At 70.8% G+C, this 230,686-nt stretch carries 179 protein-coding genes and 3 pseudogenes (2 of these 182 only partly in view); 110 read left to right on the top strand and 72 right to left on the bottom strand.

Features of this window, described 5'->3' with window-relative positions; genetic code table 11:
* The 5 genes from AB0B61_RS02240 to AB0B61_RS02220 form a co-directional block, all read left to right on the top strand.
* Window positions 1-653: the final stretch of a CocE/NonD family hydrolase gene (locus AB0B61_RS02240; RefSeq protein ID WP_358426639.1), read on the top strand. Its footprint begins 976 nt before the window's first position; 653 of the gene's 1,629 nt are visible here — the last part of the coding sequence; its start codon lies off the left edge, out of view; its stop codon occupies window positions 651-653.
* A gap of 69 nt (window positions 654-722) precedes the next feature.
* Window positions 723-869 carry a hypothetical protein gene (locus AB0B61_RS02235; RefSeq protein ID WP_357942377.1) on the top strand — a complete coding sequence of 49 codons (147 nt, stop codon included), beginning with the start codon at window positions 723-725 and terminating at the stop codon, window positions 867-869.
* A 251-nt stretch (window positions 870-1,120) separates the two neighbouring features.
* On the top strand, window positions 1,121-1,603 hold the full coding sequence (locus AB0B61_RS02230) for a hypothetical protein (protein WP_358426636.1): 483 nt from the start codon (window positions 1,121-1,123) through the stop codon (window positions 1,601-1,603).
* A 117-nt stretch (window positions 1,604-1,720) separates the two neighbouring features.
* The gene (locus tag AB0B61_RS02225; protein ID WP_358426633.1) at window positions 1,721-2,062 is read left to right on the top strand and encodes a hypothetical protein; all 342 of its coding nucleotides are present in this window, start codon (window positions 1,721-1,723) and stop codon (window positions 2,060-2,062) included.
* Between the two features lie 138 nt (window positions 2,063-2,200).
* Window positions 2,201-2,707, top strand: coding sequence for a hypothetical protein (locus tag AB0B61_RS02220; RefSeq protein ID WP_358426630.1), 507 nt, complete (start codon window positions 2,201-2,203; stop codon window positions 2,705-2,707).
* A 30-nt stretch (window positions 2,708-2,737) separates the two neighbouring features.
* On the opposite strand, the gene AB0B61_RS02215 is transcribed toward AB0B61_RS02220, so the two are convergent.
* Window positions 2,738-3,547, bottom strand: coding sequence for a lysophospholipase (locus AB0B61_RS02215; RefSeq protein ID WP_358426627.1), 810 nt, complete (start codon window positions 3,545-3,547; stop codon window positions 2,738-2,740).
* Window positions 3,548-3,754: 207 nt separating this feature from the next.
* On the opposite strand from AB0B61_RS02215, the gene AB0B61_RS02210 reads away from it, so the two are divergent.
* Window positions 3,755-4,759 (top strand): NAD-dependent epimerase/dehydratase family protein, encoded by a 1,005-nt coding sequence (locus tag AB0B61_RS02210; RefSeq protein ID WP_358426624.1) that lies wholly within the window; start codon window positions 3,755-3,757, stop codon window positions 4,757-4,759.
* Window positions 4,746-5,450 (top strand): PIG-L family deacetylase, encoded by a 705-nt coding sequence (locus AB0B61_RS02205; protein WP_358426621.1) that lies wholly within the window; start codon window positions 4,746-4,748, stop codon window positions 5,448-5,450. The genes AB0B61_RS02210 and AB0B61_RS02205 overlap by 14 nt, the downstream gene beginning before the upstream one ends.
* Here AB0B61_RS02205 and AB0B61_RS02200 read toward each other — a convergent pair.
* Window positions 5,433-6,662, bottom strand: a complete 1,230-nt coding sequence (locus AB0B61_RS02200) for a transposase (RefSeq protein WP_358426618.1) — start codon at window positions 6,660-6,662, stop codon at window positions 5,433-5,435. The two genes, AB0B61_RS02205 and AB0B61_RS02200, sit on opposite strands and share 18 nt — an antisense overlap.
* A gap of 137 nt (window positions 6,663-6,799) precedes the next feature.
* Between AB0B61_RS02200 and AB0B61_RS02195 the strand changes: the two genes are divergently transcribed.
* The 3 genes from AB0B61_RS02195 to AB0B61_RS02185 all read left to right on the top strand — a co-directional run bounded on the left by AB0B61_RS02195 (window position 6,800) and on the right by AB0B61_RS02185 (window position 10,268).
* Window positions 6,800-7,732 (top strand): methionyl-tRNA formyltransferase, encoded by a 933-nt coding sequence (locus AB0B61_RS02195; protein ID WP_358426615.1) that lies wholly within the window; start codon window positions 6,800-6,802, stop codon window positions 7,730-7,732.
* A 38-nt stretch (window positions 7,733-7,770) separates the two neighbouring features.
* Complete coding sequence (locus AB0B61_RS02190; protein ID WP_358426612.1) at window positions 7,771-9,624, top strand: NAD-dependent epimerase/dehydratase family protein; 1,854 nt, start codon at window positions 7,771-7,773, stop codon at window positions 9,622-9,624.
* 236 nt (window positions 9,625-9,860) lie between these two features.
* Window positions 9,861-10,268, top strand: a complete 408-nt coding sequence (locus tag AB0B61_RS02185) for an ester cyclase (RefSeq protein WP_358426609.1) — start codon at window positions 9,861-9,863, stop codon at window positions 10,266-10,268.
* A gap of 8 nt (window positions 10,269-10,276) precedes the next feature.
* Here the strand turns inward: AB0B61_RS02185 and AB0B61_RS02180 are convergent, their stop codons facing one another.
* The 3 genes from AB0B61_RS02180 to AB0B61_RS02170 are packed head-to-tail and all read right to left on the bottom strand — an operon-like array spanning window position 10,277 to window position 13,579.
* Window positions 10,277-12,106, bottom strand: a complete 1,830-nt coding sequence (locus AB0B61_RS02180; protein WP_358426606.1) for a N,N-dimethylformamidase beta subunit family domain-containing protein — start codon at window positions 12,104-12,106, stop codon at window positions 10,277-10,279.
* A complete protein-coding gene (locus AB0B61_RS02175) occupies window positions 12,103-13,347 on the bottom strand; it encodes a condensation domain-containing protein (RefSeq protein WP_358426603.1) in 1,245 nt (414 codons plus the stop codon). Before AB0B61_RS02175 ends, AB0B61_RS02180 begins: the two co-directional genes overlap by 4 nt.
* Window positions 13,340-13,579: an acyl carrier protein gene (locus AB0B61_RS02170; RefSeq protein WP_358426600.1), complete on the bottom strand. Its 240-nt coding sequence runs from the start codon at window positions 13,577-13,579 to the stop codon at window positions 13,340-13,342. The genes AB0B61_RS02175 and AB0B61_RS02170 overlap by 8 nt, the downstream gene beginning before the upstream one ends.
* Window positions 13,580-13,724: 145 nt before the next feature.
* On the opposite strand from AB0B61_RS02170, the gene AB0B61_RS02165 reads away from it, so the two are divergent.
* The 4 genes from AB0B61_RS02165 to AB0B61_RS02150 are packed head-to-tail and all read left to right on the top strand — an operon-like array spanning window position 13,725 to window position 28,424.
* Window positions 13,725-15,134 (top strand): AMP-binding protein, encoded by a 1,410-nt coding sequence (locus AB0B61_RS02165; protein ID WP_358426597.1) that lies wholly within the window; start codon window positions 13,725-13,727, stop codon window positions 15,132-15,134.
* 2 nt (window positions 15,135-15,136) lie between these two features.
* The gene (locus tag AB0B61_RS02160; RefSeq protein ID WP_358426594.1) at window positions 15,137-16,624 is read left to right on the top strand and encodes a condensation domain-containing protein; all 1,488 of its coding nucleotides are present in this window, start codon (window positions 15,137-15,139) and stop codon (window positions 16,622-16,624) included.
* Window positions 16,621-22,956, top strand: coding sequence for an amino acid adenylation domain-containing protein (locus AB0B61_RS02155; RefSeq protein ID WP_358426591.1), 6,336 nt, complete (start codon window positions 16,621-16,623; stop codon window positions 22,954-22,956). The genes AB0B61_RS02160 and AB0B61_RS02155 overlap by 4 nt, the downstream gene beginning before the upstream one ends.
* Window positions 22,953-28,424 (top strand): amino acid adenylation domain-containing protein, encoded by a 5,472-nt coding sequence (locus tag AB0B61_RS02150; RefSeq protein ID WP_358426588.1) that lies wholly within the window; start codon window positions 22,953-22,955, stop codon window positions 28,422-28,424. The genes AB0B61_RS02155 and AB0B61_RS02150 overlap by 4 nt, the downstream gene beginning before the upstream one ends.
* Window positions 28,425-28,468: 44 nt before the next feature.
* On the opposite strand, the gene AB0B61_RS02145 is transcribed toward AB0B61_RS02150, so the two are convergent.
* Window positions 28,469-28,834, bottom strand: a complete 366-nt coding sequence (locus tag AB0B61_RS02145) for a hypothetical protein (protein WP_358426585.1) — start codon at window positions 28,832-28,834, stop codon at window positions 28,469-28,471.
* 95 nt (window positions 28,835-28,929) lie between these two features.
* Entirely contained in the window at window positions 28,930-29,190 is a 261-nt protein-coding gene (locus AB0B61_RS02140) for a GntR family transcriptional regulator (RefSeq protein ID WP_358426582.1), read from the bottom strand.
* 108 nt (window positions 29,191-29,298) lie between these two features.
* On the opposite strand from AB0B61_RS02140, the gene AB0B61_RS02135 reads away from it, so the two are divergent.
* Both AB0B61_RS02135 and AB0B61_RS02130 read left to right on the top strand, forming a co-directional pair.
* Complete coding sequence (locus tag AB0B61_RS02135; RefSeq protein WP_358426578.1) at window positions 29,299-29,694, top strand: hypothetical protein; 396 nt, start codon at window positions 29,299-29,301, stop codon at window positions 29,692-29,694.
* Between the two features lie 109 nt (window positions 29,695-29,803).
* Window positions 29,804-30,226, top strand: coding sequence for a hypothetical protein (locus tag AB0B61_RS02130; protein WP_358426575.1), 423 nt, complete (start codon window positions 29,804-29,806; stop codon window positions 30,224-30,226).
* Window positions 30,227-30,552: 326 nt separating this feature from the next.
* On the opposite strand, the gene AB0B61_RS02125 is transcribed toward AB0B61_RS02130, so the two are convergent.
* The 4 genes from AB0B61_RS02125 to AB0B61_RS02110 all read right to left on the bottom strand — a co-directional run bounded on the left by AB0B61_RS02125 (window position 30,553) and on the right by AB0B61_RS02110 (window position 35,025).
* Window positions 30,553-31,812: a 2-oxo acid dehydrogenase subunit E2 gene (locus tag AB0B61_RS02125; protein ID WP_358426572.1), complete on the bottom strand. Its 1,260-nt coding sequence runs from the start codon at window positions 31,810-31,812 to the stop codon at window positions 30,553-30,555.
* Complete coding sequence (locus tag AB0B61_RS02120; protein WP_358426569.1) at window positions 31,805-32,785, bottom strand: transketolase C-terminal domain-containing protein; 981 nt, start codon at window positions 32,783-32,785, stop codon at window positions 31,805-31,807. The genes AB0B61_RS02125 and AB0B61_RS02120 overlap by 8 nt, the downstream gene beginning before the upstream one ends.
* On the bottom strand, window positions 32,782-33,720 hold the full coding sequence (locus AB0B61_RS02115; protein WP_358426566.1) for a thiamine pyrophosphate-dependent dehydrogenase E1 component subunit alpha: 939 nt from the start codon (window positions 33,718-33,720) through the stop codon (window positions 32,782-32,784). Before AB0B61_RS02115 ends, AB0B61_RS02120 begins: the two co-directional genes overlap by 4 nt.
* Window positions 33,721-33,855: 135 nt before the next feature.
* Complete coding sequence (locus tag AB0B61_RS02110; protein ID WP_358426563.1) at window positions 33,856-35,025, bottom strand: FAD-dependent monooxygenase; 1,170 nt, start codon at window positions 35,023-35,025, stop codon at window positions 33,856-33,858.
* Window positions 35,026-35,093: 68 nt separating this feature from the next.
* Between AB0B61_RS02110 and AB0B61_RS02105 the strand changes: the two genes are divergently transcribed.
* The gene (locus AB0B61_RS02105) at window positions 35,094-35,657 is read left to right on the top strand and encodes a TetR/AcrR family transcriptional regulator (RefSeq protein WP_358426560.1); all 564 of its coding nucleotides are present in this window, start codon (window positions 35,094-35,096) and stop codon (window positions 35,655-35,657) included.
* A gap of 11 nt (window positions 35,658-35,668) precedes the next feature.
* Here AB0B61_RS02105 and AB0B61_RS02100 read toward each other — a convergent pair whose 3' ends face one another.
* Window positions 35,669-36,070 carry a hypothetical protein gene (locus AB0B61_RS02100; protein WP_358426557.1) on the bottom strand — a complete coding sequence of 134 codons (402 nt, stop codon included), beginning with the start codon at window positions 36,068-36,070 and terminating at the stop codon, window positions 35,669-35,671.
* Window positions 36,071-36,176: 106 nt separating this feature from the next.
* Here AB0B61_RS02100 and AB0B61_RS02095 point away from each other — a divergent pair, with 106 nt between their 5' ends.
* Genes AB0B61_RS02095 through AB0B61_RS02080 form a run of 4 tightly spaced genes read left to right on the top strand, consistent with a single transcriptional unit; the run spans window position 36,177 to window position 38,795 of the window.
* Window positions 36,177-36,650, top strand: a complete 474-nt coding sequence (locus AB0B61_RS02095) for a methylated-DNA--[protein]-cysteine S-methyltransferase (RefSeq protein ID WP_358426554.1) — start codon at window positions 36,177-36,179, stop codon at window positions 36,648-36,650.
* An 11-nt stretch (window positions 36,651-36,661) separates the two neighbouring features.
* On the top strand, window positions 36,662-37,348 hold the full coding sequence (locus tag AB0B61_RS02090; protein ID WP_358426551.1) for a 2OG-Fe(II) oxygenase: 687 nt from the start codon (window positions 36,662-36,664) through the stop codon (window positions 37,346-37,348).
* Window positions 37,345-38,160 (top strand): hypothetical protein, encoded by an 816-nt coding sequence (locus AB0B61_RS02085; protein ID WP_358426548.1) that lies wholly within the window; start codon window positions 37,345-37,347, stop codon window positions 38,158-38,160. Before AB0B61_RS02090 ends, AB0B61_RS02085 begins: the two co-directional genes overlap by 4 nt.
* Window positions 38,157-38,795, top strand: a complete 639-nt coding sequence (locus tag AB0B61_RS02080) for an alpha-ketoglutarate-dependent dioxygenase AlkB (RefSeq protein ID WP_358426545.1) — start codon at window positions 38,157-38,159, stop codon at window positions 38,793-38,795. Before AB0B61_RS02085 ends, AB0B61_RS02080 begins: the two co-directional genes overlap by 4 nt.
* Window positions 38,796-38,820: 25 nt before the next feature.
* Here the strand turns inward: AB0B61_RS02080 and AB0B61_RS02075 are convergent, their stop codons facing one another.
* The gene (locus AB0B61_RS02075) at window positions 38,821-39,291 is read right to left on the bottom strand and encodes a hypothetical protein (RefSeq protein ID WP_358426542.1); all 471 of its coding nucleotides are present in this window, start codon (window positions 39,289-39,291) and stop codon (window positions 38,821-38,823) included.
* 247 nt (window positions 39,292-39,538) lie between these two features.
* Here AB0B61_RS02075 and AB0B61_RS02070 point away from each other — a divergent pair, with 247 nt between their 5' ends.
* From AB0B61_RS02070 to AB0B61_RS02055, 4 genes are all read left to right on the top strand, one after another.
* Window positions 39,539-40,993 carry an Ig-like domain-containing protein gene (locus AB0B61_RS02070; RefSeq protein WP_358426539.1) on the top strand — a complete coding sequence of 485 codons (1,455 nt, stop codon included), beginning with the start codon at window positions 39,539-39,541 and terminating at the stop codon, window positions 40,991-40,993.
* Between the two features lie 344 nt (window positions 40,994-41,337).
* On the top strand, window positions 41,338-42,630 hold the full coding sequence (locus tag AB0B61_RS02065; RefSeq protein ID WP_358426536.1) for a methyltransferase domain-containing protein: 1,293 nt from the start codon (window positions 41,338-41,340) through the stop codon (window positions 42,628-42,630).
* A 359-nt stretch (window positions 42,631-42,989) separates the two neighbouring features.
* Window positions 42,990-43,505: a serine hydrolase gene (locus AB0B61_RS02060; protein ID WP_358426533.1), complete on the top strand. Its 516-nt coding sequence runs from the start codon at window positions 42,990-42,992 to the stop codon at window positions 43,503-43,505.
* Window positions 43,506-43,598: 93 nt separating this feature from the next.
* Window positions 43,599-44,090, top strand: a complete 492-nt coding sequence (locus AB0B61_RS02055; protein WP_358426530.1) for a hypothetical protein — start codon at window positions 43,599-43,601, stop codon at window positions 44,088-44,090.
* 318 nt (window positions 44,091-44,408) lie between these two features.
* Here AB0B61_RS02055 and AB0B61_RS02050 read toward each other — a convergent pair whose 3' ends face one another.
* The 4 genes from AB0B61_RS02050 to AB0B61_RS02035 form a co-directional block, all read right to left on the bottom strand.
* Window positions 44,409-44,885: a CAP domain-containing protein gene (locus AB0B61_RS02050; RefSeq protein WP_358426527.1), complete on the bottom strand. Its 477-nt coding sequence runs from the start codon at window positions 44,883-44,885 to the stop codon at window positions 44,409-44,411.
* Entirely contained in the window at window positions 44,876-45,304 is a 429-nt protein-coding gene (locus tag AB0B61_RS02045; protein ID WP_358426524.1) for a hypothetical protein, read from the bottom strand. Before AB0B61_RS02045 ends, AB0B61_RS02050 begins: the two co-directional genes overlap by 10 nt.
* Before the next feature lie 131 nt (window positions 45,305-45,435).
* The gene (locus AB0B61_RS02040; protein WP_358426521.1) at window positions 45,436-46,233 is read right to left on the bottom strand and encodes a M56 family metallopeptidase; all 798 of its coding nucleotides are present in this window, start codon (window positions 46,231-46,233) and stop codon (window positions 45,436-45,438) included.
* Window positions 46,230-46,616 carry a BlaI/MecI/CopY family transcriptional regulator gene (locus tag AB0B61_RS02035; protein ID WP_358426518.1) on the bottom strand — a complete coding sequence of 129 codons (387 nt, stop codon included), beginning with the start codon at window positions 46,614-46,616 and terminating at the stop codon, window positions 46,230-46,232. The genes AB0B61_RS02040 and AB0B61_RS02035 overlap by 4 nt, the downstream gene beginning before the upstream one ends.
* Window positions 46,617-46,684: 68 nt before the next feature.
* Between AB0B61_RS02035 and AB0B61_RS02030 the strand changes: the two genes are divergently transcribed.
* The 6 genes from AB0B61_RS02030 to AB0B61_RS02005 all read left to right on the top strand — a co-directional run bounded on the left by AB0B61_RS02030 (window position 46,685) and on the right by AB0B61_RS02005 (window position 51,994).
* A complete protein-coding gene (locus AB0B61_RS02030) occupies window positions 46,685-47,578 on the top strand; it encodes a methyltransferase domain-containing protein (protein ID WP_358426515.1) in 894 nt (297 codons plus the stop codon).
* 5 nt (window positions 47,579-47,583) lie between these two features.
* The gene (locus AB0B61_RS02025) at window positions 47,584-48,213 is read left to right on the top strand and encodes a methyltransferase domain-containing protein (protein ID WP_358426513.1); all 630 of its coding nucleotides are present in this window, start codon (window positions 47,584-47,586) and stop codon (window positions 48,211-48,213) included.
* A 253-nt stretch (window positions 48,214-48,466) separates the two neighbouring features.
* Window positions 48,467-49,300 (top strand): transporter substrate-binding domain-containing protein, encoded by an 834-nt coding sequence (locus AB0B61_RS02020; protein ID WP_358426510.1) that lies wholly within the window; start codon window positions 48,467-48,469, stop codon window positions 49,298-49,300.
* Window positions 49,301-49,315: 15 nt separating this feature from the next.
* Entirely contained in the window at window positions 49,316-49,963 is a 648-nt protein-coding gene (locus tag AB0B61_RS02015; protein WP_358426507.1) for an amino acid ABC transporter permease, read from the top strand.
* Between the two features lie 14 nt (window positions 49,964-49,977).
* The gene (locus tag AB0B61_RS02010; protein ID WP_357943100.1) at window positions 49,978-50,772 is read left to right on the top strand and encodes an amino acid ABC transporter ATP-binding protein; all 795 of its coding nucleotides are present in this window, start codon (window positions 49,978-49,980) and stop codon (window positions 50,770-50,772) included.
* A gap of 121 nt (window positions 50,773-50,893) precedes the next feature.
* A complete protein-coding gene (locus AB0B61_RS02005; RefSeq protein ID WP_358426504.1) occupies window positions 50,894-51,994 on the top strand; it encodes a HoxN/HupN/NixA family nickel/cobalt transporter in 1,101 nt (366 codons plus the stop codon).
* 3 nt (window positions 51,995-51,997) lie between these two features.
* Here AB0B61_RS02005 and AB0B61_RS02000 read toward each other — a convergent pair whose 3' ends face one another.
* From AB0B61_RS02000 to AB0B61_RS01990, 3 genes are all read right to left on the bottom strand, one after another.
* A complete protein-coding gene (locus AB0B61_RS02000; RefSeq protein ID WP_358426501.1) occupies window positions 51,998-53,410 on the bottom strand; it encodes a hypothetical protein in 1,413 nt (470 codons plus the stop codon).
* A gap of 54 nt (window positions 53,411-53,464) precedes the next feature.
* Window positions 53,465-54,154, bottom strand: coding sequence for an AraC family transcriptional regulator (locus AB0B61_RS01995; protein ID WP_358426498.1), 690 nt, complete (start codon window positions 54,152-54,154; stop codon window positions 53,465-53,467).
* A gap of 269 nt (window positions 54,155-54,423) precedes the next feature.
* Window positions 54,424-54,624, bottom strand: coding sequence for a heavy metal-associated domain-containing protein (locus AB0B61_RS01990; RefSeq protein ID WP_357942286.1), 201 nt, complete (start codon window positions 54,622-54,624; stop codon window positions 54,424-54,426).
* Between the two features lie 77 nt (window positions 54,625-54,701).
* Between AB0B61_RS01990 and AB0B61_RS01985 the strand changes: the two genes are divergently transcribed.
* From AB0B61_RS01985 to AB0B61_RS01945, 9 genes are all read left to right on the top strand, one after another.
* Window positions 54,702-55,874 (top strand): FAD-dependent oxidoreductase, encoded by a 1,173-nt coding sequence (locus tag AB0B61_RS01985; RefSeq protein WP_358426495.1) that lies wholly within the window; start codon window positions 54,702-54,704, stop codon window positions 55,872-55,874.
* A 42-nt stretch (window positions 55,875-55,916) separates the two neighbouring features.
* Window positions 55,917-56,789, top strand: a complete 873-nt coding sequence (locus tag AB0B61_RS01980) for a F510_1955 family glycosylhydrolase (protein ID WP_358426492.1) — start codon at window positions 55,917-55,919, stop codon at window positions 56,787-56,789.
* A gap of 251 nt (window positions 56,790-57,040) precedes the next feature.
* Window positions 57,041-58,414, top strand: a complete 1,374-nt coding sequence (locus AB0B61_RS01975; protein WP_358426489.1) for an MFS transporter — start codon at window positions 57,041-57,043, stop codon at window positions 58,412-58,414.
* A gap of 166 nt (window positions 58,415-58,580) precedes the next feature.
* Window positions 58,581-60,299, top strand: coding sequence for a VanW family protein (locus AB0B61_RS01970; protein ID WP_358426486.1), 1,719 nt, complete (start codon window positions 58,581-58,583; stop codon window positions 60,297-60,299).
* A gap of 371 nt (window positions 60,300-60,670) precedes the next feature.
* A complete protein-coding gene (locus AB0B61_RS01965) occupies window positions 60,671-62,266 on the top strand; it encodes an ABC transporter substrate-binding protein (protein WP_358426483.1) in 1,596 nt (531 codons plus the stop codon).
* A complete protein-coding gene (locus tag AB0B61_RS01960; RefSeq protein ID WP_358426481.1) occupies window positions 62,266-63,225 on the top strand; it encodes an ABC transporter permease in 960 nt (319 codons plus the stop codon). The genes AB0B61_RS01965 and AB0B61_RS01960 overlap by 1 nt, the downstream gene beginning before the upstream one ends.
* A complete protein-coding gene (locus AB0B61_RS01955) occupies window positions 63,222-64,073 on the top strand; it encodes an ABC transporter permease (RefSeq protein WP_358426478.1) in 852 nt (283 codons plus the stop codon). Before AB0B61_RS01960 ends, AB0B61_RS01955 begins: the two co-directional genes overlap by 4 nt.
* A complete protein-coding gene (locus tag AB0B61_RS01950; protein ID WP_358426475.1) occupies window positions 64,070-65,764 on the top strand; it encodes an ABC transporter ATP-binding protein in 1,695 nt (564 codons plus the stop codon). The genes AB0B61_RS01955 and AB0B61_RS01950 overlap by 4 nt, the downstream gene beginning before the upstream one ends.
* Before the next feature lie 32 nt (window positions 65,765-65,796).
* Window positions 65,797-66,552: a (2Fe-2S)-binding protein gene (locus AB0B61_RS01945; protein WP_358426472.1), complete on the top strand. Its 756-nt coding sequence runs from the start codon at window positions 65,797-65,799 to the stop codon at window positions 66,550-66,552.
* A gap of 345 nt (window positions 66,553-66,897) precedes the next feature.
* Here AB0B61_RS01945 and AB0B61_RS01940 read toward each other — a convergent pair whose 3' ends face one another.
* On the bottom strand, window positions 66,898-67,593 hold the full coding sequence (locus tag AB0B61_RS01940) for a helix-turn-helix domain-containing protein (protein WP_358426469.1): 696 nt from the start codon (window positions 67,591-67,593) through the stop codon (window positions 66,898-66,900).
* Between the two features lie 56 nt (window positions 67,594-67,649).
* Between AB0B61_RS01940 and AB0B61_RS01935 the strand changes: the two genes are divergently transcribed.
* Both AB0B61_RS01935 and AB0B61_RS01930 read left to right on the top strand, forming a co-directional pair.
* Complete coding sequence (locus tag AB0B61_RS01935) at window positions 67,650-68,759, top strand: alpha/beta hydrolase-fold protein (protein WP_358426466.1); 1,110 nt, start codon at window positions 67,650-67,652, stop codon at window positions 68,757-68,759.
* 109 nt (window positions 68,760-68,868) lie between these two features.
* Entirely contained in the window at window positions 68,869-70,038 is a 1,170-nt protein-coding gene (locus tag AB0B61_RS01930; protein WP_358426463.1) for a histidine kinase, read from the top strand.
* Between the two features lie 61 nt (window positions 70,039-70,099).
* Here the strand turns inward: AB0B61_RS01930 and AB0B61_RS01925 are convergent, their stop codons facing one another.
* Window positions 70,100-73,429 carry a BTAD domain-containing putative transcriptional regulator gene (locus tag AB0B61_RS01925; protein WP_358426460.1) on the bottom strand — a complete coding sequence of 1,110 codons (3,330 nt, stop codon included), beginning with the start codon at window positions 73,427-73,429 and terminating at the stop codon, window positions 70,100-70,102.
* 59 nt (window positions 73,430-73,488) lie between these two features.
* Here AB0B61_RS01925 and AB0B61_RS01920 point away from each other — a divergent pair, with 59 nt between their 5' ends.
* Complete coding sequence (locus tag AB0B61_RS01920) at window positions 73,489-75,006, top strand: MFS transporter (protein ID WP_358426457.1); 1,518 nt, start codon at window positions 73,489-73,491, stop codon at window positions 75,004-75,006.
* Between the two features lie 90 nt (window positions 75,007-75,096).
* Here the strand turns inward: AB0B61_RS01920 and AB0B61_RS01915 are convergent.
* Together AB0B61_RS01915 and AB0B61_RS01910 are read right to left on the bottom strand one after the other, a co-directional pair.
* Window positions 75,097-76,088 (bottom strand): annotated as a pseudogene (locus AB0B61_RS01915) (sigma-70 family RNA polymerase sigma factor).
* A gap of 40 nt (window positions 76,089-76,128) precedes the next feature.
* Window positions 76,129-76,707: an ATP-binding protein gene (locus tag AB0B61_RS01910; protein ID WP_358426454.1), complete on the bottom strand. Its 579-nt coding sequence runs from the start codon at window positions 76,705-76,707 to the stop codon at window positions 76,129-76,131.
* Between the two features lie 109 nt (window positions 76,708-76,816).
* On the opposite strand from AB0B61_RS01910, the gene AB0B61_RS01905 reads away from it, so the two are divergent.
* A complete protein-coding gene (locus tag AB0B61_RS01905; protein WP_358426451.1) occupies window positions 76,817-77,281 on the top strand; it encodes an SAM-dependent methyltransferase in 465 nt (154 codons plus the stop codon).
* 108 nt (window positions 77,282-77,389) lie between these two features.
* Window positions 77,390-77,962: an FAD-dependent monooxygenase gene (locus tag AB0B61_RS01900; RefSeq protein ID WP_358426449.1), complete on the top strand. Its 573-nt coding sequence runs from the start codon at window positions 77,390-77,392 to the stop codon at window positions 77,960-77,962.
* 16 nt (window positions 77,963-77,978) lie between these two features.
* On the opposite strand, the gene AB0B61_RS01895 is transcribed toward AB0B61_RS01900, so the two are convergent.
* Together AB0B61_RS01895 and AB0B61_RS01890 are read right to left on the bottom strand one after the other, a co-directional pair.
* Window positions 77,979-78,347, bottom strand: a complete 369-nt coding sequence (locus AB0B61_RS01895) for a nucleotide pyrophosphohydrolase (protein WP_358426446.1) — start codon at window positions 78,345-78,347, stop codon at window positions 77,979-77,981.
* Between the two features lie 67 nt (window positions 78,348-78,414).
* Window positions 78,415-79,317, bottom strand: a complete 903-nt coding sequence (locus tag AB0B61_RS01890) for an alpha/beta hydrolase (RefSeq protein WP_358426443.1) — start codon at window positions 79,315-79,317, stop codon at window positions 78,415-78,417.
* A 66-nt stretch (window positions 79,318-79,383) separates the two neighbouring features.
* Between AB0B61_RS01890 and AB0B61_RS01885 the strand changes: the two genes are divergently transcribed.
* Window positions 79,384-79,923 (top strand): helix-turn-helix domain-containing protein, encoded by a 540-nt coding sequence (locus tag AB0B61_RS01885; protein WP_358426440.1) that lies wholly within the window; start codon window positions 79,384-79,386, stop codon window positions 79,921-79,923.
* 287 nt (window positions 79,924-80,210) lie between these two features.
* On the opposite strand, the gene AB0B61_RS01880 is transcribed toward AB0B61_RS01885, so the two are convergent.
* Entirely contained in the window at window positions 80,211-80,558 is a 348-nt protein-coding gene (locus AB0B61_RS01880; protein ID WP_358426437.1) for a metalloregulator ArsR/SmtB family transcription factor, read from the bottom strand.
* Window positions 80,559-80,639: 81 nt separating this feature from the next.
* On the opposite strand from AB0B61_RS01880, the gene AB0B61_RS01875 reads away from it, so the two are divergent.
* The 3 genes from AB0B61_RS01875 to AB0B61_RS01865 all read left to right on the top strand — a co-directional run bounded on the left by AB0B61_RS01875 (window position 80,640) and on the right by AB0B61_RS01865 (window position 82,404).
* On the top strand, window positions 80,640-81,677 hold the full coding sequence (locus tag AB0B61_RS01875; RefSeq protein WP_358426434.1) for a zinc-binding dehydrogenase: 1,038 nt from the start codon (window positions 80,640-80,642) through the stop codon (window positions 81,675-81,677).
* A 65-nt stretch (window positions 81,678-81,742) separates the two neighbouring features.
* The gene (locus tag AB0B61_RS01870; RefSeq protein WP_358426431.1) at window positions 81,743-81,979 is read left to right on the top strand and encodes a hypothetical protein; all 237 of its coding nucleotides are present in this window, start codon (window positions 81,743-81,745) and stop codon (window positions 81,977-81,979) included.
* A complete protein-coding gene (locus tag AB0B61_RS01865) occupies window positions 81,976-82,404 on the top strand; it encodes a type II toxin-antitoxin system VapC family toxin (protein WP_358426428.1) in 429 nt (142 codons plus the stop codon). Before AB0B61_RS01870 ends, AB0B61_RS01865 begins: the two co-directional genes overlap by 4 nt.
* 132 nt (window positions 82,405-82,536) lie before the next feature.
* On the opposite strand, the gene AB0B61_RS01860 is transcribed toward AB0B61_RS01865, so the two are convergent.
* Together AB0B61_RS01860 and AB0B61_RS01855 are read right to left on the bottom strand one after the other, a co-directional pair.
* Window positions 82,537-83,181: a response regulator transcription factor gene (locus tag AB0B61_RS01860; protein WP_358426426.1), complete on the bottom strand. Its 645-nt coding sequence runs from the start codon at window positions 83,179-83,181 to the stop codon at window positions 82,537-82,539.
* Entirely contained in the window at window positions 83,178-84,356 is a 1,179-nt protein-coding gene (locus AB0B61_RS01855; RefSeq protein ID WP_358426423.1) for a histidine kinase, read from the bottom strand. The genes AB0B61_RS01860 and AB0B61_RS01855 overlap by 4 nt, the downstream gene beginning before the upstream one ends.
* A 133-nt stretch (window positions 84,357-84,489) precedes the next feature.
* On the opposite strand from AB0B61_RS01855, the gene AB0B61_RS01850 reads away from it, so the two are divergent.
* Window positions 84,490-85,605, top strand: coding sequence for a dienelactone hydrolase family protein (locus AB0B61_RS01850; protein WP_358426420.1), 1,116 nt, complete (start codon window positions 84,490-84,492; stop codon window positions 85,603-85,605).
* Between the two features lie 3 nt (window positions 85,606-85,608).
* Here the strand turns inward: AB0B61_RS01850 and AB0B61_RS01845 are convergent, their stop codons facing one another.
* Window positions 85,609-86,910 carry a glutamate-1-semialdehyde 2,1-aminomutase gene (locus tag AB0B61_RS01845; protein ID WP_358426417.1) on the bottom strand — a complete coding sequence of 434 codons (1,302 nt, stop codon included), beginning with the start codon at window positions 86,908-86,910 and terminating at the stop codon, window positions 85,609-85,611.
* Window positions 86,911-87,073: 163 nt separating this feature from the next.
* On the opposite strand from AB0B61_RS01845, the gene AB0B61_RS01840 reads away from it, so the two are divergent.
* From AB0B61_RS01840 to AB0B61_RS01820, 5 genes are read left to right on the top strand one after another with little or no spacing between them, the layout of a single operon-like run.
* Complete coding sequence (locus AB0B61_RS01840; RefSeq protein ID WP_358426414.1) at window positions 87,074-87,877, top strand: fumarylacetoacetate hydrolase family protein; 804 nt, start codon at window positions 87,074-87,076, stop codon at window positions 87,875-87,877.
* 9 nt (window positions 87,878-87,886) lie between these two features.
* On the top strand, window positions 87,887-88,963 hold the full coding sequence (locus AB0B61_RS01835; RefSeq protein WP_358426411.1) for an AraC family transcriptional regulator: 1,077 nt from the start codon (window positions 87,887-87,889) through the stop codon (window positions 88,961-88,963).
* 19 nt (window positions 88,964-88,982) lie between these two features.
* Entirely contained in the window at window positions 88,983-89,975 is a 993-nt protein-coding gene (locus tag AB0B61_RS01830; protein ID WP_358426408.1) for a BadF/BadG/BcrA/BcrD ATPase family protein, read from the top strand.
* Entirely contained in the window at window positions 89,972-91,321 is a 1,350-nt protein-coding gene (locus AB0B61_RS01825) for a hypothetical protein (RefSeq protein WP_358426405.1), read from the top strand. The genes AB0B61_RS01830 and AB0B61_RS01825 overlap by 4 nt, the downstream gene beginning before the upstream one ends.
* Window positions 91,318-92,058: an SIS domain-containing protein gene (locus tag AB0B61_RS01820; RefSeq protein ID WP_358426402.1), complete on the top strand. Its 741-nt coding sequence runs from the start codon at window positions 91,318-91,320 to the stop codon at window positions 92,056-92,058. The genes AB0B61_RS01825 and AB0B61_RS01820 overlap by 4 nt, the downstream gene beginning before the upstream one ends.
* A gap of 78 nt (window positions 92,059-92,136) precedes the next feature.
* Here AB0B61_RS01820 and AB0B61_RS01815 read toward each other — a convergent pair whose 3' ends face one another.
* From AB0B61_RS01815 to AB0B61_RS01790, 6 genes are read right to left on the bottom strand one after another with little or no spacing between them, the layout of a single operon-like run.
* Window positions 92,137-93,453 (bottom strand): transcriptional regulator, encoded by a 1,317-nt coding sequence (locus tag AB0B61_RS01815; RefSeq protein ID WP_358426399.1) that lies wholly within the window; start codon window positions 93,451-93,453, stop codon window positions 92,137-92,139.
* A gap of 8 nt (window positions 93,454-93,461) precedes the next feature.
* Complete coding sequence (locus AB0B61_RS01810; protein ID WP_358426396.1) at window positions 93,462-94,268, bottom strand: amidohydrolase family protein; 807 nt, start codon at window positions 94,266-94,268, stop codon at window positions 93,462-93,464.
* A complete protein-coding gene (locus AB0B61_RS01805; protein WP_358426393.1) occupies window positions 94,265-95,002 on the bottom strand; it encodes an amidohydrolase family protein in 738 nt (245 codons plus the stop codon). Before AB0B61_RS01805 ends, AB0B61_RS01810 begins: the two co-directional genes overlap by 4 nt.
* Complete coding sequence (locus AB0B61_RS01800; protein WP_358426391.1) at window positions 94,986-96,602, bottom strand: heparinase II/III family protein; 1,617 nt, start codon at window positions 96,600-96,602, stop codon at window positions 94,986-94,988. The genes AB0B61_RS01805 and AB0B61_RS01800 overlap by 17 nt, the downstream gene beginning before the upstream one ends.
* 5 nt (window positions 96,603-96,607) lie before the next feature.
* Window positions 96,608-97,606, bottom strand: coding sequence for a Gfo/Idh/MocA family oxidoreductase (locus tag AB0B61_RS01795; protein WP_358426388.1), 999 nt, complete (start codon window positions 97,604-97,606; stop codon window positions 96,608-96,610).
* The gene (locus AB0B61_RS01790) at window positions 97,590-98,879 is read right to left on the bottom strand and encodes an extracellular solute-binding protein (RefSeq protein WP_358426386.1); all 1,290 of its coding nucleotides are present in this window, start codon (window positions 98,877-98,879) and stop codon (window positions 97,590-97,592) included. Before AB0B61_RS01790 ends, AB0B61_RS01795 begins: the two co-directional genes overlap by 17 nt.
* Before the next feature lie 192 nt (window positions 98,880-99,071).
* On the opposite strand from AB0B61_RS01790, the gene AB0B61_RS01785 reads away from it, so the two are divergent.
* The 10 genes from AB0B61_RS01785 to AB0B61_RS01740 all read left to right on the top strand — a co-directional run bounded on the left by AB0B61_RS01785 (window position 99,072) and on the right by AB0B61_RS01740 (window position 110,949).
* Window positions 99,072-99,959, top strand: a complete 888-nt coding sequence (locus tag AB0B61_RS01785; protein ID WP_358426384.1) for a sugar ABC transporter permease — start codon at window positions 99,072-99,074, stop codon at window positions 99,957-99,959.
* Window positions 99,956-100,789, top strand: a complete 834-nt coding sequence (locus AB0B61_RS01780; RefSeq protein WP_358426381.1) for a carbohydrate ABC transporter permease — start codon at window positions 99,956-99,958, stop codon at window positions 100,787-100,789. Before AB0B61_RS01785 ends, AB0B61_RS01780 begins: the two co-directional genes overlap by 4 nt.
* Before the next feature lie 33 nt (window positions 100,790-100,822).
* Window positions 100,823-102,361 carry a hypothetical protein gene (locus AB0B61_RS01775; protein ID WP_358426378.1) on the top strand — a complete coding sequence of 513 codons (1,539 nt, stop codon included), beginning with the start codon at window positions 100,823-100,825 and terminating at the stop codon, window positions 102,359-102,361.
* 143 nt (window positions 102,362-102,504) lie between these two features.
* Window positions 102,505-102,948: a MarR family transcriptional regulator gene (locus tag AB0B61_RS01770; RefSeq protein WP_358426375.1), complete on the top strand. Its 444-nt coding sequence runs from the start codon at window positions 102,505-102,507 to the stop codon at window positions 102,946-102,948.
* Window positions 102,949-102,960: 12 nt separating this feature from the next.
* A complete protein-coding gene (locus AB0B61_RS01765) occupies window positions 102,961-103,758 on the top strand; it encodes an aminotransferase class IV (protein WP_358426372.1) in 798 nt (265 codons plus the stop codon).
* Window positions 103,759-103,790: 32 nt separating this feature from the next.
* On the top strand, window positions 103,791-104,597 hold the full coding sequence (locus AB0B61_RS01760) for an alpha/beta hydrolase (RefSeq protein ID WP_358426369.1): 807 nt from the start codon (window positions 103,791-103,793) through the stop codon (window positions 104,595-104,597).
* A gap of 97 nt (window positions 104,598-104,694) precedes the next feature.
* On the top strand, window positions 104,695-105,117 hold the full coding sequence (locus tag AB0B61_RS01755; RefSeq protein ID WP_358426366.1) for a YbaB/EbfC family nucleoid-associated protein: 423 nt from the start codon (window positions 104,695-104,697) through the stop codon (window positions 105,115-105,117).
* Window positions 105,118-105,254: 137 nt separating this feature from the next.
* On the top strand, window positions 105,255-107,390 hold the full coding sequence (locus AB0B61_RS01750; RefSeq protein WP_358426363.1) for a hypothetical protein: 2,136 nt from the start codon (window positions 105,255-105,257) through the stop codon (window positions 107,388-107,390).
* Entirely contained in the window at window positions 107,387-108,508 is a 1,122-nt protein-coding gene (locus AB0B61_RS01745) for a DUF58 domain-containing protein (RefSeq protein WP_358426360.1), read from the top strand. Before AB0B61_RS01750 ends, AB0B61_RS01745 begins: the two co-directional genes overlap by 4 nt.
* A complete protein-coding gene (locus AB0B61_RS01740; RefSeq protein WP_358426357.1) occupies window positions 108,496-110,949 on the top strand; it encodes a transglutaminaseTgpA domain-containing protein in 2,454 nt (817 codons plus the stop codon). The genes AB0B61_RS01745 and AB0B61_RS01740 overlap by 13 nt, the downstream gene beginning before the upstream one ends.
* A 16-nt stretch (window positions 110,950-110,965) precedes the next feature.
* On the opposite strand, the gene AB0B61_RS01735 is transcribed toward AB0B61_RS01740, so the two are convergent.
* Window positions 110,966-111,475, bottom strand: a complete 510-nt coding sequence (locus AB0B61_RS01735) for a TetR/AcrR family transcriptional regulator (protein ID WP_358426354.1) — start codon at window positions 111,473-111,475, stop codon at window positions 110,966-110,968.
* On the opposite strand from AB0B61_RS01735, the gene AB0B61_RS01730 reads away from it, so the two are divergent.
* From AB0B61_RS01730 to AB0B61_RS01675, 12 genes and pseudogenes are all read left to right on the top strand, one after another.
* On the top strand, window positions 111,459-111,596 hold the full coding sequence (locus tag AB0B61_RS01730) for a hypothetical protein (protein WP_358426351.1): 138 nt from the start codon (window positions 111,459-111,461) through the stop codon (window positions 111,594-111,596). The genes AB0B61_RS01735 and AB0B61_RS01730 overlap by 17 nt on opposite strands.
* Before the next feature lie 259 nt (window positions 111,597-111,855).
* Entirely contained in the window at window positions 111,856-113,106 is a 1,251-nt protein-coding gene (gene ilvA / locus AB0B61_RS01725) for a threonine ammonia-lyase IlvA (RefSeq protein ID WP_358426348.1), read from the top strand.
* Between the two features lie 305 nt (window positions 113,107-113,411).
* Window positions 113,412-115,085 (top strand): annotated as a pseudogene (locus tag AB0B61_RS01720) (fibronectin type III domain-containing protein); the annotation flags it as partial.
* Between the two features lie 118 nt (window positions 115,086-115,203).
* Window positions 115,204-115,743: a fibronectin type III domain-containing protein gene (locus tag AB0B61_RS01715; protein ID WP_358426345.1), complete on the top strand. Its 540-nt coding sequence runs from the start codon at window positions 115,204-115,206 to the stop codon at window positions 115,741-115,743.
* Complete coding sequence (locus AB0B61_RS01710) at window positions 115,697-116,614, top strand: hypothetical protein (protein ID WP_358426342.1); 918 nt, start codon at window positions 115,697-115,699, stop codon at window positions 116,612-116,614. Before AB0B61_RS01715 ends, AB0B61_RS01710 begins: the two co-directional genes overlap by 47 nt.
* A gap of 50 nt (window positions 116,615-116,664) precedes the next feature.
* Window positions 116,665-117,873, top strand: coding sequence for a hypothetical protein (locus AB0B61_RS01705; RefSeq protein WP_358426339.1), 1,209 nt, complete (start codon window positions 116,665-116,667; stop codon window positions 117,871-117,873).
* 134 nt (window positions 117,874-118,007) lie between these two features.
* On the top strand, window positions 118,008-118,937 hold the full coding sequence (locus AB0B61_RS01700; protein ID WP_358426336.1) for a hypothetical protein: 930 nt from the start codon (window positions 118,008-118,010) through the stop codon (window positions 118,935-118,937).
* 192 nt (window positions 118,938-119,129) lie between these two features.
* Window positions 119,130-119,501, top strand: a complete 372-nt coding sequence (locus AB0B61_RS01695) for a hypothetical protein (RefSeq protein ID WP_358426333.1) — start codon at window positions 119,130-119,132, stop codon at window positions 119,499-119,501.
* A 118-nt stretch (window positions 119,502-119,619) separates the two neighbouring features.
* On the top strand, window positions 119,620-120,561 hold the full coding sequence (locus AB0B61_RS01690; RefSeq protein ID WP_358426330.1) for a DUF5996 family protein: 942 nt from the start codon (window positions 119,620-119,622) through the stop codon (window positions 120,559-120,561).
* A gap of 57 nt (window positions 120,562-120,618) precedes the next feature.
* Window positions 120,619-121,032, top strand: coding sequence for a hypothetical protein (locus AB0B61_RS01685; RefSeq protein WP_358426328.1), 414 nt, complete (start codon window positions 120,619-120,621; stop codon window positions 121,030-121,032).
* 2 nt (window positions 121,033-121,034) lie between these two features.
* Window positions 121,035-121,754, top strand: a complete 720-nt coding sequence (locus tag AB0B61_RS01680) for a hypothetical protein (protein WP_358426325.1) — start codon at window positions 121,035-121,037, stop codon at window positions 121,752-121,754.
* A 199-nt stretch (window positions 121,755-121,953) separates the two neighbouring features.
* Complete coding sequence (locus AB0B61_RS01675) at window positions 121,954-122,079, top strand: hypothetical protein (RefSeq protein ID WP_358426322.1); 126 nt, start codon at window positions 121,954-121,956, stop codon at window positions 122,077-122,079.
* Between the two features lie 10 nt (window positions 122,080-122,089).
* Here AB0B61_RS01675 and AB0B61_RS01670 read toward each other — a convergent pair whose 3' ends face one another.
* From AB0B61_RS01670 to AB0B61_RS01660, 3 genes are all read right to left on the bottom strand, one after another.
* The gene (locus tag AB0B61_RS01670; protein ID WP_358426319.1) at window positions 122,090-123,916 is read right to left on the bottom strand and encodes a protein kinase; all 1,827 of its coding nucleotides are present in this window, start codon (window positions 123,914-123,916) and stop codon (window positions 122,090-122,092) included.
* Window positions 123,917-124,004: 88 nt separating this feature from the next.
* Window positions 124,005-125,222, bottom strand: coding sequence for a hypothetical protein (locus tag AB0B61_RS01665; protein WP_358426316.1), 1,218 nt, complete (start codon window positions 125,220-125,222; stop codon window positions 124,005-124,007).
* On the bottom strand, window positions 125,219-125,842 hold the full coding sequence (locus AB0B61_RS01660) for a hypothetical protein (RefSeq protein ID WP_358426313.1): 624 nt from the start codon (window positions 125,840-125,842) through the stop codon (window positions 125,219-125,221). Before AB0B61_RS01660 ends, AB0B61_RS01665 begins: the two co-directional genes overlap by 4 nt.
* A gap of 127 nt (window positions 125,843-125,969) precedes the next feature.
* Between AB0B61_RS01660 and mycP the strand changes: the two genes are divergently transcribed.
* The 9 genes from mycP (at window position 125,970) to AB0B61_RS01615 (ending at window position 131,703) form a co-directional block, all read left to right on the top strand.
* Window positions 125,970-127,133, top strand: coding sequence for a type VII secretion-associated serine protease mycosin (gene mycP / locus AB0B61_RS01655; RefSeq protein ID WP_358426310.1), 1,164 nt, complete (start codon window positions 125,970-125,972; stop codon window positions 127,131-127,133).
* A 96-nt stretch (window positions 127,134-127,229) separates the two neighbouring features.
* Window positions 127,230-127,556 (top strand): WXG100 family type VII secretion target, encoded by a 327-nt coding sequence (locus AB0B61_RS01650; protein WP_358426307.1) that lies wholly within the window; start codon window positions 127,230-127,232, stop codon window positions 127,554-127,556.
* 28 nt (window positions 127,557-127,584) lie between these two features.
* Complete coding sequence (locus AB0B61_RS01645) at window positions 127,585-127,884, top strand: WXG100 family type VII secretion target (protein ID WP_358426304.1); 300 nt, start codon at window positions 127,585-127,587, stop codon at window positions 127,882-127,884.
* An 8-nt stretch (window positions 127,885-127,892) separates the two neighbouring features.
* Window positions 127,893-128,264 (top strand): hypothetical protein, encoded by a 372-nt coding sequence (locus AB0B61_RS01640; protein ID WP_358426301.1) that lies wholly within the window; start codon window positions 127,893-127,895, stop codon window positions 128,262-128,264.
* Between the two features lie 7 nt (window positions 128,265-128,271).
* Window positions 128,272-129,624: a hypothetical protein gene (locus tag AB0B61_RS01635; protein ID WP_358426298.1), complete on the top strand. Its 1,353-nt coding sequence runs from the start codon at window positions 128,272-128,274 to the stop codon at window positions 129,622-129,624.
* A gap of 3 nt (window positions 129,625-129,627) precedes the next feature.
* A complete protein-coding gene (locus tag AB0B61_RS01630; protein ID WP_358426295.1) occupies window positions 129,628-129,954 on the top strand; it encodes a hypothetical protein in 327 nt (108 codons plus the stop codon).
* 66 nt (window positions 129,955-130,020) lie between these two features.
* The gene (locus tag AB0B61_RS01625; RefSeq protein WP_358426292.1) at window positions 130,021-130,755 is read left to right on the top strand and encodes a hypothetical protein; all 735 of its coding nucleotides are present in this window, start codon (window positions 130,021-130,023) and stop codon (window positions 130,753-130,755) included.
* Window positions 130,755-131,186 carry a hypothetical protein gene (locus tag AB0B61_RS01620; protein WP_358426289.1) on the top strand — a complete coding sequence of 144 codons (432 nt, stop codon included), beginning with the start codon at window positions 130,755-130,757 and terminating at the stop codon, window positions 131,184-131,186. Before AB0B61_RS01625 ends, AB0B61_RS01620 begins: the two co-directional genes overlap by 1 nt.
* A gap of 127 nt (window positions 131,187-131,313) precedes the next feature.
* Window positions 131,314-131,703 (top strand): sigma factor, encoded by a 390-nt coding sequence (locus AB0B61_RS01615; protein WP_358426286.1) that lies wholly within the window; start codon window positions 131,314-131,316, stop codon window positions 131,701-131,703.
* Here AB0B61_RS01615 and AB0B61_RS01610 read toward each other — a convergent pair.
* The gene (locus AB0B61_RS01610) at window positions 131,630-132,517 is read right to left on the bottom strand and encodes a helix-turn-helix domain-containing protein (protein ID WP_358426283.1); all 888 of its coding nucleotides are present in this window, start codon (window positions 132,515-132,517) and stop codon (window positions 131,630-131,632) included. The genes AB0B61_RS01615 and AB0B61_RS01610 overlap by 74 nt on opposite strands.
* Window positions 132,518-132,619: 102 nt before the next feature.
* Here AB0B61_RS01610 and AB0B61_RS01605 point away from each other — a divergent pair, with 102 nt between their 5' ends.
* Window positions 132,620-133,186, top strand: a complete 567-nt coding sequence (locus AB0B61_RS01605; protein WP_358426280.1) for a cyclophilin-like fold protein — start codon at window positions 132,620-132,622, stop codon at window positions 133,184-133,186.
* Window positions 133,187-133,242: 56 nt separating this feature from the next.
* Window positions 133,243-133,377: a hypothetical protein gene (locus tag AB0B61_RS01600; protein ID WP_358426277.1), complete on the top strand. Its 135-nt coding sequence runs from the start codon at window positions 133,243-133,245 to the stop codon at window positions 133,375-133,377.
* 66 nt (window positions 133,378-133,443) lie between these two features.
* On the opposite strand, the gene eccCa is transcribed toward AB0B61_RS01600, so the two are convergent.
* Window positions 133,444-137,442 (bottom strand): type VII secretion protein EccCa, encoded by a 3,999-nt coding sequence (gene eccCa, locus AB0B61_RS01595; protein WP_358426274.1) that lies wholly within the window; start codon window positions 137,440-137,442, stop codon window positions 133,444-133,446.
* A gap of 135 nt (window positions 137,443-137,577) precedes the next feature.
* On the opposite strand from eccCa, the gene eccD reads away from it, so the two are divergent.
* Together eccD and AB0B61_RS01585 are read left to right on the top strand one after the other, a co-directional pair.
* Complete coding sequence (gene eccD / locus AB0B61_RS01590; RefSeq protein ID WP_358426272.1) at window positions 137,578-138,969, top strand: type VII secretion integral membrane protein EccD; 1,392 nt, start codon at window positions 137,578-137,580, stop codon at window positions 138,967-138,969.
* 107 nt (window positions 138,970-139,076) lie between these two features.
* The gene (locus AB0B61_RS01585) at window positions 139,077-140,906 is read left to right on the top strand and encodes an ABC transporter ATP-binding protein (protein ID WP_358426269.1); all 1,830 of its coding nucleotides are present in this window, start codon (window positions 139,077-139,079) and stop codon (window positions 140,904-140,906) included.
* Here AB0B61_RS01585 and pta read toward each other — a convergent pair.
* Window positions 140,868-142,949 (bottom strand): phosphate acetyltransferase, encoded by a 2,082-nt coding sequence (pta, locus tag AB0B61_RS01580; protein WP_358426267.1) that lies wholly within the window; start codon window positions 142,947-142,949, stop codon window positions 140,868-140,870. The two genes, AB0B61_RS01585 and pta, sit on opposite strands and share 39 nt — an antisense overlap.
* Before the next feature lie 399 nt (window positions 142,950-143,348).
* On the opposite strand from pta, the gene AB0B61_RS01575 reads away from it, so the two are divergent.
* Complete coding sequence (locus AB0B61_RS01575; RefSeq protein WP_358427675.1) at window positions 143,349-146,573, top strand: BTAD domain-containing putative transcriptional regulator; 3,225 nt, start codon at window positions 143,349-143,351, stop codon at window positions 146,571-146,573.
* A gap of 362 nt (window positions 146,574-146,935) precedes the next feature.
* Here the strand turns inward: AB0B61_RS01575 and AB0B61_RS01570 are convergent, their stop codons facing one another.
* Together AB0B61_RS01570 and AB0B61_RS01565 are read right to left on the bottom strand one after the other, a co-directional pair.
* Window positions 146,936-147,151 (bottom strand): DUF397 domain-containing protein, encoded by a 216-nt coding sequence (locus tag AB0B61_RS01570; RefSeq protein ID WP_358426264.1) that lies wholly within the window; start codon window positions 147,149-147,151, stop codon window positions 146,936-146,938.
* Window positions 147,136-147,975 (bottom strand): helix-turn-helix transcriptional regulator, encoded by an 840-nt coding sequence (locus AB0B61_RS01565; RefSeq protein ID WP_358426261.1) that lies wholly within the window; start codon window positions 147,973-147,975, stop codon window positions 147,136-147,138. The genes AB0B61_RS01570 and AB0B61_RS01565 overlap by 16 nt, the downstream gene beginning before the upstream one ends.
* A 198-nt stretch (window positions 147,976-148,173) precedes the next feature.
* Here AB0B61_RS01565 and AB0B61_RS01560 point away from each other — a divergent pair, with 198 nt between their 5' ends.
* Window positions 148,174-148,626 carry an ATP-binding protein gene (locus tag AB0B61_RS01560; protein ID WP_358426258.1) on the top strand — a complete coding sequence of 151 codons (453 nt, stop codon included), beginning with the start codon at window positions 148,174-148,176 and terminating at the stop codon, window positions 148,624-148,626.
* A 265-nt stretch (window positions 148,627-148,891) separates the two neighbouring features.
* A complete protein-coding gene (eccB, locus tag AB0B61_RS01555; RefSeq protein WP_358426255.1) occupies window positions 148,892-150,289 on the top strand; it encodes a type VII secretion protein EccB in 1,398 nt (465 codons plus the stop codon).
* Here the strand turns inward: eccB and AB0B61_RS01550 are convergent.
* The 4 genes from AB0B61_RS01550 to AB0B61_RS01535 all read right to left on the bottom strand — a co-directional run bounded on the left by AB0B61_RS01550 (window position 150,283) and on the right by AB0B61_RS01535 (window position 153,626).
* Window positions 150,283-151,401 carry a transglycosylase SLT domain-containing protein gene (locus AB0B61_RS01550; protein ID WP_358426252.1) on the bottom strand — a complete coding sequence of 373 codons (1,119 nt, stop codon included), beginning with the start codon at window positions 151,399-151,401 and terminating at the stop codon, window positions 150,283-150,285. The genes eccB and AB0B61_RS01550 overlap by 7 nt on opposite strands.
* On the bottom strand, window positions 151,398-151,688 hold the full coding sequence (locus AB0B61_RS01545) for a hypothetical protein (RefSeq protein WP_358426250.1): 291 nt from the start codon (window positions 151,686-151,688) through the stop codon (window positions 151,398-151,400). The genes AB0B61_RS01550 and AB0B61_RS01545 overlap by 4 nt, the downstream gene beginning before the upstream one ends.
* Before the next feature lie 22 nt (window positions 151,689-151,710).
* On the bottom strand, window positions 151,711-152,709 hold the full coding sequence (locus AB0B61_RS01540; protein WP_358426247.1) for a winged helix-turn-helix domain-containing protein: 999 nt from the start codon (window positions 152,707-152,709) through the stop codon (window positions 151,711-151,713).
* A gap of 296 nt (window positions 152,710-153,005) precedes the next feature.
* Complete coding sequence (locus AB0B61_RS01535; protein ID WP_358426244.1) at window positions 153,006-153,626, bottom strand: dihydrofolate reductase family protein; 621 nt, start codon at window positions 153,624-153,626, stop codon at window positions 153,006-153,008.
* 116 nt (window positions 153,627-153,742) lie between these two features.
* Here AB0B61_RS01535 and AB0B61_RS01530 point away from each other — a divergent pair, with 116 nt between their 5' ends.
* The 8 genes and pseudogenes from AB0B61_RS01530 to AB0B61_RS01495 all read left to right on the top strand — a co-directional run bounded on the left by AB0B61_RS01530 (window position 153,743) and on the right by AB0B61_RS01495 (window position 162,468).
* The gene (locus AB0B61_RS01530; protein ID WP_358426241.1) at window positions 153,743-156,604 is read left to right on the top strand and encodes an AAA family ATPase; all 2,862 of its coding nucleotides are present in this window, start codon (window positions 153,743-153,745) and stop codon (window positions 156,602-156,604) included.
* Between the two features lie 140 nt (window positions 156,605-156,744).
* A complete protein-coding gene (locus AB0B61_RS01525; protein ID WP_358426235.1) occupies window positions 156,745-157,707 on the top strand; it encodes a DUF6772 family protein in 963 nt (320 codons plus the stop codon).
* Between the two features lie 7 nt (window positions 157,708-157,714).
* A complete protein-coding gene (locus AB0B61_RS01520) occupies window positions 157,715-158,044 on the top strand; it encodes a hypothetical protein (protein ID WP_358426232.1) in 330 nt (109 codons plus the stop codon).
* Between the two features lie 67 nt (window positions 158,045-158,111).
* Window positions 158,112-158,573 (top strand): hypothetical protein, encoded by a 462-nt coding sequence (locus AB0B61_RS01515; RefSeq protein ID WP_358426229.1) that lies wholly within the window; start codon window positions 158,112-158,114, stop codon window positions 158,571-158,573.
* Window positions 158,574-158,606: 33 nt separating this feature from the next.
* Entirely contained in the window at window positions 158,607-159,659 is a 1,053-nt protein-coding gene (locus tag AB0B61_RS01510) for a LacI family DNA-binding transcriptional regulator (RefSeq protein WP_358426226.1), read from the top strand.
* Window positions 159,656-160,333: pseudogene (locus tag AB0B61_RS01505) on the top strand (ABC transporter permease); the annotation flags it as partial. The gene AB0B61_RS01510 and the pseudogene AB0B61_RS01505, both read left to right, overlap by 4 nt.
* Before the next feature lie 41 nt (window positions 160,334-160,374).
* Window positions 160,375-161,232 carry an oligopeptide/dipeptide ABC transporter ATP-binding protein gene (locus AB0B61_RS01500; protein WP_358426224.1) on the top strand — a complete coding sequence of 286 codons (858 nt, stop codon included), beginning with the start codon at window positions 160,375-160,377 and terminating at the stop codon, window positions 161,230-161,232.
* A gap of 51 nt (window positions 161,233-161,283) precedes the next feature.
* A complete protein-coding gene (locus AB0B61_RS01495; protein WP_358426221.1) occupies window positions 161,284-162,468 on the top strand; it encodes a phospholipase D-like domain-containing protein in 1,185 nt (394 codons plus the stop codon).
* A gap of 79 nt (window positions 162,469-162,547) precedes the next feature.
* On the opposite strand, the gene AB0B61_RS01490 is transcribed toward AB0B61_RS01495, so the two are convergent.
* From AB0B61_RS01490 to AB0B61_RS01480, 3 genes are all read right to left on the bottom strand, one after another.
* Window positions 162,548-163,975: a lanthionine synthetase LanC family protein gene (locus tag AB0B61_RS01490; protein WP_358426219.1), complete on the bottom strand. Its 1,428-nt coding sequence runs from the start codon at window positions 163,973-163,975 to the stop codon at window positions 162,548-162,550.
* A gap of 82 nt (window positions 163,976-164,057) precedes the next feature.
* Entirely contained in the window at window positions 164,058-164,537 is a 480-nt protein-coding gene (locus AB0B61_RS01485) for a DUF1707 domain-containing protein (protein ID WP_358426215.1), read from the bottom strand.
* Complete coding sequence (locus AB0B61_RS01480; RefSeq protein ID WP_358426212.1) at window positions 164,534-165,250, bottom strand: phosphotransferase; 717 nt, start codon at window positions 165,248-165,250, stop codon at window positions 164,534-164,536. Before AB0B61_RS01480 ends, AB0B61_RS01485 begins: the two co-directional genes overlap by 4 nt.
* A gap of 295 nt (window positions 165,251-165,545) precedes the next feature.
* On the opposite strand from AB0B61_RS01480, the gene AB0B61_RS01475 reads away from it, so the two are divergent.
* From AB0B61_RS01475 to AB0B61_RS01455, 5 genes are all read left to right on the top strand, one after another.
* Window positions 165,546-166,382 (top strand): ABC transporter ATP-binding protein, encoded by an 837-nt coding sequence (locus AB0B61_RS01475; protein WP_358426209.1) that lies wholly within the window; start codon window positions 165,546-165,548, stop codon window positions 166,380-166,382.
* Entirely contained in the window at window positions 166,372-167,193 is an 822-nt protein-coding gene (locus AB0B61_RS01470; protein ID WP_358426206.1) for an ABC transporter permease, read from the top strand. The genes AB0B61_RS01475 and AB0B61_RS01470 overlap by 11 nt, the downstream gene beginning before the upstream one ends.
* Window positions 167,194-167,277: 84 nt before the next feature.
* Complete coding sequence (locus tag AB0B61_RS01465) at window positions 167,278-171,990, top strand: SDR family NAD(P)-dependent oxidoreductase (RefSeq protein ID WP_358426203.1); 4,713 nt, start codon at window positions 167,278-167,280, stop codon at window positions 171,988-171,990.
* Entirely contained in the window at window positions 171,987-175,847 is a 3,861-nt protein-coding gene (locus tag AB0B61_RS01460) for an SDR family NAD(P)-dependent oxidoreductase (RefSeq protein WP_358426200.1), read from the top strand. Before AB0B61_RS01465 ends, AB0B61_RS01460 begins: the two co-directional genes overlap by 4 nt.
* A complete protein-coding gene (locus AB0B61_RS01455) occupies window positions 175,844-177,004 on the top strand; it encodes an acyl-CoA dehydrogenase family protein (RefSeq protein WP_358426197.1) in 1,161 nt (386 codons plus the stop codon). The genes AB0B61_RS01460 and AB0B61_RS01455 overlap by 4 nt, the downstream gene beginning before the upstream one ends.
* Here the strand turns inward: AB0B61_RS01455 and AB0B61_RS01450 are convergent.
* The 12 genes from AB0B61_RS01450 to AB0B61_RS01395 form a co-directional block, all read right to left on the bottom strand.
* Window positions 176,999-177,655 (bottom strand): 4'-phosphopantetheinyl transferase superfamily protein, encoded by a 657-nt coding sequence (locus tag AB0B61_RS01450; RefSeq protein ID WP_358426194.1) that lies wholly within the window; start codon window positions 177,653-177,655, stop codon window positions 176,999-177,001. The genes AB0B61_RS01455 and AB0B61_RS01450 overlap by 6 nt on opposite strands.
* Window positions 177,652-178,437, bottom strand: coding sequence for a thioesterase domain-containing protein (locus tag AB0B61_RS01445; protein ID WP_358426191.1), 786 nt, complete (start codon window positions 178,435-178,437; stop codon window positions 177,652-177,654). Before AB0B61_RS01445 ends, AB0B61_RS01450 begins: the two co-directional genes overlap by 4 nt.
* 6 nt (window positions 178,438-178,443) lie before the next feature.
* The gene (locus AB0B61_RS01440) at window positions 178,444-179,502 is read right to left on the bottom strand and encodes an HAD-IIIC family phosphatase (protein ID WP_358426188.1); all 1,059 of its coding nucleotides are present in this window, start codon (window positions 179,500-179,502) and stop codon (window positions 178,444-178,446) included.
* The gene (locus AB0B61_RS01435; protein WP_358426185.1) at window positions 179,499-180,656 is read right to left on the bottom strand and encodes an acyl-CoA dehydrogenase family protein; all 1,158 of its coding nucleotides are present in this window, start codon (window positions 180,654-180,656) and stop codon (window positions 179,499-179,501) included. The genes AB0B61_RS01440 and AB0B61_RS01435 overlap by 4 nt, the downstream gene beginning before the upstream one ends.
* Complete coding sequence (locus tag AB0B61_RS01430; protein ID WP_357942095.1) at window positions 180,653-180,904, bottom strand: acyl carrier protein; 252 nt, start codon at window positions 180,902-180,904, stop codon at window positions 180,653-180,655. The genes AB0B61_RS01435 and AB0B61_RS01430 overlap by 4 nt, the downstream gene beginning before the upstream one ends.
* Before the next feature lie 30 nt (window positions 180,905-180,934).
* Complete coding sequence (locus AB0B61_RS01425) at window positions 180,935-181,780, bottom strand: 3-hydroxyacyl-CoA dehydrogenase NAD-binding domain-containing protein (RefSeq protein ID WP_358426182.1); 846 nt, start codon at window positions 181,778-181,780, stop codon at window positions 180,935-180,937.
* Between the two features lie 76 nt (window positions 181,781-181,856).
* Window positions 181,857-191,492, bottom strand: coding sequence for an SDR family NAD(P)-dependent oxidoreductase (locus tag AB0B61_RS01420; RefSeq protein WP_358426179.1), 9,636 nt, complete (start codon window positions 191,490-191,492; stop codon window positions 181,857-181,859).
* 41 nt (window positions 191,493-191,533) lie between these two features.
* Window positions 191,534-196,642 (bottom strand): SDR family NAD(P)-dependent oxidoreductase, encoded by a 5,109-nt coding sequence (locus AB0B61_RS01415; RefSeq protein ID WP_358426176.1) that lies wholly within the window; start codon window positions 196,640-196,642, stop codon window positions 191,534-191,536.
* Window positions 196,643-196,674: 32 nt separating this feature from the next.
* Window positions 196,675-202,185, bottom strand: a complete 5,511-nt coding sequence (locus AB0B61_RS01410) for an SDR family NAD(P)-dependent oxidoreductase (RefSeq protein ID WP_358426174.1) — start codon at window positions 202,183-202,185, stop codon at window positions 196,675-196,677.
* Window positions 202,186-202,212: 27 nt separating this feature from the next.
* Complete coding sequence (locus AB0B61_RS01405; protein WP_358426171.1) at window positions 202,213-207,834, bottom strand: type I polyketide synthase; 5,622 nt, start codon at window positions 207,832-207,834, stop codon at window positions 202,213-202,215.
* A complete protein-coding gene (locus AB0B61_RS01400; RefSeq protein WP_358426168.1) occupies window positions 207,824-216,505 on the bottom strand; it encodes an SDR family NAD(P)-dependent oxidoreductase in 8,682 nt (2,893 codons plus the stop codon). Before AB0B61_RS01400 ends, AB0B61_RS01405 begins: the two co-directional genes overlap by 11 nt.
* Window positions 216,506-216,613: 108 nt before the next feature.
* The gene (locus tag AB0B61_RS01395; protein ID WP_358426165.1) at window positions 216,614-216,793 is read right to left on the bottom strand and encodes a hypothetical protein; all 180 of its coding nucleotides are present in this window, start codon (window positions 216,791-216,793) and stop codon (window positions 216,614-216,616) included.
* 155 nt (window positions 216,794-216,948) lie between these two features.
* Between AB0B61_RS01395 and AB0B61_RS01390 the strand changes: the two genes are divergently transcribed.
* The gene (locus tag AB0B61_RS01390) at window positions 216,949-218,322 is read left to right on the top strand and encodes a condensation domain-containing protein (RefSeq protein ID WP_358426162.1); all 1,374 of its coding nucleotides are present in this window, start codon (window positions 216,949-216,951) and stop codon (window positions 218,320-218,322) included.
* Window positions 218,323-218,442: 120 nt separating this feature from the next.
* Here AB0B61_RS01390 and AB0B61_RS01385 read toward each other — a convergent pair whose 3' ends face one another.
* From AB0B61_RS01385 to AB0B61_RS01375, 3 genes are read right to left on the bottom strand one after another with little or no spacing between them, the layout of a single operon-like run.
* Window positions 218,443-219,666 (bottom strand): pyridoxal-dependent decarboxylase, exosortase A system-associated, encoded by a 1,224-nt coding sequence (locus tag AB0B61_RS01385; RefSeq protein ID WP_358426159.1) that lies wholly within the window; start codon window positions 219,664-219,666, stop codon window positions 218,443-218,445.
* Window positions 219,663-221,231: an acyl-CoA ligase (AMP-forming), exosortase A system-associated gene (locus AB0B61_RS01380; protein WP_358426156.1), complete on the bottom strand. Its 1,569-nt coding sequence runs from the start codon at window positions 221,229-221,231 to the stop codon at window positions 219,663-219,665. The genes AB0B61_RS01385 and AB0B61_RS01380 overlap by 4 nt, the downstream gene beginning before the upstream one ends.
* A 9-nt stretch (window positions 221,232-221,240) precedes the next feature.
* Window positions 221,241-221,480 carry a phosphopantetheine-binding protein gene (locus tag AB0B61_RS01375; protein ID WP_357647193.1) on the bottom strand — a complete coding sequence of 80 codons (240 nt, stop codon included), beginning with the start codon at window positions 221,478-221,480 and terminating at the stop codon, window positions 221,241-221,243.
* A 273-nt stretch (window positions 221,481-221,753) separates the two neighbouring features.
* On the opposite strand from AB0B61_RS01375, the gene AB0B61_RS01370 reads away from it, so the two are divergent.
* The 3 genes from AB0B61_RS01370 to AB0B61_RS01360 are packed head-to-tail and all read left to right on the top strand — an operon-like array spanning window position 221,754 to window position 225,560.
* A complete protein-coding gene (locus AB0B61_RS01370; protein ID WP_358426153.1) occupies window positions 221,754-223,460 on the top strand; it encodes a condensation domain-containing protein in 1,707 nt (568 codons plus the stop codon).
* Between the two features lie 21 nt (window positions 223,461-223,481).
* The gene (locus AB0B61_RS01365) at window positions 223,482-224,366 is read left to right on the top strand and encodes an LPD16 domain-containing protein (protein WP_358426151.1); all 885 of its coding nucleotides are present in this window, start codon (window positions 223,482-223,484) and stop codon (window positions 224,364-224,366) included.
* 39 nt (window positions 224,367-224,405) lie between these two features.
* Window positions 224,406-225,560, top strand: a complete 1,155-nt coding sequence (locus AB0B61_RS01360) for a cysteine desulfurase family protein (RefSeq protein WP_358426148.1) — start codon at window positions 224,406-224,408, stop codon at window positions 225,558-225,560.
* A gap of 53 nt (window positions 225,561-225,613) precedes the next feature.
* On the opposite strand, the gene AB0B61_RS01355 is transcribed toward AB0B61_RS01360, so the two are convergent.
* From AB0B61_RS01355 to AB0B61_RS01335, 5 genes are all read right to left on the bottom strand, one after another.
* Window positions 225,614-226,609 (bottom strand): hypothetical protein, encoded by a 996-nt coding sequence (locus AB0B61_RS01355; protein WP_358426145.1) that lies wholly within the window; start codon window positions 226,607-226,609, stop codon window positions 225,614-225,616.
* Window positions 226,610-226,677: 68 nt separating this feature from the next.
* Complete coding sequence (locus AB0B61_RS01350; RefSeq protein ID WP_358426142.1) at window positions 226,678-227,826, bottom strand: ABC transporter permease; 1,149 nt, start codon at window positions 227,824-227,826, stop codon at window positions 226,678-226,680.
* A gap of 44 nt (window positions 227,827-227,870) precedes the next feature.
* Window positions 227,871-229,049 (bottom strand): ABC transporter permease, encoded by a 1,179-nt coding sequence (locus tag AB0B61_RS01345; RefSeq protein ID WP_358426140.1) that lies wholly within the window; start codon window positions 229,047-229,049, stop codon window positions 227,871-227,873.
* A gap of 2 nt (window positions 229,050-229,051) precedes the next feature.
* Window positions 229,052-229,990, bottom strand: a complete 939-nt coding sequence (locus AB0B61_RS01340; RefSeq protein WP_358426137.1) for an ABC transporter ATP-binding protein — start codon at window positions 229,988-229,990, stop codon at window positions 229,052-229,054.
* Window positions 229,987-230,686, bottom strand: partial view of a right-handed parallel beta-helix repeat-containing protein gene (locus tag AB0B61_RS01335; protein WP_358426134.1) — the 3' portion only. The gene runs 296 nt beyond the window's last position; the window shows 700 of its 996 coding nt (coding positions 297-996); its start codon lies beyond the right edge, outside the window; the stop codon is at window positions 229,987-229,989. Before AB0B61_RS01335 ends, AB0B61_RS01340 begins: the two co-directional genes overlap by 4 nt.

Genomic DNA, 230,686 nt, shown 5'->3' with positions numbered 1-230,686 from the left:
TCTACCTGCAGAAGGCCAATCGCTGGCTGGACTTCGAGCAGTGGCCGCCTCCGGAGTCCACGCCCACTCCGCTCTACCTGACCCACGGCCGGGGGCTCGGCTGGGAGGTGCCGGACAAGAGCTCTTCCGACACGTTCGTCTATGACCCGGCGCACCCCACGCGGTCACCAGGCGGTCCGATGCTGTCCGCCCAAGAGACCGGCCAGCGCGACAACCGGGAGGTGGAGCGCCGGTCCGACGTGCTCGTCCACACCACCGCACCGCTCCCCCGCGATCTCGACCTGGTCGGTCCGATCTCGGCGGTCGTGCACGTACGCACCGACACGGGGCATGCCGACCTGTTCGTACGGCTCTGCGACGTCGATCCCGCGGGCGTCTCCCGGAACGTCACCGACGGCATCGTGCGCCTGCCCCAGGACTCACAGGGCGTGACCCGGGCGGAGGTCGAACTCCACCCGACCGGGTACCGCTTCCGCAAGGGCCACCGCCTGCGGGTGCAGGTGGCGGGGGGCGCGTTTCCGAGGTTCGCGCGCAACCATGGGACCGGGGAGCCGGCGGCGGTGGCCGTGCGGACACGGCGTACCCGGTTCGAGGTCTTTCATGGTCAGGAATATCCCTCCGCATTGATCCTTCCCATCCTCGGAAATGCATAAATGCCACAAATGCCCCTCCACTGCGGCCATGGTCAATTATCTGAGGCGAGAGGGAAGTAGCCTCTTAGCATGGATCCAGATCGTGGTCGTCACGAATGGGGCGATCGAGGCAGAAAACGAACAGTCATCACAGGCTGCCTGGTGGTCTGCGGCATCGGCGCCATTATCTGGCTGATTGCCCTGGGCCTGATCTGGTATTTCTTTTTACGATCATAAAGCTCTCCCGGGGCCTTGGGGCGGACTGGGTGGAGGGATCTTCATGTTTGCGGTGGGGCAGATGTCCCGGCGGGCGGACGTCACTGCCCGTTACGCTCATGCCACAGGGCGACGACTGCGGGTAGCCGCACGGTCAGTACGGCGGTCCGGCGGACAAGGCGCTGGGGATGCCTCAACGAGGGTGACGTGAGCGGCTCACCTCTCATAGATGCGGCGTTTGTGCCGGAAAAGCACTGGTCCGGGGAGTGGTCTTGAAGCCGAAAACCTATGTCGCCGCTGGTTTAGCGGTGCTGTTCGCCGCCTCATTGGGCCTGCTCTATCCGGCGATCGGCGAATTCACTGGCTTCTACTGCGTTCCCCGCAAGCTTCACGACATCCGGCCGCCGGCGGAAAGCGCCTCTCCCGAAGACACGGTAAGGGCCTATCTGCAGGCGGTCGTGGCGAGGGACATCGACGTGGCCCGCCGCTTGTCCACCACAGAATTCGCCGATCGTGAGGAGTCCTTCGCCGACAGTGCTTTCTGCGACTGGACCGATATCACGGCCATGACGATCTGGCCGGGGCATCCGGATTCGGATGACACAGGCAGGTACACCACGGTTATACAGGTGTCCGTGAAACTCGAGCTACAAAGGCGCGGTCGAGAAGCGCCTGATGATTTCAGCTGGGGTTACTGGCTCGAAAGAGAGTCGCCCACGGAGAGATGGCGCATTTTCGAATCGGGAGAGGAATAGGACCTTGACCGCTTCCGCGTGACGGGCTCCGGACCGCTGGCCGCGAAGGCGGCCGGTGGAACGGGATGGAACGCCTCTCAGACGTAAGCCCCAACGATCGAAGCTCGGGGAGACCCCATGAAGTACCTGACCAAAAAGCTGCTGGTCGCGCTGGCTGCGACGACGCTGGCCGGTTCCGGCATCGTCGCGGGCGCCCTCGTCGCCGCTCTGCCCGCCTCCGCCGACACCTCCACCACCATCAACGCCGGGATCGGCGCGCTGTTCGACGGGTTCGGCAAGGGCATCCAGGAGGACGCCGCGCTCGCCAGCGCCGAGGCCGCCGCCAGGCAGAACGCGTTGAACCACGGGTTCACGGCGTGCGAGGTGTTCGAGTCGGTGACGTCCCAGGACGCGCGTTCGCATGTGTGGTTCGCGATCGTCACGGTCCGCTGCGAGGACGCCTCGAAGGGCGCTAGCTGAGTACGGGTGCCGGCTGAGTACGGGCCTCTCGCTCCACGGGCGGGAGGCCCGTAGGCCGTTCCAGATCAGCGCCGAACCCTGAACCAGGAACCTCTTGCCGCTCTCCGGAGTACGTGTCGCGAGAGCGAAGGAGGCTCGATGAGGCGGATGACAATCGGAGCGGTGCTCATAGTGGTCGCGGGGTGCGCCACGGGCGGGACCGGGTCGCCGAGACCGACTGAGACCGGGACGCCGACCAGGGCGGAGACAGCGGCCGTGTCACAGAAGCCGACGCCCACCGCCACCAGGGAGGCGTGCCATGGGACGCCGCTGCTCACCCATCAGGACGGATTTCCCGAGGTGCAAGGCACCTCGCGGGACGCTGAGGTGTGGGGGCTGCTGTTCGCCCCGGTTCCGTTCAAGCGGGGCAAGGAGGTCAAGATCGTGTGGCGGATGACCGGTGAAGGGCCGCTGAAGGTCACGGCCGCGCTGCCCGACGGCACCCGCGCGAAGCCCACGTTCGGTCCCGAGCAGCACGGGGGCTCGTCCTGGCGGCGGCCGGGTGAGGAGTGGGGCACGGGCTTCGTCTTTCCCAAGGCCGGCTGCTACCGAGTGAACCTGACGCGGACCCGCGGATCCGGGCACCTGTGGCTGCCCGTGAAATGACTCCGTCGCAGGGCATCAAGGAGCGTGGAGTCAGTGGCCGAGGACGCGGTCGATGAAGGTCGTGACGTCCGTCAGGACCTCGTCCCGGTTCGTCTCGTTGAACACCTCGTGCCGGGCATCGGGATAGATCCGCTCCGTCAGGTCGTCGCCGCGGATCGTCTCGATGCCGGTACGGCTGGAGGTCAGCGGCACGAGCTGGTCGTCGGCGCCGTGGATCCAGAGCGTCGGCAGGCTGCCGAGCGAGCCGCCCTTGGCGATCGTGGCGATCGTCGTGGCGAACGCCTCCAGCGTGGGCCGCTTGAACGGCCCGTGCCAGACCAGCGGATCCTCGGCGTAGGCGACGCCCACGGCCGGGTCGCGGGAGAGGGTGGCCGGGTCGATGGGGACGTCCGGCAGTTCGTCGAGGGCGAGCAGGACGGGGATCACCTCCCATTCGCCGATCACCGGGCCCGACAGCACGAGCGCGACCAGCCCGTCGCCGTAGCGCTGGGCGTAGCGGGCGGCGATCATGCCGCCCATCGAGTGGCCGATCAGCACGACCGGTACGCGCGGATGGTCGGCGCGGGCCTGTTCCTCCACAGCGTGTACGTCGGTCACCACGTCCTCGAAGTCCACGACGAGCACCCGGTCGCCTTCCGACTTGCCGTGGCCGACGTGGTCGAGCCCGTACACCGCGGCGCCGTGCCGGACCAGGGCGTCGGCCACGTACTCGTAGCGGCCGATGTGCTCGCCGTACCCGTGGACCAGGATGGCGACGTAGCGCGGCTGCTCGTGGGGCCACTCGCGCACCACGTTCGCGGCGCGGGTGCCGGTGAAGGTGCGTTCCCTGGACGTCGCCATGTCGCTCCCTGTGCCCGAATTGCGGCGAGCGTACGCCCGATCCGGCTGATCGGTCCAGGAAGCCTGCGCCGAACCATGAAAACTTGTGCCATGCGTGACAAGCGTGGCGAAAACTGTTTTAATCCCACGCTAGGTGCCACCGGGGCGGCACATGCCCCGAGTGACCGTTTTTCCTCGAAATCACGGCTTCGTGGGAAAGGCAGGCCCGTGGGAGCTCCAAGTGGCGAAGTCATCGTCACGGGCGGTCTCGGTTTCATCGGCTCACATCTGGTGGACGCGTATCTCGCCGCGGGCCACCGAGTAACGATCATCGACTCCAACGCGGGTGCGGTGATCGACGGCGAGGACTACGACGCCGACCCTCGCTGCACGGTCGTCCGGCAGCGGGTGGAGGACTATCTGACGGCGGGCGGCGACTTCGCGGGGGCCGACCGCGTCATCCATGCGGCCTCCTACGTCGGCCCCGCGAGCATCCTGTCCAGGGCGGGCCGGCTCGGCCACGACATCATCGGCAGCACCGCCCCTGTCATCGACGCCTGCATCCGGGCAGACGCGCCGTTGTGCCTGTTCAGCTCGGCCGAGGTGTACGGCCGCAGCGGCGTGCTCGACGAGAAGGACGACATCGTCGTACCCACGCAGTACAACACCCGCATCGAGTACGCCATCGCCAAGACGCTGGCCGAGGCGATGGTCTCCAACAGCCGTCAACACGGGCTGCGCGGGGTGGTCATCCGGCCGTTCAACGTGGCGGGGGCGCGGCAGTCGCGGGCGGGCGGGTTCGTCATGCCCACGTTCGTCCAGCAGGCGCTGGCCGAGAAGCCGATCACCGTGTTCGCGGGCGGCGAGCAGGTCAGGGCGTTCATCGCGGCGAGCGACCTGACCGGGTTCCTCATCGACTACATGGACGCGGCGCTGAACTGCGACGACATCATCATCAATGTCGGCAACCCGGCGAACGCCGTCACCATCATGGAGCTGGCCCAGCGAGTGAAGGAGTTACTCGGCAGCCCGTCGCCGATCGTCAGCGTCGACGGCAGGACCGTACACGGGCCGTACTACGCCGAGGCCGAGTCGTTCCACAAGATCCCGGCGCTGCGGGCGGCCACCGACCTGGGCTGGCGGCCCCGGATCGCGCTCGACGAGCTCATCCTGAGCACCGCCGAGTACTACCGCGCCCGCGAGGACCGGAGGGCAGTGAATGCGCCGCTTTGACCGTGTGCTGGTGATCTCCCCGCACGCCGACGACGAGGTACTCGGCTGCGGCGGCCTGATCGCCGCGCAGGTCGAGGCGGGGGCCGAGGTCCACGTCCTGTACCTGGCGGTCGATGGCATGCGGCACTACGGCCTCGACGGCGCCACCAGCTATCGGCAGCGGCTGGAGGAGATCGAGGCCGTACGGGCCACGCTGGGCTTCTCGTACGACATCGCGTACGGCGACATGGACCTGACCGAGCGGCTGGACACGCTGCCGCGCAGGGAACTGGTCGACCTGTTCGAGCGGACGCTGAACGAGCGGCGGCCCAACCTGCTCCTGCTGCCCAGCTTCGCCGACTACGACCAGGACCATCTGGCGGTGTTCGGCGCCGGGTTCGCGGCGGCCCGGCCCATCGCCCAGCAGTTCGGCAAGTGGCTGGTGCCGACCGTACTGCTGTACGAGATGTCGAAGATCCAGTGGGCCGCCGAGCCGATGCCGCGATCGACGGCGTTCTGCGACATCAGCCCCCACATAGAACGCAAACTAGAGGCGCTGCGCGGCTACAAGAGCCAGCACCGGCCCTCCCCGCACATCAGGAGCGAGGAGTCTGTGACGGCGCTGGCGACACTGCGCGGCGCGGAGATCGGTGTCACGCACGCCGAAGCGTTCGGGGTGCTGAGGGAGGTCTTATCAACTACCACCGACTGAAGCCGGTGGTTTGCTCTCGCGGTCCCGTCTGGGTGAAGGGAGGCCGGTAGCGTGTGGCTGGTTGATGGCAGCCCAGCCCGCTATGTCGCGTGTGGCGATGTTGCGGGCCGCGATGTGGTCGGCGTGCCCAGCGAGGCCACACCCGGTGCAGACGAACCGGCCCCGCGCGGGCCGGTTCGCCCTGGTCACGCACCCGCACTCTGGACACGCCTGGGAGGTGTAGGCGGGGTTGACCAGCAGGAAGGCGATCCCGGCGCGGGCGGCCTTGTAGCGGGTGAAGGTGATCTGCTGGGCGAAGGCCCAATTGTGCAGGGTGCGCCGCTGGAACCGATGAGCCCTTACCCGATCGCGAATGCCCTGAAGGTCCTCCAGGGCGACACCGCGGCCGGTGCGTTCGGCTTCACGCACCACAAACGTGCTGATTTGGTGGTTGAGGTCGGTCATCATCCGGTGTTCGCGCCCGGACAGACGGCGCAGCACCCGCCGCGCCGCAGAAGTCCCCTTGCGCTGCAACCGCCGGCGTTGACGGTGGCGCCGCTCCCGCAGGGTGCGGACGTGGCCGTTGCCGCCGACCGGCCCCGACAGCGCGGGACCGGGGAGCACCACGCCGTCGGAGGTGACCGCCAGGTTCGCCACCCCTTGATCCACCCCGACGAAGCCGCCGACCGGCTCACGCACCGCCGGTGGCGGCAGGGTGAGGGTGACCTGCAGCAGCCAGACGCCGCGCCGGCAGATCAGGTTGGCCTCCCCTCTCGGCAGCGTGTCGATGGCTTTGAGGTCTTCTGGTCGGCCGGTGTAGGGGACGGTGACGCGGCCGGTGGGGGTCCACAAAGATACGGTGCGGGCGTCCCGGTTGAAGCTCATCAGCCGGGCGTCGTAGGGGACGGCGCCGTGCGGGCGGAAGATGTGGGCGCGTTTCTTGCCGGCGCGCCGGTTGGCGTAGGCGCCGGCGACCCGGGCGATCGCCCGCACGGCCGCTTGCGCGCCCAGCCCGGCCACCTGCGCACGCACCTCGTAGTAGGCGAGGCGGTGCAACTCCACTGCGGCGGATACGCGATGCTGGAAGGCCAGCCGGGACACGAGGGTGGCCGCCTGATTGCACAACAGCACCGCCGCCACCAGCGCCTCAGCCTGGGCCGGGGCCAGCGTCAGCCGCAGTTGCACGATCGAGGGCAGGCCGTGACGTTTGGTCGCGGAGCGGCGGATCGCCATCGCGCACCTCCTGTAACAACGCCCTCACCCACCGCACACATTACCGAACGTGACCGAGACTTTCCATTCTGTTTTCGAAAGGAGGGGTGGCGCTTCCTCCCGGCCCTGAAGGACCGGGTCTCCGCGCCACAATTCAGGTGAAGACGTTCGCGTTCGCCACGGGCATGGAGTTCGCCGCCCCCGCCGTGGACGTACTGGCCGCGCAGGGCACTCCCCCGTCGCTGCTCATCGGCTATCCGCCGAAGCTGCAGCATCGTTCGGGGTACGCGCCGCTGCGGGAGGCGTCCGAGAAGCACGGCATCCCGCTGCTGGAGACCGCCGACATCAACGACGGCGAGGCATACGAGCGGGTCAAGGAGATGGACCTGTTCGTGATCGCCGGGTGGTCGCAGCTCGTAAGGGAGCCGCTGCTGTCGGTCTGCCCGCTCGGCTCGATCGGCCTGCACCCCACCCGCCTGCCGGAGGGCCGGGGACGCGCCGCGCTGCCATGGACCATCATCAAGCGGCTGACGACGAGCGCGGTGAGCCTGTTCTTCCTCGACGAGGGCGCCGACACCGGGGACCTCATCGCGCAGCGGGAGTTCACGATCAGCCGCCGCGACGACGTCACCGAGGTGTACCGCAAGGTCACCGAGATCAACATCGAGCTGCTCGCCAAGTACGTGCCGCTGCTGCTGGCGGGACAAGTGGTGGCACGACCGCAGCCCCCGGGCGGCTCGTGGTGGGACAAGCGCCGTCCGGAGGACGGGGTGATCGACTGGTCCAAGCCGGCCGACGACCTCTACGACTGGATCCGCGCGCTGGCCGCGCCGTACCCGGGGGCCTTCACCTTCGTCGATGGCCGCAAGCTGTTCGTGCACAGCGCCGACCTGATCGAATACGGCGGCCAAGAACCGCCCGGCACCGTACTCGCGCCCGTCTGGTCCACCGGCGTCGGCGGGGTGCTGGTGGCGTGCGGCTCGGGGCTGCTGGTCGTCCGCGAGGTGCAGTGGGACGGCGGTGAGCGGCGCGACGCCCTCGACCTACTGGAGTCGGGCGAGCTCGCGGTAGGCGCATGCCTGGGCACGTGAACCCGATGCCTGGACACGTGAAGCTGACTGGGGCTGTGATGGCGCATCCCCAGCGCAGGGAGGCGGCCATCCGGCTGGCCGGTGGCGTCTTCGACGTCGTCACCGACCCCGATCCGGCGGGGCGTCCGTCGGCGTTCCGTACCTCGCTGCTCGCCTGGTCCAGCATCCCTTCGGACGCCACGCACCATCTGCTGCTGCATGACGACATGGTGCTCTCGAGTACGTTCTTCGAACGCGCCGAGAGTGCCGCCCGCGCCATGCCGCACGCCGCGCTCGCCCTGTTCGCCTTCTGGAACTCACGCAACGGCGCCGCCGTCCGGCAGGGCGCGCTCGCCGGGGCGCGGTGGGTGCCCGGGGTCGGCGAGTACACGCCGGTGGCGGCCCTGCTGCTGCCCAGACAGGTCGCGGGCGGGTACGTGGAATGGGCCCGCGACCGGGGAGACACCTGGCCCGACGATGTGCTCATGGGGCGGTACCTGCGGCAGGCGGGGGTGCCCGTGTTCGTGGCCGTGCCGAGCCTGGCCGAGCACGAGGACCTGGCGAGCCTGGTGGACAACGACTTCCAGGGGCTGCGCCGCTCCCCCTGCTTCTTTGCCGACGACCCGCAGGGCTTCTTCCCGGACGGCTCGGAGGGCTGGTTCCCGGACGACCCGCAGGCGGATCGGTGCTCCGAGGAGCGGGTTCTCGGGGAGCTGCCGGTGATCCCGTTCTTCAAGCGTGGGGTGGCCCAGTGCGCCGTCCGCGTGCCCGGGACCGGGCGGTGGCGCGACATCCGCTGCGAGGACTACCTGGCGGGGCGGGGCATCGACGCCGAGTCGCTGCGGACCAGGGCGGCGACCCAGCACTGGCCGCTCTGGCTCACGGCCTACACCATGGGCATCGTCCACGGCCAGGCCGGTGGAGACGGCAGCCCGGATGACAACGATCCGCGTGGTGTGGACCGTACCGACCCGCGCGCGCTGGACCAGGCCGACATGCGCGCCGACCCGCGCGTGCTGGACCGGGCGCTCGCCACGATGGGTCCTGGCGGGCTCTGCCATGAGCTCGGGGCCCGGGAGCTCGCCCGGCTCGCGCCCGAGTTGCACGAGGTGGCCCGCGCGGGCCTGGAGGCGGGCCTGGCCGACCGGCCCGGACACCGTCCCAGGGCCTTCGCCGACCGCCCCGTGGTGGCTCTGACGGGCGGCGACACGTTCGTCCGCGACCATCTGGCGGGCGCGCTCGCCGACCACGGCTATCGAACAGTCGGTCCCGAGGCCGGCGCCGCCGCGGTGGTGCATGTCTGCGCGCTCGGCTGGGACGAGGACGCCGACCCCGAGAAGGAGCTGCGGCTGGCGCGAGCGGCCTTCACCGACGGACGCGGCGGCGTCCTGCTCAGCTCGTGCGCCGTCTACGGGGATGGGAAGCACGCGACCTCCCCGCCACTCGGGGACGCGCCGCTGGTGCGGGCCATTCGGCAGGTGGAGGAGGAGGCGGGCAGCGCCGTGGTGTTGCGGCTGGGCGAGCCCTATGGGCCTGGGATGCCGCAGCAAGGCGCGGTCGCGGAGCTGGTGCTGCGGTCGTCGCTCAACCGTCCCGCGCCCGTCACGGGCTCTCCCACGCAGTTGGTGCACGTCCAGGACGTCGCTCGCGCGGTACTGGCGGCGCTGGCGGGGAATCCGGTGTCGCGGGTGTTCAACATCGCCAATCCGGAACGGCTGGGCATGCGGGAGCTGGCCGAGGCGGTGTCAGGGGCCGTGCGGCCGCTGGACGTCGAAACGTCCGACGGCCCGCCGAAGCCGCTGGTCGATGTCGAGCGGGCCGCCGCCGAGCTGGGCTGGCGGCCGAGCGTGACACTGGACTACGGGCTGCACACCTGCGCGCAGTGGCTGGCCTACGAAAGCGACCGCCCGTAGAAGCGGTCTGCGAAAGCCACCGCTCCCAAAGCGGCGCTCGTGAGCGACCGTCCGTAGAAACGGCCTACGCGAGTGACCGTCCATAGAAGCGGCCTCCGTGCGATCCCCGGCGACACGCCCCGTCCAAGACCCACCCCTGCAGACGCTCGCCGCCTAACCTGCAGAAACAGAGTCGCACAAAGATCCACTGTCCGTGGGACGTGACCGGCCATCGCCGACTGACTGTACGGAGAGACATGACCTACGAAGCCAACCTCGCCGCCCAGCAACGCTTCGCCACCGCGGTGATGAGCGGCGACTTCGCCATCTTGGACGAAGTGGTCGCGCCCGATGCCGTGGACCACGATCCCGCCCCCGGGCAAGGGCCGGGTCCCGACGGTTACAAGGCCATGTTCGGCGAGATGCGCACCGCGTTCCCAGATCTGCGCGTCGAGGTCGAGCACCTGATCGCCACCGATGACGAGCTGGCCTTCGCCTACACCATCAGCGGCACCCACCTCGGCGACCTCATGGGCCATCCGGCCACCGGCAAGAAGGTGAGTTATCGCGGCATGCAGATCAGCCGCTTCGCCGACGGCAAGCTGGTGGAACGGTGGGGCAGCAGCGACCAGCTCGGCATGCTCGGCCGGCTCGGTCTCCTCTGACCCCGCTCTCACCGCCAGGAGAGGCCGGTCCCCGGGCCGGTGCCGATGAGTCGTCCGGCGGAGGCGGCGAGGACGGTGTGGCCCCCCGCCGGGCCCAGGTCCTGCCAGGCGGTCTCGTGTCGCTCAGCGGGTCTGGTCAGGATCCGGTCGGCGGAGACGGCGAACAGGCGCCCGTTCATCGCGGTCAGGCTCACCGCGCCACCGGCCGAGCCCGCTCGGGCCCAGTCGTGGGTGTCCAGCCGCCGGATCGGGAGGTGCCACAGCTCGCCCGCCGAGGTGACGGCGAACAGGCCCTCGTCCACTGCGGCCAAGCCGGTGGTGCCCTCGGGGGCCTGGCTGACGTCCTGCCAAGTGGATCTGGCCAACACGGGGGCGCGGTAGCGGATCGTTCCGTCTGGAGCCACCCCGTACAGGCCGGCGGGTGGGCCGCCGTGGGCCTCCCGAGGGGCCGCCAGAGCGATCACGTCGGTCTCGTCGATCATCTGCCATGGCAGGTTCTGTCCGGAGATGTCGCGGACGGCGAGTGTCCCGTCCGAGCAGGCGGCGAAGAGCCGGCTGTCGCAGGCGACCAGAGCACGCGTGCCGCCACCGGCACCATGAGACGACTCGCGAGCAGGCGGGTAGGTTGGGGCGGGACCGATCGCGTCCCAGGAGGGTGGGTGGCTTGGGGGTTGGGACAGGCGGTCGAGGACGTTTCGCGTGATTCTGTCCAGGACGGGGTCGTGGAGGGTGTTGCCCCAGTTGATGGTGGCGGCGTTGAAGACGGTCCCCGCGCCGAGGCGGTGTACGCCCATCGTGGCCGCGCCGCCCTTCCCGTACCGGCGCCAGTGGCTCAGGTCGGCCGTGGCGAGGACGACGAACGACGGTGGTGTGCCGTCGCGGCCCGTCGCCCTCGGCACCCCTTCGACCCATTCGAAGTCGGCGGCGTCCGTCTCGTAGCCGAGCGCGCCCCTGCCGAAGGTGTCTCCGTCGGACAGCCCGGTGCCTTCGAAGACCCAGTGGTCGGCGAAGCGGGCCGTGTACGACTCGTGGGCCATCACCCGTGAGTCGACCCAGCAGCCCGCGCCGTTCCGGAAGGTGACGCCGGTCAGGGTGTTCTCCGGGCGGTTGACGGGTTCGCTGGGCCATTCGACGGTGGCGCGGCCGGGGTCGGTGGCGGTGAGGGGGTCGGCGACGGCGTCGCGGTAGCAGACCATCGTGCGGAGGTCGTCCTCGAAGCGGACCTGCCACCAGCAGGTGTTGCCGGAGAATATGGCGATATTTCCACCGGCCCGCGCGAACGCCTCCACCGCGTCCCGCATCTCCCACGACCAGTACTCGTCGTGCCCGTTGATCACCAGCAACCGGTAACGGCTCAGCAGGTCGAGACCGTCGTGCAGGTCCAGCCCCGAGCAGTAGTCGACCGGATGGCCCGACGGCCCGAGCCACCGCAGCAGCCCCAGCTCCCACTCCTCGATCTGCGGCCCCGCCCCCGGCCGGTCGAAGCTGACCTTGACCGCCCGATCGGGCTGCTCGGCCTGGTAGAGCCCTTCACCGGGCACGCCGGGCCGGTTGTAGGCCTCCCAGGTGGGAAAGGGAATCGCCACCATCACCGGCGAAGCGGGCACAGCCGCACGTACGACGAAATATGCGGACCCATCGCTGACGACGGCGCGATAGAGGGAGCTGGGCCAGTCCGCGCCCACCTTCAGCGTCCAGGTGTCGCCCTCAGCCGTGTCCTGGAGCATGACCCGTCCCGACGGCACGTCCTCGACGGTGATCGGGCCGCCGCCCCCGAGCAGGTGGAACCGGAGCGACTCCCCCTGCGCGCACGACGTGGCCGCCGCGTACAGGCTCATGCGAACGCCGCCTCGACCAGCGTCGACTCCATGTCGTACAGGAAGCGTTCGATCCCCGGCGGCGCGAGCAGCCCGGTGTCGGCGTACAGCGACACCTCCATCCGCCCCGGCTCGCCGCCGACGTGCAGCCGGAAGTCGCAGATGTTGCGGTCCATGGTGTCCGTCCAGACCAGGTCGGTCCGCTCCATCGAGGCGCGTACGGCCCGTTCGTCCAGACCTGTCGCCTCGTCCCGCTGCACCAGCCGCTGGTCGTTGAAGCAGCCGAACGACCTGATCCCCGGCCCCATGCCCGACACCGCCTCCTCCATCGCGTACGGATCGAACTGGGCCTGCCGGTAGGCCCGTAAGGCCACCTGCCAGCCCTGCCGTACCAACTCCCCGAAGTCCGGCGTACGCAGGTCGAGCAGGACCAGCCCCTCCTGCGAGATCGTGGAGACCACGTCGCGGCGCTCGGCCGCGAACCGGTTGTTGACGATCACCCGCATGCCGCAGAACCGCTGGCCCGTGAGCCGCCCGGCGAGCCGGATCGCCGCCGTGAGCAGCACCGTCGAGGAGCTCACCCGCTCGCGGGCGGCCACGGCCTGGGCCGCCGCGGCGATGGCCGAGGAGGTCATCGTGACCTCCCAGAACCGGGGGCGCCGCGGGACGTCCGCCAGGGTCACAGGATCCATCCGCTGGTATTCGGCCGACCAGAAGGCCACAGCCTCGTCGGACGTACGCTTGCCCTCGGCCGAGCGCTGCCACTCGGCCAGCTCGCGCGGCGTGGCGCTCTCCGGCGGCGGCAGCGAGTCGCGCAGCAGGAGCAGCCGGAAGTCCTTCACCAGGAGATCGGCCGCGTGCCCGTCGGCGGCCAGGTGGCAGAGCACCAGCACGACATGCCGGACATAGTCGCCGGTCACGAGGAACGCCACCCGCAGCGGCCACTCCTCCCAGTAGTCGAACGGCTCACCCGACAGGCGATCGCACACCACCTGAGCGGATTCGTCCGTCACCTCGACGTACGGCCGGGCGATGGGCGAGATCCGCTGCCGGGGGCAGTCGCGCGGCCCGCTGAGCCGGGTGCGCAGCGCCTCGTGCCTGGCGACCAGGTCATCCAGGGCCTTGACGGCGCGCTCGACGGTGACGGGCCGCTTCGGCGCGGCGAAGATCCGGCCGATGTTGAGATAGTGCTCCTGCGGCCGCGCCGCCACCACGGCCCGCCAGATGTCCTGCTGCCCCCAGGTCAGCGGCGACTCAAGCATGGAGCCGTAAGTAGTCCACCAGCTCGTCCAGGCTGTCGGCCGAGGTCATGTCGAGCTCGATGCCGAACTCCGCCTCCACCGCGTCGATCAGCCTGAGATAGCCGAGCGAGGTGACACCGAGATCGGCCAGCCGAGTCTCCCCGGCCAGCACGTCGGCGGCCTCGACCGCGCCGTCGGTGGCCTCGGCCACCATGTCCGCGAGGCGTTCGCGTAGATCCCCGTCCGTCTGCACCTGGCGAAGCCCTCCCGTTTCCAGGGAAATCCGGGGCGAGTGTGTCACGCGGGGCCTGACGGCGGCAAGCGCCTGGCGGTAAGGGGTTGACGCAATTGTGCATTTTTTCTAGCGTCATGCGACATCCCGATAATAATTTTGGGGGGTGGTTAAGTCGGCCCGTCCTGTCCCTGCTCTGCTGAGTTCACGCGCCGCCACCGACCCCGACCACGAAGCCCTCATCGTCGCCGGAACGGGCGCCCTGACACTCGCCGAGTGGGACGAGCGCTCTGACGCCGCCGCCCACGGCCTGCTCGACCAGGGCGTACGTCCTGGAGACAGAGTCGCGCTGGTGTTCGGCGGCCGCGACTGGCTCGACTACGCGGTGAGCTGGATGGCGGTGCTGAAGGCGGGCGCGGTCGCGGTCCCGCTGTCGGACCGCTTGGCCGAGCCGGAGCTGGCCCGCCTGATCAAGCATTGCGCGGCGACGACGATGATCCGGAGCGGCGACGATCTCGGCGGCCCGACCGGCCCGGTCCCGGTCACGGTCGATCCGCTCGGGTACGCCCAGATCCTCTACACCTCCGGCACCACCGGGCAGCCCAAGGGCGTGGCGGCCAGCCACGCGAACCTCACCTCCCCGCCCGTACACCCCAAACGCCGCCCGTTCGCTCACTCCAGGCATCTCGTGCACGCCTTCCCCATCGGCACGAACGCCGGCCAGGTCATGCTGCTCCACGCGCTGAGCGCCGCCCCCACCGTGGTCACGTTGCCGCTGTTCACGCCGGCCCGCTTCGCGGCGCTCATCGAGTCGTACGCGGCCGGGACCGTGTTCGTGGTGCCCGCGATGGCCATCGAGCTGCTCGGCGCGCGCGTCCAGGACCGTCACGACCTGTCGAGCGTGCTGCTGCTCGGCTCGGCCGCCGCCGCGCTGCCGCCGAGGGTCGCGGCCGAGCTGACCGAGGCGTTCCCGAACGCGACGGTCGCGAACTACTACACCTCGACCGAGGCGGCCCCCGCCCAGACCGTCATGATCTACGACCCCGACCGGCCGGGCGCGCTCGGGCACGCCGCCGGCAGCCTGCGGATCGTGACCGCCGACGGCGACCCGGCCCCGCCCGGCGAGAGCGGCGAGGTGTGGCTGCGCGCCGCCGCGCACTCCCGCTCCTACTACCGCGAGCAGCGGCAGGACACCTTCCAGGACGGCTGGGTACGCATGGGCGACCTCGGCTACCTGGACGACGACGGCTACCTGTACCTGGTCGACCGTGAGAGCGACGTGATCAAGTCGGGCGCGTTCAAGGTCTCGACGCTCCAGGTCGAGGCCGCGCTGCACGAGCATCCGGCCGTCGCCGAGGCGGCGGTGTTCGGCGTGACGCACCCGGTCATGGGCATGGTGGTGGCGGCGGCGTTCGTGTCCCGTGAGCCGGTGACGCTGGCCGGCGTACGCGCCTTCCTGGCCGAGCGGCTCGCCCAGCACGAGCTGCCCACCCGGCTGCTGCGCGTGGCCGCGCTGCCCAGGAACGCCGCCGGAAAAGTGATCAAGCGAGAACTGCGCAGTATGGCAGAGGAGTGAGCATGGTCCTGGCGTCACAGGCCCAGCACGGGATGTGGATCACCGAGGTGCTGCACGGCACCGGCACGGCGTACCACATGCCGTTCGCCATGTGGTTCGACGGACCGCTGGAGCGGGCGGCGATGCTGGCGGCGTGCCGGGCGGTGCTCGCGCGGCACCCGGTGCTGGGCCGCGCCTTCGAGGAGCGCGACGGCGTGCTGCACCTGGTGCCGGCCAGGGAGCTCCCGCCGGTCGCGTTCGTCGTGGAGCCGGACCCGGAGGCGCTGATCGAGCGGGAGATCGCGCGGCCCTTCGAGCTGTCCGCCGGGCCGCTGGCCCGGTTCACGCTGGCGGAGGTCTCGCCGTCGCGGCATCTGCTGCTGTTCGTGGCTCATCACCTGGTCTTCGACGGCATGTCGAAGGACCTGCTGGTACGGGATCTCGCCGCCGCCTACTCCGGGGCGCCGGTTCCGCCGTTGCCCATGCCGTACGGGGCGGCGGAGAAGCCGTCGCCGGAGGCGGCGGCGTACTGGCGGGCGCGCTGGCGCGAGGTGTCGCAGGTGGTGATCAACGGGGCGACGCGATCGCCGCAGCTGGCCGCGCACGGCGAGACCGTCCTGCTCGCGCTGACTCACGACATGCCCGACCTATCCTGCGTGACGAGATTCGAGGTCTTCCTCGCCGCCGTGCACGCCCTCCTTCACCGGTACGGCAACGCCGACACGCCGGTGGCCGTGGCCATGTCGACCCGGACCGCCGAGACCCGGGACGACATCGGTCTGTTCGCCACCGAGCTGCCGGTGTTCGCGTCGTTCTCGGCCGAGGACTCCTTCCGTGAGCTGGCCCTGAGCATCCGGAGCGAGCTGCGCGAGCTGAACGCCTTCCGCGAGGTGCCCGTGGCCAGGGCGGTGGGCGGGATCAAGCCGAGGGTGGCGCTGGCGCCGGTGTCCATCAGCTTCCGGCGGCGCGCGCCCGAACAGGTCTTCCCCGGGCTGAATCTGTCGGTGGAGTGGAAGATGTCCAGCCACACGGTCAGGAACGCGCTCCACCTCCAGGCCGTCGACGGCGACGACGGCCTGCACCTGACGCTGCACTACAGCCCGGACGTCATTCCCCGGCGGGATGTCGAGCTGGCCGGGGAACACCTCAGGGCGGTGCTGCGCGCGGTCGCCGACAATCCGGACGTACGGCTCGCCGACCTGCCGCTCCCGGCCGCCGCCCAGGTCGCTCCCGAGGTCGTTCTGGAGGCGCCGCCGGATGCCGGGCCCGCGCATGACGAGGTCGACGCCGAGCTGGTCGAGCAGGTACGGCTGATCTGGATGGAGGTCCTGCGGATGGACCACATCGCGCCGGACGAGGACCTCTACGACCTCGGCGGGCACTCGCTGACCATCACGCAGATCAGCGCGCGGATCAGGAAACGGCTCGGGGTGGAGGTTCCGTTCGACGTGTTCCTCGACGATCCGACGATCACCGGGGTGGCGGCGGCCATCGGCGGGCTGCGGCCATGATCTCCTTGGGCCAGGAGCGGCTCTGGTTCCTGCAGCGGCTCGATCCGTCGGACGCGGCCTATCGGATGGCGGCGGTGCGGCGGTTGCGGGGGACGCTCGACGTCGAGGCGCTGACGGGGGCGTTCGGGGATGTGGTGGCGCGGCATGAGTCGTTGCGCACGAGGTTCCCCGACCAGGACGGGCTGCCGATCGCGGTGATCGACCCGCCGGGGGCGGCGGTGCCGGTGGAGTTCGTGGTCCTCGATCGGGCAGTCCTATCCTCGGGCCCATCCTCGGGCCTATCCTCGGGCCTATCCTCGGGCGCCGAGCGGGCGGCCCCGGACGAGCTCTCCGAGCGGGCGGCCCCGGACGAGCCTGAGGTCATGCGGTTGCTCGAAGAGCGGGTCAACACGCCCTTCGACCTGGCCGCCGCTCCGCCCGTGCGGATCACGCTGGTCCGGCTGGCGGACGACGACCACGTGCTGTGCGTGGTGCTGCACCACATCATCGGCGACGGCTGGTCCCTGAACGTTCTGCTGAGCGACCTGGCCGTCTGCTACCTCGCCCGCACGGAGGGCGTACCGGCCGAGCTGCCCGAGCTGCCCGTCAGCTACGCCGAGTACGCCGACACCCAGCGGGTCTCCCACACCGACGCCGATTACTGGACGGCCAAGCTCGCCGGGGCGATGCCGCTGGAGCTGCCCACGGACCGGCCGCGTCCCGCGCAGCGCGGCAGCGCGGGCGGCGAAGTGCACTTCGACCTGCCGCCCGGCGTCGCCGGCGCGCTGTCCCGGCTGGCCAGAGCCGAGCGTTCGACGGTGTTCATGGTGCTGCTGGCCGCCTACCAGGTGCTGCTGGCCCGGCATGCGGGGCAGGACGACATCGTGGTCGGCTCGCCCACCGCCGGGCGCGACCGGCCGGAGCTGGAGCCGATGGTCGGGCTGTTCGCCTCCACACTGGTGCTCCGGGGGGATCTGTCGGGGGATCCGCCGTTCAGCGAGCTGCTGCGCCGTACCCGCCGTACCGTGCTGGAGGCGATGGCGCACCGCGAGGTGCCGATCGAGCGGGTGCTGTCCGCGCTCGACATCGAGCGCGACCTGTCGCGTACGCCGCTGTTCCAGGCGATGCTGGCGCTGCACAACTCCGCGGTCGGGTACGCGGAGGCGGAGTCGTTCGCCGGGATGGAGAGCCTGCCGTTCCCGCACGGGGCGCCGCCGGCCATGGTGGACCTGCGGATGGATCTCTGGCCGTCGGGCAGGGGCTGGCACGGGGCGCTCTTCTACAGCGCCGAGCTGTTCGGCCGGGAGACGGTGACCCGGCTCGTGACCCGCTTCCAGACCCTGCTCGCCTCGATCATCGCCGCTCCCGATACTCGCCTGTCCGAGCTGGACCTGCTGCCCGCCGCCGAACGCGAGCTGCTCGACCGGACCTGGAACAGCACCACCCTGGACGTGCCGGACGCGACCGTGGTGGACCTGGTCATGCGGCAGGCGGAGCTGCGGCCGGACGCGATCGCCGTCTCGTGCGGCGACCGCCGCCTGTCCTACGCGGAGCTGGCCGCCCAGGCTGTACGGGTGGCGGGTGAGCTGCGGGAGCGAGGGGCGGGGCGCGGATCCGTGGTCGCCGTACGCGGAGGGCGGTCTGCGGAGTTGCCCGGCATTCTGCTCGGTGTGCTGCTGGCGGGAGCCGCCTACCTGCCGATCGACCCGGCGCTGCCGGCCGACCGGGTGGCCTACATGCTGGCGGACTCGGGAGCCCGGTTCACCCTGGACGACTCCCGGCTCCCGGCTGCCGGCACCGACGCCTGGCTCCCAGCTGCCAGCACCGATGCCTGGCTCCCAGCTACCGGCACCGGCGCCGACGCTGGCGCCGACGCCGCGAACGGCAGCGCCCATCCGGCCGGCCCCGGCCCCGGGCCCGTCGCTGCCGGGCCCGATGGCGGGTCGGCCGCCTACGTGCTCTACACCTCCGGCTCGACCGGCCGCCCGAAAGGGGTGGTCGTCCCTCACTCGGCGCTGGTGAACCTGCTGGCCGGGATGGAGCACCTGCTCGGCTCCGGGCCGGCGGACGTGTGGCTCGGCAGCACCTCGTTGTCGTTCGACATCGCGGGGCTGGAGCTGTACCTGCCGCTGGTGACCGGCGGGCGGCTGGTGCTGGCCGACGACGAGACCGTGCGGGACGGCGCCGCGCTCGCCGGGCTGATCTCCGCGTCGGGCGTCACGCACGTCCAGGCCACCCCCTCGGGCTGGAACATGCTGCTCTCCGCCGGGCTCGACGCCTCCGGGCTGGTGGCGCTGGCGGGCGGCGAGGCGCTGCCGCTCGCGCTGGCCAGGCGGCTGCGGCGGCGGGTGGCGCGATTGTTCAACATGTACGGGCCGACGGAGACCACGATCTGGTCCACCGCCTGGGAGGTACCCGCCGAGCCCGGCCGGGTGAGCATCGGGCGGCCGATCGCCAACACCCGCGTCCACGTGCTCGACGGCTCCGGGCGGCCGGCGCCGATCGGCGTACCCGGTGACCTCGCGATCGGCGGGGCCGGGCTCGCGCTCGGCTACCTGGGCCGGCCGGAGGCGACCGCCGAGCGCTTCGCGGACGGGCTCTACCGGACCGGCGACCGGGTCAGGTGGCTCGGCGACGGCACCCTGGAGTTCCTGGGCCGGGGCGATGGACAGGTGAAGCTGCGCGGGCACCGGATCGAGCTGGGCGAGATCGAGACCGCGCTGGAGTCGCATCCGGGCGTACGACGGGCGGCCGTCGTCGCGCGCGGGGACGAACTGGTCGCCTACGTGGAGACCACGCCGGAGGTGGTGACCACGCCGGACCACCCCACCGACCTGCTTGAACACGCGGCCGGGTGGTTGCCCGCCTACATGGTGCCCGGTGTCGTGGTGGTGCTGGACGCGTTGCCGATGACGCCGAACGGCAAGGTGGATCGGCTGTCCCTGCCTGATCCGGCGGGGCCGGTGGTGGGGCGGGGCGGCCGGCCGCGTACCGCGCGCGAGCGGCAGGTGGCCAGGATCTTCGGCGACGTGCTCAGGATCGGCGACGTCGGCGCGGACGACGACTTCTTCGCCCTGGGCGGGCACTCACTGCTGGCCACCCAGGTCATCGCCAGGCTGGCGGCCGCGGGGACGACGGTGCCGTTGCGGACGTTGTTCGGGCAGCCGACGGTGGCCGGATTCGCGGCGACGCTGGAAGGGCTGCCGGACAGCCCCGGCCTCTCGCTCGCCCCGCGCCCGTCCGGCACGCTGCCCCCGCTGTCGGCGGGCCAGGAACGGCTGTGGTTCCTGCACCGGCTGGATCCGGGCGACGCCTCGTACAACATGTACATCGTGCGCCGGCTCCGCGGCCCCCTTGACCCCGAGGCGCTGCGACGGGCGCTGACCGCGTTGCTCGACCGGCACGAGTCCCTGCGCACGCGTTTTCCCGAGGTGGACGGGCGGCCGGTCGCCGTCGTCGAGCACGCCGGACGACCCGCCGACATCGAGCTGCTGGACGCGGGTGACGAGACGGAGGCCCGTGCGCTGGTCGCCGCCCGCACCAACGCCCCGCTGGACCTCGGTGCGGCACCGCCGCTCCGGATCACGCTGATCCGTCTGGGCGGGGACGACCACGTGCTGTGCGTGGTGCTGCACCACATCATCGCCGACGGCTGGTCGATCACCGTCCTTCTGGACGACCTGGCCAGGCTGTACGCCGGGTCGGGGAGCCTGGCACCGCTGGCCGTACAGCACGGGGACGTCGCGCGCTGGCAGCGGGAGCAGGACGGTAGCGCGGCGCTGGAGTACTGGCGGGAACGCCTCGCCGACCCGCCCACGCTGGCGCTGCACACCGACCGGCCGCACCAGCCGGGACCGGGGCGCGGCGACTTCCATCTGCTGGACATCCCCGACGACCTGGCCAAGGCGCTGGACGCGACAGCGCGGCGGCAGCGGAGCACGCTGTTCATGGTGCTGCTGGCGGCCTACCAGGTGCTGCTGGCGCGGCACACCGGGCAGACGGACATCCTGGTCGGCTCGCCCACCGCCGGGCGGGACCGGGTGGAGCTGGAGCCGATCATCGGCTACCTCAGCACCACGCTGGTGCTGCGCGGCGACCTGTCGGGCGATCCGACGCTGGACGAGCTGCTGGCCAGGACGCGGCGGACGGTGCTGGAGGCGATGGCGCATCAGGACGTGCCGTTCGAGCGGCTGCTGGCGGAGCTGGACATCGAGCGGGATGTCACCAGGAAGCCGATGTTCCAGACCATGCTGACGCTGAACAGCCAGACGGCCGATGGAGAGCGGGATCGGCTCGCCGACGATCTGGAGATGTCGTACTTCGACGATGGGTATCGGCAGGCCAAGTTCGACCTGGTGGTGGAGGCGTGGCGGGCGCCGGGGCGGCTGCGGGTGGCCTTTGGGTACGACGCGGGGCTGTTCGACGCTGAGACGGTTGCGGGGCTGGCGGAGCGGTTCGCGGTGCTGTTACGCGGGATCGCCGACCCGGACAACCGGCACGCCCCTGTGTCGGCTCTGCCGGTGCTCACCGCCGCCGACTCGGCACTGATCGCCTCGGCCGGCGGCGACGGGACGATCGAACCAGGTGGCGGTGTGCTGGAGATGGTCGCGGCGGCCGTCGCCGCCCACTCCGGTGAGACCGCCGTCGTCTGCGGGTCCGAGAGCGTGACCTACGGCGAGCTGGAAGAGCGGGTGGCCCGGCTGGCCGCCGAGCTGGCCGAGCGCGGCGCGGGCCCTGGCGACATGGTCGGGCTCCGTCTCGGCCGGTCGGTCGACGCGGTGGTGGCGATGCTGGCGATCTGGCGCGTGGGAGCCGCCTACCTACCGCTAGACCCCGCCTACCCAGCTGCCCGCCGACAGCACATGATCGCCACGAGCGGCGCCCGGCTGGTCGTCTCGGACGACCTGACCACCGCGAGCGGCACCGGCCCGGTCGTCTCGGACGCCCAGAGAGCCGCGGACGACCTGGCAGCCGCATACGGCCTGACCGCCGTGGACGACCCCCGCGCCCAGGCGCCGGGCCTCGCCTACGTCCTCTACACCTCCGGCTCCACCGGCACCCCCAAGGGCGTGGCGGTCGAGCACGCCGGGCTGGCCGCCCGGGTCCGGTGGATGCGCCACGAGTACGGCCTGCGCCCCGGCGACCAGGTCGTCCAGCTGGCCTCCCTCAGTTTCGACACCCACGCCGAAGAGCTCTACCCCGCCCTGACCACCGGCGCCACGGTCGTGCTGGTGCCCGACGGCGGCGCCACCCTCCCGGACCTGCTCGCCGAACGGCCCGGCGTCACCGTCCTCGACCTGCCGACGGCGTACTTCCACCACCTCGTGGACCTGATCGACGAGATCGCCTGGCCGCCGACCCTCCGGCTGGTCGTCATCGGCGGCGAGCAGGTGCACGCCACCGCCGTGGCCCGCTGGCGGCGACGGTTCGGCGACCGGGTACGCCTGGTCAACACCTACGGCCCCACCGAGACCACGATCGTCGCGACCGCCGCCGACCTGACCGGCGACGACCCGCACCCGCCGATCGGCCGCCCCATCCAGGCCACCACGGTCCAGATCCTCGACCTGCACGGCACGCCCACCCCACCAGGCGCCCCGGGCGAGCTGTACATCGGCGGCCCAGGCGTCGCCCGCGGCTACCTCGGCGCGCCCGAGCTGACGGCCCAGCGCTTCGTCCGGCTCCCCGACGGCGGCCGGTGCTTCCGTACCGGAGACCGGGTGCGGCTGCGTCCCGACGGGCTGCTGGAGTTCCTCGGGCGTGTCGACGAGCAGGTCAAGGTGCGGGGCTTCCGCATCGAGCCGGGCGAGGTGGAGCACTGCCTGCGCGCGCATCCGGACGTGCGGCAGGCCGCGGTGGTCGTCAGGGACGGCGAGCTCGTCGCCTATGTCGTGGGCGAGACGGCCGAGCTGGCCGAGCATGTGGCCGGGCGGCTCCCGCCGTACATGGTCCCCGCTCATTGGGTGGTGCTCGACGCGCTGCCGCTCACCGCGAACGGCAAGCTCGACCGGGGCGCGCTGCCGGATCCGGGCCGCGCCGCGGGCACCGACGCCACGCCGCCGCGTTCGGACGCGGAAGAGCTGGTCGCCGACGTCTGGGCCGAGGTGCTCGGCGCGGACAAGGTCGGCGCGTTCGACGACTTCTTCGCGCTCGGCGGGCACTCGCTGCTCGCCATCAGGGTGGCGGCCCGGCTGCGGGCGATCGCGGGTGTGGAGCTGCCGATCCGTACGCTGTTCGCCCGCCGTACTGTCGCCGAGCTGGCGCGCGCCGTCGAGGAGGCGCTGGTGGCGGAGGTGGCCGGGCTGTCCGACGAACAGGCGCTCAGCATGCTCGACCCGGAGGACGTGTTGTGACCGAGCTGACCGAGGCCCAGCGGGCGCTGCTGACGCAGCGGTTACGGCGGCGCAAGAGCGTGCCCACGATTCCGGCGCTGCCGGCCGGTCAGGCGCCGCCGCTGTCGTACGCGCAGGAGCGGCTGTGGTTCATGGAGCAGTACGCGCCGGGGAACCCCGCGCACACGGTCCCGTTCGTGCGGCGGCTGCGCGGCCCGCTCGACACCTCCGTGCTGGCCGACGCGCTGAACCGGGTCGCCGCGCGGCACCAGGCGTTGCGAACCCGCTTCCCGGTCGGCGACGACGGACAGCCCACGGTGACGGTGTCCGCCGACGCCACCGTCCCGTTCACTGTGGCCGCCGCCGACGACGTGGACGGGGCACGGGTTCTGGTCGACCGCTTCCTCGCCGAACCGTTCGACCTGGTGACCGGGCCGGTGATCAGGGCTCTGCTGGTACGGCTGGCCGCCGACGACCACGTGCTGGCCATCGCCGTCCACCACATCGCCGCCGACGGCTGGTCGGCGAACATCCTGCTCCGCGAGCTCCTGACCGGCTACGACCAGGAACCCCTGCCCGACCTGCCCGTCACCTACGGCGACTTCGCCGCCTGGCAGCGCGAGCGGCCCGGCGACGCGGCCGACGTGGTCTACTGGCGGGAACGGCTGGCCGGGCTGTCGCCGCTGGAGCTGCCCACTGACTTCCCCCGGCCGCCCGAGCTGACCTACCTCGGCGCGGCGCACTCCTTCACCATCGACCCCGTTCTGGTCGCGCGGCTGGAGCGGCTCGGGCGGGAGCACGGCGCCACGCCGTACATGGTGCTGCTGGCGGCCTTCGCGGCACTCCTCGGCCGGTACGCCGGGCAGGAGGACGTGGCGGTCGGCTCCCCCGTGGCCGGTCGGTCGCTGCCGGAGCTGGACGGGCTGATCGGCTGCTTCATCAACATGCTCGCGATGCGGGTGGATCTGTCGGGGGACCCGTCGTTCCTGGGGTTGCTGCATCGGGTGCGTGACCTGGCCATGGACGCGTACGCGCATCAGGAGCTGCCGTTCGAGCGGCTGGTGTCGGAGCTGAACGTGCCCCGGGAGGTGTCACGGTCGCCGCTGTTCCAGGTCCTGTTCGCGATGCAGAACTACGGCGGCGAGCCGTCGTCCGGCGGGCTGACCGTGGAGGGGTTCTCGCCGGGGGTGTGGGCCACCCGGTTCGACCTGGAGCTGTACACCGGTGGCGATGGTTCGTTCCTGTTCGTGTACAACGTCGCGTTGTTCGGGGCCGAGCGGATCTCGCGTATGGCGGGGCATTTCGCCGCGCTGCTCGGTGGGATCGTGGCCGACCCGTCAGCTCCTGTCTCCACGATCGAGTTGCTCACCGCGCCGGAGCGAGCGGAGCGGGAGCGGTGGAACGACACCGGGCTCGACCTCGGTGCCCCCGGCCTCCTGCACCGCCCGTTCGAGGAGCGGGTGCCGCAGGCGCCCGACGCCGTCGCGGTGGCCCATCCCGGCGGCGAGATCACCTACGCGGAGCTTGAACGCCGGGCCGGGCTGCTGGCCGCCGAGCTGACATCGGCGGGTGTCGGGCGCGGGGAGCTGGTCGCGGTCGTGATGGAGCGGGGGTGGGAGCAGGTCGTGGCGGTGCTGGGCATCAACATGGCCGGGGCGGCGTACCTACCGATCGACGCGGAGCTGCCGGACCAGCGGCGCTTCGAGCTGATGGCGCGCGGCGAGTGTCGGATCGCGGTGACCCAGCCGTGGCTGGACCTGACCTGGCCCGCCGACATAACCAGCCTTCCGGTGACTCCCCCGCCTAACCCGTCCACTCCCTTGGCTCCCCCGCCTAACCCGTCCGCTCCCTTGACTCCCCCGCCTACTCCGGCGTCCACCTCACTGACGCCTCACGGCTGCCCTGCCTTGCCCGATGATCTCTCGTACGTGATCTTCACCTCGGGCTCGACCGGCACCCCGAAGGGCGTGATGATCGAGCACCAGGCCGCCCTGAACACCGTCCGCGACCTCAACCACCGCTTCCACGTCGGCCCGCACGACCGGATCCTCGCCCTGTCGGCCCTCAGCTTCGACCTGTCCGTGTACGACGTCTACGGCGCCCTGGCCGTCGGCGCCACCCTCGTCATGGGTGAGCCGTCGGCCGACAAGGACCCCGCCGCCTGGACCCGCCTGGTCACCGAGCACCGCGTCACCGTCTGGAACTCGGTCCCCGCCCTCATGGAGCTCCTGGTCGACCACGCCGAGCACGAAGGCACCGACCTGAGCTCGCTGCGCCTGGTGCTGCTGTCCGGCGACTGGATCCCGCTGACCCTCCCCGACCGGATCCGCGCCCTCGCCCCGGCGGCCGAGATCATCAGCCTGGGCGGCGCCACCGAAGGCTCGATCTGGTCCATCTCCTACCCGATCGGCGAGGTGGACCCGGGCTGGTCGTCCATCCCGTACGGCCGTCCGCTGGCCAACCAGTCCTTCCACATCCTGGACCGCGGCCGGTGTGACGTGCCCATCGGCGTGCCCGGTGACCTGTACATCGGCGGCATCGGCGTGGCCACCGGTTACTGGCGTGACCCGGAGCGGACCGCCGCCGCCTTCATCAGCCACCCCCGCACCGGCGAGCGCCTCTACCGAACGGGCGACCTGGGCCGCTACACCGCGGACGGCACGATCGAGTTCCTCGGCCGCGCCGACGCGCAGGTGAAGATCCGCGGCTACCGCATCGAACTGGGCGAGATCGAGACCCACCTCGCCCGCCACCCGGACGTGGCCGAGTGTGTGGTCATCACCCATGGCTCGGGTACCCAGGCGCAGCTGGTGGCGTACGTGGTGGGCCAGGTGGATCCGGCCCGCCTGCGCGGCCACCTCGCCGAGACCCTGCCCGCGTACATGATCCCCACCCGTTTCATCCCCCTCCCTCAGCTGCCCCTGACCGCCAACGGCAAGGTGGACCGGCGCCGCCTCCCGGCTCCCACGTCATCGGCGGACGGCGCGGAACCGGGCCTGCGCGTCCCCCCGGCCACGGAGGCGGAGCGCCTGGTCGCCGCGGTCTGGGCCGAGGTACTCGAACTCGACATGGCCGACTTCGGGGTGGACGACAACTTCTTCGACGTCGGTGGGCACTCGCTGCTGGCGATCAAGGTGGTGGCCAGACTGCGCAGGGCGCTGCCGCCCGGCGCCGCGCCGATCGCCGTGGTGGACCTGTTCAAGCACCCGACCGTCCGCGAACTGGCCGCGCTCGTCGACGGCACCGCCACCGCCTCGCGCGGGCTCCTGCACGAGCTGACGCCGCGCCGTACCTCTCCCGCAGAGCTCACCTATGTGTGCGTGCCGTACGGCGGCGGCGCGGCGGTGGTGTACCAGCCGCTCGCCGACGCCCTGCCCGCGACGTACGCCCTGTGGTCGGTGGCCATCCCCGGGCACGACGTCGGCCTGGACGAGGAGCGGCTGCCGCTGGACGAGGTGGCGGCCCGGTGCGTGAGCGAGATCCAGGAGAAGGTACGCGGGCCGGTGGCGCTGTACGGGCACTGCGGCGTGGGGTCGGCCCTGATCGTCGAGATCGCGCGACGGCTGGAGGCGGCGGGCCGCGAGCTCGAAGCGGTGTACATCGGGGCGATCTTCCCCTTCGCCCGCCCGGGTAAGGGGCCCATGGCGCTGCTGTCCAAGCTGGCGCGGCGCGAGTTCCTCCGCAGCGACCGGAGCTACGCCAACTGGCTGATGTCCATGGGGCTCGACATGGGCGACCTGGAGCCGGGGCAGGCTCGGCACATCATCAGGAACATGCGGCGCGACAGCGAGGCCGCGGAGGAGTACTTCACCGGGCTGTTCGCGAGCTCGGTGGAGCGGCTGCGGGCGCCGGTCGTCAGCGTGGCGGGAGAGCACGATCCGGCGACCGAGTACTTCGAGGAGCGATATCGCGAGTGGCACTTCCTCACGCCCACAGCCGCCGTGGTGGAGCTGGACGAGGCCGGACACTTTTTCCTGAAATATCGGGCGGCTGAGCTCGCCGAGATCGTCACCCGTACCCACGTCGCCATCGCGTCAGGCGACGCGGAGGCAGTGAGTTCAGGCGTTGCGGAGGCAGTGGGCTCAGGCGACGCCGAGGTGGTGGGCGGGGCCAGTTGGCGGGTGCGGGAGGTGTCGCGGGGCGGGGTGTCGGCCGTCGCGACCGGACCGCAGCCCAGCATGAAGCGGTTCACGGCCGTCGCCAGTGGTCAGCTGGTGTCCCTGCTGGGGTCGGCGCTGACCGGGTTCGCCATCCCCATCTGGATCTATCTGACCACGGGCTCGCTGGCGCAGTTCGCCCTGCTGTCGGTGGTCGGGCTGGTCCCGGGGATGGTGGTGGCGCCGCTGGCGGGGGCGATCGTCGATCGCGGGAACCGGCGGGCCGTCATGCTCGGCGGTGACGCCGCCGCCGTCGGCACCCAGCTCGTCTTCGGAACGCTGCTCTGGACCGGGAACCTGCAGACCTGGCACGTCTATCCACTCCTCGCGCTGCTGTCGGTGGCGCTGACGTTCCAGCGGCTGGCCTACACCTCGGCGGTGCCGCAGCTGGTCCCCAAGCGGTACCTCGGGCACGCCAACGGCATCGTCCAGATGGCCGGCGGCATGACGCAGTTGCTCGTCCCCCTCGCGGCCGTCGGGCTGATGGCCGTGATCGGGCTGGAGGGGATCCTGGTGCTCGACGTGGCCAGTTACGTCTTCGCGATCGGGGTGACCTTGCTGGTGCGCTTCCCCGCCGCGATGGCCTGGCGCCGGAAGGAGCCGGTGCTGGCGGAGATGGCGGCCGGGTTCCGCTACTCCTGGGGCAACCTGGGCTTCCGTCAGATGCTCCTCTACTTCGCGGTGCTGAACGTCTTCCTGTCCCCCCTGTTCCTGTTGATCTCGCCGCTGGTGCTCTCCTTCGGCACGCTGCAGGACGTGGGCCGGATCTCGTTCGTCTCCGGGCTGGGGGTCTTCCTCGGCGGTCTGACCATGACGGCCTGGGGCGGCCCGGGCCGGGGTCGGATGCGGGCGGTGCTGTGGTGCACGCTGGCGCTGGCGGCGTTCTGCCTGGTCACGGGGTTGCGGGCGGATCTGGTGACGATCGGGATCGGGGCGTTCGGGATGTCGCTGTGGGTGACGCTGCTGAACGGTGTCTACGCCACGATCGTGCAGGTCAAGGTGCCACAGCGGTTCCACGGGCGGGTGTTCGCGCTGAACACGCTGATCGCCTGGTCCACACTGCCGCTCGGCTTCGGGCTCGTGGCACCGTACGGGGCGGCGGTGTTCGACCCGCTGCTCGCCCCCGACGGCCCGCTCGCCTCCACCGTGGGGGCGCTCATCGGCACCGGCGCCGGGCGCGGGGTGGGGCTGATGTACGTGCTGTTCGCCGTGGCGATGGCGGTGCTCGCGGCGGTGTCGCTCCGGTCACGGCTGCCGGGCCTGCTCGACCGGAGCGCCGACGCGACCCCGGACGACCTGGTCGGGCTAGAGGCCCTCGGGCGAGGTCTCTAGCGTCTCCTTCAGCTCCCGGCCAAGCAGTCCATCGTCTGCCTCGCTCACGCCGCCTCAAGGTCCTTACTCGAAAGGTAGACCCCGTGCTTGCGGAACGCCGCAGGGGCCCACACGAGCGCGTCCGCACGCTGACTGGCCAGTTCCGCCGGGAACCAGGGACGTCGCAACACCCGTAGCGCCGTCCACGGAGGCGGAGCAAGATCATGTTTGGCGGCAAGATGCTCGGCCAGCGCGGCGAGCAACGCGTCCCACCGTTCGTCATCCACGGATTCCGGCTCGGATTGGAGCAACGAGGGCTGCAGGCCAGATGCCTCCCAGCGATACTCCTCCAGAAACTCCCACACAAGCTTCCAACGAATCTTGTCGTCGGTGTTCGCCACCAGGCGCGCGGCAAGGTCGACAAGTGTCATCGGGCGATAAACCATGCCACACCTCCCCGTTCGCCCAGGCTGTTTCGACGCTACCGCCACGCACCTGCCCATTCGGGCTTGATGGGCAGGCGAGGTTACTGCGAAGCGCTCGGGTTCGCCGCCCGCTCCTCTGCGGTAGTCGGGAACGATCCGACGCCCTGAGAGGTCACGACCCACCCCTGGTCGCGGAGCACCTTCATGGCCTTACGGACGGTCGGCCTGGAGACCTGGAACTCCTCCTCCATCGCCACCTCGGAGAGCAGAGTCTCGGCGTCGTACTCGCCCATGTCGATCCGTCTACGGATCTCCTCGACGATCTGCGACCACTTGGGCTTGCGCGGGTCGTACCTGAACATGATCCCAAGGCTAGATATGCCTTAACTTGCAAGGATAGAAGCAGACGTCATATGACGTTAACTAACGTCTCTTTACAGGTGTTTACATGTTCTCCTATGATGATGAGCGTGGTCACCTGGAGCATCCCCGCGTTCGACGTTATCCGGCGCCCTGACGGTGCATGGGATCCCCGACTCACAGAAACGCCAGCCGAGGACCCTGCGGACGCGATCGCAGATACCCTCAAATCCCTGGAACTGATCCGCCGCGCCAAGCGCATCGGCCGATTCCTCCGCCAGACCCGTGACCGTGACTTCTCGCCGGGAACTCACCTTGACCGGGGCTGCGACGAGTTCCCCTTCGAGTCGACCTACCAAGGGGCGGCACGGGCGGTTCCTGACCACAACTTCTCCGTCGAAAGGATCAACGAGACCTTGAACAAGCAGCACGGCAACGTGCTCAAAGCCTGGTACTGGAACAACCGGATCATCAACAAGGACGGTTTCTACATCGAGCTCAAGTAGCGCCGTAACCGCCCGATGAGGTGGGATGGGGGCCACCGCGCCCGCGCGGTGGCCCCCATCCCGACATCGCCACCACTCTCGTACCGCGGAGGCCGGCAGCATGGCCGCATTGATCAGTGAATTGCTGGACGACGACCCGATCTCCGGTTTCGTCGGCGTGGTGGACGCCGGGGCCGAGGAATCCCCTGACGACTCCGCCATCGAGCCGGGAGGATGGGCTGCGGCCGAGGACAACTGGATCGCCGTCGACGAGCCGGTCGACCGGGGCTGCCTCGTCAAGTACGAGTTGTGGGACGGCGAGCCGCCGGCGCACCCGTCCAGGGCATCGACCTGGCAGGGGGCCGTCTATCTGGAGTCCGGGATCATCCAGCCCGAGGACATCGCCGGCACCGATCTGACCGGCAGCAGGTTCGACCTCGGCCGGTCAGACCGGCGGTGGAACGTCCGCGTCCACCGCGACCGGCTCGGCCACGGGGCGTTCCCGCCGGACGTCGTCAAGCAGACGTTGATCACCCTGCAGTTCTGGCCGTGAGAGGCCGAGGTCGAGGAGGAGCCGGGGTGCTGGGACTATTTTGACCGTCTCCGGGGTCCACGACGTATGTTCCTGGCTCCAGCAGATTGGAAAACAGCTCATGGCCGTACTTCTGGCCGGAGTGGTCGGGAAGCGTCACCCGCGCCACCTTCGCGGTCATCACGGCGCCGCATGCTGCACAGGCGAAAACGACCAAGCAGTCGGATTCTAGGTCAACGACACGTTTTTCCTTCCGCTGGTGTTGGAGCCGCTTGCTGTGGCTCTCTCCCGCGCTGCCGGGCCTGCTCGGCAGGAGCGCCGACGCGACCCCGGACGACCTGGTCGGGCTACAGGCTCTCGGGCGAACTCTCTAGGGTCTCCTTCAGCGCCTGCAGAAACAGCACGACGTCCCGGCCGTTGACCAGCCGGTGATCGTAGGCCAGGCCGATCGCCGCCGACGTCCGCTCGCCGTCCGGCTGGGGGGAGGTGAGGGCGATGGCGCAGGCCTGACCGGGGAAGACGATCGGGATGGCCATGATGATGTCGGCGTCGTGGTGAAGGGTGACGACGATGTTCCCGCCGGTGAGGTGCGCTTCGCTGAAGCCGCCGTGCTGGGCGAGCTCGCGGAACTCGGCCAGGCGGTCGGCGATGTCCGGCACGGACAGGCGGTCGCGGATCACCGGCACGTAGAGGCCGGTTCCCATGTCGATCGTCACGCCTATGCGTGGTTGGTCGGGTACGTGGGCGGTTCTGTCGTCGAGGAGTTCGGCGAAGAACATCGGGAAGTCGGCGTGCAGCCGGGCGACGGCGGCGATGAGCAGGTCGGGGAGGCCGACCAGCTTGCGGAGGCGTCTGGTCAGGGCTCGGGCGGTCGTCAGGGCGGGGGTTACGTCGACTTTTATCGCGGTGTATCCGGCGGGGATGGTCTGGTGCGACAGGGTCACGGTCCTGCCGACGGCGCGCTGGTGGTTGGACAGCGGGCGAGTCTGTCCGCCGTCGGGGGGTGCGGCGCGCTCCGCGTTCGCGGGGGGCTCGCTGCCCTTGGAGGGTGCGGCGCTCGCCGCGTTCGCGGGAGGTGTGGCGCTCTCCGCGTTTTCAGGGACCTCGCTGGCGCCGGTGGCCGCCGCGAGCCGTTCCACGTCGGTACGGCGTACCACCTTGACGTCCAGCCCAGCCACTAGCGCAGGGTCGAGGCCGAGCTGGTCCAGCAGCGCGCGGGCCGGCGCCGTGATGATCGGCCCGCCACTGACGGCGGGGACAACCGCTGGCGCCGTGACGCTCGGCCCGCCATCAGCGGCCGGGACCCACTCCTGAAGAGCGGCCGACGTCCTCGGCCCACTGTTGGCGGCGGGGACCGGCTCCGGGAGGACAGTCTGTGTCGGGCCGATCCGGGCGATCAGCTGGCCGGGGGTGCACGACGCGCCCGCGCGTACCACCTGGGTCAGCACCCCGTCCTGCTCGCTGACCAGTTCCTCCACCGCCTTGGAGGTCTCCAGCGTCGCCAGCGGGTCATCGCGCCGCACCGGCGACCCGTCCGCCGCCAGCCACTCCAGCAGTGTGTACTCCGAGTCGTTGTTGTTCAGCTTCGGGACCCGGATCTCACCCATCGAGCGCCTCCAGTACGGCCTGGCAGATCGTGCTGTCCTGCAGCACCACGTCACGCTCCAGGTGGGCGGCCGTCGGTATCACGCTGTCGGCCGAGCTGACCAGGCGGATCGGGCGCCGGAGCGAACCCCACAGCCGGGTGTGCAGGTCGGCGGCGAGGTGGCTGCCCCAGGTGCCGCCAGCGCTGCCGTCCTCCGCCACGCAGACCAGCCCCACCTGACCGAGCAGCGGCAGCACGGCGGTGGGGTCGAACGGGTACAGGCGCGACGGGACGAGCAGCGCCCCGGCGAGATCGTGGGAGAGCAGCAGCGTACGCATGGCGGCGATGGCCCGGTGCGCCACGCCGCCAGGGGCGATCAACACGTAGTCGAGGTCGCCGTCGAACCGCACCACGGCCACATCCTCGACCAGGTCCCAGGAGAACAGCTCGTCCACCTCGTACATCCGGCGGGTGTAGAGGACCTTGTCCTCGAAGAGCAGGCAGGGCTCTTCGAGGGCGAGCATGCGGTCGAGGACGGCGCGGTTGTCGTGGAACGGCGACATCTCGAACAGCGAGAGGCCGGGCACGCCGATGAAGTGCTTCTGGAGGTTCTGGCTGTGGGTGGGACCGTAGCCGCGATTGCCGCCCGAGGGGCAGCGGATGACCAGCGGCATCGGGACGCGGCGGCCGTACATGGAGCTGGATTTGGCGGCGAAGTTCACGATCTGGTCGAAGGCGAGCGCGGCGAAGTCGCCGAACATCATCTCGACGACGGCCTTCTCTCCCGCCAGCGCGAGGCCGGAGGCGGCGCCGACGATCGCGCCCTCGCTCAGCGGCGTCGTCAGGACGCGGTCGGGGAAGCGGGTGGAGAGGCCACGGGTGATCTTGAAGGCGCCGCCGTAGGGGTCCAGAAGGTCCTCGCCGAGCACGTAGACACCGGGGTCGTCGCCGAGCAGACCGTGCAGGGCCTGATTGAGGTTCTCACCGACCCTCACGCGGACGTCCATCCGGCAGGGGACCCGATGGCTGGGGACCTGTCGGCTGGGGTCTCGACGGCGGGCGTCCAGACGGCTGGGGGCCGGGCGGCCACCTCTTCAGCGATCATGTCCACGCGGGCGCGGGCCGTCGCTTCGAGGCGGGCCGACTGGTCGGGGTGTTCGGCCTGGTAGGCGGCGTACCAGTCTGGGCGTACGACGTCCGGCGGGCGGGTGTCATCCCCCTTGCTGTGCGGGCCGAGCCGATGCGTGGCGAACTCCACCACCAACGGCACACCACCCCTGACCGTCTCCACCAAAGGCGCGAGATGTCGCCTTATTTCGGAAATATCCAAGCTAGCCACCCGGGTGTGCTCGATCCCGAAGGCCGCCGCCCGCCCCGCGATGGTCCCCGCCATCTGGAGCTCCGTCGGCGTGGACTGGGCGATGCCGTTGTGCTCGACCACCACGAGCAGCGGCAGCCGCCAGAGCTGCGCCATGTTCAACGCCTCGTACACCGCCCCCTCGCCCCACGTACCGTCACCGATGTAGACGCAGGCGAGCCCGCCGGGCTCGCGCCGCTTCAGGTGCAGGGCGACCCCGGTGGCCACCGGCAGGCTCTGCCCCTGCACCCCGGTCGACAGGTAGCGGTCGCGGCGCAGGTGCTGACTGCCGCCCACACCGTCGCACACGGCGCCCTTCCGGCCCATGATCTCGGCCAGCAGCCCTTCGGGATCCCCGAACCGGGCCAGATAGTGGCCGTGACCGCGATGGTTGCTGAACACCCAGTCACCCTCGCGCAGCAGCGGGCGCAGGGAGACGGGGACGTACTCCTGCCCGAGGCAGGTGTGGGTGGTGCCGTTGAGTTCGCCCCGCTCGAAGAGCGCGAGCAGCTTCCGTTCGAAGGACCGGATCAGCAGCAGCAGCGCCAAGTCCTCGTCAGCCAGCCTGTTCATAGGCCCCTTGAGTCCCGGGAGAACCTCCAGAAAGGCTATACAACACCGACATATCACGTCTACGGCTACTCAGTGGCGGAACCGAAAGGCGGACGCGACGCGGTCGTCCGCATCTCAACCAGCCGCACCACCGGCCTAGCGGGCTGGGGCGTACTCCGGCAGAGGCCGGGCGTTCCTGGCCTGCACCCGGCGCTCCACCGCGCCGATCGCCTTCATCAACGGCAGGCGGGCGACGACGTCGCGGACGCACCGGCCGCCTTCGGTCTTGGGCACCATGAGGCGGACGTTAGGACCGATCTGCTGCTTCTTGTCGACCAGCGGACGGTGGGCGAGGTCGTAGCGGGTGAAGGCGATGCGGTGGTCGCCGCCTGCGGCGGCGAGTTCTCCGGCGAGGCGGTAGGCACCGACCAGAGCCAGTTCCGCGCCCGCGCCCGAGGCGGGGGACGCGCACCAGGCGGCGTCGCCGACGAGCGTGATGCGGCCGCTGGACCAGGAGTCCATCCGCACCTGGCCCAGGGCGTCGAAGTAGAAGTCGGGGTCGGCCAGGGCCGTGTCGAGCAGTTCCCCGGCCCGCCAGGACGGGTCGTCCCCGAACGCCTCGCCGATCAGTCGCTTGTGCTCGGCGACGTCCCGGTGGTCGAACTCCAGCGGCGCGGAGCGGAAGATGAAGTACGCCTTGGCCTGAGCGTGGTTGCCGGATCGGTAGATTCCGGTCATCTTGCCCGGCGTGTTGAACATCGTCACCCAGCGGTCCTCACCGAGCGAGGCGTCGGCATTGGCGAAGGCGAAGTAGTGGTCCTTGAACTGGACGAACTGCTCTTCGGTGCCGAAGGCGAGACGGCGGACGTTGGAGTGCATGCCGTCGGCGCCGACGACCAGGTCGAAGCGGCGGGCAGGCGCGTGCTCGAAGGTGACCGTCACCCCGTCGTCGTCCTGCCGCAGGCCGAGGATGGAGTCGCCGAACAAGTACTCGGCGTCGGTCACCTCGTGCAGCAGGGCCACCAGGTCGCCGCGCATGATCTCGACGGAGGCCGGATCCCGGGTGTCGATCCGGGCGACGGCCCGGTCGGCGGCGTCGACGAACTTCATGCCGTGTACGTCGGTGGCGAGCTCGCGGACCCGTGGCAGGAGTCCCATCCGCTCAATCACCTCGACGGCGTTGTCGCGCACGTCCACCCCGTTGCCGCCGGGGCGCAGCCCCGGGGCGCGCTCGACCACGGTGGGCTTGAAGCCGTGCCGGGCCAGCCAGTGGGCCAGGGTCAGGCCGGCGATGCTCGCGCCGGAGATCAGGATCCGCTCGTTCATGGGGGCTCCTTCACGCTACGATAACTGAAATGGACGTTCCAGTTGATTATGTGAAATGAGCATTCCAGTTGTCAACATCCACTGAACCCCCGCGCCGGGCCGACGCCGTTCGCAACCGCCGGCTCGCCCTGGACGCGGCCACCGCGCTACTGACCGAACCGGGCGTATCCCTTACTGTCGAAGCCATCGCCAAGAAGGCGGGCCTGGGGGCGGCGACTGTCGTGCGCGCCTTCGGCGGCAAGGACGCGCTCCTGGACGCCGCTGTGTCCCGACTCCTTGAGCCGGTGGTGCAGCACGCCCGCGACCTCCTCGCCGAGACCACGCCCACGCAGGCCCTGCGGATCTTCCTCCGCGAGCTGATCGCCTTCCAGGCCGCACACTACGCCATCAACGACCAGCTGGGCGGCCTGGATCTACCTGCCACCACGGCCCTGCGCACCGACCTCGTCCGCGCCGTCGAGGAGATGATCGACGGGGCACGCCGCGACGGCGCGGTCCGCACCGACATCGACCCCGCCATCATCACGACTCTGATCGGCCAGACCGCTCTAGCGGTCGCTCGTACTCAGCCACCGTCCCAGGAACTCACCGACGCCTACCTCACCGTCCTGCTGGACGGACTCCGCCCTTGACGGCCTCGCCCTCACCGTTCACGACCGCCCTCATCAACAGCGCCATGAACGCGAGCGTTTGAGACGAGCCACCGCCAGCGCGGCAGCTCCAGCACCACGGTGACCACGGCCAGCACGGACACCAGCACGGCGGCGACCACATGCCAGGCGACCCACGCCGCCACCACGGCGGCCACGACCTGCAGAACGACCAGCGCGATCGTCACCGGCCCCGGCACCGCGACGATCACATTCCGCTTGTCACCCGGAGTGGAGAACAGCGTCGGCAACCCGATCAGCACCACCACCGACAGCACGGCCAGCGGCACGGAATGGGCGGCCAGAGCCCACGGAGTCGCGACCCAGGCGACCAGCTCGGTGGCGAATCGGAAGGCGGACGCGACGCGATCGTCAGGACGCGGTGTGGAGGGCACGCCCGTAACATACCGTTCCCGTCCACGCGCCGAGCGTGCGGCCATCGGTATGCCCAGAGGTCCGAAAACCGCTGACTTTCTGGCCGGCACCGGTGTTGTAGAGAGTATGAGCATCTACACAACGATCGACAGCCCACTGGGCGAGATCCTGCTCGTAGGCGACCCCGTACTGACCCGTGTGGCGTTCGGTGGTGCCGTGCGTCCCGAGTGGCGGCGCGACCCTGGCGCGTTCGCCGAGGCCGAGCGCCAGCTCCGCGAGTACTTCGCGGGCGAGCGGACCGCCTTCGACCTGGACCGCGTTTCCGGCGGCACCGCCTTCCAGGAGCGGGTCTGGGCGGCCGTGGACGCCGTCCCGTACGGGACCACCACGACGTACGGCGAGCTCGCCGCGAGCATCGGCGTGGCCCGCGACCGGATCCGCGCGGTCGGCGCGGCCATCGGCGCGAACCCGCTGCTCGTCATCCGCCCCTGCCACCGCGTCGTCGGCGCGAACGGCTCCCTGACCGGCTACGCGGCCGGCGTCGAGCGCAAGCACGCGCTGCTCACGCTCGAAGGCGCGCTGCAGCCGCAGCTCATCTGATGGAGGTCATCATGAAGGCCGACTGGACGGCCCTGACCGAGGAGGTCAACGCGTACGGCTGCGCGCTGACGCCGCCGGTCCTCTCTCCGGCCGACTGCAAGGAGATCGCGAACCTGTACGGCGAGGTCGGCCGGTTCCGTTCCACGGTCGACATGGAGCGCTACCGGTTCGGCCGCGGGCAGTACCGCTACTTCCGCGAGCCCTTCCCGCCGCTGGTGGCGGAGCTGCGGGCGGCGTTCTACCCGCACCTGCTGCCCATCGCCCGCGACTGGGCCGCCCGGCTGGGACAGCCCGCGCCCTGGCCGGACGACTTCGCCGAATGGCTGGACATGTGCCACGAAGCCGGGCAGACCAAGCCGACGCCCATCCTGCTGCGTTACCAGGAGGGCGACTGGAACGCCCTGCACCGCGACCTGTACGGGGACCTGGTGTTCCCGCTGCAGGTGGTCATCGGGCTCGACAAGCCGGGCGAGGACTACACCGGGGGCGAGTTCCTGCTGGTGGAGCAGCGCCCCCGGGCGCAGTCGCGCGGGACGGTGACCCTGCTGCCGCAGGGACACGGGCTGATCTTCACCACCCGGGACCGGCCCGTGCGGTCGTCGCGCGGGTGGTCGGCGTCGCCGGTGCGGCACGGGGTCAGCACGGTCCGCTCGGGGTTGCGGCACACGCTGGGCCTCGTCTTCCACGACGCCTCGTGACGTACACGCTGATCGGGGCCGACGGCTGGCCGTACGTCAGCGTGCTGCCCGGGACGCTGGGCGGGCATCGGCGGGCGCGGCTGTACGGGCGGCTGGACTGCCCGTCGGCGCTGCGGGCGATCTCGCGTGGGGGGTATGTGCGGGAGCGGGTGTTCTTCGCGGACGAAGTGACGGCTATCGCGGCGGGGTACCGGCCGTGCGCGGTCTGTCTGCCGCAGGCGTACCAAGTCTGGAAGGTCGAACAGGCTGCGGCCGGGCACGATGTGGCCCGGCCCGCAGGAGATCGGCCCGCAGGCGATCGGCCCGCAAGAGACCGGCACGCAGGAGACCGGCATACGGCGGACGGACACACGGCGGCCGAGCTCGCCGAGTTGCTCGGCCTGCTCGCCGCGGCCCGGCCGCGTGCGGAGACCGTCGTGATCGGTCACGGCCGCGACGCCGCCCCCACCGCGGAGGCGTTCGCCGACGCGTGGGAAAGCGGCCCGCAGACGGACAGCGCGTGGGAAGGAACCGTGCTGGCGGTTGTCGACTGGCCGGAGGAGGCGGCGTCGTGGCTCCGCCAGGCCAGGCGGTTCGTGGCGGGCCCGCCGGACGCCTGGGTGGTGGCGGGGGCGCCGCTGGGCTGGGCCCGGATGAGCGAACGCCTCCGGCAGAGCACCGACTGGGACCCCAGCCGTACGTTCGGCTTCGCCTCCACCGCGCGGGCCGTCGCCCTGACCGCGCCTGGAACACTGGAGGGCATGCGCGGAGCGGACACCGACGGCACCACCTGGCGAATCGGCCGCAACCTGATCCACCGGGACCCGGCATGATCCCACTCCCGACACGAGAGATCGCTCCAGGCGCCGTACACGCACCCGGCTGGCTGGCGCTCGACGAGCAGCGCCATCTGGTACGGGCATGCCGCGAGTGGGCGGCGGGCCCGGTCCCGATCCGGCACACCGTACTGCCCCGAGGCGGCGTCATGTCGGTGCGGACGGTGTGCGTCGGCTGGCACTGGCGGCCGTACAAGTACACGCGCGTGGCGGGCGACGTGAACGGCCTCCAGGTCGCCGACTTCCCCGCCTGGATGGTCGATCTGGGCCGCCGCGCCTTCACAGCGGCGTACGGCGAACCCGGCGACGACTACACCCCCGACACGGCACTGATCAACTTCTACGACGACCAGGCCAGAATGGGCATGCACCAGGACAAGGACGAACGATCCGCCGCCCCGGTGGTGTCGTTGAGCATCGGCGACGACTGCCTGTTCCGCTTCGGCAACACGGAGACGCGCGGCAGGCCGTACACCGACGTGCGGCTCGGCAGCGGCGACCTGTTCGTCTTCGGCGGCCCCTCACGCTTCGCCTACCACGGCGTCCCCAAGGTCTACCCAGGCACCGGAGACCCCGCCACCGGCCTGACCTCGGGCCGCCTCAACATCACCATGCGGGTGACCGGTCTATGACGGACTGCTGCCAGGGCGCTTTCCGTCAATGGCAGCGCATGTCGAACCCGGCTTCGTGATATCCGTCGAAGAACTCCACGATGACGCCCTTGTACCCGTTCCGCCATGATCCGCTCGGGTTGACGTACATGGTGCCGGAGAGCTCACGACCCTCGACACCTTCGACCACGGCGGACTCGTAGTAGCGCGCGATCTCGGCGTCCGGCAGCTTGGTGAGCAGGGACATGCGGACCAGATAGTCGCAATGATGGCTGTTGCCCGACTGAATGCCCACCGTGCCCTGCACGCTGGGATCACCTTGCTCGGTGTCGGGCGGGAGCGGGAGCATGCTCACCCGCTCCTCCAGCCGGGCCAGCTTCTCGTCGTTGCGCCACTCGGGGGCCTCGAACACCAGGACGTAGGCGCCGACGGAGGCGAGGAGCGCCAGGCACACGAAGAACGGCCACCTGCATCGCTGTCTCGGTAACGCCTCTGGGGCCGCCTCGATCAGCACCATGCCATCCTCCAGAACGCCCGTCGATTGATCACCATTCAACAACCTGCACCGGTGTGCCGCGGGGCCGTCCGGCCACACCGCAAAAGCGTGCATCTTGAGCGCGTCCTCCGGGGCCTCGATCGTCAACGTGCGGGCCGCGCGAAGACCCTGCGAGCACCTAACGCAAGAGATCAACTACACAGAGTAATCTCCGTCGTGAAGTCGATCTTCGAGGTCATCCCTTACGACAGAGTGGGAGCTCAGGTTGATGTCACAACGATCCAGGTCCGCGCTGGCCTGCGCCCTAACGGCGCTGCTGGCCGCATCGGGGACACAGGTCGCTACCGGTGCGCACGCCGCCGCCCGAGTGCCGCAGGCTGTCACGCGAGCCGCCGCCGGGCCTTGTGTCCGGCCGGGGCAGGCGACCTACCCCGTCAGCTACTACTGGAAGAACATCATCGGCGCCAGGCTGGGCAGCGGGTCGGTCTCGGTCGACACCTCCCCAGCGTTGTGGGGCGGGCAGATCGCACCGGGCAGCGTCTTCACCCTCACGCTGACGCACCGCACGGCCCAGTGGCCGCTACTGGTCACCCGCTACACCACCACCTGGGACCTGTCGTCACTGCTGGCCAACGCCGATGTCGTCAGCCAGTCGGGGACCGGCACCATCAGCGGCAACAGCCTGTCCATCAGCTCGGTGGGCATCAAGACCGACCCATCGCCGAAGGTCATCGTCTTCCGGGTCAGGCAAGGCACCGTCGGGGGCAGCATGACCATCCGGCCGACCGGGATCAGCAGCGTCGTCGCGGCTCCTGGTCAGCTGGGAAACAACACGCCCGCTCCCCCGATCCAGATCGTCAACGGGCAGTCCATCTCGCCCACCAACGCCGTCGCCGACAACGCCACCACCACCATGGGCGCGGCCGTCAGTGTGCCCGTCCTGGCCAACGACACCGCGACCGCACCGACGATCAGCAACGTCACCGCACCCGGCAACGGCACCGCGACGATCTCCGGCGGAAACGTGATCTACACACCCGCCGCGGGCTTCATCGGTACCGACACCTTCACGTACACCATCACCACCGCCTGCGGAACCAGCACCGCCACGGTCACCGTGACCATCCCCTGTCCCTGGAAACCAGTCAACCTGGTCAACGGCAGCTTCGAGACGCCGCCGGTGGCCGTAGCTGACTGGAACATCCCTGACGCCTCCACCAACCCGAGCGTCGGCTGGCACACCACCGCGACCGACAACAAGCTGGAGTTCTGGCGGGGCGGCGCGAGCGGAGTCCCCTCAGCCGACGGCCAGCAGTTCGCCGAACTCAACGCCAACCAGGTCTCCACGCTCTACCAAGACCTGCCCACCGTTCCGGGAACACCGATGACCTGGAGTCTCTATCACCGAGGCCGCCTCGGCACCGACGTGATGCGGGTGCTCATCGGCGCGCCAGGCGCGACCGTGGCGCAGACTCCCACCGGGGCATCCTCGCCGGACATCTCCGACGACAACACCGCCTGGGTCCACTACACGGGGGTGTACGTCGTCCCTCCGGGTCAGACCATCACACGATTCGCCTTCGCCTCGGTGTCGGCCACAGGTGGCAGCGCGGCGTTCGGCAACTTCCTGGACGGCGTGACATTCAGTACGCCGCCCTGCCCGAGCCCGGCTAGAGCTCGGTTGGAGGCGGGCGGATCCCAGGGCACGCGCACTGCGCACTGATCGACGACCGCTCAGGTCCTTGACCGCTACGCAACAACCCGGTCGAAGACCGCGTGGACAGGCACCAAAGCCTCTGTGTGGCAGGGAATAACCAAAATCTTGCCGCACAGGGGCGTCGCAAAATTCCGCCACTCAACACTCACACTCGGCGTAGACTCCCGTCGAGATCCGCTCCGAATTTCTCCGATACCGCCGACGCAAGAAATCCGGCGAGATGGAAGGGATTCCTAAATGGCCAAGCATGAAGGCGACAAACCATCCCAAAAACCAGTGGAGAAGCCAAAGCCGAGCTCGGACAGTTTCCGCCCTGATCAACCCGGCGAGCACGAGCAGCCGGCGACGAAATGAGCGTCGGCGAGCGCATCACCGCCCTCACCGATCAACTTGGGGACGTGGACGGCGAGTGGCAGGCCGCGTTTCACGCCGTGCCGCGCCATCTGTTCATCCCGGACCGGGCCTGGTGCGATCCTGACGACGGTCCCGGCTTTCTCATCGACCGTACGGCCGACCCCGAGACGTGGCTGAACGTCGCATACTCCAACACGGCCATCGTCACGCAGCTGGACGACGGCGCCACCGATCTTGACCAAGGGCTGGGCGACTACACGTCCTCGGCCTCCGCACCTGGCGTGATCGCGGCGGGGCTGCGGTTGCTCGACCCGTACGACGGGGATGAGGTCCTGGAGATCGGCACGGGTACGGGATGGACGGCGGGACTGCTGGCGAGTCGCCTCGGTGACGAGAACGTGACCAGCATGGAGATCGATCAGACCCTCCTCACCACAGCCACCGAGCAGTTGAAGAAGGCCAGACTCTCGCCCCGGCTGATTCTGGGCGACGGCGCGAAAGGGTGGCCCGAAGGAGCCCCCTACGATCGCGTCCATGTCACCTGCGGGGTGCGCGAGGTGCCTTATGCCTGGGTGGAACAGACCCGGCCCGGCGGGGTGATCGTGGCCCCTTGGATGCCCCCTTGGGAGGGCGGGCATCTGGTCAAGCTGGTCGTCGTCGGAGACGGCACCGCCGTGGGAAAGTTTCACAGCGGGGTGGATTTCATGCTGCTGCGAGCACAGCGCCGGCGCCGTACCCAGATTGAGGATGTCTATCGAAAGTCGACGACCTATCTCGACCCCCGCAGAGTGGTGCGCTCATCCGCCGGAGCGGAAGTCGCCATCGCGGGAATGCTGCCGGATTTGTACGGCACGCACGAAAACCAGGAAGGCGGGGAATTTCACCTGTCGCTGTGGTCGGATGATTCCGACGCTCAGGTGCACTATGCCCCCGATTACAAAGGCGTGGCAGTACTACAGCGCGGACCGCGTAATCTCTGGGACGGCCTGGAGGCCGCCTATCTCCGGTGGGTCTCGTGGGGCACCCCGCACAAAGACCGGTTCGGAATGACCGTCACCCCTGACGGTCAGCATATTTGGCTCGACTCTCCGGACCACCGGATCATCCACCCATATTCAAAGGGCGATGGGGCCGAGGTCACGGGCGGTCTCGGCGAAGTCCCGGACCAGGGTGGTCTCGGTGGCGGTGCGCCAGATGAGCGCCCAGCGGGCCAGGGGGGCGTCGCGGATGGGCACGTAGATGTGGTCCGGCCGGGCGTAGTAGCGGATGGAGTGTGCGAAACACGGTGAGACGGCCTCGCCGTTCGAGACGAGGGGATCATCTCGGCAGAGGTGGTGACGATGGGGCCGACCCGAATCGGACGGCCGCTGGGGGTGGGGGTGGGGACAAGCCAGTTGCGCCAGTAGTCCGGCCGGGCGCCGCCGAAGACGATCTCGTCCCCGAGGTCTTCGTACGTCACCGATTCCCGCTCGGCCAGCCGGTGGTCGGGTCCGACCACGAGCACGACCGGTTCGGTGCAGACTACGGGGCCCACGGTGAGGTCGCTCTCCCTGACGGTAACCAAGCAATCAGCAGGTCGATGTCTCCGGAGCGCAGCAGTCTGAATCCGGCGTTGTCGTCTCGGATGGCCTGGCGGCACGCTGATGGGGTGAACATCATCGCTTCCGCGGTGACGCTGAACGTCGACGACGTGGCGGCGTCCAGTGCTTCCTTCACCACCTACCTGGGCTTTCACGAGTCGGTGGCGAGTGGGGCATATGCCTGTCTCGTTCTGCCGGTGTCGACCGTCGAGGACTACCACGCGCTCTACCGGATGCTGCTCAACAAGGGGACCCTGAACGGCGAGCGGATCCTCTCCCGGGCCTCGGTCGCGCTCATGACGATGGACCACCTGACGCCGGAGCAGAAGGCCGAGAAGGACGCCTTCGGCGACCACTTCGGCCGCCACGGCGGTTTCGGCTTCGGCATGGCGGTCAGCACCCACTCCCGCGACCTGGTCTCGCCGGGGCAGTTCGGCTGGGACGGCGGCCTCGGCACCACCGCGTACGCCGACCCTGCCGAGGACCTCGTCGGCATCCTGCTGACGCAGAGCGCGATGGACTCCGTCCACGCGCCCCGCCTCCACCGCGACTTCTGGATCACCGCCTACCAGACAATCGGGTAAAGCCCCGAATGTGATTCAGGTCATGGAATGAGTGTGCACTTCGGCCAGGAGCGTTATCGGCACGACTCCTATCGTTGGTCCATCAAACCAGTCATGACCATCGAAAAGGAAATCGTCATGTCGATTAAGCGCCGGATGTTAATCCTGGCCGCAGGCGCTGCCGCCGGTACCATTCTCGCCGGATCTGCCACCGCCGCCAATGCCGCACCCTCGCACACCATTAAAACGTTGGCGAACATCTGCGTCAGCGCTCCCGTCATCGGGACCACGTGTGCCCCTCTCAGCCCGCCGCCGGTCAATGTGCTGGACTCCGGCCGAACCACTGCGGTTAATGTGCACAAAGTAACGTCCGGCGCGTTCACCGGAAGGATCGAGCTCAAGGCCCAGATCGACGCGGCGGGCGTCGTCCGTCATCAGCTCGTTTCCGCACGACTGCTTCAGAACGGCAGCCTGGTGGCCGGCCCGCTCTCCACCTCGCCTACGATCGTCCAGCCCACCGGTGGCGCCACCAACCTTGCCGGAGGGACCATCAGCGGGTCGGGAGGCAGCATGGTTTTCGGGGCAAGCACCGAGATCCTCAACTGACGCAAAGGAGAGATTCCATGGCGACCCTTGTCACCGGAATACTCGATCGGCGTGAGATGCAATAATATTTGCCAGGCGTCGCAGACGTCGACATGGAGTGGGTTCTCGATGAGGACATCAACGACGCGATTGGCCGCATTCGGACGGGCGAGATCGTGGGCCAGGCGCTTGACCACAGTGTTGGGGAGAACATAGATGGGCGCCTGCGCACCGCGCTGCGCCTGGCCGCCGGCGAGAAAATCGAATCCAACCACATCGAACTCGCCACCAAACTACGCGGTTCGACCCTCGCCGTCCGACCCTGGAAACGCCCATGCGTCATCGGGCGGCGAAGTCCTGCGTCCAGTAGACCTGTCCCTGCGCGTCCTTGACCGCGCCCACCCCGATGAGGGTGTACGAGCAGTTCATGATGTTCTGCCGGTGGCCGGCGCTGTTCATCCAGGTCTTGACCACCTCGGCCGCCGATCGCTGACCCATGGCGATGTTCTCGGCCCAGGCCGAGCCGGTGAAGCCGGTCGCGCGCATGCGGTCGACCATGTCGCGGCCGTCCTGAGAGTCGTGGTCGAAGTAGTCGTTCTTCGCCATGTCGGCTGAGTGCCCGAACGCGGCCTTGCGCAGCCGCGCGTCGTGCTTGAGGGGGTGGCAGCCGCCCTTGGCCCGCTCGGCGTTGGTCAGCCGGACGACGTCGTTCTCCAGTGCCGTGCCGACGGACGTGATGGACGCCTTCCCCTCAGGAACCTTCGGCGCCTTCGTCTCTCGCGTTGCGCGGGTGGGGGTGACGCACGTCAGCCGCACGGCCTTGGACCTGGCTGTGCCGCCCCGGTAGTCCGTGGCGACCGCGTAGTACGTACCCGGCGCGCAGGGCAGTTGCAGCCCTTCCTGGTGGCGCCGCTCTTGACCACCGGATCGGCGCCGGGGACGGCGCGCTTGACTCGGATGCGCAACAGTGCCGGGTGCACACAGCCACGGCGGGCGGCCGAGGTCCGGATCCTGAGCGCGGAGACGTCCGGCCTGACAACGCTCACGTGGCACTCGTCCGATCCAGGGGTCGGCCGGGGAGCCGGCTGTGCCGGCGTCGACGCCGGTGCCGCGCCGTCTACGGGCGCGGTCGCCTCGGGCACCGCTCCGGCCGCTCCGCCCGGCGGCAGGTCGGCGGACGGGGTGCAGGCGGCGAGGCTGGCGACGGTGGCGAGTACCCCCAGGGGTCTCAGCATGGGTTCCTCCAGTGGCGGGGCGGCTGGTGGTCCCGCATTCTGTCGCCCCATTACCGGACTTGTCACGCAAAACTGGACATTTCCCCTTGTGATTAATGTCAAGCGATTGGCCAGCGCCCGCACCGGTGCCGTCACGCTGTCAAGGCGCCCCACGCTGCCTGCCCGATGCACATGACCAGGCTGACGACCACGACGAGACCGGTCAGGGAGAAGATCACTCCGGCCCTGGACGGTTTGCGGATCGGCAGGTCGTCGCCCAGCAGTTGAGCGATCCTGGCCTCGGCTGCGCCGTCGAAAGCCACGGCTGTCGCCGGTGCGGGGCCGGCGCCATCCATCCGGGTCAGTGCTCGTGCCACCGCCTTGGCGCCCAGCCGATCGATCGCGGCCCGGTCGGCTGACAGCTCGGCCCGTTCGCTCTGCCGCCCGAACCACCATCCCGCCAACGGCAGGAAGAACAGGACGTCAGCGGCGGCGCGGAGCATGAGACGGCGCAGCGGGTCACGGCGCCGCGCGTGTGCGGCCTCGTGAACGAGGATCGCGTCGAGCTCTTCGGCGGGGATCGCCTCGGCGGCCCCGGCGGTGAGGTAGAGGCGTGGCCTCAGCGCTCCAGCGCAGAAGGCCGCCGGATTCGCACCGGCCAGACAGACGACACCTGAAACGCCGCTTCGCCGTATCGCGCCCTCAAGACCGGCCGGCTCGGCCGCCCGCGGGAGTGCGGCCAGGCTGCGGGCGGCGGCGACGCCGAGCCAGGTGGCGCGGGCGGCGACAGCCAGCAGGCTCGTCCCGGCCACGACGGCGATGGAGACGAGCCAGCATTGGGCCATCGTCATCCCGGCGGAAACGCTGGGGTGCCACACCAGGCGGACGCCTATCAGTCCGGCCAGCACTGCCAGGCCGGTGCGGTTGTGCCGCCACAGGTAGACGATCACTCGGTCAGCTCCCGCAGGCGGCGCCGCTGCTCGGGCGACAGGCCGTCGAGGTGGGCGGCGAAGGCGGCCAGTGCGGCGTCGCCATACTTGTCCACGAAGCCCGCGGCGGCCCGACGGCTCGACTGAGAGAGGAACTGAGCGGGCGTGACCGCGGCCCGGTATTCATGGGCGCGGCGACCCGGCTCGGCGTGAGCCGCCAGCATTCCCTTGTCGGCCAGCCGTCGCAACGTGGTCATCACGGTGGTGTAGGCCAGCTCCGGCACCAATCCCTGCACGTCCCGGACCACGAACGGCTCAGTGACCGCTCCAGTCCACACGGCCCGCATGAGCCGCCCCTCCAGCGGGCCGAGAACGGCGACCGCCCGATCCAGTTCATCCTGCACGACGGCATACTACTATCCAATGTGAGTACTATCCATTGATAGTAGATCGTCCGATCAGAGGAGCTTCTATGTCGCACACCGAACGTGCCTCTGTCGCCAACCCCGAGCAGGCCGAGGCGTGGAACGAGGGCGACGGCCGGCACTGGGTCGCCCACCGGGATCGCTACGACGAGATGATGAAAGGAATCAGCTCCCACCTGTTCGAGGCGGCTGCCATCGCCCCCGAGGACCACGTGCTGGACATCGGGTGCGGAAGCGGCCAGACCACCTGCACGGCCGCTCGGGGCGCGCAGCACGGCCAGGCACTCGGCATCGACCTGTCCGCTCCCCTGCTGGAGGAGGCCCGGCGCCGAGCCAAGGGCGAGAACCTCGTCAACACGCGCTTCGAACAGGCCGACGCACAGGTTCACCCCTTCGCCGCGGCGAGCGTCGATGTGGTGATCAGCCGTTTCGGGGTGATGTTCTTCAACGATCCTGTGGCGGCCTTCACCAACATCGCACGGGCGACTCGCCCCGATGGGCGTCTGGCGTTCCTGTGCTGGCGGAAACCGCTCGACAACGAATGGATCACCGAACTGGGCGCGGTCCTGGCCTCGTACGTCCCTCTATCCGGTTCCCTCGACAACGACGGCCCGGGGCCCTTCTCCCTGGCGGCATCCGGTCGGATCACCGACCTCCTGCATACGGTCGGCTACACCCAGATCAGCGTGGACCCTGTGGACGAGCCCATGAGACTCGGGGACGACGTGAACGACGTGCTGGACTTCGTCTCCCAGATGGGCCTGGTCAGCAGCCTGCTCGACAAGGCCGACGAAGAGACGAGAGCCAAGATGCTCCACGCCCTCCATGAGCGCCTCGGCTCGCACGAGACGGCGGCCGGGATCTTCCTCAGGAGCGCGGCCTGGCTGGTCACCGCTCGACGCCCCGGATGGGCTCCCGATATTGAGACCAGCGAGAGGTGAGATGGATGGAATCGAGGCCACGCGACGAACGGTTGCGCCGCTACTGGGACAAGCACTCCGGCTCCTACGACAAGCAGATGACCTTCCTCGACCGGAAGGTGTTCGGAGACACCCGTTCGTGGATCTGCGGGCAGGCCGGCGGCGACACCCTTGAGGTCGCCATCGGGACGGGCCTGAACCTCCCCCTCTACCCGGAGGACGTACGGCTGACCGGCATCGATTGGAGCCCGGCCATGCTGGACATCGCCCGGCGCCAGGCCGCCTCCCTGGGCCGGGAGGTGGACCTGCGTGAGGGGGATGCTCAGGCGCTCGACTTTCCGGACGAGAGCTTCGACACGGTCGTCGGCACCTTTTCCCTTTGTGCGATCCCTGATGATCGGCGGGCGGTCGCCGAGATGGTGCGCGTACTCCGGCCTGGCGGCGTTCTGCTGCTCGGTGACCATGTGGCCGCGTCAGGGTGGCCGGTCCGGGTGGCTCAACGCCTGATCGAACTGGCGACCGTGCCCCTGGGAGGCGAGCACTTCCTGCGCCGCCCCATCGAGCGGCTACCTGATCACGGCCTGACCGTTGAACGTCACGACCGGTTCAAGCTCGGCATCGTCGAACGGTTGGCCGCCCGGAAACCTCCCGGGTGACCAACGTACGGCTATGAGATGGCGAACACCGAGATGTCCGTAAATTTGGCACCTTCACCAGCGATCACTGGCAGAAGCCGTCAACAACCCCCTCCCGAGCAGGAGGTTTGGAAAATTACCCCTGGGGGGTACTTGACGCTTCGGACATAATGGCCCACCGTATACGCCATGGACAGATAAGCCCCAACATGGGGATGTCCACGGTTCACGGGGGTTCAGAGCCGGGCGACTGCTGCGTGACAAGGAGCCCACTGTGGCGAAAAAGGTACGTATTCAACCCCTCCTGGCGGCAGGCCTGTCCACCGCCTTAACGATCACCCTGTCGGCGTGCGGCCACAGCTCCGCGGATGCCGCCGACCTCCTGCGGCGGGTCAAGGAGTCCGGCACCCTCCGGGTGGCCCAGACGCAGGCCAATCCGCCGTGGAACTTCCTGGACGACGGCAAACCCGCGGGCTACGACGTCGACGTGGCCAACGAGCTCGCCAAGCGGCTCGGCATCGCCAAGGTCGAGTTCGTCGCCTCCAACTACCAGAGTTTCATCGCGGGCGTTCAGGCCGGCCGGTTCGACGCCGTCGTCGCCGGTCAGACCATCACCCCGGAACGTGCCAAGCAGGTGGACTTCTCCCGCCCGTACCAGGTCAACGGGATCTCGATCTTCGTGGCCGACGCCAATTCCGACATCACGGGGCTGACCGACCTCCAGGGCAAGAAGATCGCGGTGACGGCCGGGACCACACAGGCGGCCTTCGCCAAGAAGAGCATCGCCGACGCCGACATCAAGACCTACGACAACGCCACACTCGGGCTGACCGAGGTGGCGCGGGGGCGGGCCGACGCCGTGCTGGCGTCACGGTTCCAAGGGGCGTTCCTGGCGGCGAAGAACAACCTGAAGGTCAAGGCCGCAGGGCCGCTGCTCGAATCGGAGGTCAACGGGATCTCCTTCGCGAAGGGCTCGGCGAGCTTCAAGCAGGCCGTCGACAAGGCGCTCAACGACATGATCGCTGACGGCACCCTGACCGCCATCTCCCGCAAGTGGCTGGGCGGTCTCGACATGACGCAGGAACTGGCCAAGGTTCCGGCGAGCTGAGCAGGGAAGGTACTCATGGATCTACTGGTCGACTCCTTTCCCGATCTCCTCACCGGCATGATGATCACCCTTCTCCTCGGCGTGGTCTCCTTCATCCTGGGCAGCGTCCTCGGAGCCGCGATCGTGCTGGCGAAGATCTCCGGCAACCGCGTCCTCTCCGCCGTGGCGACCGCGTACGTCTCGGTCTTCCGCGGCACGCCGCTGCTGATCCAGATCATGATCATCTACTTCGGGCTGCCGCAGATCGGCCTGGAGATTCCGCCCATCCCGTCGGCGATCATCGCCTTCACCCTGTTCACCGCCGCCTACCTCAGTGAGAACTTCCGCGCGGGCATCCTCGGCGTCGACAAGGGACAGTGGGAGGCGGCGGCCTCGATGGCCATGCCGTACGGGAAGACGCTGCGCCGCGTCATCTTCCCCCAGGCCATCAGGATCGCCCTGCCGCCCGTGGGCAGCCGGTTCATCGCCCTGATGAAGGACACCTCCCTGGCCTCCGCGGTCACCGTGGTGGAGCTGACCAGGGTGGCCGAGGGCATCGGCACCTCCACCTTCCGCTACATGGACGCGCTGCTGATCGTCGGACTCATGTACTGGCTGATCAACACCCTCCTGCAGGTCGGCCAGCAGGCTCTCGAACGCCGGATGAGAAAGGCCTACGCATGACCAGCTCAGAACCCATCGTGAGCGTGCGCGGGCTGACCAAGCGCTTCGGCGACAACGAGGTGCTCAAGGGCATCGACCTCGACGTGCGGCCGGGCGAGGTCGTGGTGGTCATGGGCCCGTCCGGCTCCGGCAAGACCACCCTGATCCGCTGCCTCAACCTGCTGGAAGAGCCCGACTCCGGCACCGTCCGCCTGTGCGGCAACCACGTCGACTGCGGCACGCGCCAGGGCGGGCGTCGCGCCAGGGCCGCCCGGATCCGCGAGATCCGTCGGCATTCGGCGATGGTGTTCCAGCAGTTCAATCTCTTCCCGCACCTGACGGCGCTGCAGAACGTCATGGAAGGCCCGATCTCCGTACGGAACGTGCCCCGCGCCGAGGCGACCGAGCTCGCCCGGCGGCTGCTCGCACTGGTGGGCCTCGGCGACAAGTGCGACTGCTACCCCGCCACGCTGTCGGGCGGCCAGAAGCAGCGCGTCGCCATCGCCCGGGCACTGGCGATGGAGCCGCAGGTCATCCTGTTCGACGAGCCCACCTCCGCGCTGGACCCCGAATTGCACGCCGAGGTCCTGCAGGTCATCCGTGACCTGGCCGGAAACGGGATGACCATGGTCATCGTGACGCACGAGACCGCCTTCGCCCGCGATGTGGCCGACCGGGTGGTGTTCATGGACGGCGGGAACGTCATCGAAGAGGCTCCCCCGCAGCGCTTCTTCACCGCGCCCGCACATCCCCGCGTACAGGCCTTCCTGCGCCTCATCGGCCCTTCGCACAACGGCCGCCCTTCACTCGAGAACGTGGAGCGAACGTAATCGACCTCGCGGTGCCCGGGAGCTGACCCCGGGCACCGCGAACACCGCTTCATCTGCTATGCCATCTAGTAGCAAATATTCGGCAGTTGCTAGATTTGCGCAATAGCGATGAAGGGCTCCCATGCAGACCAGCAGCCGGCGATTCACCCGGACCGACGTCCTACGCCTGGTCCCCCTGCTCGGCGTGGTCGCCGCTCTCCACGTCGCGGGGTTCGGGCTGTTCGCCTACTACAACGCCCAGCCCGCCTACCACAACCTGACCGACGGCCGCGGCCAGCTCGTCTTCGCCTCCGCCGCCGGGATCGTCTACCTGCTCGGCATGCGCCATGCCTTCGACGCCGACCACATCGCCGCCATAGACGACACCACCCGGCTCCTGCTGCAGAAGGGCCGGCCCTCGCAGGGCGTGGGGCTGTTCTTCTCCCTCGGCCACTCCACCGTCGTGCTGGCACTGTCGGTGGCGGTCGCGTTCGCCACGCAGGCGGCCGTGCGGTTCCAGAGCTCGTTCGCCGACATCGGTGGCATCATCGGCACCACCGTCTCAGGCGCCTTCCTCTACCTGGTGGCCGGGCTGAACCTGGTCATCTTCGCCGGCATCTGGAAGATGTGGCGACAGGTACGCCAAGGCGCCTACGAACCGGAGCGGCTCGAACGCCTGCTGGCCGAACGCGGCCTGCTGAACCGCCTGCTCAAAGGCCGCTACACCCGGCTGATCAGCGCCAGCTGGCACATCTACCCGGTCGGCCTGCTGTTCGGGCTCGGCTTCGACACCGCCACCCAGGTCGGCCTGATCGGCGTCTCCGCCGGAGCGGCCGCGGGCGGTCAACTCCCTCCGCTGGCCATCATCTCGCTGCCGTTGATCTTCGCCGCGGGCATGTCGCTGTGGGACACCCTCGACGGCGCGTTCATGGCCCACGCCTACAACTGGGCCTTCAGCAACCCGCTCCGCAAGATCTACTACAACCTCTCCACCACCGGCCTGTCCATCTTCGTCGCCTTCGCCGTCGGCACCGTCGAACTGCTCGGTGTCCTCGCCGACCAACTCGGCCTGGCCGACCGTCAGCCGTGGGCCGCTCTTGCCGCCATCGACCTCAACACGATCGGGTACGGGATCGTCGGCGTCTTCCTCCTGACCTGGCTGGGCAGCGTCGCGTACTGGAAGCTCGCCAAGCTCGAACAGCGGTACGCCCAACCGGTGACCGCCGAAGCCGACCTCCGATGACCATCACGCGCGGCTTCGTCGGGCCAGGTACACGGTCAGTGACAGCATGACCAGCCCGGCCAGATACAAGCCGACGCCCGCTGCGATCTGCCCGCCGGTCACTACCGCCTGACCTGCTGGAAGGTAGATGTCACGTCTCTGCCGCACGACCTCGCGGTCAATCGGGAGCCAGGCCTCGACCACGCCGCCCCGATAACGCATCTCCGCGTACAGGAACCACAGGCCCTCCTGGTCGACCCGTACCTGGCCGCGGCATCCATCAGGTGTCGAAGCAAGCGGACCGGCGATCTCCTCTCCGGCTCGGCGAGCGACCACTCTGAGTGGCGTCATACCCCCACACCCCTCGACCGTGAGCGTCATCCCCCCAGAGCCGTCCGAGGTGCCGGTCAGCACGGCTGTAGCGACAGCCTGCCCCTGTCCGGGATCGTGCGCCGAAGCAGGCTGTGGATCCAGGACGCTCAGACCGAGCGGCAGCAGCAGCGTGACGACCGCGACCGCGCCACGCGTCCGGCGCTCGCCCAAGATCACAACCGCGCCGAGGGCGGCCACCACCAACGCGGGCACGAGCACGGCGTCGGGACTGACGCTGCCGATGCCCAGCACGGAGGACAGGTAGGAAGTGACGGCGGCCCCCGCCGCTCCCGCCGCGTAAGCGGTCACGGGCCGCCGCCACGGCAGGTCGATCGCCGCCAGACCGACGACGGCCAGCGGAAGGTCGGGGCTGGTACGCCCGAGGGCCGGCAGCAGCCCGGTGATCACCAACCGCGCGAGCACGTAGACGCCGACCGCTCCCGCCACGAGATGCCGGCGCGGTGCCAGCGACCGCAGCAGCACGGCCGCGTACATCGAGCAGACCAGCAGCACAGGGAAGTACAGCACCTCGGAGAACTGCGGCACGTCCGTCTCGAACTCCATCACCGACGTGACAGCGCTGCCCAGCAGCAATGCCCCGCCGGCCCACCACAGCGGTCGAGGGCCGTCCGTCCGCATGCCCGCGAGCACTCCGCCGATCAGGGCCAGTGTGCTGAACACGGTCAGCATGTGGCTCGGGCTCCACAGCACCGAATCCCGGCCGAAGGCGTCGTGCCAGAGTGCGTCGACGGGCGCGGAAGCCAGCGTGGCCACGCCGCCGACAGCGGCGATGAGCAGCGGAGGTTGTCTCAGCACGGCGATCAGCGATCGCGTACGCCATAGGGTGAGCAGACCCCAGCCCGCCACTGTCAGCCCCACGACGGCCACCGCTCCATACAGCAGTAGGTGCGGCGGTATCAGCGCGTCGTCCCTGCCGATATCGGTGTGCCAGGCATCGTCCCAATATGTGGCGAACAGCGAGGTGAAGCCGGCCGCCACCACGAGGACGACCGCGGCGGGAGAAAGGCGCTGTGGCGCTGCGTCGTCCGGCATGTCATCAGTCATGCCGTCAGCCTGGCCCTGCCGCCTCCTCGATTACTTGTACGGAGCGGCTGACCCTCACTCCCAGCTCATCCCGCGAGCCAGCACCGAGGGTGCCAGTCCGAACATGGCATGCGTGACCCGGGTCAGATGGGCGCTGTCGGTGAACCCGGCGGCGTGCGCGGCAGCTGTCAGCGAGCCACCTGCGCGTACGGTGTCCATCGCCGCGCGCAGCCGCGCCCACCGTACGTACGCCGTGAACGGCAACCCCCATTGCCCACTGAACAGATGCCCCAGCCTGCTGGGCGACAGGGCCACCCGCGCCGCCAGGTCGCGCAGCCGCAAAGGACCGGCGATGCCCCGCCCGACCAGCTCCATCACCTGCCGGACCACCCGATCCGGAGAGGCGGCGCGCACCTCGCTCAGCAACGCCAGCGCCGCATCGGCGAACCTCTCATCAACCGGAAGCGCCAGCAGGCCGGCCACCAGGCTTTCCCCGTCGCCCTCCAGAAGAGCCGGATCGAGATAGACGGACGCTCCGAACGCGTCCTCGGCGCGCATGGCGTGCGGGACGCCGGCGGGTATCGCCACTGCCGACACGCTCCTCTCGGCTGCCCGCTCGTCGGTGAGGATGACGCGGCCCGAGCTGACGACAAGCAGCTGCACGGCGGCATGCGCGTGAGCGCGCGCGTCGCCGAGCCTGCCGATGTACACCAAAGCGCCCGGCCGCAGCCACACCGCTCCCGTCCATGACGCCGTGTCAGCCATGGCTACGATGATAGATAGTAGTAACGGGTTGGGCGCAGCAATCCCATCAAAGGGGATTGACGACCATAAGTCGGTGAATTGTAACCAATTCACCGACTGGGAGATCATCGCCGCAGATGGCTGGCCGGCCCTACGCATCGAGGACCTCATCCAATTGGCGTTCGTCCGCTGGCGGTGACCAGTTGAGACCGGCCGCCTCGTAGCATCCTGCCGGGTGCCGCCAAGGAGAGGCACGGAACCCGGCAGGATGCGGTTCGCCAACGAGCCGATCAAACGGCGGTCAGTTCGTAGCCCGCCTCTTCGACGGCATCGCGAACCAGGGCCTCTTCGGCGGTTCCGGCCACGGTGACCGTGCCGCTGGTCAGGTCCACCTCAACGTCGGTGACCCCGTCCACCTTGGAGATCTCCGACTTCACCTTGCCCGCGCATCCGCCGCAGGTCATTCCGCTCACCTTGTACGTGCTGCTCATGGCATCTCCTCTTGGTTCAGTTAAGCCCCCTGGGGGTATTTTGCATCATATACCCCCTATAGGTATAGTCCGCGACCATGAGAACGCTGAACACCATTGCCGTCGTCGGTGCCTCCCTGGCCGGCCTGCGTGCCGTGCAGACGCTCAGGCGGGAGGGCTTCGCGGGCGACATCACCCTGATCGGCGCCGAGCGCCACCTGCCCTACAACCGCCCGCCCCTGTCCAAGAGCATGCTGAGGGGTGACGAAGAGATCACCCTGCCCGGCGCCGAGGAGCTCGGCGACCAGTGGCTGAAGGGCCGCCAAGCGGTGCGTCTGGACACCTCCGCCCGGCGCCTCACCTTGGACGACGACAGCGAGCTCGGCTACGACGGGCTCGTCATCGCCACCGGCGCCCGCCCGCGCCGCCTGCCCCACCACCCCGACGGCGTCCGCACCCTTCGCACCATCGAAGACGCTCTGGCCCTGCGCGCCGAGCTACAGGCCGGGCACGAGCGCGTCGTGGTCATCGGCGGCGGTTTCATCGGCGGCGAGGTGGCCTCGACCGCCCGCGCCCTCGGCCTGGGCGTCACCCTCGTCGACTCCTCCCCTCACCCCATGACGAAGGTCCTGGGCACCGAAGCGGCGCGCTGGCTCGCACGCCACCACCGCGACAACGGCGTCGAGCTGGTCGGCGACACGCGCGTGACCGGTTTCGAGGGCAACGGCCGGGTGACGGGCGTGCGGTTGGACAACGGCCGGACGCTGCCCGCCGACCTGGTCATCGCGGGCATGGGCGTCACCCCGAACACCACCTGGCTGGAGGGCAGCGGCCTGACGCTGAGTGACGGCGTGGTGTGCGACGAGACCCTGTACGCCGCCGACAACGTGGTGGCGGCGGGCGACGTCGCGCGCTGGCCGCACGGCCTGTTCGGCGGCGAACTCGTACGCGTCGAGCACTGGGCGAACGCCAACGACCAGGGCGCCCTCGCCGCCCTCAACCTCCTGGCCGGCCCGGAGAACGCCAAGCCGTACGCCGACCTCCCCTCCTTCGCCACCCACATGCACGGCGCCCGCATCCAGACCGCCGGACTGCCGCACCTGGCCGACGAGAGCCGCCTGGTAACCGGGGAGCCGGACGAGAACAGATTCGCGATCGCCTTCGCCAGGAGCGGCGTGCTCGTCGGCGCCGTCGCCGTCAATGCCCCCAAGGACCTGATCCGCCTCAAGCGCGCCACCGCCGCGGGTGACCACCTGGACGCTGTCGGGTGACCCAAGGACGCTATCTACGATAGCCGATAGTAGCATTCAGCCATGCAACATGTGGGTCGGCGGCTGCTTTCGGCAGCCGCACTGAGCTTCGCCTTGGTCGCGTGCGGACAGGCGGCTCCAGAGCACGGCGGAACGAGCGGGTCGCCGGACCTCGGGGTCGGCCACGTCCACGGCGTCGGCGTCGATCCGGCCGATGGCGTCCTCTACGTCGCCGGGCATTACGGGCTGTTCACGGTCACCTCCTCGACCACCGTCGCCCGCGTCGCCGACCGGGACCAGGACCACATGGGCTTCACGATCACCGGTCCCAAGACCTTCCTGGCCAGCGGCCATCCCGCTGCCGAGGACGTCTCCTCCGGTCGTCCGCCGCACCTCGGACTGGTCCGCTCCACCGACGCGGGGCTCACCTGGAAGACGATCTCGCAGGACGGCTCCGCCGACTTCCACTCCCTCCAACTCGCCGGCGAGAACCTGTACGCCTTCGACAGCCAGACCTCGAAGGTCTGGCGCAGCGGAGACGGCGGCGCCACCTGGACGCAAGGCGCCAAGGACAAGATCCTCGACCTGGGCGTGAGCGCCAACGAGCCCACCCGCCTGTACGCCACCACCCCGGAAGGCCTGAAGGTGAGCGAGGACGGCGGCGTGAACTTCGTCGAGGTGACGACGGCTCCGCTGCTCAGCCATGTGGACGCCCTGGTCACCGGCCTGGTCGTCGGCGCAGGGGCCGACGGCCGCATCCACACCAGCCAGGACGCCGGCAAGACCTGGACCGCCGTCGGCAGGCTACCCGGCCAGGCCACCGCGTTCACGGCCGTGGACCGTCAACGCCTGCTGGCCGCCCTGGAAGACGGGACTGTCCTGGAGTCCAAGGACGGCGGCAAAACCTTCACCACGGCCTTCGCCCCCGCGAACTGACCCACCGCCCGGCCCCTCTCTACGGGCCAGAGCGCGCTTATCTACCTCCCGGTCGTCGGCGTCGGAGAAGTCGGGCAGGTCGGGGATCTCACCGAGCTGGCGCAGTCCTGCCGTCGTCGAGGTTGCCGAGCTCGAATTCGTAGATTGACATATACCCCCTCCTGGTATAGAACACCCTTGATGCGAATACCCCCAAGGGGTATATGGTTCGGCGCTTGATGGTGACTGCGGTTGCCCGGGAGGAGACGGACATGGGATTGTTCGCGATTCGCGACTACCGGCGACTGTTCAGCGCTCAAGTCATCGCGTTGTTCGGTACCGGTTTGGCTACCGTCGCGCTGGGGCTGCTCGCGTACGAGCTCGCAGGTCCGCGTGCCGGTGCGGTTCTCGCCACCGCGCTGACGATCAAGATGGTCGCGTACGTGGTCGTCGCACCGCTCGCGGCCGCGTACGTCGATCGGCTGCCCAGACGTCGGTTTCTCACGATCCTCGACGCGGTGCGCGCTCTGGTGGTGATCGCGCTGCCGTTCGTCACCGAGGTGTGGCACATCTACGTCCTGATCGGGGTTCTCCAGACCGCGTCAGCGGCATTCACCCCGACGTTTCAGGCGGTCATCCCCGACATCGTGACCAAGGAGGCCGACTACACCCGCGCCCTGTCCGCATCGCAGGTGGCCTACACCATGGAGAGCCTGTTGAGCCCCGTGCTCGCGGCTGTGGCGCTCACCTTCATGTCGTTCAACCTGCTGTTCATCGGCACCTCCGTCGGGTTCGGCGTGTCCGCGCTGCTGGTCCTGTCCACGCGCATCCCCAACGCGCGCCCCAGTTCACACACGAACGCCTGGGACCGGGCCGTGGCGGGGATCCGCACCTTCGCGGCCACCCCGAGCCTGCGCGGCGTCATGGCACTGAACCTCGTGGTCGCCGCCGTCGGCTCCATCGTCGTCGTCAACACCGTGAACTACGTCCGCGACGTTCTCGGCGGAGCCCAATCCGACGTGGCCTGGGTGCTCGCCGCCTCCGGAACGGGGACGCTGCTCGTGGCCCTCGCCCTCCCGCGCGTCCTGGACCGGGTGGCGGACCGGTTCGTGATGCTGATCGGTGCCGCCGTACTGATATTCGCGGTCGGCGCGGCGGTCACGATGTCCGCGGCGAGCGTCGCCGCATCACTGCCGACCGGGGTGATATGGGCAGCGATCGGCGGCGGGATGGCGCTGATCATCACGCCGACCGGGCGGGTGCTTCGCCGGGCGGTCGATCCCACCGGAATTCCCGAGGTCTTCGCCGCCCAGTTCTCGCTGTCCCACCTGGCCTGGCTGGTCACCTATCCCATCGCCGGATGGGTCGCCACGCAGGCGGGCTTCACGATCACCTGGACCGTGCTGGCGGGCCTGGCGGCAGTCGGAGCTGTCACGGCACTGGCGGTCTGGCCGCGCGACGAGAAGGTCGAGGCCGGAGGGCGTACGGCAGCGGCGGTCCAGCCGCGCGTCAGGAAGGCCGATGCCGGGGGCCGCGCCGCAGCGGTGGTTGCTTCCGCCAGGACCGAGGTCGCCACGCGGGAAGTCGCAGAGGCCGCGGAGGGCACTCTCGCGGCATGCCAGTGCGCCTGCGTTCGCACCGTCTGAGTTGCCGCAGTCGCCTTGGTCGCGTGCGGACAGGCCTCTCCAGAGCACGACGGAACAAATGGGTCGTCGAGTGGCAGGCTTCCTAACTATCTACGACTTGCGCTAGTACGGTAGTTAGACTTCGCGCCATGTGCCATGTCGATCCACGATCTCGTGGGGCCCTGCGATGAGCCCGCGTGCCGCTCTGGCGCAGCAGGCGGCGCCCAGGAGCGGCCGCGCGGGAAGGCGCCGACGCCGCTGGATACTCGTCGCGGTCGCATCGGTCGCCGTCATGGCTGCGGCTTATGCCGTTCCCGCGATCGCCTTGGGGGGTCAGGTGCCGTCCGGCACCAGCATCGGCGGCGTAGACGTCGGCGGCCTGCCGGAAGCGGACGCTCGCGCCCGGCTGGAGCGTGAGCTCGGCAAGCGGGCCACCCGGCCGATGGCGCTGTCCGCGGCAGGCAAGACGACACGGCTGACCCCCGCCGAGCTCGGGCTGGGGTTCGACATCCCGGCGACACTCGAGGCGGCGCTGGGCGGCGCGGGCAGCCCGGCCGGAGTCGTCCGGTCGTTGTTCGGCGAAGACAGAGAGCTCCAGCCACGGATCACGGCCGACGAATCCCGCCTGACCACCCGGCTCGCCGTTCTGGCCAAGACGATCGACCTCAAGCCTCGCGAGGGCGGCGTGCGCTACCAGGGCCTCGAACCGCAGGTGATCCCCGCCAAGTCGGGCCGCGCCCTCGACCGCGACGCCGCCGCACGGCTGGTCCGCGAGGCCTTCCTGGGAAACCGCGCTACGGTCGCGCTGCCCCTCCGCACGCTACCGCCCCAGATCTCGTCGGCCGAGGTGCGTCGCGTCGCGGGCTCCATGGCCACCGCGGCGGTCGCCAGTCCGCTGACCTTGGTCAACGGCGACAGGAAAGCCAGCCTGACCCGCGCCCAGCTGGCCGCCGGGCTTCGCTTCGTCCCCGACGGGCAAGGCAGCTTGCGCCCCTCCTTCCGCAGCGGAGAACTCCTTCCTGACTTGCAGAAACAACTCGTCCCGGCAAGCCATCAGCCCCAAGACGCCTCCTTCAAGATCGTGAAGGGCAAGCCGCGCGTCGTCCTCGCCCGTCCCGGCCGGGGCATCGACGCGAAGGCTTTCGGCGGGGCGGTCTCCGCCGCCCTGGCGGCCGGCCAGCGTGAGGTGAAGGTGCCGGTGGCCGAGGCGCAGCCCCGGTTGACCACCGAGCTGGCCAGGAAGCTGGAGGTCAAGGAGAAGGTCAGCACCTTCACCACCCGCCACCCGTGCTGCGCGCCACGAGTGACCAACATCCACCGCATCGCCGACATCGTGGACGGCCATGTGGTCATGCCCGGCGAGACGTTCTCGCTCAACGGCCTGGTCGGCAAGCGTGACAAGGCGCGCGGCTTCGTCGAGGCGCCGATGATCCTGAACAACCGGTTCGTCAACGACGTCGGCGGCGGGGTGTCGCAGTTCGCCACCACGATGTTCAACGCCGTGTTCTTCGGCGGATTCCAGGACGTGCAACATATGGCGCACCAGTACTACATCACCCGCTATCCAGCCGGCCGCGAGTCCACCGTCTCCTATCCGCAGCCGGACTTCCGCTGGCGCAACGACTCCCCGTACGGCGTGCTGATCAAGACCTCCTACACCAGCACGTCGATCACCGTGGACTTCTGGAGCACCGAACGCTACGACGTCACCGCCCAGAGTTCGGCCCGCTACGACGTCAAGACCGCCCCCTCCCTCACCGACTCCGGCAAGGACTGCATCCCCATGGGCGGCGCGGAGGGCTTCGCGATCGATGTCTGGCGCATCTTCAAGAAGGACGGCAAGGAAGTGCGCAGGCAGAAGTTCCACACCGTCTACGCCGCCGAGCCGCGTCTGACATGCAAGTGAGACAGGCTCTCCGACGGCGCTCATTCCGAAGCTGAGCACGGCTGGTTATCGCCGTCCTCCGCCTGACGCTTCTCCTCCGCCACAGCCTGGCAGGGCAACTTACGATGAACCTTCGTAGTTGCCCGCCAGTGCGGGACGGTGGCCGCCCAAGGTAGCCGTCCGGCCGGGCGGTCACCTGGGTGATCAGCCCACCATATACGCAGCTCAGCCGACTGAACAGCTCCCCTGCGGGGAATTGTGGTGTTAACCGCACTGGCACTTGTATCTACGGAAAATGCCTATAGAGTCACCTGAAACCCCACCCCTGCCACCGAGGACGTCTCAACCCCTCATACCCCCCGGAGGTTTCTTTGCATCGCCGCTTTCTGAGTTTGATCGCCACAGCGGCAGCCCTGACGGCGCTGGCCGGCTGCGGCACCGGCAGCCAGCCGCCCCCCGGTGGAAAGGCCCCGGCAGCGGCGAAGAGCCTCACCATCGCCATCTCCTCCGACGAAGGCACCTTGACCCCGTTCACCAACCAGACCGGTTACCCGGGCAACAACCTGGTGAAGCTGATCTTCGACACGCTCGTCGTCGTCCAAGGTGACGGGGTGACGCCGCTGCTGGCCAAGGAGCTGCGGACCACAGACAACAAGGTGTTCACGATGCCGCTCCGTCAGGGCGTCGCCTGGCACGACGGCAAACCGCTGACCGCCCAAGACGTCGCGTTCAGCGTCGACTTCTACAAAAAGCACATGGAGGGCGACTCCTCGATCGACCTACGCCCGATCGAGAACGTGACCGCGTCCGGCGACACGGTGACGATGACGCTCAAGGCGCCCGACCCGGAGTTCCCTCGGCGGATCCTGGCCGACATGGCGATCCTGCCTGAGCACGTGTGGTCGTCGGTGACCAAGGTCAGCGAAGCCGGGACCGACAAGGCGATCGGCACGGGCCCGTACAAGCTGACCAAGTACGACAACGCCCGCGGCTACACCTTGACGGCCAACACCTCGTACGCCATGGGCAAGGCGAAGGCCGACACCGTGAAGATCGTGGTCATTCCGGAGGAGTCAACGCAGTTCGCGGCCCTGCGTACCGGCGAAGTGCACATGTCCACCAAGATCGTCCCGCCGCAACAGCTCTCCGCGCTGGAGAAGCAGCCGAACATCGGCGTGGTGAAGGGCACCGAGTTCGCCTCCACGCTGCTGGCCTTCAACACCGGCCGGGCTCCGTTCGACAAGCCCGAGGTACGCCGCGCACTGGCCAAGGCGATCGACGTGACCGATCTGGTCAAGACCGCTCTGCTCGGTCAGGGCACGCCCGGCAACCCCGGCTTCATCCACGCGGAATCGCCCGTCAAGCCCGATCGACTCGCTCCCCTCTACGACGCCGCGGCGGCCGGGCGGGAGCTCGACGCGCTGGGCGCCAAGCCCGGCACCGACGGGATCCGGGTGCTCGACGGCAAGCCGATGTCGTACGAACTGCTGGTCCAGAGCACCTCCACCGACCGGCTGCGCAGTGCGGAGCTGATCCGGGACATGCTCAAGACGGTGGGCGTCGCGGTGAAGGTCACCGCACTCGACCCCGACTCCCTGGACGCCAAGGTGTGGCCCGACTACGACGTGAGCAAGGGCCGCAACTACGACATGTCGATGTGGGGCTGGTCCGCGCCGGTCATGCTGAGCAGCGGATCGATCGCCCAGCTTCTCGCCTCGGATCCGGAGGACGGCTCGCTCAACGTGGTGGGGTTCAAGAACGACAAGGTGGACGAGATCGTACGGACGCTGACCTCCGCCGCCACCCTGGAGGCCAGGACCGCGACGGCCAAGCAGCTTCAAGCCCAGATCGCGGAGCAGATGCCGTTCCTCACCCTGTACTACCGCAATGGCGCCTACGCCTTCCGCAAGGACGTCTACAGCGGCTGGACGTGGCAGAACGGCTCCGCGGCGCTCAACAAGTTCTCGCTCGTCGATTTCAAGCTCTGATGGGCTGGAGATACCCGGCGGGCCGGTTCGCCGAGTACGCGGCGGTGCTCGGGGTGGCGCTCACGCTGAACTTCGCACTCCCCCGGGCCCTGCCGGGCGGGCCGCTGAAGCTGTTCGGCAGCCCTGAGGCGCTGGCCCGGCTCACCGCGGACGAACGCGCGCAGATCGCCACCCAGTACGGCTTCGGCAAGCCCCTGCCCGAGCAATTCCTGGATTACCTCACCGGCGTCTTCACCCTCGACCTGGGCACGTCGTTGTCCGATGGACGGCCGGTCACCGAAACGCTCGGCGAGGCGCTCCCCTGGACCTTGCTGCTCGTCGGCACCAGCATCGTGGTGACCGCGCTGGTCGGGGTCACCCTCGGCGTGGTGGGCGCGCTACGCAGGCGCGAAGGCAAGGGCTCTGGCCTGCTGAGCACCGCGATCGTGCTGGACTCGCTCCCCCAGTTCTGGCTGGGCATGTTGCTCATCGTCCTGTTCGGGGTGCAGCTCCAGTGGCTGCCGACCTTCGGCGTGTCGGGTGTCGAGGGCGTGACCGTCCAGGGCGTGCTGCTGCACCTGATCCTGCCGGTCAGTACGCTGACGCTGACCGGCATGGGCTACCTGTTCCTCTACACCCGCTCTTCTCTGCTGACCGTGCTGACCAGCGAACCCATCCAGCACGCGCATGCCCGGGGCGTGCCGTACGGACGGCTTGTCCGGCGGCACGCGCTGCGTCCGGCGCTGCTTCCCGTGCACACGATCCTCATGATGGAGATCGGCTTCCTGGCCGCGGGCTCGATCGTGGTGGAGACGGTCTTCGCCTATCCCGGGCTCGGGCGGCTGACGTTCGGCGCGATCTCGGCCCGCGACTACCCGCTGATGCAGGGCGCGTTCCTGGTGCTGACACTGCTGGTCGTGCTCATGAACGCGCTGGCCGACGCCACCTACCCGCTCCTCGACCCCCGGGCCCGCCGATGATGCTCCTACGCTCACCACGCCGCCGGCTCCTGGGTGTCCAGGGCCTGATCGGAACCGGGATCCTCACGGTCGTCCTTGGGGTCGCCCTGTTCGGACTCGCACTTCCCGACGACGCGGGACGGGCCCGGGTCGCGGAGCCGTACGCCCCTCCCGGGGGTGGGCTGCCCCTGGGCGCCGACGATCTGGGCAGAAACCTGCTCGACCAGCTCATCGTGGGCGCCGGCACCTCGTTGAGCCTGGCGTTCATCGTCGCCGCGGCCACCACACTGCTCGCCGCGCTGGTCGGCGGCGCCGCCGGGATCGGGCCGCGTTGGCTGTCGGCCACGCTGATGCGCGGCACCGACATCATGCTGGTGCTGCCCGAGCTGATCCTCTACATCCTCGCGGCGGCCTTCCTCGGCCAGTCGTTCGGCATGCGGGTGGCGATCCTGGCGCTGATTCTCTGGCCGGTCCCCGCCCGCGTGCTGCGCGCCGCCGTACTGACGGCATGGTCGCGAGGACATCTGGAAGTGGCCCGCGCCATGGGCGCGCCGCGCTGGTGGCTGCTTCTGCGGCACGGCTCCTACCTGATCGGCCCGCTCCTCATCCCCGTTTTCGTGCGTACGGCGATGCGGGCCGTCATCTACGACGCCACCCTGTCCTTCCTCGGGCTCGGCGACCCGACGGCGCCGAGCTGGGGCACCACGCTGTACTGGGTGCAGACCAACGGCGTGTTCCTGTCGGACGCGTGGCTGTGGTGGGCGCTCCCGCCCGGCACCGCGATCTCGCTCACCGTTCTCGCCCTCGCCCTCATCGGCACCGCCGTCGAGGAACGTCTCAACCCCGCGCTGAGAGAGGCCGCCCGATGACCCTGGCGCTGAACGAGCTCACCGTCGGCTACGGCGGCCTGATCGCGGTGGACGGGATCAACCTCGACGTCGCGGACAGCGAGATCGTGGCGCTGGTGGGCGAGAGCGGCTGCGGCAAGACCTCGCTCGTCCGCGCGCTCCTGGGGCTGCTCCCCCGCACCGCCACGGTGACCGGCTCCGCCCTGCTCGACGGCGAGCACGAGCTGACCGGCCGCGTCGACTGGCGAGGCATACGCGGCAGCCAAGTGGCGATCGTGCCACAGGGCGCGATGACCGGCCTGAGCCCCGTCCACCGGATCGAAGCACAGCTCACCGAGATGCTCACCTTGCACGGCGGCCAGGCGCAGCCCGGTGACCTGCTCGAACGCGTCGGCCTCCAGCACGGCATGCTGCGCCGCTACCCACACGAACTGTCCGGCGGGCAGCGGCAGCGGGTCGCGATCGCTCTGGCCCTGGCCGGCGAGCCCCGCCTGCTGATCGCCGACGAGCCCACCACCGGGCTGGACGCGATCACCCAGCGGCAGGTCCTCGCGCTGTTGTCCGGGCTCGGCATCAGCACGCTGATCGTCTCGCACGACCTTGCCGGGCTCATGCCGTACGCGGACCGGGCCGCGGTGATGTACGCGGGACGGCTGGCCGAGGTCCGCTCAGCCGGCACACTGTCCCGCGAACATGCCCACCCGTACACCGCCGGCCTGCTCACCGCCACGCCGGTCGCCGACCGGCAGGTGCCGTGGGGCAGCATCCCCGGCTCGGCACCCGCGCTCGAACTGCTGCCGGACGGGTGCGGGTTCGCCCCGCGCTGCCCGCTCGCCACCGACCGCTGCACCTCAGAACAGCCGCACCTTCGCCGGCACGGCGAGGCGCAGGTCGCCTGCCACCACCCGGGCAAAGCGTCCTATCCGGTGGTGCCGCGGGCCGAACATGCTCAAGGGCCGCCGGTGGTGCGCGTCACCCAGGTGCGGCACGCGTACAGGACCCGTTCGAGAACGGTGGAAGCGCTGCGCGGCGTGGACCTCGACATCCACGCCGGCGAGATCGTCGGCTTGGTCGGCGAGAGCGGATCCGGCAAGAGCACCCTGGCCAGGATCATCCTCGGCCTGCTCCACCCCTCCGAAGGCCAGGTCGAGATCTCCGGCGAAGACCTGACCGCTCGACGCGGCCGGGCGCTGCGCCGGCTTCAGCGGCGGATCGGCTTCGTGCATCAGGACCCGTACGACGCGCTCCATCCCGGTATGCGGGTCGCGAGCCTCGTAGCGGAACCGCTCGTACTGGCCGGTGTAAAAGGAGAACAACGGGTGCGGGACGCCATCATCGCTGCTGGACTGCCGGAAACCTCCGAGTTCCGCCAACGCTTCCCGGGTCAGCTGTCGGGCGGACAGCGGCAACGCGTGTCCATCGCGCGAGCACTCGCCGCCGACCCCATCCTCCTCATCGCCGACGAGGCCACCTCGATGCTGGACGTCTCCACGCGAGCAGGCATCGCCACCACGCTGCGCGCTCTGGCCACGGACCGCGGCTTGGCGGTCCTGTTCGTCACCCATGACCTCGGTGAGGCGGTGCAGTCCTGCGATCGGATCGTCGTGCTGCGCAACGGCACCGTCGTCGAGGACGGCGTCTCGGAGGACGTCGCCCGCGCCCCTTCCCACCCGTACACCGTGCAGTTGCTCGAAGCGGCTCATCAGACATGAAGGACCTCAGACATGAAAGACAAGGACGGCAAGTGACGGACGTCTTCACGCGACTGGAGTCCTTCGGCGAACGCTTCCGGCTCGAACAGGGGCTCGCGCCAGGAGAGGACTGGATCGCCTGTGACCGGCTGCTGGATCCACGGTCGGAGGAGCTGGGCCGGCTTCTCGAAGCCGAGCGCCGGGCGAGCGGCCAGGTTTCCGATCACGCTACCGCGCTCACGGTCATGGCCGTGTACGCCGGAACCGTGACGGCGGCCGCGGTGCTGGCCTGGGCCGTCGAGGGCGTGGTCATCGACATGCGTCCGCAGAACGTCGCCATCCGGTTGTCCCCCCATCACGGCTTCGAGGCGGTCGGGCTGCGCGAGCCCCGTGTCGCCGAGGCCTCCGTGACCACCCTGGTCGAATGGGTCCTGGACGACCATCTTCTGCCGCTCGCGCAGGCCATGCGGGTTCGTACCCGAGCCGGACTCCGGCAGCTTCATGGTGGCGTGGCGCATGGCTGCGCGGCGGCCTTCTGCATCGCCAGCAGACGCGGCGGGGAGGTCGATCAGCTGGAGAGCGCCTACAAGACCTTCTCAACCGCGTCCACCATCGACCTCGACCGCCTGGGCAAGGTCGTCCGGCTCGCGGCAGACGACCGGAAGGGGCTGTTCTACCTGCGCGACACGTGCTGCCTGTACTACACCTCCGCGGAGGAGACGAAGTGCTCCAGCTGCTGCCTGGACAGCGTGGACCAGCGCATCGCCAACTATCGGCGGGTTCTGGTCGAGGGCGTCATCCCGCACTGAGGCGGTTGGCGTGCGGGCAGTAGGCGGCGATCTCGGGGGAGGCGAGAGGCACGTCACCGCCAGATCCGTGGGAAGGCGAGCCCTGGGTCAGTCCTCGCCTACCACGGTCAGGTCGTCATCCAGCGCGGCGGCGATCGCCGCCGCGCGGGAATGATCGTCCAGCCGTCGCGTCAGGTAGGCGCAGCCGTGCCCGTGCTTGAGCAACCACCAAGCGGCCGAACCGCCGATCTAGATAGAAGAAAGCCCCCTCCACGATGGAGAGGGCTTTCAATCCGGGGGCTGTTCAGCCTTGCGGCTGGCCGAGCCCAGAGTCAGCACGCCGGGCCGGCTCTCCAGACCACCGGATCACTCAACGGAAGTGTCGAAGCCCGCCGGGCCTACTTTGCGCTCCAAGATTCTGATGATCTTGCCGGATTCGTCATTCTCGCCCGGGACGTAGAACGGCTTTCCGTCGCGGCCGAAAGTGATCGCCGACGGGCCGCCGTCCCAGGTGCCCAGGACGTGGGAGGCCGAGTCGAAGGTCACGAACGGCTCCAGGTCCAGCGTGCGGGCATAGTCGACCGAGCCGAAGACGAGATGCTGAGCCAGCTCGATCGGCGCCTCCTGCCAGCCCGCGTAGTCGCTGAAGAAGTATTCGCGGAACCTGCTGAGCTGCCGGTCGTCAATGACGTCCGGCCCGATCAGGTCCTTGACGCCCGTGCAGTAGACGTCGGCGAGGTAGCCGCAGACCGTCATCCGGTCCCACTTGTGGCGCCGGGCCACCAGCACGCATACCTTGCCCTCCAGCCCGTCGGCATCCGGCTTCTCGTCGATCCAGCCTCGGGCGGGGTCGACGGTGAGGCCGTTGCTCCAGCCGACGTTGATCCAGCAGCCGACCACCTCGGGCTCCCCCGCCGCCGCCGCGCTGCCCTCGGCCGCCACGGCCCGGACGAGCGGGGCCACCACCGACGGCGACACTCCCAGCGTGCGGGCGATCTCCTTGGGAGACCGGCCTTCGGCTCGCAGCTCGCGTACCCGGTCCTTCAGTTCTGCGCTGTCCACGGAGGAAGCCTAGCGACCTCCGGCGCCCCGAATGGCCGCGCAACGGCAAAGCGGAGGTGCAGGCTGATCTTCAACTGCTCATCGGGGATCGACATCTCGGCCGGCTGCCACCGGCCAACGAGAGGAAGCTCATGCTGCCCTGGTCCGACGAGTTGGCCGGCCGCCTCGACCACAAGGTCATCGACAGCGCGCTGCTGCGCGGCAACCCCCTCGGGGACCCGCATGAGCGGCCCCTGTACGTGTACGTCCCTCCGGGGTACGACGATCACCCCGAGCGGCGCTATCCGGCCATCTATGTGCTGCAGGGCTACACCGCGCATGTCTCCATGTGGTTCAACCGGACGCCGTTCCGGCGGACGTACCCGGAGCTGGCTGACGGCGTGTTCTCGGCCGGCGATGTGCCGCCCGCGATCGTCGTCTATGTCGACGCGTGGACCTCGCTGGGCGGCAGCCAGTATCTCGACTCGCCCGCGACCGGCCGCTACCACTCCTACCTGTGCGACGAGGTCGTACCGTGGGTGGACGCCCGCTACCGCACGCTGGCCGGCCGCGACCACCGTGCGGTCACCGGCAAGTCCAGTGGGGGCGGCGGGGCGATGGTCACCGCCATGCTGCGGCCGGACGTGTTCGGGGCGCTGGCCACTCATGCGGGCGACTCGCTGTTCGAGGTCAGTTTCCGGTTCGGGCTGCCGGACATCGCGCGTCGGCTACGTGACATGTACGGCGGTTCGTACGACAAGTTCCTGTCCGACTTCCGGAGCAGGATCGCCGGGACCAGGGACGGCGACCTCGAACTCATGGAGATGTACGCCTACGCGGCGGCGTACTCGGCCGACGAGGACGGCACGGTCCGCCTGCCGTTCGACGACACGGGTGCCGTCATACCCGAGGTGTGGGAGCGCTGGCTGGCCCGCGACCCGGTGGTGATGGCGGCGCGGCCCGAGTACGCCGAGGCGCTGCGGTCCATGCGGGCGATCTGGGTCGACGCGGGCACCAGGGACGAGTACTACCTGGACTTGGGCGCCACGGCCTTCCGGCGGGCGCTGGAGGCGGCGGGGGTGCCGGACGAGCGGATCTACTTCGAGCTCTTCGACGCCGGGCACGGCGCCATCGAGTATCGCTACCCGCTCGCCCTGGCCTGGCTGAGCCGCCGCCTCTCGCCTTGAGACCGCTGCCTTTCGCATGAGGTCCCGCCTCTCGCCTGGTGCCCGCCGCCTCTCGTCTTGAGGTCGGCGGCAGCGCCAGGCCGAGCGGGGTCCCGTTAGGCTGGCGGGCGTGTCTCGACTGACGGCCTCTTTGCGGCTGATGGCGATGACGGCGCCGTGGAGTCGACGGACGGATGTCGTGCTGGCGGGACTGCTGGCCGGGTTGTCGTTCGTGCCCGGGATCGCTCATCAGGGCGTCGATCTGGCGGACCTGCCGGACCTGCCGCTGGACGCGGTGGGCGTGCTGCTGATTCTGGCGCAGAGCCTGCCGTTGGTCATGCGGCGGCGGTGGCCTGCCGGGTGTCTGGCGGTGGTCGGCGGGGCGTTCATAGCGTTTCAGCTGCTGCGCTATCCCACGGCGTTCGCGGCGCTCGGGCTGATCGTCGCGTTGTACAGCGCGGGCGCCCACCTGCGGCGTCGGTCGGTCGCGGTGACCGTGGCCGTGGTCGCGGTGGTGGCGTACGTGGGGCTCGCTGTCGCCTTGCATGAGTTGGGGTCGCCGGAACGTCCGCTGGACTACACGACCTTCCTGCTGTTCCTGGTGGCGTGCTGGGCCGCTGGTGTCGTCGTACGGGAGCGGAGCGCCGCCGACGCGGAGCGAGTACGGCTGGCCGAGGCGGCTGTCGTCGCGGCGGAGCGTGCGCGGATCGCGCGGGAGCTGCACGACGTGGTCACCCACCATGTGACGGCGATGGTGGTCCAGGCCGACGCGGCGCAGTTCCTGGCCGGGCAGCCCGAGCGGGTCGCGACCGGCCTGGCGGCGATCAGCGAGACCGGCCGCCATGCGCTGACCGACCTGCGCTACCTGCTCGGCGCGCTGGACGGGACGCCGGACGCCGACGGAGAAGGCCGCGAGCCATCGGTGAGCAAGCTGCCCGATCTGGTGGCGCGGACCCGGGGCGCGGGGCAGCCGGTGGAGCTGGTCGAGGACGGGCAGCCGGGCGCCATGGAGAAGGCCGCGGAGGTGGCCGCGTACCGGGTCGTCCAGGAGGCGCTCACCAACGCGGTGAAGCACGCCGCCGGCCGGCGCACGCTCGTCTACGTGCGCCATGGCGAGGAGTGGATGGACGTGGAGGTCACCACGGACGGACCCAGCCGCCCCGGACTGGGCCGTGGTAGCGGGCGGGGGCTGGTCGGGTTGCGGGAGCGCATCAGTGTGGTCGGTGGTGAGCTGAGCGCCGGGGCACGGTCCGGCGGCGGGTTCACGGTTCGGGCCCGGATCCCGATGGGCCTGCGATGAGCGCGATCCGGGCGATGGCCTTGACGGCTTTACGAGGCTCGGGCTGATTGCCTTGATGGCGTCACGGGCTTAGGTCGGCCGCGTCCTCGAGTTTCAACCTGCCGCCCCGCTCGTACGCGATGCCGAACGCCGCCTCCCCCAACGCCTCCACAACCACCTCGGTGACCCGCGTGATCTCGGCCACCTCCGACGGAGCGGCGGGCGTCTGGTTGTGCTCGCGGACGGCCGCCGCCAGCCCCAGCAACCTGGCTGCCCGTTCGTGGGCGCCCCCGGCGGCCACCGCCGAGGCCAGGCCCTCCACGGCCCACGTCGCCGAGCGCGGGTCGCCGATGCGCTGCGCCGCCGTGAGCGCCTCCAGGTGCAGGTCCCTGGCGGTCGCGGGGTCGCCGCGCCGCTCGATGAGGAAGCCGAGCTCGACGAGCGTGTCCGGCAGGTGCAGGGCGGGCTCGACGCCGGGACCCCGGGCGATCCCTTCGAGCAGGTGGTTCAGGTGCTGCTCCGCCAGGTCGAGGTGGCCGCCCCGGCGCTCGGCGTAGGCGAGCCCCATCTCGGCCATGATCGAGGTCTCTCGATGGCCCTGGCCGGAGGCGATGTGCAGGGCCCGGCCGCACAGCTCCATGGCCCGCTCGAACTCACCCGCCCCCAGCGCCATCCAGCCCAGCCAGGCGGTACGCCCGGCCACCTCCGGCCAGAGCCCGAGGTCCTCCGCCATCCGCAGCCCATCCGCGAACAGCCGCCTGGCCCGCTCCGCGTCGCCCCCCATCTCGGCCAGCCCGCCGAGCCACTCAGTGGCCTGGAGCACACCCCACCGGTCGCCGAGCTGCCGGAACAGCCGCGCGCTCTCCTCACCGTCGCGTTCGAGAGCCACGAAGTCCCGTCGCGTGAAGGCGTCCCGCGCCCGGCAGCTCAAGGCGGCGGCGATCCCCCACTCATCGCCCATGGCCCGGAACGTCGCCAGCGCGCTCGTCACCAGCTCCTGCCCGGTCACCATGTCGGGCAGCGCCGAGCCGAGAAACCACTCGGCCCTGGCCCGTACGCCCGGATCCTCCACCCGATCCACAGCGGACCGCCAGTCGACGTCCTCTCCCAGCATGACGGCGAACCCGGCCCACCACGCCCCCGCCCTGGCCCGAGCAGAACTCGACACATCGAAGTCCTGAACAGCGTCCCCGACGGCCAGGGCCGACTCCAGGGATCGGCGCCCCTCGGCCAGCCGGCCGCGCAGCACCCAGTACCAGGCCAGCGCGTTCACCAGCGCCAGCGCACCGGCCGCGTCGCCCGCCGCCGCAGCCGCGTCGAGCGCCGACCGCATGTTCGCGGCCTCCGCGTCCAGCCGCAGCAGCCACTCCCGCTGGGCGTGCCCGTACAGAAATGGCTCAGCCTGTACGGCCAGCGCCGTGTAGTAGGCCGAGTGCGCCTGCCGTACCCGATCCAGCTCACCCGCCCCCGACAGCCGCTCCAGGCAGTATTCGGCCACCGACTCCAGCAGCCGGTACCGCATTCCCCCCGTACCGTCGGCCACGACCACCAGCGAGCGGTCGACCAGCCGCGCGAGCAGGTCGAGCACGTCGAGCCCGTCCTCCGCGCAGGTCTCCTCCGCGGCTTCCAGTGTGCAGCCGTCGGCGTGGACGGCCAGGCGGCGCAGGACGGCGCGTTCGGGCTCGGTCAGCAGTTGCCAGCTCCAGTCGATCACCGCCATCAGCGTCTGCTGACGCGGCGGCGCGCCCCGCCGGCCGGAGGCGAGCAGCCGGAACCGGTCGTCGAGTCTGGCCACCACCCCGTGCACGCCGAGCGCGCGTACCCGCGTCGCGGCCAGCTCAAGAGCCAGCGGGATCCCGTCGAGCCGCCGGCAGAGCTGCGCGACCGCCCCGGCGTTGCCCTCGTCGAGGGTGAAGCCACGGGCCGAGGCGGCGGCGCGCGCCACGAACAGCTGAGCCGCCTCGGACCGCGCCACCTCACCGGGGTCGACGCCGGCCGGTACGTCCAGCGGCGGCACACTCCACAGCACCTCACCGGCCACCGCCAGCGGTTCCCGGCTGGTGGCCAGCACGCGCAGCCCGGGAGCGGCCCGCAGCAAGCGGCCGGCCAGCTCGGCGACCCGCTCGATCACGTGCTCACAGTTGTCGAGGACGAGGAGAAGCTGCCGGGAGCGGAGCGCATCGGCCAGCCGGTCGACCAGGGGCGTCCCGTCGGACTCCTCCCGGATGTCGAGCGCCGCCGCGACGGTCTCCGCCACCGCCTGAACGTCGAGCGCCGCCGCCGCATTCTCCGCGACCGCCCACCCGTCAAAGCCCGGTGCCCGTCCGGCGAGGTCCGAGGGTCGCCAGTCAAAGCCCGGTGCCCGCCTGGGGAGGTCTGAGGGTCGCCCGTCGAGGTCCGGTGCCCGCTCGTCGGCGTCCGGCGAGCGCGTACCCCGGTCGAGGGGAGCCAGCTCGACCAGCCACGTGCCGTCCGCGTACGCGTCGGCGAGCCGGGTGGCGGTCTCCAGCGCCAGCCGGGTCTTGCCGACGCCGCCGGTGCCGGTCAGGGTGACGAGCCGGTTGCTCTCCAGCAGGGTACGGACCTCGGCCAGCGCGTCGTCCCGGCCGATCAGGTCGCTGAGCGAGGCGGGCAGGTTCGTGGCGGGCCGGTCGGCCGGGCCGCTCAGCGCCGGGTCCTGGCCGAGTATGGCCTGGTGCAGCGCGGCCAGCTCGGGCCCGGGGTCGAGGCCGAGCTCCTCGGCCAACCGTTCGCGCAGGTCGGCGTAGCTGGCCAGCGCCTCGCTCTGCCGTCCCGCGCGGTACAGGGCCCGCATGTGTACGGCCCGCAGCCGCTCCCGCAGCGGATTGCGGGCCACCAGGTCGCCGAGCTCGCCCACGAGCAGGCCGTGCTCGCCCAGCTCCAGCCGCGCCTCGGCCTGCTGTTCCAGGGCGGACAGCCGCTGCTCCTCCAGCCGGAGGATCGCGGACCTGGTGTACTCCTCGTCGGCGAAGTCGGCGAACGCCGGGCCGCGCCACAGCGCCAGCGCGTCGGACAGCAGCTCCGCCCTGGTCCGCGGGCTCTTGGCCGTCTCGGCGCGGGCCAGCAGGTCGGCGAACCGCGCGGCGTCGACCGTACCTTCGCCGGCCTTGAGCAGGTAGCCGGGCGCGCGCGAGACGATCAGGTGCTTGCCGCCCGGCTCGGCCTCCTCCAGCGCGCGCCGCAGCTGCGAGACCCGTACCTGGAGCGCGCCCGCGGACTTGGCCGGCGGTTCGCCGGCCCACAGGTCGTCCACGAGCCGGTCGGCCGACACCGGCCGGCCCTCGTCCACCAGCAGGTCGGCGAGCAGCGCGCGGACCTTCAGCCCGGGGATCGTGACGGGCTCCCCCTGGTCGGTCCATACGGCCAGCGGCCCGAGCACCCCAAAGCGCATAAGGGCCACCTTAAGCGGACGAGAAGTGGATCTGAAGGCCGCTCCAGCACCGTGAAGGCATGGGAAATTCGATGAACAACCTCGCCGGACGACGGGAATGGCTCGGGCTGGGCGTCCTGGCCTCGGTGGCCCTGCTCCTCTCCCTTGACGGGAGCGTCCTCTACCTGGCGCTGCCACGGCTGAGCGCCGATCTGGGCGCGAGCGCGCCGCAGCAGCTGTGGATCCTGGACATCTATTCGTTCATGCTGGCCGGGTTCCTGGTCACGATGGGGACCCTGGGCGACAGGATCGGCCGCCGCCGACTCCTGATGATCGGTGCCGCCTGCTTCGGTGCCGCGTCCGTCCTGGCCGCCTTCTCGGTCAGCGCCGAGATGCTCATCGCCACCCGTGCCCTGCTGGGCGTCGCGGGGGCCACCCTGATGCCGTCGTCGATGGCGCTGCTGCGCAACATGTTCCGGGATCCGAAGCAGATGGGCGCCGCGATCGGGATCTGGTTCAGCTGCTTCATGGTCGGCATGGCGCTCGGCCCCCTGGTGGGCGGCCTGCTGCTGGAGCACTTCTGGTGGGGCTCGGCGTTCCTGCTCGGCGTGCCGTTCATGGTGCTGCTGCTGGCCACCGGGCGGGCGCTGCTGCCCGAGTATCGCGACCCGGCCGCCGGGCGGCTCGACCCGGCCAGCGTCGCGCTGTCGCTGACCGCCATCCTGCCGGTCATCTACGGGCTCAAGGACATCGCCAGGAACGGCGTCAACCCGGTGGCCGTCGCCGCGGTCGTGATCGGTGTGGGCGTCGGCGTGGTGTTCGTCCGCCGCCAGCGCCGTCTGGCCGGCCCGCTGCTCGACCTGCGCCTGTTCGGCAACCGCGCGTTCGCCGCCACGCTCGGGATCATGCTGCTCGGCGGTGTGGTCATGGCGGGAACCACGCTGATGTCCACGACGTACCTGCAGACGGTCGCCGGGCTGTCGCCCCTGAGCGCCGGGCTGTGGCTGGTGCCGCAGAACATCGTGATGATCGCCGCGCTGACGCTCGCCCCGGTCCTCGCCCGCCGGTTCGGGACGGCGTACGCGATGGCGGCCGGGCTGGTGGTCGGCGCCGTGGGGTTGTTCCTGCACACCCAGGTGCCCAGCGTCGGCGGTACGTGGCTGGTCGTGGCCGGTCTGATCCTCGCCTCGGCCGGGATCGCGGTGCCGATGGGCGCGGGCAACGGCCTGATCATGACGGCCGCCCCGGTGGAGAAGGCGGGATCGGCGGCGGCGCTCGGCGAGACCTCCGGCGAGTTCGGGGTGGCCGTGGGCGTGGCCGTGCTGGGCAGCCTCGGTACCGCCGTCTACCGGGGCCAGTTGCCGGACACGCTGCCGGTGGAGGGTGCCCGCGAGAGCATCACCGCGGCGGTGACGGTGGCCAAGGATCTGCCCGGCGTACTGGAGGTCGCCAGGGACGCCTTCACCGCCGGGCTCAACGCGGTGGCGGCGGTCGGCGTGGTGGTCTTCCTCGTCCTCGCCGCCGTCACGGTCGCCGTGCTCCGCCACCACGACCGCGCCGCGCAGGCGGACAACTCGGAGGTACTCGCCGCCGCATGACGCCCTCATCCCATGAGACATCGGCTCGGCTCGGCAGCCCGTCGCCACCAGCCGAGCGACAGGAGCGAGCCGCCGGCCGAGCTGGAGAAGTCAGTCCAGCTCGGCCGCCTTGCGCAGCAGCACAGAGCGTTCGCGCTGGTTGGCGCACAGCCGGGCCGCCAGCTCCAGCTCGGCGCGTGCTTCCGGTCGCCGTCCGAGTCGGGCCAGCAGCTCACCGCGTACGGTCGGAACCAGATGCGAACCCGGCAGCCGGTCCGAGGCGATCAGCTCGTCCACGATGGCCAGGGCTCGCGCCGGGCCTGAGGCCATGGCCACGGCGACGGCCCGGTTGAGTTCGACCACCGGTGGCCGGTCCGGGCCGGGAAACGCGCGGCCGTCAGCTCGCACAACGCCAGCAGGCCGTGCACCTCCGGTTCGTCCGGCTGCAGCGCGGCCAGTGTGCGGGCCAGCCGGATCGCCTCGTAGGCGACGTCGGGGCGCAGCAGCCGGTCGCCCGACGTGGCCGTCGACCCCTCGGTGAAGATCACGTAGAGAACGCTGAGCACGCCGCCCAGCCGTTCCCGGCGCGCGGCGGCCGGCGGCAGCTCGAACGGTACCCCGGCCGCCGCGATCGTCTTCTTGCCCCGGGTGATGCGGGCCTGCACGGTCGGCACGGGTACGAGGAACGCGCGGGCGATCTCCTCGCTGGACAGGCCGCCGACCACGCGCAGGGTCAGCGCCACCCGAGCCTCCGGGGAGAGCACCGGGTGACAGCTGACGAACATCAGCGCCAGCACGTCGTCATCGATCTTGTCGGGATCGATGTCTTGCTCAACCGCCGAGTCGGCCGCCAGCAGGGCGTATCGGTCCTGCAGGGCGGTCCGGCGGCGGATCGCGTCGATCGCCCGCCGCCGGGCCGTGGCCATCAGCCAGCCGGCCGGATTCGCCGGAGAGGCGAGCGGCCACGACACCAGCGCCTCGGCCACCGCCTCCTGGGCCGCGTCCTCTGCCAGCCCGAAATCGCCGGTGAACCGGGTCAGCGCGGCGACGATCCGCGCCGACTCGATCCGCCAGACGGCCTCGACGTCAGCCGCGCCCGTCAGATCTGGCCGTTGCTCTCGCGCCCGGCCCAGTCCTGGACGATCACTGGTCGACCTGCGGGACCTCGTCGCTCCCGGCCACCCGGCGGACCTCGATCTTGGACCCGGGGGCCGCCGGGACCCGCTTGGCCCACTCGATCGCCTCCTCCTCTCGGCCCTCGCACCCACATGTCGAACGAGCGGCCCGCGGATCGACACGGCCCCGGAGAAATCTCTCGCCGCGACGCGACCGATCCCTCCAACCCGCGTTTCGCTCGCCGGCGAGGTCGGCGAGCAGGGTCAGTACCGCGAGGCCGACCAAGAACCGGTCCTGGGCCCCGCCCTCACTTTGGCCGAACGCACCGCGCAGGGCGTCCCGCTGGGCCGCCGGGAGCTCCGCGATGAGCTGCCGGGCCGGTCCCAGCAGCATGTGCAGGGCGGCGAAGGGCAGCTCGGCTTCGGCCTCGACGCCGGTGACGCGGAGCACCAGCGGGTCTCCGACGGCTGTCCGGGCGACCTCCGCCAGCAGCGCCGATTTGCCGATCCCGGCCTGGCCGTACACCACGATGGCGTTGCCCTGGCCGGCCCCGGACTCGGCGATCATCCCCCGCAGGAGGGCGATCTCCGCGTGTCGGCCGATCATGCTGCCCGACCCTACCTAACCGGTGACCGAATCCCGTGAGCCGCCCTCCCTGGTTCCGGTCACCGTGACGGATTCGGCTGAGGCGGCCCGGCCCTTACGGTCATGAGCTATGGAAGATGTGAGCCTGCAGCCGGTGGGGACTGTCGTCGGCGGGCGTACCGAGGCGTTCGACGACGACTGGAACACCGAGGAGGCCGTGATCCGGCTCGACGGGAGCCGCTTCGCGCCGGACTCCCTGGCCGGTTTGGAGGCGTTCTCGCACCTGGAGGTGGTGTTCCAGTTCCACCTCGTGGACCCCGCTTCGGTGAACACCTCGGCCCGCCGTCCCAGGGGCAACCCGGACTGGCCGCTGGTGGGCATCTTCGCCCAGCGCGGCAAGAACCGCCCGAACCGGCTGGGCGTCTCCCGCTGCCGCCTGCTCGGCGTCGACGGCCTCGACGTACGCGTACGCGGTCTGGACGCCATCGACGGCAGCCCGGTCCTCGATCTCAAGCCCTATATGGCGGAGTTCGGCCCGCAGGGCGAGGTCGTACAGCCGGCCTGGTCGACCGAACTCATGCGTCACTACTACTGAGGGGACTCCACCAGATGAATGCCAAGCTTCCAGCCAGTACGGACGTCCTGATCGTCGGCGCGGGACCGGCCGGCCTCTTATCTCGACTGGACGGGACCCGCCGACGAGGTGGCGCTGTACTTCGCCCCGGAGGGGGTTGCCGTGGTCGCCCCGCTGCCGGGCGGCCGTCACCGGATCGTCGCGACGGTCGACGAGGCTCCCGAGCACCCCACTGTCGCCGGCATCCAGGCGCTGCTCGACGCCCGTGGTCCCCGCGCTCACCGGTCCATGGTCACCGGCCTGGTCTGGAGTTCCCGCTTCCGGGTCCACCACCGGCTGGCCGACCACTACCGGGCGGGCCGGCTCTTCCTGGCCGGAGACGCCGCCCACGTCCACAGCCCGGCCGGCGGCCAGGGCATGAACACCGGCATCCAGGACGCGCTCAACCTGGCCGGGAAGCTCACCGCCGTGCTGCGCGACGGCGCTCCGGAGACGGTCCTGGACGAGTACGAAGCGGAGCGCCGCCCGGTCGCCGAGGAAGTGGTCGCCTTCACCCACAAGATGACGAAGATCGCGACCGTGGGCAACTCCCCGCTGCGGGTCCTGCGCAACACGGCCCTGCGCGCCCTGGACTGGATCCCGGCGGTCCACCACACGATGGCGATGAACCTGTCCGAACTGGCGACGGCCGACAGGCACTGAGCGAGCGCGTCCGGGGTCAGGCGCCGGGTGGCCGGTTGAGGGGCGGGGCCTTTCTGGCGGAGCCGCGGTAGAGGTCGGCGTCGTAGCGTTGTTCGCCCTCGTCGAGCTTGGCGTTGGCGGCCGCCACCAGGTCGACGCCGAGCACGTCCGCCAGCCGTACCAGATAGAGCGTCACGTCGGCGAGCTCCGAGCGGACCCGGGCGAGCGCCTCGGGGTCGAGGCCGGCCGACTCGTCGGGGGTGAGCCATTGGAACTCCGCCAGCAACTCCCCCGCCTCTCCTGCCAGCGCCATGGCGAGGTTCTTCGGCGTGTGGAACTGCTCCCAGTCTCGCGCACGCGCGAACTCCCGCTGCCGTTCGGCGAGTGGCTCCAACTCGTTCGTCACGCCTGACGACCTTAGCGGGCCGCGCGGCGCCCGCCGTCACTTGCCGAGGAGGCCATGAAGGTCGTGGTCACCTGTTGAGGAGGTCGTGGATCGCCTGGAAGACGGCGTCGGGGCGGCGGAAGATGATGGAGGCGTGTCCGACGTCGTCGACCAGGCGGTTCTCGCCGCGCGAAACCGAGGCGGCCAGCGCGTCATAGAGTCGCCGCTTGCCGTCGATCTCCTCGCGCAGCAGTGATTCGGGAGTGCCCTGGGACACTGCTTCCTTGAAGGCGTCGATACCCGTGGCGGTGAGCACGATCAGCGGCACGTCGGGCAGCCGCCCCGCTCCGCGTACCTCGTCGTGGAGCTGGTAGCGGTTCGCCGCCTCCTGGGCGCCGATCCCTATCCATTCGGGACTGACATGGCGTTCGACGAGCAGCTCGCGGGTGGCCGCCGGCCAGTCGGCCAGCACCTGCGTGAACAGGCCGCGGTAGAACTGGATGACCTCGTCGGGCAGCTCCTCGGGAATCGCCTGGTCGGGGTCCCATTCGGCCCAGGTCTCGACCAGCTTCGGGGGCATGTACGCGTCGTAGTCCTCATGTTCGGGTTCGACCAGGACCAGACTCGACACCTCGCCGGGGAAGCGCTGCGCGTAGTGGCGGGCGTACAGGCCGCCGAGGGAATGGCCGACCAGCAGGTACGGCGCGGGCACGCCGGCGACCCGCAGCAGCTCGCGCAGCTCGTCGGTGACCTCGGTGGAGGTGCGCGGCAGCTCGGCCCGGTCGCTCCACCCCGTCCCGGCACGGTCGTAGAGCACGCTCGTGGTGAGCTCGGCGGCTCGCTCCTGGACGTTCAGGAAGTCCATGCCGGACGATCCGGCCCCAGGCAGGAACACCACCGCCGGGCTCCCGTCGCCCGATCGGTGCAGCGGCAACCGCCGCCCGCCCACCTCGTAGAACCGCCCCAGCGGAAGCGTCGGTTGGTCCTTCATCGCTAGCTCCTCGTGCCGTTGCTTTCCCAAGTTTGGGAACAGTACCAGATATGGGATCGTAGCCAGATGGACACGCTTGACTTGCTCCTGCACCCGGTACGGCTGCGCATCGTGCACGCCATGTCCGGCGGGCTGACCCGCACCACGTCCGACCTGTGCGCTCGCCTGCCCGACGTCCCCAAGACCACGGTGTACCGGCACGTGGGCCTGCTGGCCGAGGCGGGAGTGCTGGAGGTGGAGGGCGAGCAGCGGGTGCACGGCGCCGTCGAACGCCACTACCGGCTACGCCGGACGCGGGCGGTGATCGATCAGGACGCGGCCGCGTCGATGTCCCTGGAAGACCATCGGCACGGCTTCGCCGCGGCCATGGCGGCCCTGCTCGCCGAGTTCAACGCCTATCTCGACCGGGAGAACGCCGACCCGACCGCGGACTCGGTGTCCTACCGCCAGTTCCCGCTCTGGCTCAACCAGGACGAACTCACCGAAATGATCAGCGACATGGTCGGCGTCATCATGCCCCGGCTACAGAACGAACCCGCACCGGACCGCAGCCACCACCTGCTGAGCACGATCTTCTTTCCGACCGAGTCACCGACCTCAGGGTGAGGGTGGGCCGTCCCTCACCCTGATGACCGTATGGGCCTATGGGGTGGGCCACCCCGCGCCGCCGAACGCGAACGGTCGCGCCAGGCGCGGTTGCCGCACGATCGGGCACTCCAGACTTTGGAAGCTCTGTCACAGCCGGGCCGGCTGCCGGACGAGCCGCTGCGACGTCAGGTGCTGCCGCCGGCGGTCGAGGCACTGGCCGCCGCCGTCTACGAAGCACTGACCACCGATCGAGCCACGCCGGGAAGATCCCGAACGGCGTCCGCCGACGGAATGATCTGCTGGTGTCAGGTATTGGCCGAGTCAGCCTGACGGTCATATGCCGAGACGATGGTGTCCAGGAGGCGGGGGAAGCGGGCGTCGAGTTCTTCGAGGCGGAGTGTGGTCCAGCGGCGGTTGCCGTCCTCGCGCTGGCGGATGACGCCGGCCTCGCGTAGCACCCGGAAGTGGTGGGTGAGTGTGGAAGGCGCGACGTCGACCGGGAAGGTGCCGCAGGCTCGCTCGGGATCGGCGCGCAGGGTCCGCACGATGGTCATGCGGGTGGGATCGGCGAGGGCGTGCAGAACGTCCAGCACGTCAATGGCACCGGCGTCCGGGTGAACCAGCGCCGCGCGGCGGCCGTGAGATCTGGGCATCTCGTTCCTCTCTTTCGACAAACATCGTACAAGTATGATACGACTTTCGTTGTACGACGAACATCGAACAAGGAGCCTCGGATGCGCGCTTTGGTGATGACCGCACCGTCACAGGGATCGGACCGTACGCATGTCCAGACGATCGACGAACCCCGCCCGGGGCCAGGCGAAGTGACGATCGATGTCGCATACGCCGGGGTCAACTTCATGGACGTGATGGCCCGCCGCGGTGACCCTGGATACGCCTCCGCCTGGCCGTACGTACCCGGCCTGGAGGTGTCCGGCCTCGTACGAGCGGTCGGCACGGGTGTTGATCTCGAAATCGGACAGCGGGTGGCCGCGTTCACGCGAGGAGGCGGCCTGGCCGAAGTCGCACTCGCGCGAGCGCCGCTGACCGTAGCCATACCGGACGGGATCTCCCTCGCGACCGCGGCAGGCGCCCCGATGGTCTTCTCGACCGCCCTGCTACTGCTGACCGACGCGGCTCGGCTTGGCCCGGGCGAGAACGTGCTGGTGCATTCGGCCGGTGGCGGCGTGGGCAGCGCGCTGGCGCAGTTGGTGCCCGCGTTAGGTGGCGGACTGCGCATCGGGACCGTCGGCCGTACCGACAAGATCGCCTCGGCCCAGAAGAGCGGCTATGACGTCGCGTTCGCTCGTGGAGATGACCTGGCCGAGGCGGTACGGACAGCCACCGGCGGGAGCGGCGTCGACGTCGTACTGGACCCGCTGGGCACCAGCATGCTCGACCTCGATCTGGCGGTTACGGCGCCCGGCGGGCGAATCGTACTGTTCGGCAATGCCGGCGGCGGGCAGCCCGCTCCTCTCCCTCCCGCGGGGAGGCTGATCGGCGGCAACGTCTCGATCGGCGGTTTCAGCATCAGCAGCCTGAGCGCCTCCGCTCCGGAGCGCGTCGCCGCAGCCCTGCGCCGCGTCCTGGACCTGATCGCCGCCGGTCGGCTCAATGCTGACGTCACAGAGGTGGATTCCCTGTCCGATGTGCCTGCGGTGCACCAACTGCTGGCCGATGGCCGCGGCCGGGGCAAGTACGTGGCACGAGTGGTCTCCACGAGACGGAACGCGGTTACGCACGGACACCAAGGCCCTGACCAGCGCCGTTGAACGGATCCCTAGCCGTTCAAGCACTTCCACCTGCTGAGATAACAATCGAGCGTACACTCGAAGACGTGACCGCCGCCCATGACTACGACGACGTACATCACCTCGTCGAGCAACTGACCCCCGACCAACTCGTCGAGGTCCGTGCCCATGCGCTCCGGCTGGTCACAGGTCGACGGACCTTCGTGCCGTGGAGCGAAGCCAAGCGCACCGCCCAGCGCCTGCCACACATCGACCACGCCGAGTTCCGTAACGACGTCGACGCAGTGCTCGACCAGAACACCCTGCTCGGTGACGATCGGTGAGCAACCCGATCAACGTCCTGCTGGACACCTCTGCCATCATCGACCTCGAACGGCTCGACGATCAGCACATCGCCGACAACCTCGGTTGCCGACCCGGCGATCTTCGTCCAGCCGTCAGCTCCATCTCCATGGCCGAGCTAGCAGCCGGTCCACACGCAGCCAAGACCTTCGATGAGCGGGCCATACGCCAAGCAAGGCTGCAATGGGCAGAATCCACCTTCGACCCCGTCCCCTTCGACCACGACGCGGCCCGCTCCTACGGAATCATCTACGCACTCGTCCTCAACCTTGGCCGCCAGCCCCGCAAGCGCCTCGCCGACCTTCTCATCGCATCGGTCGCCGCAGCGAACAACCTACCCCTGGTGACCCGCAACCCCGACGACTTCGCAGGACTGGATTCACACGTCCGGATCGTCGCCGCCTGAACCAGCCGGCGGCCATCGAAGACGGTGGCGAACTTGGCGTCCTGATCACGGATGAGGAAGCGGAACGATCTTGCCCGGCCCTCGGAGGTCGATCAGGAGCTTCCGCGCTCGTGGCGCACTTGAAAGCCAAGCTCAGAGGTCGGCGTCGTGGACGAGGATGGCGGCCTGGACGCGGTTGGTCAGGCCGAGTTTGGCCAGTACCCGGCTCACGTGCGCCTTGACCGTCGCCTCCGAGAGGCGCAGGGCGCGGCCGATCTCGGCGTTCGACAGGCCGCGGGCGAGGGCTCTGATCACGTCCTCCTCGCGGCCGGTGAGCGCGGCGAGTTGTCTGCGGGCCGCGTCCGACCGCGAAGGTGCCCGGTCCACGAACGCGTCGATCAGGCGCCTGGTGACCGACGGAGAGAGCATGGCCTGGCCGGCGGCCACCGTACGGACGGCGGCGGTCAGGTCTCTGGGCGGGGTGTCCTTGAGCAGGAAGCCGACCGCACCGAGCCGTAGGGCCTCGTGGACGTACTCGTCCAGGTCGAACGTGGTCAGCATGACGATCTTGGGCGGGTCCGGGGCGGCCAGCACGCGGGCGGCGGCGGTCAGGCCGTCGGTGCCTGGCATCCGCACGTCCATGAGCACCACGTGCGGCCTGAGCCGGGCCGCCGCCCCGACGGCCTCCTCGCCGTCCCTGGCCTCGCCCACCACCACGATGTCGTCGGCCGTCTCCAGGATCATCCGCAACCCGGACCTGACCAGGGCCTCGTCGTCCACGACCAGCACCCGGATCATGCCGCGGCCCGCACCGGGATGTCGGCGGTGACGCGGTAGCCGCCCTCCCGCCTGGGGCCCGCCGCCAGCGATCCCCCGAGCAGCTCGACACGCTCACGCAACCCCGCCAGCCCCCATCCCGCACCGGGCAGCGACCGCTCCGCACCCGACTCGTCCGGCAGCGACCGCTTCGCGCCCGGCCCGTCAGCGGTGCCTCGGTTCAGGATCTCCACCTGGAGTGTGTCGTTCAAAAAGCGCACGTGTACGTCGGTGTGGGCGTCGCGGGCGTGTTTGTGCACGTTGGTGAGTGCCTCCTGAACCACCCGGTAGGCGGTCCGCTCCACCGTCGAGCCGAGTGCGCGTGGCCGGCCATGATCGTGCCTGCGTACCGAGATGCCCAGCGCGCGCGACTGGTCGAGGAGCCGGTCGAGGTCGGCCAGCGTGGGCTGCGGGCTGAGCTCGGCGGGCTGCTGGTTCGAGCGGAGTACGCCGAGCAGCTCGCGCAGGTTGGCGAGCGCCTCCCGCCCGATGCCGCCGATCATGGACGCCGTACGGGCCGTGGGCTCGTCGGCGGCCCGTACCTCCAGGGCGCCCGCGTGCAGCACCATCAGCGAGACCCGGTGCGCGACCACGTCGTGCATCTCCCTGGCGATGCGCGCCCGTTCCTGGGCCCTGGCCTGCTCGGCCCGCAGCACCTGCTCGCGTTCGAGCCGGTCGGCCCGCTCCCTGGCGGCGGCCAGCACGTCGCGCCGGGCCCGGGTCCAGAGCCCGAACACGAACGGCAGCCCCACCAGGGCCATGGCCATCAGCGTCACGTTGGCGGGGGTCGCCGTGACCATCTCCCTGCGTCCGCCGATCAGGTCGCCGACGACGACGGCAGCGCCGAGCGCCACGGCGGTCCCGCCCAGGTAGCTCGCGATGCCGCGGGGGCCGCGCAGGGTCGTACCGGCGTAGTAGGAGGCGACTATGAGCGGCGGCCACATCACCAGCCACACGTAGAAGACGGCACCGAGCACGGCGAGCGGCCACCACGAACGCCGTGCCCACCACGCCGCCACGCCCGCGGCGGCCGCCGTCGTGACGAACACCGGCGACGTCATGCCGTCCGTCTGGTCGAACGGCACCGCGGACACCACGAACACGGCCAGCCCGAGCAACACCGGCAAGCTGCCCTCGATCCGTCTGCTCACCTGCATGTTCGTCAGCTTATGGCGCGACGCGAGGCCGCCGCCCGGGCCGATCGTCGATCGGGACCACTACGAAAGGAGGGGGTGCCGGTCGACTTCCCGGGCAAGCCGGGCCGGTGGGTCCGGGCCCAGGCTGGCCGTCATGAAACGACACCTGATCGTGGCCCTGGGCGTGGCCCTGCTGGCGACGCCGACCGTACAAGCACAAGCACAAGCACAAGCGGGCACGTCGTTGCCTGCGCCCACCGGGAAGTACCCCGTCGGGCTGGCCTCCCTGCATCTGGTCGACGCCGATCGTCCCGATCCGTGGGTGCCGCAGGACGGGCCGCGGCAGCTCATGGTCTCCCTGTGGTACCCGGCCGCCAAGGCGGGCACGCGGCCGGCTCCCTACGTGACGCCGCAGGAGTCGGCGCTGATCGTCAAGCCCTATCCGAACGTCCCCGCCCACACCCTGGCCAAGACCCGGACGTACGCCACGATCGACGCGAAGCCGCTCACCCGCAGCCTGCCGCTCGTGCTCGTGTCTCCGGGCTTCAGCTTCCCCCGCGCGACGATGACCTCGCTGGCGGAGGACCTGGCCAGCAAGGGGTACCTGGTCGCGGCCGTGGAGCACACCTATGAGTCGGTGGCCACCACGTTCCCCGACGGGCGGACCACGACGTGCGCGGCGTGCGCCGGCGAGAACACCGAGGAGAGAGGGGCCGCGATCGCGAAGAGCCGGGTGCTCGACCTGTCGTTCGTGCTCGACCGGCTCACCGCCAAGAGCGGCTGGGGACGGCTGGTCGACAGGTCGCGGATCGGCGTGGTCGGCTTCTCGGCGGGCGGCAACGCGGCCCCGCAGCTCATGGCCGCCGACAAGCGGGTGCGCGCCGGGGTGAACCTCGACGGGAGCTACAACCCGAAGCAGCCCACGGGGACGGTACGCGGGCCGCTCCTCATGATGGGCACCAAGGAGAACCACACGCCGGCCGGCGACGTGTCGTGGGTCAACTGGTGGCCGAAGGTGAACGGGTGGAAGCGCTGGCTGTCGGTCACGGACACGGATCACGCCTCGTTCACCGACTACGCGGTGATCAGGCCGCAGGTGGGCCTGCCCGCACCCGCGCTGGGCGGTGAGCGCGCCGTGTCGATCACCCGGGCGTACGTCGGCGCCTTCCTCGACCGGCACCTGCGCCGGCAGCGGGAGCCGCTGCTGGACAAGCCATCGAAGAACTACCCCGAAGTGACGTTCTGGCCTGAGACCGCCTCGCGGCGCTGAGGGTCACAGAGCCCCGAGGGCGTCGGTGAAGGCGTCGACGGTGGCGGTGATGTCCGCCTCCGTGTGTTCCGTGGACATGAACCACAGGCCGCGCGGCACCATGTTGACGCCTCGCTCGAGCAGCGCCGCGTGCAGCCGGCCCATCATGGCGCGGTCGGTGGCGGCGAAGTCCCGGTAGTCGCGTACGGTACGGGCGCCGGTGAAGTACGTCTGGAAGACCGGCCCCGGCCCGGCCACGAGCATCGGCACGCCCGCCTTGTCCGCCGCCGCCCTGAGGCCCTCCATCAGCGCTTCGCCACGCGCGAACAGGGTGCCGTAGACCTCCTCGCGCTGTTCGTCCAGAATGCGCAGCGTCGCCTCGGCGGCCGCGATGCCGACGGGCTGGCTGTTGAACGTGCCCGCGTGGGCGACCTTCCCCGCCGAGATGTGGTCCAGGACGGCCGCCTTGCCGGCCAGCGCGGACACCGGCATGCCCCCGGCCATGGCCTTGCCGAAGATCGAGAGGTCGGGGGTGATGCCGAGATACTCCTGCGCGCCGCCGGGGGCGAGCCGGAAACCGGTGATGATCTCGTCGAAGATCAGCAGAGTGCCGTGGCGGTCGCAGAGCTCGCGTACAGCCTGGAGGTAACCGGGGTCGGGTTCGATCGCCCCGGTGTTGCAGAGCACCGGCTCGGTGATGACGGCGGCGATCTGGCCGGCGTGCTGGTCCATCAGGCGGGTGAGGGCTTCGAGGTCGTTCCACGGGCAGATGATCAGGTCGTCGGAGTGGCCGTGCTGCTGACCCGCCGTACCCGGCACGGCGACCGGCGCGGCGGCGGGACCCGCCAGGTCGACGGCGGGGTGCACGCTGTAGAGGACCGGGTCCAGCCAGCCGTGGTAGTGGCCCTCGAACTTGAGGATCTTGGACCTCTCGGTGTAGCCGCGGGCCAGCCTGAGGGCCGCGTGCACGGCCTCCGAGCCGACGGTGTTGAAGCGGACCCGTTCGGCCGAGGGCACCATGGCGCACACCCGCTCGGCCACCCGTACCTCGGCCGCGTGCTGGGCCGAGTAGACGATGCCGCGGGCGACCTGCGCGGCGACCGCCTCCGCCACCGGGGCGGGGCAGTGGCCGAGCAGGGCGGGGCCCTGGCCGAGTACGTAGTCGAGGTAGACGTTGCCGTCCACGTCCCAGATCCGCGCGCCGGCCGCTCGGTCGACGTAGAGGGGGACACCGGCCGTACGGCGGGCATCGCTGGAGACGCCGCCCGCGATGAAGCGCTGGGCGGTGGCGTACAGATCGCGGCTGACGTCCAGATTCCGGGTCATGGGAATCATCAAACGGCGACATATCGCCCGGCGACAAGAAAGAGGGCAAGAAGAGGGTCGAGAGTGCAAATTTCGGTGCTTGTGGAGGTCGCGGGCGCTTGGTGGGCTTGCAGGCATGTTTCTCGGACGTATTCGACGGGCTCCCTCGAGTCCGGTCGAGCTGGTGGCCCGGCGCGCCGGCGGCGAACTGCTCAGCCTCGGCGACCTGGGCGCCGATCCCGTGGCCCTGCTGGACTCCCTCGGGCTCGAGCGGCTCACCGAAGAAGTGGACCGGCGCTGGTCCTCGGGCCCGACACTCGACGAGTCGTCAGTACTCTTCGAGCCGCCGGTGGCCACCTGCACGAAGATCTGCTGCCTGGCGCTGAACTACCTCGCGCACGCGCAGGAGAGCGGCATGGAGGTGCCGCCGGAGCCGGTGCTGTTCTTCAAGCCGCCGTCCGCGCTCACCGGCCACAACCAGCCGGTGGTCGCCCCGGCGCGTACCCGTCACCTGGAACACGAGGTGGAGCTGGCCGTCGTCATCGGCAAGGTGACCCGGGACCTGCCGGCGGAGCGGTGGCAGGAGGCGGTCGCCGGTTACACCGTGATCAACGACATGACGGCCCGCGACCTGCAGCTGGCCAACATCTCCCGCAACGTGCCATGGGACCAGTCGAAGGGGTTCGACACCTTCGCACCGGTGGGTCCGTACCTGGCCACGGTGGACGAGGTGCCCGATCCGCACAAACTGGAGCTGACGCTGGAGGTGGGGGGCGAGATCAGGCAGCGGGCCAACACCGGGCAGATGGTGTTCGGCCTGCCCCGGCTGATCGCCGACCTGTCCGACGGCATGACGCTGATGCCGGGCGACCTGATCGCGACCGGCACCATAGCCGGCATCGCCCCGCTCAAGGACGGTGACACCATGCGGGCGACGGTGGCCGGAGTCGGCACACTCGTGAATACGGTCCAATTTCGGTCCGCCTAAAGTAGAGCCATGACCTATGCCGTGGCCGCGCTCGTGGATCTCGATGACTTCATGGCTGCCGAGCAGACCCGAGGGCGGCTGTGGGCACGCCGCCAGCTCGGGCATGCCGACCAGGTGGTACGGGCCGCCGCGAACGGGCGCCCGGGAGCGATGTGCCGTCCGCAACCTCCGGAGGAGTGGCTGGTCCTGCTGACCGGCGACGATCCGGACGCGCTGATGTCCGACGCGGCCGAACTGGCCGAAGAGGTACGCGCCCGGATGGTCCGCGAGACGGTGTGGACCGCCACGGTCAGCCTGGGCGCGCCGAGCCTGGCATCCGGAGCGGCGGAACAGGACGCCAGGCGGGTCAACGACTACAAGCTCGTCCTGGGCGGCGACCGGGTGATCCCCCCTCCGCCGCACGGTACGGCCGCCCTGACGCCTCCGGTACGCATCGAGCAGGAACTGGCCAGGACGGTACGGGCCGGCGATCGCAACGGCGCGGCCGGGTTATTGGCCAGGTGGGTGGACAGATGCGCGAGCGAGCGTGACGTCGACCCGCGGACCCTGCGCAACTGGCTCATCGGCGAGCTGCTCTTCGTGGCGGACGTGGCCAACCGGGCCAGGCTGGCCGACGGGTCGACCGACTGGGTGGAGGCCTGCGCCCGGCTGCCGATCGAGGACATCCTCATGGTCGGCGACATCCACGAGCGCTCGTACCTGCACATCTGGCTGCGGGAGACGCTGGGACGGCTGATGCCACCGCCGCCTCGCCGGGACGTCCTCACCCTGGCCGAGGCGTACATGGCCGAGCACTACACCGACCCGGCCCTGCGCCTGGCGACGGTGGCCGGAGCTGTGAGCGCGAGCCCGTTCTACATCTCGCACCTGTTCGCCGGGGAGCGGCGGACGACGTTCCTGCGCCACCTGACGGGGCTGCGGCTGCGGCACGCGCGCCGGCTGCTGTCCACCTCCGTCCTGCCCATCGACGTGATCGCCGCGCACACCGGCTATCCGAGTACGAAGGCGCTGCGCGCCGCCTTCCGGCGACACGTCGGCTGCTCTCCGACGGAGTATCGCCGGAACAGATTCCAGTCCGGACCGTGACCGGGGAGTGAGGCCCACCATGGATGTGGCGATCGACGGCGGCCAGACGGGGCTGCGGCTGGGCCTGGCTGTGTCCGGACAGGTCCGGGAGGTTCGAGAGGTCCCCGGCCTGTCGTACGCGGAAGGCTCGCCGGTCGAGGCCGTGCTCGCCCGGATCGAGACGGCTTGGGGCGAGGCCGCTGATCGGAGCGGTACGGACTGGGGTACGACCGACCGGATCGGGGTGGGCTGGGGTACGACCGACCGGATCGGGGCGGGCTGGGGCGAGGTCGACACAATCTGCCTGGGGTTGACCACGATCCTGGACGACCCGGACAAGCTGGCCGCCCGCCTCCTCACGATGGCCCGGCGTGTGCTGATCACCACTGATGTGGTCACCTCGCACGCGGGCGCGTTCTCCGGCGGTCCGGGCGTGGTGCTAGCCGCAGGCACCGGCGCCATCGCCCTGGGCATGGGCGTGGGCACGGGCGTACGCGGCGAGATCCGGCAGGCGGATGGCTGGGGCTACCTCTTTGGTGACGCGGGCAGTGGGTTCTGGATCGGCCGGCGCGGGCTCGACGCGGCCTACCGAGGGTTCGACGGCCGGTCCGCGCCGGGCCCGCTCACCGAGCGCGCCCGCGCCGTCTTCGGTGACCTCGCCGAGCTTCCCGCCAAGCTCTACCTGGCTCCGGACGCGGTGGCGCGGGTCGCGCGCTTCGCCGTACACGTCCTGGAGCTGACCGAAGACCCTACGGCCCGCGCCATCGTCGAGGAGGCGGGCCGTGAGCTGGCGAGCACGGTGGCCGCCGCTGCCCGTTGTTTCCCGGCGGGCGCCACGGTGCCCGTCGCGTGGACCGGCCGCTTGTTACGCGACCCCGTACTGCGTGCCGGGTTCGAGGCCGAGCTGGCGCGGCGGCTGCCCCAGGCCCGCCTGCAGCCCCCCATGGGCGACAGCCTCGCGGGCGCCGCTCTGCTGGCCGCCGCCGACGACCTCGGCCGCTACGACACGATGATCAGGACGGTACGGCGATGAGAGTGGGATACGGCAGAGTCGAGTTCGCCGTGCCGGACGGCACTCCGATGGGCGGCTACCTCGATCGCCCCGGACCGTCCACCGGGCGGCTCGACCCGCTGGAGGTCAGCGCGGTCACCTGGTTCGACGGAGAGCGCCGCTTCGCGCTGGCCACCGCCGACGTCATCTGCGTCAACGAGGACCTGGCCCGGCGAGCCAGGCAGCTGGTCGGCTGTGAGCTGTGGCTCGCCGCCAGCCATACGCACGCGGGACCCGAGACCGGCTGCGTGCCCGGCGGCGGGCCGACGCCGGAACTGTGGCTCACCCGGATCGCCGAAGCGACCCTGGCCGCCGTACAGCAGGCGATCGACAGTGAGCAGCCGTGCGCGGGCACGGTCCACTACGGCGAGCTACGCGGAGTCGGCGCCGACCGGAGCAGACCGTCGGCCGAGGCGACGGTGCCGCTCGACCTGATCGCAGTCAGAGCCGACGGGCTCGCCGGAGTCCTGGTGGTGCTGCCCGTCCATCCCACCGTCCTGCCTGCGGCGAACCGCCTGACCAGCGCTGACCTGGTGGGGTCCGTACGCCGCAGCCTGCGGGATCGGCTCGGCGGGGGCGTGTGGGTCGTGGTCGCCACCGGCGCGGCCGGCGACATCAGCACCCGGCACACCCGGCGGGGCCAGGACCCGGCCGAGCTGGACCGGCTCGGCGGGGTCGTCGCGGATCGCTGCACCGAACTGCTCGCCGGGCCCGCGACCCAGGGCTGGTCGGCGAGCTCGCGGATCTCCTCGGCCGAGCGGCGCCTGACGCTCCAGCCCACCTCCGTGGCGGCCGACCCAGCGCCGCTCACCGCCGACTACGAGGCCGCGCTGGCCGCAGGCGACCCCGTCGCCACCCGCCTGGCCCGCAGCAGGCTGGACGGCGTACGCGCTCGCAGCGGGCTGGAGAGCGGTCGCGCGCACAGCGGGCAGGAAAGCGAGCGCTGGACAGAAGGCGGGCGCTGGACGGAAAGCGGGCATGCGGACAACGGGCCGGAGGGCGTAGCCGCGCGGAGCGAGCCAGAGGACATGGCCGCGCCCAGCGCTCCCCCAGCCCCCATCGGTGTCACCGTGCACGCCGCTCGTCTCGGCGGGCTCGCCATGGTCGGGCTGCCCGGTGAGCCGTTCCTCGCCGTCGCCGAGAGCCTGCGCGCCACGGATCACCGGGAGCCGGTGGTCGTCCTCGGCTACGTCAACGGCTATCCCGGCTACCTGCCCACCATCGACGCCTACCAGCGGACCGAGTACGAGGTGCTGGCCAGCCCGGTGGCACCGGGCAGCGCCGAGTTGCTCGCCGAGACCGCACGACACCTCCTGGAGGAATCTTGATCGACCAGAACGCGTACGCCGAGACCGCACGGACAGCCGTGAACCGGTTGCTCGACGCGGAGCGGTCCGTGATCGAAGAGGCTGGTGGCCTGATCTTCGCGGCGTTGCGGGCGGGCGGAGTGCTGCAGGCGTTCGGCACCGGCCATTCGAGGTCGGTCGCACTCGAGCTCGTGGGCCGGGCCGGCGGCCTGGTGCCGGCCAACCAGCTCGGCATCCGCGACGTCGCCTACTACGGAGACGCCTCGCCACGGGACATCCTGGACCCGAAGATCGAGCGGGAGCCAGGTCTGGCCTCGCGCATCTGGGAGCTGGCCGACATCAGGCCGGAGGACATCTTCGTGATCATCTCGAACTCCGGCGGCAACGCGTCCATCGTGGAGATGGCCCGCCTGGCCGTGACGCGGGGACACCGGGTCATCGCCATCACCTCGCGCGCCCACACCGCCGAGCTCTCCGTGGACGAGCGGCTGGCCGACCTGGCCGACGTGGTCATCGACAACGGCGCACCGTACGGGGACGCGGCCCTGCCCCTGCCCGGCGGCGGCGCCATCTGCCCGGTCTCGAACCTCACCGGTGTGCTGATCGCCCAGCTCCTGGTCGCCGAGGTGGCCGGCCGTTTCCTGGCCGCCGGGCAGGAGCCGCCTGTCTTCAGGTCCGCCAACACACCCGGCGGGGACGCGTACAACGACAGGCTGCTGGAGGGGTACGGCTCCCGCGTCCGCCTCGGCGACGCCTGAGCGACGACAGGCCCACACGTACAGCCGAGCGACGACAGGATCGCCCGTATGCCTGAGCGACAACGGGCCCGCGTACGCCTAAGCCTTGACGAGTCGGTACGGCTGGCGGGGCCGCCCCGCCTGTGTGCCCTTGACCGGTGGCATCGGCCAGGCCAGCCCCTCCTCCGCCAGGCTCTGCAGCACCCGGCGGGCGCTGCGCGGCGCGATGGCCAGTACGTCGGCCACGATCTCGGCGTCGACCACCATCGCGTCGGGACCGTCGCCGAGCCCTTCGACCAGCCGGTCCAGCAGCTTGGCCGCCTTGGTGGTGGCCACCGGGCCGCTCTCGGGCTGGCGGCGCCGGCGTACCGGCAGCGAGAGCGCGGTGCCGTCCCCGCTGACCAGGTACGCCGCCGCGGCGCCGGCGTTGCGGGCCTTCTCCACGGCGACCAGCGCGTTGGCGTCGGCGTCCCGGGCCGTGCCGCCGAGGCCGATGCCGACCTCGGCCGCCACGCCGATGTCCGCGAGGATCCGGTCCATGAACGGCGCCACCCTGAACCCCTCGGTCGCCTGGCGCAGCGCGCCGAGCGTGGTGGTCACCACGTAGCTGTTCTCGTCGCGCGGCACCACGGTCGCGCCCATCAGCCGGGCGTCGGCCAGCAACGACTGGTGCAGCGACAGCTTGAGCTCCTGCTGCCAGTAGTTGCCCGGCCCCGAGTAGCTGGGCCTGGCCGAGGCGGCCAGCTCGACGACCACGATGGCGATCTGCGCGTCCTCCAGCCGGCTGCCCGTGCCGAGCAGGGCGGCGGTGTTGAGCGCGACGCGCAGCGTGTGGGACGTGGGCAGCATGCGCAGCACCGGCACCCCGGCGGCGGTCAGCTTCGTGGCCACGCTCCTGATCGTGGTCAGCGCCGCGGTGGTGGCGCCCTGCCGGTAGAGGCGTTCGTGGAACTCGATGAAGCCGCGGGCCGACTCCGGCTGGTCGTACTCCGACAGATGGACCTCCGCCGTGCTGACCCCGATCTCCCCGTAGGCCTCCTCGACGTCGGCCGCGCGCAGCGAGTCGATGCTGACCCGAGCCGGGTCGAGGCCGTGGGTGAGCACCCCGCGCAGCAGGCTCGCGTACAGGCTGGCCCCGCTCATCGGCACGAACGTCGCCGGAACGGGCAGCTCGCCCGCCTGCCTGGCCAGGTCGTGCTGGAGCGGTCCGGTGAAGAGCACCACGTCGATGCTGTCGGAGATCTTGGCGAATTTCTCGTAGGTCTCGTGCTCTTCCGCGTGTGACGCGCCCACCAGCCGCCAGTCGGCGGCGGCGGGGAGCTCGGCCCCGATCATCATGATCTGCTGGACGAGATCGTTCGGCCCCACGATCCCGATCGCCACCCTGGACCGCGTCTCGGAACGCAGCCGATCCATGATCTTGATCACTCCCGTCCGGATCTCCACTGAAGCAGGCGGGTCATCGTGCCGCCGAGCACGGCGGCTCGGTCCTCCTCAGTGAGGCCACTGAAGATTACCCGTCCCAGCGACATCCGTAGATCAATGAACGGGAAGTCGGACCCGTAGACCACCCGGTCCGCTCCCACCTCTCTCACCATTCTGGCTATGTCGGCGCCGCTGTTGAAGGACCCGCACACCTCGAGCATCACGCCGGAGCGTCGTCGTGCCACCTCGATCGCCGCGTCGAACCCGTTCGGCGTGGCGCCGGCGTGCCCGGCGAGGATCACCACGTCGGGGTAGCGGACCGCGACCTCGTCCACCATGGGCAGGTCGTTGTACGGCGAGCCGTCGTAGGTGTGCGTGAGCACCGGGCAGCCCGTACGCTGCGCGAACTCCCACACCGGAGCGTATCGGCCGCCGGTGAGCGGATAGTCGTGCAGGTCGGGGTGGAGCTTGATGCCGCCGAACCGGTGGTCGGAGCCCCACGTCTCCAGCTCTCCGGCGGGGTCCTGCCAGGGGTTGACGGTGAGGTACCCGGTGAAGCGGTCTGGCGCGCGGCCGACCACCTCGGCGGTCGCCGCGTTCCCCGCCGCGGCGTCCAGCTGGATCGCCAGGTGGCTGGAGATGACCGCGTGCGACACCCCGCACCGGTCCATCACCCGCACCATGCCGTCGGATCCCGCGTCGGGGATGAAGAAGAGGCTGTACGGGCCGACGTGGGCGTGCGCGTCGACGATCCGCACGCTGGTCTGCGGGCGCCGCTCCCACAGAGCCGACGTGAGCGCGTTCACCGGGCGGCCAGGGGCAGCAGGCCGAGCAGGGTGCCGGAGCCGATGGTGGCCACGGCGTCGTCGTCCAGTTCGGCCCACATCAGCCGGGTGACCGCCTCCGCCGGATCTCTGAGCGGCGCCCCGGTGCCGAAGACCACGCGGCCCGCCCCGTACCGCTCGACGAGCCATTCGAGCCCGCAGTGCGAGGACAGGTTGGCCAGCCCGATGTAGACGTTGTCCGTACGGGCGAGCACCCCGGCGGCCTGCCTGAGCAGGCGGTAGCCGAGCCCGCCGACGACGACGGGCAGGCCGGGATGTGCGGCGGCGACCGACTCCAGAGCGGGCCAGCCGAGTTGCGGCGCGTCCACGAGCAGCGGCAGCCCGGCCTCGGCGATGGCGCCGAGCATCGCGGCGGCGTCCGGCCCCGCCAGGTCGTAGCCGTGATCGGCGGGATAGGCGCGGACGGCGCGCACTCCGCCGTCCAGCGCGGCGGCCACGAACTCGGCGGCCGTGCCCGTCTCCCCGCAGGTGTCGGGGAGCATCACCCAGCACGGATGCAGCCGGGGCTCGTCCGCGACCAGGTCGAGGAGCTCCCTGTTGCCCGTCACTGGATCGTGCAGCCACGACAGGGTGTGGCTGACCATGGCCTCGGCGATGCCGAACCGGTCCATCCTGTCCATCGCCTCCGTGATCGAGCCCGTGCCGACATCCCTGCGCGGGTAGCGGCCGAGCATCGCGTCAGCGTCGATCAGCATGAACCATCCAATCCTCGGGGACAGTGGGGAGTTCGTCGCGGTAGGGGAAGATCCCGACGGTGAATCCGCCGTCATGGCGGCGCAGGCCGAGCGAGTGGATCTCGCCGTACGCCGCGGTCCTGGTGGCTGGGTCCGGGATCCGGGCGGGGCCGCTGCCGTACAGGACCTCGTCCGGTGGTTCCAGCGGCACCACGAGGATGCCCGGCCCGCGCGTGCCGGCGTACCCGCCGCCGTGCGCCACCCACGGCGACAGGCCGTGCAGCTGCCAGATCGCCTCCGCGTCGATCCGGTCGGTGATCACCCAGTACGGCGACTCGCCCTTGACGAAGACGATCCGGCGGTCGTGCCGCCTGCCGTAGCCGTGGTGGTGCCCGGCGAAGACGTCCGCCTCGGGCGAGACCGAGAACACGTCGCAGGCCGCCCGGCGGTCCTCGGTGTACTCCTCGCCGGGGACCAGCAGTGTGTTGTGCGCCCTGGTCGCCTGGTACCAGTCGTAGTAAAGAGGGTCATCGTAGGACGGTGGCCCGCCGGCCTCCCATGCCAGCGGCACGCCCCAGCCGGACAGCACGAAGTCGAGCGCCGCGTGGTGGCTGTGCGGCTCGAGTTCGTGCCCCACGTACGGGCCGTAGTTGACCACGGTGTGGAAGCCGCCCGCCCGGAAGGTCGCGTACCCGCTGGCTTCCAGGTTGTGCGACTCCTCGACCGGGCGGCCGAGCTCGGGCCAGACCACACCGCTGTCCTGTAGGTGCGGCACCCAGCCGCCCGGCGTCGCCAGGACCGCCAGCCAGTGCCGCATGGCCAGGTAGCGGGGATGCCGGGACAGCTCCGGCTCGACCGCCGCGGCCCTGTCGACGCTGCCCAGGCACATGTCGTGGTAGCCGGGAGATCGCTCGTGATGCCCGCCGTCGGCGCGTACGTCGTGCTCCAGGTGCTCCAGGATCCGCGCCGTGGCGACCTCGGCCCACAGCGCCGCCTCGGGCAGATCGGCGAACACCCTGGAGGTGTGCAGCAGCTCGCAGGCGGTGACGAACTGCCAGTTGCCGTGCCGGAACGCGTCGTGTTCCTCGGCGGACCACCGGGCCCCGCCGAGCACCGTCTTCATCATCTCCAGCCAGCAGTCGTCGCTCAGCGCGGGCTCGTCGGCGAAGACGGCCAGCGCCTCGGTGACGTACATGGCGCGGGCTCGGATGCCGAGGGAGTACCAGACCACGTCGAGGCCCGGCCAGTCGCCCTGGACCAGGTCGCGGGAGGCGTACCACTGGCGGAACAACCGGTCCCACTCGGCGGCGTGGCGCGGGTCGCCGGTCTCGGCGTAGGCCGTGATCAGCGGGGTCATCCACCTCAGGTAGTGGAAGCCGTACAGCTGGGAGCGGCCGTGGCCCTTGTCCAGGAAGTCGACCTCGATCCCGTGCAGATCGCCCGCGCCCGCCGAGCCGAGGGCCGCCGGTACCGGCCGCGGCCGGCGCCAGGGCCTGGCCGCGGCGACGCTCGGCGCCCTGAGCGCTTCGAGCAGGGCCTCGTCGGTGATGTGCAGCATCCGCACGGGATCGACGTGCGGCGCCTTCTCGACGGGCCCCTTCTCCCCAGGCGCCTTCTCCACCGGCATCAGAGTTTCACCGGCGATCCCGTGCGGGCGGACTCGTGCGCGGCGGCGAGCACGGCGGTCACGTGCTGCGAGCTCTCCACGCTGATCAGCGGCTCCGCGCCGGTGCGGGCGCAGTCGACGAAGTGGTGGATCGCGTCGCGGTAGGCGCCGGCCGGTACGCCGTGGACCACCCGCTGGAGCATGTTGCGCGGGTAGGCGTAGGACTTCTCGGTGGCGAGCTGGATGTTCTCCTTCTGCCGGTCGAGCTGGATGACGCCCGACTCGCCGACCACGGTGACGTAGCTGTCCACCATGGTCGGGAAGGTGTTGGGGTAGATCCAGGCCGACTCGAAGGTGGCGACCGCGCCTCGGGAGAAGCGGGCCTGGATCTGCATCGCGTCGGGGGTGTCGATGCCCAGGCCACGCAGCTTGCCGTGGCGGGCGGTGGCGTAGACCTCGGCCACCTGGTCGTCGTACAGCCAGGTGAGCAGGTCGATGTCGTGGCTGGACAGGAACCAGGCACAGGTCGTCTGATCCGCCCAGCCGATCATCTCGGTGGGCACGTGGATCGTGTCGTCCTTGCGGGCGTAGCCCACGACCGGCTCGCCGATCAGCTCCATCTGCTGTTTGGCCTGCGCGTACGCGGGCACCCAGCGGTGGTTGAACAGGCACATCGCGGTCACGCCCGCCCGCCGGATCGCGGCGACGGAGCGATCCGCGTCCTCGACGGTCGTCGTGAACGGCTTCTCCACCAGGATGTGCACGCCCGCCTCGGCGGCGGCCACCATCACGTCCGCGTGCAGGTGGTCGGGCGTGGTGATCGACACGGCGTCCACCGTGCCCGAGGCGAGCAGCTCCCGGTAGCCGGGGTAGACGGTCGCGTCCTGGGCGTGCTCCAGGGCGCGCCGGGCGACCGCCGTGATCTCGACCTCGGGATGGGCGGACAGGACCTCGGCATGGCCCCGGCCCATGATCCCCGCTCCGACGATCCCGATTCTGAGCTTAGGCAAGCGCGTCATTCCATTCCTTCTCGGCGGCGTCGAGCGCCTCCTTGGCGCTCTTGGAGCCCTGAAGGAAGGCCCTGACCTCTTCCGCCAGCGACTCGCCCAGCTCGGTGTCCTTGGGCGTGCCGAGCGGGGTGTACTCGAGCTTCGGCAGCCCCTTGACGATCACCTGGCGGGCCACGTCCATGGGGTCGTCCCCGCCACCGCCGGCGAAGAAGGCGTCCTTCGTCGAGGAGATCGTCGAGGGATAGATGGGTACGAGCTTGCAGAAGGCGAGCTGGTTGGCCCCGTTGGTGAAGAACTTGATGAACTCGGCCGCGGCCCGCTGGTGCTTGGACGCCTTCGGGATGGCGAAGGTCTGCTGGGCCAGGAGCAGGTAACCGCCGGTCTTCGTCTGGACGGGCTCGGTGATGAGCAGGTCCTTGTAGACGTCCGGGGCGTTCTTCTGGATGTTGAGCAGTGTCGCCGCGAACGTGCTCGCGGACAGGGCGAGCTGCCCGTTGTCCAGGCTCTGCGGGAAGTTGCGTACGTCCTTGGAGACGGCCCCGGGCGCGATGCCGTGCTTGTCGTAGCTCTGCTTGAACCGGTCGAGGAGGGCGGCGACCTCCGGGGTGTTGAACGCGGCCTTCTTCTTGTCGGCCGACAGCAGCTCGACGCCGTAGTAGCGCAGCACGCTGGCGGTGTTGATGCCGGGGATGTCGTTGGTGCCGTAGACCTTGGTCTTCTCGTAGACCTTGTCGGCCAGGGCGAGCGCCTCGTCGTAGGTCTTCGGCGGGGCCGTCCCGTCGAAGCCGGCCTTGGCGACGACGGACTTGCGGTAGATGCCGACCGGCGTGCCGCCGTTGTACCAGGGCACGGCGTACAGCTTGCCCGACACGCGTAGCGGCTCGACCAGGTTGGGCTGGAAGTCGGCGAGGTCGGCGGCCTTGAACGCGTCGTCGAGCGAGCTCAGCGACGGGACGAACCTGCCGATGTCGGTGGAGGCGAGGTTGACCGCGTCCGGGACGTCACCGCTGGCGACCGCCGCGAGCATCTTGGTCGCGATGTCCTGGCCCGGCACGTCGACCCAGTTGATCCGGACCTTGGGGTGGTCCTTCTGGTACTGGGCGATCAGCCCGTCGATGTAGGCGCTGTAGTTCTTCTTGAGGTTGATCGTCCAGAACTCGACCTCGCCCTCGAAGGGCTGGTCGTCGGCCACCGCGGCGGAGCCGCCCGACGTGCCCGCGACGCAGCCGGACGTCACGAGGGCCAGCGCGAGCGCGCCTGCCGCTAAGGCACTTCTCTTCATCACCGCGTACCTCCGCCAGAATATGGCCGTCCTTAATGCCTTCTTTCGGCACCATGCCAGTCCGGGGCTAGACCGTCAAGACCGTGCATCTTGACGCTCTCGATGGACCGTCTATAAGCTGCGGCCAAATTCTGGCCAGCCCTTATCGATTCTTAGGTCGGCACTATTGGCAATCCAAGGGATGTGACGCCGATGACCACCAGCCGGATCCCAGGGCAGCGCTGGTACACGCCGTACCTCTTCCCGATCCCGGCCCTGGTGCTGTTCGGCGTCTTCTTCGCTTGGCCGGCGATCACCGCGCTGCAGCTCTCGTTCACCGACTACGACGGGGTGACCCCGCCCGTCTTCACCGGGGTGGACAACTTCGTCAAGATCATCGGCGACGCCCGGTTCTGGACGGCCCTGCGTAACTCGCTGGTGTTCCTTGCCGGGTTGTTCCCGCTGCTCGTCGTGCTCCCGCTGCCGCTGGCCGTACTGGTCAACCAGAAGCTGCCCGGTATCAGGACGTTCCGGATGCTCTACTACCTGCCGGTCGTGACCTCGATGGTCGCGGTGGCGGTGGCCTGGAACTACGTCTTCCACCAGCAGGGCGTGCTCAACTGGCTGCTCACCGGCTTCGGCGTCCTCGACGAGCCGATCCAGTATCTGCTCGACCCCGCCTGGGCGCTACCGGCGCTGATCCTCGTGGAGGGCTGGAAGAGCATGGGCGTCTACATGATGATCTACCTCGCGGGCCTCCAGACGATCCCAGCGAATCTGTACGAGGCCGCCAGGGTGGACGGCGCGAGCGCCTGGCGCCGGATGCGGAGCATCACCGTGCCGCTCATGATGCCCTACATCGCGGTCACCATCACGATGACCATGCTGGACGCGATGCAGGCCTTCACCACCGTCTTCGTCATGACCAAGGGCGGGCCGCAGGACGCCACGCTCATGCTCGGCTACTACATCTGGTCCGAGGCGTTCGAGAAGTACGACATGGGCTACGCCAGCGCCGTCGGGCTCGTCCTCTGGACCCTGCTGATCGTCATGGCGCTGCTCAACTATCGGCTCACCAGGGGAAAGCAGGTCGGGCATTGACCCCCAGACTCGGCTGGTGGATGCGCCGGGCAGGCATGTACGTCCTGCTCAGCGCGATCGCCCTGGTGTTCGTCGGCCCGTTCCTGATCCTGCTGTCGGCGGCGCTGAAGCCGTCCGGCCAGGCCGTCTTCTCCTTCCCGCCCGACATCATCCCCCGCCCGCCGGTCCTCACCTGGGCCAAGGAGGCGTGGACGGCCATCCCGTTCCCGCGCTACCTGCTCAACTCGACGTTCCTGGTCGTCGTGATGGTGCCGGCCTACATCCTCGTGTCGGCGCTGTGCGCCTACCCGCTGGCGCTGATGAACTTCCGCGGCCGGAGCGTGATCTTCTTCGCGATCCTGGCCACCATGTTCATGCCCGGTGAGGTCATGCTGCTGCCCAGGTTCCTGGTGGTCTCCCAGATCGGGATGGCCGACAGCTATCTGGGGGTGATCCTGCCGGGACTGCTCTCGGCCTTCGGGATCTTCCTGTTGCGCCAGACGTTCGCCGGGGTGCCCCGCGAGGTGGTGGACGCCGCCAGGACCGACGGCTGCCACGAGCTGCGCATCTTCTGGCACGTCATGCTCCCCGCCGCCCGTCCCACTCTGGCCATCCTCGGCGTCTTCGGCTTCATCTCGGTCTGGAACAGCTTCATCTGGCCGATGGTCGTGCTGAAGGACTCCGCGCTCTACCCCATCGCGCTGGGGATCGCCTACCTCGCCGGCATCACCGGCACCGACGTCCGCAGCCTCGCGGCCGGCACCGTGATCTCGATCGTGCCGGTCGTCGTCTTCTTCATGATCATGCAACGTCACGTACTCGAAGGCATGAGCGGTGCGGTAAAGGGCTGACACCGCGCATCACCCCCCGGAGGTTTTCCACCGATGTTGACACGCAGGCAGTTGACGCTGGGCGCGCTGGCCGTAGGAGCCCTGAGCGCGATGCCGGGCACGGCACGCGCGGCGGGCCACGACTACACCTCCCGCGAGACGTTCGACCTGTTCGACAAGACCTTCCACGAGAGCGGCGCCGTCGGCCAGCCGACCGACACCAACGAGGTCGGCGGCCTGGGCTGGGGCGCGTCCTACGTGCTCGCCGCCTACATCAGGATGTACGAGGCCTACCGCGACCCTTACTACCTGGACCGGCTCATCCACAACGCCGATCTGGTGCTCGCCCAGCGCGACTCCGAGCGCGGCGTGACCGACTACCGAGGTCTGTCGCTGCCCGCCTGGCGCAACCTCAGCTACACGGCGGGCGGCGTGAGCCTGCTGGACGCGGCCGGGCAACCGCTGCTCGAGGTGCGCACCGCCCTGACCAACGTGAGCGACGCGGTGGCCACCGTACGGGCGGGCAGCGTAGAGGGCCGGTTCACCCTTGAGGTGGCCAACCCCAAGAAGAACCGGACGTCCACCTTCGCCGAACTGTCGATGGACCCGACCAGCCCCGACTACGCGGTGCGGCGGATCTTCGACGCCTACCCGTCGCCGAACATGGTCACGGCCAAGGACCTGCGCCCGTCCCCCTCGGGGAACGCGATGCCGGTGCTGGGCGCGTCCAAGCCGGCCGCCGCACCGGCGATCTTCACCGTGCACACCGGCATGATCACCTATCCGCTCGCCTCGTTCGTCCGGCTCGTCCACCAGAACCCGCGCCTGCGCGCCAACCCCCGCTACCGGAGCAAGGCCGCCGAGTACCTCACCGCGGTCAAAGCCGCGGCGGCGGTGCACGACCCCGAGTGGGTACGGACCGACGCCGGGCTCGGCTACTTCATCTGGCTCAAGGGCATGCCCGTCCCGTACGACGGCGTCGAGCAGCCCCACAACCAGAGCCTCGGCCTGGGCCAGACCTACGCCGAACTGGCCGCCGCCACCGGGGATCCCACCTTCCGCGACCGCACCCGCCGCCTCGCCCGCGGCTTCGCCGGTGACCTGCGTACCGACACCGACGACGCCTACGTCTGGCCGTACTGGCCGACCTTCGGCAAGCTGTACAGCGGCTACACCAAGGCCGAGAACGTCTCCGAGTGGACCCCGTCGTACGGCACACCGCCCAAGGGCGCGCAGCAGATGGAGGACCTGAGCCACGGCGGGATCGACGTCGAGTTCGCCGCCGTCGCCCACCGCTGGGGCCTCGGCTTCCACGACCGGGACCTGGCCCGCTTCGCCCGCACGTACACCAAGAACATGGCGACCACCGACAACGGCGTCGCCACCACCTTCGTCTCGGTGGACGGCGGCGGCGGCCTGGCCCCGGCCGGCCAGTACCTCCAGGCGCCCCGCTTCATGCCGGTGGCCCGGGGGGACAGCGCCCTCTTCCCGCACGCGCAGGCGGTGTACGTGGACCACGCCGTCGAGGCCCCCATGGGCTCGACCCTGCTCTGCGTCGCCTACCTCAACTGGTACGCCCGCGGATGCCGCTGACCACGAACACCCACTGGGCTCCGTTCCTCCCCTCCCCCGGAGGGGGTCTCTCCAAAAGGACCCCAGCCCCAACAGACCGTCACAGGGACCGAGACAGTCGCGTGACGAACCACCCCGGGGATCATCGCGGTATCGTGCCTGAGGTGAACGGGGTCGAGTTGTTCCTGCTCGGACGGACGCTGATGAAGATCGGCGAGGAGGCCATGCCCACCGAGGGCATCGGCGAGCACTCCACCAGCGTCCGGACCGTCCTCATCGTGGTGAGCGACATCCGAGAGCATCCCGACACCTCCGTGGGCGAGGTGGCGACCCGCACCGGCCTGCCGCAGAGCGCCGTCTCCGCCGCCGTCGCGCGGCTGAAGTCCGCGGGCGCCCTGGAGACCATGACCGACCCCCGCGACCGGCGGCGCTCCCTGATCAGGGAGTCGCCGCAGGTTTCGGCGCGGCTGTCGGAGGTACGTGCCGCGCCGGTGGATGACGCCGTGGCCGCGGCCCTCGACACCGACGACCGGCAGGACATCGCCGAGACGGTCGAGATGCTGGAGGAGCTGGCCCGGCGCCTCATCCCCAGAAAGCTCAATCGTTAGCCGTACGAGGAGTTGATCGACATCGAACGCACCGTGATCGACGGCAAGCCCGCCGAGGCGCCGGAGGTGACGCTGGCCGTCTCGGCGAGATACGGGCACTTCACCGCGATGCAGGTCAGGCAGGGCCGGGTACGCGGCCTCGACCGCCACCTCGACCGGCTCGACCGGGCCACCGAGGAGCTGTTCGGCCGCCCGCTCGACCGCGAGCTCGTGATCGACTCCATCAGGTCGGCCCTGGGCCTGGACCGGCAGCCGGCGGCCGCGCCCGACGCGTCCGTTCGGGTCTACGTGTGCGAGGTCGCCCGCCTGCACGTCCTGGTGACCGCCAAGCCGCCCACAGACGTCGCCACCACTCCGCGGAGCCTCAAATCGGTCCGCTACCAGCGCTTTCTCCCGCACGTCAAGCACCTGGGCGGCTTCCCCCAGGGCTACCTGGGGCGGCGGGTGCAGTCCGAGGGCTTCGACGAGGCCCTGCTCACGGCCGACGACGGCGTGATCTCCGAGGGTTCGATCACCAATCTGGGCTGTTTCGACGGCACCCGGGTGATCTGGCCGGACGCGCCCATGCTGCACGGCATCACCATGCAGCTCATGGAGGCGGGGCTCACTCAGGCGGGTGTGCCGTATGAGAGCCGGGTTTTGCGGGTGGCGGATCTGCCGGACTTCGAGACGGTGTTCGTGACGAACTCGCACGGCGTCGTGGCCGTCGGGCAGGTCGACGATCTGACGCTGAAGGTGGACGAGGCGGCGATGGGCCGGCTGATCGGCTACTTCGAGGGCATGCCCTGGGAGGAAATCCATCACTCTTGATACATCATTCTTGATGCATTAGTGTGAGTGCCATGAAAACTGGCATGTTGCGGGTGGCCGGCGCGCACCTCTACTTCGAGGTACGGGGCACCGGCCCCGTCCTGCTGATCTCGCAGAGCGGCGAGGGTGACGCCGGACGCAGCGTCGACCTCGTGGACCGGCTCGTCTCCGACCACACGGTGATCACGTACGACCGGCGCGGGCTCTCGCGCAGCACCTTGGACGACCCGGCCCGGGGCGCGACCGTCGAGGAGCACGCCGACGACGTCCTGCGCCTGCTCGACCACCTGACCGGCGAGCCGGTGACGATGCTCGGCATGAGCTTCGGCGCCACCATCGGGCTCCACCTGGTGGCCAGCGGCCGGCTGAGCAGGCTGATCGCGCACGAGCCCGTCGCCCCATGGCTGCTCCCCTCTGACGAGTGCCTCGGCCACCGGCAGGAACTGGCCGAAGGGCAGGAGATCTACCGGCGTGACGGCCTGCCCGCCCTGCTCAAGGAGATCAGCAGGACGCTCGGCATCGACCTCGCCGCCAAGGACATCGAGCCGGACCTGACCCCGCAGCCGATGACCCAGCAGCGGATCGCCAACTTCGGCTACTTCGTGGAGCACGACTGGACGGCGATCATCGCCGACCGGCTGGACCCGGCCACGCTCAAGGGCGCCCCGATCGTGCCCGTCGCCGGTGGCGCCACGCCGCACACGGTCTTCGACTACCGGTGCGCCGAAGAGCTGGCGCGGCTGCTCGGCACCGAGCTTGTGCACTTCCCGGGCGGCCACAACGGCAACACCTCGCACCCCAGGGTGTACGCGGCCGCACTACGCCAGGTCCTCGCGTAACTCGGCTGCGCGCAGTCGGGCCCTCCGGGACCTGCCGTCGCTTCGACTTTTCCCGAAATATCGCCGCTGTTGGTGAAGTGTCGGCGATCATCCCGGCATGGACGCTGCGGAATTCCGCCCCGAAGACCTCGAACGGATCACCGCCCAGGCGGAGCAGATGCTGCTCCGCGTCGAAGAGGTCCGCAAGGAGGTCGACGTGGTCGTCGGCCGGGGCACCGGCGCGGACGGGCAGGTACGGGTGGCCGCCGGCGCCAACGGGCGGCTCGTCGAGCTGGTCATCGCCCCGCGTGCGATGCGCCTGGACAGCCAGAAGCTCGCCGAGGAGCTGCTGCGAGCCGCCCAGCAGGCGCATGACGAAGCCGACAGGAAGGCCAGAGAGGTCATGGCCGACACGCTCGGCGAGTCGATGCCGACCCAGTGGGAGCTCGACGACCGGTTCAGCCAGGTTCTCGAGTCCTTCGAATCGTCGATGGACGAGCGCATGCGGGCCATCGACGAGCGGCGCCGGGACACGACCTGACCGACACTTCGAGGTTGTTTGAAGCATGCCCCCAGCCGACCCCGCCGATCTAGGGTGTCGGCGGGTATGCATGTGCGCAAATGTCGCGGGATGTGAATTTGGTGGCCATTCGGTGGCAGAAGGCGGCACGGCGGAGGATGGCGGGCCTCGTCGCGCTCGCGATCGTCGCCGCGCTCACGGGCATCGGGTTCTTCCTGGGTACGGGTGTGTCCAGCGCCCGGCCCAAGCTCGCCGACATCGGCGCGTGGCTCGCCAGCGCGCTCAACGGTGAGGTCGTCCACGCCAACGGCCTGTCCGGCCAGGTCGACGGCCGCGTGGACCTGGCCGCCGCGAAGGGCGACGAGCTCAAGGTGGTCCAGGACGGCAACAGCGTGCTCGTCGTCGACGAGTCGACCGGCCAGGTCAGCCGCATCGACCCCACCCAGCTCGAAGTCGCCCAGACCAAGAGCCTGGGCGCCGGCGGTACGCAACTGGTCATGGGTGCGGGCAAGGCGTACGCGATCGACCCCCAAGCGGGCACCGTCCAGCAGGTGAACCCCCTGACCGTGGACACGATCGGCGCCGCGATCACACTCAAGGGCCCGCTCGGCCAGGCGGGCATCGACAAGAACGGAACCCTCTGGGTGCCCGTGCCGGAAGAGGGCACGCTGGCCCAGATCAACGGCGCCCAGCAGGGCAAGGCCGTGACCGTGGGCGAGCCGGGCGACCCGCTCACGCTGACCATGGCGGACGGCGTACCGCTGGTCACCAACTCCGCCGCCGCGTCGGCGATGGTCATCGGCTCGACCGGCACGCGGCTCACGGTGAGCCTGCCCAGCACGGTGACCGAGGCCGGGCGCGGCGGCATGCTGATGCCCGCCGTCGCCGAGGCCACGATCGTCCCGATGCTCGCGCCCAAGCAGGGCGCGCTGGTGCTCGTGGACACCGCGAGCGGCGCGCTGAGCACCGTGTCGGTGAAGGGCGGCAAGCTCGGGCCGCCGCAGGCTCTCGGCCGCCGCGTCTACATCGCGGACGAGAGCACCGGGCGGCTCATCGTGTACGACACGGTGGCCAAGAGGTTCGACGCCGAGAAGGTGATCACCGGTAAGGCGGGGCCGCTGGAGGTGTTCGTCAAGGACGGTCTGCTCTGGGTCAACGACCAGTTCAGCGAGACCGCGCTGGTCGTCGAGCAGGACGGCAGGGCGCACCGGGTCGGCAAGTACGACGAGGCGCTGGGCCAGAAGGACACCCCCACGCCGCTGCCCGTACCCACCGGCACGCCCACCATGGCGCTCCCGACCACCGTCCCGACCCGGCAGACCGTCCAACCCACGGCACGGCCCACGGTGACGGTCACGCGTACCCCGAAGCCCACTGCGACGAAGCGCTCGGAGACCCCCAGCCCGCCCCCGACCAGCACCCCCACCCCGACGCCTACCCCGACCCCGACCCCGACGCCCACACCGACGCAGACCCCCGGCCCGCCGGGCACCGTCACGGCGAACTCGGGACCCGGCTGGATGGAGATCGTGTTCACCCCGTCGAGCCAGGGCAAGGCCACCGGCTACACACTCAAGGGCGCCCCCGACAGCGCGAACGTGACCCCGGACCGCGTACGGTCCGACGGCCCCTTCCAGTTCCGGGTCACCGGAGGCCGGTGCGACCAGGAGTACACCTTCCGCGTCGCGGCCCAGTACGACGGCGGCGAGTCCGTCTCCGACCCCACCATCCCGGTACGCCCCTGCGTCGCCCCGGGCAGACCGGCGAGCTTCGAGGCCAAGGGCAAGAACCACGGCGCCGACCTCACCTGGTCGGCCCCCGACAACGCCAAGGACGGCGGCGTCAGCTACGTCCTCGAAGGCCCCGGCCAGCACCCCGGCACGCTCGACGGAACCAGCGCGGAGGTGACAGGCCTGAAGAACAGCCAGGACTACACCTGGACATTGCGCGCCAAGAACGGCGCCGGCGAGGGCCAGGAGCGCGCCGAGGCCAAGGCCGGGCTGCAGCCGCCGTCGGCGCAGTTCAGCAACGCGCACAACGACAACAGGGACACCCTGATCCGATCCGGCCCTTCGGCGGGGGCGGAGGCCGGCCGCATCCCCAAGGGCGAGTACATCACCATGACCGTGATCTGCCAGACCAAGGGCGCGGGCTTCACCGACACCGACACGGGCATGAGCAGCGACGTCTGGAACAAGGTCGAGTCCAGCCGGGGCAGCGGCTGGCTGAACGACGTACTGATGGACACCCCGAAGGGGGGATTCCCCGCCGCCCCCCTCTGGGAGTGCGAATGATCACCAGAGCCGGCTGGGGCACCCTGGCCGCCTCCGTGCTGCTGTACGCCGTGGCGGCGCCGCTCGGCTACCAGCAGGCGGGCGCGCTGGCGGCCGGCGGGATCGCCGCCGTCGGCGCCGGCCTGCTGTGGACGCTGCGCCGGCCACGCCTGGAGGTACGCCGCGAGGTCACGCCCGTCAAGGTCGCCAGGGGCGAGGCGGCCATCGCGATGCTGCGCGTCACGAACAGGGGCCGCTGGCGGCGCGACGCCCTGGAGGCCCACGACACCTGCCGGGACACCGCGATCGTGGTCGGCGTACCGCCCCTGGCCAGGAACTCCACCGGAACCGTGTCGTACCGGCTGCCCACCCGCCGGCGCGGCGAGACCCCGGTGGGCCCGCTGCGGCTCGACCGGGCCGACCCGTTCGGCCTGGCCCGGCGCACGACCTCGTACGGCCAGGCGGACCTGCTGCTGGTCAGGCCGCGTACGGTTCCGCTGGAGCCGCTGAACTCCGGCAGGCAGCGCCACCTCGACGGCTCCGCCTCCCGATCGCCGAGCGGCACGATCACCTTCAACGGCGTCCGCGACTACGTCATCGGCGACGACCTGCGGCACATCCACTGGCGGTCCACGGCGCGTACCGGGACCCTCATGGTCAAGGAACTGGAGGACGTGAGCCTGCCGTACACGACCACGATCCTCGACACGCGCGCCGACTCCTACGGGGGTGACGACGAGTTCGAGCTGGCGGTGGACGCGGCCGCGTCGGTCGCCTGGTCGGCGAGCCGCCGCCGCTTCCCGGTGCGGCTGCTGACCGGCGCCGGCGAACTGTTGTCCGCCAAGGGCGGCGCCGAGGAGGCGGAGGAGGTGCTCGACCGGCTGGCCCTGGTCGAACGGACGGCCGACGCGGAGGCGCCGATGGACGCGGTACGCCGCGCGGGCTCCGGCGGGGCACTGATCCTGGTCACCGGGGCGCGGACCGCGCTGTCGAGCGTCGCATCGGTGCGGCGCCGCTTCGACCAGGTGGTCTGTATCTGGGTCGGAGCCTCCTCCGGCGACAGGCCGCCGATGGTGCCCGGCGTGACGGTCATCGAGATCGGCGAACTGGCTGAACTGGCGGCGGCATGGCCTCGCTAACCACCCCGCCGGGCCGGCCGGGCGCCCCGCCCACACCGGACGTGCGGTCCACACCGGACGTGCGGATCACACCAGGCGTGCGGACCACACCGGACGCCCCGCCCATACCGGTCGCCTCGCCCACGCCGGACGTGCGGCCCATGCGGTCGGGCGTCCGGCCCGCGTGGGGACTGCGGGGGTCGTTGAGGCTGCGGGGCTCCTTGGGGCTGCGGGACGAGCCGCCGGGTGTGCGGCCTGGGGCCGCCGAGGCCGCGCCGCTGCCGCCCGTACCCGAGTGGCGGCGGGTGGCGTCGATCGTCATCGTGATCCTGCTGGCGGGTACGGCCGGGCTGGCGTTCGACGGGGTGTTCGCTCTGAATGCCCTGATCCCCATGGTGACCGTCGCAGCGGTCGTACCGGGGGTGGTGTCGTACGCGCTGGCCAGGATCTTGCCGCTCTGGGCGTCTCTGGCCGTGCATCTCCTTGTCTGGCTGGTCGCGGTGTCGGCGACCCTGTTCAGGGCGCAGGCCCTGGCCGGGTTCCTGCCGAGTCCGGCCAGTGTGCGGGCCGCGCTGCTCGGCGTGCGCGACTCGGGAAAGGCGCTGCTCACGACCATTCTGCCGGCCGAGGGGGACGGCAGAACGATCGTGCTGGCGCACTTCCTGGTCTGGGCGGCGGCGGTGGCCGGGGCCGAGCTGGCCCTGCGGACCAGGGCGGTGGTGCTGCCAGCGGCCCCGGCCGTACCGGTGCTGGCCGCCGCCGTCGTGCTGGGCGTGTCCGGTCCCGGTTCTCAACTGCCGACACCGGCCGTCCTCGTCGGGCTGGCCCTGGCCCTCGCCCTGGTCCGGGCGGCCCGAGCGGCCAGGATGTTCGTGGCGGGCGTGCCGCTGCTGGCCGGCCTCGTGCTGGTCGCCGTCGCGGCCGGGCCGGTGCTGCCGTTCGCGAGCAAGCCGTACGACGTGCGCCAGTTGGTGGCCCAGCCGCCATCGCGCCCGCTCGCCGGGGTGAGCCCGCTGGACCAGGTGTCGGCCTGGCTCCAGAACCCCTACCGCCAGCTCTTCACCGTCAGGTCCACGACCGAGGCGAACTGGCGGCTGGCCGTATTGGACCGTTTCGACGGCGTCACATGGACGTCAGGCGCCGGATACCTGCCGACGGGCGGCCGGGTCCCCGGCGAGGGGTCCGCCGGCTCCCTCGACGTCGTCGAGCAGCAGTTCACCCTGCAGAAGCTGGCCGGGCCCTGGCTGCCCGCGGCGGACCGCCCTCAGCAGGTGAGCCTGACCGGACCGACGCCCGACTCCGCGACCAGCTTGATGGCAGATCCGGCGACCGGGATGCTGGCGAGTGCCACCACCACCACTCGCGAGGGCATCACCTACCGGGTCACCTCTGGCATCCGCCGCTACTCCGCCGCAGAACTGCGCGAGGCGGTCCCCGCCGCCGACCAGGCCGCTCTGGTGCTCCCCAACGGCCCCGACGGCCGCACTCCCCCGCAGCGGGCCCGCCTCGCCGCCATCGCGCGCAAGGCCACGGCCGGCGCCACCAGCCCGATGCAGCAGGCCGTACGCCTGGCCTCCTACCTGCGCAAACACGCCGAGTACGACGTCAACTCCCCGCCGGGGCACAGCTATCGCAGCATCCAGTTCTTCCTCACCGAGGCGAAGAAGGGCACGACCGAGCAGTTCGCGGCGTCGTACGCACTGCTCGCCCGCTCGCTCGGCCTGCCCAGCCGGGTGGTGGTCGGCTTCGGTCCGGGCAAGGCGGAGGGCGGCGGCGTACGGCAGGTGCTGGCGGGCGATGTGCTCGCCTGGGCGGAGGTGGAGTTCAAGGGGATCGGCTGGGTGCCCTTCTACCCCACCCCGGCGCGCAGCCACGCGGGCCAGAGCGGCGACGTCGCCGAAGGCGTGTCCAAGCAGCGCCAGGAGATCGAACAGGAGATCAGCGGCGACCACGCCGACCTTGCCGCGACGCCGTCGCCCCACCGACCCACACCACAGCCGTCACCCCGTCAGGCCGGCCACGGAGCCGGAACCACCTGGCTGCCGATCGCTGGCGCGGTGACCGGGGGGCTGCTGGGCGGGTACCTGCTGGCGGTGACCGTACTGCCGCCCCTTCGCCGCCGACGCCGCCGGACGGGCGATCCGCGGGCGCGGGTGGCGGGCGCGTGGCGGCAGACGCTGGTACGACTGCGCGCCGCCGGAGTCCCGGCCTCGTCGCGCGTACTGACGGCTCGGGAGGTGGCCACGCTGGGAGTGACGGCTCTGGGCGTCCACGCGTACGAACCGCTGACGGGACTGGCGGACCTGGCGAACCTCACCCGATTCGGCGATGCCCCCGCGGACCAGGCAGCCGCGGACATGGCCTGGCGGCACTACGCGAACATCGACCTGCTGGTCAGACAGAAGATCGCGCTACCGCGCCGCCTCGCCCACCGCCTGGCACCCGGCTCCCTGCTCCGCTAAGCGGGATCGGCTGTGCTCAGATCGGCTGGGGTGCCTCTTTCAGCCCCGAAAAGACGGCGGCGATCAGACGCCGTCCTTGGGCCACACCGTCGTCGTTGTTCGCGACGCGCCACAGAAAGCTCATGAGCATGATGATGTCGGCGGGGTCGTGCCCGGGAGCGATGGTGCCCTCGGCCACGCAGGCCTCGACGAGCTTGGCCACCGCCGCGGTGGTCGGCGCCCACGAAGCGCTGATCACGTCCTGGGCCGCGGCGCTGTGCAACGCGTCACCGAGGCCGTGCTTGATGCGGATGTAGGCCGACAGAGTCTCGAACCACTCGACGAACGCGTCCTTCGCCGATGGATGGCGCGCCAGCGCCTCGTCGGCGGCGGTGGTCAGGCGTTCGATGTCGTGCTGGTAGGCCGCCAGGATCAGATCTTCCCGGGTGGGGAAGTGCCGGTAGAGCGTGCCGGCGCCGCCGCTGGTCGGCGCCGGGTCGATCAAGCAGATCGACGACGCGATCGCGTCGTTGGACGTCGAGCTCACCGATGAGGACGTACGCGCCCTCACCGCCCCCTACACGCCGCGGTATGACTGGCAGGGCGTCTCGGACGAGGCGGCCATGGATGCGATCCGCGCTCGTGTCCCGGGAATGGCGCTGAGGTGAGGTTGATTGTTCGCTCCGGCGCGGCAGTCCGCTAGCTGGCGAACTGAGCAAGCGTCGCAAGAATGTCGCTGGTCGGTAGCCGTCCGGCTGAGGGAGACGGGCGCTGCGGGAATCGCATGACCTGTTGGGATCGTTGTGACCAGTGTGCTCGCTTGGCGACGGGCACCGTTCCCAGTGATCCACTGTGCGGCTGTCGTCGTCACTCACCACGCGACGCCTTGCTACCATCCCTTGATCAACCGCTGTGCCTGGAGTGTGCATGACCGACCGTCTCACCACCGCGATGATCAGCCAGGCGGCCGAACGATTGCGGCCGGTGGTACGTCGCACCGCGCTGGAGCCGAACCAGCGGCTGTCCGACCTGCTCGGCGGTCAGGTGCTGCTCAAGCGCGAGGACGCGCAGGTCTGCCGCTCGTACAAGGTGCGCGGAGCGTTCAACCTGATCGCCTCGCTCACGGATGAGGAGCGGCGACGCGGTGTGGTCTGCGCGAGCGCGGGCAACCACGGGCAGGGAGTGGCGTTCGCCTGCGCGCGTCTCGGGATTGGGGGACGTGTGTACGTACCGTCCACCACACCACGGCAGAAGCGCGAGCGCATCGCGGCGCTCGGCGGCGACCGGGTGGAGGTCGTGGTCGGCGGCGGCACGTACGACGAGGCGAGCACCGCCGCGCACGCCGACAGCGAGCGCACCGGCGCGATGTACGTGCATCCGTTCGACGACGTCAGGACGATGGCCGGGCAGGGCACGGTCGGCCTGGAGATCCTGGCGCAGGCCGGTGAGGCACCGCACACCGTGGTCGTACCGGTCGGTGGAGGCGGTCTGATCAGCGGCATCGCCGTCTGGCTCCGCGAGCACTCACCCGGCACCCGCATCATCGGCGCCGAACCCGCCGGAGCGGCCAGCATGCGCGCCGCCCTCGACAACGGCGGGCCGCTCGCCCTGCCCGAGCTGGACACCTTCGTGGACGGCGCCGCCGTCGGAAGGGTGGGAGAGGCCACGTTCCCGCTGGTCAAGGACTTGGTGGATGAGGTCGTCGCGGTCGATGAAGGTGCGGTGTGCACCGAGATGCTGGATCTGTACCAGACCGACGGCATCATCGCCGAGCCCGCCGGAGCTCTCGCGGGAGCGGCGGCCCGTGAGCTGCTGCCGTACTCCTCCGAAGGCCCGCTGGTGTGCGTGGTGTCGGGCGGCAACAACGACGTCAGCCGCTACGGCGAGGTGCTGGAGCGCTCTCTCGTACACATCGGGCTGCGACACTACTTCCTGGTGACCTTCCCGCAGCGCCCCGGCGCCCTGCGGCACTTCCTGGACGAGGTGCTGGGCGAGGGCGAGGACATCATCGCCTTCGAGTACGTCAAGAAGAACAACCGCGAAACCGGCCCGGCGCTCGTCGGCATCGAGCTTGAGCGGGCCAGTGATCTTGACAGTCTCCTGTTCCGCATGAAGGCCAGCCCACTCACGGTGGAGCGCGTCCCGCCTGGCTCGCCGCTGTTCACCTTTCTTCTCTGACCTCCCGCCACGGCGTGCTGGCGATCAAGCGGGGAGTAATCAGGACGAGGCCGACCGGCTGCGTTTTCGGCCTGCTCAACTGCGGTCGTTGAAAGAAATGCCGGCCGTGCTCGCCTCGTACACGCGGGCGGGGTCCCTGCCGAGGGCTGAGGCGGCTACCGCCGAAGTTGTAGGCGGACGCCCCGTCGTACGCCGCTGGTTGACGAAAAATCTCTACTTTTCGTCGTATTTCACGAGTTCAGGGCGGTTGGTAGCGTCAGGCGCGCAACGCGGAATGATCCCGAGCCCAGGAGGCCGGTGTGGTCATGCGATGGTTGACGGCGCTCGCTCTGATCTTCTCCGGAGTCCTCGTGGCGACGGGGGCGGCACCGGCCTCGGCCGAGTCGGCGCAGCCGGGGCCGGGCCAGTTCTACGGTGTGCGGGTGCGGGTGCTGAGCAACGTGTCGATCCCCGCCGGCGCCACCACGACGGTCAGCGTGGCGGGCGTCGGCGCGGTGCCCGCCAGCGGCGTCGCGAGCGTCGCGGTGAACTTCGCGGCCAAGGGCGCGAGCGCCGCCGGCGGCCTCGTCGTCTTCCCGTCGGACCTGGCCGCCGCGCCCGCGGTGACCGGCACCCGCTACCGGTCGGGCGTGTGGGACGACCAGCTCGTGACGGTCAAGCTCGGCGCGGACGGCGCGCTCAAGGTCAAGAACACCGGGACGGCCGCCGTCAACGTCTACGCCGACGTGCACGGGTACGTCACCGCCGTGGCCGCCGCGGCGCCCGGCGCGCGGTACGTACCGTTGAACACCGCGCGGATCATCGGCAACCAGAGCGTCGCCGCCAACTCGACCGCCACGTTCGCGGTGGCGGGGGTGGGCGGAGTGCCGGCGTCCGGGGTGGCGTACGTGGCGCTGACGTTCGCGGTGAAGAGCACCGGGTCGGGCAAGATGATCGCCTACCCGTCGGGCGGCACGCCACCCGCCGGGTCGAACATCGACTACCGGCCCTCCTACTTCCAGTCCAACCTGGTCATCGCCGCGCTCGGGACGGACGGCAAGATCGCCGTCAACAACAACGGGCCGGCCGCGCTGACGGTGTACGCCGACGTGGCGGGCTACTTCGCGACGCCCGCCGCCGCGGTCGCCGCCTCGGCCCTGGTGCCCGTCGCCCCGTCGCGGACTCTCGCCTCGGTGACAGTGGCGGCGGGCGCCTCGTTCACGGTGGCACCGCTCGGCAAGGGCGGCGTGCCGCCCACTGGGGTGAGCGCGGTCGGGGTGAACATCACTGTCAAGGGCACCGTGAACGGCCCGCTGCGCGTGTACCCCGCGGGCCAGGCGAGCATCCCGGGCGGCGGTTCGATCGCGTACCAGCCGAACGACTTCTGGTCGAGCCTGGTGCCGGTCAAGGTGGGCACCGGCGGCACGTTCGTGATCCTCAACACCGGCACCGCGAGCGTCAGCGTGACCGTCGACACCTTCGACTACTACCGGTCGGCGTCCGCGCCGTCAGCGCCGTCCGGCGTGACCGCCTCGGCCACCGACGGCGGCGCCGACGTCGCGTGGCAGGCTCCGGCAGACGGCGGCGCGTCGATCTCCACGTACACGGTGACCGTCTCGCCCGGCGGCGCCCGCGTCACCTCCGCCACGACCTCCGCGCACGTGGGCGGGCTGACCAACGGCAGCGCGTACGTGTTCACCGTGACGGCTGCGAACGCGGCCGGCACCTCGCCCGCCTCCGCGCCCTCCGAGCCGGTCACCCCAGCCGCCCCCCGCGTACCCGGCACGCCGTTCATCACCGCCGTGACCGCGCGTGACGCGGCGGCGAAAGTGGACTGGAGCCCGCCGGACACCGGCACGGCAGGCATCGTGAAGTACCTCGTCACCGCCTCGCCGGGCAACGTCGTCGTGGACGCCGCCGCCGAGGCGACCCAGGCGACGGTCGGCGGGCTGACGAACGGGACGGCCTACACGTTCGTGGTCACCGCGGTGAACGGCACGGGCAGCGGCCGGCCCCTCGGCGCCCTCGCAGCCCGTCACCCCCGCGCCCGCCACGACGCCGCTGCGGCCGCCCGTCCTCTCGGTGGTCCCGCTGGACCAGAAGGTCGAGCTCCAGTGGGTGGAGCCGCCCGACGGCGGCGCGGCGATCAGCGGGTACCACCCGACGGCCGAGCCCGGCGGGCTCACGCTGGACACACCTGCCGCGACCACGGTCGCCACGTTCGCGGGGCTGACGAACGGGACGGAGTACACGTTCACCGTCGCGGCCCGCAACGCCGCGGGCACGGGTGAGGCCGAGACCGCCGGCCCGGCCACCCCGGCGGCGCGGCGGGCTCCGATCGCACCCGTCGGGGTGACCGCCTCGACCACCGCCGACGGCTCGGTCAAGGTCACGTGGAACGCGCCCAGGGACACCGGAACCGCGCCCATCACCTCATACACGGTGACGGCGAGCCCCGGCGGCGCGAGGGCCACGGTAACGACGACGAGCGCGGTCCTGTCCGGTCTCGACGTGGCGACGGCGTACACCTTCACCGTACGGGCCGCCAACCAGCACGGCGCCGGCCCCGAAAGCGCGGCTGTCGGCCGACGGTCGCTACGTCTTCTTCGCGGTGAGCTCCGGCAGCAACCTCGCGCCGGAGGAGGTGTACCAGCCTGACGGCAACGCCATCTACCTGGTCCGCAAGGACCTCCAGACGGGTGAGATCATTCTCGTCTCGCGCGGCGGCGACGGCCGCACGCCCAGCTACGTCCCCATTACGGTCCCGGGTACGGGGATGGCCACCAACCGCGACGGCTCGATCGTCGCCTACATCGGCGACAGGAACGCCCCGTTCACCTCTCCGGCGATCATCATCAGGAATCTGCGGACCGGGCAGGTCTGGGTCGAGGACCCGGGCGTGGCCTACGAGGACTTCGACACGATGGCGCTGCGCCTCAGCGAGGACGGAACGGTCATCGCCGTACGCGTCGGGCTGACCACGGACGCCCCGCCGCCGCGCGAGGCCACCACCTACCGCGGTGTCGTCGGCCAGCCTCTGAGCAGGGTGGACACGGTCTGCGCCACGAGACCCGGCTGCCACACCAACGGCTCATTCGGCCTGTCGCGTGACGGCGTCCTGGTCTCGTACGGGGTGGGCTGGACCGGCTTCCCCAGCAGCCTGCAGGTCTACAACGCCACCAGCGGCGCCACCGTCGACCTGCACCCCAACGCCACCGACAACGACCGGATCCTGCAGTCGATGCTCTCCGGCGACGGCAGCACCATCGCCGCCTTCTACGCCTGGGCCACCGACACCACCTCAGGGCAGGGGCTGGTCGTCAAGCCCGTCAACGCCGGCCGTATCGTGGCCGGCGACATCCTGATCTCCAGCAAGTCGAACGTCGATCCGCAGGCCATGAACAGGAACGGCCGCGTCGTCGTCTACAGCGAGCATTACGACGCGGGCGGCGCCAGCCGTACCCGGTACAAGATCTACGACCGGGGCGCGGGCGGGCTGCCCACCTCGCCGCGAGGAAGGACCACCTGATGCTCGTCCGTCGCGTTTCGACAGCCGCCCTCCTCACCCTTGTCGCATCCTTGATCACCCTGCTGCCGGCCTACGCCTGGACGCCTTCCGCCGAGTCCTCAGGCGTACCCTTACCTGGGGGGATATATCCAGGTTCGTCCCGCTATGACGGCGCTGGTTACTACCAGTACGCGCCGTCCATCGTGCAGACCTCCGACGCCCAGAGGATCATCTATTACTGCGCCAACACGGTCGAGTACTCATCGAGCAGCGGCAACGCGCTCCAGGCCACTCACGATCACGTCCTGTTCAACGTCGGCACCCGGCAGCCGAACGGGTCGTACACGTGGGGTGCCACCCAGGTAGCGCTGCGGCCCCGCCTTCAACCGGCCGACCCGCACTACCAGCCTGCCACGCCGAGTTGGGCGGCGTACCACATCTGCGACCCGGACGTCGTCAAGGGCAGCTTCACCTACACGACGCCCCAGAGCGGCGAGAAGACCTACACGTGGGCGATGTTCTTCACCGCCGCCGACAATGACGACCATGGCACGGACGGCCGGTTCAACGTGGTCGGCGTTGCCCTCGCCACCTCTCCGCTGGGGCCGTGGACCATCGTCGCCTCCCCGCTCATCGACATCACCGAACCCGACTACAACGCGGCCGGGTACGGTGTCGGCCAGCCGAGCGTGACCAGTGTCGATCAGCGGGGGAATCTCCTGCTGTTCTACAGCGGGCTGGACTGCGCCGCGCTGGACGTGCCGGAGCCGTCCTGCGACGGGACCGCCCGGGGCACCGCCGTACGCACACTCAACCTGGGCAACGCCAACGCGCCGGTACTCGGCACGAGGTCGTTCATCACCACGGCCGGTCTGACGCCGGAACCGTTCCTGCCCGGCTCCAGACGATTCCTGCACAACGCGTCCTGGGCCTACGACCCCGAGCGGGACTCGTTCGTCGTCTCCCGCGACACCGGGCAGCTCGACGGCAACGAAGTACAGGCGAACGTCGAAGTCGACCGAATCGCCGGATCGAGCGTCTGGACGGGCGGTGGCGCCTGGACGGTCGTCGGCCAGATCACCAGCGCCCAGACGGGCTACCGGTGGAACCACAATTCTGGCCTGGTGCGGGACGTTTATGGCGGTCTGGCCTATCAGCGCCCGCTGGACTACTCGGGGGTCGACGTGTACTTCGCCACCGAACCCGGACCAGCGAACACCGCGCCACCTTGGGACGGCTACTTCAAGTACCGCATGTACCACAGCGCCTCTCCGCTGTAATCGCGCTCAAGGCGCGCGCCCCGCCGCCGGAGGTCTCCTGGGCTGCCTGGTGGCGGCGTGACGGTGGCGGGGCGGCAGGTGGGCGCAGGCGGTGTCGTCGAGGTTCCAGGTGCCGGAAGGCTAGGATTCCGCGCATGCAGCGCCCTCTCGCCCACAAGTCGGCCGTCGGCCTGCTCGCCGTCCTCTGGCCCGGCCTCATCGGTGGCATCGTGCTCGTCTGGCGGAACGACGCCGCCCCCTTCGAGATCTTCGTGGGAGTGTTCTGGAGCGCGGTCTGGTATTTCTGGCTTGCCCGGATCTGGCTGGGCGGCCCGATGGCGATCGGGCTGATGCGCAAGGCGCTCTTCGCGATCTGCCCGATCATGATCGCCGCCGCCGTGGCCGTCGGGATCGCCGACGGCGAGGTGTACCCGTCGCAGCTGGTCGGGCTCGCGGCCGCATTGTGCGGGATCGCCGGCGGGGTGCTGCTCAGCCGCGGGGACGTCAAGAAGTGGAGCCTGTCCACGGTCGCGGTGCGGACGGTCCGCCAGCCGCCTGACGGAATCGCCTTCGACCTGCGTTCCGCCGCGCTTCGCCGAAGCAGGGGCAGGTTCGGCTGCCTGATGATGGTCGTCACCGTGCTCATGCTGCTCGTGGTCGGCGTCATCGGCGCGACGCTGCCCGAGGGCCGGGGGACGAATGCCCCGGACTACATCGCCTTCATGGTCGGCGTGGTGCTGGTGGTGATCATCGGCATAGCCGGATATATCCGGCTAAACATCCAGGCTAGGGCTATGGGCGTGCTGACCATCACCGAGCGGCACATCAACGAGCATCCCTGGCCAAGGCTCCGCTCGGTCGCCCTGTCGTACAAGGGCGAAGCGGCGGTCGTGGACGGAATCAGCAGATACCCGTCGGCGCGGCTCGACCTGTCCTTCTACGACCAGTCGGACGAGCACCACCTCAGGCTGCCTGACGCCGCCGCCTTGCACCGCTCGATCGCGGAGGCGCTTTCGACGCACAGCCCCGAGGGCGTCTTCGCCGGCTGGGTCCCGCGAACCGACGCGACACATCCGGTCCGGTGAGTGCCTGATCTCCGCGCAGGCCAATCCAGGCGGGACTCGGCAGGCCAATGCCCTTCAGGTAGCGATCTCGCTGGAAGCGGGGCTGAGTTCCCTGCGCCGAAAACTGGAAGCGATGCTCGGAATGGAGGTGGACGTGTCGATCATCCGCATAGGCGGCTCGTTCGACAACCCGCCGTTCGTCAAAATCCCATGATGCCGGAAGAGAATAATTATCTCTACTGCAAGGTCTTCACAACAGCGCCCGAGGTGGCGGTGAAGGCATTGCTGGTCGAGCTGCTCGGCGGTGAATTCGACCGTCACACCATGGACTTGACGAGCTTCGTAGTTGAGGTTCGCAGGAATCCAGACGCATATATCCACACAGTAGCCGGGGACGAGTTTCTCGGCTGGCCAATCCTGGTCGAGCTGGAAGAAGGCGAAGATGCCGAGTCCGCCATGGTTGAGGTTGCGGCAGAAGTTATCAGCGCGCTATGGACGTCAGGACACAAGGCCGTAGCAGCCTGCGACTTCGAGGATGAACTGCCATGGAAGGGAGGTATTGAGCGACTAAGTGAAGGCGAGTGAGTATCAGCCGAAGTCGGCGACGCAGATCGGGTGGAGCAGGGCGCTCGACCTCCGATGGCCAAGCCGGGCTCCAGCCGGCGCATGGATAGCGCTGCGAACGTGTGGGAACGATGGGGTCATGGAGTTGTACACCGCCGTGCCGTCGGCCGAGTGGCGGGACACCAAGGCGACGCTGCACCGGTTCTGCCAGGTAGTGGGCAAGATCCGGCTCGCCTCGGCGGCCCGGCGCAACCACTGGTGGAACGCGCCGTTCCACGTCACCGGGCGAGGGATCACCACTCGTCCGATGGGACAGGCCGACGGTAACCCGATCTTCACGATCGACTTCGACTTCGTCGGCCACCAGCTGCTCCTCAGCACGGTGGACGGCCGGGAGGTGTCGTTCTCGCTCCCCGGCCAGTCGGTGTCGTCCTTCTACCACCAAACCATGCGGGCACTGACGGCCCTGGACGTGCGAGTGGACATACCCCTACCACGGCCGTTCGACCTGCCCGACTCCGACCGGCCGTTCGCCGACGACACCGAGCACGCGCACTACGATCCGGCCGAGGTCACCCGCTACTGGCAGGTCCTCAGCCAGGTGAACCTCCTGCTGGAGGAGTTCGCCGCGGGCTTCTCGGGCAAGATCAGCCCGGTGCACCACTTCTGGCACACCTTCGACATCGCCTGCACCCGCTTCTCCGACCGCGCGATCGACCAGCCGCCCGGAGCCGACCCGGTGACGCGGGAAGCGTACTCGCGGGAGGTGATCAGCTCCGGCTTCTGGTTCGGTGACGACGCCTTCCCGGACCCGGCCTTCTACTCCTACACCGCTCCCGAGCCCAAAGGCCTGGACAACGAACCTTTGGAGCCCGCGGCAGCGCGGTGGATCGAGCAGCGAGGCAGCCATCTGGCCGTGCTGCGCCACGCCGACGCCCTGGCCGAAGCCGATCCGCGCGTCGCCGTCCTCGCCTTCTACGACAGCGCTTACCAGGCGGGAGCCCGGCGCGCCGGTTGGGACATCGCCCAGCTCGCCTGCCCCGGCGGGGTCACCGATCCGGTGCTGAGCGCTGGAACGTGACCGCGCACTGTATTTCGATCCCGTACGGCGCCAGCTGAAGCTCACTACTATCCGGCCATGATCTTCGACCTTTCGATACTCCTGAGAATCGGCGTGGCCATGGCCATTCCCGCGGTGTTCGCCTGCGCATCTGTGGCGATCGCGGCGCAGTCCGCCCCACGGAATCGCCACGTACGCGTACGCCGCCGATATGTGGTCGGGGGATTGTTCCTGTCGTTCGTCGGCGTCTGGATGATGGCATTCGGTGCGTGGTCGGCGCGTGCGGACACGCGCTACGGCGGCGCCGTCTTGATCGGGCTCAGTCTGCTGACCCTCATAGGCGGAGGTCTGCTCCTCTTAGGTTTCGGCCCGCTAGCCTCGTGGCTGCTGGAAATCCTCGGTCGGTACACAAACGGCTGCCGCTGCTCGTTCGCCTGGCGGCCCGCGACCTGGCCGGTCGTCGCCCGACTACGGCTCCCGCGATCACGGTGACGATGATGGCGACCAGCTTCGGCATCGCGCTCACGATCGTCGCGGTCGGCATGACGGCGCAGGACAGGGCCGCCTACTCCCCCAGCGCCCGGCCCGGCACCCTCCTGGTGCGGCTCTTCTCGGCGGAGCAGGCCGGTCCCGTACGTGCGGCGATCCAGCGGGAGTTACCCGGAGTTCCCATCGCCCAGAGTGAGAGTCCGCGTGAATACCGACACTTCGCGGCGAATGCCGAGAACGTCGACCTGCCGGAAGAGTCCGTCTACCCGAACGGAGTCATCGGCGACGAGGCACTGCTGCGGTATCTCACGGGCGACCAGTCGACGCCGTACGACGAGGGCAAGGCCGTGGTGGTCACGACCGCCGACGTGAAGGTCGACTCGGTCGAGATCGACTACAACGTGACCGGGAGCGACGGCCCGCCGACGAGCAAGACCACTCCGGCGACCGTCGCCAGAACCCTCGACCCTCACATGGAGACGATCTTCGTCCCGGCGAAGGTCGTCCGGGACCTCGGCTATCAGCTGAAGCCGGACGAACTGATCATCGATCCCTTCCTCCATCGAGTCTCGGCGGGCGAACAGGACCGGCTCGACAGCCGGCTGAGCGACGTCACGGAGACTTATGTCGAGCGGGGATTCCAGGGCTTCGACCACCTGGCTGGTCGCCGCCGCGGCGACGCTCCTCATCGCCCTCTGCGGTGCATGGGCCGCCGGGGACGGTAAGGACACGAGTTCGCGAGCGGGCCGGGTGCTGAGGCGGGCCGGTGACGGATCGGCCGCCACTTTCCGGTGGTTCGCCGCTTCCCGTGCGGGGCTGAGCACGCTGTGCGGAACGGTGCTGGGCGCGGTCGCCGGGGGCCCCATCGGGATGTTGCTGCTATGGCCTTTCACCGCGTCGGGCTCATGGGATGAGCCGGTACGGGTGCCCTTCGAAACTCCGTGGCCGGCGATCGCGGCCGTGGTCGTCGGGCTGCCCGTCATCGCCGCCGCCCTCGGCGGACTCCTCGCACGTGAGCGAGCCGGCGGCGAGCTGACCGCTGCTCTGTGATCAGCGACTTTCAGGTGGGTGGGGTGGCCAGTGGGAGGACGATGGGCGGCTGGACCTGCTCGTCCCGGCCGCCTGGGTCGGTTTCCACCGCGCCGCGGATGCACAGGGACGGGGACCACGCGACGGATGACGGCTGGCCGAGTCTGACCACCGTGCCGACCTTGAAGCAGTAGCCCGTGGCCGCGTCCAGGCCGCCGACCGTGAACGTGGTGCTGCCGCCGCCCATCGACAGCACGCGATCACCGGGAGACTGCTGAAGCACCATGGGGAAGTCGCTCTTGCGCTGCTGCTTCCAGGACAGCGTCACGGTCGTGCCGTTGTCGGTCACCAGCCTGAGGTCCTTGGGCCGCTGCGCGCTCATCGCCGCCGCGTCCAGGGTCTTGGCGGGACGGGCGATGGACGGCCCGGTAGAAGGCTCGGTAGAAGGCAGGGCACTGGGAGGTGGGGTCCGGGCGGCCGAGTCGGGTGGCTTGGCGGTCGTCGTGGGGTCGGCGTTTCCCGTTGTGGGGTCTGTGCCTCCGGTCCCTGAGTCGGTGCCTCTGGTCGTGGCGGACTGGGGCTCCAGGGTGATCCGTGGTGGGGTCGACGGGCGGCCGTTCATGGCGGCGGCGACGCTGGCCGCGCCGATCAACACGGCCAGGCCGGAGGTACCGGCGATGAACAGGGGGACCTTCTTGCTCCTGCGCCTCGGCTCCGCCGGTGCCTGCGGCTGCGCCGTACCCGGCTGGTGGGAGGACGGGTACAGCGGGCGGGGCGGTCGGGGAAGCGACCCCGAGCGGTCGGGGTCGACGGTCCAGACGAGAGCTCGCGGAGCGGAAATCTCAGCGGCCACCGCCGACGACGGCACCGCCGAGGCTGGTGACGCCGACGCTGGTGACGCCGAGGGGAACGACGGCATCGACGGCGAGCCGGGCGGCAAGTCCCCCGGCCCGGTCTGCGAGGGCGCCAGGCGGGAACGCGGAGCGACCAGTTTGTACGTGGATGGGGCCGCTTGGTGGACGTTGGGTGGGGCCGACTGGTCGAGGCCCGGTGGGGCGGCGTGGGCGAAGCGGGTGGCGAGGTCGGCGGCCGTGGGGCGGGACTCGGGAGACTTGGCCATCGCCTGATTGACGGCTGACACGAGGTCGGGCGGCAGGCCGGGGGACGCCAGGGGCAGCGGCTCCTCGCTCAGTACGCCGAAGACGAACCGGGCCGAGGTGTCCGGGCCGTCCAGGGCGAACGCGGGCCGCCCGGCGAGCAGTTCGTACAGCATCGACCCGAGGGAGTACACGTCCGACGCCGGACTGGCCGAGCGGCCTTCGAGCAGCTCGGGCGGGGTGTGGACGGACACCGACGTCCCGTCGGGCAGCTCGGCCAGGGACATCAGCCCGCTCATGCCGAACCCGGTCAGTCTGGGCTCGCCGTGCTCGGGCAGGACCACGTTCTCCGGCCGTACGTCGCCGTGCACCCCGCCCGCCGCGTGGGTGGCCACGAGCGCGGCGGCCATCGCTCGCGCGACGCGCAGCGCCTCGCCCGGCGGCGCCGGCAGGGTCCGGCCGGGCCGCTCGGCCAGCGTGTAGCCTCCGTGCAGCTCGGTCACCAGGTACGGGCGGCCGTCGGCGGTGGTGCCGATGTCGAGTACCGGGATCACGTTCGGATGGGCAGCGAGTGCGTCGGGGAAGCGGAAGCCGCGCAGCAGCGGCTTGAGCCGGCGCTTGTCCACGCGGCGGCAGGCCAGCGACCGCAGCAGCACCGAGGCTCCGTCGCGGTCGGCCGTCGCGAGGTACGCGCTCCACGGCCCGTCCTGCCCGGCCCGCTCCTGAAGCCGGTAACCACGGACCTTCTCCGTCACCGTCACGCGTTCACTTCCCGGGGCCGGCAGCCGCCAGCCCTCTCCATCACCACTTCCCGGAACATCACCGCTTCCCGGAACCGACACGTCGCCGTCATGCGATCACTGCGGGACCGCCCAGGTCATCGGTCTCGAACGCCTCGTCCTCGATCATCGGGAACCGGGTCCGCTCGCGGTCCTGCTCCTGACCTTGGCCGCCACCTCCCATGCCCGGCGGGTACATGCCCATCGGCATGCCCCCGGTCCCACCGCGCGCGGCCCCGCCGGCCGTCAGGCCGCCCGCGCCCTGCGCGGCCGTCGTGGCGGTGCCGGTCCCCGAGGGGGTGAGCGGGCCGGTGGAGGGTACGCCCGTGTTCACCCTGTGGGCCAGGTCGGGCGACATGGTGTCCGGGAAGCCGGCCAGGTTCGCCTTGGTGTCGGGCAGGCTCGGGGTCTTGAGGTCGCCGGGATTCTTCAGGTCCGGGGTCTGGGGACTCTGCAGGTCGGGGGTCTTCACAGCAGCCTGGTCGAGGCCGGGGAGGTTCGGGTTCTGGGCGCCGTTGGGGTCCGGGAGTTTCGTGCTGGGATCGGTCGGGCGCTGGTTCGGGTCGGTCAGGCCGGCCGGGTCCCCGACACCGGGCGACGTGGGGTCGGTCAGGCCGGACAGGCTGGAGTACGGGCTGCCGAGGCCCGTGTACGGATCGGAGACACCGCCACCACCGAGTCGGCCGTTGCCGCCCAGGCCGTCCATCTTCGGCAGTTCCACGGGAGTGACACCCGCGCCGGGGGGCGGAGCCGCGCGCTGCTCCAGTTCCGGGGCGATCCGGTCGTAGACCACTCCCATGAACCTGTTGAGCTGTCGCAGGTGGTGGCGGGCCAGGGCGTGAGCGTTGCCGTCGGTGCCGAACACGCTGTCACGCAGATCGTCGTCCCAGCCCGCGCTGCCAACCTGGGGGACGTTGTCCCGGAAGAAGGGCAGCACATCACGGCCGTACCAGATGAGCGGGTTCGCGACCGTCTGAGCGCTGTAGTTCACCGCAGCGAGATCCTTCTGGAGCTCGCCGATCTTCTTGAAGACGCCCTCCAGCGGCTCGCCGCCGAGGGAGGCGGCGATGCGCTGCGCCTCCGCCTGGAGGTTCCGCATCGACTCCTCGCAGCTCGCGGCCAGGGTCGCGTAGTTGTGGCCGGCGTCCTCGATCTTCCGCGGGTCGGTGTGGTTACGGATGAGGTCGACGATGCCCTGGCTGTTCTCGCTGTCACCCTTGCTCGTGGCGATGTCATCGGGCAGCGGACGGGTACCGTCCTTGAGCTGGTACAGGGTGTAACCGGTCATGTCGCCGTCCCGCGCAGGCCTTGGGCCACGGCCTGGTCGGCGTCCATGGCCGCCTTCACGGTCTGGTCGAGCGTCTCCAGGATGGCCTCGTAGACCGAGCAGAGCTGGGTGACAGCGCTCTTCAGACTGGTCTGCGCCTTGTCGGTGGTGAGCCTCAGGTCGGTGGCCGCCTGCCAGGTACCCAGGTCGCGCTCGGTCAGCGTGGAGCGGGTGACGAGAACCTCCAGGCTCGGCGTACCGCCCAGCCCCCTGAGCCGGTCGAGGTCGGCGCGGAGCTTCTCGACGGGCGAGTCGGGACGCGGCTTGCCGGTCTCCGGGTCCACGAAGTCGGCGATCTTGATGAACATCTCCTTCTTCGCCCCGCCCGGATCGACGTGGTACTTGGTCAGCAAGTCATCGCGCGTCGTCTCGGAGACCCGTGGCCGGGCGGTCTGCGGGTACCCTCCGTGCCCGTAAGTCTGCAGGTAGTCGGTGTACTCTTCCTCGGTGTTGCGCGGGTCCAGCTGTACGTCGTAGACGCGCCCGTCCTCGCCCGACTCGACGCCAGTGCGCTGGTCTCTCGGGAGGCCGAGGCCGTCCCTGGTGTCGTCCCGCTCGCCGCCGTCGTCAGGTGTCGGCATGAATCTCTCCCGGATATCGGTCTGCGCCCCTCCCCTCTGTATCCCGTGCCGGGCGTACCGGGGCTTCACTTCAAAGAATTTGGAACGGAATCCGGCTTGCCGCTCAAGACCGGCAAAATCCCATTACATGGCCATTTCCTGGGCCGGCACCACCGCCCTCGCCCTGCTGCTCGCCATCACGCCCATCACCTCCGCACGAGCGGCCGGCGCCGCTACCTCCCCGTGGGCGGAGGCCGCCGCTCCGCAGTGCAACCCCGAGGCCGGGGTGCAGGACGTCAGCGGCAAACCCTGGCCGCAGGAGCGGCTGCGCTTCCAGCGGGTGTGGCGGCTGACCCGGGGCGAAGGCGTCACGGTCGCCGTGGTCGACAGCGGCGTGGACGCGCGGCATCCGCAACTCGCCGGGGCGATCACGACCTCCGAGGACCTGACCGGCACGGACCAGCGGGACTGCGTGGGCCACGGTACGGCCGTGGCGGGCATCATCGCGGGCCGCGACCTCACCTCGCGCGGCGTACCGTTCCTCGGTGTCGCGCCGGGCGCGCGGATCCTGTCGATCAAGCAGACCGAGACGCCGGACGGCGAGGTGTCCCTGCTGGCCCGGGGCATCAGGCGGGCCGCCGAACTCGGCGCGAAGGTCATCAACGTGTCCGTGGAGGCGCACGACCAGCCGGAACTCAAGTCGGCCGTCGCGTACGCGCAGAGCAGGGACGTGGTGATCGTCGCGGCGGCCGGCAACGTCAAGCGTGAGGACGGCGAGGTGACGCCCTCCTACCCGGCCGACTACCCCGGCGTGATCGCGGTGGGCGCGGCCTCCCCCGACGGCACGAAGTCGGCGTTCTCCAACGGAACCACCAGGGTCTCCGTCACCGCCCCCGGCGCCGGGATCACCAGCACGTGGACGGGCGGCGGCTACCGTACGGACCTGGACGGCACCAGTTTCGCCGCGCCGTACGTGTCGGGGGTCGTGGCGCTGGTCAGGGCCAGGCATCCGGAGCTCGACCTGTGGCAGGTCAAGCGCCGGGTGGAGCTGACGGCCGAGGGCGGCGGCGCCACCGGGACCGGCGCGGGCCTGGTCAACCCGCTGCTCGCGGTCACCGCCGTACTCCCCGACGCGGAGGAGAAGGCGGGCGGCGGAGCGCCGATCGTCGTGGCCAAGGCCACCGCCCCAGACCCGCGTACGCGCGGGCTGGCCGTGGGCATTGCGGGAGGCACGCTCGCGGTGACCGGGCTGGTGGTCTTCGTCGCGATCATGCTGCCCAGGGCCAGGCGGCGGGGCTGGCGCGCCGGGTGATCCAACATTTCCAGGAATGTTGAAGTCAGGTCGGCCCTCCGGCGCACCGGCTTATGGTGCTCGCGTTGTCCCATGTTCGATACCGGGAGGTGAACCGTGGCGCAGCCGACCACTTATCAGCAGGGCAGTCAGCACGACGCGGCCGCTCGCGCGCTGACCGCGCACGAGCACATCACGCAGATCCACAACAGACTGCTCCAGATCCCCGAGCAGCTCGGCGGCTCGTGGAAGGGCGAGTCGGCGACCGTCTACACGCAGGTTCTCAACGAGTGGAACCCGCAGTTCAAGAAGGTCATCGACGCTCTCCACCAGATCGCCGAGAACCTCAAGGGCTCAGGGATCGAGTACGAGGAGGCCAGCACCTCCACCCAGGCCGTCACGAAGAACCTCATGGCCGCGCTCAACGGCGGTGCCGTCCAATGAGCGGGATCGACGTCAGGGAAGGATCCCAATGACAGGTGGCGGAGACATCATCCTCGCCGATTTCGACGAGATGGAAGAGATCGCGGCCGAACTCGGCCGGGCCTACGCCAACCTCGTCGGCGAGCTGACCGACCTCGAGAACGACCTGAAGGTCCTGGAGACCTGGGACGGCTCCGCGAAGGGCGTCTACCTGGAGGCCAAGCGCCAGTGGAACGAGGCCGTGGTGACGATGGGTGACACCATGCAGCGCTTCGGCCCGGCCCTGCACGACGCGACCGAGATCATGCGCGACGCCGAGCAGGCGAACGTCCGGCGCTGGGGCACCTGAGCCGGACGATGGCTGAAGGCGACAACGGGATACCCGCCGAGCTGGTCATCGACCCGGCGACGGCCGGTGACCAGGCGATGTGCCGGCCGGACGCGCTGCTGGACGTCGCGGGGGCCATGTCGAGGGATCTGCTGCCCCGGCTCGAGTCGGCCGGGCACCGGGTGCCCGACCTGTCGTTCACGGCCGTCGGCGACTGGGATGTGGCACGAGGGTACGCCGAGACCATGCAACGGGCGCGCGTGGCCACGGTGGACACGATGGGGTTCGTGACCGAGTTGGTCAGCAGGGTCGTCGAGGACCTGGTCGCCACCGCGAACACCGTCAGGGACGCCGACCAGCGGGCCGGCGAGACCGCTCGCCGTACCGGATCCGCCGGATAGAGGCCGCGTGGGAGAACCGAAGCCGATCAAGGAAGGCGCGCTGCCGGCGGGCGCTCCCGAGAGCTACGGCGGGCGCGACTCGATCCGGCGGTTGATCATGAGCACCCGGCCGGAGGAGTTCGGTGGTGTCGCGGACGCCTACCGATCGGCCGGCACACTCCTTGACCAGACGATCAAGGAGTTGTCCCAATACGCCTCACGTCTCGTCGCCGATGGAAACTGGGGCGGCGAGTCGGCGCGGGCCATGCTCGGGCGGATGGCGCGGGTGCAGTCGTATCTCGGCACGCTGCGGAGTCAGATCGACGACATCCCGTCATCCGTCCAGCAGGCCAGTCGTGCGCTGGCCACGGCGAAGGAGCAGTTCGAGCAGGCCACCCAGGAGCAGTACGCCACGGTGGACACCGGCTCGTACATCTCCCGGGAGCTGAGCAACGACCCCGACGCCGACGCCCGGCGCTTCCTCGCGGATCTGAACGGCCGCCTGGCGGACGCGCACGGGACCCTTCCCGCGCGGCTGCCGTGGGACGCCGATCTGGCCTCCAGGGCGCCGTACCTGCCTCCGGTTGTGCGCGACAGCACGCCGACCGGTGGCGGGATCGACTTGGAGTCCACGCATCCGGTCTCCCGGCTGGCCAGTGTGGATCCGGCGGCGTCTCCGATTTCGGCAGCATCGCCCGCCACGCCGCTCGCCGCGGCGGTCCCTGGAACCGCCACTCCCCCGACCCTCGGGACCACGCCGGGCCAGGTCCCCGGGCTGATCACGTCAACGAGCGGAACGCCCTCCGTGGCCCAGCTCACCGGGTACCCGCCGACGACCGGAACCCAGCCGACCACGTCCGAGCCGACACGCTCCCGGACCGGCACCCGGCCCGACGCCGCACGGACCGACCCCACGCGGACCGGTGACCCGCGTACCGGCCCCACGCGTACCGACTCCACGCGTACCGACTCCACGCGTACCGACTCCACGCGTACCGACAACCCGCGGACCGACTCCGAGCGGACCGGCGACCCGTACCGGTCCAGCCCCATGCACTCCGTCCTTGATCAGAGCTACGAGAGCCTCATCGCCGACCAGGCCCGCAGCCCGCTCGGTGGCCTCCCGCGCGAGACCGGCCCGTCCGTACGACCCGGCGTCGTACCGGTCGTGGACGGGACATGGCCCGCCACGAATCCCGCATCGTCCGGCGGCCCCACAGGGGCGGCCGCCGGTACCGGTGGCATGCCGTTCATGCCGATGGGCGGCGGCCCGGCCGGGTACGAGGGTGCGCCGGTCGCGCACCGGACGGCCCCGCCGCCCCCTGATGAGCCGGGCCTGTTCCGTCCCGCGTACGATCCCGGCCAACCGGTGGTGGACTGACCCATGACATCCGACAGCGACCTCAAACGCATGGAGATGAACGCCGACTCCGTCCGTGAGGTCGGCCGCAACATCGCCGGCAGGCCCATGCAGCGCCTCAACGACATGACCCGCGTCGTCGCGGGGCTCAACGTGCATTCCGGCGCGTACGGCCTGTTCGGCTTCTTCGGCTCGTCGCTGGCGGACGCGCTCGACCAGGTCAAGCTGGCTGCCCACCAGTACGTGTCGGCGACCAGGCACGAGCTGGCCGAGATGGAGTCGAAGGCGTTCGACACGGCCAACACCGCCGTCCAGGGCGACGGCGCGGCCACCCGCGCCACGGCCGTCTGAGAGTCACCGTCCGAGAGCCACCATCCGAGAGCCACCGTCCGAGAGCAAGTCTGAGAGCGAGGACACATGCCGACACAACCGCAGTCGGTCATCGCCGGCGCGGGCATGGCCCAGCTGGGCTCGGCACTCCTGGGCGGTGGTCGCGCGAAGTACGCCGGACTGATCATCGCCCTCACCGCCGCCGACACCCCCGAGCTGCGACGAGCCGCGCAACAGTGGGAGGAGCTGTCGGCGGGACTACGCGAGCACCCCCAGCTGGTCCAGGAGTCCGTCAAGGACGTGCACTGGATGGCGACGAGCGCCGAGCTGTTCCAGCAGACGGTCGACACGCACAGCGACGAGGTCGCCGACAAGGCGGACCTGCCGCAGGCCACGGCGGACTCCATGCGCACCTCGGCCGACGTTCTCGACTTCGCCGGGAACCTGATGTTCGACGTGGGCGCCGCCATCCTCCTGGCGGGGACGATCTACCAGCTCGGGCGGATCAACCCGTATGTCCGGCCCGCCGCGGAGGTGGCGGCGACGATGTTCGGCCGCCGGGCCGACCAGCAGGCCGGGCAGGGCGCCTTGAAGCTGCAGACGTTCCTCAGGGGCTCGGAGAGCCTGGCCGGCAAGATCGCCGGCCGGTTCACCAAGGTGTCGCCCGTCAAGAAGCTGCTCCTCGGCGGCGCGACGGCGATAGGCGGCGGGATGCTCGCCAATTCGGCCGCGGCCGACGACCTCAGCGAGACGGCCCTCCCGAAGGGCAACCAACCGAACCCGAACCAGCGCAACCAGCCGAATCCGACGAAGGAAGTGTGATGCCGGCTTTCGACGAAGCGGCCATCGACCGCATGATCGCCGACACCCAGCGCCCCCTGGACGGGTTCGCGGAGCTGTACGAGCAGGTCCTGGCCGTGCAGGGGTTCGCCCAGGACGCGGAGAAGCTGGTGACGGTGGAGTGCTCCACCCAGGGTGTCACCGCGCTGGACATCAACCCGCGCGCGCTCCGCTGGGGCTCGGACAAGCTGGCCACCACGATCCTGGAGCTGATCGGCGCGTCACTGGCCGACCTGCAGCAGAAGTCGAACGCGCTCATGGCCGAGCGGTGGGGCGCGGCCCCGCCGGACCTCACCAAGGAGGGCAACCCGGCCGAGCTGCGCCTGCAGAACGCGCAGGGCACCTACGACAGGGCCATGGAAAACGCGATGGCCGAGCTCGCCCGCATCCACCGACGCGTGGACGGCTCCTAGAAGCTCCTGAAGATCTTGTTCTTGGCCGTTCAGTGGCTTGTTCGATGCTCCTGGGCCGGTCTCCTGTCACATTCGGCGCCTTCGCGGGTTCATGTCTTTGAGCCTTGACGAGGGGATGATGTGACCGATGGAGGAGACCGAGTGGCTGGCCGAGCGTTTCGAGCAGCACCGGCCCCGGCTGCGGGCGGCGGCCTACCGGATGCTGGGTTCGATGGCCGAGGCCGATGACGCGGTTCAGGACGCCTGGCTGCGGCTCTGCCGGTCCGACACGGACCAGATCGACAATCTCGGCGGCTGGCTGACCACTGTTGTGGCTCGGGAATGCCTGCACATGCTGCGTTCCCGGCGGCAGCGGCCGGCGGAGTCGCGCCTGCCCGAGCCGGTCGTGATCCTGGACAGCGATCTCGACCCCGAGCAGCGGAGGAGACCCTACGAGCGGCCATCTACTCGGCCACCGCCGGTGTGGCGGCCGAGGCGCCGGCGTTCACGGTGGCCATCCATGAGGCGAGGAGGGTGAGGGCGTGGGCGGTCGGTGAGTCGGGTTCGGCGGTGTAGAAGGTCATGGTGAGGCCCGGTTCGGCGCGCAGGTCGAGGCTTTCGTAGGCGAGGGTGAGATCGCCGACCAGGTGGTGGTGGAAGTGTTTGACGCCGGCGCCGTGGGTGCGGACGTTGTGGGCGCCCCAGCGGCGGCGGAAGTCGTCGCTGCGGGTGGACAGCTCACCGACAAGGTCATGCAGGCTCTTGTCGTGGGGGACTTTGCCGGCTGCGGTGCGCAGGTTCGCGACACACATGTCGGCGGCCAGCTCCCAGTTGGGGTAGAAGCGGCGGGCCGCACTGTCGAGGAAGGTGAACCGGGCGAAGTTCGGCGGGCTGGTCGGGTCGCTGTAGACGTCGCAGAACAACGCACGACCGAGGTGGTTGGTGGCCAGCAGATCCAAGCGGTCATTGCCGACGCCCGCGGGGCAGGTGATCGTGTCGAGGGTCCGTTGCAGGCCCGGCCGGACCGTCCATTGCTTCGGCCGACGGCGGGGCCGCAGGACGGCGTTGCTGCCGTCGGCCTCGTGGGCCAGGCGCAGCAGGTGGGCCCGTTCGGCGTCGTCGAGGTGCAGGGCGCGGGCGATCGCGTCGAGCACTCCGGCGGAAACCCCGGCGAGTGAGCCGCGTTCGAGTTTCGCGTAGTACTCCACGCTCATTCCGGCCAGCGTGGCGACCTCGCTGCGCCGTAGCCCGGGGACACGGCGCTGCCCGGCGGTGGGCAGCCCGGCCCGCTCGGGGGTGATCTTGGCGCGGCGTGAGGTGAGGAACTCGCGCACTTCGACTCGGTTGTCCACGAGACCGACGATACGACGCGCGGCCGGAGAAGTGGGATGCACTGGGAGTACACCCATCGTCAGTGACTTCCTCGCCTCGCATGGCGCGGGTGTGCTGGATACATGACCGCGACCTTCACCTGGTGGATGCGCCGCCGTGCGGCCGGTACGGCCGTGGCTGCCGCCGCGGCTGCTGTCGTGGTGACCGCTGTGACCGGCTGCTCGATCGGGACCGGCACTACCGGCACCACCGGCACTGTCGTTGCCGTCCCGGCTTCCTCCTCGCCGCCGGTCACTTCGAACGTCACTCCGGGCTTGCCTGTGGTGTTGTGGTTCGGCCCTCATGCTGTCGCCGCGACCCTGGCCGACACGCCGGCGTCGCGGGAACTGGCGGCGAGACTGCCATTGACCCTGGAACTGAGCGACACCTGGGGGCAGGCGAAGTCCGGACGGTTACCGCACCCGATTCCGGTCGAGGGCGCCGTACGGACGGTGAAGCCGATCCCCGGCGGCATCTACTACTGGCCTGCCACGGCGGCACTGGCTGTCTACTACGACGACCTGGGCCAAAGCGTCCCATCGCCCGGTTTGATCCGCCTTGGCGTCATCGACACCGCCCTGGACGTGATCGCCCACACCGGCCGCCAGGTCACGGTCCGGATCGACCGTGTCGGCGAAACCCGCTCCTGACCTGCCCGCCTGATCACGACTACCCCGACGGTTTCCTGATCGGGAGAGCTGTCCTCATGCGCGTTGCCGTCATGACCGCCCCCGGCGAGGTCCACATCGAGGATTCGACGCCGGACCTCACCGAAGGGGGCATCCCGGCTGTCGATGACGAGAAACTGCTCGCCGGTGCCGGGAAGCCCTCGACGCCATGAGCTGACCCGGCCCCTGTGGTTATCTGGGGTTGTCGAGCTGGCATTCCCCAGAAGACGGTGATCTTTCTAGCCCGCTTCCGGCGGCGTCAGATAGGCCGTCTGGATGAGCCGCGCCCCCGAACGCCGATCCACATAGAACCCCCGCCCCGGCGGAAGCTGCTGCGGCCGCACGTTACCGAACAGCGCCCCCTCGTCCCGAGGCCCCGACAGCAACACGGCCGGGGTGTTCATCTCCTTCAGCCGCCGCACGACCGGGTCGAGCAGGCTGCGCCCCGCGCCGCCCATGGCCCGCCCCAGGATCAGGTGCAGCCCGATGTCGCGGGCCTGCGGCAGCAGGTCCCCGAGTACGGCCAGCGGATTGGCGGACGTGGCCACCAGGTCGTAGTCGTCCACGATCACGTACAGGTCCTGGCCGGTCCACCAGCTCCTGGTGCGCAGTTGCTCGGAGGTGAGGTCGGGCGGCGGGAGCCGGGTCTGCATGACCTCGTGGATGCCCTTGAGCACGGTGGCCGCGGCGGTGCTGGAGGCGGCGTAGCCGATCCGGTGCTCGTTGTCGGCCGTGTCGAGCAGTGAGCGCCGGTAGTCGATGATGACGATCCGCGCCTCCAGCGGCGTGAACCTGTCGACGATGCCCTCGGCGACGACGCGCAGCAGGTTGGTCTTGCCGCTCTCGGTGTCGCCGAAGACGACGAAGTGCGCGTCGGCGTCGAAGTCGAGCGAGACGGGCGCCAGGGCGGCCTCGTCGATGCCGATCGGGATGCGCGGGCCGCTCTCGTCCGGTCCGGGCAGCGTGTGGACGGGGAACAGGTCGGGCAGCAGCCGTACGGGTGGCGCCGGTGGCTCGTGCCAGGCGTTCGCCGCCTCCGCCACCAGCGCGGCGACCCCTTCGGCCAGGTCGTCCACGGTGGCCTTGCCGTCCACGCGGGGCAGCGCGGCGAGGAAGTGCAGCGCCTCGCGGGTCAGGCCGCGGCCCGGCGCGCCCTCGGGCACGTTGGCGGCGGCCTTCCGGTCGATCTCCGACTCGAAGGAGTCACCCAGCCTGAGCTCCAGCCTGGTGGAGAACATGTCGCGTACGTTGGACCGGAACTCCGACCACTTGTTGGCCGTGCCGACGACGTGGATGCCGAAGCCGAGCCCCCGGGAGACCAGCTCGCTCAGCGGCGCCTCCAGCGACTCGAACTCCTGGCGCATCGTGGCCCAGCCGTCCACGACCAGGAAGACGTCGCCCCAGCCGTCGCCCTCGTACTCGCCCGCGGCCACGAGACGGCGGTAGGTGGCGACCGAGTCGATGCCCCGCTCCACGAACAGCCGCTCCCTGCGCGCCAGCAGCGCCGTCATCTCCGCCACCGTCCGCCTGACCCGGTTGGTGTCCAGCCTGGTCGCCACGCCGCCGACGTGCGGCAGCCCGGCCAGCGCCGACAGCGTGCCGCCGCCGAAGTCGAGGCAGTAGAACTGCACCTCCTTGGGCGTGTGGGTGACCGCGAACGAGGCGATCAGCGTACGGAGCAGGGTGCTCTTGCCCGTCTGCGGCGATCCGATGATCGCGGCGTTGCCCGCGGCGCCCGACAGATCCAGCCAGTACGGGTCGCGCCGCTGGTCGAAGGGGCTGTCCACGATGCCCACCACGGCGTGCAAGCGGCCGGGGCGGTTCTGGCCGGTGCCGGCGGCGGTGAGTCCGTGCGACGCGGTCGCCTGGACCGGCGGCAGCAGCCGGTCGAGCGAGGCCGGCTCCTTGAGCGGGGGCAGCCAGATCCGATGGGCGGCAGGACCCTGCCCGTTGAGGCGGTCGACGACGATATTGAGCAGGCTGTCCTGCTGCTCCCGGTCCTCGGCGACGGGCTCGGGCTCGACGGCGGGCGGGGGCGGCAGCGGCACCCGCTCGGTGCCGTACCAGACGATCTTGCCCTGGTGGCCTGGCCGGGCGGCGGCCGCGCGGTTCTCCCGCTGCGCCACCTGGTAGGGGCCGGACACGTAGGCGGCCTTGAACCTGGTCATCCCGGTCGTCTCGAACATCAGGTAGGCGTTGCCCGGCTCGGGCGGCAGCGAGTACGCGTCGGCGACGCCCAGCACCGCCCGGCTCTCGGCCGCCGAGAACGTCCGCAGCCCGATCCGGTACGACAGGTGCGTGTCCAGCCCGCGCAGCCGCCCCGACTCCAGTCGCTGGGAGGCCAGCAGCAGGTGCACGCCGAGCGAGCGGCCGAGCCGGCCGATCATCACGAACAGCTCGATGAACTCCGGCTTGGCCGACAGCAGCTCGCTGAACTCATCCAGCACGATGAACAGCGTCGGCAGCGGGCTCAGCCGGGTGCCCTGCTCGCGGGCCTGCTCGTAGTCGCGTACCGAGGCGTAGTTGCCGGCCGAGCGCAGCAGCTCCTGGCGGCGTACCAGCTCGCCGTGCAGCGCGTCGTGCATGCGATCGACCAGCGGGAGCTCGTCCTCCAGGTTGGTGATGACGGCCGAGACGTGCGGCAGCGTGTCCAGGCCCAGGAACGTGGCGCCGCCCTTGAAGTCGACCAGGACGAAGTTCAGCACCTCGGAGGAGTGGGTGATCGCCAGCGCGAGCACCAGCGTGCGCAGCAGCTCGCTCTTGCCGGAGCCGGTCGCGCCGACCACGAGCCCGTGCGGGCCCATGCCGCCCTGCGCCGCCTCCTTGATGTCGAGCTCGACGGGCCGGCCGTCGGCGCCCAGGCCGAGCGGCACCCGCAGCCGGTTCCTGACCGGTCGCGCCTGCCAGGTCACGGCGGCGGATATGCGGCGGGCGTCGCCGATGCGGAGCAGGTCGGTGAGCGTGGTGTTGGTGGCGAACGCGTCGCCCTCCTCCTCGGCCCCGCCGGCCGCGCCGCCCCGCATGGGCGCGAGCTGCCTGGCCAGCGCGGCGAACGCCGGCAGGCCCAGGGCGTCGGGCCGGCCGAGCGTGGTCCTGACCTGCTTGCCCATGTCGTCCTCGACGACCCGGACCACCTCGTCGGCCGTGACGTCGAGATTCAGCGAGAGCTGCGCGGGCGCCTGTCCCGCCGACCCGCTGAGGTCGATCACGGTCACGCCCTCGATGGCGTCGCTCCCGAGCTGGCTGCCCGCGGGCACCCGGCCGCCGTCCAGGATCACCACGTGGTACGGCAGTACGTCCTGCGACAGGCCCCTGCTGAACCTCGGCCGGTCCTTCAGCTCGAACCCGAGCAGGTCGTCGAGCTCTCCGAGGTCCCTGGTGACGAGCCTGACCGGGCCCGCCCCGTCCTCCTCCTCGGGATGGAAGGCGTGCGGCAGCCACTTGACCCATTCCCACTCGGCCGCGTGCTCGGGCCCGGTGCACACCGAGACCCGCAGGTCCTCGGGCGAGTGCAGGGCCACCGCCTGGGCCAGCGCGGCGCGAACCAGGCCACGGACGGCCTCGGGCTCGCCCGCGAGCGTGATCCGGGCGAAGGAGTGCAGCGCCAGCGCGACCGGCAGGCCGGGGACCGTGGCGTGCGTGCGGACAAAGCGGCGCAGCGCCCCGGCGGACATCGGGTCGAGGTCCTCGATCGGCCTGCTCTCCGGCGGGATGAGCGGCAGCGCGAGGCGCTGCGCGGAGGTGGCGATCCGCAGCTGGCCGAAGTCGTCGTCGCGGGGGCGCCGCTCCCACAGCCGCGAGGTCATGACCAGCGACCACAGCGTGACGGGGTCGGGATGGTTCCAGGTCATCGCCTTGCGCTGCTGCTCGGCGGCCTTGCGTACGCGCTTGCGCACCTGCTCCAGGTAGCGGTAGTAGTCGCGGCGCTGGCCGTTGATGCGGTTCTTGCGCTCGCCGGTGTTCCTGAGCATCTGGCCCATCGTCATGCCCACCATCGAGACGGCGAACAGACCGCTGGAGACCATCATGATCGGGTTTCCCGTGCCGCCGCCGGTGAACATGAGCGCCATCGCGCCCGCCCCGGCGATCATCGGCAGGTAGGTCAGTATCTGGGTCAGGCCACCGCCCGTGACCGTCTCGGGGATCTCGGGTGGCGGCTCAAGAAGTACCTCACCGCTCGGCTGCTCCGGCGGCCTGCGCCGGTCGGGCCGACGGACCACCCATGTGTTGCCGCTCACCGCACCGCACCTCACCGAACACGCCACCAAACAACCCTCATGAAAGCCCGTCAGACCACGTATTCAGCGACATTTCAAATTTTCTCGACATATTTACGGCGGCGCGGCAGGGACCCAGTCCCTACACTCCTCCACGTGAGCGCCACCGGAACCGACCTGTGCCGGGTCACGATCGTCACCCCTCGGGGGTCCCTCGATCTCGGCCTGCCCTCGGACATGCCGCTGGCGAGCATGCTGCCGACGCTGCTGCGCATCGCGGGCGAGGGGCTGGCGGAGGCCGGGCTGGCCCACGGCGGCTGGGTGCTCCAGCGCGTGGGCGGGCAGCCGTTCGACGTGAACGTCACGCTGTCGGACCTGGCCGTGCACGACGGGGAGCTGCTGCACCTGCGGCCCCGGGGGCACGAGCTGCCCGAGACCGTCTTCGACGACGTGGCCGACGCCGTCGCGACCGGCGTGCTCGAACGCACCAGCCGGTGGCAGCCCGCCGTCACCAGGTCGTACGGGCTGCGGACCGCCGCGGTGGCGCTGGGCGCGGGCGCCGCCGCCCTGCTGCTGACCGGCCCGCCGTGGACGCCCGCCGCCCTGGTCGCGGCGGGGATCGCGCTGGTGCTGCTGCTGGCCGCGACGGCGCTGTCGCGGGCCCTGGGCGACGCGGGCGCGGGCGCGGCGATCGGGTACGCGGCGCTGCCGTACGGGTTCGTCGCGGGGCTGCTCGGACCCGATTCCCCGACCGGCCTGACCGGGCTGGGCGCGCCGCACCTGCTGGCGGCGTTCGGGGTCACGCTGATGCTGGCCACGGCCATCGGGTTCGCCGTCGCTCAGGGGCTGCCGACGTTCCTCGGGGTGGCCTTCGCCGCGTTCTGCGGCCTGCTCGGCGCGCTGGCGGTCATGGTCCTCGCCGTACCGGCGGCCGGGGTGGCCGCGCTGCTGGCCACACTGGCCGTGGGCATGACGACGGTGGTGCCGTCGGTGTCGTTCCGGCTGGCCGGGCTGCCGCTGCCCGCCCTGCCGACGACCGCCGACGAGCTGCGCCGCGAGGGCGGCGACCTGGACGGCCGGATGGTGATCGACCGGACGATCGTCGCGGACGCCTTCTGCACGGGCCTGCTCGGCGGGGTGTCGCTCCTCACGCTCGGCGCACAAATCCTCATGGCGGCGGCGGGCACCTGGCCGGCGATCGCGATGAGCCTGTCACTCTCAGCCGCCCTGCTGCTGCGCGCCCGCGTCTTCGAAGGCCGAGCCCAGCGGCTGTGGCTGCTGACCTCGGCCCTGCTCGGCTCCGGCCTGCCGACCCTGGCCGTGGCGGTGGCGTCTGGCCGCGAGGTGGTGCTGTTCGGGGTGGTGCCCGCCCTGGTGGGGCTCGCGCTGCTGGTGGCCGGGGTGGCGCTGTGGCTGTCGGCGTCGCGGCCCACTCCGTTCTGGGGGCGGCTGGCCGACATCCTCGACATCGTGCTGATGATCGCCCTGCTGCCGCTGGCGCTGGCCGTACTGGATGTGTACGAGACGATCCGCGGGCTGGTCAGCTAGATCCGCGGGCTGGTCAGCTAAGAGCCGCGGCCGGAAAATCAGTCGCCTCCGCGTACCCCCTGCGGCAGCATGGTCACGGCCGGTTGTCGGGGTTCGGGGAGGGGCGGATGGCTGTGCTCGGATCGCTTCAGGGCTCCGAAGGCGTTTCATCCGGACGAAAGTCGGCGGTCCTGCTCGCGCTGCGTCACTACTCCGGTGAGCTGGTGCGCGAGTGGCGCGTCGCGGTGCCCGCGCTGACGATGCCCGCGCTCGGGAACATCTGCCTGTTCTACCTGGCGCCGCTGGCGGTAGCCGGCATCGTGGGGCGACTGGCCGCGGGCGGCGACGGCTCCGTCGGCGCGCTTCTGCCGTACGTGCTCGGCTTCGCCGGGTTGCTGCTGGCCGGTGAGGTGCTGTGGCGGATCGGGCTGCATTTCCTGAACCGTACGGACGCCCGCGGCATCGAGCATCTCGGCGTGGTGGGCATGGAGGAGTTGCTGACCAAGGACACCGCGTTCTTCCACAACAACTTCGCCGGGTCGCTGACCAAACGGGTGCTGGGGTTCTCCTCCAGATTCGAGGACTTCGTCGACACGCTGACCTTCTCCATCATGGCCAAGGTGGTGCCGATCGCCTTCGCCTCGGTGGTGCTGTGGACCTATCACCCGCTGCTGGTCTTCGTTCTGGTGGGCCTGATCATCGTCACGGGCTGCGTCGTCGCGCCGCTCATCCGCCACCGCCGGGTGCTGGTCGACCAGCGCGAGGCCGCCAAGGTGCGGGTCTCCGGCCACGTCGCCGACGTCCTGGCGAACATGGAGACCGTACGCGCGTTCGCCGCCGAGGAGCGCGAGGCCATCGAGCATCGCATCAGGGTCGCCGAGCAGCGGAAACTGTCGCTGCGCTCCTGGGACTACGGCAACCTGCGCGTGGACACCGTGGTCGCTCCCATCTCGATCCTCACCAGCGCCCTCGGCCTGCTGCTCGCCGTCGCGCTCCGGGGCGGTCTGGGCGTGGAGGCCATCGTGGTGACCTTCACCTATTACTCCAACGCGATCAGCGTCATGTTCGAGTTCAACCAGGTGTACCGGCGCATCGAGAGCGTGCTCTCCGAAGCCGCCCAGTTCACCGAACTGCTGCTCATACCGCCGACTGTGGTCGATCCGGCCGACCCGCAACCGCTGCGGCGGGCGGACGCGAGCGTCCGCTTCGACCGGGTGACGTTCGCGCACGCCGGCGGTTCGTCCCTGTTCGAGCGTCTGGACCTGGACATCCCCAGTGGCACCAAGATCGGACTGGTCGGCCAGTCCGGCGGCGGCAAGACCACGCTCACCCGGCTGTTGCTGCGCCTCATGGACGTCGACGGTGGCCGGATCCTGATCGGTGGCCAGGACATCGCCCGCCTGCGGCAGGCCGATCTGCGCAGCCTCATCGCGTACGTGCCCCAGGAGCCGGCCATGTTCCACCGGTCGGTGCGCGACAACATCGCCTTCGCCCGGCCGGGCGCCACCGACGCGGAGATCATGCGGGCCGCGCGAGCGGCGCACGTCACGGAGTTCGTCGAGTCGCTGCCGAAGGGATTCGACACCCTGGTCGGCGAGCGTGGCGTCAAGCTGTCCGGCGGCCAGCGGCAACGGGTCGCCCTCGCCCGCGCCATTCTGCGCGACGCGCCGATCCTGCTGCTGGACGAGGCGACCAGCGCCCTCGACTCGGAAAGCGAGATCCTCGTCCAGGAAGCGTTGTGGGAGCTGATGCAGGATCGCACCGCGCTCGTGGTCGCGCACCGCCTGAGCACCGTCGTCCGCATGGACCGGCTCGTCGTGCTGAACCAGGGCGAGATCGTGGAGCAGGGCACCCACGGCGAGCTGCTCGAGTCCGACGGCTCCTACGCCCGGCTCTGGCGCCACCAGTCCGGCGGCTTCCTAGTGGAGGACGACGCTCCGGACGCGCTCCACCGATGAAGGGGCGTCCGCATCGTCGTCTCGCACCTGGGCGGCGGTGATGGCCACGGTGGTGACGATGTCGGCGACGGTGGCACCGCGCGACAGGTCGTTGACGGGCTTGCGCAGTCCTTGCAGCACCGGTCCCACCGCGACGGCGCCGGCGCTGCGCTGGACGGCCTTGTAAAGGTTGTTGCCGGTGTTGAGGTCGGGCACCACGAAGACGGTGGCGTGGCCGGCCACCTGGCTGCCGGGCATCTTGGTCCGCGCCACCGAGGGGTCGACCGCGGCGTCGTACTGGATCGGCCCCTCCACCATCACGTCGGGACGGCGCTCGCGGACCAGCTCGGTGGCGGTGCGGACCTTGTCGACATCGGCGCCGGCACCCGAGGCACCCGTCGAGTACGACAGCATGGCGATCTTAGGGTCGACGCCGAACAGGGCGGCGGTGCGAGCCGAGGAGATCGCGATGTCGGCAAGCTGCTCGGCACTCGGATCGGGGTTGACCGCGCAGTCGCCGTAGACCAGCACCCGATCGGCCAGGCACATGAAGAACACGCTGGAGACCAGCCCCAGGCGCAGGATCTCGAACGCCGGCCTGATGGTGTGCGCGGTGGTGTGCGCCGCGCCCGAGACCATGCCGTCGGCCATGCCGGTGTGGACCATCAGCGTGCCGAAGTAGGACACGTCGGTGACGGTGTCGCGGGCCAGCTCGGTGGTCATTCCCCGGTGCGCCCGGACTCTCGCGTACTCGCGGGCGAACCGCTCGCGCAGCTGCGCGTCGAACGGGCTGAGCACCTTGGCCTCGTCCAGATCCAGGCCGAGCTGGGCGGCCTGTACCCTGATCCGCTCCTCGTCACCGAGCAGAGTGAGCTCGGCCACGCCACGGCGCAGCAGGACATCGGCCGCGCGCAGGATGCGCGGCTCCTCGCCCTCTGGCAGCACGATGTGCCGCCGCCGGGTGCGTGCCCGATCCAGCAGCTCGTACTCGAACATCAGCGGCGTGACGACGTCGGTCTTGGCGATGGCCAGCCGATCGAGCAGCAGCCGGCCGTCGACGTGCTCGGCGAACAGCCGCAGCGCTGTGTCGATCTTCCCGCCGGCTTCTGGTGTGAACTGGCCCTCCACGGCCGACAGGCGCGTCGCGGTGTCGAAGGTGTCATAGTCGGTGGCGATGACCGGCAGGGGAATGGCCATGCCGCTCAGCAGCCGGTCCACCGGGGCGGGCAGATCCGTGCCACCCGTCATGATCACCGCTGACAGGGCGGGGAAACCCGGCGCCGCGTGTGCCGCGATCAGTCCTGGGAGCAGCGCGGCGGCCCGATCGGACGGGATGATCACCGCGGCGCCCTCGGTGTAGCGGTCCAGGATGCCGGGCAGTGACATCGCGCCCACCATCAACGCGCTCGTCTCCCGGCCCAGCCCGTCGCGCTCGCCGAGGAAGAACCTGCCGTCGCAGGCACCCAGCAGGTCGGCGACGGTGGGGGCGCGCAGGGAGGGAGTCTCGGGCAGTACGAACACCGGCGTAGGGTGATCGACCGCGATGTGCTCGGCAGCCGCCCGGGTGACCACGACCGCCAGTTCCTGGGCGTGGTGCTGCGCCAATTGCCGGGACGACAGCTCGACCGCGGCACTGATCTCCGAGACCGTCCTGCCTCTCCCGCTCACCACGTTCAGCACGGGCGTTCCCAGGTCTGCGGCAAGCCTGGCGTTGAACTCGAACTCGGTCGGCGCGCCCACATCGGTGTAATCGGTCCCGACCACGACCACCGCGTCGCATCGCCCCGCCAGCGCACGGTAACGAGCCACGATGTCACCGGCCGCACGCTCGGCGTCGGCGTGCACCTCGTCGTAGGTGACGCCGGCGTACGTCTCGTAGGGCAGGTTGAGCTGGAACCTGCTCCGGATGGTGTTGATCAGGTTGTCCTCACGGCCTGCCCGCACCACCGGACGGAACACGCCCACGGTCCCCACCTGCCGGGACAGCAGCTCCACCATGCCCAGGGCGACCGCGCCCTTGTTGCTTCCCGCCTCGCCCGCCGCGACGTACACCGCACGTGTCATGTGCATCATTGTCTGTCAGCTGCTTCTCGATCTCGGCAGCGGGCCGTCGGCAACGGCCGCGCTCCCGTCGCGGATCACTTTCGCGTCCGCAGTCAGCGCCTCACAGGCCCACCAACCTCGCTCTGATCGGATCCGAGGACCTGGGCTCAGAGCGACGCATGCGCTCCCGCGTCCGGTGCGGTGCGGTGCGGACAGGATGGTCTTGTGGGAGTTGGACGGACGTCGGCTCCGGTAGGTTTCGCACTGCTGCGGTATTATTTGGACGGTTTGCTAGCTGGCAATCTGCCGACTCACCCGGGAGCCGAGGTGGCTCTGCCCGTTCATCCCGTCCGGCCAGGCGTCGACGATCAGCCGGCCGGTGGCGCTCTCTTACGCCTTCAGATCTTGGGCCCATTGCGGGTGTGGCGCGATGGTGTCGAACTGGATGCCGGCCCCCGGCAACAGGCTTATCTGCTGGCCCTGCTTCTGGCCCGGGTGGGCACGCCGGTCAGCACGAGCGAGCTGATCGACCTGGTCTGGGACCACGAGGTCCCCAACAGCGCGCTCAACGTCATCCAGAAATACGTCGGCGCATTGCGGCGACTGCTCGAACCCGCGACCCCCGCCCGTAAATCCGGCTCATACCTGCACCACCGCGGCGGCTCCTACCAGTTCACCGCCGACCCCGGCACCCTGGACCTCCGCACCTTCCGGGAACTCGTCGAGACCGCCAAGGCGGCCCTGGCACGGCAACGCCTGGAAACGGCGCTCGATCGCTATGTCGAAGCGCTTGGCCTCTGGCGGGGCCGTGCGGGCGACGGGTTCACGCACCGATCGACCGCGCTGCCGACCTTCGCCGCCCTCGACGACGAGTTTCACGCCGCGTGCACCGAAGCGGCCGAACTGGCGGTGTCGCTGGGCCGACCGGCGAGGGTGCTGCCGGCGTTGCAGCTGGCCGCATCGATGGCGCCGTTCCACGAACCCGTACAGGCCGGCCTCATCTCCATCCTCGGGGCGGCGGGACGCCAGGCGGAGGCACTGTCGGTGTTCCGCGAGGTCCGCGCCCGTCTTGCCGACGAGCTCGGTATCGATCCTGGCCCGGAGCTGCAAGCCGCACATCTGCGAGTGCTGTCGCAGCCCTCGGCGTCGCCGCTCGTGGCGCGTATGGACGGTGGGGATGACGGCGCGTCGGCGCGAACGGCAGCCGGGCTGGTCGGCCGGGCCGAGGAACTCGCCCTACTGCGGCAATCCGTCGAGATGGCGTTCACCGACCGCCCAGCGCTCCGTATCGTCGAAGGCGAGCCGGGCGTAGGCAAGACCCGCCTGGTACGAGAGATCGCCACCGAAGCGAGCGGACGTGGCGCGCTGGTCGTCTGGGGTTCGTGCCTGGAAGGCGACGGAACACCGTCGATGTGGCCCTGGGAACAGACGCTCCGCCCGATTCTCGACAGCCTGCCCGCGCCGCTGCGGGAGAAGTGGCTCGCCAGTGAGCTCGGCAGTCTCCTGGAATCGCGAGACGACTACGCCGCCGCGCCGGCCATTCCCGAAAGCGGTGCCCAGTTTCGCCTGTTCGAGCAGGTCGTCACCGCCGTTGGGCAGGCCTCGGCGCAACGGCCCACGCTGCTGATCGTCGATGACCTCCAATGGGCCGACGCCGCCTCGCTCCAGCTGTTCGGCCACCTGACGGCCCGGCTACCCGCCGGCACGGTGATCATCGGTGCGCTACGCGATCGCGCACCCACACCCGGCTCTGATCTGTCGCGGGTCCTGGCCGCGGCCAGCCGGCTGCCCGGCCACCGCAGGATCCGGCTCGGCCCGCTCGGCTTGACCGACGTGACCGAGCTCATCCGCCGCGAGACCGGCCACGATCCCGGTGCCGAAGTCGCCCGCGGTATCCATGCCCGCACCGCCGGCAATCCGTTCTTCGTCCAGGAGCTGTCCCGGCTGCTCAGCGACGGCGGCTCGCTCGGCGACGGCGGCGCGTCAGTACGGGCAGGGGTGCCGGCCACCGTGCGAGACGTCGTCCGCGATCGGATGTCCGGTCTCGACGACAGCGCTCACGGCCTGCTGCGCATCGCCGCGGTCATCGGCCGCGACGTGGACCTCGACCTGCTCGCCCGCGCGATCGGCGTCGATGTCGCGGACTGCCTCGAACGCCTCGAACCGCTGCAAGCACTCGGCCTCCTGGAGACCAAGCCGGAAGACCCGTTCTTGTGGCGCTTCGCGCACGACCTGGTCCGCGAGTCGGTCACCGAGACCATTGCGCGGCGGCAGGCCGTCCAGCTGCATCTGCGCGTCGCCGACGCCCTCGAACACATCCATGCGGACGACGAGTCCGTCGCCGAACGCCTCGCCTACCACCTGCGGGGCGCCGGCCCCCTGGCCGACCCGGTTCGCACCACGGAGGCACTGGCGCGCGCCGGTCGCCGCGCGGCGACCAAGCTCGCGTTCGCGGCCGCCTATCGGAACCTGGAATCGGCCGTCCAGATCGCCCGGACGGCAGGGCTGCTGGAGCTGGAACTGTGCGTTCTGTCGCTGCTCAACCTCCTCGCCGTCGAGCCCCCGGGAATGGGCGGCTCGACGTTCGATCTGCTGGAACGGGGTGCATATCTTGCCCGCAGACTCGGCCGCGAGACGGCCGAGGCCGAGTTTCTCTTCGTTCGGATGACCGGGGCCTACATCTCCACCGAGAAAGACCGTGGGGTGTGGGCTCGCCGGCTGCATGAGCAAGGCCAGGCGTCCGCGAACCCGATCATCCAGGCGTACGGCCGACAGGCCTGGGGCCTGTACCAATGGGACATCGGCGACATCGGCGCGGCGTATCAGTGTTTCAGCTGGGTAGGCCGTACTACTGCGGACGGCATTGCCTCGCTGCTCGCGAACTCGGCCGACCCGCACCCAGGGCCGGCTCAGGAAAGCATGTACCACCTTGCCAGCCGAGTCGGGGGCGTCCCGGTTCGACGCCGCGACGACCTCGGACGTTGGCGGATCCAGGATGAGTGGGTCGGATATCTGGCCGTGATCACCACGCTGCATGGCGATGTCGAGACGGGGCGGTCCCTGCTCGGCACGGTGTACCAGGCCGAGGGAGACCCCTTTGAGATGTCGGGCTGGACCCGCTACCAAACCATGGCCGCCACGATGGCCGGTGACACGACCTGGACGATGCACGCGACCGAGCGGTGGGTCGCGGCCAGCGCCGACCGTCCCGGCGTCGCGCAGGAAGCCTACATACGGCTGGACTGGTACTGGGCCCGTGCCCTCACCGGCGACGACCCGGCCGGCACCGCGGCCAAGGCCGAACATCTCCTGGCCGCGACCCTGCTCGACCCGCCGAGATGGGGCCTCGCCTACTGGTACGGACTGATCGCCGAGATGTGGCTGGCAGCCGAGATGCCCGACAAGGCCGCGACCGCCCTCGACCGGGCCGACCAGGCCGTCAAGGCCCACGGCCAACGCTATGCCGAAGGACTTCTCCTGTTGCTGCGCGCCCGCCTGCTGCACGCCCGCGGCGAACCCGTCGACGTCGTGCGAGCCGCCGCCGACAAAGCCCGCGCCCGATCCGGCGAACGCGGGGCCCACCTCTTCGCCCGCCGCGCCGAGAGTTTCCTGGCCGATCTCGACCAGAATCCGGCAGGATGTTGATCGCGATGCGGCGAGATGGGGTCGGCTACGCGTCGGCCATTCGCGTTGTGTCGCGGACAGGCCCAGGCTGGCCAAGCCGGCCGCGGTGTCCAGGATCGTCTCCTCGATCGGCGGGTCTTCGCAAACCGCTTCTACGACACCGAGCTGGTGAACAACGCCTCCGGACGCTGTCTGGCCGTGGGCCTGTGGAGCTGCAACGTCAGCAACCCCAACGCCTGGCAGCGCTGGTACTGACCGACCACGAATGACTCCTGTCCGGTCCCGAAGGATCGGACAGGAGTCATTCGCGCGCATCGCTCGCCAAGCAGATCCGCCGACTCGGCATTTCTCCAGACCTGGCAGGAGCCTGACCAAAGGCCAGGCTAGAAGTCGAACACTCCCTCTTTCACCCCACCGGCGAACGCCTTCCACTCTGGATCGGTGAACACCAGAGCAGGCCCATCGGGGTCCTTGCTGTCCCTCACCGCGACGCGTCCGGCCGACAGCGGAGCCACCTGTACGCAGTTCCCCTCGGCGTCCGAGAGAGGGCTCTTCCGCCACACCGCGTTCCTGAGTTCATCGCTCAGTGCCAGATCCATTCTTGTTTCAACCTCTCTTCGATCAGCGCCATCGAGTCCGCCCGGGACAGGGCATCCGCTCTGATCGTCTGAAACCGAGCCTTCAGCTTCTCCACAAGCTCAAGCTGGTCCAGCATGCGGCCTCCACCAGGGGAGTCGATGAAGACGGCTTCGTCGCCATCTCCAGCCGTCCGAGCGATCACGAACCCTGCCACCAGGCCGCGCGTAGACATAGCGCGCAGGGGGACGATCTGCATCACTATGTTCGGACTTCTACCCATCATGAGGAGATGTTGAAGCTGATCCCGGGTGATTTCCTCGCTTCCTACCGGGCGTAGCAGTGCGCACTGGTCGAGAACGGCATATAGGAACGGAGGGTTGTCCCGGCGCAAAATAGCTTGTCGCTGCATCCGCGCCTCTACGGCCTCTTCCACCTGCTCGGGGGTTGTACCGGGCCTGCCTTGACAGACAGCTTCCGCGTACGCCCGAGTTTGGAGCAATCCCGGAATGATCAACCCTTCATAGGCGCACAGTTCCGTGGCCCGCTTCTCCCTGTCCAGCCACGGCAGGAAGTTGCGGAAGGTCACGTTGCTGCGAGACCTGCGGGGAAGGTGCTGCACGAGATCACCTGGCGGGAGCCCCATGGCCTCCTCGCACCGGCGCGCCCTGTTCTCATCCATCCGGCGGTCGGCCCGCTCGATGTTGCCGATCTGCTGACCCGTGAGAGCGACTCTTGCCCCCAGCTGAGCCAACGTCAATCCCGCCTCTTTGCGCCGTTTACGCAATTCATAACCATAGCGCGCGTCTGGGCTTGTTTCAGGGTCTAGTTTTACCTCGATTCCCACGCCACACCCCTCCTTGCGTACCACTGCGGTGAAACTCAGCAGCCCGGAAACTGTGTCGCTACAGACTTTGCCGACCACTGAGAAAAATATCGCTCCAATGCCATTCTGGCTAGCGGTTCACCACACCCTCCACCCGTGGTGACACAGCCTGAAGAAATCCAGAGGCGAGCACGACACGGACAAATTCGGTGAATAATCATGAATGCGGCGCTCCACTCCCCCACCCAATGCCACACCTTCGAGATGAAGGATCTGGATCCCCGCGTGATCCCCGCCAAAGCGCGCGACACCATCGCGTCGTGGGTGGGAGCGGACCACCCCCGGGCGTACGACCTTCAGACGCTCGCTACGGAGTTGGTCACCAATGCCATCAGGTACGGTCTCGGGACCATGCCTGCGGCGCGATGGGTGCGCATGAGGCTGGAGCCCGAAAAAGGCTTCGTCCGCCTGGTCGTGGTCGATCCTGGACACGCCAATACCTTTCCTCGGCTTCGGCAGCCCGTGAACGACCCCGGCCCCGACGATGAGGACGCGGCGATCGAGTTCGGCCGAGGGCTGCAGGTAGTGCACAAGATCACCGACGGCTCGTGGGGTCACTACTACAACACCCAGAACGAGCAGGTCGTCTGGGCTCTGGTGTCCTGCCGCTAGGCATCCCCACGGTCGGCGAGACGGTGCCTCTGCCTGCCGTGGGGAGCACGCCGCCTCCCGGATCTGGGAGCCTTTCAACCGACTCACGATCGCCCGCACAGCATCGAGCCGAGTGACGTCGTGCAGGCGACCCGCGCCGACGACCGCGAACGCCCGGCGGCCGGGGATGCGCGGCGAGTATGTCCATTACAGAACTGTTGAAGTATCGCGCTCTGGCCGTTCTTATCTGGATAAATTGGGCCGGGCGAATTCCGGGGAGGTGGGCGTGCACAGCCAGCGCGACCTCTACCAGGCGTACCGGCTCACGGTCCAGCGGATCGGCCTGGCGCTGATGCGTGCCCAGCCGAACCAGCCCGAGTGGCCGCTGCGCCGCCAGAACATCGGTTTCCTGGCCGGGGCCATGGTCGCCGTGTTGCTGGGTGTCGGGTTCGCGGTCGTCGGGCTGCTCCGGCCCAGCGGCACCAAGGCGCTGCGGGACCCGGGGACACTGATCATCGAGCGCGAGACCGGTGCCCGCTACGTCTACAGCCAGCCCCAGCGCAGGCTGATCCCAGTGGCCAACTACGCCTCGGCCCGGCTCGTGCTCGACTCGCCGCAGATCACCGAGCGCGTGGTCGCCAGGGAGGCGCTGAGCTCGTACGAGCGCGGCACGCCGGTCGGCATCCCGGGGGCGCCCGACTCGCTGCCGACCGCTGATCGGCTCGCCTCCGGTCCCTGGTCGGTCTGCGTGCAGGAGCGCGAGAGTGACACGGGGCGCAAGCCGTACGTGACGCTGATCGCCGGGCGGCAGGTCGGCGACCGGCCGCTCGCCGAGGACAGCGCGATGCTCGTGGACGTCGGCGGGCAGACCTGGGCGATCTGGCGCGGCGCGCGGATGCGCGTGCCCGCCGGGATCGCGCGTGGCCTGAGCGGCACCGACCCGGCGGCCGTGCCCGTGGCCTGGCTGAACGCGCTGCCGGAAGGGCCCGATCTGGCCGCGCCCGCGATCGAGGGGCGGGGCCGGCCGGTGACCGGGCCCGGCGGCGAGAAGGCCGCCGTGGGGCAGGTCTACCGGGCCACGGCCGTCGCCGGGGGCGAGCCGCGCTGGTACGTGCAGCTGGCCGACGGCCTGGCGCCCGTCACGCGTACGCAGGCGACGCTCCTGCTGAGCGACCCGGCGGCCTACAGCGGCGGCACGACCGCCGAGGTCAAGATCGACGCGGCGACGGCCAACGCCGCCCCGCGCTCCCGCACCAAGCTCCCGGCCGACGGCCTGCCCGCGTCGATGCCGAAGATGACGGCCTACGACCCGGCGAGCCCGCTCTGCGCGGTCTACGCCGACGCCGACGAGGGCTCCGTCCGCGCCCGGCTCATGTCGGGCGGCACACTGCCCGCGCCACACGGCGACGCCACGGATCTGGTACGGCTGCCGCCGGGCCGGGCGATCGTCGCCGGTGTCCTGCCCGGTGACGGCCAGCTCGACGCGGTGCAGTCGTACTACCTGGTGACCGACGAGGGACGGCGCTACGCCGTGCCGAACGCGGACGTGCTGGGCAAGCTGGGGTACGACGCCAAGCGCGCCACCCCGGTGCCCGCCAACGTGCTACAGCTCATCCCCGAGGGGCCGGTGCTCGACCCGGCACGCGCCGCCAAGCCCGTCTCCACTGCCTCAACGGCTCAGTAACCCCGGTAGCCGCCGCCGGTCTTCGTGCCGACGACGCCGGGCACGTTGGAGACCGAGCCGTAGCGCTCGATGGCGTAGCGGACCCCGGCGATGATGTTGTCGACCGGGTTGTAGATGTTCTCGTGGCCCGGCAGTTTCCACCGGTTGAACGTGGGGTCGATCGTTTGCATGAGCCCCTTGGACGGTGTGCCCTTGGCGGCGTTGGAGTCCCAGTTGTTGATCGCGTTGGGGTTGCCGCCCGACTCGTGCCGGATGATGGTCCAGATGTCGTTGGCGTTCATCTTCTCGACCGGGTAGCCCTGCGCCTTGAGGACGTTGACGGCCTGCGTGATCCAGTCGGCCACCTGCCCCTGCGGGGCCGGTCCACCGCCGGCCGGGGGCGGACCGCTCGGCCCATACCCGCCAAAACCGGGCAGGCTCGGCGATTGGCCCCTTGTCCCGCTGGTCCCGCTGGTCCCGTTCGTCCCGCTCGCCTCAGCGAGGGTAGCGCTGTTCTGTTGCCGCGACGGGGTCCAGTCCAGGGCCCTTCCCGGGCCTGGGGCGAAGGGCTCCGTGTCCGGCTCCGGCCAGTTCTCGGTGGATTTGCCCAGCCCGCCCAGCAGGCCCCGGATGCCGGCCGCGGCCGTGCCCAGCGCGCTGTTCGCGGTCGTCCGCTGCTCCGCCAGTTGCTTGCGGGCGTCGCCGACCAGGCCCTGCACGCCTTCCAGGATCTGGTCCTGCGTGGCCTGCGGGTTCCTGGCCTGAAAGTCGCGTACGGCGGCGGCGTAGTTCTGGCAGATCGCGTTCGCCTGGGACTCGGCCGTCCGCAGGGCCTCGGCGGCGGTGGCCAGGTGCGTGGCGCACTGTGACAGAACGCTCTGGAGCGTGTCGCCGATCTTTCCGGCCCGGTCCATGTACGTGACGAACGCGTCGGCGCTCGCCCCCTGCCAGGCGGTGTCCAGATCGCCGACGGCCGACCTGACCGCGGCGGTCTGCCCCCGGCTGGTGTCGGCCGCCGACTGCCACGCGTTCGCGACGCGGCCGGCCGCGCCCGGGTCGCCCACCAGCGCGGCGGCCAGCGTGGCCAGTTCGGCGCCGCCGGGGACGCCCCGGACGTCGTCGATGGCGCTCACCGGCGTACCGCGGCCCCGTCGGCGCCGGTGAACGTCCGTTCCACGGCGTCCAGCGCCTGCTCCACCGCTTGGAGATGCCCGCCGAGCGTCCGCGCGGTGGTCCCGGCGGCCGCGTTCAGCTCGCTCACCGCCGCGGCCAGCGCCCCGGAGTTGTCGAGCCGGGCGAAGGCGGCCTGGTCGATCGCCGCGCCGGACACGGACGCGGCGACCTCGGCGTAGGCGCCGGAGGCGTTCTTCGCCGCCGTTCCGCACCCGTCGAGCGCTTCACGGTGATATTTCAGGACCACAGCAGATCTCCTCGGTCAACACTCAGCGGCGGAAGAGCGACAGCAGTTCCTCCGCCCGGTCGGTGCGGGCGATCCAGACCTCGCGTCCCCGCCGCTCCCTGCTGATCAGCCGCGCGGCGTGCAGCCGGTCGCAGTGATAGGTGATCCCACTGGGCGCGATCTTGACGTTGGCGGCCAGCATGCTCATCGTCATGGGCTGGTCCAGCTGGCAGAGCAGTTCGGCGCGCACCGGGCCGACCAGGGCGGACAACTCGTCCACGGCGGGCGCGACGGGCCGGCGCCACAGCGACTCGGCGCCGGGGACGGGGTAGGCGATCCACACCGCGTCGGGATGGTCCAGGCTGACGATCACGGCGTCCTTGCCGGCCAGCATCGGCACCAGGATGATCCGCCGGTTGCCCAGCTCGTACGTGCTGGCCTCGATGTCGGCGATCAGCAGGCCGCGCTCGCCGTACCGGATGCGGTCGTTCAGTGCGCCCAGCAGCAGTTCGGGGCCGCCGCGGACGGAGGTGATGCCGACGCGCTCGATCTCCCGGTCGAGCAGTGGTCGCGCCCGCTGCCAGAGCGGCTCGGTGGTGTGCCATACGTCGTTGAGCGCGGTGGCGTACCCGCGCAGCCAGCGGGCGGGCCGCTCGGCGGCGGCCCTCCAGTGCGTCGGCAGCGCCCCGTCGCCGAACGCCTGCTCCAGGTCCTTGATCAAGGACTCGGGTGGTATGTCGCTCAGCGCGCTCACCTGCGCCGCCACGGACATGTCGTCCATGGGGGTGATCGGCGCGACGCTGTCGGGCACGACGGAGTAGCCGGGGGCGGCGAGCGGAAGGACCGCCTCGCGTCCCAGCGGGCTCACTCTCGACTGGACCGCGCGCCGCCACAGCTCGGGCAGGCCACGCCGGCGGCCGGCCAGCGCGTCGGCGATCATGGCGAGAGCGGTCAGGTTCGGAGAGATCGACACGGACAGCTGAGGAGCGGAGGTCACTCGTAGCTCGCTCCACACGTTCGTTCTGGTTACCGGAGCCCCCACGGGTCGTACTGTAGGCAAAGCTGACGTATCTGGATGGATGCTTCAAATAAGCTTGAAAGATCTGTTGGCGCAGGTCGCCTGGGGCGCATGAGGTGGGGGCCGGACCTGCACCTTCCGGCCCCCACCGGCTATGTGGTCACCCCATGCTCAGGTGATGCGGACGCTCTTGGTCCTCAACCGCATGTGATGCGCTCCGTTCAGGATGTTCCGCCTGTGTTGTTGCAAAAGGAACGTACGTCGCAACGCTCACATCTGACTTACAAGTCACTTACAGCACCAGGTGTAAGCCGAATCCGCTACTGGTCGGCGCGGATCCGGTCGTACAGAAGGCAGATCGCGCCGCTGCCGGTGGTGCTCGTAGCGGTGAGCGACCAGGAGGACCCGGCCGGGCCGTCGGGGAACAGGCGGGCACCGCCGCCGACGAGTTCCGGGCACAGGGTGATGCTGAGCCGGTCCACCTCATCCGCGTCGAGCAGTTGCCGGATGACACTGCTGCTGGCCAGGACGATGATGTCGCCGCCTTCCTCCTGCCGCAGTTCCTTGACGACGGTGGCGGGGGCGGCGGTGGCCAGGCGCGCGTTGTCCCAGTCCACCTGCTCCAGGGTGCTGGAGAAGACGATCTTCTCGACGCCATTGAGCCAGCGCGCGAACGTGCGCGAGTTCGGGTCGGCGTTGTCGTCGTCGGCCACGGCGGGCCAGAAGCCGGCGAAGCCCTGGTAGTTCTTGCGGCCGAGCAGCGCCGTGGTGGCCGGGCCGGTGACCTTCACCATGTGCGAGGTGGAACCGTCGCTGATGGCGTGGGGGACGATCCAGCTCATGTCGTACTCGCCGCCGGGGCCGGTGACGCGTCCGTCAAGAGAGAGGGTGATGTTGGCGACGACGGCACGCTTCTGGGTGCTTTTTCCGGCGGTGGTCATTTCTGGCTCCTTTGTACTGTTCGCTCGGGTTATGGGTCCAGAATGTCGCCGCGGGTGGCAGGCTGTCGTCGTCAGACTTGGTGAGATCCGGTCCGGATTTGAGAGGCGATCAGGGGATGGTGGGGTCGTTCGTCAGCCCGGTGCTGGTCGGCCGGGTGGACGAGATCGCCGCGCTGCGGGCGGCGTACGAGCAGGCCCGGTCGGGGCAGCCGGCCACGGTGCTGGTCTCCGGTGAGGCGGGCATCGGCAAGTCCCGGCTGGTGTCCACCGTGGTGCGGGACCTTCCCGGCGACCCGCTGGTCCTGTCGGGCGGCTGCCTCGAACTCGGCTCGGAGGGGGCCCCGTACGTACCGTTCGTCGCGATCCTGCGCGACCTCGTACGCCGGCTCGGCCGCGACCGGGTGGCGGCGTTCCTGCCGACGGCGGGATCCGCGCTCGGCGACTGGCTGCCGGACCTCGGCCCGGCCCCGGCGCGGTACGCGCGAACCAGGCTGCTGACGGAGATGCTGGCCCTGATCAGCCGGGTCGCGGAGGAGCGGCCGGTCGTCCTGGTCGTGGAGGACCTGCACTGGGCCGACGCATCCAGCCGCGAGCTGTTCGCCTACCTGGTCCGCAATCTGGCGGGTGAGGCCGTCCTCCTGATCGGCACCGTCCGCACCGGCGAGTTGCCCGTGGGCCACCCGAACCGGCGGCTGCTCGCCGAGCTGGGCCGCGGCGGCGACGTGGTGCGCGCCGCCCTCGGCCCGCTGGAGCACCGGCACGTGGCCGAGCTGCTGGAAGCCATCGACGGCCGGCCCCCGGATCGCTCCCGCAGCGGCGGGATCCACCGGCGCAGCGGCGGCAACCCGCTGTTCGTCGAGGCGCTGAGCGACGCGGGCGAGGCGCCGGCCGCCGACCTGCGGACCCTGCTACTCGACCGGATCATCGACCTGCCGGATCCGGCTCGCGAGGTGTTGTCGGCCATGGCGGTGGCCGGCGCCGAGCTGGCCGACGAGATCCTGCGCGAGGTGAGCGCCCTGCCGGAGACCCGGCTCCGGTCCGCGTTGGACGACCTGGCCGGGCGGGATCTCGTGGTGGTCGGCGAGGAAGGGTACGCGATCCGGCACGACCTGATCCGGGAGGCCGTGTACGCCTCACTGCTGCCGGCGCGGCGGCGGAGTACCCACACCCGGTACGCCGCCGCGCTGGCCGCCCGCGCCCCTGACAGCACGGCCCTGGCGGAGCACTGGACGGCCGCCGGCGAGTTCGAGCGGGCCCTGCAGGCCGCGTGGCGCGCGGCCGACCGAGCCGACCGGCAGAACGCCTACGACGAACAGCTCCACCTGCTCGAACTCGTGCTGGCGCGCTGGACGGAGGTCGCCGACCCGTCCCGCCTCATCGACGCCGACCGGACGACCGTGCTGGAACGGGCCGCAGCGGCGGCCTTCGCGGCAGGCAAGTCCGCCGCGGGCGTCGCGCACGGCACCACCGCGCTGGCCGGACTCGACTCGGAGGTGGAGCCGCAGCGGGTGGCCCGGCTGCTCGGCCTGCGGGGCCAGTCGCAGAACCGCGTCGACGGAAGCGGGTGGCACGACCTGGAGCGCGCGGTCACGCTGGTGCCCCCGGGCTCGTCGGACGCCCTGCGCAGCCGCCTGCTGTCCGCGCTGAGCTTCGTCGGCGTCGCGGCACTCCGCCACGAGCAGAGCCGGCGGTACGCGACCGAGGCACTGGCCATCGCCGAACGGCTCGGCGATGACGGCCTGCGGGCACCCGCGCTGCTGGTGCTGGCCGCGCTCGACGGTCAGGCCGGCGGGTTCGAGCCGGCCAGGCGCACCTTCGCCGAGGCGCGCCGCGTCGCGGAGACGGCCGGCGATGAGCACACGTTCCTGACCACGTTCCAGTGGGAGGCGGGGCTCATCGAAGCCGTCGGCCAGTACGAGCAGGCGGCCGAGCTCGCCCGCGCCGGGCAGCTGGCCGCCGAGCGGCTCGGCCGGGCCCGGTCGCGCGGCAGCATGCTCGCCGTGGCCCGCGCGATCCACCTGCGCTTCCTGGGCCGGTGGGACGAGGCCGTGGAGGTCGTCCAGAACGCCCTCGCCGACGGGCCGCCGCCGCTCTACGCCGCGTTCATGCGCCTGGTGGCCGCGGACATCGCGCGCTGCCGGGGCGAGAACGACCGGTTCGAGATGCTGTTCCGCCAGGTGGCCGAGTTCGCTCGGCACGCCGTCGGAGCGGCCGAGGCGAAGGCCGAGTTCAGCGTCCAGCGCATCGCCTGGGCGGTCGAGCAGGGCGATCCGGAGCTGGCCGACCGCGTCCTCGGCGAGCACCTGACGGCGGCGGCCACCTGGCCGACGCACGAGGTGATGCGGCTCGCGGTGCTCGGGGCCCGGGTCCAGCGTGCCCGGCGGGCCGCGGCGCCGCGAAACCGGCGGGTCGCCGCCGAGAGCGCCGACCGGCTGGCGGAGCTGGCCCGCGTGATCGACGCGGTGCGCGCCGTGACGCCGGCGCTCACCGCATACCGGCTCACCTTCCAGGCGGAGGCCGTGTCCGGCGAGCTGCCCTCCTGGGACCGGGCCGCCGCGGCGTGGCGCGACCTCGGCAACCGGTACGAGACGGCACTCGTGCTGACCGGCGCCGCGGGCGCCGCGCTCGCGTCGAACAACCGGCCCGGCGCCCGCTCCCGGCTGCGCGAGGCCCGCGCGGTCGCCGCCGAGCTGGGCGCCGCACCGCTGCTGACCCGCATCGACGATCTCGCCGTCCGCGGCCAGCTGGGGGACGACGCGAGCACCCCGGCACGCAACGACTTCGGCCTGACCCGCCGCGAGCTCGACGTGCTGCGGGTGCTCGTCCGTGGCCGGTCGAACCCGCAGATCGCCGCAGAACTGTTCATCACGGCCAACACCGTGGCCACGCACGTGGCCAGGATCCTCGTCAAGCTCGGCGTCGCCACGCGGACCGAGGCCGCCACCCGAGCCCACGACACCGGCCTTCTCGACCCCTGACGCGTCAGATGTCCTGTTCCGTCACGAACATCCCTTGACATCGCGGATGTAACGAGTTAGTTTCCTCGAAACCTAGGATTAACGTTCACGTGAACGTTCATCCTGGCGGCTGAAAGCGTATACGGAAGGACGTCTTGGGCGTGGAGACGACTCATGATCCGGCCGGGGACCTGCGTCGCGCGTTGATCGCGGCGGACCCCAGACTTTCGAAGTTCAACCCCCTCCCCCGCATACTCGCCTTCGACGAGTTCAACACCGGAACGCACGGCTGGACCGAACTCATCGGCAATCACGACGGCTACGGGAATCTCGACAAGGTCGACGTCCACATGCGCGACTTCCGGCCGCCACAGCTCAGCTCCTGCGATTTCTTCGACATCGGCACCCATGGCGCGATGAGCGGCAACTACGCGCTGAAGGTGGCGACCAGGCCGGTGACGGGGCACACCGCCGTGGCGATCCGCCGGCTGACCATGGCCCAGCGCGGTGTGGTGCAGTTCGAGACGTACTTCACCTACAAGAGCGAGGCGGCGACCGCGGAGACCTCGCTCGGCGACACCTTCGGCGACGTGGTCTGGGACGGGAACCTGCACCCGTCGGAGGCCCAGTTCGGCGCGTTCACGGTGGCCACGGACCTGTGCGACGGCGAGGGCATCCGCTACCACTGCGTCGCCCGCTACCAGAACACCGACCTGGACAACAAGCTCACCCGGCGCTGGGTCTACCCGGTGGTGCCCGAGCCGACGCCCAGGGACAACCTGCACAACCAGGAGAACCTGTCCCCCACCGAGGACTTCACGGCGCCGGACCCCGCCGACTGGCACGCCTTCGACGAGGACCCCCAGAACCTCTGCTACAACGAGGTCCCGACCAAGGTGAATTGGCATTATCTGCGCTGGCAGTTCGACACACGCACCCGGACGAATATCGAGCTCCAGGTCAATGACCGGGTCATGGACATGCGCCAGATCCCGGTGCCGCAGTATCCGGACAAATACGAGGGCCTGGAGAACCTGCTCAACTTCTACGTGAGCGTGCGTACCCATTCTCCGGTCCGCAACTTTCTCTTCCTCGATTCCGCACTGATTTCCGTGGATTGGTGACGCCGGCATGAAGCACGCTCTTACCGCGGTTCTGGAGCGGAACACCACTTTCACCGACGACTTCACGACCGAACCGTACGAGGCCGGCTGGGCGACCGAGGCGCGCTGGTTCGTACGGACCCTGGGCCTGGAAGGCGAGCTGCGCCTGGTCACCCAGGTCTCCCCCGACGGGCTGCACTGGTGCGACGACGACGAGACCCCCGTGCGGGTGGTCACCGAGCCGGGCCAGGTGACCTGGCGGGTCCGGGAGTTCGGTCACTGGCTGCGGCTGCGGGCCCACCTCACCGGGGCCGATCCCCAGGCGAAGATCCTCGTCTACCTGGCACTGAAGAGCTGACGGGAGCAACCGACATGGCAGCAATGGACGAGGTGGACAGGCGCCGGCCTCGGGGATCCGTACCTCGATGATGTGGTTCAAGGACACCGGCCCGCTGGCGACCGAGCTGGCGCAGTCGCTCATCTCGGCCTGGGCCAAGGTGGGCGTCATCGTGGAGCAGCAGCAGATCGAGAAGGCGGCCTGGATCAAGCGGCTGACGGCCCTCGACTGGGACATCGAGCTCCAGGTCAACACGGTGACCACCGGCGACGCCGACTACACCCTGGGCCGGCTCTACACCAGCACGGCCAACCGCATGGGCTACGCGAACAAGGAGCTCGACGGCATCCTCGCCGAAGCCCGCTCGACCGCCGACCAGGAGAAGCGCACGTCGCTCTACGGCAAGGCGTGCGAGATCATCTGGCGGGACGCGGTCGGCGTCTTCCCCGCGGCACTGTCCAGCACGTACGGGCTGCGCTCCACGGTCAAGGGCTTCACCCCGGCGGCCAACAGCCAGCCCGAGTTCCGCACGGTGTCGACCGCGGAGTGATGCCCGTGCACCTCCATCGAACCTGGGGACACCATGCCTGAGGGCCACCGGACGACCCTGAAGGACATCGCCGAGAGCCTCGGCGTGTCCGTCAACACCGTTTCGCGGGCGCTGTCCGACAAGGACAGCGTCGGCGTGGAGACCAGGAACCGCGTCAAGGCCGAGGCGGAGCGGCTCGGCTACGTACCCAACGTCACGGCCCGCTCGCTGGTGCTGGGCTCCGCGAGCACGCTGGGCATGGTGATCACCAATCCGTCCAACCCGTTCTACGCGCAGCTCATCAGCGGCATGGAGCAGCACTGCCGTAAGCACGGCTACTCGCTGCTACTCATGGCGACGGAGGAGAGCCTGGACAACGAGCGGCGCGCGGCCGAGGAGCTGCTGCGCCGCGGCGTCGACGGGGTGCTCGTGGTGACGGTGCAGGAGGGCGCCGAGCACTGGCGCCGGTTCCGGTCCGCCGGGGTGCCGCTCGTGCTGATCAGCCGGGACGTTCCCGAGCTGAACACCGATCTGGTGGGCGTCGACCATGTCCTGGGCGGCTACGAGGCCGCCCGGCACGCCATCGCGCGGGGCGCCAGGAAGATCTGCTTCCTGGAAGAGGACCTGGGCGTCTCGTCGGTCACCGACCGCGTGGCGGGCTACCACCGGGCCATGGCCGAGGCCGGGCTGCCCGTGGAGCCGGACACCGTGATCAAGGTGCCGACCAGGCGGCTGGAGCAGAGCGCCATGCCCTGGGACCCCGGGGAGGCCTACCGGCTGGCCAAGGACGTGCTCCGGACGGCGCGACGGCCGATGGCCTTCGTCGCGGGCAACGACTACTTCGCGCTCGGCGTCTACCGGGTGGCCGACGAGGCCGGGCTGCGGATCCCGGAGGACGTGCTCGTGGTCGGCTACGGCGGCCACCCGTTCGCCCCGTACGTCATCCCCTCCCTCACCACGGTCGAGCTGCCGGCGGCGGAGATCGCCGTGTCCGCCGTGGACCACATGCTCCGGCGGCTGACGCGCCCGCCGGCGGAGGGACCCCCGGAGAAGATCCTCTTCCCGCCCCGGCTGGTCGAGCGGGCGTCGAGCGGAGGCGGCAGATGACCGGCTTCGTCGGGCGCCGGCTGGCCCAGGCGCTGCTCCAGATCTGGGGCGCCATCACCATCGTCTTCGTCGCCCTCCGGGTGCTGCCCGGCGACCCCGCCGAGCTGATCCTGGGCAGCCAGGCGACGCCGGAGCAGCTGGCCGCTTTGCGGGCGCAGCTGGGGCTGGACGATCCGCTGCCGGTCCAATATCTGCACCACCTCCAGGGTCTCCTGAGCCTCGACTTCGGCCAGTCGTGGCGGCAGGGCATGGGCGCTCTCGACGCCTGCCTGGAACGGCTGGGGCCGACGCTGGTCCTGTCCGCCTGGGCCATGGTGTTCACCGTGGTGCTGGGCTTCCTCACCGGCTCGTACGCGGCCCGGCACGCCAACTCCCTGGCCGACCGCCTGATCTCGGTGTCCTCGCTGGTCGGCCAGGCATTGCCGCCCTTCTGGATCGGCATCATGCTCTCGCTGATCTTCGCTAGGGGACTGCAGATCCTGCCCAGCACGGCCGACGGCACCATGGCGAGCCTGCTCCTGCCCGCCTTCACGCTCGCGCTGCCGTTCGTGGGCTGGCTGGGCCGGCTCGTACGGACCGGCGTGCTGGAGGAGATGAACCAGGACTACGTCCGTACGGCCCGCGCCAAGGGGCTGAGCGACCGGGTCGTCTTCTACATCCACGTCCTGCGCAACACCCTGGTCCCGGTGGTGACCATGTACGGGCCGGGGAGACCGTGGGCCTGGTCGGCGAGTCCGGCTGCGGCAAGTCCACGATCGCCAGGACCATCGTCGGACTGGTCCGCCCGTCCAGCGGTCAGGTGCTGTTCGAGGGCCGCGACCTGGCGACGCTGCCTGCCAGGGAGCTGCGCGGGCTCCGCCAGGACGTCCAGCTGGTCTTCCAGGATCCGTACGCCTCGCTCAACCCGCGGATGACCGTCTCCGCCCTGATCAAGGAGGCGTGGCGGATCCATCCGGGGATAGTGCCGCGGGAGCAGTGGGACGAGGAGGTGCGCGGGCTGCTGGACCGCGTCGGCCTGCGTCCCGAGCACGCCGACAGGTATCCGCACCAGTTCTCCGGAGGTCAGCGGCAGCGCATCAGCATCGCCCGCGCGCTGTCCGTGCGGCCGCGGCTGATCGTCTGCGACGAGGCCGTGTCCGCTCTGGACGTGTCGGTACGGGCGCAGATACTCAACCTGCTCGACGAGCTGCGGCGCGACCTGGGGGTCGCCTACCTGTTCATCTCCCACGATCTGGGCGTCGTGCACCACATCTGCGACCGGGTCGCGGTGATGTACCTGGGCAAGATCGTCGAGGTCGGTACGAAGGAGAGCGTCTATCTGCGGCCGTCCCACCCGTACACCCAGGCCCTGCTGTCGGCGGCACCGAGCCTCGACGACTGGCGGGACGGCGGGCGGCAGGAAATCGTGCTGAACGGCGATGTTCCCTCACCGTTGAACCCGCCGTCAGGCTGCCGTTTCCGGACGCGCTGCTGGCGGGCCCAGGATCGATGCCGGGTCGAGGAGCCGCGGCTCCTCGACCGCGGCACCGGCCATCCCGTGGCCTGCCATTTCCCCGAGACCGACCCGTCCTGACGAGCCCCCGGCGGGCGGGACGGATCCGGCCGCCTCGTGAAGGAGCGATCGATGTCGAACAGAGTCCTGTCCGCCCTGGTGGGCGCCGTCATACTGACGGCCCTGCTGGCTGGGGGCGGCCCGGCCACAGCGGCGGCGAGTGCCACGACCTGCGCGGGCGCACCGAACGAGCCGGTCACCAAGGGCGCGGTCTTCAACGACCCGGTGGGGGGCGACCCAACCGCCATCGTCCGGCGCCTCTGCGGCCTGATCCACCAGACCCCCGCCGGCGCCCGGATCCAGGTCGCCCACTTCGTCATGTCCGGCCAGGCGGGCACGGACTTCGCCGGCGAGCTGATCAAGGCGCACCAGCGGGGCGTCGAGGTGCGGGTGATCCTGGACGGCGACACGCGCGGCGCGACCGTGGCCACGCAGCTCGCGACCGCGCTCGGCACGGACATCTCCGCGAGCTCCTACCTGCACGTCTGCACCGGCCCGCCGTCGGGCGGCACGGCGGCCTGCGTTGGCAGCAAGGGCCAGCACAACAAGTTCTACCTGTTCTCGCGGACCGGCAACGCCTCCGACGTGGTGGTGCAGTCGTCGGCCAACCTCACCGACCTGAACTCCGCGACGTACTGGAACAACGCGGTCATACTCCCCCGGGACAAGAAGCTGTACCGAGCGTATGACAGCTACTTCCAGGATCTGGCGGCGGAGCGGAAGAACCCCGACTACTACCGCAGCACCACGAGCCGTTCCGGACAGGCCTGGTTCTTCCCCCGCGCCGGGACGGACGTCACCACCGACACCGTCGCCGAGCACCTCGCGCGGGTCCGCTGCACTCCCGGTACGCAGATCCGCGTCGGCATGTCGGAATGGGACACCTACCGCATCGCCATTCCCGAGAAGCTGCGTGACCTGGCCGCTCAGGGCTGCTCGGTCAAGATCGTCTACGGCATCATGGCCGACGAGGTCAAGCAGCTGCTGCTGGCCGAGCCCCGGATCGAGCTGCGCACGCTGGGCACCGGCGACGCGCTGCCCGGCCGGATCCACTCCAAGTACCTGCTCATCGAGGGCTCCTACGACCGCGACGCCCACGCCCAGGTCGTGCTGACGGGCAGCCACAACTACATCGAGAGCTCGCTGCGCCGCAACGACGAGACCCTGCTGCGGCTCGACGACCGGGCCTTGTACCGCCAGTACGTGGCCAACTTCGAGCGGCTGCGCGCGGTCGCGCCCCTGGCGTCCGCGTCCTGACCCACGCTGTCCCTGTTCTGACCACGCTGTCCCTGCCCTGACCCGCTCCGCGCGCCGCCTTGACCCGCTCCGCGCGCCGTCAGCCGTCCGCGCCGGGACGGCCCAGACGGTGCGCGGGCACGGGGATCGAGGGGAACGGGTTGTCCGGCAGCAGGATCACCCGGCGGGCCTGATCACCCTGGAGAGCGGCGTCCAGGTGCAGGAGCGCGGCGCCGATGCCGGCCGCGCCGACCATGTAGCCCGTGTCCGCCGACACCTCGCCGGGGCGCAACCGCCGATACGCCTGGTACCAGCGCAACCCCCGCCCGTCGTGGTCGACCGCGCGGCCGATCAGGTGCTCGGCGAGCACGCTCGCGAAGTCCAGGTACGACTTGCGCCCCGTCGCCGCCCACAGCCCCACGAACAGCTCCAACAGCCCGGCCGTGCCGCAGCACTGGCAGGAGACGTTCCAGAAGCCGGGGGTACGGCGGTGCGGGACGCCGCTCTCGACGATGCCGTGCGCCAGCCGCTCGCACCAGGCCAGGTCATCGGCCTCGCCCGTGACCCGGTACAGCTCGTAGAACAGCCGCGCCACCCCGGCCGAGCCCGAGCAGAAGCCCAGATAGTGCAGCCCCCGGCCCTGCGGTACGTGGTGCGGCACGGCGGCGCACCTCCCGGCCACGACGCTGACCATCCGGACGAAGCCGGCGCCTCTGCGGGCCGCGTCGAGGAAGAGCGGGTCGCCGGTGACGCCGTACAGGCGGGCGAGCAGGAACGCCGTGCCCGCCGTGCCGGACAGGAAGCCCGGGGTGACGGCGTCCACCGGCAGATCCGCCCGGCCACCGGCCGCGTCACCGGGCTTTCCCGGCAGGTCGGAGCAGTCACCGGCCCAGGTCTGCGCGTCGGGCAGGCCGGTGGAGTCACCGAATCGGTGGCCGGGCACGGCCAGGCGGGCGATGCGGGTGCCCGCCTCGACGGCCAGGTCCTGGTAGGCGGGCATGCCGAGCATCGAGGAGGTGTGCAGCAGGCCGAGCACCACGCCGCCGTCACCGCTCTGCGCGGGATCGCGCGACCAGCCGGGCCCTCCGTCGAGCGGGCGGGCGGAGCGGACGATCCGGTCGGCGGCGGCCACGGCGGCCTCCTCGAACTCCCCGTCCCCCAGCACCCAACCGGCCTCGGCGAGCGCGACCACCGTGCCGGACAGGCCGTGATAGAGCGACAGGCTGGTCTGGTTCGCCCAGGTCGCGGAGAGGTAGCGGGCGCCCGCGCGGGCCTCCTCGAGGTAGGCCTCGTGGCCCGTCGCCGCGGCCAGCTCCAGGAAGAACAGCACGATGCCCGCCGCCCCCGCGTAGAGCGAGGCCGGTTCGGCGGCGAGGGCCGACCTGCCCCGGGGGTCGGGGTTGGCCCGCCAGTGCCGGCCGCGCTCGTCGTCGACGGCCGCCGAGCGGATCCAGCGGCCGGCCATGATGGCGGCGGTCAGCGGTGTCTCAGCACGCTCGCTCGATGAGCGCGTCCGATCCAAGCTCATGCCGACCATTATCCCACACATTTGGTAGGAAATTAAGGGTTGGCGTCACCGCTTTCCGGGCACTTAGCCACTTTCCGGGCAGTCAGCCACCGTCGAGGGGCGAGGGCGTCGCGGCGGCTTCCACGGGGACGCGCCCACGGCGGATCATGGTGGTCGCGGCCGACAGCCCGAACAGGGCGGCGCCCGGCGGCCCGATGATCCACATGGGCCAGAAGTACACCAGGTGCGCGTCGGAGACGCTGAGCATGACCCAGACCACGACGTTGATCGACACCTTCACGGCCCAGATCGCCCAGAGGATCCTGAGCCATCTCGGCAGCGTCGCCAGCAGCCCGGCCGAAACCGCCGCCCCACGTGGCGCGGGCTGCGGTTTCGCCTTCGCGCGCGGCAGGTCGCCCAGGAGATCAGCCAGTTCGCCGTACGTCACCGCCTGGAAGGCCCGGCCCAGCCGGTCGTCGTACTCCTGCATGCTCAGGCGGCCCTCGGCCAGCGCGGAGCTGAGCCGTTCGGCGACCACCTCGCGATCGCCGTCCGACGCCCGGATCTTTCGCCGCTCGTTCATCGGTTCTCCTTGAGCGTGGAGTCTTTCGGCGTGAGCCGTGGGGAGGATGTCGCGGTCTCGCGGGCGAGCAGGCGGTCGATGGCGGCCCGCTCGGCGTCGTGGGTGTTGTCGTCATCGCGGCGGCGCTCGGCCATCGCGGTCAGGTAGGGCAGCACGGCCGGGCGGTCGACGGCGTCGGCGAACGCCTTCGCCATGAGGAGGCGCCCGGCCCGCCGGACCGGCCCGGACACGGGGGCGGCGGCGATGATCAGCCAGGTGCACGCCACGTCGGCGGCCGGCGCGCCACGGCCGGCGTTCGCCCAGTCGATGACCCGGGGACCGTCGCCGGTGACGAGCACGTTGCCGGGGTGCAGGTCCAGGTGGAGCAGGTTGTTGCCGGGCGCCCCCTCGGCGGCGGGCAGCCAGCCGGGCGCGCGTACGGTGGCCAGCCGCTGGAGCAACTCCACCAGGAGGCGCCCGTACGCGGGCGCGCGCCATGGCCGCCGGGTGGCCTCGCGCGACACGCTGCGGCCCACGACCCGCTCCATGAGGATGTCGGCCCCGTCGGCGTCGAAGACCTCGGGCGCCGGAAAGCCCTGCCTTCGGGCGTGCCGCATGACCGACGCCTCGCGTTCGAGGCTGCGGCCGTCGCGGGCCCGCCGGATCACCTTGCCGGTCCCGGCCTCGTACACGTCGCAGTCCTGTCCTGCCGCGAGCAACGTTCCCACACGCATGGTGGTCAGATTATGCGGTAAAGGTGAGTCATTCTAGTTGTGCGATAACCGGTGCACTGGCAGCAAATTACCGTCATTTGATGACAGCGGGTCCGTAGTGCGGACTTACCAGTTATGGCGGCCAAATCCCGCCGCCGGTCGGTGGCCTACTCTTTCGTGCCACTTCCTGCCATCGGCCACCTGGGCCGGCTCCCGCTATCGTAGCCAGCAACACCCAGTTAATCGTATTCAACCGATTAATTTCCGACAAAGGGTAGACGTCGCATTCGGTGTGAATACTGGAGGAGGTGACACATTGCTGGAGGCAATCGATCTTGTCAAGTGTTATGGCCCGGTCAGAGCCCTCGACGAGTTCAGCCTGAGCGTGGCCGCGGGCGAGATCGTCGGGCTCGTGGGGCACAACGGCGCGGGCAAGACGACCTTCGTGGAGATCGTGTCGTACCTGACCCGTCCGGACGGCGGCCACGTCACCATCGACGGTAAGCCACCGTCCGCCGTCAAAGGCCAGGTCGGCGTCGCACCGCAGCACATCGCGCTCTACCCGTCCGTCAGCGTCAGGGAGCACCTGGAGCTGTTCGGCAAGCTGGCCGGGCTGCGTGGCCAGGCGCTCACCACCGCCATCGACGACATCGTGGCCGCCCTGCGGCTGAGCGACTTCATCGACCGGCACGCGGCGGTCCTGTCCGGCGGCCAGCAGCGCAGGACCCAGGCGGCCACCGCGCTCATCCACCGGCCGGCGCTGCTGCTGCTCGACGAGCCGACGGCCGGCGCCGACCTGGAGACCAGGCAGGCGATGCTCGACGTGGTCAAGCAGCGCGCGGGCGAGGGCGCCGCCGTCGTCTACACCACCCACTACCTGCCCGAGCTCACCGAGCTCCAGGCCACGATCGCGGTCGTCAGGGACGGCCGGGTCATCGCCAGGGGCACCCACGAGGAGCTGGTCGACGGCCTGCCCGGCGAGGTGCAGCTCACCTTCGACAACGAAGAGGAGATCACGGTCTCGACCACCCACCCGGCCAACACCCTGATCGACCTGCTCAGCCGTGCCGACCGCCCGATCAGCACCGTCGACGTGCGCAACCCCTCCCTCGACGACCTCTACCGATCCCTGGCGGTCAGCAATGCTCCTTGACACCCCCCACACCCAGCAACGGGTCGAACCTCCACCGCCCGCGGGCCTGGTCGAGAACCTGCGCGGCGCCGCGTACCGCATCGGCGCGCTGGCCAAGCACAACACGCTCATCCGGCTGCGCGACCCGGGCCAGATGATCAGCTACGTCGCCATGCCGATGGTGCTCATGCTGGTGCTCAAGCCGCTGTACGTCCGGGCCGTCGAAGGCGGCGCCACGCAGGTGGCGACCGGGCTGATGGTGATGTTCTCGGTGTTCGCGATCTCCATCGCGGGCAACGCGATCCTCGTCGAGCGCACCTGGCGCACCTGGGACCGCCTGCGCGCCAGCCGCGCCCCGGCGACCGAACTGCTGCTCGGCAAGACCATCCCGATCTTCGTGGTGATGGTCGTGCAGCAGTCGATCCTGCTGGTGTACGGCTGCCTCGTCATCGGGCTGCCGATCCCGAAGGCCCCGCAGTACGTGGTCTTCGCGATCGCGATCTGGGCCTTCGCGCTGCTCTCGATCGGCGCGGCACTGGCCACGATCGTCCGCAGCCACGGGGAGCTCAGCGTGATCTCCGACGTCGGCGCCCTGACGCTCAGCTCGCTGGGCGGCGCCCTGGTGCCGTTGAGCATCATGCCCGAGTGGGCCCAGGTGGCCGCGCACATCTCGCCCGGCTACTGGGCCCTGACGATGATGCAGGCCGCGGTCCGCGGAGACGCGGCGGGCACCCTGGCACCGGCCGGGGTGCTGCTGGCGATCGGCCTCGTCGCCGGCACGTTCGCCGTCCGCAGGCTCACGCGCGGATGGGGGCGCGGACACCTGCTCTGAAGTGCCGACCCGCGGTCAGGGGGCCGCGGGTCGCTCGCCTTTCTGTCGGTAATTCAGTGACATGTACGGAATTGAGGCATGTTGATGGATCAGCAGCATTCACCCGGCGACTCGAAACACTCGGCGGACGAGTCGAATATCGCGATCATCGGCATGGCCGGCCGATTCCCCGGGGCGGACAACGTCGAGACGTTCTGGCGCAACATCAGCACCGGCGTGGAATCGTTCACCCGATTCTCCGACGAGGAGCTGATCGACGCGGGGGTCAGTCCGGCGACCTTCCAGCAGCCGAACTATGTGAGAAGCCGGCCGATCCTCGAGGACATCCGGGGATTCGACGCCGGATTCTTTGGTTACAACCCGCGTGAGGCGACATTGGCCGATCCGCAGCAGCGGATCTTCCTTGAGGTCGCTTGGGAGGTCCTCGAAGCCGCCGGGTACGGCTCGCCTGATGCGCGCGGCAGCGTGGGCGTTTTCGCGGGCACCAACATCAGCGGTTACCTGCTCACCCGGCTGAGGGCGTTCGAGATGGGCATCGACCCGTCCGCCCTGATGATCGGCAACGACAAGGACGCGCTCACCACGAACGTCTCCTTCCGCCTCAACCTCTCGGGCCCAAGTGTGGCCGTGCAGACGTTCTGCTCGACCTCCCTGGTCGCCGTGCACCTGGCGAGCGACGCGCTGCGCCGGGGCGACTGTGAGATCGCGCTGGCCGGCGGCGTGTCCGTACGCATCCCCGACCGGGTCGGGTACCTGTGGGAGGAGGGCGGCCAGGAGTCGCCCGACGGCCATGTGCGTACGTTCGACGCCGAGGGCAAGGGCAGCATGTTCGGCGACGGGGCCGCCGTGGTGGCGCTCAAGCGCCTGGACCGCGCGATCGCCGACCGCGACACCGTGCTCGCCGTCATCCGCGCCTCCGCGATCAACAACGACGGCGCGCTCAAGTTCAGCTACCTCGCGCCCAGCATCGACGGGCAGCGCAGGTGCGTCAGCAGGGCGATCGAGCGGGCCGGGGTCGACCCGTCGGAGATCTCGTACGTCGAGGCGCACGGCACCGCGACCGAGGTGGGCGACCCGATGGAGGTGGCCGCCCTGACCAGCGCCTTCGGCCCCACCAAGGACAAGCAGTACTGCCTGCTCGGCTCCATCAAGCCGAACGTCGGCCACCTCGACCGGGCCTCGGGCGTCACCGGGCTCATCAAGGTCGTCCAGTCCCTGCGCAACGAGCTCATCCCGGGCACCCTGCACTACACCTCCCCGAACCGGGAGATCGACTTCGACAGCAGCCCGTTCCGTGTCACCTCCGAGGTCACCCCGTGGCCGCGTGACGACGACCGGCCCCGGATCGCGGGCATCAGCTCGCTCGGCATGGGCGGCACGAACGCGCACGCCATCGTCACCGAGGCCCCACGGCCCGAGCGGCGCCCCGAGCGCTCCCGTCGCTGGCAGGTGCTGCCGCTGTCGGCCCGCTCCGAGTCGGCCGCCGAGAACGCCTGCGTCCGGCTCGCCGACCGGCTGGAGATCGACTCCGACCTCGAACTGGGCGACGTCGCCTACACGCTGCAGGTCGGCCGCAAGGTCTTCAACCACCGCAGGGTCGTCGTGGCCGACTCGACCGGCCGCGCCGCCACTCTGCTGGCCGACCCGGCCGGGCGGCTGGGCCGTAACGACGCGACCGTGGGCCGCCGGGTCGGCTTCCTGATCGCCGGGGTCGGCGAGCAGTACCCCGGCATGGTGGCCGCGCTCTACGCCGACGAGCCCGCCTTCCGCGACGACGTCGACGAGTGCCTGACCGTCCTCGGCCTCACCGAGGCCGCGCAGCTGTCCGACGTCTTCGTGCCCGCCGAACGCCGGGACACGAGCGGCGACCTGGCCCGGCTCCTGGGCCGGACCGGCGACGCGGCGGCCCCCTCCACGGTCGAGGCGCACCTGATCCAGCCCGCCGTCTTCGTGGCGGAGTACGCGCTGGCCCGCCAGCTCATCCGCTGGGGCATCGCCCCCGAGATCATGGTCGGCTACAGCCTCGGCGAGTACGTGGCCGCCTGCCTGTCGGGCGTCCTCTCGCTCCCCGACGCGCTGCGGCTGGTCGCCTACCGGGCCAAGCTGATCACCTCGCAGCCCGAGGGCGCCATGCTCGCGGTGGCCGCCGACGAGCGGCGGCTGCGCGCGGTGCTCGGCGACCTGCTGACCCGCGACCTGGACGTGGCGGTGCGCACCGGCTCGCAGCTCGTCCTGGCCGGGCCCGTCGCGGCGGTCGAGGCGGCCGGCGCGCTGCTGCTGGAGGCGAAGATCGGCTGCCGCCGCCTGGACACCACGCACGCCTTCCACTCCCGGATGCTGGAGCCGGTGGCCACCGAGCTGACCGCCTGGATCAGCGACAACGTCACCCTGCACCCCCCGGTCATCCCGTACGTCAGCAACGTCACCGGCCGTCTGGCCACCGCGGACGTCGTCACCGACCCCGGCTACTGGTCGCGGCACATGTGCGAGACCGTGGAGTTCGGCGCCGGGCTCGCGCACGTGCTCGGCTCCGGCGACCTCGCCCTGGTGGAGATCGGCCCCGGCCAGTCGCTCGGCGCGCTCACCCGCGGCCACCCGGAGTGCGACCGCGCCCAGTGGCCGCTGATCGTCACCACGCTGCCCGCCGCGAACGACCGCCTCGACACCCACGCCGCCACCGCCACGGCCGTCGGCAAGCTCTGGCTGGCCGGCGTCTCCGTCGACTGGGCGGCGCTGCACGCCGGCTGGGCGCCCGGGCGGATCCCGCTGCCGACCTACCCCTTCGAGCACCAGGACTACTGGCTGGAGATCGACCAGACCGCGGCGAGCACCGGCGCGCCCGCGATCGACGACAGCGACCCCACCAGCATCCTGAACGCCCTGCCCCGGCTGCCCGACGAGCGCTGGATCAACGTGCCGACCTGGCGGCAGACCGCGCCGCGCCCGGCACGCGAGGAGGAGGCGGGCCGCTGGCTGGTCTACACCGACGCGGGCCGTGCCGACACGCTGGCCACCGCGCTGCGCGCGCACCTGGAGGCGGCGGGGCACCAGGTGGTGCTGATCCGTCCCGGTGAGCGGTTCGCCGCCGGACCCGACGGCCTGGTGGTCCGGCCCGGCTCGCCGGAGGACGCCGTCAGCGCGCTGCGTACCCTGGCCGAGCGGGACTTCGAGCCCGAGCGCGTGGTGCACCTGTGGACCGCCGAGGAGAACCCCGACTCGACCGACGAGTGCCTGCGGCGCGGCCTGCACACCCTGGTCGCGCTCGCGCGGGCCGCGGGCGACATGGGCATCACGCGGTGGTCGCTGGACATCGTCACCATCGGCGGCCAGCGGGTCCTCCCCGGCGACCGGGTCATCCCGGAACGCGGCACCCTGCTCGGCCCGACCCGCCTGATCCCGGTCGAGTACCCGCGCGTGCGCACCCGCCTGATCGACATCGACACGGCGTCGTCGCCACGCGACCTCCTCACCGAGCTGCGCGCCGAACCCGCCGACCAGGTCGTGGGGCTGCGGAGTGGCCGGCGCTGGGTCCCGGAGTACGAGGTGCTCGACGCGTCGTGCATCGACCAGGACTCCCCCAAGGCCCAGGTACGCCGGGGCGGCACGTACCTCGTGACCGGCGGCCTCGGCGGCATCGGCCTGGCCATGGCCGAACGGCTCGCCGAGCACTACCAGGCCCGCCTCGTCCTGATGGGCCGCACCCCCGTGCCGCCCAAAGACCAGTGGGGCCCCATCCTGGCCTCGGAGCGCACCGCCGACGAGGTGCGCCGGCGGATCGAGGGGCTGCGGCGGCTGGAGGCCGCGGGCATCCAGGTCATCACGGTCGCCGGCGACGTCTCCCAGCCCGATGACGTACGGCGGGCGGTCGGCGCGGCGATCGAGACGTTCGGCGAGCTCAACGGCGTGCTGCACTGCGCCGGGGTGCCCGCCGTCGGCCTGATGCAGTTCAAGACGGCCGCCGACATCCAGCGCACGCTGGCGCCGAAGGTGGCGGGCACGCTGGCCATCGGCGAGGCGTTAAAGGACGTGCCGGTCGATTTCGTGGCGTTGTTCTCCTCCACCACGTCGGCGACCGGCGGCGGCGCGGGCCAGGTCGACTACTGCGCCGCCAACGCCTACCTCGACGCGTACGCGCTCAGCGACCCGCTGCCCGGCGTGACCGTGGCGGCGATCGACTGGTGCGAGTGGACCTGGAACGGCTGGACCGACGGCCTGGAGAACTACGACGAGGGCTCCAAGCACTACTTCACCTGGTACCGGGAGAACTTCGGCATCACCTTCGACCAGGGCTACGAGACGCTGCTGCGCGTACTGGCCAGCGGCGAGGCCCACGTGATCACCTCGACGCAGGACTTCGCCCCGCTGGTCGCGATGAGCCGCCGCTCGTCGATCGAGAGCCACCAGGCCACGGTGAAGAAGATCCGCGACGCGTTCGGCCGCCACCCGCGGCCCGAGCTGTCGACCGCCTACGTCGAGCCGCAGTCACCGGCCGAGGAGGCCATCACCGCGGTCTGGGCCGAGGCGCTCGGCCTGGAGCAGGTCGGCATCCACGACAACTTCTTCGAGCTCGGCGGCAACTCGCTGCTCGGCATGGAGATCATCGCCGAGGTCCGCAAGGCCCTCGAACTGTCCTACCTGCCCCCGCACATCCTCTACCAGTCGCCCACGGTCGCCTCGCTCGCCGAAGCCGCGACCTCGGGAGGCGAACAGGACCAGCAGACCCTCGGGGCCCTCGACCAGCGGCGGTCCCGCATCGAACAGCGACGCAACATGCTCCGCGGGAAGGCGGCAACATGACGGACACTGAGCCGGACTACGACTCGGCGGTCGCCCTGATCGGGATGTCCGGTCGCTTTCCGGGGGCGAGCAGCGTCGGCGAGCTGTGGCGCAACGTGCTCGCCGGGATCAAGGGACTGCGCGAGATCACCGACGAGGAGCTGGCCGAGTCCGGCGTCGAGCCGGGCAAGGTGGCCGACCCGCGCTACGTCCGCGTCGGCGGCCCGATCGACGGCCTCGACCAGTTCGACGCCACGGTCTTCGGGATCAACCCGCGCGAGGCCGAGACGATGGACCCCCAGCACAAGCTGTTCCTCGAATGCTCGTGGGAGGCGCTGGAGAGCGCGGGCTACTGCCCGACCGACACGCCGGGACAGGTCGCCGTCTTCGCCGGCTGTGGCTTCCCCGACTACATCGTGCAGAACATCCAGCACCTCGCCGGCCAGCCGGGCGGCGCGCTGCTCATGGCCACCGGCAACGAGCGCGACTCCCTGGCCTCGACCGTCTCCTACAAGCTCGGGCTGCGCGGCCCGGCCGTCACCGTGCAGACCTTCTGCTCCACCTCGCTGGTGTCGGTGCACCTGGCCTGCCAGAGCCTGCTGACGTACGAGTGCGACATCGCGCTGGCGGGCGGCGCGTTCACGCCGCTCCCCCAGCCCGCCGGTTACCTGTACGAGCAGGGGGGCATCATGTCGCCCGACGGCCGGGTGCGCAGCTTCGACGCCGAGGCGGGCGGCACGGTCATGGGCAGCGGCGTCGGCACGGTCGCGCTCAAGCGCATGTCCGACGCGCTCAAGGACGGCGACGTCATCCACGCGGTCATCCTCGGCTCGGCGGCCAACAACGACGGCCGGACGCGCGCCGGATACACCGCGCCCGGCGTCGACGGGCAGGCCGAGGTCATCGAGTCCGCGCTGGGCGTGGCCGGGGTCAAGCCCGACACCGTCGGCTACGTCGAGTGCCACGCGACCGGCACCATGCTGGGCGACTCGATCGAGCTCGCCGCGATGAACCGGGTGTTCGCCCAGCCCCGCGAGACGCCGTGCGTGCTGGGCTCGCTCAAGCCCAGCATCGGTCACCTCGACCGCGCCTCCGGTGTCACCGGGCTGATGCGCGCCGCGCTCACCCTCAAGAACGAGCTGCTGCCGGGCACCCCGCACTACGAGACGCCCAACCCGGCGCTGGCGACGGCGCGGGACCGGTTCACCGTGCTCACCGAGCACCAGGCCTGGCCCGCGGGTCCGCACCCGCGGCGGGCCGGGGTCAGCTCCTTCGGGCTCGGCGGCACCAACGCGCACGTGGTGCTGGAGCAGGCGCCGGTACGGCCGGCGCGGGCGGCCCGGCCGGGACCGCACCTGCTGACGTTCTCGGCCGCCGACGGGCAGGCACTGTCCGACCTCACCGGTCTGTTGCGGGAGCACCTCTCCGGTGACCTCGCCGACGACCTGGCGGATGTGGCGTACACGCTGCAGGTGTCGCGCGGCGGCTTCGCGACGCGGCGCGCGGTCGTGGTCCGGGACCGGGAGGACGCGGTCGCGGCGCTCAGCGATCCGGCGCGCTGGATCGACGCCAAGACGCAGCGCCGCAACCCCAAGGTCCGGCTGGTCACGGCGGGCGGCGACGTACCGGCCGCCTGGTGGGCGGACCTGCGGGCGGCGGCCGACCGGCTGACCCGCCCCGGCGCCGCCGGCGCTGCCGCCTCTCCCGGTGCCGCTGGCGCCACCGGTACCATCGGCGCCACCGCCTCACCCGAGGACGCGGTCGCGGCGCTCGCCGAGGCGCTCACCGCACTCAGTGTCCGCCTGCTCCACGACGGGGCCGACACGTCCGGCGTCGAGGAGATCGCCGTGGCCCCCGCCGGCGACGAGAGCGCCGCCGAGTGGCTCCTGGCCACTCTTGGCAAGCTGTGGCAGGCCGGCGCCGCCATCGACTGGGCGGTGCTGCACCAGGGCGCGGGCCTGCGGGTGGAGCTGCCCACCTACCCCTGGCAGAAGCGCCGGTTCTGGGTCAAGGCCAACCCGAGCATGATGGCCGCGCCCCCGAGCACCGGCAAGACGTTCGACCGCTCGAAGTGGACGCACCTGCCGACCTGGCGGCAGCGGCCCCTTACCCTCAACGGCCTGGACGAGCAGCTCAGGCTGGCCGGTCCCTGGCTGGTCTTCACCGACGACGCCCGGGGCGAGGCCCTGGTCGAGCGGCTGACCGAGGCGGGCGCCGAGGTGACCGCGGTGCGCCGGGGTGACCGGTTCGACGAGGACGACACCGGACATTTCACGATTCGCCCCGACAAGGCGGACGACATGGCCGAGGTGCTCTACTCGCTCGTGGTCAATCCGCGCTCGATCATTCACGCCTTCAGCCTGTCCGCCGCCGAGGCGGGGCCGGACCCGGTCGCCCACTTCGACGCCGAGCAGAGCCGCGGCTTCTACTCGGCCCTCGCGCTGGCCCGCGAGCTCGTCGACAACACCGGCTCCGCACCGCGCGCCGAGCTGGTCCTGCTGACGTCGGGAGCGGTGGGCGTGGTCGGCTCTGACCTGCGCCACCCCGAGCACGCGACGCTCGCCGCGCTGGCGCCGAGCCTGCAGCAGGAGAACCCGCGCCTGCGCTGCCGCCACATCGACGTCGGGTCCGACATCGATCCCGAGCAGCTCGCCACGCAGATCCTGGCCGCTTCCGTCGCCCCGCACGAGGGGCCGGTCGCGGTGCGCTCGGGCGAGACGTGGCTGCGGCAGTACGAGCAGTACCCCATCGACGAGCCCGGCCCGGAGGAGCGGCCGTTCCGCGACGGCGACACCGTGCTGATCACCGGCGGTCTCGGCGACGTCGGCCTCGTGCTCTCCCGCCACCTGGCCGCCCGGTACGGCTGCCGCCTGGTGCTCACCGCCCGCGCCCCGCTGCCACCCCGCGAGGAGTGGGACGCCTTCCTGGCCGCGGTGCCGCCGGGCGGGGAGCGTACGGCACGGCACATCCGCAACATCCGCGACCTGGAGGAGCGCGGCGCCACCGTGCTCGCCCTGTCGGCCGACGTGGCCGACGAGGCCGGGATGCGGGCGGTCGTCGAGGCGGCGGTCGAGCGCTTCGGCGGCATCGACGTGGCCGTGCACGGCGCGGGCGTCCAGGACGGCGGCTACTTCAACTTCGCCCACCTCATGGACCGCGACCAGTGCGACGCCCACCTGGCCGCCAAGGTCAAGGGCTTCCACGTGCTGGAGGCCGTACTGGGCGAGCAGGCCCGCGACCGGCGCGTCACGCTGTCGTCGATCGCGGCGGTGCTCGGCGGGATGACGCTGGCGCCGTACGCGGCGGCGAACGCGGCGCTGGACGCCTACATCCGGGTGGCCCGGCTGGGCGGCGGCCGGTGGATCACCGTCGACTGGGACACCTGGAACATCGACCCGGACCGCCTCGAAGGCCACAGCGGCGCGGTGATCGACTACGCGATGACGCCCGCGGAGGGCGTGGACGTGTTCGAGCGGGCGCTGTCAGCCGCCGACCGCGTCGGGCACCTGGTCATCTCGACCGGCTCGCTGGAGGCGCGCATCGCGCAGTGGGTCACCGGTGACATCCATGACGCCGGCGACGACGATCTCGACGACGACCGCGAGCGCCACCCGCGCCCGGACCTGAGCACCCCGTACGTCGAGCCGAACGAGGGCACCGAGGCCACGCTGTCCGGCATCTGGTCGAGAGTGCTGGGCATCGACCCGATCGGCGCCACGGACAACTTCTTCGAGCTCGGCGGCCACTCGCTGCTCGCGATCGAGCTGACCACGCGGATCCGCAAGGCCCTGAACGCCTCGGTGCCGGTCACCGGGCTGCTGGAGTGCCCGACGGTCCGCCAGCTGGCCGCGCTGCTGGACTCCAGGGAGGACGCGTGAAGCAGCCCGAGTATCTCCGCAAGATCCAGAGCTTCGCCCGGCGCGAGCTGCTCGACAAGGACGCCTACCTGGACTCGCTGGCCGAGGCGCCGATGCCGCTCTACCAGCGCTTCACCGACACCGGCCTGGCGAACTGGTGGCTGCCCAAGGAGTCGGGCGGGCTCGGGCTGGGCCTGGAGGAGAGCGTCCGCATCGTCTCCGAACTGGCCTACGCCGACGCGGGCGTGGCGTTCACGCTGTTCATCCCGGTGCTCACGACGAGCATGGTCCAGTGGTACGGCTCCGCCGAGCTCCGGGAGCACCACCTGGGCCGTATGGCGGCGGAGAACGGGTTCTGCGCGACGCTCGGCAGCGAGCACGCGGCGGGCAGCGAGCTGGCCCGGATCTCCACCACGGCGACCCGCGACGGCGACGAGATCGTGCTCAACGGCCAGAAGGCGTTCTCCACCAACACCGACTTCGCGCAGTTCATCGTGGTGATCGCGCGGGCCCAGGACGACCCGGCGGGCTACCTCGCGGTCCTGGTGCCGCGCGACACACCCGGCATCCGCGTGGACAAGCGGTGGGACGTCATCGGGCTGCGCTCGTCGGCGACCTACCAGGTCTCGCTCACCGGCTGCCGGGTGCCCGCGGCGAACGTACTGCGCGGCAACGGCCTGCGGCTGCTGGAGGTCGGCCTGAACGCCAGCCGCATCCTCATCGCCACGACCGCGCTCGGCATCGCCCGCCGGGTGCGCGACGTGTGCATGGAGTACGGCAAGTCCAAGTCGGTGAAGGGCTCGCCGCTGGCCAACAACGCGGTGTTCGCGAGTCGTCTGGGCCAGTTCGAGATGCAGATCGACGTGATGGCGAACCAGTGCCTGGCGGCGGCCCGCGCGTACGACGCGGTCGCGGCCCGGCCGGACGCCGGCGAGGAGTTCCTGCGCGTCGGGACGCTCAAGTCGGCGCTCACCGCGAAGATGTTCTGCGGCCAGACGGGGTGGCAGATCGCGTCCACGGCCTCGGAGATGTTCGGCGGGCTCGGCTACACGCACGACTCGGTCATCGGCAAGCTGCTGCGGGACGTGCGCTACGTGTCGATCGTCGAGGGTGGTGACGACGTACTGCGTGACCTGGTGTTCAGCCGGTACGTGGTGCCGGTGTCCAAGCGGTCATGAGGCGGCCGCGGCGGTGACGACCGCCGCGGCGTAGCCCGGCGCGATGTCGAGCCAGCGGACAGGCAGGGCGGCGCCGGGCGGCGAGGGAGGGGAGAGCACGGCCCCATGGGTCGTGCTCTCTTCATGTACGAGGACATTGCGGAGTCCGGCCAGGCCCACGCCGACGGCTTTGACGTACGCCTCCTTGGCCGTCCAGAGGCGGAAATATCCGGTACGGAGGCCGGAAGGGCCCGCCGCGCGCAGCCGGTCGACCTCCTCCGGCTGGTACATGCTGCCGGCCATCGCCAGGCAGTCGAGGTCCTCGCGGATCCGCTCGACGTCCACGCCGACCCTGGAACCCGGCGGCGCCACCGCCACCAGCGCCCACTCCTCGGAGTGGGACAGATTGAAGTCGGGCGCGGTCCGGCCATACGGCGGGGCCACGTACGGCCGCCCGCTGTCCTCCGTGCCGAAGGTCAGACGCGCGGCGCGCACGCCACAGACCTCGCCGAGTATGGCGCGGAGCGCGGCGTGCGCGACCATGAACCGGTGCCGCTCCCGGGCCGAGCCGAGCCGTCGGGCCCGCTCGCGCTCGGCGTCGGAGAGCGAGCGCCACCCGCCCGGCGCCAACGGCCGGTCGAGGTGGATCTTCCACACCCTGGGCTGCGTCATACCCACGCGCGCAGCGCCTCCGAGAGGTGCTTGTACGTCAGCTTCGCCTGCTCGAAGACGGCGAAGTGCCCGCCGACGTAGGTGTGCAGGTCGAACCGCCCGGTCGTCTGGTCCCGCCACGCGGCCACCAGCTCCCGGCCGGCCCTCGGGTCGTCGGTGCTGGGCAGCGCGGTGATCGGGACGTTCAGCGGGGGTTCGGGATAGTACGCGTAGGTCTCCTTGACGCTGAAGTCGGCCTGCATGGCGGGCAGGATCATCTCCAGCACGGACGGGTCGTTCAGCAGCCAGTCGGGGGTCCCGCCGAGCTTGCGCAGCAGCTCCACCAGCTCGGCGCTGCTCATCCCGCGCACCGGCGGCCCGTCGTCGAACGGCCGGTGCGGCGCGACGCAGCCGGAGACGAACAGGTGCACCGGCTCGGGGCCGCCCCGGCGGCGGATCTCCCTCAGCAGTTCGAAGGAGACCAGCGCGCCCAGGCTGTGTCCATAGACGGCGTACCGGCGGCCTCCGCTCACCTCGGCCAGGATGACATCGGCCAGATCGGACACCAACGGCGCCATCCGCTCGTACGGAGGCTCGCGCAGCCGGTTCTCCCGCCCTGCGGGCTGGACCGGCAGCACCGCCACACCCGGCAACCGGTGCTGCCACGCCCGGTAGGCGGAGGCCCCGCCCCCGGCGTGCGGCAGGCAGAACAGCGCGAGCGCGTCGGCCGCCGCGCCGGTCTGTGCCCGGAACGGCAGCCACCGCTGGATCGCGTCTTCGCTGGTCACATCATTGACGGTCATCGTGCCTCAATCCAGGATCTCTAGCTTCACGTACGGCGGAGGCGGCTGCACGTTCGTCAGATCGGCCTCCAGCACCACGTGGGCGCCGTTCCGCTCCACCTCCCTGAAACCCGCGAACGCGTAGGTGACCTGCATCATCCGGTTACGTCCCGTCTCCACGAAGTCGGCCCGCACCGAGACACCGGCCTCCTTCGCCAGCCGCATGACGTGGTTGAGCATGACCATCCCGACCCCGCGCGACATCACCCGGCACGACATCAACATCATGCACAGGCGCCAGACCGTCTCCTCCTTCTCCACCAGCGCGAGCCCGATCTTGCCGTAGCTGCCGAACCGGTCGGTCAGCGAGGCCACCAGCAGCAGGTGGTCCGGCGACTCGCGCAGCTCGTCGAGCTCCTCGTAGGAGTAGGTGCGGCCGGTCGAGTTGAGCTGGTTGGTGCGTACCGTCAGCTCCTCGGCCCGCTGGAGGTCCTCCCGGCGGGCCGGCGCGATGGTGAACGCCATCTTCAGCCCGGCCAGGAACTCCTCGTTGGTGCCGACGAACTCGCTCTCCAGCTCGTCCCTGGCGATCTGCCCCTGGTACATGCCGCGCCGCTGCGCCGACTCGTCGGTGACGAACCGGGGGGTGAACTCCGGCCGTACCAGCGCCTCGTCCACGTCGGCGACGTCGACGCAGGTCACCTCCGGCACCTCGTGCGCCACCTCGGCGCGCTCGAACTCCTGGTCGTCCACGAACGCGAACGCGTCGAGCCCGAGGTTGAGCGCCTTGGAGATCTGGCGGATCGAGTCGGACTTGGCGTTCCAGTTGATCCGCGGGTAGAGGAACAGGTCGTCGAGGCCGAGCTCGCGCAGCTTGCCGAACGCCGCCTCGTGGTCGTTCTTGCTGGCCACCGAGTGCAGCACGCCCATGCGGTCCAGCCGTCTGATGTGCTCGACGACCGCCGGACGTACCGTGACGTTCTCGTCCTCCAGCAGCACGCCGTCCCACAGCGTGTTGTCGAGGTCCCACACGACGCACTTGATGCGGCCCTGCTTGGGCTTCTCGTGGAGTACGGCCACACTCATGACGTCACCTCCCGGTCCGCCTGGCCGGCGATCGTGATGCGCTGGATCTCGTTGCTGCCCTCGATGATCTCCATGACCTTGGCGTCCCGGTAGAAGCGGGCCACGGGATAGTCGGGGCTGCAGCCGTTGGCGCCGTGGATCTGGACCGCCTCCGACGCGTGCCTGGCGGCCGCGGTGGACGCGAAGTACTTCGCCACCCAGGTCGCCATGATCGTGGAGGCCTCACCGGCGTCCTTGAGCCGCCCCGCCTCGGCCAGCAGCAGCCGGGCCGCCCGCGCGTCGGTGACCATGTCGGACAGCTTGGCCTGGATCAGCGGCAGGTCCCGCAGCACCGAGCCGCCGACCTCGCGCGCCGAGGTGTACGTCGCCGACGCCTCCAGGCACGCCTGGATGATGCCGACCGACCCGGCCGCCACGCTGTAGCGACCGAGGTCCAGCGTGCCGGTGAGCACCATGCCCGCGGTGAACCCGCTGGGCCCGAGCAGCGCGTCGGCGTCGAGGCGGACGTCGTCGAACGTCACCTCCGCGAGCATCGACGCGCGGGTGCCCAGCATGTCGTCGATCGGGCGCACCTCGACCCCGGGACTCTCCCTGGGCACCAGGAACGCGCCGATGCTCGACGCGGTGCGGGCGAACACCAGGTACAGGTCCGCCCGCTGGCCGCCGGTGATCCACTTCTTGCCGCCGTTGAGCACCCAGCCCGTACCGGACTGGACGGCGGTCGTGGTGATGCCCGAGGTGTCGCTGCCCGCGCCGGGCTCCGACAGGCAGAACGCGCCCAGGACCGTACCCTTGGCCAGGGCCGGGGCCCACTTCTGCCGCTGCGCCGCGCTGCCCCACCGCTGCACCGCCCACGACACCATGGTGTGAACCGTGAGCAGGCTGCGGACCGACGAACAGCCGCGGCCCACCTCCTCGTGGACCTCGCCGAGGGTGACCAGGTCCATTCCGGCGCCGCCCACCTCCTCGGGCAGGAAGGGGGCCCACAGGCCCGCCTCGGCCATCCGGTCCAGCAGTTCCTCGGGGATGTAGCCGGCCTGGTCGTACGCCTCGGCGTACGGAACGATGAAGGTGTCCACGAACGCGCGGGCGCTGGCCCGGTCGGTGACCGGGAGCGTCTTTTGCGCGACCGGCGCCTGGGTGACGATCGTCACGCGGCCAGCTCCTCCGACAGCCGGCCCACCAGCTCGGCCATCGAGCCGGCGGTCCGGAAGTTGTCGATGCGCAGCTCCTCGTTCGGGATGGTGACCTCGAAGGTCTTCTCCACGAACATCACCAGCTCCATCGCGAACAGCGAGTTGACGAAGCCCAGGGAGAAGATGTCCTGGTCTCCGGTGATCTCGGCCTGCGGGTAGCGGCTGCGGACGAAAGCGAGGATCTGCGCCTCAGCGGTGTTCGACATTGCTGAGCTCCTTTTCAGTGGTTTCGTTGGTTAGTTGGCGTAGGTGAAGAAGCCGCGTCCGGACTTGCGTCCGTGCAGGCCGGCGTCGGTCATCTGCTTGAGCAGCGGGCACGGCCGGTACTTGCTGTCGGCGTAGTGCTCGTACAGCACCTCGACGCTGTAGAGGATGGTGTCGACGCCGATCAGGTCGGCGGTCTCCAGCGGCCCCATGGGGTGGCCGAAGCAGCTGCGGAACACCTCGTCGACGGACTCGGCCGTGGCCACGCCCTCGTGGACGAGGTAGGCGGCCTCGTTGACGGTGAGCATGAGCACCCGGTTGGAGATGAAGCCGCACGAGTCCTTGACGTCGACGGCCCGCTTGCCCATGGCGGCCAGCAGGTTCCTGGTCCGCTCGATGGTGTCGGGGGTGGTGTGGAAGCCGGGGATCAGCTCGACGGCCGGCCTGGCGGGCACCGGGTTCATGAAATGTACGCCGATGACCTTGTCGGGACGGCCCGTCACGGCGCCGACCTTGGTGATCGGGATGGCCGAGGTGTTGACGACGAACACGGTGTCGGGTCCGCAGGCCGCGTCGAGCGCCTCGTAGACCTCCCGCTTGACGTCCCAGTTCTCGGTCACGTTCTCGATGACGATCTCCGCCTTGGCCAGGGCGTCGGCGCCGACGGCCGTGGTGATCCTGGCGAGGATCGCGTCCGCGTCCAGGGCCGGGCCGCCCATCAGGCGGCTCATCCGGCTGTTGCGCTCGATGTTCGCGAGCGCCTGCTGGAGGATCTGCTCGTCCTTGTCGACCAGGACCACGTCGTGGCCGGTCTGGGCCAGGTTCTGGGCCACTCCCACGCCCATCACACCGGCGCCCACTACGCCGATCACTGTCATGACTGCTCCATTCGTTGCGCTGGTCCGTTGTTTTTGGTCTGTTGTTTTGGCCCGTCGCGCTGCTCGTTGTCGGGTCTCACCGGCCGCGTCTGCGGGCGGCGGAGGCTTCGAGCCCCGATCGGCGCAGCTGGGCACGTACGTGGCTGCCGCCGTCCGCGCCGGTCCCGAGCGCGTGGCCCGCGCCCGAGGACATGGCCTCGATGGTCTGGCCGAGCGCCGACACGGTCGGCGCCTCGTAGAGGATGTGGGGCGGCAGCTCGTCCAGCTCGAAGGCCCGGCGCATCGCGGCCACGATGCTGACGCCGAGCAGTGAGTTGCCGCCGAGCTCGAAGAAGTTGTCCAGGACACCGACCCGGTCGAGCTTGAGCGAGTCGCACCAGATGCCGGCGATCTGCTCCTCGGCCGACCCCGACGGCTCCTGGTAGGGGGTGACCAGCTCGGGTCGGGGGTGCCGCTCGCCGCTCACGCCACCCACGGCGGGCGAGGTGACCGCCTCCAGGTTGAAGCGCGAGCTGCCGAGCACCACCGTCGGGAAGTCCTGCGTGGACACCACGACCCGGGGCTCACCGCTGGCCAGCGCGCGCAGCAGCGCCCGCCAGCCGTCCTCGAAGTCGATCCCGACGCGGGCCCGGTTGTCGCGGAAGAACTGCTGCAACGCGCCGTCGTACCCGGCCAGGCCCTCCTCCCAGGCGTTCCAGGTCCACTCGCCCCAGTCGATGGCCAGGACCCGCCTGCCGGTGTCGGCGAGCTGGTGGGCGTACCCGTCGAGGAAGGCGTTGGCGGCGCAGTAGTCCACCTGGCCCGGCCCACCGCCGGTCGCCGAGGTGATGGAGGCGAACAGCACCAGGAAGTCCAGCTCGACCTCGTCGGGGCGGCCGATGCGCAGCGCCTCGGCGATGGCCAGGGTGCCGCCGATCTTCGGGGCCAGCACCTGGTCCAGCTCGTCGGACCGCTTGAACTGCATCAACCCCATGCCCGGCACGCCCGCCGCGTGGAGGACCCCGTGGAGGGCGCCGAACCGCTCGACCGCCGTCTCCACGGCCCGGCGGACGTCCTCGGGCTTACTGACGTCGCCGGTGACGATCTCGACCCGGCCGCCGAGTTTCTCGATCTCGAGCACTTGGACGATCCGCCGCCGGGTCGCCTCCTCGGCCGCATCGTTGGGTCCGGCACCGTTGGACCCCGCACCGTTGGACCCCGCGCCGTTGGTGCCCGCGCTCGCCAGGATGCGGGACCACTCCGCTCGGGGTGGCAGGCCGCGGCGGGCGAGCAGGACGAGGTTGGCGTGACAGTCGCGGGCCAGCCGTTCGGCCAGGCCGAGGGCGATACCGCCGAGCCCGCCCGTGATCAGGTAGACACCGCCTTCGCGGAGCGTCTCCAGGTCCGGATCGACCGCCATGGTCTCGTAACCGGGCACCCAGCGTCGGCCGTTGCGCAGCGCCACGATCCGGTCGGCCTGCGGCCTCCGCAACTCGGCCACCAACCCACCGACCACCGAACCGCCCCTGCCACTGGCCGCGAGCGGGCCGGTCGCCAGGTCGATGAGGCGGGTGGCGACCTTCGGGTACTCCAGGGGGATCACCAGGCAGGGACCGATCAGCGTCGCACCGTCCGGGTTGGACACGTCGTCGCCCAGCACCTGCTGCGTGCCGGTGACGGCGACGTCCAGAGACCAGTCGTCGGTGCCAGATTCGGCCGCCGCCCTGGCCAGCGCGACGAGTGTGTGCAGGCCGTACCGGATGGTCATGTCGTCGGCGGCGGCGTCCAGCGTCCAGAGGTGGACCACCCGCTCCAGCGGCCGACCGGCGGCGCGCAGGTCGCGCAGCAGCGAGAGCGTGTCGCCCACGCTGCCCGGCCGTACCGTGTAGCCGTCGGGGGTGGCGGCGTACGCGTCGCCGGGGCGTACCAGCGTGACCGTGGCGCCGGCCGTCCGCCGCAGCTCGGCGGCGACCTGGTCGGCGAGCCCGTCGCGGGTGTAGACCAGCCACGAGGCCGGCGCCTCACCCGGCGCGGGCGCGGCGGTCTGCCGCCATACGGGCAGGTACATCCACTGGTCTTCCGGCAGCCTGGGCAGGTTCGTGATCGCCTCGAACAGGTTGTCCGGATCGAGCGCCGGCAGCGCGCCGACCAACTGCCGCCGCGCGCCGGTCGCGGGCGGGTCGATCCAGTAGCGCTGACGCTGGAAGGGGTACGTCGGCAGCGGGATCCGCCCCGGCAACCCGGCCCCAGGCACTTCAGACGCCCCGGCGGCAAGCCCGGCATCGGGACCAGCGGCGAGTCCGGGGTTTCGGTGTCTGCCGTGGTGGGCGGCCCAGTCGAGGTCGGCGCCGAGTAGCCACAGCCGGGCCAGGCAGCCGGCGAGTACCTCGTCATCTGGGCGGCTGTCGCTGCCGCCGGGCAGCGCGTTGAGGATGAGCGGCCACCGCTGCGGCGGACATCCGGCGGCGCGTACCAGGGCGCCGAGCGACTGCCCCGGGCCGATCTCGACCACGGCCAGCTCCGGGTCGGCGAGCAGCGCGTCGATCCCGTCCGCGAACCGTACGGTCCCGCACATGTGCCGGGCCCAGTAGCCCGGGTCGCACACCAGGTCCGCGTCGGCGATCTCGCCGGTCACGTTCGAGATGTACGGCAGGGCGGGCGGGTTGAGCTGGACGTTCGCCTCGACCCAGGCGGTCAGGTCGTCGCTCAGGCGGGCCAGCATCCTGGAGTGGAAGGCGTGGGTGGTCTGCAGCGGGCGGCACGGGATCTCGGCCCGCCGCAGGTCGGCGAGGAGCCCGTCCATCGCCTCGACCGGACCGGCGACGACCGTCACCTGCGGGCCGTTGACGGCGGCCAGGTCGAGCCCCCGCTCGTCGAGCCTGAACCGGCGCCGCAGCTCGCCGGCGGGCAGCGACACGGCGGCCATCGAGCCGGGCGGCACGCCGTCGATCAGCTTCGCCCGGTACGCCACCAGCGCGACGGCGTCCGGCAGCGACAGGACTCCGGCCAGGCAGGCGGCGACGTACTCGCCGAGGCTGTAGCCCAGCATCATCCGCGGCTGTAAGCCCCAGGTCATGAGCGTGCGGGCCAGGGCGTACTCGACGGCGAACAGGGCGGGCTGGACGATCTCCGTACGCTCCAGCACGCCGACCCGCTCGTCCCCACCCGAGCCCGTGCGGCCCAGTAGGGCGGCGAGGTCGGGGGCGGTGCCGCGGCCGCCCGCGAGCAGGTCCGCGAGGTCCACGTCGCCCAGCGATCCGTGCAGGAGCTCCAGGCACTCGTCGAGCGCCGCGCGGAACTCCGGCTCGCGCCGATACAGCTCGGTGACCAGGCCCGGATACTGCTCCCCCGCCCCGGCGAACAGGAACGCCACCGGACGCCCCTGCACCGTGTCGACCCGGCTCAGCACCCCGGGGTTCGGCGATCCCCCACCCAGTACGGCGGAGTTCGGCGACCCCCCGCTCAGCACGCCGGGGTTCAGTGACTCCCCACCCAGTACGGCGGCAGCCGACTCAAGGCTGTCCACGACCGCGACGCGCCGGTGCTCGAACGTCTTGCGTCCCACCTGGAGCGTGAACGCCACGTCCGCCAACCGGATACCGGGCGAGGCGGCCAGGTGTCGTCCGAGGCGCTCGCCCGCCTGGTCGGCCGCGGTGGCGTTGCGCGCGGACACGGGCAGCACCTGGTACCTGCGGGAGGACTCGGGCGAAACGGGCGGCGCCGGGGGCCGGACGGGAGCCTCCTCGACGACCATGTGCACGTTGGTGCCGCCCATGCCGAGCGAGTTGATGCCCGCGATGCGCGGCCGTCCGTCGCGGGTTCGCCACGGGGAGAGCTCGGCGTTGACGTAGAAGGGGCTGTTCTCGAAGTCGATCTCCGGGTTGGGGCTGGTGTAGTGCAGGCTGGCCGGGATCACCCGTTCGCGCAGCGCGAGCGAGGTCTTGATCAGTCCGCTCGCGCCCGCGGCGCGGTCCAGGTGACCGATGTTGGTCTTCACCGAGCCGATCGGGCAGTACTGCGTCTGCTCGGTGTCGCCGAACGCCCGCGTCAGCGCCGCCAGCTCGATCGGGTCGCCGAGTTCGGTGGCGGTGCCGTGCGCCTCGATGTAGCTGATGTCCTCGCCGGTCACCCCGGCGTCGGCCATCGCGTCGGCGATCACCCTGGCCTGACCGACCACGCTCGGCGCGGTGAAGCCGACCTTGAGCGCGCCGTCGTTGTTCATCGCCGAGCCGCGGATCACGGCCCAGATGTGGTCGCCGTCGCGTACCGCGTCCGACAGCCGCTTGAGCAGCACCACCGCGGCCCCGTCACCGAACATGCTGCCCCGAGCCTTGGCGTCGAACGTCCGTACGTGACCGTCGGGCGACTCCTGCCCCCCGGGCCCGAACTTGTGCCCGACCCGGTCGGGCACCCGGATCGACACGCCGCCGGCCAGCGCGAGCTCGCACTCGCCGTTGCGCAGGCTCTGCACCGCCAGGTGCGCCGCGACCAGCGAGGTCGAGCAGAACGTCTGCACCGCGACACTCGGCCCGTACAGGTCGAACAGGTAGGAGACGGTCGTGGTGAGCGCGTCCTTGTCGTTGCCCATGATGATCTCGTAGTGGCTGACCTCCTCCTCGTCGTTCAGGAGGTGCTCGCCCATGCGGAGCAGGTACGTGCTGATGTTGCTGCCGCCGAACACGCCGACCCGGCCCCTGCTCTCCGGCACCGCGTACCCGGCCTGCTCCAGCGCCTCCCAGCACACCTCGATGAACGCCCGCTGCTGCGGGTCGGTGATCGCCGCCATCCGGGGGCTCAGGCCGAAGAACGCGGCGTCGAAGCCGCTGACGTCGTCGAGCACCGGGCGGGCGGGGACGTACGACGGGTCGTGGATGAGGTCGGGGGCCACTCCGGCGGCCAGCAGCTCCTCCTCGGAGAAGAAGCTGATGGACTCGACGCCTTCGCGCAGGTTGTTCCAGAACGTACCCACGTCGGTGGCGCCCGGGAAGTGGCCGGCCATGCCGACGATGGCGATCCGCCGGTCGTCGTCCATGTCGCTGCCGGTGCCGGTACCGGTCCCGGTGCGGCCGGCAGGTCCGGCGGTGCCTTCCACGGTCTTCTGGGCGACTCGCTTGGCCACCGTCGCGGCGCGGGCACTCGTCTTCCCGGTACGGCCGGCGGTGGCGCCCTTCTCGTCGAGGATTCCGGCGAGCGTGTGCACCGTCGGCGCCTCGAACAGCATCACCGTCGGAACCGCGATCCCGAACCGCTTCTTCACCAGGGCCAGCATCTGCAGCGCGACGAGCGAGTTGCCGCCGAGGTCGAAGAAGTTGTCCCTGGTCCCGACCGGCTCGATGCCGAGCACGTCGGACCACAGCTCGGCCAGCGCCCGCTCGGTCGCGGTCAGCGGCGGGCTGTACGGCTGAGGCAGCTCGGGACGGGGGAACCTGGTCCCGCCCGCCCCCGGCTCCGGCCCCGTCACCGCCCGGGGCAGCCGGTCGTCGAGTCCGCCCGCCGCCACCACGAGGCTCGGCCGGTCGTCGGCCACCAACCGGTCGAACGCCGCCAGCCCCTCCTCCGTGCTCATGGCGTGCGCGGCCATCGCGGCGCCGATGCCGCCTTCCATGCCTTCGAGCGTCCGCGACCAGGTGTCCCAGCTCGCGGCCACCCACCGGGTGGGCGAGGCTCCGGTGTCGTGGGCGACCGCAGTCAGCGCGGCGTTCGCCGCCGCGTAGCTGCCGAACGTGATGCCGCCCAGCAGCGACGACGTCGAGGAGAACAGCAGGCAGAAGCCGGGCGCCTGCTCAGCGGGGAGCTCGCCGAGCACCTCGCGCAGGACCAGCGCACCCGTCACCTTCGCGCCGAAGTGCCGCGCTACGGCTTCCTGGTCGAGGTCGCGCATCGACAGGAACGTGTCCCGGCCGGTCTCGGCGGCGGCATGAATCACCCCGTCGAGCCGCCCGCCCACCCGCAGTACCTCGCCTGACGCCCCGCTTCGCGCGTCGCCGAGCACCTCGGCCAGCAGGGCGCGCATCGCGTCGGCGTCTGTCACGTCGGCCCGCGGCGTCAGCACCTCAGCCCCGAGCGCCCGCAACCGCTGGACGCCCTCGTGGCGCGGGTCACCGGCCATGGCGGGCACGCCGCCGCGGCTGGTGAGGATCAGCCGGGCGGCTCCGGCCCGCACCAGGTGCTCGGCCACCAGCAGCCCGACGTCCCCGAGACCACCGGTCATCAAGTACGTCCCGCCGGGCCGTACCCCCAGACCGGTCTGTGCCTGGTCCCGGTCGGCGGGGACGTAGTCGCGGGTGTGGCGGCGTCCGTCGCGGTAGGCCACCAGGGCGTCGGTCGCCGGACCGCCGAGCTCGGCCACCAGGTCCCGGGCCGTCGCGGCGATGTCGGCGCCGGCCTCGAGGTCCACGCAGCGGCAGTCGAGGTTGAGGTACTCCTGGTTGGCCACCAGCGGCAGCGTGGCGGCGGCGGCGTGGCCGGGGTCCGGCACCTCGCCGTCGACGACCGCCTGGCCGGCCCGGGTGGCGACGATGATCCTGGTGCTGTCGCCGCCCTCGCTGCCCCAGGCGTCCAGCATCCGGGAGAGCGGGAGCACCACCTGGCGCCCGTCGCCACCGGAGCCGGCGTGGTCGAGCAGCCGCAGATCGAGCAGGACCGTCGGGGTCTCGCTCGCCAGGCTCCTGGCCAGGGCGGCGTGGTCGGCCGCGGACTCGGGGTCGATCGTGTAGCCGCGGGTCATCTCGGCGAACGCGCCGCCCGGCCGTACCAGCACGATCTCGGTGCCGTCGGAGCCGAGCGACTCGACGACCGCGTCAGCGACACCGCCCGCGTCGGCGAGCACCACCCAGCGCCCGGCCGCGCCCGAACCGGTCGTGGCGGGTACGTCGGTCGCGATCCAGCGCGGGACCATGAGCTGGACGTGCGGAGCCGTCTCCTCAGGAGGGGGAGCCAGAGCGGCGGCGGCCGGGGCGGGCCCGGCCTGGTGGCGGGGCGGGTCGATCCAGTAGCGCTCCCGCTGGAACGGGTAGCTGGGCAGCCCCACCTTGCGTACGGGCTGATCCTGCCGGTAGCCGGCCCAGTCGACCGGCACGCCCGCCAGCCACAACCGCCCCAGCCCCTCGGCCAGTACGGTGCCGGCCGGGCGGGGGTCGGCGGCGGCGGGGAGCGAGGAGACCACCAGCGGCCAGCGGTCCCGGGGGCAGTCGCGGTGACCGCGGGCCATCGCCCCGAGCGACTGCCCGGGACCGATCTCCAGCAGCGCGAGCTCACCCTGCTCGAGCAGCGTGCCGAGCACGGCGTCGAACAGCACCGGCCCGCACATGTGCCGCGCCCAGTAGCCGGGGTCGGTCGCCTCGGCGGCGGTGATGAGGGCGCCGGTGACGTTCGAGACGTACGGGATGCGCGGCTCTTCGAGCGTGATGTGGGTGGCGATCCAGCGGGTCAGCTCGTCGCGTACCGGCTCCATCATGCGCGAGTGGAACGCATGGCTGGTGGCCAGCGGCCGGCACGGCACCGACTCGCCCGCCAGGAACTCCCTGACCGCCTCCATCGCGGCGGGCGGGCCGGCGAGCACGGTGAGTTCGGGGCCGTTGACCGCGGCCACGTCCACGTCCGCGATGCCCGCCCGCGCCAGCCGGGTCCGCAGGTCGTCGGCGGCCAGCGGCACGGCGCTCATCGCGCCGGCCGGGAGCGCGTCGATCAGCCGTGCCCGGTGGGCGACCAGCGCCAGGGCCGAGTCCAGGGTGAGGACGCCCGCCAGGCAGGCGGCCACGTACTCGCCGAGGCTGTAGCCGGCCAGCAGCGCCGGTTCGATGCCCCAGGAGCGTACGAGCTGGGCCAGGGCGTACTCGACCGCGAACAGCGCGGGCTGCAGCACCGCCGTGGGCATGGTGTCGACCGGCGCCGCCTCCCGCCCGAGCAGCCGGTCGAGCCCGGCGGCCTGGCCGGGCTGCCTGGGGAGCAGCAGCTCGGCCAGCGGGTCGATCCCGCCGAGGTGGTCGCGGAGCGTGGCCCGGCACTCGTCGAGCGTCTGCCTGAACACCGGCTCGGTCTCGTACAGCTCGGCGGCCAGGCCCGGGTACTGCTCGCCGGTGCCCGCGATGAGGAACGCGACGGGCCGGTCGGCGCGGCTGTCCGCGCGGGCCAGTACCCCGGCGTCGCGCAGCCCGGCGACGGCCTCGTCAACGGTGGTGGCGACCAGCATCCGGCGGTGCCCGAACACCTGCCGCCCGGCCTGCAGCGTGTGAGCGACGTCGGGCAGGAGGCGCGTGTCGGGGTCGGTCGCGAGATGGTCGGTCGTCGCGTCGGCCACGGCGGACGCGAGGTGGTCGGCGAGGCGGTCGGTCATGGCGTCGGCCGCGGCGGCGGACCGCGCGGACCACACCAGCAGTTCCGGACGCGACGCCGCGGCCGGAAGCGGAACGGCGGGCACGGGAACGGGGGGCGCCTCTTCCAGCACCACGTGGGCGTTGGTCCCGCCGATGCCGAACGCGCTCACCCCCGCCCGCCGGGTCCGGCCGGGCCTGCGCGGCCAGGCGATGAGCCTGGTGACCACCTCCAGCTCGGCCTCACCGGCGCTGAGCTGCGGGTTGGGCTCGGTGAGGTTGCGGGTCGGCGGGATCTCGTCGTGACGCAGGGCGAGAGCGGTCTTGATGAGGCTGGTGACGCCGGCCGCCCGGTCGAGGTGGCCGAGGTTCGTCTTGACCGAGCCGATCAGGCACGACTCGTCATGGAACACCTGCTGCAGCGCGGCCAGCTCGGCCGCGTCACCCAGCGCGGTCCCGGTGCCGTGCGCCTCGACGTAGTCGATGTCGGCGGGCATCAGCCCGGCACTGGCGAGCGCTTCGGCCATGACGGCGGCCTGACCCTGTACGCCGGGAGCGGTGAAGCCCACCTTCCTGCCCGCGTCGTTGTTGACGGCCCAGCCCCGGATGACGGCGTAGATCTGGTCCCCGGCGGCCAGCGCGTCCTCCAGTCGGCGCAGCGCCACCACGCCGACGCCGCTGCCGAGCGGGCTGCCCAGGCCGCCCGCGTCGAAGGCCCGGCACTCGCCGTCGGGCGGCGCGATGCCGCCCTGCTGGTACAGGTAGCCGACCCGGTGCGGCACGTTGACCGCGACGCCGCCCGCCAGCGCCAGGTCGCACTCGAACCCGGCCAGGCTGGAGGCCGCCGCGCAGACCGCGACGAGCGACGTGGAGCAGTAGCTCTGCACCGCGTAACTCGGGCCCGACAGGCCCAGCGTGTGGGCCACGCGGAGGGTCAGCGAGTCCTTGTCGTTGGCCAGGCCGAGGGCCAGCTCGCCCATGGTGGCGGCGATGTCGTTCGGCATCAGGTTGTGCTGCAGGTACGAGCTCCAGCCGGACCCGCCGAACACGCCGATCGAGCCGTCGAAGCGGGTGGGGTCGCAGCCGGCGTCCTCCAGGGCCTCCCAGCTGTGTTCCAGGAACAACCGGTGCTGCGGGTCGAGGATCTGGGCCTCCTTCGGGCTGAACCCGAAGAACCCCGCGTCGAACAGCTCGACGCCGTCGATCACCGCCCCGGCCTTCACGTACCCGGGATCCGCCAACAGGTCCTCGGGCACTCCGGCGGCCCGCAACTCCTCATCGGTGAACCGGGTGATGCCGGAACGGCCGTCACGGATGTTCGCCCACAATCCGGCCACGTCGGCGGCTCCGGGGAACCGTCCCGACATCCCGACTATCGCAATGTCATTGCCGGAGACCTCGCCGGCCAGGTCATCAGTCACGTCAACGGTCCTTATCTCGGGACTCAAGCTCAAGTCGGGCTTCATTTCCGTCCGCCCCCGGAACGGGCCCGGCGCCGTCGCTGCCCCCGAGCCGAGCTGGTGGTGAGTGCCTGCCGTGTGGAGCCGTCGTCCGACCGCTCCAGCGCGGTCGCGAACTCCGCGACCGTCGGGTGCTCGAACAGCACCGCGGGCGCGATGGCCACACCGAGCTCCTTCTCGATGGCGAGCACCATGGCCATGCCGACCAGGGAGTTGCCTCCGAGGTCGAAGAACGGGTCGTACACGCCGACCTGCTCGATGCCCAGATAGGCGCCCCACAGGTCGGCGATCCTGGTCTCGGTCTCGGTCCTGGGCGCCACGTACTCGGTCCGCAGCAGCGGCCGCGGGAACCGCTCCCCGCCAGGCGCCGCCGCCGCACCGACCAGAGCGTCAAGGTCGATCATGGACGACCAGTCGCGCAGGATGTCCCGCAGCGGCTGGCGCGCGGTCAGGACGCTGCCGTGGCCGCCGGTCACGATCCGGTCGAGGAACGCGCAGCCCGCCTCCTCGGCGAACCCGTACCTCTCCCGGTAGGCGGTCACCCGCTGGGCGAGGCTGGAGGCGCCCTTGAGGGAGTCGGCCTGCCAGTCGTCGTGCTGCCACGGCCCCCAGGCGACCGACACCACCCTGGTGGACGGCGCGGTGGCCGCCAGCGCCTCGCCGTACGCGTCCAGCACGGTGTTGGCGGCGCAGTAGTCGCCCTCGCCGATGCCGCCGAACGCGGTCACGGCGGAGGAGTACAGAACCAGCAGCTCGGGCCGCTCCCCGGCAGGCGTGTCCGGACCGACCAACTCGGCGAGGGGTCCCATCGCCATGACCTTGGGCGCGAGCACCGCCCCCGCTTCGGCCACGGTCCGCCGCTGCACCATCCCACCCGCCGGGACGCCGGCCGCGTGGACCACGCCGGTCAACGTGCCGAAGTGCTCCCGGCACCGGCGCAGCGCCCGCCGCAACTCGTCGGGGACACCGGCGTCGGCGGTCAGCAACAGCACCTCGGCCCCGGCCGCCTCCAGCTCGGCGACATCTGCCAGACTCCGCGCCACCTTCCCGCCCGGCTCGGGCAGGGCGGTGTTCAGGGGGGTACGGCCTACCAGGGCGAGCCGCCGCACTCCTGCTCGCACCAGGTGCTTGGCCAGGCCCATGCCGAGGCCTCGGGCACCACCGGTGATCAGGTAGACGCCGTCGGCCCACCACGGGCTCCCGGCCGGTTCGCCCTGGTCCGGGACCTCGCCCCAGCTCTTCACCCAGCGACGGCCGCGCCGCCAGCCGGTCAGCCGGTCGTGCGCCTCGTCGGGCTCCCTGAGCAGCTCATGGACGAGCTGCCCGGCCGCCTGCGCGTCGTCCTCCGGGTCGAGGTCGACACCGCTCCAGGTCAGTCCGGTGTACTCGTGGTGCGCCGCCCGCCCGAGCCCGTGCGTCACGGCCCGGTACGGCGCGAGCGCGTCGCCGCCCAGGATCTCGGCGGCCCCCTGGGTGACCGTCAGCAGCCGCACACCCTGGCGCGCGGGCAGCTCACCCAGCGCCTGTACGGCCAGCAGCAGGCTGTCGAACCCGTACCCGATGGCCGCCCGCAGCTCCTCATCGGTGGCGTACACCGGAGTGGCTGCCGTGGCGAACCGGCTCCACAGATGGACCACATGCACCGGCCCCGGCTCCGTGACTGCGGCGAACACCTGGGCGTAGTGCTCGGGCACGGCGGGATCGATGACGATGCGACGCCCGTCCTGCCGCAGCCCGCTCCCGGCGACGACCTCGACCACCTGGGTCCCGGCCGCGGCGACCGTCTCGGCAAGCGCCGCACCGACCCCCGCCGAATCGGCGAAAACCACCAACGGCCCACTGAGCCGTACGGCAGGCGCGGCATCCCCCGGACGGCCATCGCCAGAGGCGAGGTGCGCCGGGGTGGGGCGGGTGGTGTCCTGCTGCCAGATCGGGGCGAAGGCGAAGTCGGCCGGTTTGGCGGGCCGGTCGGTTCGGGGGACGTCCCGGCCCTGGTCCGGCCAGAAGCGGGTGCGCTGGAAGGGGTAGGCGGGCAGGTCGACGAGGCGGGCGCCGGCGGGGCGGGTGGGCGCCCAGTTCAGCGTGACGCCCAGCTCCCACAGCCGTCCACACGCCTCCAGGACCTCGGACCGCGCGTCCCGCCGCTCCCCCGCCGTCCACAGCGGCGGCAGGGTGCCGAGTACGGTGGCCGGCCGGTCGGACAGGTTCTGCCGGACCAGCCCACCGAGGGTCTGGCCGGGGCCGAGCTCGACGAAGGCGTCCACTTCCTGCGAGACGCAGTGCCGTACCGCGTCGGCGAACCGGACCGGACTGACCAGCTGATCGGCCCAGTACTGGGAGCTGGTGGCCTGCTCGGCCGTCAGCGCGGTGCCGGTGAGGTTGGACACGATGGTGATGGCAGGTGCCTGGCGCGGCACGGAGTCGAGCAGCGCGGCCAGCTTCTCGCGGGCCGGCTGGAGCAGCGAGGAGTGGAACGCGTGCGCGGACCGCAGCGGCCGACAGGCGACACCCTCGGCTGTGAGGCGGCGGGTGACGGCCTCGATGTCCTCGGGGCGCCCGCTGAGCACGGTCATCGAGGGCCCGTTGAGCGCCGCGACATCCACCTCGACCTCGGCGCCGACGAGCAGTCCCCGCACGCGGCCATTTCCTGCGGCGAGCGGTTCCCGCACGCGGTCCTCCCCTGCGGCGGGCAGGTCCCGAACGCTGTCCCCTGCGGCGGGCAGGTCCCGAACGCTGTCCTCTGCGGCGAGCAGTTCTCGCAAACGGTCCTCGCCTGCGGCGACGGCGACCATGCGGCCCGGCGGGGCGGCGGCGATCAGGCGGGCTCGTTCGGCGACCACGTACAGGGCGTCCTCGAGGGTGTACACGCCGCCGAGGCAGGCCGCCACGTATTCGCCGAGGCTGTAGCCGATCAGCAGGTCCGGGGTGACGCCCCAGTGGGACAGGAGCCGGGCGAGCGCGTACTCGACGGTGAAGAGGAACGGGTGCGCGATCTCGGCATGGCTGAGCGGGTCGTCGGCCCGATCCTGCACAGAACCGTCCCGACCCAGCAGCGCCGCAAGGTCCCCGTCCGAGGGCCGTGACGGGTCCTCTCCCGAGGGCCGTGCCTGGTCGGCGGCGGGCTTCTCGTCGTCGCTCAGGTCGTCTGCGGAGCCGAACAGGGGGCGCAGGTCCACGCCGCACCGGTCGGCGGCCAGCTCGACGCAGCGGTCTACCGCCTCGGCGTAGACGGGCTCAGTGCGGTACAGCTCCCTGCCGAGATCCGCGTACTGGTCGCCGACGCCGGGCAGCAGGAACGCGACCCGGGGGCGGCCCTTCACCCGGTGGACGCCGCCCTCGGTGGCGACGCGGCCCAGCAGGCGTACGGCGTCCGGGAGGTCGGCGCAGACCAGGGCGCGTCGATGATCGTGCTCGGAGCGACCGGCCTGCAGCGTACGCGCCACGTCGGCCAGGGCCGCAGCCGACCGGGCCGTTTCCAGCCTGCCCGTTTCCGGCCGGTCCGTGTCCGACCGGTCCGTGTCCGACCGGTCCGTGTCCGACCGGTCCGCCAACGCCGCGGACAGGCGCCCGGCGTGCTCTCGCAGGGCGGCGTCACTGGCCGCCGACACGGGCAGCACCAGTGCCCGAGCAATGCCGTGCCCGGCGCCGGTGGCTTCCGGCAGGTGGTTGGACGACCTCTGGGAATCGCTGAGTTCGGCGGCGGACCTCCCCGCATCGCCGAGCTCGGGGGCGGATTCCAGGATGACGTGGGCGTTCGTGCCCGACCAGCCGAACGAGCTCACCCCCGCCAGCCGCGGCCCCGCCCCCGTGAACGCCTGTGGCGTCCCGGTCATCGGCAGGACCGTCCCGTCCTCCGGGATCGCCGCCGCCGGGTCCGACAGGTGCAGGTTCGGCGGGATCAGTTCGTTCTCCAGCACCAGGACCGTCTTGATCAGCCCGGCCACCCCGGCCGCCGCCTGGGTGTGGCCGATGTTGGTCTTCACCGCGCCGACCCGTAACGGCCGGGTGCCGGGGCGCCGGCCGAAGACGTCGTGCAGGGCCGACAGCTCGATGGCGTCCCCCAGGTGGGTGCCCGAGCCGTGTGCCTCCACGTACGAGATGTCGTCGGGGGTGACCCGAGCGGCGGCCAGGGCGCGGCCGATCACGTCGGCCTGGGCGCCGCGACTGGGGGCCGTGAGGCCGTTGCTGCGGCCGTCCTGGTTGACGGCCGAGCCGCGGATCACCGCGCGGACGCGCCGGCCGTTCTGGATCGCCTTGGACAGCGGCTCCAGTACCACGACGCCGCCGCCCTCGCCCATGACGTAGCCGTCGGCGCTCGTGTCGAACGTCTTGCACTTCCCGTCCGCGCACAGCATCGACGCCGCGCACGCCTGGATGAAGGTGCTCGGGTGGAACGTCATAGACGCCCCGGCGGCGATCGCGAGGTCGCACTCACCCCGCCGCAGCGCCTCCGCCGCGAGGTGGACCGCGATCAGCGAGGACGAGCACGCCGTGTCGATGGCCATGGTGGGGCCGCACAGGTTGAGCAGGTACGCGATGCGCCCGGCCGCGACGCTCATGGACGAGCCCTGGCCCAGGTACGGGTCCGCGAGCGCCTCCGCGCCGTGCCGTTCGAGCTGGAGCCTGCCGTACTGGAGGCTGTCCATGTAGCCGACCATCACGCCGGTACGGCTGCCCGCCAGGCGCGACGGCGGCGCGCCCGCGTCCTCCAGGCCCTCCCAGGCCAGTTCGAGCAGGAGGCGCTGCGTCGGGTCCATCCGCAGGGCCTCGCGTGGCGAAAGGCCGAAGAACTCGGCGTCCCAGCCGGCGATGTCCGGCAGGAAGGAGCCGTATCTGGTGTACATGCCGCCGGGGGTACGAGGGTCGGGGTCGTAGTAGTCGTCGATGTCCCACCGGGAGGACGGCACCTCGGTGACCGCGCTGCCGCCGTCGCGCAGCAGGTTCCAGAAACCCTCGACCGTGTCGCCGCCACCGGGGTAGCGGCACGCCATCCCGATGATCGCGATGGGCTCGTGCTGACGATCTTCGGCCTCGGCGAGGCGGCGGCGCGTCTGGGTCAGTTCGACGGTCACGCGCTTGAGATAGTCGCGAAGTTTGTCCTCGGTCGCCATCGGACGAGCCTTTCCGGTAACGAGAGTCATGGTCAGAATTCGTTGTCGATGAGCGCGAAGATCTCTTCATCGGTCGCGGAGTCGATCTTCTCCGCCGCGCCGTTCATGCCGTCGGGATCGACTCCGAGCCTGGTCAGGGCACTCTGCAGAATCGGGATGAGCTTGCCGCGGATGCGCTCGGCGTCGCCGTTGGCGCGGGCGAGTATCGAGTCGACGCGTTCCAGCGCGCCGCGCAGCGTGTCCTCCGCCGAGGGGGCCGCCGGCGCGAGCTTCCTGAACAGGTAGTCGGCCAGCGTGGTGACAGTCGGGTGGTCGAAGACCAGGGTCGCGGGCAGCCGCAGCCCGGTGTCGGCGTTGAGCCGGTTGCGCAGCTCGACGGCGGTCAGCGAGTCGAAGCCGAGCGTGTTGAACGCGCTGCCGACGTCGACCGCGTCCACGCTGTCGTGCGCGAGTACGGCGGCGACGTGCGCGCGGATGACGTCGGTGATCAGCTTGCGGGCGTCGGTGTCGGACAGGCTGGGCAACCGGGTCGCCAGCCCGGCGTTGCCCGCGTGCTGCCCGGATCCGGTACGGCGCGGCGCCCGGACCAGTCCCCGCAGCAGGGGCGGCAGGTCACCCGCCTCAGCCCTCGCCCGCAGCCCGGGACCGTCCCAGCCGGAGGCGACGACGAAGGCCTCGTCACCGCCGAGCGCCGCGTCGAACAGCTCCAGCCCCTGCGCCACACTCAGCGGCGCGACGCCCGCGCGGGCCAGGCGGGCGGTGTCGGCCACCGTCAGCGCGCCGGTCATGCCGGAGCCGGTGTCCCACAGTCCCCAGGCCACGGACGCCGCGGGCAGGCCGAGCCCACGCCGGTGCGTGGCCAGCACGTCGAGGAAGGCGTTCGCGGCGGCGTAGTTGCCCTGCCCGGCGTTGCCCAGCACGCCCGCCAGTGACGAGAACACCACGAACGAGGTGAGCGGCAGGCCGCGGGTCAGCTCGTGCAGGTGCCACGCCGCGTCCGCTTTCGGCGCGAACACCGCCTCCAGCTTCCGCTCCGACAGCCCGTCCAGGGTGGCGTCGTCCAGGACTCCGGCGGTGTGCACCACGCCGGTGAGTGGCCGGTCCCCGGGGATCGAGGCCAGCAGTACGGCCAGAGCGTCGCAGTCGGACACGTCGCAGGCGGTCACCGTGACCCGCGCCCCGAGGTCCTCCAGGCTCGACACCAACTCGCCTGCCCCCGGCGCCTCGGGGCCGCGCCGCGAGACCAGCAGCAGATCCCGTACGCCATGCCGCTCCACCAGCCGCCGCGCCACCAGAGCGCCCAGCCCACCGGTCCCGCCGGTCACCAGCGTTGTGCCCGTACCCTGGGGAGAAGCCGTGGTCGCGCCTTGAGGAGAGGCCACGCCCGCGCCGTGGATCGTGTCCGCGCGGTGGGTCGTGTCCGCGCCATGGGCGGACGATGCGGCCGGGCGGCGGGTCAGGCGGGGCGCCAGCGGCGCTCCGTCGCGTATCGCCAGCTGCGGCTCACCGGCGTCGATCGCCGCCGCCACCAGGTCCCAGTCCGTGACGCCCTCTTCCGCGTCCACCAGCGCGAACCGCCCTGGCTGCTCGGCCTGCGCCGACCGGACGAGGCCCCAGACCACCCCGGCGGCCACGGCCGCGGCGTCGACACGGTCCGTGGCGAGTACGCCCTGGGTGACGAATACGAGCCGGGCCCGCGCATCGGCCGGCCAGCTCCGCAGCAAGTTCAGCACCCGGCCGAACAACTCCCGTGCCCCGGCGGTCACGCTCGTGGAAACGGCCTCGCACCGGACCGCGACGAAGTCCGCGAAGCCCGCCTCCGAAGCCGCCAGCTCGCCCAACCTGCCTGATCCGTCTGATGCCGCCGAGAGGTCGTCCTCATCCAGCCAGACCCAGCGCGAGCCACCGTCCTCCGGTGAAGAGCCGCCAAGTTCCACGGGCACCTTCACCCAGTCGAGCCCCTGTGGGACCGCGCCCACCGACGGCTCAACCGGTACCGCCCTGGCCCGCAGCGACTCGATCGACAGCACCGCCCGGCCCGAGACGTCGGCCACCTCCACCACGGCGTCGTCGCCCGCCCACGCCAGCCGTACCCGCAGCACCGAAGAGCCCCCCGGCACACCCAGCCGCACTCCCCGGAACACGAACGGCAGCCGCAGTTCCCCGGAGCCCGCGAGCAGCAGCGGGTGGAACGCCGCGTCGAGCACGGCCGGGTGCATCCCGTACCCGTCGAGCTCCACTCCGTCGGGCGCCACGACCTCCGCGAACAGCTCCTCGTCCCGCCGCCACACCGTCCGCACGCCCTGGAACGCCGGGCCGTACTCGTAACCGGAGTCCGCCAGCCGCTCGTAACCGCCGTCGATGTTCACCGGCGACCCTCCCGCGGGCGGCCAGGCAGTGGCCCAGCCACGCTCCCCCGTCTCAGGAGCCGTTTCGAGGAGCGTGCCCGACGCATGACGGACCCACTCGGAGTCCGGCGAGGCGGAGAAGACGGTCAGCGCACGCCGCCCGGCGGCGTCGGACGGGCTCACCGTGATCTGCAGCCCGACCTCACCCGTGGCGGGCAGGACCAGCGGCGCCTCCAGCGTGAGCTCCTCCAGCAGGTCGCAGCCCGCGACCGCGCCTGCCTCCAGAGCCAGCTCGACGAACGCGGCCCCGGGCAGCAGCACGCTCCCGGAGACGGAGTGGTCGGCGAGCCACGGCAGCGCGGCCGACGACAGCCGCCCGGTGAGCAGGAACCCGTCGTCGGCCACCGGGACGACAGCAGTCAGCAGCGGATGCCGCGAGCCGCCGATCCCCGCGCCGCCCGCCTGCTGCGCGCGCCGCTCGGCGGTCTTGAGCCAGTACGTACGCCGATCGAAGGCATAGGTGGGCACATCCACCTGCCGGTACGGCACATCGGCCAGCGCCACCTGCCAGTCGACCTCGGCTCCGAGTACCCACGCCTGGGCCAGCGCGGCCAGGAACCGGCGCCAGTCACCGGCACCCCGGCGCAGCGACCCGCAGACCCCGGCGGTCATGTCCGCTTCATGGCAGATGTCCTCGATGTCGCCACCGAGCACGGGATGCGGGCCGACCTCGACGAACAGCGGCGTCCCGAACGACGCGAACGCCCCGATGGACTCGCGGAAGAGGACGGGGTTGCGCAGATTGTCGTACCAGTAGGCGGCGTCCAGCCCGGTCGGCTCGATGAAGGTGCCGGCCATGGACGAGCAGAAGGCCACGTCCGTCGCCTGCGGCGCGATGCCGGCCAGCGTGGCGAGCAACTCCTCGCGCAGCACTTCCACGTGCGGGGTGTGCGAGGCGTAGTCGACGGCGATCCTGCGTACCCGGACCGTCTCGCCCCACGCCACTGCGAACTCGTCGAGCGCGTCCACGTCTCCTGCCACGACCGTGCCCGCGGGCCCGCTGTGCACGGCTATCCACAGGCGGTCGGCCCACGGCTCCAGCCGGACCTCTTCGGCGGGCAGCGCCACGGCGAGCATCCCGCCCGTGGCGGCCGGCCCGCGCACCACGGCCTGGCTGCGCAGCGCCACGATCCTGGCCGCGTCGTCGAGCGTCAGCGCCCCGGCGACACAGGCCGCCGCGATCTCCCCCTGCGAATGACCCACCACCGCCGCCGGATCCACACCCAGCGACCGCCACACCTCCGCCAGCGACACCATCACCGCGAACAACGCCGGCTGAATGACCTCCGAACCCACCAGCTCGCCCGCGCGCAGGGCCTCCACGACAGACCAGCCCGCGTACGGGGCGAGCGCGGCATCGCAGCGGCTCATCCACTCGCGGAACACCTCACTCGACTCCAGGAGATCCACCGCCATGCCCGTCCACTGCGAACCCTGACCCGGGAAGACGAACACCGGCCGAACATCCGGCAGCGCCGTACCGCTGCTCACCGCCGCGTGCGACTCACCCGCGGCCAGCGCCGCCAAGCCCGCCACCAGCTCATCCCGGTCCGCGGCCACCACCACCGCGCGGTGCGCGAACCGCGCCCGCCGAGCGAGTACGGCTCCCGCGACGGCCAGATCCTCATCTGCCGCGGTGGCCGCGTATGTCCGCAAACGTTCCGCCTGCGCATGTAGCGACATTTCCGTTTTGGCGGACAATGCCCACACCAGCGGGCCATCCACCGGCACAGGTTCGGGCACCACCTCCGGCGCCTGTTCCAAGATCACATGAGCGTTGGTCCCGCTGATGCCGAACCCCGAGACCGCGGCCCGCATCGGCCGGTCCGAGACCGGCCAGGCCACAGCTTCCGTCAACAGTTCCACGGCCCCGGCCGACCAGTCCGCGTGCGGCGTCGGCTCGTCCACGTGCAGGGTGGCCGGCAGGGTCCGGTGTTCCAGCGCCTTCACCATCTTGATCACTCCGGCGACGCCGGCGGCGGCCTGGGTGTGGCCGATGTTCGACTTCACCGAGCCGAGCCGCAGCGGGCGGTCCGCCGGCCGGTCCTGCCCGTAGGCGGCGATGATCGACTCGGCCTCGATCGGGTCGCCGAGCCGGGTGCCGGTGCCGTGGGCCTCCACGGCGTCCACCTCGCGGGGTTCGAGCCGGGCGTCGGCCAGCGCCTGCCGGTACACCTCCCGCTGCGCCGGACCACTCGGCGCCGTCATGCCGTTGCTGGCCCCGTCCTGGTTGACAGCCGAGCCGCGGATCACCGCGAGGATCCGGCGGCCGTCGCGCTGCGCGTCCGACAGTCGTTCCAGCAGGATCACACCCGCGCCCTCGGCCCACGCGGCGCCGTCGGCGGCGGCCGAGAACGCCTTGCACCGGCCGTCGGGCGACAGAGCCTGCTGCCGCGAGAACTCCACGAACGGGTCCGGCGCCGCCATCACCGTCACGCCGCCGGCCAGCGCCAGCGCGCATTCGCCGCGCCGCAGCGCCTGGACCGCCAGGTGCACGGTGACCAGCGACGACGAGCACGCGGTGTCCAGGGTGACGGCCGGGCCCTCCAGCCCGAAGGTGTACGCCACCCGGCCCGACAGGACACTCGGCGTGCTGGAGGTGAGCAGCGTGCCCTCGACGGACTCGGGGATGGCCCCGAGGTAGCGGTCGGCGTAGTACTCGTACATGGTCCCCGCGTAGACCCCGGTCCTGCTGCCGCGCAGCGCGTCCGGGTCGAGGCCGGCCCGCTCGAACGCCTCCCAGCTCACCTCCAGGAACAACCGGTGCTGCGGGTCGGTGGCCAGCGCGCCGCGCGGGCTCATCCCGAAGAAGGGCGCGTCGAAGTCGCCGGCGTCGTACAAGAAGCCGCCGTGCCGCGTGTACGACTTGCCGAACGCGTCAGGGGCCGGGTCGTACAGGGCGTCGAGGTCCCAGCCGCGATCGGCGGGGAACTCACCGATCGCGTCCACGCCCGAGGACACCACCTCCCACAGATCCTCGGGACCGGCCACACCGCCGGGGTAGCGGCAGGCCATCCCGATGATCGCGATGGGCTCGTGGCGACGGTCTTCGATCTCGGCGAGGCGGCGGCGTGTCTGGGTCAGTTCGACGGTCACGCGCTTGAGGTAGTCGCGCAGCTTGTCCTCGGTCGACATCTGTCGCCTTTCGCAGGTACCGGTGATCTAGAGTGCGTTGTCGATCAGTGCGAAGATCTCTTCGTCGGAGGCGGAGTCGATCTTCTCCACCACGCCGTCCCCGTCGTTCGGACCGGCGCCGAGCCTGGTCAGGGCGCTCTGCAGGATGGTGACGAGCTTGCCGCGGATGGCCTCGGCGTCGCCGTTGGCGCTGGTGAGCATGGTCTCCACCCGTTCGAGCGCGCCGCGCAGTGTGTCCTCGGGCGACGGGGCGGCGGGAGCGAGGGTCTTGTAGAGGTGTTCGGCCAGCGAGGTGACCGTGGGGTGGTCGAAGACCAGGGTCGCGGGCAGCCGCAGCCCGGTGTCGGCGTTGAGCCGGTTGCGCAGCTCGACGGCGGTCAGCGAGTCGAAGCCCAGCTCGTTGAAGGCCCGGTCCACGTCGACGGCGTCCGCGCTGCCGTGCGCCAGGACGGCGGCCACGTGCCCGCGTACCAGGTCGGCGACCTGCCGCCGGGCATTGGCCTCGGTCAGGTCGGCCAGCCGCTCCGCGAGCGCGCCCGCTCCGCCCGTACCGCCCGACGCGGCACCGGCCGTCCGGCGTGGCGCGCGGACCAGACCGCGCAGCATCGACGGCAGGTCACCCGCCTCGGCCCTGGCCCGGAGCCCGGCTGCCTCCCACCTGGTCGCGACGACCAGCGGCTCGGACGCGTCGAGCGCGCCGTCGAACAGCTCCAGCCCCTGCTCGACACTCAGCGGCGCGATGCCGGAGCGGGCCAGCCTGGCCGTGTCGGCCGCCGAGAGCGTGCCGCCCATGCCCGAGCCGGTGTCCCACAGCCCCCAGGCCACGGACACGGCGGGCAGGCCGAGCCCGCGCCGGTGCGCCGCCAGGGCGTCCAGGAACACGTTCGCCGACGCGTAGTTGGCCTGCCCGGCATTGCCCAGCACGCCCGCCAGCGACGAGAACAGCACGAACGAGGTCAGCGGGACGTCCCTGGTCAGCTCGTGCAGGTGCCACGCCGCGTCCGCCTTCGGGGCGAACACCGTCTCCAGCTTCCGCTCCGACAGCCCCTCGACCGTCGCGTCGTCCAGCACGCCCGCGGTGTGTACGACGCCGGTCAGCGGGCGGTCCTCGGGGATCGAGGCCAGCAGTACGGCCAGAGCGTCGCGGTCGGACACGTCACAGGCAGCCACCGCGACCCGCGCCCCGAGGCCCTCCAGGCTCGACACCAACTCGCCTGCCCCTGGCGCCTCGGGGCCGCGCCGCGACACCAGCAGCAGGTCCCGCACTCCGTGCCGCTCCACCAACCGCCGCGCCACCAGCGCACCGAGACCGCCCGTCCCCCCGGTGACCAGCACGGTCCCCTGGGAAAGGCCCGTGTCCGGGGCAGCGGAGCCGATCTCCCTGCGTGCCAGGCGCGGGACGAGCACCTTCCCCTCGCGTACGGCCAGCTGCGACTCACCCGCCGCGACGGCGGCGGCCACCAGCTTCCAGGCGGAGAAGCCCACCTCCACGTCTGCCAGCACGAACCGGTCCGGATGCTCGGCCTGCGCCGACCGCACCAGACCCCACGCCGCCGCGGCCACCACGCTCCCGGCCCCACCACCGGCGGGGTCGAAGACGCCATGGGTCGCGAACACCAGCCTGCTACCGGCGAACCGCTCCTCGGTCACCCACCGCCGCACCAGCCCGAGCACCCGACCGGTCAGCTCACGCACCGCGACGGGCACCGGCGCTCCCGGAGCCGCCGTGAGGGCGACGACCACGACGTCCGGCACCGGCTCCCCGCCAAGCTGGGCGAGCCCGGCATCGAACCCGTCCTCCCGGGCAACGGCCCTGTCTTCCCCGGCACCGAACCCGTCCTCCCGGGCACCGAACCCGCCGAGATCCGGGTACGCGTCCAGCCCCGGCACCGGCTCTCCGGCGGAAACCCACCGGGCGCCGTCGTTAACCGGCTCGACCGTGACCTCGGTCCAGTCGACGCCGTGCGGCACGGGGTCCGTACGGCCGCCGGTCGTACCGGACAGCGCCGCCGCCGGGACCGTACGGACTCGCAGTGACTCCATCGAGAAGACCGGCCGGCCCGCTGCGTCGGCGGCCTCGATAGCCGGGCCGGACCGGGACACCGGACGGCCTCCGGCGTCGGCGGCCTCGATGGCCGGGCCGGGCCGCGACAGGCGCAGCCGGAGCGCCCTGGCCCCGGCGGCGGGCAGCCGCACGCCGCGGAACTCGAACGGCAGCCGCAGTTCGTCACTCGGGTCGGCGATCAGCATCGGGTGGAACATCGCGTCGAAGAGCGCGGGATGCAGGCCGAACCCGGCCACGTCCACGTCATCGGCCAGCACGACCTCGGCGAACAGCTCCTCACCCTGGCGCCACACCGCCCGTACACCCTGGAAGGCGGGCCCGTAGTCGTAGCCCGCCTCGGCCAGCCGCTCGTAGGCGCCCTCGACGGCGACCGGCGAGGCGCCCGCAGGCGGCCAGGACGTCGCCCAGGCGAGCACACCCCCGCCAGGGGCCGTGTCCGCGCCGAGCACGCCCGACGCGTGGCGAGTCCACGCGGCCTCCGGCTCACCCGCCGGACGCGAATAAATCCCCACCGGCCGCGAGCCGCCGCTCTGGGAGCCGCCCTCGGGCCGCCCCACGACCACCTGTACCGCCACGCCACCCCGCTCAGGCAGCACAAGCGGCGCCTCGAACATCAGCTCCTCGACCAGATCACACCCGAGCTGGCCACCCGCCTCCAACACCAGGTCCACGAGCGCGGCGCCGGGCAGCACGGCCGCCCCCAGCATCACGTGATCGGCCAGCCAGGGCGCGTCGGCCAGCGACAGCCGCCCGGTGAGCACCATCGCCCCGTCGTCGGCCACGTCGACCGCCGCCCCCAGCAGCGGGTGGCCGACCTGGCGCAGCCCGGCCGACGAGAGGTCGGCGGCACGCGCCGGCGGGGCGAGCCAATACCGCTCCCCCTCGAACGCGTACGTCGGCAGGTCCACCTGCTCCCCACCACCGAACAGCGCGGACCAGCCGACCGCTACCCCCGCCACGCACGCCCGCGCCAGGCAGCCGATCAGCGCCTCAGGCTCGGCGAGCCGCTTGCCGTGCAGGGCGAGGATCGGTGTGTCCGCCTCGGTGACGCACTCGTGCGCCATACCGGACAGCACCGCAGCGGGGCCGACCTCCAGGTACGTGTCCACCCCGTCGGCCTCGAGCCGCCCGATCGTGGCGTGGAACATGACGGCCCGGCGGATCTGCTCCACCCAGTAGCCGGGCTCGGCCCAGGAGCCGTCAGGCAGGTTGGGGGCGTACGGAATGCGGGGCTCGTGGAACTCCACACCCGCCAGCTCGGTGGTGAACTCCGCCAGCATGGGCTCCATCAGCGGCGAGTGGAAGGCGTGACTGACCGCCAGCCGCCTGGTCCGCCGGCCGAGTTCGCGCCAGTGCTCGGCGACCGCCAGGCACGGCTCCTCCGCGCCGGAGACGACGACGCTGGCCGGTCCGTTGACGGCGGCGACGGACACCAGGTGTTCCTGTCCGGCCAGCGTCGGCGCCACCTCCTCGGCGGTCGCCTCGATCGCGACCATCGCGCCCGGCGTGTCCAGTTCCTGCATCAGGCGGGCGCGGGCGGTGATGAGCCGGGCGGCGTCGGCCGATGACCAGACCCCGGCGACGTACGCGGCCGCGTATTCGCCCACCGAGTGCCCGGCGAGGTGGTCGGGCGTCACACCGAGGGCCGCGAGCAGCCGGAACGCGGCCACCTCGAAGGCGAACAGCGCCGGCTGGGTGTAGCGGGTCTCGTTCAGCAGGTCGGCCTCGGGCGTGCCGGGCTCGGCCCACACGATCTCGCGCAGCGGCCGGTCGAGGTGCTCGTCGAGCTCCGCCCACACCTCGGCGAGCGCTTCGGCGAAGACCGGCGACGCGGCGGCCAGCTCGCGGCCCATGCCGATCCGCTGCCCGCCCTGGCCGGTGAACAGGTAGGCGAGCTTGGGCTTCTCCTGAGCGGCGCCCTCGACCACCTCGGCCACCGAGTGCCCGGCCAGGAAGTCGCCGAGCCTGGCGGCCAGGGCGTTCCGGTCCTCACCGAGCACGACGACGCGGTGCTCGAACAACGACCTGCCGGTGACCAGCGACCGAGCCACATCCGCCGCTCCGGGGGCGTCGGCCGAGGTGACGAGCTCGTGCAGCCGGGCGGCCTGCGCGCGCAGCGACCGGCCACCGCGGGCGCTGATCACCCAGGCGAGCGGACCCTTGACGACGGGCGGCTTCTGGTCCGTACACGGGCTCTCCTCGGCCTCCTCGATGACGAGGTGCGCGTTCGTGCCGCTGATGCCGAAGGACGAGACGCCGAACCGGCGCGGATGCTCCCCGCGTGCCCACTCCCTGGCCTCGGTCAGCAGCTCCACCCCGCCGGCCGACCAGTCGACGTGCGGGGTCGGCTCGGCCACGTGCAGGGTGGGCGGCAGTACGCCGTGCCGCATCGCCATCACCATCTTGATCACCCCGGCGACGCCGGCGGCGGCCTGGGTGTGGCCGATGTTCGACTTGACCGAGCCGAGCCAGAGCGGGCGGTCGGCCGCGCGGTTGCGGCCGTAGGTGGCCAGCAGCGCCTGGGCCTCGATGGGGTCGCCCAGCCGGGTGCCGGTGCCGTGCGCCTCGACGGCGTCGACGTCCCGCGTGTCGAGCCGGGCGTCGGCCAGCGCCTGCTGGACGACGCGTTCCTGGGAGGGGCCGTTCGGGGCGGTGAGGCCGTTGCTGGCGCCGTCCTGGTTGACGGCCGAGCCGCGGATCAACGCGAGGATCCGGCGGCCGTTGCGACGGGCGTCCGACAGCCGCTCCAGCACCAGTACGCCGGCACCCTCCGACCAGGCGGCCCCGTCCGCTGAGGAGGAGAACGACTTGCACCGGCCGTCCGGCGACAGCGCCCGCTGCCGCGAGAACTCGATGAACGGGTCCGCCGTCGCCATCACGGTCACGCCGCCCGCCAGGGCCAGCGCGCACTCGCCGCGCCGCAGCGCCTGGACCGCCAGGTGCATCGCCACCAGCGACGACGAGCAGGCCGTGTCGACCGAGATCGCCGGGCCCTCCAGCCCGAAGGTGTACGAGACGCGCCCGGACAGCACGCTGGAGGCGCTGGAGACCATCAGGACGCCCTCGACCGACTCCGGCACGGCACCGCCGGTGTAGCGCAGCGAGTAGTCGTTGTACATGTTGCCCGCGTACACGCCGGTCTGGCTGCCACGCAGCGTGGCCGGGTCGATCCCCGCCCGCTCGAACGCCTCCCAGCAGGTCTGCAGGAACAACCGGTGCTGCGGGTCGGTGGCCAGCGCGCCGCGCGGGCTCATCCCGAAGAAGGGCGCGTCGAAGTCGCCGGCGTCGGGCAGGAAGCCGCCGTGCCGGGTGTACGACTTGCCGAGGGCCTCCGGGTCGGGGTCGTAGAGGTTCTCGTCCCAGCCCCGGTCGGTGGGGAGGTCACCTATCGCGTCCACACCGGAGGCCACCAGCTCCCACAGGTCCTCGGGTCCCGCCACCCCGCCGGGGAACCGGCACCCCATCCCGACGATCGCTATGGGCTCGTGGCGACGGTCTTCCACCCCGGTGAGGCGCTGCCGAGTCTCCGTGAGCTCGACGGTCACCCTCTTCAGGTAATTGCGCAGCTGTTCCTCAGTCGCCATGGTCGGGCCTTTCCAGAGAGGACCTCAGAGGAGACGTCATTGTTTGGTCGTCGATCAACGCGAAGATCTCCTCGTCCGAGGCGGAATCGATCTTCTCCGCGGCGCCGTTGGACCCGGCGCCGAACCTGGTCATCAGCCCGGCACCGAACCTGGTGACGGCGCTCTGCGCGATGGCGACGAGCTTGCCGCGGATGGCCTCGGCGTCGCCGTGCGCGCCGGTCAGCATCGACTCGACCCGCTCGACCGCACCGCGCAGCGTGTCCTCGGGCGACGGCGCTGCGGGGGCGAGGGTACGGAACAGGTACTCGGCCAGCGCCGTGACCGTCGGGTGGTCGAAGACCAGGGTCGCGGGCAGCCGCAGCCCGGTGTCGCTGTTCAGCCGGTTGCGCAGCTCCACCGCGGTCAGCGAGTCGAAGCCGAGCTCGTTGAAGGCCCGGTCCATGTCCACGTTGACCGCGCTGCCATGCGCCAGAACGGCCGCGACGTGCGAGCGGACCATGTCCGCCAGGTGGACGCGGGCCTCGGCCTCCGCCATCTTCGCCAGGCGCTCGGCCATGCCGGCCGCTCCCGCCCGCGTGGGGGCACTCGTGGCGTTCGCGGCGGCGGCCGTCCGGCGGGCCGTACGGACCAGGCCGCGCAGTACAGGCGGCAGCTCGCCCGCCTCGGCCCTGGCGCGCAGCCCGGCGGTGTCCCACCTGGCGGCGACGACCAGCTCGGCCGGGGCGGTGATCGCGCTGTCAAAGAGCTCCAGCCCCTGCTCGGCGGTCAGCGGCGCGATGCCCGACCGGGCCAGCCTGGCCGTGTCGGCCGCCGACAGGGCTCCGGTCATGCCGCTGTCCGCGGTCTCCCACAGCCCCCAGGCCACCGACACGGAGGGCAGGCCGAGGCCGCGCCGGTGTGCCGCGAGCACGTCGAGGAACACGTTGGCGGCGGCGTAGTTCGCCTGGCCGGAGTTGCCGATCACGCCCGCCACGGAGGAGAACGTCACCAGCGGGACCTCCGGGACCAGCTCGTGCAGGTACCAGGCGGCGTCGGACTTCGGAGCGAACACCGAGTCGAGCCGCTGCGCCGACAGCCCTTCCACCGTGGCGTCGTCGAGTACGCCCGCCGCGTGCACCACGGCCACCAGCGGCCGCTCGGCCGGGACCCCTGACAGGAGCCCGTCGAGCGAATCGCGGTCCGACACGTCGCACGCCGCCACGGTGACCCGCGCGCCGAGCGCCTCCAGCCGGGCCACCAGGTCGCCACTCGCCTCGGGGCCGCGGCGGGAGGCCAGCAGGAGATCCTTGGCGCCGTGCCGCTCCACCAGGCGGTGCGCCACCAGGGCACCGAGACTGCCGGTGCCACCCGTCACCAGGACGGTGCCCGTACCGGCGTCGAACAGCTCGGGGGCGTCGGCCGTACGACGGATCAGGCGCGGGACGAGGACCTTTCCCTCCCGTGCGACCAGCTGTGACTCGCCCGCCGCGACCGCCGCCGCCACCAGCCCCCAGTCGACGGTGGCCGCGTCGACGTCCACCAGCACGAACCGCCCGGGATGCTCGGCCTGCGCCGACCGCACCAGCCCCCACACCGGCCCGGCCACCACGCCCGCGACGTCCGCTCCCCCGGGCCGGAACACGCCCTTGGTCACGAACACCATCCGGCACCCGGCGAACCGCTCATCGCCCACCCAGCCCTGCACCAGGTCGAGCGCCTGGTAGATGCCGTCGCGCACGCCGTAGGGCACGTCATCGGCGTCGGCCTCGGGCAGATACGGCACCAGGACGGTGCTCGGCATCTCCCCGACGGTCATCTCGGTCAGGGACGCGAGGTCGTAGTAACGCGGGGCGTCCACGGCCGCGCCGATCTCGTCGGCGAACGCGTCGTAGCCCACCACGGCCCACCGCTGCTCGGCCGGGTCCATCGCGGACACCGCGAGGTCGATCCAGTCGAGCGTGTACGAGGTGGCGTCGGACGGGCCGCGCGTGACGGCCCCGTGCCTGGGCACCGGGCGCAGCGTCAGCGCGTCCACCCCGGCGATGCGGTCGCCCGCGCCGTCATGGATGTCGAGCGAGACCCGGTCGCCTTCCCCAGCTGCGATCCGTACCCGCAACACCTCGGCGCCGAGCGCGGACACTCGCACGCCACTCCACGCGAACGGCAGCAGCAGCGCCCCGGCGTCCTCGGCCGACTCCAGCACCAGCAGGTGGAGCGCCGCGTCCAGCAGCGCCGGGTGGAGCGTGAACAGGCTCGCGTCCCCGCGGACCGGCTCCGGCAGCGCCACCTCGACGTACGCGTCACCGTCCACGCGCCAGGCCGCGCGCAGCCCCTGGAAGGCGGGACCGTACTCGTAGCCGCGCTCCGCGAGCCGCTCGTAAGCGTCGTCCAGATCGATCTCGACGCCGTCCACGGGCGGCCAGACGGCAAGCCCCTCGCCGACCGCGCCTGCGGCCGTGGCTGCGGCTCCGGCTGTGGCTCCATCTGGGGCGACGGTCAGGGTGCCGCTGGCGTGGCGGGTCCACCGGGCTTCGTCGTCGTCCGCCGTCCTGCCGTACACGGTGAGGTCGCGGCGGCCCTCGGCGTCGGCGCCGCCGACCGCGAGCTGCACCTGGACCGCACCCGTCTCGGGCAGCGGCAGCGGCGCCTCCAGCGTCAGGTCCTCGATCTCGTCGCACCCGGCCGTCGCGGCGGCCTCCAGGGCCAGCTCGACGAACGCGGTGCCCGGCAGCAGTACGCCGCCGTCCACGGCGTGGTCGGCCAGCCACGGCAGGGCGCCGCGCGACAGCCGCCCGGTGAGCAGGTACCCGTCGTCGCCCGCCACGGGCACGACCGCGTCGAGCATCGGGTGCCGTGGGCCACCGGCCCGTGGGCTCTCGTTGATCCAGTACCGGGTGTGCTCGAAGGGGTAGGTCGGCAGGTCCACGTGATGGCGTGGGGCCGGATCGACGGCCGCCCAGTCCACGTCGGCGCCCGACACGTACGCCTGGGCCGCCGCCAGCAGCAGGCGCCGCCGGCCGCCGTCATCGCGGCGGAGCGTCCCGGTGGCGCCGCCGGGGGCGCCCGTGGCCGCCAGGGTGTCCTGGATGTGGCCGGTCAGCACGGGATGCGGGCTGGCCTCGATGAACAGCGGGGTGCCGTCTCCGGCGAACGCCCCGATCGCCTGCTCGAAACGTACGGGATTGCGAAGACTGCGGAACCAGTAGTCGGCGTCCAGCCCGGTCGGTTCGACGAAGTCGGCGGCCATGGACGAGCAGAAGGCCACGTCGGTCGGCCGCGGCGCGACCTCGGCCAGGCTGGCGAGCAGCTCGTCGCGCAGCACCTCGACGTGCGGGGTGTGCGAGGCGTAGTCGATGCCGATCTTCCGCACCCGGACCGTCTCACCGCACGCCGCCGCGAACTCGTCCAGCGCGTCCAGCTCCCCAGCCACCACCGTGCTGGCCGGCCCGCTCCGTACGGCCACCCACAGGCGATCCGCCCACGGCTCCAGCCGGACTTCTTCGGCGGGGAGCGCGACGGCGAGCATCCCGCCGGTGCCGCTCAGCTTGACGAGCGCCTGGCTGCGGAGCACGACCACCTTCGCGGCGTCGTCGAGCGTCAACGCCCCCGCGACACAGGCCGCCGCGATCTCGCCCTGCGAGTGACCCACCACCGCCGCCGGGTCCACGCCGAGCGACCGCCAGACCTCCGCCAGCGACACCATCACCGCGAACAGCACCGGCTGAATGACCTCCGAGCCCACCAGCTCGCCCGCGCGCAGGGCCGCCACGACCGACCAGCCCGTGTACGGGGCGAGCGCGGCGTCGCAGCGGCTCATCCACTCGCGGAACACCTCACTCGACTCCAGGAGATCGACCGCCATGCCCGTCCACTGCGAACCCTGACCGGGGAAGACGAACACCGGCCGAACATCCGGCAGCGCCGTACCGCTGCTCACCGCCGCGTGCGACTCACCCGCGGCCAGCGCCGCCAGGCCCGCCACCAGTTCGTCCCGGTCCGCGGCCACCACCACCGCGCGGTGCGCGAACCGGGCCCGGCGGGCCAGCAGGTGTCCGGCGGCGGGCAGGTCGTCTTGGGGGGCGTTGGTGGCGTAGTCGCGCAGACGCGCGGCGTGCGCTTCGAGCGCGCCCGCCGACTTCGCGGACACCGCCCACACCAGCGGCGCCTCGGCCGGCTCGGGTTTCGCGTATATCGACTCGGGGGCCTGCTCCAGGATCAGGTGGGCGTTCGTGCCGCTGATGCCGAAGCTGGAGACCGCGGCCCGGGTCGGCCGGTCGTCGGGCAGTTCGACGGGTTCGGTCAGGAGCCGTACCGCGCCGCCGCTCCAGTCCACGTGCGGGGTGGGCTCGTCGGCGTGCAGCGTGCGTGGCAGGCTGCCGTGCCGCATCGCCATCACCATCTTGATGACGCCACCGACTCCGGCCGCGGCCTGCGTGTGGCCGATGTTCGACTTGAGGGAGCCGAGCCAGACGGGCCGTCCGGGATCGCGGTCCGCGCCGTACGCGGCGATGATCGACTCGGCCTCGATCGGGTCGCCGAGCCGGGTGCCGGTGCCGTGCGCCTCCACCGCGTCCACCTCGGCGGCGGCGAGTCCGGCGTCGGCCAGCGCCTGCCGGATCACCTCCTGCTGGGCCTGGCCGTTCGGTGCGGTGAGGCCGTTGCTGGCGCCGTCCTGGTTCACCGCGCCGCCCCGGATCACGGCGAGCACCGGGTGCCCCAGGCGGCGCGCGTCGGACAACCGCTCCAGCAGCAGCATCCCGGCACCTTCGCCCCAGCCCGTGCCGTCCGCGCCCGCCGCGAACGCCTTGCACCTGCCGTCGGGAGCCAGCCCCGACTGGCGGCTGAACTCGACGAAGATCCCCGGGCTGGACATCACGGTCGCACCGCCGGCCAGCGCAAGCGAACACTCACCACGCCGCAGCGCCTGCATCGCCAGGAAGATCGCCACCAGCGACGAGGAGCAGGCCGTGTCGGCGGTGATGGCGGGCCCGCGCAGGCCCAGCGCGTACGCGATCCGCCCGGACGCGACGCTGAGCGCGGTGCCCGTCAGCAGGTGCCCGTCGACCGTCCCGGTGGCCTGGTGCAGCCGGGGGCCGTAGTCGGAGGCCATGGCGCCCACGAACACGCCGGTGGCCGAGCCGCGCAGCCCGCCCGGGTCGAGCCCGGCCCGCTCGACGGCCTCCCAGCTGACCTCCATCAGCAGCCGCTGCTGGGGGTCCATGGCGGTGGCCTCGCGCGGGCTGATGCCGAAGAACGCGGCGTCGAACCGGTCGGCGTCGTGCAGGAACCCGCCGTACCTGGTGTCGCTGGTGCCCGACCGGTCGGGGCCGGCCGCGAACAGCGCGTCCAGGTCCCAGCCTCGGTTGACGGGGAACTCGGTGATCGCGTCGGTGCCGGTGCTGACGAGCCGCCACAGCTCCTCGGGCGAGTCGGCTCCACCGGGGTACCGGCATCCCATGGCCACGATGGCGATCGCGTCGAGGTCGTCGGCAGGCATGAGATTGGCGAGGTCGCTCTGGTGGGCGGCGGCCGACGCTGCGGATCCGCCGTCGTCGAGGAGGGTCCGCAGGTGGGCGATCAGCAGATCGGGGGTCGGGTGGTCGAACAGCAGGCTGGTCGGCAGCCGGAGCCCGGTCGCGCTCCGCAACCGGTGCCTGAGGTCCTCCGCCGTGGCCGATTCGAGCCCGAGGTCCTTGAACGTCCTGCCCGGCTCCACACCGGCCGTGTCCTCGTACCCGAGCAGCCCGGCCAGGAGGGTCAGCACCAACTCACGCACCTCACGCCGCGAAAGCCCGCCACCCGAACCGGGGCCATGGCCGTTGGCGCCGCCAGCTGCGGCGGGGCCGTGGCCGCTGGCGCCACCAACCCCAGTGGCGCCCCCGCCGCCTGCGGGGACCGTCTGCGCCGTCGAGCGCCGGGCGTCTCCGGGGAGCGTCCGACCCGTTGGGCGCTGGGCGTCTCCGGGGAGCGTCTGTGCTGCGGAGCGCCGGGCATCGGCGGGAAGCGACGGCCAGTGGCGTTCGCGTTGGAACGCGTACGTCGGCAGCTCCACCAGCTCCGCCCCCGCCACCGGCTCGGGTCCGGTCCAGTCGACCTCGGCCCCCCGCGTGTACGCCTCGGCGAGCGAGCGCCGGAACCTCGCCAGCCCGCCCTCACCCCGCCGCAGCGTGCCGATGACCGCGGCCTCACGGTCCGCCTCCTCGGCCGTCTCCTCGATCCCGGCCCCCAGCACCGGATGCGGGCTGCACTCCACGAACAGGCCGCCCTGGTGGTCGAGCGCCCGCCGGGTCGCCTGCGCGAACCTGACCGGCTGCCGGAGGCTGCGGTACCAGTAGGCGGCGTCGAGTTCGGCCGTGTCGATCGGCTCGCCGGTGAGCGTCGAGACGAACAGCGTCCCCGCGCTCACCGGCCGTACGGGTGCCAGCGCCGCCAGCACCTCGTCGCGGATCTCCTCGACCTCGGCCGAGTGTGAGGCGTAGTCGACCGGGATGATCCTGGTGCGGTACCCGTCGTCGGTGAGCCGTCGCCCCAGGTCGTCGAGCGCCTCAAGCCGCCCGGAGACGACCACGGACCTCGGCCCGTTGTAGGCGGCGATGGACACGTCCCCTGCCAGCGAGCGGATCGCCGACTCGACCACGTCCAGGGGGGCGGCGATCGACATCATCCCGCCGCGCCCGGTGATCCCGGCGATGGCGCGGCTGCGCAGGGCCACGACCCTGGCCGCGTCGGGCATGGACAGCGCGCCGACGACAGTGGCGGCCGCGATCTCGCCCTGGGAGTGGCCGATCACCATCTCGGGCGCGACGCCGTACGAGCGCCACAGGCCGGCGAGCGACACCATGACGGCCCACAGCGCGGGTTGCACCACGTCGACCCGGTCGAGACCGGGCGCGCCCGGCGTTCCGCGCAGCACGTCGAGCAGCGCGTAGTCGACGAAAGGTTCGAGCGCTCCCGCGCACGCCTCGGCATGCGCCGCGAACACCGGCGAACCGGCGAGCAGATCACGAGCCATCTGCGGCCACTGCGACCCCTGCCCCGGAAAAACGAACACCCGGCGACCACCAGAGACGGACCCGGCGACCACGGACCCGGTGACCACCGACCCCGTGACCACGGACTCGTCCAGCCGCCCGGCCGCCAACGCCGCCAACCCCGCCTGCCGGTCAGTGCCCAGAAGCACCGCCCGGTGCTCGAACACGGCCCGACTCCGCAACAACGCCAGCGCCACAGCCCCAGGCTCGGCACCGGCATGGGGCCCGACATACGAGCTGGCCTGGGAACTGGTGTGCGGGCCAGCATCGGGGGCGACATGCGGGCCGACCTGGGCGAGCAGCCGTTCGGCCTGAGCGCCAAGTGCTCGGGCTGAGCGTGCCGACAGCACCCAAGGCGTGTCCTCGTTCGCCGACCGAACCCCGTACTCGCTCCGCGGCGCCTCCCCGAGCACCAGGTGGCAGTTCGTGCCGCCCATGCCGAACGAGCTGACGCCCGCGACGAGCGGCCGGTCGGCGCGTGGCCACGGGCGGGTGTCGCGTACGACCTCCAGCCCCAGCTCGTCGAGCGGGATGTCCGGGTTGGGCGTCTCGAAGTTCAGGCTGGGCGGGAGCTCGCGCTGCTCCAGGCTCAGTACGACCTTGACCAGGCCCGCGATCCCGGCGGCGCCTTCGAGGTGCCCGATGTTGGTCTTCACCGACCCGACCAGCAGCGGCGACGCGCCATCCGCGTGGTCGGGGCCGTAGGCGGCGCCGAGGGCGGCGGCCTCGATCGGGTCGCCGACCTTCGTGCCGGTGCCGTGCAGTTCGACGTACTGGACGTCGCCCGGCTCGACGCCGGCGCGCTCGCAGGCCAGCCGGATGACCTCCTCCTGCGCCCGCCCGCTCGGCACGGTGAGCCCGTCGCCGCCGCCGTCGTTGTTGACGGCGCCGCCGAGGATCACGCACCGGATGGGGTCGCCGTCGGCGAGCGCGGCGGACAGCGGCTTGAGTACGACGAGCGCCCCGCCCTCGCCACGTACGTAGCCGTTGGCCCGGTCGTCGAAGACGTAGCAGCGGCCGTCAGGCGACAGCGCGCCGAAGTTGCCGATGGCGGCGGTGGTCTCGGCCAGCAGGTTGAGGTTCACGCCGCCGGCGAGCGCCAGCCCGGTCTCGCCGCGCCGCAGGCTCTCGCAGGCCATCTGTACGGCCAGCAGCGACGAGGACTGCCCGGCGTCGAGGGTCAGGCTGGGCCCCCGCAGGCCGAGGAAGTAGGAGACGCGGTTGGCGATGATCGCCCGGTTCGCCCCGGTGTAGGCGTGTCGCCCGAGGCCATCGGCCCCCACTCGGTCCTGCAGCGCCGCGTAGTCGTTGGAGATCGCCCCCAGGAACACCCCGGCGCCGCTCCCGCTCAGCCGGGCCGGCACCACGCGCGCGCTCTCCAGCGCCTCCCAGGCCAGCTCCAGTACGAGGCGCTGCTGGGGGTCCATCGCGGCGGCCTCGTTCGGCGAGATCCCGAAGAAGGCGGCGTCGAAGCGATCCACGTCCGAGAGGAAGCCACCACGCCGGTACGCCCCGGCCGACCCGTCAGACCGGCCGCCGGCCGACCCGGCCGGCCACCGGCCCTCGGGCACGGCCGTCACGGCGTCCACGCCATCGCGCAGCAGTTGCCAGAACCGTCCAGGATCGGCGGCCTGAGGAAGCCGGCAGGAAACGCCGACCACGGCGACAGGCTCCACGGCGGACGAAAAGCGACCGGTCCGCGACCGGCCGGTGTCCCCGGCAGTCGTGCCGTTTAGCTGAATCGACTCACCAACCATCAATGCGCCACCTCAAGCTTCGGGCATCATCACCAACAAGACAGTGCCGGTTTCCATAAAGACGATCGCTTTGAATAGTTGCTGTGACCCTAATCGCCGCGCCGTTTCCGAACCACGGTCGCGGGCTGGCACATTGTTTCCGGCAGAAGCTGCCAGCGCGGGCGCGTTGACATAGGTGTAGGCAGTTCGCATCCTGTGTGGGACAGGTGGCGACATTGGCCTGAGAGTTCCGCCGAGCCGAAATGGATAAAACCTTTTACCGGGGCCCGGTACGTGCGCGTGTGGAGGGCCGTCAGCGGGGCCACTGTCAGCGGTCCGCCCGCCGAAAGAGCTCACGAGGAGACCACATGCCCGTCGACGCCCCCCTGAGCAACGGCCAGCTATGGAGCTGGCGAGAAGTGGAGCGCTACCCCGAGGACTGGATGCGGGACGCCAACCTGCCGACGACCTGGGACCTGCGCGGCCTCCCCCTGGACCGGGTCACGACGGCGTTGCGCCTGCTCGTCGACCGGCACGAATGCCTGCGCACCACCTACCACGTGCAAGACGGGCAGCCCGTGCAGCGGATCCACCGCACGGTGACGCCGCCGGTCGAGCACGTGGACCGCGTGATCACCGACCGCGGCGACCCGGAGCGTACGAAGGAGCAGCTGGCCACGATCCCGTTCCCGATGACCGACGCGCTGCCCTGGCGCGGCGTGCTCGTCACGACCGACGGGTCCCCGGTCTTCCTCGCGCTGTCGTTCTCCCACCTGATCGTGGACGTGTGGTCGATCCATCATCTGCAGGACCAGTTCCGCGCCCTGGTGGCCGATCCGGACGCCCACGCGCAGATGGGCCCCACCCTGCGCGAATTGGCCCACCGGCAGCGCGACGAGTCGTGGCGCGGCCAGCAGGAGAGCTCCGAACGCTACTGGCGGCGGGTGCTCACCGACGGCCTGATGGACGAGCTGCCCACGCTCCCCGCCCGCGCCGAGCGGAACCGGATCGAGGCCACGCTGCACTCACGCCGGCTGAGCGGGCTCGCCGCCGAGGCCGCCAAGCGTCACGGCGTGACACCGCCCGCGGTGCTGATGGCGTTCATCGCCGCCGGCCTCGCCCGGCACACCGACACCGACCGGGTGACGATGAGCCTGATGGCCTCCAACCGGTTCGCCGAGGAGCACCAGCACGTCGTCGGCACCATGAACCAGCTCATTCCGGTCAGCGCCACCGTCGATCCGGGCGCCACGCTGGCCGAGCACGTCAAGCGCTGGCACTGGGCGAGCGCGCGCACGTACCGCTACTCCTGCTACGACTTCGACCGCGTCGCCGCGCTGGCCGCCGACGCGGCCACGCACAGCGGGCAGGAGCCGGGACACGACTGCTGGTTCAACCACCTGTTCCGCAGCTGGTTCAACTACATGCAGATCGACCGCGCCCCGCTGAACCCCGCCGACCCGACCCCCGCCGAGCTGGTGTGGACGCCCCTGGCGCAGCAGTACGGCCAGGCGTTCCGGGTGCGGGTGGCGGTTCAGGGCGGTCTCACCAGCGTCATGCTGCTCGCGGATCCGATGATCATCCCGCCCGAGGCCGCGACCGACATCCTGCGGGCGATGGCGCTCGGCGTACAGCTCGCGGTGACCGACCCGGAGACGTGCCTGAAGGACCTGTGGAGCGCCAGGAGCGAGGGCCTGCCGCCGTCGCTGTTCCCCTCTGAGGTACCGGCGCCGCCGCAATAGACGTCCGTGGGCCGGCGCGGCAGCCCCCGCCGCGCCGGCCCACGGATCCCCCCCATACAGCAACAACGCGTCGGTCAAAAGGCCCGCAGTAGGCACTGCGGGCCTGCCTTCATTCCGGGCTCAGACCAGCACCTCGACCGGCGCCGGGTGGCTCAGGAACGCGGTGGGGCTCGCCGTCAGCCCGTACGCACCGGCCTGGAACAGCACGATCAGATCCCCCACCCCCATCTTGGGCAGCGAGACGTCGTCCCCCAGCAGGTCGAGCGGGGTACACAGGCAGCCGACCACGGTCACGGTCTCCTCGGGCGGGTCGTCCATCCGGTTCCCCACCGCGATCGGGTAGTTGCGCCTGATCACCTGGCCGAAGTTGCCCGAGGCCGCGAGCTGGTGGTGCAGGCCGCCGTCCACGACGACGAACACCTTGCCGCGCGACCGCTTACGATCCACCACGCGCGTGACGTACACGCCCGCCTCGCCGACCAGATAGCGCCCCAGCTCGACGACGACCCGCGCCTCCGGCAGCCGGGGCCGGACCAGCTCGTCGACCAGCCGCGCCAGGTTGTCGCCGATCGGGCCGAGGTCGAGCGGCCGGTCGCGCAGCGCGTACGGGATGCCGAAGCCGCCGCCGATGTTGACGTAGCGCACAGGCCCGGGCGCCGCGTCCGCGAAGCCGAGAATCAGCTCGACGGTACGGCGCTGCGCCTCGCAGATGTTGTCGACCCGCAGGTTCTGCGACCCGGCGAACACGTGGAAGCCCTGGAAGTCGAGGTCGTCGCCGGTCAGCCCGGCCAGGACCGCGGGGATCCGCTCCGCGTCGATGCCGAACTGCTGCGGCCCGCCGCCCAGCCGCAGGCCGGACCCGCGGATCGCGAAGTCGGGGTTGACGCGCAACGCGACCCGTGCGGGCACGCCCACGGCGGCACTCGCCGACCGGACCCGTTCCACCTCCAGCTCGGACTCCAGCTCGACGGTGACGCCGGCGGCAACCGCCTGCGACAGCTCGGCCATGGACTTGCCGGGCCCGGCGAAGCTGATCCGTGAGGCGGGCACGGAGGTGTCGAGGGCGTGCCGCATCTCCTGCGCGGAGGCCACGTCGAAGCCGTCGACCAGGCCGCTCATGTGCTGGAGCAGGGCGGGCATCGGGTTGGCCTTGACCGCGTAGCTGAGCTCCACGTCCACGGGCAGGGCCGCGCGCACCGACGCCACCCGCCGGTTGACCAGCTCCCGGTCATAGGCGAAGAACGGCGTGCTCCCCACGCGGGCGGCCAGCCGCTCCACAGGGATACCGCCCACGGTGAGCTGGCTGTCGTGCCTGCCGTACCAGCCGCTCGGGATGGCGGTCACCAGGTCACCGACCTGCGCAGCTCCGTACGGTCGAACTTGCCGTTGCCCGATCTCGGCAGCCGGTCGCGCACCACCACCCGGCGCGGGACCATGTAGCGCGGCAGGTCGCGTTCGAGCGCCTTGACCAGCGTCTCGGTGTCGCACGACGCGCCGCCCGGCCCGCTGACGACGAGCACCACCTGCTGGCCGAGCGTGTCGTCGGCGACGCCGAACGCCACCGCCTCGCCCACCAGCCCGGTGGCGTAGGCCGCCTCCTCGATCTCGCTGGGGCTGACCCGGTATCCGGAAGTCTTGATCATCTCGTCGGTACGTCCCACGAAGTAGATGAATCCCTCGTCGTCGCGGTAGGCGACGTCGCCCGACCAGACCGCGAGCTCGCTCCCCCACGGGCTGCCGCCCGGCGGGTAGGGGCGGAACCGTTCGGCGGTGCGTTCGGGGTCGTTCCAGTAGCCGAGCGCCACGAGCGCGCCACGGTGCACGATCTCCCCCTTCTCGCCGGGCTCGCACACGCCGCCGTCCGGGCGTACGACGAGGATCTCCGCGTTGGGAATCGCCTTCCCGATCGAGTCGGGCCGGCGGTCGACCTGCTCGGGGTCGAGGTAGGTGGAGCGGAAGGCCTCCGTCAGCCCGTACATGAGGTACGGCCTGGCCTGCGGGAACGTCGCCCGCAGCGAGTCCAGCGCGGGCCTGGGCAGGCGCCCGCCGGTGTTGGCGAAGTAGCGCAGGCGACGGGTGGCCGCCTCCGGCCAGGTCTGCGCGGCGAGCTGCAGCCACAGCGGCGGTACGCAGGTCAGCCCGGTGACGCCGTGCCGCGCGCACAGGCGGACGACCGCGCCGGGCACCAGGTAGTTCACCAGGACGACGTGCGCGCCCGCGATGAAGGAGGTGGTGAGCTGGCTGAAGCCGGTGTCGAAGCTCAGGGGGAGCACGCCGAGCACCACGTCGTCGCGGGTGTGGCCGAGGTAGTGGGCGACGCTGCGGGCGCCGGCCAGCAGGTTGCGGTGCGACAGGACGACGCCCTTGGGGCTGCCGGTGCTGCCCGAGGTGTAGAGGATCGCCGCCACATCGGCGTCGATCGCTCCCTCAGGAGCCGGGACCTCTTCGGAAGCGTTCGCCTCGTCGGAGGCGCACAGCTGAGACCAGGTCGTGATCGGGAGCGGCTCCGGGACGCGCGGCCGGTCGCCGATGAGGATCAGGTGGCGCAGCGACGCCACCTCCTGGAGCCGGGCGCCGACCAGGCGGTGCCGCTCGACCGAGGTGACCACCGCGACCGCCCCGCAGTCGGCGGCCACGTAGCCCACCTGCTGCGGCTTGAACAGCGGATTGACCGGGACGAACACCCCGCCGGCCGCGGACACGGCGAGCATGGCGACGACGGTCTCGATCCGCTTCTCCAGGTAGACGACGACCCGCTCGCCCCGGCGCAGCCCGAGACGGCGCAGCCCGCTCGCGGCGCGGCCGACACGGCGGCCCAGTTCGCCGTAGCTGAGCGTCTCGTCCTGGTAGGTCACGGCGGGGCGATCAGGGTCGCCGCACCGCACCACGTCGTCGACTCGCGTCAGCATCGGCGATCCTCACACTCGTAACGGCGCTCGCTCGTCACCGACGGTTCCTTGGGGGTGGATAAGCGCGGATAGGGCCTGCCACAGCGAGCCGACGGTGTCGAACGTCTCCTCGTTGAGGAGGTCGTCGGGCAGCTCGATGTCATAGCGGTCCTCGATGTCGGCCAGCAACCGCACGACGCCCATCGAGTCGAGCCCGAGTCCCGCCAGCTCGTCGGACGCGGAGAAGTCGCCCGCGTCCGCGTACGGCAAATGCGAGCGCAGAATATTCTGAAACTCGGGTGGTATTTCCAACATAGTCACCGCGCCACCTCAGGCCGAAAGCCGAGCCGCTCCATGCTGTTCGCTCCGAGCTTGGCCGAATGCGCGACGACGCGTCAAGGTCGCCATTCCAGAAAAGCGGCCCTATCCATTGGCAGGTAATCGCCTTCCGGAGCCGGTCATCGGCACCCGGTTGTCGCACCCCGCACCGGCGCAGATTATGAAGCACATTAACCGGCGACCGGCGCACATGGGGAGGCTGAGTTGTCCGCCGCGAAGAACGCGAATCTGTGCTGGGGCCAGCGTTACATGTGGCTGAAATACCACCGGCTGCCGCCGGGTGAACGGCATGACACGCACATCGTGCTGCGGCTCACCATCCCGCACGACGTCACGGTGGCGAACTGCCGCGCGGCGATCAACTACCTGACGCGCCGCCACGAGTCGCTGCGGACCACGTACCACCTCGACCCCGGGCCGGAGCCGCGCCAGCAGGTGCACCCGCCGGCCGCGCTGCCGGTCATCCTGGCGACCACCGAACGTGACGGCACCCCTGCCCCCGCCGAGATCGTCGAACGGCTCGGTGCCACCGCCTTCCGCCTCGACGCCGACTGGCCGATCCGCGCCTGCGTGATCACCACGGGCGGCGTACCCAAGCAGATCGTCCTGGTGCTCAACCATCTGGCCGTGGACGCGTGGACGGTCCGGGAGATCAAGCGCGAGCTCACCGTCCAGTGCGCCGGCTTCAGCTCCCGGCGACCGGCCGCATTGGAACCGGTCCGCAACCAGCCGTCCGACCTGGCCCGCCACGAGTCGTCGGCCGAGGCCACCGCCGTGGCGGCCCGCTCCCTGGCGTACTGGGGCGCGGAGATCACCCGCCTGCCGGCCGACCCGTTCGCCACCCGACGCGCCCCCGACGACGACCCGACGCTCCCCGACCGCGAGCCGGTCGCGCTCGACGGCAGACCGCTGACGCCTGGCCGTGAGCCGGTGGCGCGGAGTGCGGCGTTGACGTCTCCTTCGCTGCTCGACGCCGTGCGGCATATCGCCGCCGCGGACCAGGTGTGGCCGTCGCTGGTTCACGTGACCGCGTACACCGCCATGATGGCCGCCTACACCGGGCTCGGGACGGTCGCGCACCTGTCGTTCTCCGGCAACCGCGAGCCCGGCCCGTACGCGGGCGTGATGACGTGCATGTTCGCGCCGATGCTGGTGACCGTCGACTGCCACGACGACCCGACGTTCGCGCAGCTGCTGCGCCGGGTGACCGAGCGTTTCGAGCTCGCCCGGACGCACTCGTCCGCGCCCTACGACGAGGTCGTGGAGCTGGTGTCGCGCGAGGGATCGCGGCGTGGCCTGCCGATACGGCTCGGGTCGGAGGTCAACTTCATCAAGCAGCGCTCCAGCGAGGCGCGGGCCCGGCGCACCACGTTCACCTGGAAGCCGGTGCCGACGGCCTGGGCGTACGAGGAGATGGACACGTACTTCAGGATCGACGAGTGGCGTGACGCGGTCGTCGTCGGCTTCCACGCCCGATCCTCGGTCATGGGAGCCGGGGACATGGAACGCTTCCTGCGCGGCTACGAGACCGTCCTGCTCGCCGGGGCCGACATCCGGATCAGCGACATCACGCGCCTCGCCGGCTTCAGCCCGCCGGCACCCCACAGCGCACCCACCCCCGACAAAACACCCGTGAGCGCCCCCGAGGCCGAGCAGGCGCTCGCCGAGGTCGTCCGGCAGGTGAACGGGCTCGGCGAGGTGGACCTGTCCGACAGCTACACGCTCGCCGGCGGCCGGGCCCTGCGGATCCCCCGGGTCCTGGCCCTGCTGGCGGCCCATGGATGGGCGGGCGCCACCGTCCACCACCTGACCGGCCCCCAGCCGCTGCGGGCCCTGGCCCGCGAGCTGACCCCTGAGATCACCCCGGAAGCCGTCATCGAGTCTCCCAGGCACGTACTCACCCAGCCCTGACCCACCCTGGAGTGGTCCACCATGACAGACGCGCTCGCCGCCCGAGTATCCAAGAGCCACCAGCTCGTCGGCTCCGAAGAGGAGCTGCGCCGGCTGATAGACCGTGAGCTGACCGCCTCCGGCATAGAGAACCTGGTCGTCATGGGCGGCCATTTCATGCTTTTCGAGGACGAGGGAAAGCTCGTCCCCGGCGTCATCGGGGCGCAGGAGTCCGAAGTGATGCGGCGCCGGATCGCCGGCCGGGTGGGGATCTTCCCGGAGTACAGCTGGCAGCTGTCGGCCGACCTCCTCAAGTCGTACGCGCGGACCACCGCCGACGTGCGGCTGCTCCTGCTGGTCAACGACTGGCAGTACGTGCCCACGTCGGGCCGCCCGGCGAGCGAGCTGCGGGCGGAGTTCTTCGAGGGCTTCACCGGGCTGCCCGCGGAGTATGAGCGGATCCTGCGCGAGGCCGGGTTCGGGCCGGACCGCGTGCTGCCGAGCCGCAAGCACCCGCTGGCCTTCCCGGAGACCTGGCTCAAGTACCGCTTCCAGAAGGCCGCCGACCGGTTCGTCAAGCAGGGGCGGCTGGAGAAGCGCTACCTCGAGTCGGGTACGAAGGACACCGAGGTGGCCTTCCTCGACGACGAGGGCAACTACCGCACGCTGATCAGCTGCGGCATCACCGGATGCGCCGGCGAGATCACCGAGATGATCTCCGAGGTGCACAACGCCGGCTACCGGGCGATCGTCATCTTCGCGCCTGGAGAGTGTCTCGCACCCGTCCAGACGGGCGTCGACATCGCCCTGGAGCTCTACCGGCTGTCGGACATGCTGGTGATCATCGCCGACCCCGGCGGGAGCGGGGAGATGTCCACGGACGAGATCTACTCGAAGCTCGTGACGGTCAGCACGTTCAGGAGCTGACGCGGCGCGAGACGGACCACCGAAAGTGACGGGCCGCCCATGAAGATCATTTATCTGGACAACTGCGCCACCACCCGCGTGGACGACGAAGTGGTCGACGCGATGCTGCCGTACCTGAGAGAGGACTTCGGCAACCCGTCGTCGCCGCACGTCCTCGGCAAGCGGGCCCGCCGCGCGGTGGATCTCGCCGCCGTGTCCGTGGCCGAGCTCCTGGGCGCCGACCCGCGCGGCATCGTCTTCACCTCCGGCGCGACCGAGAGCAACAACATCGCGCTGCTGGGCATGTTCGCCCATGAGGAGCGCGCGCCCGTCAACGCGCTGTTCTGCCCGACCGACCACAAGTCCGCGCTGTCCATCGGCCGGGCGCTGGCCGGGCGGGGCATCGAGACCCGCACGATGGCGGTACGCCAGGACGGGCTGATCGACCTGACCCGAATGGCCGAGCAGCTCGACGTCCGCTCCCGCGTCGCCACCGCCGCCCTGGTCAACAGCGAGATCGGCACCATCCAGCCGATGGCGGAGCTGGCCACGCTCTGCCACGAGGTCGGCTGCCTGCTGCACGTGGACGCCGCCCAGGCGGCCGGCCGGATCCCGATCGACGTGGTCGAGGCCGGGGTGGACACGCTGTCGATCTCCGGGCACAAGGTGCGCGGCCCGAAAGGCATCGGCGCCCTGTACGTGCGGCCCGGCGTGCGCCTGCGGCCGATCACGTACGGCGGCGGCCAGTACGAGCTGCGCAGCGGGACCATCCCGACGCACCTCGTGGTCGGGCTGGGCAAGGCGTGCGAGCTGGCGCTGCGGCGGCTCGACGACGACTGGATGCGGGCCGTACGGCTGCGCGAGGCGGCCCTCGAACTGATCACCACCCGGCTCCCGGGTGTCCGGATCAACGGCGATCCGCTCAACGGAGTGCCTCATGTGCTCAACCTGGTGCTGCCCGGGGTCCGGGGGGAGAGCCTGGTCTCCAGCCTGCGTACCGTGGCCGTGTCCACCGGGTCCGCGTGCAACTCCGACTCCCAGGAGCCGTCACACGTCCTGACGGCGATCGGGGTGAGCGCCGAGGACGCGAACAGCTCCATCCGGATGTGCCTCGACCCGGGCATGGCGTTCGACGAGCTGGTGCGGGGTGTCGAGCTGATCTGCGAGCGGGCCCTGGACCTGGCCGAGGTGTCGGTCGCGATGCAGGCCACATGACATACGACGACGGGCCCGCCGGGGGCGGGCCCGCACCGACAACCGGCCGCTTGTCACCCGCCATTGGGCAGGAACTTCCTGGCCGCCTGCACCCCGGCCTGGAAGCGGCTGGTCGCGTCGAGGTCGCGCATCAGCGTGGCGATGTGCCGGCGGCAGCTGCGTACCGACATGCCCAGCTTGCGCGCCACGACCTCGTCGGTGTAGCCCTTGGCCATCAGCGCCGCGATGGCCTGCTGCAGGTCGTCGGCCACGTCGGCGTAGCCGGCCTCGACGCCCTCCAGCGGCGTGGCCGTCTCCCACAGGTGGTTGAACAGGTCCAGCAGGAACTGCGCGACCCCGTGGTTGTGCACCCGCGCCACGTTGGTCTCCCCGTCCGACAGCCCGAACAGCACCACCAGCGACCGGTCGAACACCACGGCCGAGCGCGGGATGTGGCTCACGGTGCACACCGAGGCCCCCGCGTCGGTCAGCTTCTTCATCCGCATCCGGGTGGCGAGATCGGCCCGGTTACGGTGCTGGCAGATGATGCGCACCGTGATCCCCCGCCCGAGCAGCGGTGAGTACGCCTGCGACAACTCGTCCGCGTCGGTCAGGCTCGACTGAAGCACCAGCACCTCGTCCCGGCACGAGTCACCGGCCGTCTTGAGGAAGCCCCGGACCTCCATCGACCCCACCAGATACTCGATCGCGCTGGGCGCCGAGGCCCTGCCGGTGTAGTCCTGCCGGAACACGCTGATCCGCTCGCGGATCTGGTCGATCAGCTCCCGGCGCTGGTAGATCTCCCGTTCGACGGAGGAGACCAGCGAAGCCGCGGCCACCTCGGGATCCACGGGGACGAACCGGCGGCCCGCCCTGTCCTCCATCATGAGCAGGCGGTTCTCCACCAGATGGGCCACCGCCTCGTGCATCTCATGCAGGCCAATGCCGAGATCGGCGGCGGCCACCTCGAGCGCCTCGATCGCACCCTTGCGGGCCGCGTAACGGTAAACGTCGGTGGCGTGGTCGCCGCCCACGGGGGCCATCCCCGGAAAGAACGGAATAGTCGTCATCACGATCTCCCATCAACTCAACGGAATGCTCAGGTGAAGGTTGGGAAGCGGCGGTTGAAACGGAACACTCAGGTGAAGGTTCGGGTGCGGCGGTTGAACAGGAACAGGGACAGGCCGAGCAGCGCCGCCGCCATCCCGGAGAGCACGGCGACCTCGGGGAGGACCGTGCCGATGCCCGTGCCGGGCTTGGTCAGCGCCAGCAGCGCGTCCATGCCCCAGGCGTGCGGGAACAGGTAACCGATCGAGTTGAGGAAGTCCCCCGCCGACTCCCTGGGCCACAGGCAGCCGCCCAGCATGCCGAGCACGATGCCCAGCGGCGGGCCGATGGCGGGCGCCTGCGCGGGCGAGCGTACGAGGCTGCCGACCAGGATCGCGGCACCGGTCGCCACCAGGGAGAACGAGCCGACCACCGCGGCGACGCCCAGCGGGTCGCCCCACGACACACCGAACACCAGCGAGCTGACCACCATGATCAACAGCGACTGCGCGACGGCCACGGCGAACCTGCTCAGCGCCTCCCCCGCGAGCACCGACCGGCGCCTGACCGGGGCGGTGATCGCGCGCTGGAGCATCCCGAGCCGCCTGCTCTCGGCGAGCGCGGCGGCGACGGCCATGGAGTTGATGAAGGTGAACAGCAGCAGGTTGGCCGGGGCCGTGTAGGCGAAGCCCCTGGGGGTGGCGCCGGGCGTACCGGAGCCGACGACCGCGACGCGGCCCGAGTCGGCCTGCGCCTCGCGCACGCGCGCGGCGGCCTGCGCGGGCGTGGCACCCGCGGCCTCGACGGCTCTGGTGGCTTCGAGCACGGCGGCCACCCGGCCGACCGCGACGTCTACGGCGCTGCGGGCCGCCATGCCGCTGCCGTTCATCTGCGTCATGACGAGTTCGAGTTTGGTCGAGCCGGCCGGGATCACCAGCCCGGCGGCGAGGGACCCTTCGCGTACGCCCGACTGGAGGTCCTGCTTGGTCGCCACGGGCGTGATGGCGAGGTCGGGGTGCGCGCGCAGCTCCTTGAGCACGGCGGCCGTGACGGGGTCGGAGCCGGTGGCCACGACGCCGACGGGCAGCTTGGCGGCCCCCACGGCACCCCCGCCGAGCGCCATGCCGACGAAGACGATGTTGACGAACGGCATGATCACCATGAAGAACAGGCCGACCTTGTCACGGGAGAGCCGCCGCAGGTTCGCCGCCACCAGCGCGAAGACGGGATGCGGCCGCATCCGAGCCGCATCCTGCGGCCGCGTCCGAGCGGGCTCATGTGGCCTCATCCGAGCAGCCCCTTCCTGAAGCCGGCCGCGGCCAGGCCGCCCGCCACCAGCGCGATCGCGCACAGCACGCCGATCGGGACGATCACCGTGGTCAGTCCCCCGCCGGAGCCCGCGAGCCGGATCAACCCGGTCGACGTCCAGCCGTTCGGGGTGAGCAGCGCCACCTTCTGCAGGAAGCCGGGCAGGTTGTACAGCGGCACCAGGCTGCCCCCGAAGAACGCCATCACGAACGAGACGACCATGGTCACCCCGTCGGCCTGGGCGTCGGTCTTGGCCCGGCTGGCCACCAGCATGGTGATCGCGGCGGCGGCGAGCACGTGCGCGACCAGCAGCGCGAACACCGCCACCGGGTCACCCCAGCTGGTGCCGAAGATGAGCGAGGAGGACGCCCAGGTGGCGACGACGCTGACCACGCCCAGCCCGAACCCCACCAGCGCCTTGCCGGCGATCGGCGTCCACTGCGGGATCGGCCCGGCCCGCATCCGGTTGAGCGTGCCCTGCCGCCGCTCGGTGAGCAGGCTCCTGAACGAGGCGCCCACCACGAAGAAGGCGAACAGGGCGGCCATGCCGGAGCCGTAGTACACCGACAGGTCGATCTTGCCGCCCGCCATGGGGTCATCAGCCAGGCTCAGTCCGGGCCCGGCGGCGCCGTTGCGCTCCACCAGCTCCTTCACCCGGTCGCCGGGCACGCCGTACGCGAGCGAGGCGCGGACCGCGAGCGTGCGGGCGTCCACCACCGAGGAGATGCGGTCGACGATGGCGTTCGCCACCACGCCGGCCAGCGGCGACTCGGCGGAGGTGAGCACCGCGACCTGGCCGCCCGAGCCCGCGCCGACGCTCTTGGTGAACCCCTGCGGGAACACGATGGCCGACCCGATGTCACCGGCGTCGAGCGAGCGCTGCGCCTCCTGCCTGCTGGGCAGGTCGCGCAGCGTCAGCGTGTCCTTAAGCTGCTCGTTGGACATGACCTCCCGCCGCACGCTGGCGGAGAACTCGCCGCGGTCGAGGTCGACGAAGCCGATCGTGGCCCGCAGCGGCGGGTCGTCCCCGCCCAGGGCGAGGCCGAACAGGGTGGCCAGCGCGATCGGCACGATCAGCGCGACCACCAGGGCCGTTCCATCGCGTACCCGGGTACGCAGTTCCAGCGCGGCGATGGACATCAGGGGTCTCAGCATGATCAGTCCCGCAGCTTGCTGCCGGTGAGGTGGAGGAAGGTGGCCTCCAGGTCGGGTTCGATGACCTCGACGGCGGTCACGGTGGCGCGGCCGTCCACGGCGGTGATGATCGCGGGCAGCACGTAGCGGCCGCCCTCCGCGAGCAGCCGCACCGAGCCGGCGCCGGTCCTGACCGCCTCGACGACGCCTTCCAGCGCCTGGAGCTTGTCGAACGCGCCGTCCACGTCGCCGTCGAGCATCAGCTCGATCTTGTCGGCGCTGCCGACCATGGCGACGAGCTCGTGGCGGGTGCCCTCGGCGACGATCCGGCCGTGGTCGATGATCCCGACCCGGTCGCAGACCCGCTCGACCTCCTCCATGTAGTGGGAGGTGTAGAGCAGGGCCATGCCGTCGGCGACCAGCCGCTCCACGCCGTCGAGGATGGCCTTGCGGCTCTGCGGGTCGACGCCGACGGTCGGCTCGTCCAGGATGAGCACCTCGGGCCGGTGCAGCAGCGCCGCGCCGATGTTGATCCGCCGCTTCATGCCGCCCGAGTACGTGCCGAGCTTGCCGTCGGCCCGGTCCGACAGCCCGACCAGGTCGAGCACCTCGTCGATGCGCGCCGCCAGCTCCCGTCGCGGCAGGCCGAACAGCCGGCCGAAGAAGCGCAGGTTCTCCCGCCCGGTCAGCTCCGGGTAGAGCGCGATCTCCTGCGGCACGTAGCCGATCTTCGCCTTGGCCACCAGCGGCTCGGCGGCGAGGTCCGTGCCGCACACCGTCACGTTCCCGGTGGCGGGCTTGAGCAGGCCGACGAGCATGGAGATCGTGGTCGTCTTGCCCGCGCCGTTCGGCCCGAGCAGGCCGTACGCCTCGCCGGGGGCGATGGCGAACCCCACATCCTGTACGGCGAGCACGTCGCCGAACCTCTTGCTCAGGCCGGTACAGGCCAGAGTCGCGGTCATCGGCCCCACCCGTCCGGCTCGCCCTTGTCGCTGATGTTGCCCGCGCAGACCTGGCGATCCAGGTCGACGCCGAGCTGGTGGTCGAGCGGGCTGTTGCCGGTCACCCGGTTCCACAGGAGGTGGTTGTCCATGGCGTCGTCGCCTCCCCAGTCCTTGGACGAGCCCATGACGAACGCGGCGCCCATGACCGACTCGCCGCTGGGATGGTTGTCGTGGATCCGGTTGTCCACGACGCTGACCCGGTGCGTGCCGATCAGCGCCAGGCCCACGCCGGAGATCGGCGGGCCCGCGGCCCCCAGCGCGTCGGGGGCGTCGCCGCCCGCGGCCAGGCCGTTGCCGTACAGGTCGTTGCCCGAGACGAGGCAGTCGCGCACGCCGCCGTCGGGCTCGCCCTCGTAGGTCTGGTTGAGCATCAGCAGCCCGGCGGCGTTGCCGTGGCAGGTGTTGCGCAGCACCCTGACGCGGGAGGAGTTGTCGATGAAGATCCCGAAGGCGTTGGCGAAGCTCTCGTTGTCCGCCACCAGCCCATCGGCCTCGGGGCAGAAGCTGAGCGCGATGCCGCCGTACTGGCTGCCTGACGTGGTGCAGCCGGTCACCTCGCACCGGCTCGACTCGCGTACGTAGACGCCCCAGACGGCGTTGCCGGCCGTCTCGACGTCCCGCACGGTCAGGCCGGTCACGGTGTGGGCGTAGATC

The organism is Nonomuraea sp. NPDC049158, from assembly GCF_040648335.1.
Classification (GTDB): Bacteria; Actinomycetota; Actinomycetes; order Streptosporangiales; family Streptosporangiaceae; genus Nonomuraea.
Note: the sequence above shows the minus strand (reverse complement) of the source record. Positions and strands in the feature narration are given on the sequence as shown.

Bases quoted from the DNA above. Each gene is read 5' to 3' on its own strand.
- AB0B61_RS01845 (WP_358426417.1), bottom strand. From the start codon at position 86,910: ATGACCCGGAATCTGGACGTCAGCCGCGATCTGTACGCCACCGCCCAG.
- AB0B61_RS02140 (WP_358426582.1), bottom strand. From the start codon at position 29,190: ATGTTCAGGTACGACCCGCGCAAGCCCAAGTGGTCGCAGATCGTCGAG.
- AB0B61_RS01855 (WP_358426423.1), bottom strand. From the start codon at position 84,356: ATGCAGGTGAGCAGACGGATCGAGGGCAGCTTGCCGGTGTTGCTCGGG.
- AB0B61_RS01410 (WP_358426174.1), bottom strand. From the start codon at position 202,185: ATGTCGACCGAGGACAAGCTGCGCGACTACCTCAAGCGCGTGACCGTC.
- AB0B61_RS01510 (WP_358426226.1), top strand. From the start codon at position 158,607: ATGCCTGAGGGCCACCGGACGACCCTGAAGGACATCGCCGAGAGCCTC.
- AB0B61_RS01495 (WP_358426221.1), top strand. From the start codon at position 161,284: ATGTCGAACAGAGTCCTGTCCGCCCTGGTGGGCGCCGTCATACTGACG.
- AB0B61_RS01790 (WP_358426386.1), bottom strand. From the start codon at position 98,879: ATGAAGAGAAGTGCCTTAGCGGCAGGCGCGCTCGCGCTGGCCCTCGTG.
- AB0B61_RS01520 (WP_358426232.1), top strand. From the start codon at position 157,715: ATGAAGCACGCTCTTACCGCGGTTCTGGAGCGGAACACCACTTTCACC.
- AB0B61_RS01615 (WP_358426286.1), top strand. From the start codon at position 131,314: ATGGAGGAGACCGAGTGGCTGGCCGAGCGTTTCGAGCAGCACCGGCCC.
- AB0B61_RS01530 (WP_358426241.1), top strand. From the start codon at position 153,743: ATGGTGGGGTCGTTCGTCAGCCCGGTGCTGGTCGGCCGGGTGGACGAG.
- AB0B61_RS01990 (WP_357942286.1), bottom strand. From the start codon at position 54,624: ATGAGCAGCACGTACAAGGTGAGCGGAATGACCTGCGGCGGATGCGCG.
- AB0B61_RS01910 (WP_358426454.1), bottom strand. From the start codon at position 76,707: ATGATCGGCCGACACGCGGAGATCGCCCTCCTGCGGGGGATGATCGCC.
- AB0B61_RS01425 (WP_358426182.1), bottom strand. From the start codon at position 181,780: ATGACAGTGATCGGCGTAGTGGGCGCCGGTGTGATGGGCGTGGGAGTG.
- AB0B61_RS01980 (WP_358426492.1), top strand. From the start codon at position 55,917: ATGCAACATGTGGGTCGGCGGCTGCTTTCGGCAGCCGCACTGAGCTTC.
- AB0B61_RS02000 (WP_358426501.1), bottom strand. From the start codon at position 53,410: ATGACTGATGACATGCCGGACGACGCAGCGCCACAGCGCCTTTCTCCC.
- AB0B61_RS01775 (WP_358426378.1), top strand. From the start codon at position 100,823: ATGTTGACACGCAGGCAGTTGACGCTGGGCGCGCTGGCCGTAGGAGCC.
- AB0B61_RS01970 (WP_358426486.1), top strand. From the start codon at position 58,581: ATGAGCCCGCGTGCCGCTCTGGCGCAGCAGGCGGCGCCCAGGAGCGGC.
- mycP (WP_358426310.1), top strand. From the start codon at position 125,970: ATGGCCATTTCCTGGGCCGGCACCACCGCCCTCGCCCTGCTGCTCGCC.
- AB0B61_RS02125 (WP_358426572.1), bottom strand. From the start codon at position 31,812: ATGGGTGAGATCCGGGTCCCGAAGCTGAACAACAACGACTCGGAGTAC.
- AB0B61_RS01825 (WP_358426405.1), top strand. From the start codon at position 89,972: ATGAGAGTGGGATACGGCAGAGTCGAGTTCGCCGTGCCGGACGGCACT.
- AB0B61_RS02045 (WP_358426524.1), bottom strand. From the start codon at position 45,304: ATGCTGAGACCCCTGGGGGTACTCGCCACCGTCGCCAGCCTCGCCGCC.
- ilvA (WP_358426348.1), top strand. From the start codon at position 111,856: ATGACCGACCGTCTCACCACCGCGATGATCAGCCAGGCGGCCGAACGA.
- AB0B61_RS01925 (WP_358426460.1), bottom strand. From the start codon at position 73,429: ATGCGCTTTGGGGTGCTCGGGCCGCTGGCCGTATGGACCGACCAGGGG.
- AB0B61_RS01785 (WP_358426384.1), top strand. From the start codon at position 99,072: ATGACCACCAGCCGGATCCCAGGGCAGCGCTGGTACACGCCGTACCTC.
- AB0B61_RS02110 (WP_358426563.1), bottom strand. From the start codon at position 35,025: ATGAACGAGCGGATCCTGATCTCCGGCGCGAGCATCGCCGGCCTGACC.
- AB0B61_RS01815 (WP_358426399.1), bottom strand. From the start codon at position 93,453: ATGGATCGGCTGCGTTCCGAGACGCGGTCCAGGGTGGCGATCGGGATC.
- AB0B61_RS01340 (WP_358426137.1), bottom strand. From the start codon at position 229,990: ATGACCGCGACTCTGGCCTGTACCGGCCTGAGCAAGAGGTTCGGCGAC.
- AB0B61_RS01600 (WP_358426277.1), top strand. From the start codon at position 133,243: ATGCGCGTTGCCGTCATGACCGCCCCCGGCGAGGTCCACATCGAGGAT.
- AB0B61_RS01860 (WP_358426426.1), bottom strand. From the start codon at position 83,181: ATGATCCGGGTGCTGGTCGTGGACGACGAGGCCCTGGTCAGGTCCGGG.
- AB0B61_RS01745 (WP_358426360.1), top strand. From the start codon at position 107,387: ATGATCACCAGAGCCGGCTGGGGCACCCTGGCCGCCTCCGTGCTGCTG.
- AB0B61_RS02005 (WP_358426504.1), top strand. From the start codon at position 50,894: ATGCAGACCAGCAGCCGGCGATTCACCCGGACCGACGTCCTACGCCTG.
- AB0B61_RS02115 (WP_358426566.1), bottom strand. From the start codon at position 33,720: ATGAACAGGCTGGCTGACGAGGACTTGGCGCTGCTGCTGCTGATCCGG.
- AB0B61_RS01665 (WP_358426316.1), bottom strand. From the start codon at position 125,222: ATGACCGGTTACACCCTGTACCAGCTCAAGGACGGTACCCGTCCGCTG.
- AB0B61_RS01975 (WP_358426489.1), top strand. From the start codon at position 57,041: ATGGGATTGTTCGCGATTCGCGACTACCGGCGACTGTTCAGCGCTCAA.
- AB0B61_RS02180 (WP_358426606.1), bottom strand. From the start codon at position 12,106: ATGAGCCTGTACGCGGCGGCCACGTCGTGCGCGCAGGGGGAGTCGCTC.
- AB0B61_RS01850 (WP_358426420.1), top strand. From the start codon at position 84,490: ATGAAACGACACCTGATCGTGGCCCTGGGCGTGGCCCTGCTGGCGACG.
- AB0B61_RS01760 (WP_358426369.1), top strand. From the start codon at position 103,791: ATGAAAACTGGCATGTTGCGGGTGGCCGGCGCGCACCTCTACTTCGAG.
- AB0B61_RS02220 (WP_358426630.1), top strand. From the start codon at position 2,201: ATGAGGCGGATGACAATCGGAGCGGTGCTCATAGTGGTCGCGGGGTGC.
- AB0B61_RS01875 (WP_358426434.1), top strand. From the start codon at position 80,640: ATGCGCGCTTTGGTGATGACCGCACCGTCACAGGGATCGGACCGTACG.
- AB0B61_RS01795 (WP_358426388.1), bottom strand. From the start codon at position 97,606: ATGACGCGCTTGCCTAAGCTCAGAATCGGGATCGTCGGAGCGGGGATC.
- AB0B61_RS02155 (WP_358426591.1), top strand. From the start codon at position 16,621: ATGATCTCCTTGGGCCAGGAGCGGCTCTGGTTCCTGCAGCGGCTCGAT.
- AB0B61_RS01450 (WP_358426194.1), bottom strand. From the start codon at position 177,655: ATGACGCAGCCCAGGGTGTGGAAGATCCACCTCGACCGGCCGTTGGCG.
- AB0B61_RS01690 (WP_358426330.1), top strand. From the start codon at position 119,620: ATGGAGTTGTACACCGCCGTGCCGTCGGCCGAGTGGCGGGACACCAAG.
- AB0B61_RS02205 (WP_358426621.1), top strand. From the start codon at position 4,746: ATGCGCCGCTTTGACCGTGTGCTGGTGATCTCCCCGCACGCCGACGAC.
- AB0B61_RS01625 (WP_358426292.1), top strand. From the start codon at position 130,021: ATGCCGACACAACCGCAGTCGGTCATCGCCGGCGCGGGCATGGCCCAG.
- AB0B61_RS01680 (WP_358426325.1), top strand. From the start codon at position 121,035: ATGATGGCGACCAGCTTCGGCATCGCGCTCACGATCGTCGCGGTCGGC.
- AB0B61_RS01755 (WP_358426366.1), top strand. From the start codon at position 104,695: ATGGACGCTGCGGAATTCCGCCCCGAAGACCTCGAACGGATCACCGCC.
- AB0B61_RS01700 (WP_358426336.1), top strand. From the start codon at position 118,008: ATGCAGCGCCCTCTCGCCCACAAGTCGGCCGTCGGCCTGCTCGCCGTC.
- AB0B61_RS02185 (WP_358426609.1), top strand. From the start codon at position 9,861: ATGACCTACGAAGCCAACCTCGCCGCCCAGCAACGCTTCGCCACCGCG.
- AB0B61_RS01440 (WP_358426188.1), bottom strand. From the start codon at position 179,502: ATGAGTGTGGCCGTACTCCACGAGAAGCCCAAGCAGGGCCGCATCAAG.
- AB0B61_RS01835 (WP_358426411.1), top strand. From the start codon at position 87,887: ATGACCTATGCCGTGGCCGCGCTCGTGGATCTCGATGACTTCATGGCT.
- AB0B61_RS01805 (WP_358426393.1), bottom strand. From the start codon at position 95,002: ATGCTGATCGACGCTGACGCGATGCTCGGCCGCTACCCGCGCAGGGAT.
- AB0B61_RS02055 (WP_358426530.1), top strand. From the start codon at position 43,599: ATGACCATCGAAAAGGAAATCGTCATGTCGATTAAGCGCCGGATGTTA.
- AB0B61_RS02160 (WP_358426594.1), top strand. From the start codon at position 15,137: ATGGTCCTGGCGTCACAGGCCCAGCACGGGATGTGGATCACCGAGGTG.
- AB0B61_RS02025 (WP_358426513.1), top strand. From the start codon at position 47,584: ATGGAATCGAGGCCACGCGACGAACGGTTGCGCCGCTACTGGGACAAG.
- AB0B61_RS01390 (WP_358426162.1), top strand. From the start codon at position 216,949: ATGCCCGTCGACGCCCCCCTGAGCAACGGCCAGCTATGGAGCTGGCGA.
- AB0B61_RS01695 (WP_358426333.1), top strand. From the start codon at position 119,130: ATGCCGGAAGAGAATAATTATCTCTACTGCAAGGTCTTCACAACAGCG.
- AB0B61_RS02015 (WP_358426507.1), top strand. From the start codon at position 49,316: ATGGATCTACTGGTCGACTCCTTTCCCGATCTCCTCACCGGCATGATG.
- AB0B61_RS01645 (WP_358426304.1), top strand. From the start codon at position 127,585: ATGACAGGTGGCGGAGACATCATCCTCGCCGATTTCGACGAGATGGAA.
- AB0B61_RS01685 (WP_358426328.1), top strand. From the start codon at position 120,619: ATGATCTTCGACCTTTCGATACTCCTGAGAATCGGCGTGGCCATGGCC.
- AB0B61_RS01430 (WP_357942095.1), bottom strand. From the start codon at position 180,904: ATGTCGAACACCGCTGAGGCGCAGATCCTCGCTTTCGTCCGCAGCCGC.
- AB0B61_RS01515 (WP_358426229.1), top strand. From the start codon at position 158,112: ATGATGTGGTTCAAGGACACCGGCCCGCTGGCGACCGAGCTGGCGCAG.
- AB0B61_RS02090 (WP_358426551.1), top strand. From the start codon at position 36,662: ATGAAGGCCGACTGGACGGCCCTGACCGAGGAGGTCAACGCGTACGGC.
- AB0B61_RS01405 (WP_358426171.1), bottom strand. From the start codon at position 207,834: ATGGCGACTGAGGAACAGCTGCGCAATTACCTGAAGAGGGTGACCGTC.
- AB0B61_RS01365 (WP_358426151.1), top strand. From the start codon at position 223,482: ATGACAGACGCGCTCGCCGCCCGAGTATCCAAGAGCCACCAGCTCGTC.
- AB0B61_RS02190 (WP_358426612.1), top strand. From the start codon at position 7,771: ATGGCGCATCCCCAGCGCAGGGAGGCGGCCATCCGGCTGGCCGGTGGC.
- AB0B61_RS01485 (WP_358426215.1), bottom strand. From the start codon at position 164,537: ATGAACGAGCGGCGAAAGATCCGGGCGTCGGACGGCGATCGCGAGGTG.
- AB0B61_RS01950 (WP_358426475.1), top strand. From the start codon at position 64,070: ATGACCCTGGCGCTGAACGAGCTCACCGTCGGCTACGGCGGCCTGATC.
- AB0B61_RS01465 (WP_358426203.1), top strand. From the start codon at position 167,278: ATGGATCAGCAGCATTCACCCGGCGACTCGAAACACTCGGCGGACGAG.
- AB0B61_RS02145 (WP_358426585.1), bottom strand. From the start codon at position 28,834: ATGACACTTGTCGACCTTGCCGCGCGCCTGGTGGCGAACACCGACGAC.
- AB0B61_RS01750 (WP_358426363.1), top strand. From the start codon at position 105,255: ATGGCGGGCCTCGTCGCGCTCGCGATCGTCGCCGCGCTCACGGGCATC.
- AB0B61_RS02075 (WP_358426542.1), bottom strand. From the start codon at position 39,291: ATGGTGCTGATCGAGGCGGCCCCAGAGGCGTTACCGAGACAGCGATGC.
- AB0B61_RS01995 (WP_358426498.1), bottom strand. From the start codon at position 54,154: ATGGCTGACACGGCGTCATGGACGGGAGCGGTGTGGCTGCGGCCGGGC.
- AB0B61_RS02080 (WP_358426545.1), top strand. From the start codon at position 38,157: ATGATCCCACTCCCGACACGAGAGATCGCTCCAGGCGCCGTACACGCA.
- AB0B61_RS01350 (WP_358426142.1), bottom strand. From the start codon at position 227,826: ATGCGGCCGCATCCCGTCTTCGCGCTGGTGGCGGCGAACCTGCGGCGG.
- AB0B61_RS02030 (WP_358426515.1), top strand. From the start codon at position 46,685: ATGTCGCACACCGAACGTGCCTCTGTCGCCAACCCCGAGCAGGCCGAG.
- AB0B61_RS01920 (WP_358426457.1), top strand. From the start codon at position 73,489: ATGGGAAATTCGATGAACAACCTCGCCGGACGACGGGAATGGCTCGGG.
- AB0B61_RS01985 (WP_358426495.1), top strand. From the start codon at position 54,702: ATGAGAACGCTGAACACCATTGCCGTCGTCGGTGCCTCCCTGGCCGGC.
- AB0B61_RS02235 (WP_357942377.1), top strand. From the start codon at position 723: ATGGATCCAGATCGTGGTCGTCACGAATGGGGCGATCGAGGCAGAAAA.
- AB0B61_RS02095 (WP_358426554.1), top strand. From the start codon at position 36,177: ATGAGCATCTACACAACGATCGACAGCCCACTGGGCGAGATCCTGCTC.
- AB0B61_RS01345 (WP_358426140.1), bottom strand. From the start codon at position 229,049: ATGCTGAGACCCCTGATGTCCATCGCCGCGCTGGAACTGCGTACCCGG.
- AB0B61_RS01535 (WP_358426244.1), bottom strand. From the start codon at position 153,626: ATGACCACCGCCGGAAAAAGCACCCAGAAGCGTGCCGTCGTCGCCAAC.
- AB0B61_RS02065 (WP_358426536.1), top strand. From the start codon at position 41,338: ATGAGCGTCGGCGAGCGCATCACCGCCCTCACCGATCAACTTGGGGAC.
- AB0B61_RS02070 (WP_358426539.1), top strand. From the start codon at position 39,539: ATGTCACAACGATCCAGGTCCGCGCTGGCCTGCGCCCTAACGGCGCTG.
- AB0B61_RS01490 (WP_358426219.1), bottom strand. From the start codon at position 163,975: ATGAGCTTGGATCGGACGCGCTCATCGAGCGAGCGTGCTGAGACACCG.
- AB0B61_RS01620 (WP_358426289.1), top strand. From the start codon at position 130,755: ATGCCGGCTTTCGACGAAGCGGCCATCGACCGCATGATCGCCGACACC.
- AB0B61_RS01570 (WP_358426264.1), bottom strand. From the start codon at position 147,151: ATGGATCTGGCACTGAGCGATGAACTCAGGAACGCGGTGTGGCGGAAG.
- AB0B61_RS02175 (WP_358426603.1), bottom strand. From the start codon at position 13,347: ATGCTTGAGTCGCCGCTGACCTGGGGGCAGCAGGACATCTGGCGGGCC.
- AB0B61_RS01360 (WP_358426148.1), top strand. From the start codon at position 224,406: ATGAAGATCATTTATCTGGACAACTGCGCCACCACCCGCGTGGACGAC.
- AB0B61_RS01585 (WP_358426269.1), top strand. From the start codon at position 139,077: ATGGCTGTGCTCGGATCGCTTCAGGGCTCCGAAGGCGTTTCATCCGGA.
- AB0B61_RS01605 (WP_358426280.1), top strand. From the start codon at position 132,620: ATGACCGCGACCTTCACCTGGTGGATGCGCCGCCGTGCGGCCGGTACG.
- AB0B61_RS01395 (WP_358426165.1), bottom strand. From the start codon at position 216,793: ATGCGAACTGCCTACACCTATGTCAACGCGCCCGCGCTGGCAGCTTCT.
- AB0B61_RS01960 (WP_358426481.1), top strand. From the start codon at position 62,266: ATGGGCTGGAGATACCCGGCGGGCCGGTTCGCCGAGTACGCGGCGGTG.
- AB0B61_RS01460 (WP_358426200.1), top strand. From the start codon at position 171,987: ATGACGGACACTGAGCCGGACTACGACTCGGCGGTCGCCCTGATCGGG.
- AB0B61_RS01470 (WP_358426206.1), top strand. From the start codon at position 166,372: ATGCTCCTTGACACCCCCCACACCCAGCAACGGGTCGAACCTCCACCG.
- AB0B61_RS02225 (WP_358426633.1), top strand. From the start codon at position 1,721: ATGAAGTACCTGACCAAAAAGCTGCTGGTCGCGCTGGCTGCGACGACG.
- AB0B61_RS01660 (WP_358426313.1), bottom strand. From the start codon at position 125,842: ATGCCGACACCTGACGACGGCGGCGAGCGGGACGACACCAGGGACGGC.
- AB0B61_RS01740 (WP_358426357.1), top strand. From the start codon at position 108,496: ATGGCCTCGCTAACCACCCCGCCGGGCCGGCCGGGCGCCCCGCCCACA.
- AB0B61_RS01905 (WP_358426451.1), top strand. From the start codon at position 76,817: ATGGAAGATGTGAGCCTGCAGCCGGTGGGGACTGTCGTCGGCGGGCGT.
- AB0B61_RS01380 (WP_358426156.1), bottom strand. From the start codon at position 221,231: ATGCTGACGCGAGTCGACGACGTGGTGCGGTGCGGCGACCCTGATCGC.
- pta (WP_358426267.1), bottom strand. From the start codon at position 142,949: ATGACACGTGCGGTGTACGTCGCGGCGGGCGAGGCGGGAAGCAACAAG.
- AB0B61_RS01640 (WP_358426301.1), top strand. From the start codon at position 127,893: ATGGCTGAAGGCGACAACGGGATACCCGCCGAGCTGGTCATCGACCCG.
- AB0B61_RS01890 (WP_358426443.1), bottom strand. From the start codon at position 79,317: ATGAAGGACCAACCGACGCTTCCGCTGGGGCGGTTCTACGAGGTGGGC.
- AB0B61_RS01355 (WP_358426145.1), bottom strand. From the start codon at position 226,609: ATGACGACTATTCCGTTCTTTCCGGGGATGGCCCCCGTGGGCGGCGAC.
- AB0B61_RS01630 (WP_358426295.1), top strand. From the start codon at position 129,628: ATGACATCCGACAGCGACCTCAAACGCATGGAGATGAACGCCGACTCC.
- AB0B61_RS01445 (WP_358426191.1), bottom strand. From the start codon at position 178,437: ATGACCGTCAATGATGTGACCAGCGAAGACGCGATCCAGCGGTGGCTG.
- AB0B61_RS01830 (WP_358426408.1), top strand. From the start codon at position 88,983: ATGGATGTGGCGATCGACGGCGGCCAGACGGGGCTGCGGCTGGGCCTG.
- AB0B61_RS02215 (WP_358426627.1), bottom strand. From the start codon at position 3,547: ATGGCGACGTCCAGGGAACGCACCTTCACCGGCACCCGCGCCGCGAAC.
- AB0B61_RS01885 (WP_358426440.1), top strand. From the start codon at position 79,384: ATGGACACGCTTGACTTGCTCCTGCACCCGGTACGGCTGCGCATCGTG.
- AB0B61_RS01480 (WP_358426212.1), bottom strand. From the start codon at position 165,250: ATGCGTGTGGGAACGTTGCTCGCGGCAGGACAGGACTGCGACGTGTAC.
- AB0B61_RS01560 (WP_358426258.1), top strand. From the start codon at position 148,174: ATGAATGCGGCGCTCCACTCCCCCACCCAATGCCACACCTTCGAGATG.
- AB0B61_RS01880 (WP_358426437.1), bottom strand. From the start codon at position 80,558: ATGCCCAGATCTCACGGCCGCCGCGCGGCGCTGGTTCACCCGGACGCC.
- AB0B61_RS01415 (WP_358426176.1), bottom strand. From the start codon at position 196,642: ATGGCGACCGAGGACAAACTTCGCGACTATCTCAAGCGCGTGACCGTC.
- AB0B61_RS01955 (WP_358426478.1), top strand. From the start codon at position 63,222: ATGATGCTCCTACGCTCACCACGCCGCCGGCTCCTGGGTGTCCAGGGC.
- AB0B61_RS02200 (WP_358426618.1), bottom strand. From the start codon at position 6,662: ATGGCGATCCGCCGCTCCGCGACCAAACGTCACGGCCTGCCCTCGATC.